This is a genomic window from Paenibacillus piri, assembly GCF_004354045.1.
In the GTDB taxonomy this organism is placed as follows: Bacteria; Bacillota; Bacilli; order Paenibacillales; family NBRC-103111; genus Paenibacillus_S; species Paenibacillus_S piri.
Genome location: NZ_SMRT01000003.1, coordinates 115,343 through 346,028, shown reverse-complemented (window position 1 = coordinate 346,028; position 230,686 = coordinate 115,343). Strand labels below are relative to the sequence as shown.

191 protein-coding genes, 4 pseudogenes and 1 other annotated feature (2 of these 196 cut by a window edge) are annotated in these 230,686 nt (G+C 50.3%); of the genes and pseudogenes, 38 read left to right on the top strand and 157 right to left on the bottom strand.

The features are described from left to right. A protein-coding gene (locus tag E1757_RS09760) for a LysR family transcriptional regulator (RefSeq protein WP_133227195.1) crosses the window boundary here: on the top strand, positions 1 to 524 show its 3' portion. The gene continues 352 nt to the left of window position 1, outside the view; only the last 524 of its 876 coding nucleotides appear in the window; its start codon lies off the left edge, out of view; it ends in the stop codon at positions 522 to 524. On the opposite strand, the gene E1757_RS09755 is transcribed toward E1757_RS09760, so the two are convergent. The 5 genes from E1757_RS09755 to E1757_RS09735 form a co-directional block, all read right to left on the bottom strand. After that, positions 490 to 921 (bottom strand): AbrB family transcriptional regulator, encoded by a 432-nt coding sequence (locus E1757_RS09755; protein WP_246079124.1) that lies wholly within the window; start codon positions 919 to 921, stop codon positions 490 to 492. The genes E1757_RS09760 and E1757_RS09755 overlap by 35 nt on opposite strands. An 11-nt stretch (positions 922 to 932) precedes the next feature. Then, positions 933 to 1,133, bottom strand: a complete 201-nt coding sequence (locus E1757_RS09750; protein ID WP_133227191.1) for a transporter substrate-binding domain-containing protein — start codon at positions 1,131 to 1,133, stop codon at positions 933 to 935. 282 nt (positions 1,134 to 1,415) lie between these two features. After that, positions 1,416 to 3,596, bottom strand: coding sequence for a malate synthase G (locus tag E1757_RS09745; RefSeq protein ID WP_133227189.1), 2,181 nt, complete (start codon positions 3,594 to 3,596; stop codon positions 1,416 to 1,418). Between the two features lie 214 nt (positions 3,597 to 3,810). After that, positions 3,811 to 4,173, bottom strand: coding sequence for a DoxX family protein (locus E1757_RS09740; protein ID WP_133227187.1), 363 nt, complete (start codon positions 4,171 to 4,173; stop codon positions 3,811 to 3,813). Between the two features lie 65 nt (positions 4,174 to 4,238). After that, complete coding sequence (locus tag E1757_RS09735) at positions 4,239 to 4,631, bottom strand: glyoxalase superfamily protein (protein ID WP_133227185.1); 393 nt, start codon at positions 4,629 to 4,631, stop codon at positions 4,239 to 4,241. A gap of 350 nt (positions 4,632 to 4,981) precedes the next feature. Here E1757_RS09735 and E1757_RS09730 point away from each other — a divergent pair, with 350 nt between their 5' ends. Further along, on the top strand, positions 4,982 to 6,325 hold the full coding sequence (locus E1757_RS09730) for an LLM class flavin-dependent oxidoreductase (protein ID WP_246079109.1): 1,344 nt from the start codon (positions 4,982 to 4,984) through the stop codon (positions 6,323 to 6,325). Positions 6,326 to 6,709: 384 nt separating this feature from the next. On the opposite strand, the gene E1757_RS09725 is transcribed toward E1757_RS09730, so the two are convergent. The 3 genes from E1757_RS09725 to E1757_RS09715 form a co-directional block, all read right to left on the bottom strand. Further along, positions 6,710 to 8,062 (bottom strand): LLM class flavin-dependent oxidoreductase, encoded by a 1,353-nt coding sequence (locus E1757_RS09725; protein WP_133227181.1) that lies wholly within the window; start codon positions 8,060 to 8,062, stop codon positions 6,710 to 6,712. A 99-nt stretch (positions 8,063 to 8,161) separates the two neighbouring features. Further along, on the bottom strand, positions 8,162 to 9,013 hold the full coding sequence (locus E1757_RS09720; protein ID WP_133227179.1) for an ABC transporter permease: 852 nt from the start codon (positions 9,011 to 9,013) through the stop codon (positions 8,162 to 8,164). A gap of 35 nt (positions 9,014 to 9,048) precedes the next feature. Beyond that, complete coding sequence (locus E1757_RS09715; protein ID WP_133227177.1) at positions 9,049 to 9,822, bottom strand: ABC transporter ATP-binding protein; 774 nt, start codon at positions 9,820 to 9,822, stop codon at positions 9,049 to 9,051. A 559-nt stretch (positions 9,823 to 10,381) separates the two neighbouring features. Between E1757_RS09715 and E1757_RS09710 the strand changes: the two genes are divergently transcribed. The 3 genes from E1757_RS09710 to E1757_RS09700 are packed head-to-tail and all read left to right on the top strand — an operon-like array spanning position 10,382 to position 13,604. Then, positions 10,382 to 11,167, top strand: coding sequence for an alpha/beta hydrolase family protein (locus E1757_RS09710; protein WP_133227175.1), 786 nt, complete (start codon positions 10,382 to 10,384; stop codon positions 11,165 to 11,167). After that, positions 11,164 to 12,222, top strand: coding sequence for an aliphatic sulfonate ABC transporter substrate-binding protein (locus tag E1757_RS09705; protein ID WP_133227173.1), 1,059 nt, complete (start codon positions 11,164 to 11,166; stop codon positions 12,220 to 12,222). The genes E1757_RS09710 and E1757_RS09705 overlap by 4 nt, the downstream gene beginning before the upstream one ends. Positions 12,223 to 12,251: 29 nt before the next feature. After that, positions 12,252 to 13,604 (top strand): LLM class flavin-dependent oxidoreductase, encoded by a 1,353-nt coding sequence (locus E1757_RS09700; protein ID WP_165972042.1) that lies wholly within the window; start codon positions 12,252 to 12,254, stop codon positions 13,602 to 13,604. Between the two features lie 105 nt (positions 13,605 to 13,709). Here the strand turns inward: E1757_RS09700 and E1757_RS09695 are convergent, their stop codons facing one another. The 5 genes from E1757_RS09695 to E1757_RS09675 form a co-directional block, all read right to left on the bottom strand. Then, on the bottom strand, positions 13,710 to 14,867 hold the full coding sequence (locus tag E1757_RS09695; RefSeq protein WP_133227171.1) for a glycoside hydrolase family 172 protein: 1,158 nt from the start codon (positions 14,865 to 14,867) through the stop codon (positions 13,710 to 13,712). 29 nt (positions 14,868 to 14,896) lie between these two features. Beyond that, positions 14,897 to 16,006, bottom strand: a complete 1,110-nt coding sequence (locus E1757_RS09690; protein ID WP_133227169.1) for a glycoside hydrolase family 172 protein — start codon at positions 16,004 to 16,006, stop codon at positions 14,897 to 14,899. A gap of 103 nt (positions 16,007 to 16,109) precedes the next feature. Then, a complete protein-coding gene (locus E1757_RS09685; RefSeq protein WP_133227167.1) occupies positions 16,110 to 16,952 on the bottom strand; it encodes a carbohydrate ABC transporter permease in 843 nt (280 codons plus the stop codon). Positions 16,953 to 16,967: 15 nt separating this feature from the next. Further along, entirely contained in the window at positions 16,968 to 17,858 is an 891-nt protein-coding gene (locus E1757_RS09680; protein WP_133227165.1) for a carbohydrate ABC transporter permease, read from the bottom strand. 31 nt (positions 17,859 to 17,889) lie between these two features. Next, positions 17,890 to 19,167, bottom strand: a complete 1,278-nt coding sequence (locus E1757_RS09675; protein ID WP_133227163.1) for a sugar ABC transporter substrate-binding protein — start codon at positions 19,165 to 19,167, stop codon at positions 17,890 to 17,892. 299 nt (positions 19,168 to 19,466) lie between these two features. Between E1757_RS09675 and E1757_RS09670 the strand changes: the two genes are divergently transcribed. Together E1757_RS09670 and E1757_RS09665 are read left to right on the top strand one after the other, a co-directional pair. Further along, positions 19,467 to 21,311 (top strand): sensor histidine kinase, encoded by a 1,845-nt coding sequence (locus E1757_RS09670; RefSeq protein WP_165972041.1) that lies wholly within the window; start codon positions 19,467 to 19,469, stop codon positions 21,309 to 21,311. Positions 21,312 to 21,327: 16 nt separating this feature from the next. Further along, positions 21,328 to 22,932 carry a response regulator gene (locus E1757_RS09665; protein ID WP_165972040.1) on the top strand — a complete coding sequence of 535 codons (1,605 nt, stop codon included), beginning with the start codon at positions 21,328 to 21,330 and terminating at the stop codon, positions 22,930 to 22,932. Positions 22,933 to 23,011: 79 nt separating this feature from the next. Here the strand turns inward: E1757_RS09665 and E1757_RS09660 are convergent, their stop codons facing one another. The 5 genes from E1757_RS09660 to E1757_RS09640 form a co-directional block, all read right to left on the bottom strand. Beyond that, positions 23,012 to 24,610, bottom strand: coding sequence for a glycoside hydrolase family 32 protein (locus E1757_RS09660; protein WP_133227157.1), 1,599 nt, complete (start codon positions 24,608 to 24,610; stop codon positions 23,012 to 23,014). Positions 24,611 to 24,788: 178 nt separating this feature from the next. Beyond that, the gene (locus E1757_RS09655) at positions 24,789 to 26,297 is read right to left on the bottom strand and encodes a glycoside hydrolase family 32 protein (protein ID WP_133227155.1); all 1,509 of its coding nucleotides are present in this window, start codon (positions 26,295 to 26,297) and stop codon (positions 24,789 to 24,791) included. 35 nt (positions 26,298 to 26,332) lie between these two features. After that, entirely contained in the window at positions 26,333 to 27,169 is an 837-nt protein-coding gene (locus E1757_RS09650) for a carbohydrate ABC transporter permease (protein ID WP_246079108.1), read from the bottom strand. A gap of 12 nt (positions 27,170 to 27,181) precedes the next feature. Next, entirely contained in the window at positions 27,182 to 28,093 is a 912-nt protein-coding gene (locus E1757_RS09645) for a carbohydrate ABC transporter permease (RefSeq protein ID WP_220446494.1), read from the bottom strand. A gap of 130 nt (positions 28,094 to 28,223) precedes the next feature. Then, a complete protein-coding gene (locus E1757_RS09640; RefSeq protein WP_133227153.1) occupies positions 28,224 to 29,531 on the bottom strand; it encodes an ABC transporter substrate-binding protein in 1,308 nt (435 codons plus the stop codon). 541 nt (positions 29,532 to 30,072) lie between these two features. Between E1757_RS09640 and E1757_RS09635 the strand changes: the two genes are divergently transcribed. After that, positions 30,073 to 31,119, top strand: coding sequence for a LacI family DNA-binding transcriptional regulator (locus tag E1757_RS09635; protein ID WP_133227151.1), 1,047 nt, complete (start codon positions 30,073 to 30,075; stop codon positions 31,117 to 31,119). A 57-nt stretch (positions 31,120 to 31,176) separates the two neighbouring features. Here the strand turns inward: E1757_RS09635 and E1757_RS35720 are convergent, their stop codons facing one another. The 3 genes from E1757_RS35720 to E1757_RS09625 all read right to left on the bottom strand — a co-directional run bounded on the left by E1757_RS35720 (position 31,177) and on the right by E1757_RS09625 (position 33,542). Beyond that, on the bottom strand, positions 31,177 to 31,353 hold the full coding sequence (locus tag E1757_RS35720) for a hypothetical protein (RefSeq protein ID WP_165972038.1): 177 nt from the start codon (positions 31,351 to 31,353) through the stop codon (positions 31,177 to 31,179). A gap of 111 nt (positions 31,354 to 31,464) precedes the next feature. Continuing rightward, positions 31,465 to 32,523, bottom strand: a complete 1,059-nt coding sequence (locus E1757_RS09630) for an MDR/zinc-dependent alcohol dehydrogenase-like family protein (protein ID WP_133227149.1) — start codon at positions 32,521 to 32,523, stop codon at positions 31,465 to 31,467. Positions 32,524 to 32,567: 44 nt separating this feature from the next. After that, positions 32,568 to 33,542: a zinc-dependent alcohol dehydrogenase gene (locus tag E1757_RS09625; protein ID WP_133227147.1), complete on the bottom strand. Its 975-nt coding sequence runs from the start codon at positions 33,540 to 33,542 to the stop codon at positions 32,568 to 32,570. A gap of 383 nt (positions 33,543 to 33,925) precedes the next feature. Between E1757_RS09625 and E1757_RS09620 the strand changes: the two genes are divergently transcribed. Together E1757_RS09620 and E1757_RS09615 are read left to right on the top strand one after the other, a co-directional pair. Continuing rightward, positions 33,926 to 34,759, top strand: a complete 834-nt coding sequence (locus E1757_RS09620; RefSeq protein WP_133227145.1) for an AraC family transcriptional regulator — start codon at positions 33,926 to 33,928, stop codon at positions 34,757 to 34,759. Positions 34,760 to 34,818: 59 nt separating this feature from the next. Further along, a complete protein-coding gene (locus E1757_RS09615) occupies positions 34,819 to 35,433 on the top strand; it encodes a DUF1796 family putative cysteine peptidase (RefSeq protein WP_165972037.1) in 615 nt (204 codons plus the stop codon). A gap of 137 nt (positions 35,434 to 35,570) precedes the next feature. On the opposite strand, the gene E1757_RS09610 is transcribed toward E1757_RS09615, so the two are convergent. The 12 genes from E1757_RS09610 to E1757_RS09555 form a co-directional block, all read right to left on the bottom strand. Further along, positions 35,571 to 37,103, bottom strand: coding sequence for an ABC transporter substrate-binding protein (locus E1757_RS09610; protein WP_133227141.1), 1,533 nt, complete (start codon positions 37,101 to 37,103; stop codon positions 35,571 to 35,573). A gap of 31 nt (positions 37,104 to 37,134) precedes the next feature. Next, entirely contained in the window at positions 37,135 to 37,953 is an 819-nt protein-coding gene (locus tag E1757_RS09605; RefSeq protein ID WP_133227522.1) for a carbohydrate ABC transporter permease, read from the bottom strand. Positions 37,954 to 38,037: 84 nt separating this feature from the next. After that, positions 38,038 to 39,030 carry an ABC transporter permease gene (locus E1757_RS09600; protein ID WP_342774533.1) on the bottom strand — a complete coding sequence of 331 codons (993 nt, stop codon included), beginning with the start codon at positions 39,028 to 39,030 and terminating at the stop codon, positions 38,038 to 38,040. 190 nt (positions 39,031 to 39,220) lie between these two features. Continuing rightward, positions 39,221 to 41,596 (bottom strand): helix-turn-helix domain-containing protein, encoded by a 2,376-nt coding sequence (locus E1757_RS09595; protein WP_133227139.1) that lies wholly within the window; start codon positions 41,594 to 41,596, stop codon positions 39,221 to 39,223. A 258-nt stretch (positions 41,597 to 41,854) separates the two neighbouring features. Beyond that, positions 41,855 to 42,727 carry an MBL fold metallo-hydrolase gene (locus tag E1757_RS09590; protein WP_133227137.1) on the bottom strand — a complete coding sequence of 291 codons (873 nt, stop codon included), beginning with the start codon at positions 42,725 to 42,727 and terminating at the stop codon, positions 41,855 to 41,857. A gap of 72 nt (positions 42,728 to 42,799) precedes the next feature. Then, positions 42,800 to 43,588 carry an SDR family NAD(P)-dependent oxidoreductase gene (locus tag E1757_RS09585; protein WP_133227135.1) on the bottom strand — a complete coding sequence of 263 codons (789 nt, stop codon included), beginning with the start codon at positions 43,586 to 43,588 and terminating at the stop codon, positions 42,800 to 42,802. A gap of 10 nt (positions 43,589 to 43,598) precedes the next feature. Beyond that, complete coding sequence (locus E1757_RS09580) at positions 43,599 to 44,603, bottom strand: sugar phosphate isomerase/epimerase family protein (protein WP_133227133.1); 1,005 nt, start codon at positions 44,601 to 44,603, stop codon at positions 43,599 to 43,601. Positions 44,604 to 44,652: 49 nt separating this feature from the next. After that, a complete protein-coding gene (locus E1757_RS09575) occupies positions 44,653 to 45,423 on the bottom strand; it encodes an SDR family NAD(P)-dependent oxidoreductase (RefSeq protein WP_133227131.1) in 771 nt (256 codons plus the stop codon). A 43-nt stretch (positions 45,424 to 45,466) separates the two neighbouring features. Beyond that, positions 45,467 to 46,291: a sugar phosphate isomerase/epimerase family protein gene (locus E1757_RS09570; RefSeq protein WP_133227129.1), complete on the bottom strand. Its 825-nt coding sequence runs from the start codon at positions 46,289 to 46,291 to the stop codon at positions 45,467 to 45,469. A gap of 91 nt (positions 46,292 to 46,382) precedes the next feature. Continuing rightward, positions 46,383 to 47,438: an oxidoreductase gene (locus tag E1757_RS09565; protein ID WP_133227127.1), complete on the bottom strand. Its 1,056-nt coding sequence runs from the start codon at positions 47,436 to 47,438 to the stop codon at positions 46,383 to 46,385. Beyond that, complete coding sequence (locus tag E1757_RS09560; RefSeq protein ID WP_133227125.1) at positions 47,435 to 48,184, bottom strand: sugar phosphate isomerase/epimerase family protein; 750 nt, start codon at positions 48,182 to 48,184, stop codon at positions 47,435 to 47,437. Before E1757_RS09560 ends, E1757_RS09565 begins: the two co-directional genes overlap by 4 nt. A gap of 39 nt (positions 48,185 to 48,223) precedes the next feature. Beyond that, on the bottom strand, positions 48,224 to 49,333 hold the full coding sequence (locus E1757_RS09555; RefSeq protein WP_133227123.1) for a Gfo/Idh/MocA family protein: 1,110 nt from the start codon (positions 49,331 to 49,333) through the stop codon (positions 48,224 to 48,226). Between the two features lie 659 nt (positions 49,334 to 49,992). On the opposite strand from E1757_RS09555, the gene E1757_RS09550 reads away from it, so the two are divergent. Further along, a complete protein-coding gene (locus E1757_RS09550; protein ID WP_133227121.1) occupies positions 49,993 to 51,345 on the top strand; it encodes an Nramp family divalent metal transporter in 1,353 nt (450 codons plus the stop codon). Between the two features lie 179 nt (positions 51,346 to 51,524). Continuing rightward, positions 51,525 to 53,117, top strand: coding sequence for an FMN-binding glutamate synthase family protein (locus E1757_RS09545; RefSeq protein WP_133227119.1), 1,593 nt, complete (start codon positions 51,525 to 51,527; stop codon positions 53,115 to 53,117). Positions 53,118 to 53,141: 24 nt separating this feature from the next. Here E1757_RS09545 and ytaF read toward each other — a convergent pair whose 3' ends face one another. The 3 genes and pseudogenes from ytaF to E1757_RS09535 form a co-directional block, all read right to left on the bottom strand. Continuing rightward, on the bottom strand, positions 53,142 to 53,777 hold the full coding sequence (ytaF, locus tag E1757_RS09540; protein ID WP_133227117.1) for a sporulation membrane protein YtaF: 636 nt from the start codon (positions 53,775 to 53,777) through the stop codon (positions 53,142 to 53,144). Between the two features lie 105 nt (positions 53,778 to 53,882). Further along, positions 53,883 to 54,029, bottom strand: a pseudogene (locus E1757_RS36415) (S-layer homology domain-containing protein); the annotation flags it as partial. Between the two features lie 24 nt (positions 54,030 to 54,053). After that, complete coding sequence (locus E1757_RS09535; RefSeq protein ID WP_246079106.1) at positions 54,054 to 56,414, bottom strand: S8 family peptidase; 2,361 nt, start codon at positions 56,412 to 56,414, stop codon at positions 54,054 to 54,056. A 398-nt stretch (positions 56,415 to 56,812) separates the two neighbouring features. On the opposite strand from E1757_RS09535, the gene E1757_RS09525 reads away from it, so the two are divergent. Then, entirely contained in the window at positions 56,813 to 57,427 is a 615-nt protein-coding gene (locus tag E1757_RS09525; protein WP_133227115.1) for an FMN-dependent NADH-azoreductase, read from the top strand. A 238-nt stretch (positions 57,428 to 57,665) separates the two neighbouring features. On the opposite strand, the gene E1757_RS09520 is transcribed toward E1757_RS09525, so the two are convergent. The 8 genes from E1757_RS09520 to E1757_RS09485 form a co-directional block, all read right to left on the bottom strand. Further along, positions 57,666 to 58,343 carry a D-sedoheptulose-7-phosphate isomerase gene (locus tag E1757_RS09520; protein ID WP_133227113.1) on the bottom strand — a complete coding sequence of 226 codons (678 nt, stop codon included), beginning with the start codon at positions 58,341 to 58,343 and terminating at the stop codon, positions 57,666 to 57,668. 32 nt (positions 58,344 to 58,375) lie between these two features. Further along, positions 58,376 to 59,212: a carbohydrate ABC transporter permease gene (locus tag E1757_RS09515; protein WP_246079105.1), complete on the bottom strand. Its 837-nt coding sequence runs from the start codon at positions 59,210 to 59,212 to the stop codon at positions 58,376 to 58,378. Positions 59,213 to 59,238: 26 nt separating this feature from the next. After that, positions 59,239 to 60,171: a carbohydrate ABC transporter permease gene (locus tag E1757_RS09510; RefSeq protein ID WP_133227111.1), complete on the bottom strand. Its 933-nt coding sequence runs from the start codon at positions 60,169 to 60,171 to the stop codon at positions 59,239 to 59,241. A 62-nt stretch (positions 60,172 to 60,233) separates the two neighbouring features. Beyond that, the gene (locus tag E1757_RS09505) at positions 60,234 to 61,625 is read right to left on the bottom strand and encodes an extracellular solute-binding protein (RefSeq protein WP_246079122.1); all 1,392 of its coding nucleotides are present in this window, start codon (positions 61,623 to 61,625) and stop codon (positions 60,234 to 60,236) included. 80 nt (positions 61,626 to 61,705) lie between these two features. Further along, entirely contained in the window at positions 61,706 to 64,198 is a 2,493-nt protein-coding gene (locus E1757_RS09500) for an alpha-mannosidase (RefSeq protein ID WP_133227107.1), read from the bottom strand. Positions 64,199 to 64,239: 41 nt separating this feature from the next. Then, positions 64,240 to 65,223, bottom strand: coding sequence for an ROK family protein (locus E1757_RS09495; RefSeq protein ID WP_133227516.1), 984 nt, complete (start codon positions 65,221 to 65,223; stop codon positions 64,240 to 64,242). Positions 65,224 to 65,543: 320 nt separating this feature from the next. Further along, positions 65,544 to 66,752 (bottom strand): ROK family protein, encoded by a 1,209-nt coding sequence (locus E1757_RS09490; protein WP_133227105.1) that lies wholly within the window; start codon positions 66,750 to 66,752, stop codon positions 65,544 to 65,546. 166 nt (positions 66,753 to 66,918) lie between these two features. Beyond that, a complete protein-coding gene (locus E1757_RS09485) occupies positions 66,919 to 67,272 on the bottom strand; it encodes a winged helix-turn-helix transcriptional regulator (protein ID WP_133227103.1) in 354 nt (117 codons plus the stop codon). A 260-nt stretch (positions 67,273 to 67,532) separates the two neighbouring features. Here E1757_RS09485 and E1757_RS09480 point away from each other — a divergent pair, with 260 nt between their 5' ends. Next, the gene (locus tag E1757_RS09480) at positions 67,533 to 68,045 is read left to right on the top strand and encodes a dihydrofolate reductase family protein (protein WP_133227101.1); all 513 of its coding nucleotides are present in this window, start codon (positions 67,533 to 67,535) and stop codon (positions 68,043 to 68,045) included. A gap of 140 nt (positions 68,046 to 68,185) precedes the next feature. On the opposite strand, the gene E1757_RS09475 is transcribed toward E1757_RS09480, so the two are convergent. The 11 genes and pseudogenes from E1757_RS09475 to E1757_RS09425 all read right to left on the bottom strand — a co-directional run bounded on the left by E1757_RS09475 (position 68,186) and on the right by E1757_RS09425 (position 80,396). Continuing rightward, entirely contained in the window at positions 68,186 to 68,581 is a 396-nt protein-coding gene (locus E1757_RS09475) for an SRPBCC domain-containing protein (protein ID WP_246079104.1), read from the bottom strand. 198 nt (positions 68,582 to 68,779) lie between these two features. Continuing rightward, positions 68,780 to 70,390 carry a response regulator gene (locus tag E1757_RS09470; RefSeq protein WP_133227099.1) on the bottom strand — a complete coding sequence of 537 codons (1,611 nt, stop codon included), beginning with the start codon at positions 70,388 to 70,390 and terminating at the stop codon, positions 68,780 to 68,782. A 12-nt stretch (positions 70,391 to 70,402) separates the two neighbouring features. After that, positions 70,403 to 72,217, bottom strand: coding sequence for a sensor histidine kinase (locus tag E1757_RS09465; RefSeq protein WP_133227097.1), 1,815 nt, complete (start codon positions 72,215 to 72,217; stop codon positions 70,403 to 70,405). Positions 72,218 to 72,447: 230 nt separating this feature from the next. Further along, positions 72,448 to 73,212 (bottom strand): RNA-guided endonuclease TnpB family protein, encoded by a 765-nt coding sequence (locus tag E1757_RS09460; RefSeq protein WP_220446493.1) that lies wholly within the window; start codon positions 73,210 to 73,212, stop codon positions 72,448 to 72,450. Between the two features lie 57 nt (positions 73,213 to 73,269). Then, positions 73,270 to 73,413: pseudogene (locus E1757_RS09455) on the bottom strand (transposase); the annotation flags it as partial. 143 nt (positions 73,414 to 73,556) lie between these two features. Continuing rightward, positions 73,557 to 74,414: a carbohydrate ABC transporter permease gene (locus tag E1757_RS09450; RefSeq protein ID WP_133227095.1), complete on the bottom strand. Its 858-nt coding sequence runs from the start codon at positions 74,412 to 74,414 to the stop codon at positions 73,557 to 73,559. Continuing rightward, positions 74,407 to 75,288: a carbohydrate ABC transporter permease gene (locus tag E1757_RS09445; protein WP_133227093.1), complete on the bottom strand. Its 882-nt coding sequence runs from the start codon at positions 75,286 to 75,288 to the stop codon at positions 74,407 to 74,409. The genes E1757_RS09450 and E1757_RS09445 overlap by 8 nt, the downstream gene beginning before the upstream one ends. Before the next feature lie 63 nt (positions 75,289 to 75,351). Beyond that, positions 75,352 to 76,668 (bottom strand): ABC transporter substrate-binding protein, encoded by a 1,317-nt coding sequence (locus tag E1757_RS09440; RefSeq protein ID WP_133227091.1) that lies wholly within the window; start codon positions 76,666 to 76,668, stop codon positions 75,352 to 75,354. A gap of 150 nt (positions 76,669 to 76,818) precedes the next feature. Then, the gene (locus E1757_RS09435; protein WP_246079103.1) at positions 76,819 to 77,475 is read right to left on the bottom strand and encodes a class II aldolase/adducin family protein; all 657 of its coding nucleotides are present in this window, start codon (positions 77,473 to 77,475) and stop codon (positions 76,819 to 76,821) included. Positions 77,476 to 77,579: 104 nt separating this feature from the next. After that, positions 77,580 to 78,944, bottom strand: coding sequence for a four-carbon acid sugar kinase family protein (locus E1757_RS09430; protein ID WP_133227089.1), 1,365 nt, complete (start codon positions 78,942 to 78,944; stop codon positions 77,580 to 77,582). A gap of 30 nt (positions 78,945 to 78,974) precedes the next feature. After that, entirely contained in the window at positions 78,975 to 80,396 is a 1,422-nt protein-coding gene (locus tag E1757_RS09425; protein WP_133227087.1) for an NAD(P)H-dependent oxidoreductase, read from the bottom strand. A gap of 258 nt (positions 80,397 to 80,654) precedes the next feature. Here E1757_RS09425 and E1757_RS09420 point away from each other — a divergent pair, with 258 nt between their 5' ends. Beyond that, positions 80,655 to 82,565, top strand: coding sequence for a sigma 54-interacting transcriptional regulator (locus E1757_RS09420; RefSeq protein ID WP_133227085.1), 1,911 nt, complete (start codon positions 80,655 to 80,657; stop codon positions 82,563 to 82,565). Between the two features lie 76 nt (positions 82,566 to 82,641). After that, positions 82,642 to 83,955, top strand: a complete 1,314-nt coding sequence (rpoN, locus tag E1757_RS09415; RefSeq protein ID WP_133227083.1) for an RNA polymerase factor sigma-54 — start codon at positions 82,642 to 82,644, stop codon at positions 83,953 to 83,955. 117 nt (positions 83,956 to 84,072) lie between these two features. Here rpoN and E1757_RS09410 read toward each other — a convergent pair whose 3' ends face one another. The 22 genes from E1757_RS09410 to E1757_RS09305 all read right to left on the bottom strand — a co-directional run bounded on the left by E1757_RS09410 (position 84,073) and on the right by E1757_RS09305 (position 106,030). Continuing rightward, positions 84,073 to 84,954, bottom strand: coding sequence for an ATP-binding cassette domain-containing protein (locus E1757_RS09410; RefSeq protein WP_165972036.1), 882 nt, complete (start codon positions 84,952 to 84,954; stop codon positions 84,073 to 84,075). Then, positions 84,911 to 85,771, bottom strand: coding sequence for an ABC transporter ATP-binding protein (locus E1757_RS09405; RefSeq protein ID WP_133227079.1), 861 nt, complete (start codon positions 85,769 to 85,771; stop codon positions 84,911 to 84,913). Before E1757_RS09405 ends, E1757_RS09410 begins: the two co-directional genes overlap by 44 nt. Next, entirely contained in the window at positions 85,743 to 86,606 is an 864-nt protein-coding gene (locus tag E1757_RS09400) for an ABC transporter permease (RefSeq protein ID WP_165972035.1), read from the bottom strand. The genes E1757_RS09405 and E1757_RS09400 overlap by 29 nt, the downstream gene beginning before the upstream one ends. Beyond that, positions 86,603 to 87,550: an ABC transporter permease gene (locus E1757_RS09395; protein ID WP_133227075.1), complete on the bottom strand. Its 948-nt coding sequence runs from the start codon at positions 87,548 to 87,550 to the stop codon at positions 86,603 to 86,605. Before E1757_RS09395 ends, E1757_RS09400 begins: the two co-directional genes overlap by 4 nt. A gap of 1 nt (position 87,551) precedes the next feature. Continuing rightward, complete coding sequence (locus E1757_RS09390; RefSeq protein ID WP_133227073.1) at positions 87,552 to 89,135, bottom strand: ABC transporter substrate-binding protein; 1,584 nt, start codon at positions 89,133 to 89,135, stop codon at positions 87,552 to 87,554. 99 nt (positions 89,136 to 89,234) lie between these two features. Continuing rightward, positions 89,235 to 89,909 (bottom strand): class I SAM-dependent methyltransferase, encoded by a 675-nt coding sequence (locus tag E1757_RS09385; protein ID WP_133227071.1) that lies wholly within the window; start codon positions 89,907 to 89,909, stop codon positions 89,235 to 89,237. Positions 89,910 to 90,442: 533 nt separating this feature from the next. Further along, on the bottom strand, positions 90,443 to 91,396 hold the full coding sequence (locus E1757_RS09380; RefSeq protein ID WP_133227069.1) for a D-2-hydroxyacid dehydrogenase: 954 nt from the start codon (positions 91,394 to 91,396) through the stop codon (positions 90,443 to 90,445). A 251-nt stretch (positions 91,397 to 91,647) separates the two neighbouring features. Beyond that, a complete protein-coding gene (locus tag E1757_RS09375; RefSeq protein ID WP_133227067.1) occupies positions 91,648 to 92,295 on the bottom strand; it encodes a ThuA domain-containing protein in 648 nt (215 codons plus the stop codon). 71 nt (positions 92,296 to 92,366) lie between these two features. After that, complete coding sequence (locus E1757_RS09370; RefSeq protein ID WP_133227065.1) at positions 92,367 to 93,065, bottom strand: SDR family oxidoreductase; 699 nt, start codon at positions 93,063 to 93,065, stop codon at positions 92,367 to 92,369. Further along, positions 93,062 to 93,571 carry a VOC family protein gene (locus E1757_RS09365; protein WP_133227063.1) on the bottom strand — a complete coding sequence of 170 codons (510 nt, stop codon included), beginning with the start codon at positions 93,569 to 93,571 and terminating at the stop codon, positions 93,062 to 93,064. Before E1757_RS09365 ends, E1757_RS09370 begins: the two co-directional genes overlap by 4 nt. Positions 93,572 to 93,607: 36 nt before the next feature. After that, positions 93,608 to 94,066 carry a VOC family protein gene (locus E1757_RS09360; RefSeq protein ID WP_133227061.1) on the bottom strand — a complete coding sequence of 153 codons (459 nt, stop codon included), beginning with the start codon at positions 94,064 to 94,066 and terminating at the stop codon, positions 93,608 to 93,610. 97 nt (positions 94,067 to 94,163) lie between these two features. Further along, complete coding sequence (locus E1757_RS09355) at positions 94,164 to 95,033, bottom strand: carbohydrate ABC transporter permease (protein WP_133227059.1); 870 nt, start codon at positions 95,031 to 95,033, stop codon at positions 94,164 to 94,166. 1 nt (position 95,034) lies between these two features. Next, positions 95,035 to 95,994, bottom strand: coding sequence for an ABC transporter permease (locus E1757_RS09350; RefSeq protein ID WP_133227057.1), 960 nt, complete (start codon positions 95,992 to 95,994; stop codon positions 95,035 to 95,037). A gap of 90 nt (positions 95,995 to 96,084) precedes the next feature. Beyond that, on the bottom strand, positions 96,085 to 97,647 hold the full coding sequence (locus E1757_RS09345) for an extracellular solute-binding protein (RefSeq protein WP_133227055.1): 1,563 nt from the start codon (positions 97,645 to 97,647) through the stop codon (positions 96,085 to 96,087). Positions 97,648 to 98,050: 403 nt separating this feature from the next. Then, the gene (locus E1757_RS09340; protein ID WP_133227053.1) at positions 98,051 to 99,850 is read right to left on the bottom strand and encodes a cache domain-containing sensor histidine kinase; all 1,800 of its coding nucleotides are present in this window, start codon (positions 99,848 to 99,850) and stop codon (positions 98,051 to 98,053) included. Further along, positions 99,847 to 100,860, bottom strand: coding sequence for a response regulator transcription factor (locus tag E1757_RS09335; RefSeq protein WP_133227051.1), 1,014 nt, complete (start codon positions 100,858 to 100,860; stop codon positions 99,847 to 99,849). The genes E1757_RS09340 and E1757_RS09335 overlap by 4 nt, the downstream gene beginning before the upstream one ends. A 34-nt stretch (positions 100,861 to 100,894) precedes the next feature. After that, positions 100,895 to 101,605: an SDR family oxidoreductase gene (locus E1757_RS09330; RefSeq protein ID WP_133227049.1), complete on the bottom strand. Its 711-nt coding sequence runs from the start codon at positions 101,603 to 101,605 to the stop codon at positions 100,895 to 100,897. A 72-nt stretch (positions 101,606 to 101,677) separates the two neighbouring features. Next, the gene (locus tag E1757_RS09325) at positions 101,678 to 102,520 is read right to left on the bottom strand and encodes a carbohydrate ABC transporter permease (RefSeq protein ID WP_133227047.1); all 843 of its coding nucleotides are present in this window, start codon (positions 102,518 to 102,520) and stop codon (positions 101,678 to 101,680) included. After that, a complete protein-coding gene (locus tag E1757_RS09320; protein WP_133227045.1) occupies positions 102,517 to 103,404 on the bottom strand; it encodes a carbohydrate ABC transporter permease in 888 nt (295 codons plus the stop codon). The genes E1757_RS09325 and E1757_RS09320 overlap by 4 nt, the downstream gene beginning before the upstream one ends. A 124-nt stretch (positions 103,405 to 103,528) precedes the next feature. Then, positions 103,529 to 104,842, bottom strand: a complete 1,314-nt coding sequence (locus tag E1757_RS09315) for an ABC transporter substrate-binding protein (RefSeq protein ID WP_165972034.1) — start codon at positions 104,840 to 104,842, stop codon at positions 103,529 to 103,531. Between the two features lie 24 nt (positions 104,843 to 104,866). After that, positions 104,867 to 105,502, bottom strand: coding sequence for a VOC family protein (locus E1757_RS09310; RefSeq protein ID WP_246079102.1), 636 nt, complete (start codon positions 105,500 to 105,502; stop codon positions 104,867 to 104,869). Between the two features lie 111 nt (positions 105,503 to 105,613). Beyond that, entirely contained in the window at positions 105,614 to 106,030 is a 417-nt protein-coding gene (locus E1757_RS09305; protein ID WP_133227041.1) for a VOC family protein, read from the bottom strand. Between the two features lie 51 nt (positions 106,031 to 106,081). Here E1757_RS09305 and E1757_RS09300 point away from each other — a divergent pair, with 51 nt between their 5' ends. Next, complete coding sequence (locus E1757_RS09300) at positions 106,082 to 106,327, top strand: hypothetical protein (RefSeq protein ID WP_133227039.1); 246 nt, start codon at positions 106,082 to 106,084, stop codon at positions 106,325 to 106,327. 652 nt (positions 106,328 to 106,979) lie between these two features. Here the strand turns inward: E1757_RS09300 and E1757_RS09295 are convergent. After that, positions 106,980 to 108,020 carry a LacI family DNA-binding transcriptional regulator gene (locus E1757_RS09295; RefSeq protein WP_133227037.1) on the bottom strand — a complete coding sequence of 347 codons (1,041 nt, stop codon included), beginning with the start codon at positions 108,018 to 108,020 and terminating at the stop codon, positions 106,980 to 106,982. 225 nt (positions 108,021 to 108,245) lie between these two features. Here E1757_RS09295 and E1757_RS09290 point away from each other — a divergent pair, with 225 nt between their 5' ends. Further along, complete coding sequence (locus E1757_RS09290; protein ID WP_133227035.1) at positions 108,246 to 108,827, top strand: uracil-DNA glycosylase; 582 nt, start codon at positions 108,246 to 108,248, stop codon at positions 108,825 to 108,827. Positions 108,828 to 108,926: 99 nt separating this feature from the next. On the opposite strand, the gene E1757_RS09285 is transcribed toward E1757_RS09290, so the two are convergent. The 8 genes from E1757_RS09285 to E1757_RS09250 all read right to left on the bottom strand — a co-directional run bounded on the left by E1757_RS09285 (position 108,927) and on the right by E1757_RS09250 (position 119,809). Further along, positions 108,927 to 111,098 carry an MGH1-like glycoside hydrolase domain-containing protein gene (locus E1757_RS09285; protein ID WP_133227033.1) on the bottom strand — a complete coding sequence of 724 codons (2,172 nt, stop codon included), beginning with the start codon at positions 111,096 to 111,098 and terminating at the stop codon, positions 108,927 to 108,929. Between the two features lie 93 nt (positions 111,099 to 111,191). After that, positions 111,192 to 112,268, bottom strand: a complete 1,077-nt coding sequence (locus tag E1757_RS09280) for a sialidase family protein (RefSeq protein ID WP_220446492.1) — start codon at positions 112,266 to 112,268, stop codon at positions 111,192 to 111,194. Positions 112,269 to 112,284: 16 nt separating this feature from the next. Then, a complete protein-coding gene (locus E1757_RS09275; RefSeq protein WP_133227031.1) occupies positions 112,285 to 114,078 on the bottom strand; it encodes a sialidase family protein in 1,794 nt (597 codons plus the stop codon). A 12-nt stretch (positions 114,079 to 114,090) separates the two neighbouring features. After that, positions 114,091 to 114,966 carry a carbohydrate ABC transporter permease gene (locus tag E1757_RS09270; RefSeq protein ID WP_220446491.1) on the bottom strand — a complete coding sequence of 292 codons (876 nt, stop codon included), beginning with the start codon at positions 114,964 to 114,966 and terminating at the stop codon, positions 114,091 to 114,093. 13 nt (positions 114,967 to 114,979) lie between these two features. Then, on the bottom strand, positions 114,980 to 115,942 hold the full coding sequence (locus E1757_RS09265) for an ABC transporter permease (protein WP_133227027.1): 963 nt from the start codon (positions 115,940 to 115,942) through the stop codon (positions 114,980 to 114,982). 86 nt (positions 115,943 to 116,028) lie between these two features. Further along, positions 116,029 to 117,648, bottom strand: a complete 1,620-nt coding sequence (locus E1757_RS09260) for a type 2 periplasmic-binding domain-containing protein (RefSeq protein WP_133227025.1) — start codon at positions 117,646 to 117,648, stop codon at positions 116,029 to 116,031. Positions 117,649 to 117,670: 22 nt separating this feature from the next. Continuing rightward, positions 117,671 to 118,546, bottom strand: a complete 876-nt coding sequence (dapA, locus tag E1757_RS09255; protein WP_133227023.1) for a 4-hydroxy-tetrahydrodipicolinate synthase — start codon at positions 118,544 to 118,546, stop codon at positions 117,671 to 117,673. Positions 118,547 to 118,645: 99 nt separating this feature from the next. Beyond that, positions 118,646 to 119,809, bottom strand: coding sequence for an iron-containing alcohol dehydrogenase (locus tag E1757_RS09250; protein ID WP_133227021.1), 1,164 nt, complete (start codon positions 119,807 to 119,809; stop codon positions 118,646 to 118,648). A gap of 330 nt (positions 119,810 to 120,139) precedes the next feature. On the opposite strand from E1757_RS09250, the gene E1757_RS09245 reads away from it, so the two are divergent. After that, positions 120,140 to 120,832, top strand: coding sequence for a GntR family transcriptional regulator (locus E1757_RS09245; RefSeq protein WP_133227019.1), 693 nt, complete (start codon positions 120,140 to 120,142; stop codon positions 120,830 to 120,832). Between the two features lie 181 nt (positions 120,833 to 121,013). On the opposite strand, the gene E1757_RS09240 is transcribed toward E1757_RS09245, so the two are convergent. From E1757_RS09240 to E1757_RS09180, 13 genes and pseudogenes are all read right to left on the bottom strand, one after another. Continuing rightward, on the bottom strand, positions 121,014 to 121,697 hold the full coding sequence (locus tag E1757_RS09240) for an enolase C-terminal domain-like protein (RefSeq protein ID WP_133227017.1): 684 nt from the start codon (positions 121,695 to 121,697) through the stop codon (positions 121,014 to 121,016). A 350-nt stretch (positions 121,698 to 122,047) separates the two neighbouring features. Further along, the gene (locus tag E1757_RS09235; protein ID WP_133227015.1) at positions 122,048 to 124,372 is read right to left on the bottom strand and encodes a galactocerebrosidase; all 2,325 of its coding nucleotides are present in this window, start codon (positions 124,370 to 124,372) and stop codon (positions 122,048 to 122,050) included. 104 nt (positions 124,373 to 124,476) lie between these two features. After that, a complete protein-coding gene (locus E1757_RS09230; protein ID WP_165972033.1) occupies positions 124,477 to 126,102 on the bottom strand; it encodes an extracellular solute-binding protein in 1,626 nt (541 codons plus the stop codon). A 29-nt stretch (positions 126,103 to 126,131) separates the two neighbouring features. Next, positions 126,132 to 127,019, bottom strand: coding sequence for a carbohydrate ABC transporter permease (locus tag E1757_RS09225; protein ID WP_246079101.1), 888 nt, complete (start codon positions 127,017 to 127,019; stop codon positions 126,132 to 126,134). A 13-nt stretch (positions 127,020 to 127,032) separates the two neighbouring features. Then, positions 127,033 to 127,962, bottom strand: coding sequence for an ABC transporter permease (locus tag E1757_RS09220; RefSeq protein ID WP_133227011.1), 930 nt, complete (start codon positions 127,960 to 127,962; stop codon positions 127,033 to 127,035). Between the two features lie 479 nt (positions 127,963 to 128,441). Continuing rightward, on the bottom strand, positions 128,442 to 130,760 hold the full coding sequence (locus tag E1757_RS09215; protein ID WP_133227009.1) for a helix-turn-helix domain-containing protein: 2,319 nt from the start codon (positions 130,758 to 130,760) through the stop codon (positions 128,442 to 128,444). Between the two features lie 13 nt (positions 130,761 to 130,773). Beyond that, positions 130,774 to 132,315 (bottom strand): extracellular solute-binding protein, encoded by a 1,542-nt coding sequence (locus E1757_RS09210; protein WP_246079121.1) that lies wholly within the window; start codon positions 132,313 to 132,315, stop codon positions 130,774 to 130,776. A 794-nt stretch (positions 132,316 to 133,109) separates the two neighbouring features. Next, positions 133,110 to 133,232, bottom strand: a pseudogene (locus E1757_RS09205) (reverse transcriptase domain-containing protein); the annotation flags it as partial. Positions 133,233 to 133,285: 53 nt separating this feature from the next. After that, on the bottom strand, positions 133,286 to 134,170 hold the full coding sequence (locus E1757_RS09200; protein WP_133227005.1) for an NAD(P)-dependent oxidoreductase: 885 nt from the start codon (positions 134,168 to 134,170) through the stop codon (positions 133,286 to 133,288). A 54-nt stretch (positions 134,171 to 134,224) separates the two neighbouring features. After that, positions 134,225 to 135,103, bottom strand: coding sequence for a sugar phosphate isomerase/epimerase family protein (locus tag E1757_RS09195; protein ID WP_165972032.1), 879 nt, complete (start codon positions 135,101 to 135,103; stop codon positions 134,225 to 134,227). A 27-nt stretch (positions 135,104 to 135,130) separates the two neighbouring features. Further along, positions 135,131 to 136,780 (bottom strand): extracellular solute-binding protein, encoded by a 1,650-nt coding sequence (locus tag E1757_RS09190; protein ID WP_133227001.1) that lies wholly within the window; start codon positions 136,778 to 136,780, stop codon positions 135,131 to 135,133. Positions 136,781 to 136,799: 19 nt separating this feature from the next. Beyond that, entirely contained in the window at positions 136,800 to 137,681 is an 882-nt protein-coding gene (locus E1757_RS09185) for a carbohydrate ABC transporter permease (protein WP_133226999.1), read from the bottom strand. Positions 137,682 to 137,706: 25 nt separating this feature from the next. Beyond that, positions 137,707 to 138,558 (bottom strand): ABC transporter permease, encoded by an 852-nt coding sequence (locus tag E1757_RS09180; protein WP_133227504.1) that lies wholly within the window; start codon positions 138,556 to 138,558, stop codon positions 137,707 to 137,709. Positions 138,559 to 138,981: 423 nt separating this feature from the next. Between E1757_RS09180 and E1757_RS09175 the strand changes: the two genes are divergently transcribed. Further along, complete coding sequence (locus tag E1757_RS09175) at positions 138,982 to 141,336, top strand: helix-turn-helix domain-containing protein (RefSeq protein WP_165972031.1); 2,355 nt, start codon at positions 138,982 to 138,984, stop codon at positions 141,334 to 141,336. A 194-nt stretch (positions 141,337 to 141,530) separates the two neighbouring features. Here E1757_RS09175 and E1757_RS09170 read toward each other — a convergent pair whose 3' ends face one another. Genes E1757_RS09170 through E1757_RS09155 form a run of 4 tightly spaced genes read right to left on the bottom strand, consistent with a single transcriptional unit; the run spans position 141,531 to position 146,652 of the window. After that, positions 141,531 to 143,504: a glycoside hydrolase family 127 protein gene (locus tag E1757_RS09170; RefSeq protein WP_133226995.1), complete on the bottom strand. Its 1,974-nt coding sequence runs from the start codon at positions 143,502 to 143,504 to the stop codon at positions 141,531 to 141,533. 26 nt (positions 143,505 to 143,530) lie between these two features. Continuing rightward, positions 143,531 to 144,358 carry a carbohydrate ABC transporter permease gene (locus E1757_RS09165; RefSeq protein ID WP_133226993.1) on the bottom strand — a complete coding sequence of 276 codons (828 nt, stop codon included), beginning with the start codon at positions 144,356 to 144,358 and terminating at the stop codon, positions 143,531 to 143,533. Between the two features lie 4 nt (positions 144,359 to 144,362). Continuing rightward, positions 144,363 to 145,259 carry a carbohydrate ABC transporter permease gene (locus E1757_RS09160; RefSeq protein WP_133226991.1) on the bottom strand — a complete coding sequence of 299 codons (897 nt, stop codon included), beginning with the start codon at positions 145,257 to 145,259 and terminating at the stop codon, positions 144,363 to 144,365. A 55-nt stretch (positions 145,260 to 145,314) separates the two neighbouring features. After that, the gene (locus E1757_RS09155; RefSeq protein WP_133226989.1) at positions 145,315 to 146,652 is read right to left on the bottom strand and encodes an ABC transporter substrate-binding protein; all 1,338 of its coding nucleotides are present in this window, start codon (positions 146,650 to 146,652) and stop codon (positions 145,315 to 145,317) included. A gap of 215 nt (positions 146,653 to 146,867) precedes the next feature. Between E1757_RS09155 and E1757_RS09150 the strand changes: the two genes are divergently transcribed. Beyond that, positions 146,868 to 147,758: a helix-turn-helix transcriptional regulator gene (locus E1757_RS09150; protein ID WP_133226987.1), complete on the top strand. Its 891-nt coding sequence runs from the start codon at positions 146,868 to 146,870 to the stop codon at positions 147,756 to 147,758. 444 nt (positions 147,759 to 148,202) lie between these two features. On the opposite strand, the gene E1757_RS09145 is transcribed toward E1757_RS09150, so the two are convergent. After that, positions 148,203 to 148,943, bottom strand: coding sequence for a helix-turn-helix transcriptional regulator (locus E1757_RS09145; RefSeq protein ID WP_165972030.1), 741 nt, complete (start codon positions 148,941 to 148,943; stop codon positions 148,203 to 148,205). Positions 148,944 to 149,179: 236 nt separating this feature from the next. Here E1757_RS09145 and E1757_RS09140 point away from each other — a divergent pair, with 236 nt between their 5' ends. Together E1757_RS09140 and E1757_RS09135 are read left to right on the top strand one after the other, a co-directional pair. Next, positions 149,180 to 149,542, top strand: a complete 363-nt coding sequence (locus E1757_RS09140) for a cupin domain-containing protein (RefSeq protein ID WP_133226983.1) — start codon at positions 149,180 to 149,182, stop codon at positions 149,540 to 149,542. 19 nt (positions 149,543 to 149,561) lie between these two features. Further along, positions 149,562 to 150,542 (top strand): Gfo/Idh/MocA family protein, encoded by a 981-nt coding sequence (locus tag E1757_RS09135; protein ID WP_165972029.1) that lies wholly within the window; start codon positions 149,562 to 149,564, stop codon positions 150,540 to 150,542. 273 nt (positions 150,543 to 150,815) lie between these two features. On the opposite strand, the gene E1757_RS09130 is transcribed toward E1757_RS09135, so the two are convergent. Genes E1757_RS09130 through E1757_RS09115 form a run of 4 tightly spaced genes read right to left on the bottom strand, consistent with a single transcriptional unit; the run spans position 150,816 to position 155,457 of the window. After that, complete coding sequence (locus tag E1757_RS09130; RefSeq protein WP_133226979.1) at positions 150,816 to 151,436, bottom strand: metallophosphoesterase; 621 nt, start codon at positions 151,434 to 151,436, stop codon at positions 150,816 to 150,818. A 14-nt stretch (positions 151,437 to 151,450) separates the two neighbouring features. Then, the gene (locus tag E1757_RS09125; protein ID WP_165972028.1) at positions 151,451 to 152,560 is read right to left on the bottom strand and encodes an ABC transporter ATP-binding protein; all 1,110 of its coding nucleotides are present in this window, start codon (positions 152,558 to 152,560) and stop codon (positions 151,451 to 151,453) included. 10 nt (positions 152,561 to 152,570) lie between these two features. Beyond that, positions 152,571 to 154,364, bottom strand: a complete 1,794-nt coding sequence (locus tag E1757_RS09120) for an ABC transporter permease (protein ID WP_165972027.1) — start codon at positions 154,362 to 154,364, stop codon at positions 152,571 to 152,573. After that, positions 154,345 to 155,457: an ABC transporter substrate-binding protein gene (locus E1757_RS09115; RefSeq protein WP_133226973.1), complete on the bottom strand. Its 1,113-nt coding sequence runs from the start codon at positions 155,455 to 155,457 to the stop codon at positions 154,345 to 154,347. The genes E1757_RS09120 and E1757_RS09115 overlap by 20 nt, the downstream gene beginning before the upstream one ends. A gap of 165 nt (positions 155,458 to 155,622) precedes the next feature. Between E1757_RS09115 and E1757_RS09110 the strand changes: the two genes are divergently transcribed. After that, positions 155,623 to 156,516: a LysR family transcriptional regulator gene (locus E1757_RS09110; RefSeq protein WP_133226971.1), complete on the top strand. Its 894-nt coding sequence runs from the start codon at positions 155,623 to 155,625 to the stop codon at positions 156,514 to 156,516. A 62-nt stretch (positions 156,517 to 156,578) separates the two neighbouring features. Here the strand turns inward: E1757_RS09110 and E1757_RS09105 are convergent, their stop codons facing one another. Next, complete coding sequence (locus E1757_RS09105; protein WP_133226969.1) at positions 156,579 to 157,487, bottom strand: N-acetylneuraminate lyase; 909 nt, start codon at positions 157,485 to 157,487, stop codon at positions 156,579 to 156,581. A gap of 157 nt (positions 157,488 to 157,644) precedes the next feature. Here E1757_RS09105 and E1757_RS09100 point away from each other — a divergent pair, with 157 nt between their 5' ends. Then, positions 157,645 to 158,499: a helix-turn-helix transcriptional regulator gene (locus E1757_RS09100; RefSeq protein ID WP_165972026.1), complete on the top strand. Its 855-nt coding sequence runs from the start codon at positions 157,645 to 157,647 to the stop codon at positions 158,497 to 158,499. 156 nt (positions 158,500 to 158,655) lie between these two features. Here the strand turns inward: E1757_RS09100 and E1757_RS09095 are convergent, their stop codons facing one another. Further along, positions 158,656 to 161,028, bottom strand: coding sequence for a hypothetical protein (locus E1757_RS09095; RefSeq protein ID WP_133226965.1), 2,373 nt, complete (start codon positions 161,026 to 161,028; stop codon positions 158,656 to 158,658). 251 nt (positions 161,029 to 161,279) lie between these two features. Continuing rightward, a complete protein-coding gene (locus E1757_RS09090; RefSeq protein WP_133226963.1) occupies positions 161,280 to 162,050 on the bottom strand; it encodes a sugar phosphate isomerase/epimerase family protein in 771 nt (256 codons plus the stop codon). 61 nt (positions 162,051 to 162,111) lie between these two features. Here E1757_RS09090 and E1757_RS09085 point away from each other — a divergent pair, with 61 nt between their 5' ends. Then, complete coding sequence (locus E1757_RS09085) at positions 162,112 to 162,972, top strand: AraC family transcriptional regulator (RefSeq protein ID WP_133226961.1); 861 nt, start codon at positions 162,112 to 162,114, stop codon at positions 162,970 to 162,972. Between the two features lie 188 nt (positions 162,973 to 163,160). Here E1757_RS09085 and E1757_RS09080 read toward each other — a convergent pair whose 3' ends face one another. From E1757_RS09080 to E1757_RS09005, 16 genes and pseudogenes are all read right to left on the bottom strand, one after another. Further along, complete coding sequence (locus E1757_RS09080; protein ID WP_133226959.1) at positions 163,161 to 163,883, bottom strand: nucleoside hydrolase; 723 nt, start codon at positions 163,881 to 163,883, stop codon at positions 163,161 to 163,163. Between the two features lie 334 nt (positions 163,884 to 164,217). Continuing rightward, positions 164,218 to 164,874, bottom strand: a complete 657-nt coding sequence (locus tag E1757_RS09075; protein ID WP_133226957.1) for a GntR family transcriptional regulator — start codon at positions 164,872 to 164,874, stop codon at positions 164,218 to 164,220. A gap of 110 nt (positions 164,875 to 164,984) precedes the next feature. After that, entirely contained in the window at positions 164,985 to 166,001 is a 1,017-nt protein-coding gene (locus E1757_RS09070; RefSeq protein ID WP_133226955.1) for a Gfo/Idh/MocA family protein, read from the bottom strand. Between the two features lie 13 nt (positions 166,002 to 166,014). Continuing rightward, the gene (locus E1757_RS09065; protein ID WP_133226953.1) at positions 166,015 to 167,118 is read right to left on the bottom strand and encodes an isocitrate/isopropylmalate dehydrogenase family protein; all 1,104 of its coding nucleotides are present in this window, start codon (positions 167,116 to 167,118) and stop codon (positions 166,015 to 166,017) included. A gap of 30 nt (positions 167,119 to 167,148) precedes the next feature. Next, positions 167,149 to 168,399 (bottom strand): glycoside hydrolase family protein, encoded by a 1,251-nt coding sequence (locus E1757_RS09060; RefSeq protein WP_133226951.1) that lies wholly within the window; start codon positions 168,397 to 168,399, stop codon positions 167,149 to 167,151. A gap of 38 nt (positions 168,400 to 168,437) precedes the next feature. After that, complete coding sequence (locus E1757_RS09055; RefSeq protein ID WP_246079100.1) at positions 168,438 to 169,316, bottom strand: carbohydrate ABC transporter permease; 879 nt, start codon at positions 169,314 to 169,316, stop codon at positions 168,438 to 168,440. Positions 169,317 to 169,328: 12 nt separating this feature from the next. Continuing rightward, entirely contained in the window at positions 169,329 to 170,288 is a 960-nt protein-coding gene (locus tag E1757_RS09050) for an ABC transporter permease (protein WP_425464829.1), read from the bottom strand. 13 nt (positions 170,289 to 170,301) lie between these two features. After that, positions 170,302 to 171,942, bottom strand: a complete 1,641-nt coding sequence (locus tag E1757_RS09045; protein WP_133226949.1) for an extracellular solute-binding protein — start codon at positions 171,940 to 171,942, stop codon at positions 170,302 to 170,304. A gap of 216 nt (positions 171,943 to 172,158) precedes the next feature. Next, positions 172,159 to 172,806, bottom strand: coding sequence for a GntR family transcriptional regulator (locus E1757_RS09040; protein WP_165972025.1), 648 nt, complete (start codon positions 172,804 to 172,806; stop codon positions 172,159 to 172,161). Between the two features lie 61 nt (positions 172,807 to 172,867). Continuing rightward, on the bottom strand, positions 172,868 to 173,602 hold the full coding sequence (locus E1757_RS09035) for an amidohydrolase family protein (RefSeq protein ID WP_133226945.1): 735 nt from the start codon (positions 173,600 to 173,602) through the stop codon (positions 172,868 to 172,870). Between the two features lie 253 nt (positions 173,603 to 173,855). After that, positions 173,856 to 174,007: pseudogene (locus E1757_RS37170) on the bottom strand (L-fucose/L-arabinose isomerase family protein); the annotation flags it as partial. A 57-nt stretch (positions 174,008 to 174,064) separates the two neighbouring features. Beyond that, on the bottom strand, positions 174,065 to 175,810 hold the full coding sequence (locus E1757_RS09025) for a DUF5605 domain-containing protein (protein WP_133226943.1): 1,746 nt from the start codon (positions 175,808 to 175,810) through the stop codon (positions 174,065 to 174,067). Between the two features lie 75 nt (positions 175,811 to 175,885). Further along, positions 175,886 to 177,406: a glycerol kinase GlpK gene (gene glpK, locus E1757_RS09020; protein ID WP_181956627.1), complete on the bottom strand. Its 1,521-nt coding sequence runs from the start codon at positions 177,404 to 177,406 to the stop codon at positions 175,886 to 175,888. An 11-nt stretch (positions 177,407 to 177,417) separates the two neighbouring features. Then, a complete protein-coding gene (locus E1757_RS09015; RefSeq protein ID WP_133226939.1) occupies positions 177,418 to 178,356 on the bottom strand; it encodes a transketolase family protein in 939 nt (312 codons plus the stop codon). A 3-nt stretch (positions 178,357 to 178,359) separates the two neighbouring features. After that, complete coding sequence (locus E1757_RS09010; protein ID WP_133226937.1) at positions 178,360 to 179,202, bottom strand: transketolase; 843 nt, start codon at positions 179,200 to 179,202, stop codon at positions 178,360 to 178,362. Between the two features lie 19 nt (positions 179,203 to 179,221). After that, on the bottom strand, positions 179,222 to 180,655 hold the full coding sequence (locus tag E1757_RS09005) for an L-fucose/L-arabinose isomerase family protein (protein ID WP_133226935.1): 1,434 nt from the start codon (positions 180,653 to 180,655) through the stop codon (positions 179,222 to 179,224). A gap of 269 nt (positions 180,656 to 180,924) precedes the next feature. Between E1757_RS09005 and E1757_RS09000 the strand changes: the two genes are divergently transcribed. Then, complete coding sequence (locus E1757_RS09000) at positions 180,925 to 181,965, top strand: LacI family DNA-binding transcriptional regulator (RefSeq protein ID WP_181956626.1); 1,041 nt, start codon at positions 180,925 to 180,927, stop codon at positions 181,963 to 181,965. Between the two features lie 245 nt (positions 181,966 to 182,210). Here E1757_RS09000 and E1757_RS08995 read toward each other — a convergent pair whose 3' ends face one another. The 6 genes from E1757_RS08995 to E1757_RS08970 form a co-directional block, all read right to left on the bottom strand. Then, positions 182,211 to 183,629: a sulfatase family protein gene (locus E1757_RS08995; protein WP_133226933.1), complete on the bottom strand. Its 1,419-nt coding sequence runs from the start codon at positions 183,627 to 183,629 to the stop codon at positions 182,211 to 182,213. 10 nt (positions 183,630 to 183,639) lie between these two features. Next, on the bottom strand, positions 183,640 to 184,506 hold the full coding sequence (locus tag E1757_RS08990) for a carbohydrate ABC transporter permease (protein WP_133226931.1): 867 nt from the start codon (positions 184,504 to 184,506) through the stop codon (positions 183,640 to 183,642). Positions 184,507 to 184,531: 25 nt separating this feature from the next. Beyond that, the gene (locus E1757_RS08985) at positions 184,532 to 185,422 is read right to left on the bottom strand and encodes a carbohydrate ABC transporter permease (protein ID WP_133226929.1); all 891 of its coding nucleotides are present in this window, start codon (positions 185,420 to 185,422) and stop codon (positions 184,532 to 184,534) included. Between the two features lie 22 nt (positions 185,423 to 185,444). Next, entirely contained in the window at positions 185,445 to 186,734 is a 1,290-nt protein-coding gene (locus E1757_RS08980) for an ABC transporter substrate-binding protein (protein ID WP_133226927.1), read from the bottom strand. Between the two features lie 182 nt (positions 186,735 to 186,916). Then, positions 186,917 to 188,608, bottom strand: coding sequence for a response regulator (locus tag E1757_RS08975; RefSeq protein ID WP_133226925.1), 1,692 nt, complete (start codon positions 188,606 to 188,608; stop codon positions 186,917 to 186,919). Then, on the bottom strand, positions 188,527 to 190,293 hold the full coding sequence (locus E1757_RS08970; protein ID WP_133226923.1) for a sensor histidine kinase: 1,767 nt from the start codon (positions 190,291 to 190,293) through the stop codon (positions 188,527 to 188,529). The genes E1757_RS08975 and E1757_RS08970 overlap by 82 nt, the downstream gene beginning before the upstream one ends. A gap of 223 nt (positions 190,294 to 190,516) precedes the next feature. Between E1757_RS08970 and E1757_RS08965 the strand changes: the two genes are divergently transcribed. After that, complete coding sequence (locus tag E1757_RS08965; RefSeq protein WP_133227496.1) at positions 190,517 to 191,014, top strand: DinB family protein; 498 nt, start codon at positions 190,517 to 190,519, stop codon at positions 191,012 to 191,014. A gap of 183 nt (positions 191,015 to 191,197) precedes the next feature. On the opposite strand, the gene E1757_RS08960 is transcribed toward E1757_RS08965, so the two are convergent. The 12 genes from E1757_RS08960 to E1757_RS08905 form a co-directional block, all read right to left on the bottom strand. Further along, positions 191,198 to 191,437 (bottom strand): hypothetical protein, encoded by a 240-nt coding sequence (locus E1757_RS08960; protein ID WP_133226921.1) that lies wholly within the window; start codon positions 191,435 to 191,437, stop codon positions 191,198 to 191,200. 73 nt (positions 191,438 to 191,510) lie between these two features. Beyond that, complete coding sequence (locus tag E1757_RS08955) at positions 191,511 to 192,383, bottom strand: PhnE/PtxC family ABC transporter permease (RefSeq protein WP_133226919.1); 873 nt, start codon at positions 192,381 to 192,383, stop codon at positions 191,511 to 191,513. Further along, a complete protein-coding gene (locus E1757_RS08950) occupies positions 192,383 to 193,168 on the bottom strand; it encodes a PhnE/PtxC family ABC transporter permease (RefSeq protein WP_133226917.1) in 786 nt (261 codons plus the stop codon). The genes E1757_RS08955 and E1757_RS08950 overlap by 1 nt, the downstream gene beginning before the upstream one ends. After that, positions 193,158 to 193,943, bottom strand: a complete 786-nt coding sequence (phnC, locus tag E1757_RS08945) for a phosphonate ABC transporter ATP-binding protein (RefSeq protein ID WP_133226915.1) — start codon at positions 193,941 to 193,943, stop codon at positions 193,158 to 193,160. Before phnC ends, E1757_RS08950 begins: the two co-directional genes overlap by 11 nt. Positions 193,944 to 194,172: 229 nt before the next feature. Next, positions 194,173 to 195,246 carry a PhnD/SsuA/transferrin family substrate-binding protein gene (locus tag E1757_RS08940; RefSeq protein ID WP_133226913.1) on the bottom strand — a complete coding sequence of 358 codons (1,074 nt, stop codon included), beginning with the start codon at positions 195,244 to 195,246 and terminating at the stop codon, positions 194,173 to 194,175. A gap of 20 nt (positions 195,247 to 195,266) precedes the next feature. Continuing rightward, positions 195,267 to 196,100 carry an HAD-IIA family hydrolase gene (locus E1757_RS08935; RefSeq protein ID WP_133226911.1) on the bottom strand — a complete coding sequence of 278 codons (834 nt, stop codon included), beginning with the start codon at positions 196,098 to 196,100 and terminating at the stop codon, positions 195,267 to 195,269. 113 nt (positions 196,101 to 196,213) lie between these two features. Next, the gene (locus tag E1757_RS08930) at positions 196,214 to 203,035 is read right to left on the bottom strand and encodes an S-layer homology domain-containing protein (RefSeq protein ID WP_133226909.1); all 6,822 of its coding nucleotides are present in this window, start codon (positions 203,033 to 203,035) and stop codon (positions 196,214 to 196,216) included. A 121-nt stretch (positions 203,036 to 203,156) separates the two neighbouring features. Beyond that, on the bottom strand, positions 203,157 to 204,248 hold the full coding sequence (locus tag E1757_RS08925) for a HupE/UreJ family protein (RefSeq protein WP_133226907.1): 1,092 nt from the start codon (positions 204,246 to 204,248) through the stop codon (positions 203,157 to 203,159). A 187-nt stretch (positions 204,249 to 204,435) separates the two neighbouring features. Next, on the bottom strand, positions 204,436 to 205,029 hold the full coding sequence (locus E1757_RS08920) for a glycerol-3-phosphate responsive antiterminator (protein ID WP_133226905.1): 594 nt from the start codon (positions 205,027 to 205,029) through the stop codon (positions 204,436 to 204,438). A 181-nt stretch (positions 205,030 to 205,210) separates the two neighbouring features. Beyond that, positions 205,211 to 207,322: an ABC transporter ATP-binding protein gene (locus E1757_RS08915; protein WP_133226903.1), complete on the bottom strand. Its 2,112-nt coding sequence runs from the start codon at positions 207,320 to 207,322 to the stop codon at positions 205,211 to 205,213. Then, positions 207,319 to 209,130, bottom strand: a complete 1,812-nt coding sequence (locus tag E1757_RS08910) for an ABC transporter ATP-binding protein (protein WP_133226901.1) — start codon at positions 209,128 to 209,130, stop codon at positions 207,319 to 207,321. The genes E1757_RS08915 and E1757_RS08910 overlap by 4 nt, the downstream gene beginning before the upstream one ends. Positions 209,131 to 209,264: 134 nt before the next feature. Next, positions 209,265 to 209,588 (bottom strand): hypothetical protein, encoded by a 324-nt coding sequence (locus E1757_RS08905; RefSeq protein ID WP_133226899.1) that lies wholly within the window; start codon positions 209,586 to 209,588, stop codon positions 209,265 to 209,267. Between the two features lie 132 nt (positions 209,589 to 209,720). Between E1757_RS08905 and E1757_RS08900 the strand changes: the two genes are divergently transcribed. Then, positions 209,721 to 210,701 carry a metal-dependent hydrolase gene (locus E1757_RS08900; RefSeq protein WP_133226897.1) on the top strand — a complete coding sequence of 327 codons (981 nt, stop codon included), beginning with the start codon at positions 209,721 to 209,723 and terminating at the stop codon, positions 210,699 to 210,701. 76 nt (positions 210,702 to 210,777) lie between these two features. On the opposite strand, the gene E1757_RS08895 is transcribed toward E1757_RS08900, so the two are convergent. Then, entirely contained in the window at positions 210,778 to 211,005 is a 228-nt protein-coding gene (locus E1757_RS08895) for an alpha/beta-type small acid-soluble spore protein (protein ID WP_133227494.1), read from the bottom strand. Between the two features lie 152 nt (positions 211,006 to 211,157). Between E1757_RS08895 and E1757_RS08890 the strand changes: the two genes are divergently transcribed. Beyond that, positions 211,158 to 211,337 (top strand): DUF5325 family protein, encoded by a 180-nt coding sequence (locus E1757_RS08890; RefSeq protein ID WP_133226895.1) that lies wholly within the window; start codon positions 211,158 to 211,160, stop codon positions 211,335 to 211,337. A gap of 31 nt (positions 211,338 to 211,368) precedes the next feature. Here E1757_RS08890 and trpS read toward each other — a convergent pair whose 3' ends face one another. Beyond that, the gene (trpS, locus tag E1757_RS08885; RefSeq protein WP_133226893.1) at positions 211,369 to 212,352 is read right to left on the bottom strand and encodes a tryptophan--tRNA ligase; all 984 of its coding nucleotides are present in this window, start codon (positions 212,350 to 212,352) and stop codon (positions 211,369 to 211,371) included. A 165-nt stretch (positions 212,353 to 212,517) separates the two neighbouring features. After that, positions 212,518 to 212,794 (bottom strand) — a binding site (T-box leader). 162 nt (positions 212,795 to 212,956) lie between these two features. On the opposite strand from trpS, the gene E1757_RS08880 reads away from it, so the two are divergent. The 4 genes from E1757_RS08880 (at position 212,957) to E1757_RS36895 (ending at position 216,551) form a co-directional block, all read left to right on the top strand. After that, entirely contained in the window at positions 212,957 to 214,189 is a 1,233-nt protein-coding gene (locus tag E1757_RS08880) for a permease (protein WP_133226891.1), read from the top strand. A 34-nt stretch (positions 214,190 to 214,223) separates the two neighbouring features. Continuing rightward, complete coding sequence (locus tag E1757_RS08875; RefSeq protein ID WP_246079098.1) at positions 214,224 to 215,261, top strand: TIGR03943 family putative permease subunit; 1,038 nt, start codon at positions 214,224 to 214,226, stop codon at positions 215,259 to 215,261. Positions 215,262 to 215,374: 113 nt separating this feature from the next. Further along, positions 215,375 to 216,328, top strand: a complete 954-nt coding sequence (locus E1757_RS08870; RefSeq protein WP_133226890.1) for an aldose 1-epimerase — start codon at positions 215,375 to 215,377, stop codon at positions 216,326 to 216,328. Positions 216,329 to 216,419: 91 nt separating this feature from the next. Further along, the gene (locus E1757_RS36895; RefSeq protein ID WP_281282486.1) at positions 216,420 to 216,551 is read left to right on the top strand and encodes a hypothetical protein; all 132 of its coding nucleotides are present in this window, start codon (positions 216,420 to 216,422) and stop codon (positions 216,549 to 216,551) included. Positions 216,552 to 217,111: 560 nt separating this feature from the next. Here E1757_RS36895 and E1757_RS08865 read toward each other — a convergent pair. Continuing rightward, positions 217,112 to 219,193 carry a hypothetical protein gene (locus E1757_RS08865; protein ID WP_133226888.1) on the bottom strand — a complete coding sequence of 694 codons (2,082 nt, stop codon included), beginning with the start codon at positions 219,191 to 219,193 and terminating at the stop codon, positions 217,112 to 217,114. Between the two features lie 421 nt (positions 219,194 to 219,614). Here E1757_RS08865 and E1757_RS08860 point away from each other — a divergent pair, with 421 nt between their 5' ends. Next, a complete protein-coding gene (locus E1757_RS08860) occupies positions 219,615 to 220,403 on the top strand; it encodes an IclR family transcriptional regulator (protein WP_133226886.1) in 789 nt (262 codons plus the stop codon). A gap of 170 nt (positions 220,404 to 220,573) precedes the next feature. Further along, the gene (locus tag E1757_RS08855; protein ID WP_133226884.1) at positions 220,574 to 221,338 is read left to right on the top strand and encodes a fumarylacetoacetate hydrolase family protein; all 765 of its coding nucleotides are present in this window, start codon (positions 220,574 to 220,576) and stop codon (positions 221,336 to 221,338) included. 211 nt (positions 221,339 to 221,549) lie between these two features. On the opposite strand, the gene E1757_RS08850 is transcribed toward E1757_RS08855, so the two are convergent. Together E1757_RS08850 and E1757_RS08845 are read right to left on the bottom strand one after the other, a co-directional pair. Next, a complete protein-coding gene (locus E1757_RS08850; RefSeq protein WP_133226882.1) occupies positions 221,550 to 223,310 on the bottom strand; it encodes a Rieske (2Fe-2S) protein in 1,761 nt (586 codons plus the stop codon). An 88-nt stretch (positions 223,311 to 223,398) separates the two neighbouring features. Then, the gene (locus tag E1757_RS08845) at positions 223,399 to 223,962 is read right to left on the bottom strand and encodes a hypothetical protein (RefSeq protein ID WP_246079097.1); all 564 of its coding nucleotides are present in this window, start codon (positions 223,960 to 223,962) and stop codon (positions 223,399 to 223,401) included. A 201-nt stretch (positions 223,963 to 224,163) separates the two neighbouring features. On the opposite strand from E1757_RS08845, the gene E1757_RS08840 reads away from it, so the two are divergent. Further along, positions 224,164 to 224,391, top strand: a complete 228-nt coding sequence (locus E1757_RS08840) for an alpha/beta-type small acid-soluble spore protein (protein WP_133226880.1) — start codon at positions 224,164 to 224,166, stop codon at positions 224,389 to 224,391. 101 nt (positions 224,392 to 224,492) lie between these two features. Here E1757_RS08840 and E1757_RS08835 read toward each other — a convergent pair whose 3' ends face one another. The 7 genes from E1757_RS08835 to E1757_RS08805 form a co-directional block, all read right to left on the bottom strand. After that, a complete protein-coding gene (locus E1757_RS08835; RefSeq protein ID WP_133226878.1) occupies positions 224,493 to 224,966 on the bottom strand; it encodes a hypothetical protein in 474 nt (157 codons plus the stop codon). Between the two features lie 84 nt (positions 224,967 to 225,050). Next, a complete protein-coding gene (locus E1757_RS08830) occupies positions 225,051 to 226,280 on the bottom strand; it encodes a cation:proton antiporter (RefSeq protein WP_133226876.1) in 1,230 nt (409 codons plus the stop codon). Continuing rightward, on the bottom strand, positions 226,261 to 226,773 hold the full coding sequence (locus E1757_RS08825) for a cation:proton antiporter regulatory subunit (RefSeq protein WP_133226874.1): 513 nt from the start codon (positions 226,771 to 226,773) through the stop codon (positions 226,261 to 226,263). The genes E1757_RS08830 and E1757_RS08825 overlap by 20 nt, the downstream gene beginning before the upstream one ends. Before the next feature lie 342 nt (positions 226,774 to 227,115). Beyond that, positions 227,116 to 227,460 carry a hypothetical protein gene (locus E1757_RS08820; protein ID WP_133226872.1) on the bottom strand — a complete coding sequence of 115 codons (345 nt, stop codon included), beginning with the start codon at positions 227,458 to 227,460 and terminating at the stop codon, positions 227,116 to 227,118. 263 nt (positions 227,461 to 227,723) lie between these two features. Further along, the gene (locus E1757_RS08815; RefSeq protein WP_133226870.1) at positions 227,724 to 228,104 is read right to left on the bottom strand and encodes an O-methyltransferase; all 381 of its coding nucleotides are present in this window, start codon (positions 228,102 to 228,104) and stop codon (positions 227,724 to 227,726) included. Between the two features lie 267 nt (positions 228,105 to 228,371). After that, positions 228,372 to 229,100, bottom strand: a complete 729-nt coding sequence (locus E1757_RS08810) for a stalk domain-containing protein (RefSeq protein WP_165972024.1) — start codon at positions 229,098 to 229,100, stop codon at positions 228,372 to 228,374. Between the two features lie 271 nt (positions 229,101 to 229,371). Further along, a complete protein-coding gene (locus E1757_RS08805; protein WP_133226866.1) occupies positions 229,372 to 229,764 on the bottom strand; it encodes a VOC family protein in 393 nt (130 codons plus the stop codon). Positions 229,765 to 229,935: 171 nt separating this feature from the next. Between E1757_RS08805 and E1757_RS08800 the strand changes: the two genes are divergently transcribed. Next, positions 229,936 to 230,686: the 5' portion of a methyl-accepting chemotaxis protein gene (locus E1757_RS08800; protein WP_133226864.1), read on the top strand. It continues 506 nt past the right edge of the window; only the first 751 of its 1,257 coding nucleotides appear in the window; it begins with the start codon at positions 229,936 to 229,938; the stop codon falls past the right edge of the window.

Sequence of the window (230,686 nt, the reverse complement as noted above, 5' to 3'; positions counted from 1 at the left end):
CCGGGGTGGAAATCAATGTGAAGACCGGCTGGAGCTCCGATGTATTGTCTTATGTTCAAAAGGAAGATGTACACCTCGGCATCCTGAGAGGAAGCCACAGTTGGTCGGAGCCGTCGCTGCTCTTGACCAGCGAACCCCTGTGCCTTATCGCTAATGAACAGGTCGATCTCCATGATCTTCCGAGTCTTCCGAAAATCAATTACGTCATTAACGACCCCCGCTTGCGGCAAGACATCGAAAAATGGTGGATGGAAAAATTTTCGGTTCCGCCTTTTATTACGATGGAGGTCGACAGCATCGAAACATGCGTCGAGCTGGTCAACAACGGGATGGGCTACGGAATCGTTCCAAGTATGAGCCTGCAAAATCATAAGTCGCTGTTCGTCCACAATCTTCAGACAAAGGGCGGCATGCCGATTATGAGAGAAACGAGTCTCATATACCGCAGCTCTTCATTGGAGCTTTCGGTTGTCAAAGCGTTTGTTGATTTCATGAGTAGTAATCTTGAGAACGCTGTCGGTTAAAGGGCTTGCGGAATATTCTTTTTAACAAAACCGGTATAATGAACAGGACGAAAAATACCCGGAACAGCTGGTAAGCCGCAACTTTTGAAACGTCGGCATTCATTGCCGCCGCAGTTACGCCCATTTCCGGCAAGCCTCCCGGCGCTATACTCAAAAACGCCGTAACAAAGCTGATTGGCTGAGTCAAGCTCAGCATGTACGCAATCGCCAGCGTCATGCCCACGAGCAGAATGCTTCCGGCAAGACTATAAGGAAGAAGGCGGCGCCAGCCGCTTAACGCCTGGAGCTTGATGCCTTGTCCAAGATAGATGCCGATGCACAGCTGCGCGATAATAACGACAAGCTGCGGCAGGTGCGGCAGCACAATGCCGGACGCCGAGAAAACAGCGGAAGCAATCAGCGGCCCGATCAGCCAAGGGTTCGGAAATCGATTTTACCGGCGTCCAGCATCCCGAACAAACCGCTGAAGTCGGCTGTTGTCCATTCTACCTTGTAACCGATTTTTGCCGCGATCGCTTTTATCGCCTCGATATCGAAGCCGTCCAGCTCCTGCTGTTCATTTTTGTAGGAATGCGGCACGCTCCTGCCTGATGTTCCTACCCGGAGCACTTTTTCCTCGCCTGTTCCCGCCTTTGCCGCGGTTTGCGGTCCGGCCGCCGGGGCGGCTGTTTGAGTGCCGCAAGCGGTGCTTCTTCACCACCCTTTAAGGGCGGGGACGTTTGTCAAGATTGGCACAGTAAAACTTAATACTTTCCGGTAACGAACAAAAAAGACTATTGACGGTCTCAATAGTCTTAATAGTCTTATTATCTTTCCCGCGGAAAAATCCGCTCGAGCCTGTCGGCACCGCTTAGCTCCCGTGTCGGATCGGATCCGCTCTCTGGTTGCAGCTTAGCGGTTTACCGGATGCTTCGCCTTAAATTCGATGCGTTTGCGGTGCAAAATCGGCTCGGTGTAGCCATTCGGCTGGCGGCAGCCTTCAAAGACGAGCTCGCAGGCGGCCTGGAAGGCTACCGAGCCGTCAAAATCCGCAGCCATCGGACGATAAGCCGAGTCTCCGGCATTTTGACCGTCCACCACTCGGGCCATGCGCTTCAGCGTATCCGTCACCTGCTCCTGCGTGCAAATGCCGTGGCGCAGCCAGTTGGCGATATGCTGACTGGAGATGCGCAGCGTGGCGCGGTCCTCCATCAAGCCGACGTTATTGATATCCGGCACTTTCGAGCAGCCGATGCCCTGCTCCACCCAGCGGACCACGTAGCCGAGAATGCCCTGCGCGTTATTGTCCAGCTCCTGCTGAATATCCTGTGCGCTCCAATTCGGGTTTACCGCCAGCGGAATTTCCAGAATGCCGTCGCGCAAATCGCCGATCGATTGCTTTAATTGGTTCTGCACTTCTTTTACGTTCACTTGATGATAGTGGAGCGCATGCAGCACGGCCGCCGTCGGCGAAGGAACCCATGCGGTGTTGGCGCCTGCCTGCGGATGCGTGATTTTTTGCTTGAGCATTTCGCTCATCAAATCCGGCATCGCCCACATGCCTTTGCCGATCTGCGCATGGCCCTGCAGACCGCAGGCCAGGCCGACGTTCACGTTCGATTTTTCATAGCTTTGCAGCCATTTCGACGATTTAATATCGTTCTTGCGGATGACGGGGCCGGCTTCCATCGACGTATGCATTTCATCGCCGGTACGGTCCAAAAATCCCGTATTGATAAAAACAACCCGGTCCTTTACCTGACGGATGCAGTTTTTCAGGTTCAAGGAAGTGCGGCGCTCCTCGTCCATGACCCCGATTTTCAGCGTATGGCGCTCCAAACCGAGCAAATCCTCCACCCGGTCAAACAAGTCGTTGGCAAATGCAACTTCCTCGGAACCGTGCATTTTCGGCTTTACAATGTATACCGAGCCTTTGGAGGAATTGCGGTATGGCCCGCTGCCGAGCAGGCTGTGCATGGCGATCAGGCTGGTCATAACCGCATCCATGATGCCTTCGGGAATTTCCCGGCCGTCCCGGTCGAGAATCGCATTGATCGTCATCAAATGGCCGACATTGCGGACAAACAGCAGCGAGCGCCCGTTCAGGCTGATCGCGCCGCCCGCAGGCGAGACATACGTGCGATCGGGATTCAGCGTGCGCGTCACGGAACGGCCGCCTTTGGCGAACGTTGCGGACAAATCGCCTTTCATCAGCCCGAGCCAGCAGCGGTAGACAAGCACTTTGTCCTCGGCGTCGACGGCGGTAACGGAATCTTCGCAGTCCATGATGGTCGTCAGCGCCGCTTCCATCGCGATATCTTTGACGCCTGCCGGGTCGGTCCGGCCGATCGGATGGTCGCGATCGATCTGGATTTCGAAATGGAGGCCGTTATTCACGATCAATACGGCCGAGGGGCGATCCGCCGGTCCCTGGTAGCCGGCAAGTTTCGCGGCATCCTGAAGCCGGGCTGCGGTACCGTTCCGGAGCGTCACGGACAACTGGCCGTGAACTACGGCATAGCCGACGGCATCCTGATGGGAGCCTTCCGACAAAGCCGCCGCCCGATCCAGAAAAGCTTTGGCAAAAGCGATAACTTTCTCCCCGCGAATCGGGTTGTAGGTGGCCTGCCGTTCGGCTCCGTCCTCCTCGCCGATGGCGTCCGTTCCGTACAGGGCGTCGTATAAGCTGCCCCAACGGGCATTTGCAGCGTTCAACGCATAGCGGGCATTATTGACCGGAACAACGAGCTGCGGTCCCGCCTGTACCGCTATCTCATCGTCCACCTGCCGGGTCGTCACCTGGAAATCTTCCGTTTCCGGCTCCAAATAACCGATTTCCTGCAAAAATGATTTATACGCCGCAAACGAAAACCCGCCGCGGTTGCTGTTATGCCATTCGTCGATCTGTCGCTGAATGTCGTCCCGCTTCGCCAACAAAGCGCGGTTTCGAGGCGTCAATTCGTGAACCAGCGCGTCAAATCCGCTCCAAAACCGCTCGGCGCTCACCCCTGTGCCGGGAAGGGCTTCCGCATTCACAAACTGATAAAGCTCGGGTGCAACCTGAAGCCGGCCGGCCTGGACGTAATCTTTCATGTATGATTCCTCCTTCGGATCAATTGAATTATTGCAAGTTCAATATAATGAACTTGGTTCATTATTAAGATTATTTTATCACTAACCGCCCTGAACGGTCAACGAAAAATGCAGCAGCCTGCAATAGCATCTCCCGCTCCATAACATGCAAAAAAGAACCTTTCCCAAGTCAAGGTTCTCGTCCTTCGCTGCCTGTGCGGCACAAGCGCAAAGCTTACCAGATTTTTTTCACTCTGCGCCCAATCAATACGAATACAGCCATCATGAGCAAAGCGAGCGGGATGATCCATACGCCGAAGCCCTGGCCCAATGACATGTGCGTAAACATCGCACCGGCCATGATCAAAGCGATGACGCCTGAGGAATAAAATGCGACGCGGTGCATTTTAAAGCCGATAATCAGCCCTATGGCCGCCAGAAGCTCAACAAGCCCGATCGCATACATGAACGCAAGCGGAAAATGATAGTTTTGCGTAAAAACTTCGGCCTGCACCCGGTTTCCCGTCAGCTTCATCCCGCCGAAAAAAATATATGCCGCGGCCAACAAGCCTTGAATGATTCCAACCGTCCATCTCATACGCGGGAACGCCTCCTCGATTACATGTATTTTCCATTGTAACCAATGTTCCCGGAGGATATAGCCTAAGCCGGATGGTTTGCTGCCGCGGCATACAGTACGATCCGGTTCCCGAACGGATCGATGACCTGGATTTCCTTCGTCTGCCAAGGCGTTAATTCCAGGCCGGGTCTGGCATACTTGTAAGGCTTGGCCAGCAGTCGCGCGTGCAGCTCCTCAATATCCGCAACCTCGATGCGGACCGCCGCGCCCGGGCAGCAATCGCCGTGATGCTCGGACAGGTGGAGCCGGCAGCCGTCCTTCGACAGCTGCATATAGAGCGGTGCATCGTCCTCGAACCGGTGCTCCCAATCCAGCTGAAATTCCAGGTAGCCGATATAAAACCGTTTGGCCAGCTCGGGCTCGAAAATGCGCAATATCGGCGTTACCGATTTGAAGTTATTTACATTATTTTCCATAACATGCCGCCTTTCGCCGTTTTCTTTTAATTCATATCGAAAAACAAGCAGCTTCACCTCTCCCCTTTAATAAAGCAGGAAAACCGTATTTTGGCAATAATGTTTTTCCTGAATTGGGATATATCACTTTAACCCAGCCGGTTGACAGCCGAATTTTATGCTGTTATAGTATTATTCATAGTATGCTCATCGGTTTTTATTTATTTAATATCGTTAGGCTTAACCGGACAACCGGAGATCGGGCGAATGCCCCGTCTCCGGTTTTTGTTTGTCGCCGGCAAGCCGTTCCTTTCTTCATACTGCACTTGAACGCAGATACGGAAATAAATTACATGAACGAGGTGCTGAGCATGAGTCACAATCAAGCGAAACGAAATGTGCATTTGAACGTGTTTATTAACGGAATCGGTCATCATTCCGCCGCCTGGAAGCATCCGCTGGCGCAGCCCGGCAGCGAGCTGAGCCTCGGCTACTATGCCCATATCGCCCGAATTGCCGAGCGCGGGCTGCTGGATTCGCTGTTCATGGCCGACGGCTACGCGGGCACTTACCGCAGATTGGAACCGTTCACGCTGTTTTCCGCGTTGGCGGCGCTGACGGAGCATATCGGCTTCATCGCCACCGTAGGCACCACCTACAACGAGCCGTTCCATGTCGCAAGAAAGTTCGCCTCGCTGGATCATATCAGCGGCGGGCGCGCAGCCTGGAATATTGTGACCGGGGCGCAGTCGGCCGCCCATAATTTCGGCCGTGATGAGCATCCGGAGGTGACGAAGCGCTACGAAATCGGGGACGAATTCGTCGAGGTGGTCAAGCAGCTGTGGGACAGCTGGGAGGAGGATGCGCTCGTCTACGACCGGAGCGCCGACGTTCAGCTTGATTCGAGCAAGCTGCATGAAATTAACTTCAAGGGCAGCTATTATGCCGTCAAAGGCCCGCTGATCATTCCCCGTCCGCCGCAGGGCTACCCCGTGCTCGTACAGGCCGGATCGTCGGAGAGCGGCCGGGAGCTGGCAGCCAAAACGGCGGAGGTCATCTTCACCGCCCAGCAAACGCTGGGCGCTGCGCAGCAGTTTTACGCCGACGTCAAATCGAGACTGGCCAAGTACGGAAGGACGCCGGACCAGCTCGTCATTATGCCGGGGTTGAGCCCGATCGTTGCGGATACGGAAGCGGAGGCGAAAGATATCGAAGCCGAGTTCGGCAGCCTGATCAATATGGAGCAGGCGTTGAAGCAATTGTCCCAATATTTTACGGTCGACTTGTCGGAATACCCGCTCGACGGACCGGTTCCGGTCGATAAATCGAAGCCGTACGGTTCATTGCCGGGCGGCATTACGAGCCGGCATGAGGTCGTTGTCGATGCGGCGCGGCGGGACAACATGACGATCCGGCAGTTTGTGTACCGCAGTGCCGGCGGGCACGGGCATGTCACCTTCACCGGCTCGGTTATTCAAACGGCCGATTTTATCGAAACATGGTTCAAAACCGGAGGCGCCGACGGCTTTAACCTGCTGCCTCATGTGTTTCCGAGCGGCTTGGAAACTTTCGTCGACAAAGTCATTCCCGAGCTGCAAAACCGCGGGTTGTTCCGTACCGCCTATGAGGGAACGACGCTTCGCGACAATCTCGGCCTGACCCGTCCGGCCAACAGATACTCCCGCGTATGGGCGTTGAACCGCGAAGCCAATTAAACCGGGCGCTGCGTCCGTCCCGGCAAAAGCTGCGCCGGTCGGGCGCATGAATTCATAAACGCATAATTTTTCGGAGGAAGGAACTGAATTCGTGATTATGCAACGTTTCTAGAAGCTGCAGAAATCTCAGCTTTCTGCAGCTCGCAGCGTTCCTCCTCGAATACGAAAAACCCGGGGCTGTACGCCCTCGGGTCCATAACTTCTTAGTTCATGCGCTTGAATTTAGCGGATGTGGTTCCACCAGCTGAACCGCGCACTTCATTCACCCTGGCTATGGGTAATCTCGAGCTGCTCCCAAGCCCCGCAGTCCCACAGCGCAGTCCAAGCGTCGCCTTCATTGGTGGCCGCAACGCCGACGGGCGGGCGCGCCTGTGAAGACGATGATTAATAATGAGCCTGCGATGCCGGCTTAACGGCGAATTGATTTTCCGGATACGGCAGCCCGTAATGATCGCGGAGCGTGGTGCCGGTATACTCTGTCCGGAACAAGCCTCTGCGCTGCAGCTCGGGGACGACCAGTTCGAGAAAATCTTCCAGTCCCCCGGCCATCAGCTGCGGCATAATATTGAAGCCGTCGGCGGCCCCTTCGGCAAACCAATGCTCCAGCATGTCGGCAATTTGCGTCGGCGTTCCGGTTACCGTCCGATGGCCGCGCCCTCCGGCCAGACGGTTGAGCAGCTGTCGAAGCGTCAAATTTTCGCGCTGCGCCAGCTCGACGATCAGATTGGTGCGGCTCTGATGGCCTCTCACTTCTTTAACGGGCAGCTGCGGCATCGGTCCGTCGAGCGGATAGCCGGTCAGATCGAAGCCGACGCGGTTGGACAGCATGATCAGGCTGTATGCCGGATTGCTGAGTTCGACCAGCTTCGCTTCTTTCTCCCTCGCCTCTTCTTCGGTGCGCCCGATGATCGGGCATATGCCGGGCAATATCGTAATATGCCCGGGGGAGCGTCCGGCCTTCGCCGCACGGCGCTTGATATCCCCGTAAAAGGCGCGCGCCTCGTCGAACGATTGCTGCGCCGTAAAAATCGCCTCCGCATGCTCGGCCGCAAACTGCCGGCCGTCCTGCGAGGAGCCTGCCTGCACGAGTACAGGCCGTCCCTGCGGGGAACGCGATACGTTCAGAGGTCCTTTGACCGAGAAATATTTCCCTTTATGATTCAGCTCATGCACTTTATGATGATCCGCATAAATGCCGGACTCCTTATCGCGAATGAGCGCATCCCGCTCCCAGCTGTCCCACAGCTTGACGGCAATATCCAGAAATTCGCGGGCCCGCTCATAGCGCTCGGCATGCTCCGGAATTTGCTCCAGATTGAAGTTTCTCGCTTCGGCATCGGTGCCGGATGTGATGATGTTCCAGCCGGCGCGCCCTCCGCTTAAATGGTCGAGTGAAGCAAACCGCCGGGCCAGGTTGAACGGCTCGTTAAAGCTGGTCGACACCGTCGCGATCAGACCGATCCGCTTCGTGACAACGGCGAGCGCCGACAGCAGCGTGAGCGGCTCATAGCCGCCGATCGCCCCGTATTGGACGGCGCTTGGCGATGTCGCCACGCGATCCGCCAAAAAGATCGAATCGAGCTTGGCGGCCTCCGCCTTCGCTGCCAGGCGCTGAAAAAACGAAAAATCGAGAAGCTGGTCCACATCCGTATCGGGATGCCTCCAGGCGGCCTCATGATGCCCGACCGGCGTAACAAACAAGTTTAAATGAAGCTGACGGTTTTCTTTTGAACTCATACGCAACCCACTCCTATGTGTATAATTGTCCTGAAAGCTCGTTGAATCCATCGCCGCCGTTATTCACGGACAACGGTTTAATGGCCTGAACTATCGCCGTCATCCGCTGTAAGTGTCCCGCCATTTCAGCAGCTTTTTTTCCAAATAGCGGACAATGGAATCGGTGCCTTTACCGACCAAAGCAAAAATGATAATGCCGACAAAAACGATCGACGTTTGTGAAAATTGGCGCGCATCCATAATCAAATACCCGACCCCTTCGCTTGAACCCATCAATTCCGCGGCGACGAGACCGAGCCATGACACGCCGAGCGAAAGGCGCAAGCCTAGCAGCAAATTCGGCAGCGCCGCCGGAATTACGAGCCGCGTAATTTGTTTCCAACGGCTGAATTCCAAAATCCGCGCCACGTCGAACAGCTTCGAATCCGCATTGCGCACGCCCAGAAACGCATTCACATACAGCGGAAAAAAGGCCCCTTTGGCGATCAGCAAAATTTTGGACAGCTCTCCGAAACCGAACCATAAAATAAACAACGGCGTAATGGCGAGATGGGGAATCATCCGCAGCATTTGAACCGTAGGATCGACCGACTGCTCGAACCGGCCGAACAGGCCGGTCGTGATACCGAACAGCAGCCCGAGACCGCCTCCTAACAAAAATCCGATCGCAGCGCGCGATACGCTGATCTGCAAATGCTTGAGCAGCTCTCCGGATACGGTCAGCTCCCAGAAAGACTCGGCGATGGCCGCCGGTGTCGGCAGCAGCGTTTTGGACACAAGCCCCGCCATCCCGGCAATTTGCCACAAGATCAGCACGGATAGCGGCAATGCCGCGCCCCGCAGGGCAATCGCCCATTTTTCATGCTTGGAGCCGTTTTTGACTTGGTTTTCCCGCTTCTCCCGTCCTACCGACAAGACCGGCTGGGCCGTCAGCGTTTCCGATTTACTCATCCAACTGCACCTCTTTCCATTGATTTCAAAAAATGTTATATGCCCGAGCTGTCGATGAGCTCCAATTCCTCCACACGCTCGAATTCGTTCAAGACAAGCCTGCGGTACTCCTGAAAAGCGGTGCTCGACTTTTTGCGCGGATACGGCAAGTCGACGGGAACGATTTTGCGGATCGTACCGGGACGGGCATCCATAATTACTACCCGGTTCGCCAAATAAACCGCTTCGTCGATATCGTGCGTGACGAGAATCATCGTCGTCTGATTTTGCCGCCATATATCCAACAGCACCTCTTGCATATGGCTTCGGGTAAAAGCGTCGAGGGCGCCGAACGGCTCATCCAGCAGCAAAACCTTCGGGTTGCGGAGCAGCGCCCGGGCGATGGCCACACGCTGGGACATCCCGCCCGACAATTCGCGCGGGTACGCTTTTTCAAAGCCTTGGAGCCGTACGATGCCGACCAGTTCGTCAACTTTTTTACGAACCTCCGGCTGCTTGATCGATAAATCGGCGGCGATATTTTTCTCAACGGTTAACCACGGGAATAGACGGTGCTCCTGAAAAATAAATCCTTTATCGATGCTCGGACGGTCCACCTGGAGATTTTCCAACAGTACCTGCCCGTTATGAGCCGTATCCAGCCCCGCGATAATTTTCAGCAATGTGCTCTTGCCGCAGCCGCTTGGGCCGATAATCGTCACAAACTCGCCTCTCTTAACCTGCAGCTTGATGCTGCGCAGCGCTTGAACCGGCCCCTGAGGGGTATCGAACGTTTTGTTCAAATGATCGATGTCAAGTATCGTACTCATCCGAATCTCTCCTTTGTGCAGTGGTTGCTTGCAAAAGAAAAGCTACTGACCGAAGCCCTTCCGACGAAGATACATTCGTGTTTTTGCTAGCTTTTCTTGCAATATCAGAATGGATAAAAAAAGAGACAGCCCTTCGTCCGCCCTCCAAACAAGAGCGAATCGTCAGGAATGTCTCCGGCGTTCCGGTTGACCCCATAATTCCGATAAGTTTTGTGTGCTTTGTAGTCAGTATAGTACCGCCTGTGAAGAGTGTCAATATAAAATTGCTCTTTGAAACGGAGTGCACGTCTTTCTTTAAGTGAAGCACGGAACCGCGTCTGGCGACCGCTCGGCGGCTATTCAACCCCATCGGAGGACACGACAAAAAAATTTATCGGATGGGTATTGACGGTTCACCGGGTTGGCTGTTACTATTAGCCCAATAATACCAATTGAATTTGTCGGAATAAATTCCGGATATGTTGACCGTTCCAACGGAGGCATCCCTTAATCGTTTAAGGTGACCTCCGTTTTTTTATTTCGCGCAGCATTCACAACAAAGTGAGAGGGGCTTATCAGCATGGGAGTCAGCACTATTACATCAAAAGCATTTACGATTGAATTAGCCGGGGGCGGCGTTATTAACGGGGAAGTGAAGACGGTCGAGGACGGCGTCAGGAAACCGGTGCTGCTGCTGAGTCATGGATTCCGCGGTTTTAAGGATTGGGGATTTTGGCCTTATGCGAGCGCATCGTTCGCCCGTCAGCACTATTACGTCGTTACGTTCGATTTTTCGCGAATTTATATAAAAAACGGCGATTTCGACGAGGCCGCCAAGCTGGAAGCATTCACCGTCTCCAATGAATTGTCCGATCTGGACGCGCTGCTCCGTCACATCCGGGAACAGGCGTTGCCGCTCGCCGAGCTCTCAGACCCGTCCCGGATCGCCTTGCTCGGCCACAGTCGCGCAGGCAGCAGCAGCATCATCTTTGCTTCCGAGCATCCTGAGGTCGGAGCGATCGTCGCACTCAATGCCTCCGCTCACTTGACGCCGCAGGGCGAAGGCCGACAGGAAGCGGTCATCGCCGCAGATTTGGAACGGACGCCGGAGCGTTACGCGATCCCCCACAAGCTCGCCGCCTATCGCGGGGATGCGCTGATCATTCAAGGAGATGTGGATGCCGAACGGCTGCTGGCCGGCAATCAGGCGCTCCGGGCCGCTGCGCCGGATCAAACCTTTGTCACTATTCCGGGAGGCGACCATACGTTCGGCATCAGCCACCCGTTTCTGGACGCTACACCGGCCTTGAGCCAAGCGTTGGAAGCAGCGTCGTCCTTTTTAGCGAAATGGAGGAATCATCAATGAAAAACATATCCAAAACTTTAAAATCGACGAGCTTATTTCTCATAGCCTTGCTGACACTGGCGCTGCTCGCGGCATGCGGTCAAACGGCGGTGACGGCAGGCACCAAGTCTCAGGGCGCCGGCGATCCGAAGCAGGCCGAGGCGGCCAAGCCTAAAGAAAAGGTTGTCGTCAACATCGGGCTGCAGGGGAAAGTCAGTGTGCTGCATTACGCTCGCGAAAAGAAAATTTTTGAAGACGCATTTGCAAAAGTCGGAGCGGAGGTCAGATGGAGCGAATTCCAGTCCGGTCCTCCCTACTTTGAAGCGATGGCGGCAGGCCGTCTTGACCTTGGCTCCGTCGGCGGAACGCCCGTTGTAACCGGCCAGGCGGCCGATATCGAGTTCAAAGCGGTCGCGGTATACAGCGACGGCCGATCCAGCAACGCCATTGTGCTGCCCAAAACGAGCCCGATCAAAGATTTCAAGGAACTGAAGGGCAAAAAGCTGGCGATCGCCAAAGGCAGCTCGTCGTACTATTTCTTATATAAGCTGCTCGATATGAACGGCATGAAGGATACGGATTTGAAAATCATTCAGCTTCAGCCCGACGAGGCGAGACCTGCGCTCGAAACCGGGGCGATCGACGCATGGGCAACATCCGAGCAGCATGTCATTGCGGCCGAGGTACAGGTCGGCGCGAAAAAGCTCATCACGGGCGAGGACATTAAGCTGGATGCGCCGGGCTTTATAATTACCCGCACCAAATTCGCGCAGGAGCATCCGGAGCTGCTGGAGCTGTTCCTGAAAACCTACGAGCAGACCCGGATTTATTATGTCGCCCATCTGGATGAGCTGACCGATTATTTTGTCGGCACGACCAAGCTGGAAAAAGAAATCGTCAAACAAATTTTGCAGCGTTCGGCTCCGCTGTTGTCGCCGATTACGCCGGAGTTCGCCAAGGCGCATCAGACCCAGGCCGATTTCCTGTATGAAACCGGCGGTGTGAAGAAGAAGCTGGACACGTCCAAAGTCATGGACAACGCCTATATTGATAAAGCGCTTAAAAACTTGAAGTAATCCCACTAAAATACGACGAGGTGATACAGATGAGCTTGAATCCATCCGGCAAGCAGCTGCATTTGAACGTATTCGTGTCGGGAACGGGGCATCACGAGGCTTCATGGCGCCATCCGCAGGCTTCCCCGGAACGGAACGTCGATGTCCGCTATTTCCAAAACATCGCGCAAATTGCCGAACGGGGCAAGCTGGACTCCTTGTTTCTGGCCGACAGCTACGTGGTCGATGCGGATGTCCGCTACCGCAATGTAACCCGGCTCGAGCCGCTTACGCTGCTGTCCGCCCTGTCCGTCGCAACCGAACGGATCGGTCTGATCGCGACGGCCGCTACAACTTATAACGACCCGTTTCATATTGCGCGGAAGTTCGCTTCGCTCGATCATATCAGCGGGGGCCGCGCAGGCTGGAATATCGTCACGGCCGGGACAGAGGCGACCTCCTTCAATTTCGGCCGCGACGAGCATCTCAATCACGCTCTCCGCTACAAGCAGGCGGAGGAGTTCGTCGAAGTCGTCACCCGGCTGTGGGACAGCTGGGACGAGGACGCGCTCGTCATCGACAAGGAGGCGGGACTGTTTGCCGACGGCGGCAAGGTGCGGGAAATTCATTTTAAAGGCGACCATTATGCCGTACGCGGCCCATTGAACCTGAACCGGCCGCCGCAAGGGTATCCGGTGCTCGTGCAGGCCGGCTCCTCGGAAAGCGGCAAAGAGCTGGCCGCCAAGACCGCGGAAGTTATTTTCACCGCTGTCCAAACGCTTGCCGAAGCACAGCAGTTTTACAGCGATGTCAAATCCAGGCTCGCCAAATATGGAAGGACGCATGATCAGCTTACGATCCTTCCCGGCCTTAGCCCGATTATCGGAGACACGGAAGCGGAAGCGAAGGAGCTGGAGCAGTCGCTGCAGCAATTGACGATTCCGGCCTACGGCCTCGCCCGGTTATCCAGACTGCTCGGTACGGATATGTTCAATTACGATCTTGACGGGCCGGTCCCGATCGGAGATTTGCCCGGAATCGATGCGATCAACGGCAGAAAAGCCCGCTACCAGCTGCTGGTCGATCTCGCCGTCCGCGAAAACTTGACGATCCGGCAGCTTATTCTCAGGACGGCCGGCGCCCGCGGTCACCTCACCTTTACAGGCACGCCGCTGCAGGTGGCGGATTTAATCGAGAACTGGTTTAAAAACGGCGGCTCGGACGGCTTCAACGTGATGCCGCCCCTGCTCCCGCTCGGCCTGGAAGCATTCGTCGACAAGGTCGTGCCGGAGCTGCAAAACCGCGGCCTGTTCCGGACGGATTACGAAGGCACGACGCTGCGTGACCACCTGGGCCTAACGAAGCCCGTCAACAAGTTCAGCAGATCGGGCGTTGTGAAGTAATTTTGTAGCTTGGCAGCATCGCAAACAGACCCAGGTTTTCGATCCGGGTCTGTTCGGGTCTGTTGCGGAAGGCAGGCATACCGACTTCCATGGGTCCAAAAAGGACTATAGCGTCTGATAAAAAAGCCTGGCGCTTTCTTTTTGCGAAACCGGCAATCGTTTGGAAACCGGCAGCATCTCCGGGTATTTTTTGTGAGGCTCCCTCTGGTACCAATAAGCAACCGAAGCATAATCGTTCGATTGGGAGTTGCCGTGACCATGCTCGATGCTGAAAACCAGCGACTTGCGGAAAATGATCGGGTCGACAATATGGAAGCGGTATTGAGTCCATTTGCCGGAATAATCGTTAAACGATTTCGTACCGCTCTCTTTCCAGGCATCCCCGTATCCGTGCAACGGCGCAGCGAGTGACACACCGTGATAAGGGCTGTCGTATTTATTGGAAGGATATCCCCAGGCCGCGCAGAAATAATCCTCGGTGCCGGTTCCATGCAGTCTTGGCGGCCACGGCTCTCCGTCGATGAAGAACATGTCGTCGCCTTCCCCGGGCCAGCTGAATCCGGGCATCGGATTGAGATGGTCGATGCTCAGATTACATCCGACATAATGTCCTTCGCCTTCCGCATCCAATAGCACGTAGTTCTCATCGCCCGACAGATTGGCAATATCGTACACGATCTGTTCCGAATATCGGGGATCGTCCTGCCGATCGTGCACCGCCTTAAGTGCCGTTAAATCGACCGTTCCTTTGGTCGGCATTTCCCTTCTCCATGAAGCGTGGAAATAAAAACTGTCATCGGGAACCTCTTTCTCCACATAATCAATGTAATAATAAAGAATGATCTCATTTTCGCATTCATTGACAATTTCAATTTTGGCCCCCTTCCGGTACGGCATTTCGAAGAAGCAGTTCATCGCCGCTTTATCCTCCACAACGCCCTGTGTCGTGATCATATTCAGCGGCAGTGAAACATAATGGCTGGCAACGCCATGCCCTACCCCGAAAAAATCGCCTACCGGCGAATCGACGCTCGGCTCGCTCTCGTGATCCCAATACATCCGGATCAGTGCCTTGCGGAACGAATATTGATCCTTGGCCGCCATCGTCATCCAAATATGCTGAATGATCCCGGATCCCTCCATTTCGGCAATGACGGCGGTTGAGCCCGCTCCGATCGTAATGCGGTCTTTATTTCTTCCCGAACGGTCCCAGCTTGATTGACGCTGCGACTTCCCTTCCTTTCGTAAAAACAAATTATTCATGTACAGCCCTCACCTTTCTGTTGTGGTCATTATCTCGGCCATCGTTTTTGTGCCGGTATCAGCGGACTGAACGGCGTATGCGGCTCGCTCTGGTACCAATAAGCTACAGTCGCAACATCGTCCTGCCTTTCAAACAAGCCAAGGTTGCATACACCGATTTGCTGAACGGTTACCTTCAAGTCGGTTTCAAACCGGATCGGGTCCATGATATGCCATCTGTAAAAGCTTCTCATAGGCGGGCAATCTCCCAAAAATCGGTGGCTGTAGTTGATCTCCGCATTGGAATAGAACGGATAGCCCAGGAATGGAGTTTGAAACGTCGTTTCCACCGCTTTTTCGCCACCATTGGCCGTAATAAATCCCCAGGCGCCTCCAAAATAGTCCTCCAGGCCGGTGCCGCAAATGGTCGGATACTCCCGATCGCCGTCCATATAAAACTTGACTTCGCCTTCCCCGTACCAATACCGCTCCAATGCGCTTAGCGCCATATACGTTCCGATATAATGCCCTTTTCCTTTTACCTGATCCAAAATGACGTAATCCTCTCCCGGCACCGTTATCGGCTGTCTTCTCCACTGCGCATGGAAATAAGCGGCTTCATCGGGAATAGCGTCGTACAGACAGTAGTCGATTTGGAAGAAAAAACGTTCAATATCGCACGGATGCTCATTCAGCATAGCTACGCGCGCTTTTTTCCGGAATGGCATCGGGAAGTAACAGTTGAATCCGCGGGTCGGATTGACCACGATCGGCATGGAATTTACAGTATACGTAGCAGCGAAGCCGCTGCAAAAAAAATCGCCCAGTGGAGATTCGACTGACGGCGTCTCCTCGTCGTCCCAATAGATGCGAATTACCAGATCCCGCAGTACAAAAAAACCATGCGGCGTAGTATCTCGCACCGTCATCCAAATATGCTGCAATACCCCGGGCCCGTCGATCTGAGCCAATACGGTTTCTTCACCCGCTTTCAGCTTCACGCATGGCCTTCCTTTTCTCGACGGTCCTAACCGGCTCGCTTCCTTGCCGCCGCCTCCCTTGCTTCCGTCATGGTTTTCTCCGCTTATGGACCTGCTTCTGCCATTAGAGGTCAGCGGCAGTGCAGATAAACTGTTAATAAAAGAGCTTGTATTATTCACGGTGACATCTTCCCCTTCTTAGTAGGATTACACAATAAATCGGGGGCTCCCCCAAAAGTAATCGGAGTTGCTTCGAAGCATCGCTTCACTTTTGGGAGACCGGTTATTGCTTAACCCCACCCGCCATCATGCCTTCCATAATATTTTTCTCAAAAATAAGTACGAAAATTATGATCGGGAGAATAATAAACCAGCCCATCGCACTTATTAAATCCCAAGGCAGCTCATAGTCGTTTTCTCTCGGCAAGCTTGTGATGCCAACGCTGAGAAGACTGATATTATGCGAAAAAAACAGCGGAGTAAAAAACTCATTCAGGCAATGAATAAAATTGATGATACTGATTGTCGCTACAGCCGGCTTCATTAACGGGAACACAACCTTGAACAAAATTTGCATGTTGTTGGCGCCGTCCACATGGGCCGCTTCTTCAATGGAAACCGGAATCTGCTTGACGAAATTGTAAAGTATCAGCACTGAAAAAGGGAGCAGCGAGCTCGTGTACAAGATGGTCAACCCGGTAAACGTATCGACCATGTTAACAGATTTCATAAAATCGTATAGCGGTCTTGCCGTAACAATGGGCGGAATCATGGCGGAAAAAATCAGCAGCTTAAAGGCGCTGTCGATTCCTTTCGAGTCATCATGTCTCGCGAACGCATAAGCCGCAATAACGCCAAGAATAATCGATGCCAGCAGCGAAACGGCCGTGATCAGCAGCGTGTTATAGGCCATCTCCCCAATGCCCAAATTTTTATATAAATGGATATAGTTCTGTAATGTAAGTGTATCCGGCAAATAATCAATCGGTGTTTTAAAAGCCATCTGCTTAGGCGTCAAAGATGAAATTAAAATCCAGTACAGTGGAAACAGGATAACGAAAGAAACGATCAGCGTTAGTCCCCATCTTAAAGCAAAAGCTGCAGCTTTCATCGTTCGGATGCTCATATGCTCTCCCTTCCATTAATGCTCCGTACGTTTGATTGCAACAAGATTCAGACTGCTGAAAACGACCATAATCAGAAATAAGCAAACGGCGATTGCGGAAGCATAGCCTATATTCAAATTCGTGAAGGCCTCGACCGAGATTCGATACGCCAGCAAGCTTGTCGCATCTCCCGGACCGCCTGTGGTCATGGCGTATACGATGTCGTAGCTGACGATTCTCCACAGAGTAAAGAAAATGCAAAGCGTCAGCAAGGTTCTCATCAGCAGAGGCATCGTGATTGCCCAAAACGATTTGACCGCACCCGCTCCGTCGATTTTCGCGGATTCATAAATTTCATCCGGAATAAACTGCAGGCCGGCAAGCAGCAGAATAGCAAAAAACGGAACATCCTTCCATAAATCCACCATAATTACAGCAAGTCTCGCCGACGCCGGATAAATGAGCCAATCGAATTGGAAATCCGGATTAAATCTCCGGATCAAATCGTTGATTAATCCATACGTGTTGTTGAACGCCCACTTGGATGCGAGACCGGTTACGATCATCGGCATTGCCCAAGGAATCAGTGTCACCGTCCGCAAAAATTTTTTCCCTTTAAACCGCACATTGAGCAGCATCGCGACAAATATTCCGAAAATAATATGAAACGCCATGGAAACAGAGGTAAAGATCAGCGTAAACTTAATGGATGTCAGCACTTTTTCATCCTGAAGAACGGTAACAAAGTTGTCGAAGCCGATAAAAGTCCAATCCCCCCCTTTAAATATATTAATCTCGAAGAGGCTGCTGACAAACGTTACGACTGTCGGGTATAGTGTTGTAAATGCTCTTATGAGCAGCACGGGCAAGATGAACAGCCATGCTATAGTCAGCTTGCCCGGGGACAGCTTAAAAGCCGCTTTCATTGATTGTTCTCCTTCCCAACGAACATCCGCCCTACTTCTTGAGTCGTTGAATTTCCTTCTGCGCTTGTACCGCCGCTTCATCCAGGCTGATTTCGTTCGTGACATACTTTTGGAAAATTGCTCCGATTCCGTTCACAAATTCCATCGTTTGCGGAACAAGCGGACGTCCGCGCAGCGTACTGGTTTGAAGATATTTTTTCACGCTGTCCAGACCTGGTGCGTTGAAATTTGGATCGTTGATGACGTCGATTCTGGACGGCAATCGTCCCGACATTTGATTGTAAGCCATTTGTCCTTCCTTGCTTACCGCATAGCCTAATACTTTTTTGGCCGCATCCTTTTTCTTGGACGATTTATTCAGTACATAGTGCCAGGAGGACATGTAAGCATTATTGGTAGCAAAGGTCGGCATAGGTTCGATCTGCAGCTGTTCCGGCTTATATTTCCCCGCATCAACGAATTTCGGAATGGAGCTGGTGTACATGAACATCATGCCGTATTTGCCGTCGATAAACTTCTGAATCATCGGGTCATAAATATCGGCAAGCTGGGCGATCGGCGTTACTTTATCCTTATTTGCCAGATCGTACATGAACTGCAGCGCTTCCCGCGTTTTCGGATTGTTCCAATCGTAATAGTCACCGCCGAATAAATTGATGAATGTTCCGATTTCATTAAAAACATAGCTTTTTTCCCATGAACCGCCATAACCGAAAACCCCGTTTTTCGTAACTGCCTTCGCATACGCCAAGAACTCCTCTTTGTTCGCAGGAACCTTCATATCGGCTTGCTTCAGCAGCTCATGATTGACCCAGAATGCCAGTATTCCCAAATAAGTCGGAACGGAATAAATGCCGTTGTCGATCACGATCAYATCTTTAACGTACTGTTCCGGGAACGCCTTCACATTTTCCGGTGTCATAATGTCTTTTTCAAGCGGTTCCAGAAACCGTGCTTTCGAAAACGCCGTAATCAACTCGTCATTAACATGCATAATATCGACGGAGCTGTCGCCCGACGATAAAATCGTCGTCATTTTTGCGACCCTGTCGTCCGGATTGGATGGACTGCCGACAGCATTGATCTTCACGCCGGTGGCATCTTCGATTTTCTTTTGATAATCTTTCCAGCCCGGAAGCGTCACGTCATTGGTCATAATCGTAATGTTCTCCTGCTCCCCGGACGATTTGCCGTTTTTTGCTGCGCTTTCATTAGGGGCCGTACTATTGCTTGCCGAGCACCCTGAGAAGGCAAGAGCGGAAACAATAACGCTCATTCCAATGCCCGCCGCTTTTTTAAATGTACTCATGTGTGAACCCTCCTTATTTGTATCTTCGCTCCGGTTTGGCCTTCGCTTCGAGTTCCATTATATGAATATATTGAAAGCGTTTAAATATAAAAATCCACGTTATTAATATAATATTTCACGCAATTGCAATTGCAAACGCCCGTAATCACCCGGATATTACCAATTCTCCACCACCACTTGCACGCCCACATTTGATATGATATATTGATTCAATCTTTGACCCCCGATCATAACGAAACGCAGTGTAAGCGCTGTCTAACTACGAGCGCAGCTTTTACTCTCAACGGTTGGTGATGACTATGTCGATTTTATCCAAATTGCAAACCTTGATCCGCATCAAATTAAGCGGCTTCCGCAACAAGCTTGTTTTCAGCTTTTTGCTGATCTCGATTATCCCGCTCATAATGGTCGGCGTCGTAACCTATACATTATCTTACAACATCGCTAGAAACGGCATCCTGGACTCGATCACCTATACGAACAATCAGCTCAACGAAACGCTTGCCAACCGGTTTAAACAAATGCAGAACGCATCGAATGCCATGCAATTTTATATGTATACGTTAATATTGCAGCCAAGCTCTTCGATTACAAGCCAGCTCGACAAGTTCAACTACATCAAGAACAATATATCGAACTTGCAATACACCTTCGATTTTTTTAACATCAGCGTCTATACGAATCCGGAGTTTCTGTTCAGCAATCAGGGCATTACTTACTTTAAAATTGAAGAGTTGGACCGGCACCGGATTTCTTCCGAATTTCTAAAAAACAATCTCAACCGTCTGCATTGGGGATTATTTCAAAATCTGAAGGAACCCATCATTTCCGGCAAATCGACCAGCAGCTACATTTCCGCATACAGCGCTTTCAAAAAGCAAGACAGCGGCAATCTGGAATATGTGTATTTTATCGATATTGACGAAGCCGAAATTTCCAAGCTTCTGACGGACAGCAGTCCCCATCCGTCGGTACAAAGCTATATCGTCGATCAATCCGGACGGATTATATCGCATGCAAGCCGATCTGAACTAGGCAAAGCCATCGACCTCAATCTTCTGGCTGCCGTCAAGCAAAATACCGGAACCGGCAAACCGTTTTTGTTTAACAACCAGCAGCAAATCATTGTCAAATATAATCAGGTTACGGACTGGTATGTCGTTACCGAAGTTCCGGTCCAGTACATTATGAACAATATTAATATTTKGGTTAATATTTTGCTGGTCACGCTTGTCCTCGTCATTATCGTTTCAATAGTGTCCAGCATATTTATTTCCAACAGCTTGAGCACCAAAGTCAGAACGATGTCCAAAGTCATGTTCTCCTTCACGCTTCAGGATAACAACGATAAATTGATCCAATTGAAAATCCCGGTCAATAATGAAGAGGTTTACCGGGACGAGCTGGACCGGCTTGCCCTTGTCTTTAACGCGATGATTGAAAAAATGGACGACAATTTCAACAAGCTGCTGGCGATGAGTCTGCATGAAGAAAATCTTCGTTACCAGCTGCTTCAATCCAAAATCAACCCGCACTTTTTGTATAACATATTGGAGTCCATTAAAACATGCCAAACCTTGGGAAGGACGGACGATGCCAACGCAATGCTGTCGCGGCTGGCGAAATTTTACAGGCTGATTCTCAAAAAAGGGGATGAGCTGATCCGGGTTCAGGACGAATTGGAAATTGCCGTGCTTTATCTGGAAATGGAAAAGCTGAACCGGCAGCAAATGTTCTCGTGGACGATACAAACGGATGACTCGATCGAACACTTCCTGATTCCCAAGTTTTCTCTGCAGCCGATATTGGAAAATTGCATACGTCACGGTTTATCAAGCGGCGACAAACCGATGGAAATCATGATCGCCATCACTTACAGCGACGAAGATATCGTCATTACGATAAAAGACAACGGCATTGGAATCAGCCGCGACCAATTACATCAGATCCAGCAATCGTTGGAGCAGTCGCTTAAGGAAAAAACGATCGACACGAAACAGTTCTACGGGCTTAGCAACGTCAACCTGCGGCTCTCTTTATATTCGCGGAACGGCGCCGGTCTGAAGATTGACAGCACGGACAACGCCGGCACGACGGTAACGGTAACGATACAGCAAATGATACCCGATGAAATCGCCTTTTAAGAAAGGATGGAACGATATGAAACAGGTCATTGTTGTCGATGATAACGAGCTTTCCGTTGAAGGCATTTGCAAAAATATCGATTGGAGCCGGTTCGGAGCGAAGGTGTGCGCCACATGCACGAATGCCAACGATGTGCTCGATGTCATCGGGGCTGTTGAAGCCGACCTCATCATTTCCGATATTTGCATGCCCCAAATGAGCGGACTGGAGATGGCCCGAGTCATTCTTAAAAACAAGCCTCATATGAAAATTATTTTCATAAGCGCGTATGACGATTTCAAATATGCGAAGGAGGCGATCCGGCTCGGAATATGCGATTATGTCGAGAAGCCGGTCGATTACGCCTATTTGTCGGAAGTTATTGATAAAGTGCTTCAGCAATCGCAGGAGGAGAAGCGGCTTTTGGAGCAGCTGCAGCAAAGCCGCCCGGCTCTGCTGCAAAAATGCTTTAACGATCTGATCAATTCCAGTCCGGATTATGCCGAGTTCCAGCTTGTCGATCAGGCCAAGTATGTGGATCTTGATTTATCGGCAGAGGAATATTTATGTGCGGTTATTCGGATCGACAACTCAATCGAAATCAAAAGTACATTCGGCATCGAGAGATACCACGTTCTGATGATGAGTTTGATGAATGACCTCGACCATACGCTATCCCGGGACCATATTTGTTATTGCAGCAATCAAGGGAGTCACATCATTGTCATATTGGGGAACAGGCAACAGCAGCTCCATTATATTCGTATGATTTACGAACAACTATCGAGGTTTAATAAGAAGCATGAAACCTCCCCTCTCTCGATGACGATCGGCATCGGTGACATCGTTTCCAGCATATGGAGCATTTCCGTCTCTTATCAGCAGGCTAAGCACGCTCTGGAATATAAGTTCATCTTCGGCGAAGGTCACATTTTTAGCATCCGGGATATTAAAAGCAACCATCCGTCGCCTATATTTTTTACGGACGGCAGCGAGGAAGCGCTCGTTCGCCTCATTTCGCAAAAGGACATTGCCGGAATGAAGCAGTTTACGGATGATTTGGCAGTCCAATGGGCGCAGCACTATTACGATAAGAACGGGATCGCAGCTTATATTTACTCGCTGCTGGCCCGGTTGACCCGATACTTATACGATACCGGGATCGATCATCTTCAAATACGCAATATGATAACGGACATTTTTGCCGATTTCGATCAATTCCAGACAAGCGAGCAAATATGCAGCCGCTTATACGATATTTTTGTTGAGTCGTGCCAAATTTTACAACAGTCGGTCGAAACCCATCATCATCAAATCGCAGAACGCGTCATCCATTACATTGAGCATCACTACATGAATATCGATCTTAGCTTGAACGATATTTCGTCCAGCGTGAATGTCAGTCCATCTTATTTGGGCGCCGTGTTCAAAAAGGCAAAAGGGCAAAACATTTCCGATCTGATTACAACCGTTCGGATCAATAAGGCCCAGGAGCTTTTAAGCCATACCAATTTGAAGATGATGGAGATCAGCGAAAAAATCGGATATTCCAACCAATACTATTTTAGCGCTTGCTTCAAAAAGAAAATGGGGGTCACCCCTACCGAATACAGGTTGAATGTCATGAATACGAAGCTTTAAGCCGGTATAATAGCGATACGAAAAAAGGCTCCGCCGAAAACACATGGAACAACGTCCAATGCCTTCGGGGAGCAGCCTGTCATTCCGCGCTGTATATATCTTTCATCTGCCATGCATCGAGCGATTTGAGCACTGCGCTTTTGCCTTGCGACCGTAAAGATACGCCGACGCTGTCTTCGCGGCCGGGGTAGACGCGCAGGGCCGCATAACGCTTGCCGTTAACAAACACTTCGACCACGCTTTTGTCGATAAAGATGCGCAGCTTCAGCGTTTCACCCTTGCCTAGCGCTACGGAGGCCGTCTCCGGAGCGCGCGGCACGGCATCCTCAAGCGTGGAGGAATAGGACGAATCGATCGAAATGAGGCTATCGGCCACCGTGTCGCCGTACAGCTTGTAGCCTCTCTCCCTGTAAAACGCGATGCGCGTATACTCCTCTTTGTTCGGGGAGCGCAGAACGTTCAATTCGACCATCGGCGCATCCTTCGTATCAATCTCGGCGTAAAGCTCCATCGCATTGCCCCGTATCGGCTCCAGAACGATCTCGCGGTTCGCGGGCAGCTCCAGCTCTTCCACTTTCCGGTGGTCATGGCGCAATGCGGCGATATCGCCTGCCGGCTCCATCCCGAGCTCATCCCGGCCGAGCAGCGACAGCTTCATCGGAAGGCTCATGATCTGGTTCCATTCGCCAGTCTTCTTGCCCTCGTTGATGTTGAAGATGGCGATTACGTTCCCTTGGCCGTCGGGAGTTGCAGACGGCGCATGGACGCCGCCAGGACGGACAGAGCCGAAGTTAAACCGGTGATGGGAGCTGACGACGAACTTGTCCCGCTGTTGGTCGTAATCCCCGAGAAGCGCCTGCCCGCCACTCATATGGCTGAAGAACAGCAAAATATGGCGGTCGCCGATCGGCCAGAAGTAAGGGCAGGCTCCATCGTCGCCAAGCAGCGTAAATCGGTCGCCCTCGTCGAACGGATGCATGTATTCCCATGTCCGCAAATCGGGCGAGCGGAACAGGAAGTCCGTCCTGACCCGCTTGCCGCTTCCGCTGTACTTATCCGGCAGCGTTTCCCCTGACAGCGAGTAGTACATGCCGTCCTTTTTCCAGATGCACGGATCAAATATCCAGTAATCATCCTGATCTCCGGACGGATAAGGTCTGGCGGATTGCCCTATCCTCTCCCAATCCTTCGGCTTCGGAATGACGGCTCCATCCGTAAGTTTCTCCCAGTTCAGCAGCAGCGGATCGCTCGATACGGCCACCATATTGCCGACTTCGGTTCCGTGGTACATGGCGATGACCCGGTCATCCTCTACCAGCGTGGAACCGGAGAACACGCATTTCTCCGGATGCGGGTAGATCGCGTAAGGGAGGTCCTTCCAATGGATCAGATTGTCGCTTACCGCATGCCCCCAATGCTGGCGCGGGTCTTCCGGCGGATAGCCCTGATAAAAGAGATGCCATTTCCCGTTCCAGAAGCATAAGCCATTCGGATCGTTCAATGTGCTCTCCGGACTGACGAAATGATACGACGGCCGGTACCGGTCCGCCGCCTGCTTGCGCCGGGATTCGACCAGCCTGTGCAGCAAAGGGTTTTCCTCCAGCTGCTTCAGCTGCTCCTCAAGCGTGCTAGCGAAATGAAATTGGGGTACGCGCGATGTATAATCTTTGTTTTGCATCTTCTATTCAGCTCCGTCCAGTATAATGAAAAATCCGCGAATCACAGCCGCAAAGCGGGCGGATTCGATTTTGGCGCATGATGAACGGCATCATCCGGGAGAAAGTCCGGCGAGCGTTCCCCCGGGAACGATACCGCCCTCTGCGCGCTTTTATTAACTGCACATTCAAAGCGCACGGTCACGCTTGCGGTTCCCAGATCGAACCGAGCTCCCATACCGCAAGCGACAGCAGCTTCACGGCGCCGCCGAGGGCATACAGCTCCAGCCCTCTGCTGTCCGGCTGCGGATAAATCCGGTTTGAAATCGCGGATTGGCCGTTATTGACGAACACTTCGACCGATGACCGGTCCACGAAAATATGCAGCTTCAATACGCCAGCCTCCGAAGAAACGGGGGCGATGCTGATACCCGGATTGCCCGCGCTGTCGGCCCGGCTTCTGTCGAAGACGACCCGCTTATCGGCCGCATCGTAGTAGACAGCCGTTTCTTCGCCGCCATTCCCGGAAACCCGCAGCTTCAGACCGAATTCGCTTGCGCTGCAGGATGCCAGATCGAATTCCGCCATGATTTCCAGCGAATCGCCCTGCACGCCGGCCAGCAAATTCGCGGAATCCGGGGAGACAAGCGTTTCGTTCAGCTGCTTGCAGCCGGTGCGCAGCTGCGCCAATTCCGGCACAGGCTGCGTGACAAGCCTCCCTTCGCCGTCCAGCGCCAGCTCACGCGGAATCGATAACGCGCCTGCCCAGCCTCCCTGCTGCGTCGGCATGCCGACGTCCCAGCAATCGAGCCAGCCGATCATGATTCTTCTTCCCCGGTCATCCTCTAACGTTTGCGCCGCATAAAAATCGAAGCCGAAATCCATTTCTTCCGTCGATTCCGGTGTGAAGCGGCCTGTATCATAATTCATTTTTCCGACAAAATAAATCGTTTTCCTCCGTTCCAGACCCATCGGCGATACGATCAGGACATGTTTATCGCCAAGGTCGAACAAGTCGGGACACTCCCACATATAGCCCTGCGTACCGTCGCTTTCCAAGACGACCCCTTTATAGGCCCACTCCGACAGATCGGAAGATTCGTATAAGAGCGCCTTCCCTACCTGATCCTTGGTCGAGCCTACGACCATATACCAGCGGTCCGCATGCTTCCATACCTTTGGATCCCGAAAGTCCTTGGACCCGTCCGCCGGAGGCTGCGCGATCACGGGATTAGCGGTGTGCTTGACAAACGTGATGCCGTCCCGGCTTGCGGCCATACACTGCACCTCTGTCCGGTTATGCCGGTTTTGTCGGTTAATACCGCCGTCGTAGGTGACTCCCGTATAAAAAAGCAGCATTCCCCCTTCGTGTTCAACGGCGCTGCCGGAAAAGCAGCCCCCGTTATCGTACGGCTCGCTTGGCGCCAACGCAATCGGCCGATGCTTCCAATGGACCAAATCCTCGCTTGTTACATGTCCCCAGTGCATCGGCCCCCATTGAACGCCGTAAGGATGGTGCTGAAAAAATACGTGATACTCGCCCTTATATTGCATCAGACCGTTCGGATCGTTTATCCAATTGGCCGGAGCCATGATGTGATAGTTCAAGCGGTGCGGGTTGCCGGCTGCGATCATTCGCGCCTTGTTGATCTCCGCGTCTGCCGCTGCCGTTAATTGGTCATGCGCTGGTCTTTGATTTGCCTCCACCATGTGTCCATCCTTCCGGTCTGCTTCTATTTTTATAGTTATCCTTTTATTCCTGAAAGGGCGATCCCTTCAATAAAATATCTTTGAGCAAACAGATAGACGACTATGACAGGGCCGAGCGCCATCGTGGCCGCCGCCATCAGCAATGTATAATCAACTTGGTTGAAATCGGAAAAGAACGCCAACCCTACGGGTAATGTCCGCATTTCATTGCTGCTGATGAAAATAAGCGGATGCAGCAAATCGTTCCACGATCCCATAAATACAAAAATAGCTAAGGCGGTAAGCGCCGGCTTCGACAACGGCAGCATGATGTTCCAAAAAACGCGCAGCGGATTGCAGCCGTCAATAATAGCCGCTTCTTCCAATTCTCTCGGTATCGTCATAAAAAATTGGCGAAGCAGGAAAACCCCGAATGCGCTAACCAATTTCGGCACGATAAGCGACGAATGGGTATCCAGCATATCCAGGTAGTTCATGACGACAAACTGCGGAATCAGCTTCACATGTTCCGGCACCATCATCGTCGCCAAATAAACGACGAACAGCCATTCCCGGCCGGGGAACCTCATTCTGGCAAACGCATAAGCGGCGGTTGCGGACGTGGCGACCTGCCCGATCGTAATCAGGCTGGCTACCTTCAAGCTGTTCAGCATCTGGGTAAAGAGCGGGACCCGATCCAGCGCCCCGGGATAATTGGACCAATCGAACTTCTCCGGTATCCACTGCGGCGGAAAAACAAATTCGGTGCCGGGCTGCTTCAAAGAGGTGGACAGCATCCAAACGAACGGCATCACCATCATGAGAGCGCCAATCAACAAAACGATATGCGAAACGAAAGGCTTTATCTTATTCGACACTACATTCATATTCATGAATATCCTCCATTAACGATAGAAAACCCATTTATTCTGTAGCTTCATTTGAATAAGGGTAATAATCAGAATAATGATGAACAGTACCCATGCCACAGCCGAGGCGTAACCCAGTTTGAAATATTCGAACGCGTTCGTATAAATATAGTAAACCAGAACCTGAGTTGAGTATCCCGGTCCGCCTTTCGTCAGGATATACATTTGATCGAATATTTGGAACGACCGGATAATCGCCATAATCAGAACGAAAAAGGTGCTGTACGAAACCAACGGAATCGTAATGTGACGCGCTTTATACCATGCATTAGCCCCGTCGATATCCGCCGCTTCGTAATAATCCCTCGGAATGCCTTGCAATGCCGCAAGAAAAATAACCATATCGAAGCCGATATGCTTCCATACCGACATGATGATGACGGAAGTCATCGCCCACTCCGTACTGGTCAACCACCCCGGTCCATTGATCCCGAAAATACCGAGAAAATAGTTCAGCAGACCGAAATCTTTCTCAAATATCCATTTCCAAACGACCGCGCTCCCCGCTGCAGAAGCCATAACAGGAAGAAAATAAACGGTCCGGTATAAATTCGTTCCCTTCAATCCTTGATTCAGCAGCACAGCAACAATAAAGGAAATGATCATGCCGACAGGTATCGTTACAATGGTAAATATAAAAGTATTTTTAAGAATAGTTCCGAACAGGTCGTCCTTTGCCAAAGTCTCGAAGTTGCCCAATCCTGCAAACCGGGGTTCGCTCAACAAATCCCATTCAAAAAAGCTTAAGAAGAAAGAGCTTACGGTAGGCAAAATTATAAAAAGCAGGAATCCGATGAGGCTGGGCGTCAAAAACAGAAACGCATACCACATTTCTTGACGTTCCCGTCGGCTTCTTCTTGTTTTCTTTTGAGCCTTCGCTTGAATCATACTTTCAGCTCCCGCATGCAATGCCAACTATGATTCCTCCTTTCAACCGGCATCGATTCTGCTGTATCCGAAGGGGCGAGCCCCTTCCTTCCCAACGCGCGCGAATCCCGGGCGCGTTGGAAAGACCGACTTATTTTTTCTTCAAAATTTCGTTGAATTTTCCTTCGATATACGACAGGCCGTTATCGACGGTTTTCTTGCCTTCAAACATAAGCCCGAGCTCGGAATTAAACGTAGCTTCAATCTCCGAGAAAGCCGGCGGCGTTTCCAGAAGGGTCACGTATTTCGTCTCGTCATAGTAGATTTTCGCATGCTCCGGATATTTCAGAATGGCATCCGAGTTGGCGACCGATAGCCTTCCGGGTACCGAGCCCCCGATCTCCGTCATGCGGGCCTGCTGTTCCTTGGAGGCAAGCCATTTCATGAAGGTCCACGCTTCATCCGGATGCTTCGTATTGCTCATAATCGCATATCCGCCGATCCCGAACACGCCGCCGATGCCCTTCGGGCCTTTCGGATTATGAGCGATGTCGAACTCCATCTTGCCCAGAATATTCACGATGCTTCCGCGTGGCAACGAAACCATGGCCGCCTGGCCGCTAACGAAAGCGTCGAACATATTGGCCGGATTGGCTCCCGGTAAACGCATCGCGACCTTATGCTTCTGTACGAGATCCACATAATATTGCAGCGCTTCTTTCCCTTCCGGACTGTTGATCAGCGCTTTGCTGAAATCGTCCGTCATGAACTTGCCGCCCGCGCCATAAATAAACGGCGCTGCGCTGAACAAGCGGTCGGTCACAAGAAAGCCGTATTGGTCGATCTTGCCGTCGCCGTTTTTATCGACGGTCAATTTTTTGGCCGTTTCGAGGAAGTCGTCCCAAGTCCAGCCATCCTTCGGATAAGGAACCTTCATCTCGTCAAATATTTTTTTATTATAATGAATGACGGTGCTGTTCCAGTCCGTAGGCAGGATGTAGAGCTGATCTTTTGCTGAAAACGCTTTTAAAAGATTCGGGGCGAAATCGTCGAGCTTGATTTCAGCGCTGTCCTTTTTCACATAATCTTGAATGCTCAGCAAAGCGCCGGACTGGACGAAATTCGGAAATTCCTCGATCGTCATCCGGATGATGTCCGGGTTTTTTTTCGTTGCGAACTGCGTTTTCATCCTTTGAAAATAAGCGATTTTATCCGGGTCCGGAGTCATCTCGATCTTAATGTTCGGATGCTCCTTCTGAAACATTGGAATCCATTCTTCCTCGTATTTCTTGACGATGGGCGCGGAATGCTGAACGGCAAATTTTAATGTCACGGTTTCTTTTTTCGCTTCCGGCTCTTTCTTGGCGGCGGCCGGAGCTGCCCCGTCTTTACCCGAGGAGCATCCGAGCAATCCGCCTATCAACGTTAATGCGATTGCAGAGGAAATGAGCTTTTTCATAGTAACCTCCAACTCATAAAATTGTACAAACTGAAAATTAGTGCTCCCGTTCGGTCGTGCCTTGCTTTCTTCTGATAAATGACCCCTTATGCCGGTCCGAGCTTAATCTGGAGAAACAACCCCCCCGTAATTCAGAATGATTTGGATCATGATTCTTTGTGACAACGTTATCACATATTCGGAATTATATCACCGTTATTTGGAAATGTAAATAAAATTAGCTCAATCAAATTCGTATAAGATCGTTATATTTTTTGTTTACTTCTACCTCGACATTCGCTAAAATAGATAAGAATAACCTTTCAGGAACGAGCGTGTTTGTCAAGGTTGTGCGAAGCAAAGTATAAAAAAACTTATACTTTTTAATTGCAGAATAATATGACCACGTTGTCATTTTATTCTGAGATTAGGAAATAAACTTGTATCCGGCAAGCCGGTGCTTGCTATCCGTATTCAAATAGCTACATAATAGAGACACGAACCGGAATTTCCAAATGTTCACTAATAAAGTGAAAATCATAATATTGGTTTGAGGTGGAGCATGGTAACCAGCCGCGATGTTGCTAAGCTTGCGAAGGTGTCTGTCTCGACAGTGTCACGGGCCTTTCGCGAGGATGTTTATATAAGCGAGGAAAAGAAGAAGAAAGTTTTCGACGCAGCAATACAACTTGGATATACGCCCAATTTGGTGGCAAGAAGCTTAAAAAATCAAAAAAGCGGCGTGATCGGTCTTATCCTGACGGATATTGATAACATTTTTTTCTCCATTGTCAGCCGCGTTATCGAATCCGATTTAAAAAGACAAGGATATCGGCTTCTCGTTACCTACAATACATACAATAGCGATAATATGGAGCAGGAAGCGGATAATTTGAATTTGTTATCGGCATCGAGAGCGGACGGCATTATTTTTACGCCGAAATCGATAAAAAATCAATCCATCATCGAACGATTCAGAAAACAGGGAATTGCTATGGTCCAAATGTATCGGCTTGCTTATCCGGACATCGACTCGGTATTGATCGACGACCAAAAAGGCGCCTATATGGCCACAAAACATCTGCTCCAGCATGGCCATCGCAATATACTGCTGCTCAGCATCGACAACAGCATATACCAGGACATCCGCGTCCCGGGCAACATATACAGCGACCCGCGTTCCGAAGGCTATAAGAAAGCCATGCAGGAAGAAGGCGTGCCGATTGCGGATGCCAGCATGATGAATTTGCCCGTCCTGATGGACGCGCGTGAAATGATCAAACAGCGGATCAACGAGATCAAGCCGACGGCCATTATCGCCGGCACCAACCTTATTGCCAGAGATGCGATCAAAGCCTGCAAGGAACAAGGGTTTTCGATTCCGAACGATATCAGCATGGTGATGTTCGACGATGTCGATTTCGCTTCGCTGCTCGATATTACTACCGTCTCGCAGCCTATTAACGAGATCGGCCACATCGCCGGCCGCAGCATGATCGACCAGTTGAACAAAAACCGGCCCAACTCGCCGCTGCATGTCTCGTTGGAGCCGATCCTGATTTCCCGCAACTCGGTGCGTAATTTATATCACAATGCGGATAAACAGTGAACTCGTTCAGCTTTGCTGAACATCGGGGAATCAGATGGGGACTCTACCCCACCTGATTCAAGGCCCACTGTCTTCATCCAACATTTCGCCATTGAGCTGCATGGAATAAGCGCGCATCAGATCGATGCCGTTCTCTGCATTCGGCTGTGTCGTACGGTCCGTTTGAGCTTGGGCATCCGGTTCTTGAGCTTCCGATTCCGGAGTATTCGTTCCGTTCTTATTTTCGTTCGGCATCCAGACCACCTCCTTTGTTGAGGTTAGGTTTGCCCAAGGAACGGCATATTTATCCATGACCCGCGACACAAGACGCCATGCGAGTCGAACCGCTCCGAACGCCTTTTCACTTTAATTCCGCCAATCCAAAATAACGCCGAGACAAGCCTGCTTCTCATGCAAAATCGTCTCCCATGCTTCGCCCGCGCGCTCGGCCGGAAATCGGTGAGTGATGAGCGGTTCCGTCTTCAGCCAGCCTTCATCGATGCCCTTCAGCGTCTCATCCATTCTCGCTTTCGTCCAGCCCGACGGCGTATGCAGCGTCATTTCCTTGAGCCGGAGCTTCTGGATATCGACGATCCCCGCCGTCCCGAGAAAGCCCGCGGAAACGATATGGCTGTCCCGCTCCATAAAGGGCATGATCTGCTCCACGGCCTGCATGGAGCCCACTGTGTCGATCACTGCCGATACCGGTCCGGACGCGCTCAGGATGTTGCCGACATCGGCGTTCGACAGGTCGACGCATTGCACCCGCGGGTCCGCATAAGCAAGTCTGGACGCATGCCGCCCGAGCATTATGACCTGTGCGCCCCGGTGCGTCAAAGTTTGCGCCGACCAATGTCCGACCAGGCCGTCTCCGATGACGACCGCTCGGTCCCCGTGCTTGACCGGCGCCCTCGAACCGCAATTATAGCCGACCTGGGTCAGCACCATCCCGGCAAAAGCCGCTGCGCTCCGACCGCCGCCGACCGCCGCCGGAACTCGCGCCGAATAAGGCGCGCCTTGCGCCAAGCCGGCACCTCCGCTGCCCGCGGGCAGCTTCCATACCTGGCTTTCATGGGTGACCGCCGGGTTAATATGACCGCCGGTCAAATTAAACATCCCGGAGATGCGGCTCGTTGCGGCAAAAACCTGGTCCCCCGCCTGCAGATCGCGCACATTCCGGCCTGCCGCCGTAATAACCCCCACCTTCTGGTAGCCGGCCGCAATCGGAAACGGCCACGGGTCTCCGGTCTGGTAAGCCGTTTCGCCTGAAATCCGCTCCCCCCGGAGATACGATGATTCCGTCCCGATGCTGATCCAGGAATACTCCACTTCTACAACGACGTCATGCTCGCCGGGATCGGGAATATCCACATCCTGATACTTCACCTGAAGCCGGTCCGTAAAAACGACAGCTTTACCTTTCACTTGATTCGCTCCTTTTCTGCAGCATTATGCGAGCTGTAACTCCGTTACCGCATGCCCGGCACGAAGCAGACCTTGACCGCCTGCTGGCTGCGCAGCAGCTCGACCGCCCGGTCGTACTGCTCCAGCGGGAGCTGCACGGTCGCCAGCGGAGCCAGCTTCAGCTTGCCGTCTGTAATGAGTCCTAGCGCATATTCCGCCGCTTCGCGGTGATGGCCGGGATAGCCGATCACGGTAAGACTTTTATGGTTCAGCACATAATCTTCGCGCTGAACCGCGAACAAGGCGACCGTTTCTGTCGTATGATCCATAATGTAGCGCACTGCGTCGGCATATCCGACGCAATCGATGGCGATCTCAAAGGCGCCTTCCCCGCCGCGCGGCACGATTTCCTCCGCGCCGGGAGCATAGGCGCGCTCCGCACCGAGCTGCTGCGCCAGCTCGCGCCGCTCGGGGTTCGGGTCGATTCCCGTAACCCGGGCCGCTCCCTCGGCCAGCAGCATCTGCAGAGCAATCAGCCCGGCCGGGCCGAGACCGTTCACGGCGCATTCTTTGCCCGCGATTGGCGTCATTTGCTTCAGCTTCATGACACTGGCGCCGACGCACATCGCCAATTCCAGCGAGGCGACCTGCGTGAAATGCAGCGTCTCCGGAACCGCCAGCAAAAAAGGTTCCCGGATCAGCACATACTCGGCGTAGCAGCCGGGCTCGCTATGACCGGGATCTTTCCAGGCGCTGACGGTTTGACCGATCCGGAATCGGGAGCAGCCGTCGCCCAGCTTGGCGACCGTTCCGGTCATTTCATGACCGGGCTGGCCCGCAGGATAAGGAAACGGAACGGATGCCTGGTGAGTGAACATCGGCTTGCCGTAGTAAATATGCAAATCCCATTGCGGACAGGTCGTCACCGCCGTCACCTTCACTAGCACCTGCCCCGGCCCGGGCTCCGGAATCGGAAGCCGGACGATTTGCGCCTGCCGCTCGCCGACGATTTGCAGCGCTTTCATCGTATTCAAGCTCATCGTGATTCAAACACATCCTTTGCATTAGTTTCAGTATCATTGCCGTCATTGCCGTGTTGTTCCCGTCGCGGCAATCTTTGCTATAATAGAGTGAGTTATGGAAGCGCTTCTATGCTTCTATGTTACATCGCCGGCCGCGTTTTGTATTTGCAAAGAGTATAGGTCTTGCCTGGTTCATGATATGGAGAATATCCCGGTTTATCCGCTTGTTACGCTTGCGATTTAATAAAAATTGACTTTTATATATCCGATTACGACTTTATCGGGTTAAGACCCCCACCTTTAAGGTGGGCCTTGAATCAGGTGGGGTAAGCCCCCATCTGATTCCCCGATGTTCAGCAAAGCTGAACGAGTTCACTTTGCGCCCGCAGGGAGGATCGCCCATGATTCGAACATGCCGTCACGTCAACCCGCAAAAGGAAAAAATGCTGGGAGGCATTCACCCTTACTGGGAGCTGCTGTATGTCATTTCCGGTCAGGTGCAGCTGCAGTGGATGGGTGAAAGCTTCTTGCTGCAGCCGCAAAGCCTTATATTGCTGTATCCCAGCACGCCCCATCAGGTGACCGCTTTAACCGCGGAATGCAGCTTTTGGTTTGCCGAATTGGACGCGGGCAGCGGCGTTTCGGTTCCGGATTTGGAGCAGAGCATCGTATGGAACCGGCAGCAAAGCGCTGCAGCCTCTTTTTATATCGATGAACCGGCTTATGGGGTAACGCTGAATCTCCTGACCTCGGCCATCTGCTCCGGCAGCCTGGAAGCCTCGGATTATAACCGAAAAATCGCAGCTCTGGACTTTCAAAAGCTGCTGCTTATTATAAAAGCCCGGCTGGACCGAAAATCGGATGCGCCGGCTTCATCCGATCCTTCCGCAGCCGACGAGGCCGTCGTTTTCCTGATGCGCTACATGGAAACGGAATACAACAAACCGCTCACCTTGGCCGCCATGTCTGAACTGACGCATTTTAACCCTTCCTACCTGATCCGGATATTCAAAAGATGCAGTGGCGTCACCCCTGCCCAGTATTTGCAATCATTGCGGCTCAATGCGGCCGCCTGCTTCCTGTCCGCCACCGGCCTGTCCGTCGAGGAAATCGCGCTGCGCTGCGGTTACCGGAGCATTCATTATTTCAGTCAATCATTCAAAAAAAATTTTGGCGTGAGCCCAAGCTTGTGGAGATGTCGGATGAACCTTATTTCCCGCAACAGAATAATGTAACACTGGGCCATAGGAATACATGTGCCGGCTCTATTATTCGTTTGCCGGGAGTGAGTGTAATGAAATTGAATGAATGTGCAGGCCGCTATAAAAGCTTTGTGAGCTTGGGTTCCACTTGCCAGGCAGCCTATCAGTTGAGCAGACTCGGATTGCGTCAATTTGCAAGTCCGCTCGACTGGTTTATTTCCGATTCCGTGGATGGCTTGGTTCGACTGCTGCATCATCGGTTTGAAGGTTTTATGAATTTTTCAAATCTCCAGCTGGTCGATAGGACACAGGAATGTTTCGTTATCAAAGATCGTATATACGATATCGCTTCTTATCACGATTTTCCGTTATATATCGGTCGCTGGTGGGATGCATACCCGGCTTTTAAGGAGAAGATGGACCGGCGTGTCGATCGCTTTTGGCGCACGATTCAAAACAAGCCTGTGCTGTTTGTTCGTACCGATACGAGCCGGGAGGAAGCGCAGCAATTGAAACGGGCGCTGAATGCACTAATGCACGGGAATTTCAGATTGCTGATTGTAAACAATAATCCCCATTTTACCCCGGAAGTGCTGGAGGAGAATTGGGGGATTGAAGGCGTTTGCTGTGTAACTGTCCCCGGCGGGTTCGATTGGAGAGGCTCCAATGAGGCCTGGAACCTGGTCATGAGCAGCTTCACGCTATAACGGCTTCTCCATCCATAGGGGACGCGCTCGTTTGCCAAGGTTCGCGGCGCGTATCCCTTCTCAAGCCTAAGGGCGCCGTCCCGCTTGCGGACAGCGCCCTGCACTTACAATGATTCCGATCTGCGCAGACTAACCGCTTATTTTCCTTGCTTTGCCTTCCATGCGTCCAACTGCTTCTGTACTTCGGCCATTACTTTAGGCTGGCCCGCCTTCTTGTATTTCTCGATAAATTCGTTGTATTTTTGCGCAGGGTCGACGGTGCCCGTGCTTAACGACGGCAAATATTCATCCTCCACCGCTTTCATGTTGGCGATTTCGGTTTTGACCGGATCAAGATTAAAGACGAAGCCCGTCAGGACGGAAGGAGTCGCCGATTCGTTAAGCTTTTGCGTTTCTTCCCATGTGCCGGAAGGCTGCCCTTCCTGCAAATACGAGTTGAACACATTACCGAACACCCACGACTGATTCGGAGCGTAGCCGCCGTTCGGAACGCTTTTTACGTGATCCGCATCAACTTTGTTGTAATGCTTGCCCTCGATCCCGTAGCTGATCAGGTTGAACAGCTCTTTATCCGAATTCAACAGCTCCAGGAACATCATGGCCCGCTCGGGATTTTTCGAGTTTCGGCTGATTCCCATCGCGGAGGACAGATTGATCGCCGGCAGCGTAACGCCCGATGTGTACAAAGCGATGACATCGTTGCCGCCCATCGTCACCCTCTCTTCGCCTTCCCGTCCCGGTTTGAGCACGTTATGGAAGATCGCGGCGACTTTTCCCGTCATTTGCAGCTCGGTAATCGATTTCAAGGTAGCTGCGTCCTGGTTGATATAACCTTTTTTATACCAGTCGTGCAGCTTCGGCAGCAGATTCTTGTATTCGGGCGTTTCGTAGGTCGGCACCAGCTTCAGCGATTTATCTCCTCTGTAGACCGATACCCCTGACGTAACGCCTTCGAGAATCGGATTTAACATCCCGCCGGTTGCGCCGTTCCGGCTGACACCGTAAGGAGTAACATCCTTTTCGCCCGCCTTCAGCTTGGCGAAAAACGGTTCCATATCGAAAGGATCTTTAATATCCGCAGGATTCAGCCCGTATTTATCGGCATACCGCTTTTGCACGAGAAAGCCCGATCTCTCCGTCACTGTCTGATAGCTAAGCACGGCATATGTTTTCCCGTCGATTTTCGAGAAGTTCCATACCGATTCCGGACGACTCTTTTTCAGCTTGGGCGCATATTTGTCAATCAGGTCGTCCAGCTGCAGGAAGGCGCCTTTGGCTACGTTCTGGTCCATTTTAAAGTTCCAGTGCGATGTCCAGATGATGTCCATCGGTTCATTGGCCGCTACCATCGTATTCATCTTTTGCTCGTAGCTGCCAATGTCGATCGGCCCCATCTTGACCGTCGCGTTCAGCTTTGCTTTCGTTATTTTGTTAACCTCTTCTTCGATCGTTTTTTGATCCTGCTGCATTTTGTTCATCGGGTAATACCAGATCAGCTCCACCGGCTTCAAATCCGTTTTGCCGTTATCGGCCGTCTTCCCCGGTTGATCTCCCGGCTTGGCCGCTCCACCGCCACCGCCTCCGCCGCCGCTGCATGCGCTCAACATCGCGACACAGAGCAAGCCGGCCATTGTAACCCTCAATCGATTTACTTTTGATAGCGCTGTCATAATTGTCGAAACCTCCGCCCTTATTATAAAATCAACCTTTTAACGAGCCGACCGTCAAGCCTCTTACAAAATATTTTTGGAAAAACGGGAACACGAACAGCATCGGCCCGGCTCCCAATATGGCCATCGCCATGCGAGCCGACAAATTCGGGAACTGCGACATATCGATGGTCATTGTGGACATAAATTCCGTATTCGATTTCAAAAATTCGATCGAGTTCATGACTCTATACAGCAGCAGCTGCAGCGGCACCAGCTTCTCCGCATCGATAAACAGCAGACCCAACCACCAGTCGTTCCAGTAAGTAAAGGAAATAAACAGACCTACTGTCGCCAACGCCGGCGTGGACAACGGCAAAATGAGGGTAAAGAAGATGCGGAACTCGCTCGCTCCGTCCATTTTGGCCGATTCGATAATCTCCAACGGAATTTTTTCCAGAAAGCCTTTCATGACCATGACGAGAAACGGGCTGAGCAAATAAGGCAGGATTAGCGCGCCGATCGTATCTTTAAGGTGCAGGTACTGCGTCACTAAAATGTAGAAAGGTACGAGGCCGCCGTTAAACAGCATCGTGAAAAAAACGTAAAGCGTCGTCACCCTTCTGTAGCGATAATCGGGCCGCGAGATCGTATAGGCCAGCATAGTGGTCAACAGCAATCCGCAAACGGTTCCAAGCACGGTAACGAGAATCGTAATCCCGTAAGCATTGAGCAAAATGCCCGGCGCTTCGAACAGCGTGTTGTAGGCGGCAAGGCTGAATTTGCTCGGTATAAACCGGTAGCCTTCGGAACTGAGGGTCACTTCATTCGTAAACGATACCGAGATGATAAGTACCAGCGGGAGCAGCATAACCAGGGTAAGCGCGGCAAAATAAGCGTGAATCAGCCACTGCAGCGGCGAAGTTTTGGAAAGCACGGTTAGCGTTCCCCCTTCCTACCATAAGGCGTTTTCGTGGTTGATTTTTTTGATGATGGCGTTGGTGCACAGCACCAGTACGAAGCCGACGACCGACTGGTAGAGGCCGACTGCCGTCGACATGCCCAGATCGCCAACGACCTTCAGCGAACGGAACACATACGTGTCGATGACATCCGTAGAGGAGTAAATCATGCCCGAATTGTTCGGAATAAAATAAAACAGTCCGAAATCGGCGCGGAATATTTTGCCGATATCCAATATAAACAAGATCAGGATAAGCGGCGTCAGCAGCGGAATTGTAATTCGGGTAACCATCTGCCATCGTCCGGCGCCGTCGATTTTCGCAGCCTCATACAAGCTCGAATCCAATCCGATGATACCGGCGTAGTAGATCAGTGTGGCAAAACCGACACTTTTCCATAAATGCACCAGATTCAGGATAAACGGCCAATGCTGAGCCTCTTGATACCATTTAATCGGCTCTGCGCCAAATTGTATCAACCATTGGTTAATAAAGCCTTTCTCATGATCGAGAAATGCCAGCGCGATATAGCCGACAACGACCCATGAAAGAAAATGGGGCAAAAACAAGGCCGTCTGGTAAACTTTCATAAAACGCTTGGTTACTTCGTTCAACGCGATCGCAAGCGCCAGGGCGATAACCGTTGTCAGCAAAATAAAGCCCACATTGTACAAAATCGTATTTCTCGTAATCCGGAATGCATCCTCGGAGGTGAAAAAAAACTCGAAGTTTTTAAAGCCGATCCAGTTGCTGCCGAGTATGCCTTTGTCGTAGCGAAAGTCTTTAAACGCCAACACCAAACCGATCAACGGCAAGTATGAAAACACAAGCTTGAACAATACTCCCGGAAGCGACAGAGCCAGCAGCTCCCGGTTTTTTCGGAACGTCCCGCGCTTTCCCGGCGCTTTGCCCGTATAAAGAGCGGAAGCCGTGGCGCTTGGCTGGCTGGCGGATGGAGCCGTGTTGTCCGGATTCAATCGTTTCACCTCTCTTCCCTCAATTAGATCTCCTTGCGTGTACTTGGCTTTTGCCTCCACCGCTTCTTCAACATAATACGGCTAACCGGCCCGCGGCTACTGTCAGTTGTATAGATTTATGCATGTGCCGGTATCATTTTTAAACATTACTGTATGACGGATACATGACTCCCGCATCAACGCCCCGATATTGGCTTGTTCAGCTGAAATCGAGCAGCTGCTTGACCCGGTATTCCTTCGGCGTAACGCCGAATTTCTTCTTGAACTGCCGAAAATACGAGCTTTGATTGCTGAACCCTACCCGGTCCATAATGTCGGTGATGCTGTATTGTTCTTTGCCGAGCAGCTCCAGCGTAATGTTTAACCGAACCCCGTTAATATAGTCCGCCACTGACATGCCGACGCAGTTTTTAAACATTCGTCCCAAGTAAACCGGCGACATTTTGACCATGGAGGCGATCTGCTGCAGATTTAAATTTTTGTCGGCATAATGTTCTTCAATAATTTCCTTGATCGCATCGATCAAAATTACATGCTTATTATCGTCACCCTGCTTCAATTGGTCCAGAAGCCGTTCGACGAGCGAATCGAAAGCTTCCCGGATTTCGTCCAGCTGCTCCATTTCCATGATTCTCCTGTTAAAATCCTGTATATCCAGGTCAATCGGGATGAGCCGGTGGTAATTCATCTCGCGAATCGTGTTGGATACCATTAAGGAAAGCCGCAGCATATTGAACAGCACATGATCCGCATGCAAACCGGCGATACAACCGAAAATCCGGTCCAGTACGGCGGCGATTTGCTGCCGGTTTCCCGCCTTGAGCTCCTCGATAAATTTTTCCTCCAGCTTTTCCGGCATATGAAGCTCCCGGTTGTTCAGATTGCCCTTCACCCGATCCGTTGTAATGACTTGGCCGGTCCCGCATACCATCCGGTATCTGACAAGGCTTAACGCCGAGCCGTAATGCCGGGAAATGTCCTCGTAGCTTGGAATCGGGTCGCTTAGCGCCGCGGTGGAGGAAATCCGGTAAAACGCCAAAATCGTATCCTGAATTTCATGCAGCCGGGCGGCTGCCGCCTTCAGAACGGAATCCCGGTCGGAGGAGCCGTCAACCGAAATAAGCACGGCCAAATGATCGCCGCGCATGTCGACGGTCTCATTGCAAAACGATTTGTCCATGATTTCCTTGGTGATATTCGTTATCGCGAACTTATAAAGCCTGAGATCGGCCTGCTTCGCCTTGCGCGACAGCGCCGAATAATGTTCGATATGAAGCACGGCCAGCAGGTAGGGGCCGTCTGTCTTTAACTGGAGCCGATGCTGATCGATGCATTCCTGCATTTCCGACGGCGTGAGCGAGGCGCTGTCCATGATCAGCTTGCGCACGTAATAATGCTTGACCAGCGACATCTTGGCGAGCGAATCGCGTTCGATGCCGCGCATTTTTTCCAGCACATGCGTATAAACCGAGGACATATAGAGCAGTTCGTCCTTCTCGTTGAATGACGCTTTGTCCTCGCGCCGCGTATTTTTGCGGAATTGCTCCATCAGCGTTTCGATCGGACGGTACAGCTTATGGGAGATAAGCAGCGAAAGGAGCGCCGTCAGCGGCAGAAACAGCATGGTGACGACAATGGACGTATTGCGCATCCGGTCCAGCTTGCCGACGATGCGTTCATACGGCTGAACGATCACGAGCTTCCACTGATAAGTGTCGAAGTTCAGGTGAGAAACGATTGTTTTTTCACCGTTAAACGTACCGATGAAGGTGGATGACATGTTGCTCGACAGCTGGCTTCCGGCCCCTTTATCGGCCAAAGCCGCGGCCAGCGCATTGCTGTTGCTCTTCGGCTCGCGGTTCGGAGTCAAAATGTTACCGCTTTCATCCATAATAAAAATATGATTTCCCGGTTCGTTGCCGATTCCGTTTAACGTCTTCATATTGTCGAACAGCCATTCCGTCTTTACATTGAATATAAGCGCATTTTCCATTCTGCCTTGGCCGGAATTCGGACCGGTCAGCTCGTCATAAATAAAAAAAGAAAACGCATTGATGTCATCGTGATCGTCCGCTCCCCGGCTCATGCGCATCGGAATCAGTCTCAGCTTGGGGATATCGGTTGTCGAACCGATATAGTTTTTCAGCAGCAGCACGTCGGGATCGGTATTTGCAGCCAAGCCGGATGCCGTGGAATAATAACAGCCGCATATGCCGTTGTAGACGACGATCGATTTCAGGAAGGTTGTAGAATCGACGATTTTTTCAAGCCGGCGCAGCTTGTTAACCAGCTCGAACGTCTCGATCTCGTGATGGGTCATTAAGGGCAGGATCTGGTTGTCGGAGAAGGTGGACGTCGCCAAATTTTTGACCAGCTCGTTCATATACCGGATGTTGAAATTCATTTGAGTCAGCACTTTTTTGTTGGCATCCTCCTGCAGGTCAAGCACGACGGATTCCGAGTTATAGTAAAACGTAAACGAAAAAAAGGCCATGAACATAATCATCAATAAAGTGATGGAAAGCAGCATTCGTTGAAAATATTTTCGCGACTTGTACATTTGAAAAAATTTCATCTTGCTCACCCCACATTCACAACATCCATTGATGCTTGAAAAGGCTGCCGCAAGCAGTTGGACTTACCGCTTATGACAGCCCCCGATTGGCAATTGATGTTCAGCATGCTGCATCGGCATTTCGTGAGTCGGCTATTTCAAATCCGTTATCCGATTACGACTTTATCGGGTTAAGACCCCCACCTCTAAGGTTGGCCTTGAATCAGGTGGGGTAGAGTCCCCATCTGATTCCCCGATGTTCAACAAAGCTGAACGATTTCACTGTTCCTTCTTGGTTAACGCTGCCGCGGAAACGTATACGAACCGCTCGAACCTGGCGAGAACATGGCACTTCTGTTCCGGATAATGTTCATACAAATAATCTACGAAGTAGCCGGGCTTCTCGCTGTTTCCGGCAAACATATCGTAATGCAGCGGAATAACGGTCTCCATCTCCGCCGCAACCGCCAGCTCGGCGGCTTCCCGGTAGTTCATGTTGCCGATCAGTCCCTTGGCTCCCCGGAAAGCATCGCGCCCGTTAATCGGCAGCATGCCCAGATCGATGCGTTCGGCCTTCAGGCTGTCGATCAGACCCGGATAAATGACCGTATCCCCGGCATGGTACAGGGTAACGCCGTTAAGCTCCAATAAATACCCGACAAACCGGTGATCGCGGGACGGCTCATAGTCCAGCTCTTCATGCGCGGCAGGCACCGGCTTGATCCTGACGCCGTCGCCTTCCCGCCATTGCCCGGTTACCGCATCCAGCAGCCGTTCGGACTGTACCCCCAAATCCAGCATTTGCCCGCGGCAAAAACCGGGAGCCATAAATACGGTGCCGCCGTTTCGAGCCAGCACGCCGAGTGTGGATGGGTCCAGGTGGTCGCTATGCTCGTGCGTGATCAAGCAGTAAGTCGCGTTCGTTACGTCCTCCGGCCGGAACGGCGCCTGGAACACTCTGGATTTCTGGGCTGCCAAATAAGGGTCGATATAAATGATGGTGTTTCCACCCTTAATGACGACGCTCTCCTGGCCAAGAAACCAAATGGCCAGCATGCCGTAAGGCACATGCGTTTCGTTCATTTCGCGAATCATTGCGTCACCGGTGCGTTTGTTGTCGGTTTGGTTGGTCACGGATCTAACTCCTCCCATTTATAAGTGCTCCTCACTTATTCGACGCTCGATGCTTGGTAATCCTCCCCGAGAAAAAAATAAGTTCGATTGTTATCCGTTCCAGCAAACGACCGTTTCGCCCGTCAAAAAGTCGGACTGCGGTCCGCAAAGAAACATCACGATGTTCGACATGTCCTCCGGCTGCGCAATCCGCTGCAGCCTCGATCGTCCTTCCTGGTTGGTCACGGTTCTCGTCGCCAAAAAACGGGCTGTATAGGTCGGAGCCGGAGCGATTGCGTTGACATTGATATCGAACGGCCTCAGCTGCTCGGCCAGGCAGCGCGTATAATGGGAAATCCCCAATTTCGCCGCCGCGTATATAATTCCTCCGCGAACGGGCATATGGGCTGCGGTCGAGCCGACATTGACGATTTTTCCAGAACGGCGCTCACGCATATGCAGCCCGGCAAATTTGCACGCAAACATGGTGGACAGCAGATTGCGGTCCACGACGGAGCGGATATCTTCCACGGATATATCCAGCGCATCGTTCGGCTCCGGACGCGGCGTATGAAGTCCGATGTCCCCGCCGGCGTTGTTGATCAAAATATCGATCGAGCCGAGCGTTTCGATCGATTGGCGGATCAGCGCCTCCACCTGCTCCGGATCGGACATATCCGCTGCGATAAATTTAGTTTTGACGCCATGCGCGGAAGCCAGTTCTTCCGCCACTGCGCTGCCCGACGCCGCTTCGTTGAATCGCGCCGCCGCTTCTTCATTTACGTCATGAATAATAACATTGGCACCCGCACGAGCTAACTGTTCCGCATATTGTCTTCCAAGCCCCCGGCTGGAACCGGTTACAATTGCATTTTTCCCGCTTAAATCTGTCGCTGCCATGCTTATCACCTCATCGGATTATAGGTATAACTTGCGCTTGCGCTTGCTTATACGGTTTTATCAGGTTGGTCAAATAAGCAATCCCGGCGTGCAGTTCCCCGATCTCGTACTCGGCGATTTCATCCGGCGAGGCTCCTTTCTCGAATGGTGTTCTCCAATCGCCCCTGTGTCTGGCATGATCTTCGACAAATCGGAGCAGGCGGGTCAATTGGCGGGCTGAACGCTCCGGATATTCCGTCCAGAAATCCTCCTCCAGCACCCGTACGTGCCTGGCCTCCAATGCGCCGTGCTCGACCGACATCGTCACCTGCGGGTTAGCATCGTTAAAGATGCGCAGCAATTCGGGAAAGTTGATCACTCCCTGCCCGAGCGGCTTGCGGACGAGCCGGAATCCTTCTTCCGATCCATAAATCGCATATTCCTTCAAATGCACATTTTTTACATACGGGGCGACTCGACGGAAAAAATCGACCGGTTCTTCAGCCGTCGCCAGAGGGTTGCCGGTATCGAGCGTAATTCCGAAACGGTCGGAGCCGATCGTTTCGCAGAGCCAGATCAGCTCCTCGGACGCCAAATCCTGGTGGTTTTCCACGCTAAGGCTGGGACCGGCCGGGTCCGCCGAATCCATTACTTCCTGGAATGAGCGCAAAATAGTTTGAAGAAACGGCTGCCAGGTGCCTGCCATATGCCGGCGGTCACCGCCGAACTTGGCACCGCCGACGACCGTTCTGACTGTCTGAGCCCCTACGCGCTTCGCAAGCTTCATCGCTTCGATCAGACTGGCCGGTTCGTAGCCACCTGCGGCTACGTTAATAAACAACCCTTTCTGCTGCGCGTAACCTGCTATCTCATCGGGATCGCCGCTCTGTACGATGCCGTACGGAATCTCGGCTCCCTCAAGCCCATACGATTCCGCCGTCTGCAGAAGCTCCATCGCGGTGATGCGCTCCCGGTTTACGCCTGGACGAATCCCCATTGCATATACGGTCCCGTTTACCGTAAGCCCGAATTTCATGACAATCGCCTCCTGATAAATCGCTGTATTCGGCTGTTCAGCCGACAGTTCATAGCCCGAGTCCTCCGTTGATGTGAAGCTCGGTGCCGGTTATTTGGCTGGCTTCGTCGGATAGCAGGAAGACCGTTCCGTAAGCCATATCCTCCGGCGTCTGCATACGGCCGCTCGGTATGCTCGACTCGGCTCTTTTGCGCAATTCATCGGGACTCAAGCCCCTGTTCTGGTGCAGCTCGATCTCGCCTTCGGAAGCTACCCAGCCGACCGTAATCCAATTGGACCGGATATGGTCCCTGCCATAATGACCGGCGATATGGCGGTTCAAGGTCAGCATGGCTCCCTTCGAGCACGAATAAGCGGCAAGCTCCTTCCCGCCCTTGTAGCCGTTCGTCGAACCTATTTGGACGATGGAGCCTCCGCCCGTCTTCAGCATGGACTGAATCGCATACATCGAACAGAAAAACGCGCCTTTTATATTGACCGCGAATATCGAATCGAACATCTCCTCCGGCGTATCGGTCATCGTTCCGCGCGGAAATATGCCGGCATTATTGACCAGACCGTCAACCCGCCCGAAGCGGGCGACCGTTTCCTCGATCAGCTGCCTGCAAGCCGGCTCCCTGCTGATGTCTCCTTTTACAAATAGCGCTTCAGCCCCGTATTTCTCTTGAATGTCATGAACAACCCGCTCCCCGTCCCGCTCGTTTCTTCCGTTGATCACGACGCGCGCCCCTTCGCTGGCCGCCATCAGCGCAATGCCCGCTCCGATTCCTTTGGTTCCTCCCGTAATGACGACAACCTTTTCCGCTAAACGGTTACCCATCGAACTTCATGCCCCTCTCCTAGTGACTTTTTGAACAGCCTCTTTATAAACGGTACGTATTGAAGATCGTATCCAAGCCCATTTTGGCGACCTCAATGGCGCTCTTCACGCCGAAGCTTTCGATAAACAATTCCAGCGACAAATATCCGCTGTAGCCGATTTCGTACAAAGAGCTCGCAAGCTGCCGCGACGGCGCGCTGCCTTCGCCCGGGAATACCCGGTCCCGATCGGCGATCGCCTCTCTGGCCGGCGCTGCGGGATAATCGTTCACATGTACGATGCCGATTCGTCCCCCGTTCAAATAGCGCAGCCCGTTCATGCCGCTGCCTCCGGTATACATATGGAACGGGTCAAGCAGAAGCTTGGCGTCGGGCACGCCGCTTTCCATCGCCACATACACGGCTTCATGAAGTTTGGAGAGCGTCTGGGCCCGTCCCCAAAATTCCAGGTACGGGTCGACGCCAATCCGTTTCGCCAAATCCGAAAGCTCCGCATAATGCGCCGCCATTCTGTTTAGCGTTACAGGCCCCACGTTTCCGAACGGCGGCGCCGCCACAGCCGTGCAGCCCAGTTCGGCAAGCATGATCATCTCCCGCTCGGCCTGCTTCAAACCTTTCGCTCTTTCGGCATCATCCGCATCGGCCCATTTAAAAAACGCGATCGCGTTAACAACCGGTATGCCGGTGTCGTCTATATGCCGCTTCAGCTCCCGGATCGTTCCTCCATTGGATAAATAGGCATCCACATCCCTTACCCAAATTTCAATGCCTTCATAGCCGGCCTCCGCCGCTGTTCGTACTTGCTGCCTGATATCCAGCTTGAAAGGAAACAAGGTCGAGGCATTCAATGCCGTTTTAAAAGGAAACATCGGACTCCTCCTTTCTATCTTTCATGAAAGTCCGGTGAGTAACTGCGCTTCGCGAGCGGATCATTCTTCCGATCGCTGTTGTCCCCGGACTTTAAAGTTCCACCTGCATCGTTCTTTGTTCCCGGCTGCTCTGCAGCGCCAGCTCGATCAGGCGAATGGCCGATCGCGCTTGCTCCGGCTTTACCTCGAGCTCGGCAATCCCCCTGATATGATCGGCGATATTTTGATAATAGGACGTATAAGAGCCGGGAAGCGTCTCCATGCGGCCTTCCACATGAAGTCCGCCTATGGAGGTGTTCAGCTTGGCCCACAGCTCCGCCGGCTCCATCCCCCAGCCTGGGGCCGCCGGCGTCAAGCCCCGCTTCAACGCTTCCTCCTGCGGATCGATGCCGTATTTGACGAAAGAACCTTTCGTTCCGTGCAGAGCATAGCGCGGACTCGGCTCACGGACAAGCTGCGACGATTGCAGATTCACCTTCAGCCCGCTTTCGCAGCCCAGCGTCACATCGAAATAATCGTCCGCCAGGGAGCCTTCCCGCTGAATCCGGATGTCCGCGCGAATCGTCTGCGGGAGCCCGAATAAGCAGAGCGCCTGATCAAGAAAATGCACCCCGAGATCATAAAACACGCCGGCTCCAGGCGCTTCGCTGTTTCGCCATCGGCCTGCCGCCGCGATCGGATTGTAGCGATTCCAGCGAAACTCGCATTCGGTTACACGGCCGAGCAGCTCCTGTTTGAGCAGCTCGCGGATCGTCAGAAAATCACCGTCCCAGCGGCGGTTATGGAAAACGCTTAGCACTTTACCTTGTTCCTTTGCCAGAGCGATCAGCTCATCGGCTTCGGCCGAGGTCGTCGTAAACGGCTTTTCTACTACAACATGCTTTCCCGCCAGAAGCGCGTCCTTCACAAACGGATAATGATCGGTGCTCGGCGTCGTGACGACGACCAAGTCTATGGCGTCATCCTCATACAAGTGCCGGACATCGGGAACTACCTTGACCCACGGGTACCGCTCTTTGGAAGCCGCGGTACGGCGTTCCACCACTGCCGCCAGCTTCAAATCGGGCACGCAGGTAATGACCGGCGCATGGAAGGTCCGGCCGGCGAAGCCGTATCCGATCAATCCGACCCGAATGGGCTCGTTCATTCCACAAACCCCATTTTTTTCAAGTTGCGGAAGCTGATCTCCAGACTTTCGAAAGCCGAGCGCCGGGAGCCGTCCTGCTCGACGACCAGCCATTTCGTGCCGATTTCCTCCGCCGCCTTAACGATATCGTTGAAGTCAAGAATGCCTTCCCCGATTTCCGCAAAAAACTGCTCCTCGCCCGGCTCCATATCCTTGATGTGGAGGAGCGGACAGCGATCCGGCAGCCTGCGCAAATATTCCGCCGGATCTTCGCCGCCCCTCTTCACCCAGTATGTATCCAGCTCCATCTTGACCAGCTCGGGATCGGTTTCGCGAAGTAAAATATCGTACGCATATTCGCCGTCATACCTCGTAAACTCCCAGTTATGGTTATGATACAGAAATTGAATGCCCCGTTTGCGGCAGTTTTCGCCGATAAGGTTAAACTGCGCCGCCGATTCGATAACCGCCTGCCTGGAGTCGAATTTGGAGGAATGCGCGATCCAGCCCCCGCCCACTTCCTGCAAATAATCGATTAACGCGTCAAGACCGTCGGTCAGCACATCGATTCTTGCATGAGCGCTGATGACCTGAAGCCCCAGCCTTTCCAGGTGGCCTTTCTGCTGGCCGATCGTCATGCCTTCCGGGGGCGGTCCCAGTTCAATTCCGTGATAACCGATCTCCGCCACCTTTTCCAATGAACCCAAGTAATCCTGCTTCATTTCTTCCCGTATCGTATACGGCTGTACCGCTACCGGAAATTTCATGATTCAGCACATCCTTTTTTTCGTTATTGGTTTATCGGGCTACGCATCCAGCATATTGTATTTCAAACCAAGCGGCAGCGGTGCCGGGCGGTCGCAAGAAGCCTTGACGGCGACATGCCTGCCCGTTTCCGCGGACTCATAGATGCCGATCATGACGTCAAGCACATGGCGAGCCAACGTACCGCTTGCGCGGTGAGCCCGCCCCGAGCGGATCGCATAAGCCATGTCGGCAATGCCGATACCTCTGCTGTTTTCGGTAAATCCGTGCGAATACGGAAACTCCTTGACTTCGCCGTTCTGCTGCTTGATCATGAGAGGTCCGCTGAAATTGTTCGGGTCGGGAACGTAAAGTATGCCTTCCGTTCCGTATACTTCCATACGCGGCGTATATTTGAAGCCTTCCTTGGCAGCCTGCAGCCCGGCAATGACTCCGTTGTCAAATTGCAGCGAGGCCGCGATATTCGTCGGCGCTTCTACAGGCACGGTTTCGCCATAGCGCGGGGATGCCGGATTGTCGACGGTAATCTGCTGCTTCAGTTGGGCTGCGAATCCGCTGACATTGCCGATAGGACCGAGCAGAAATACCATGGCCGTAAGGTAATACGGCCCCATATCGAACAAAGGATCGCCGCCCAATCGAAGGAAGTTTTGAAAATTAGGATGCAGGCCGCCGGATCCTCCGCCCATAAAGATCGTCCCGTTAGCTGCATAAGGGGTACCGATCCAACCGTCGTCAATCAGCTTTCTGCATGTTTGCAGACCTCCTCCGAGAAACGTATCCGGAGCGCAGCCGACACGAAGACCTTTGGCTTCGGCCAAGGCAAGCACTTGATCCGCTTCTTCCCGATTCAAGGCAAACGGCTTTTCCGTATACACATGCTTGCCGGCTTCAAGCGCTTTCATATTGATCTGCGCATGAACCTTGGGAGCGGTCAAGTTGATAACGATTTCAATTTCGGGATCGGCCAGCAGCTCTTCAACCGAGCAAGCTTTCGGGACTCCGAATTCGTCGGCCTGTTTTCGCGCCAGCTCGGGAACCAAATCCGCGCATGCGACTACCTCCAAAATGTCAAACGTTTGCGTGCAGTTTTTCAAATAAATGCCGCTGATCTGGCCGCAGCCGATCAAGCCTACCTTCACTTTTTCCATTCCAATGATCGCTTCCTTTCTGACATTAGTCTATTTGCTTAAATACATCGTTATGAAAGAACATTTGCGGCAGTCGGCATGTCTGCCCGCTCCTCCAAACATAATACGGCCGGTATTCCCGCGCTACTGCCAGTTGTATAGTTTGGTGCAATTGCAAGTATCATTTTTAAACATTACTGTCTGTCGAATACATGCTCATCAAACGGCGGCAAGCATCCGCTTAATTAGATGATATCCTGCAACTGCGGGAACCGGACGACTATACTAGTATTCTAATATACCTTACATAAATTGGGAACACCAAAATCGAGGCGAGCCGAGCTGCACCGGGCCTCATCGCCCAATCGCAGCTCATTTGCCGGCCCCTTGACATTTTTTAACGCGAACGTACGTTTTGGATTGTGTAAAAGTGAATGAAAAAAAGGCATTCATAACTGCCGCCAGTTTGAATGCATTTTCATTGCCTGATTTTCGTACTGCTGCCTGGTCTCGCACCTGGGTGCGCGAAATATTTATTTGTACCGGGGAAAAATTTTGTTGCGTAAGCAATACTTTTGGAGTAGTATAATAATCATCATTCAATTGCGAGGCATAAATTTTTTTTACTTTAAAAGTTGCCCGAAAGCAACTTAATTGCCAAAAGGAAAGAAGGCTGTACGATGGAAATCGTCACAAATGAAAAATCGGTATCGAAACCTGAATCCGGTTGGGCTAAAGAAAGAAATTCCGTCAGCCTGCCGGAAGTTTATAAGTCCGTATCCATTCCGAAGAAAGGAAGTTTTCTGCGCAAGCTGCTTGCTTTCGCAGGACCCGGTTATTTGGTTGCCGTAGGGTACATGGATCCCGGAAACTGGGCTACCTCGTTGGCGGGCGGGTCCGCATTCAGTTACTCCCTGCTGTCGGTCATTCTCATTTCCAACCTGATGGCCATCCTGCTTCAAGCCTTATCGGCCCGCTTGGGCATAGCGACCGGCAGGGACCTCGCCCAGGCATGCAGAGACCATTTCAGCAAGCCGGTCAATTTCTCTTTATGGATCTTATGCGAGCTCGCCATTGCCGCTTGCGACTTGGCGGAGGTTATCGGTTCGGCGATTGCGCTTCAACTGCTGTTCGGTCTGCCGCTATTGGCGGGGGTTCTGATTACTTCGCTCGATGTCATGCTGGTGCTTCTGCTGCAAAACAAAGGCTTCCGCTATATCGAAGCCATTGTTATAGCTTTTATTGCAACGATCATGGTATGCTTCGGGATCGAAATGTTTTTATCCAAGCCTGATATCGCCGCGGTTGTGGGAGGGTTTGTCCCCAGTGCGGAAATCGTAAAAAATCCCGAAATGCTCTATATTGCGCTCGGCATACTTGGCGCTACGGTGATGCCGCATAACCTTTATTTGCATTCTTCCATTGTTCAAACGAGACATTATGAAGAAACGACGGAAGGCAAACGTTCTGCGATTAAATTCGCAACGATCGATTCGACCGTTGCTTTAATGCTTGCTCTATTTGTCAATGCAGCTATTCTGATTTTAGCCGCTGCGGCCTTCCACACGACAGGACATACCGAGGTGGCTGAAATTCAGGACGCGCATCAGCTGCTGACTCCTTTACTGGGAACCGGGCTTGCGAGTATATTATTTGCCGTAGCTCTTTTGGCATCGGGCCAAAACTCGACGCTGACCGGCACGCTCGCTGGGCAGATTGTGATGGAAGGCTTCTTGAATATCCGACTCAAGCCTTGGATCCGCAGACTCATTACCCGCCTGATCGCCATCATCCCCGCGGTGATCGTCATCGCCATCTATGGAGAAAAAGGCAGCGGCGATCTGCTCATCCTGAGCCAGGTTATTCTTTCGTTACAGTTATCTTTTGCAGTTATTCCTCTAGTTATGTTCACAAGCGATAAAAAGAAAATGGGACCTTTTGTTGCGCCAAAATGGATGGGCGTATCGGCCTGGGTTGTCGCTGTCATTATCGCCGTTCTTAACGCATATTTGTTGTATGGAACCATTTTTTAATCAAACAGGTTGAAATTATAAGCAGCCTTGATTGACGGGAACCCGGAAATCAAGGCTTTTTTCTATTTGCTCTATTGCTAAACTCAAATAAATGAGAAGAAGTTCAATTCAATTGGTAATTCGTGCTATACTTGTTTCGTTCCGCATTATACTTCACTAGCGTTACGGAGGGGTTAATCATGACGCCTGTTGTCCTGCTGGTCATTCTGCTCGTTATCGTTACATTGCCCTTGATCGTTTTTTTCGGCTATATGTACGCCTTGTCCAAAAAGCCAAAGCATTCCATCATTCGCTCTCATCCGTTTCTTGGCTGGGTGCGTTATTTGCTTGAAAAGCTGGGGCCCGAGTTCCGCCAGTACTGGTTTGACCATGATACGGAAGGCAAGCCGTTCTCGCGAGCCGATTTTATCGGAATTGTGTATGCGGCGAAATACCGGACGGATCTCATCTCCTTCGGCGGCAGACGCGATTATGAGAAGCCGGGCTTCTATTTGTCCAATGCCATGTTCCCGAAATTGACGAGTGAGCTAAGGGTGGATAACGAAGCGCTCATTCCCGGAAAAAAATATGTGATTACCGATGAAGGATTGTTTACAAGAAAGGAAGCATTCGTGGAGGAACAAGTGAAGCCATGGCTGCTGCATGACGAAGATGTTATTGTGGTAGGCGAAAACCGCAAATACCCTTGGCGGCTCAAGGGCATGTTCGGCGCTTCGGCCACTTCCTACGGGGCTGTCGGCGAGCACTACATTCAGTCCACAGGCAGCGGCGCCTTCATGGCGGGCGGCTCCTGGATCAATACCGGCGAGGGCGGAGTCGCAAACGTACACCTGTTCTCGGGCGCGGATATCGTCTCGCAGATCGGACCCGGCCTGTTCGGCTTCCGCGATGAAACCGGCCGCTTCTCCATAGAGGAGTACAAACGCAAGGCCGGCGTTCCGGCTATCAAGGCATTCGAGCTGAAGCTTCATCAGGGCGCGAAAATACGCGGCGGGCATCTCGAAGGTGCTAAGGTTACGGAAAAAGTCGCGGCAGCCCGCCTGGTGCCCGTAGGGAAAACGGTCAATTCACCGAACCGCTTCGAATTTCTCACCAATCCGGCGGAGACGCTTCGCTTCATAAGCACTCTGCAGGAAGAAGGCGGCAAGCCGGTGGGCGTCAAAATCGTTGTCGGCGATCCGAAGCGGCTCGAGCCGTTTTTTCAATCGATGGTCGAGTTGAACATATATCCGGATTTCATTACCGTCGACGGCTCCGAGGGCGGTTCCGGAGCGACGTTCAAGGCAATGGCGGACGGCATGGGGCTGCCGCTCTTCGCTGCGCTGCTGATCCTTGACGATACCGCCAGAAAATTCGGCGTCCGCAGCCGGTTCCAAATTTTCGCTTCCGGCAAGCTGATTACGCCCGACAAAGCGGCGATCGCCTTGGCGCTCGGGGCGGACTGCGTCAACTCCGCGCGCGGCTTTATGATGGCCAACGGCTGCATCATGGCGATGCAATGCCATACCGGCAAGTGTCCGACCGGGATTACGACGACGGATTCCAAATATCAGGAGGCATTGGCTCCGGAAGAGAAACAATGGCGCGTGATGAACTATATTATTCAGATGAGAGAAGGCTTGTTTTCGCTGGCGGCCGCATGCGGCCTGGAGAGTCCGCGCGAACTCAACCGGGAGCATGTGGTGTTTACGAACGAAAACGGGCAAAGCGTCCGAATCGCGGATTTGTTTCCTTATCCGGCGCCTGCTGCAGGAGAGAACGCTGTCTCCTAATTTAGGCTGCGAGGGCCTCAGGTCTCAATTAAACAACGAATTGCATGCAATACCTAACAGGAGAATTCCGCTTAAAATCGTACCGAACTGCCCTAAGGTGAACGAACCGATGCGGACCCCCGCTACTTTTCGCCCTAAAGTAACGCCGAACCAAACCGTCACGAAGCTGCCGAGCGCAGCCGTCAAGGAGATGGCCAGCGGAGACAGGCCAAGCAAGCCTGCGCCTAATCCGTTGGTGATGGCATTCGCGGACAGCGCGATACCGAGAATGACAGACTCGCCCCAACCGATTTCCCCCGATTTATCGGCATCCGCCGCCTCCGGATTTTGCAGCAGCCCTTTTAACGACTTGGCATCGGCGCGATCTTCGGAGGGTTGCTGCACATCATGATTTTTACGGGGAAATGCCAATAAAATGATGCGAATCCCGATAATCACCAGCAAGAACGCCCCCACCAATACGGGGAAGATGCCGGGCAGCACTTCGGAAAGCCATTGGCCGCCGCTAAGCCCTGCTTCACTGAACAAAAAACAAATTATCGCGATGATCAGATTCGATATAAAACCGATCCGGATTCCCCGAATTCCGTATGAAATCCCTACACCCAAATTATCCAAACTCGATGAAACGGCAAATCCTAAAATCAACAGCCATGCCATATCGTTTCACTCCTCAACACTTTTTACAGTATCGTATGGATCTTGTTGAGAAAATGTGCTTATCCACTCAAAAAGTGTTGAGAAAATTTCAACATCGTATCGTTTCTAATTCAATATACGTGTCAGCATGCTTACGAACTCGGCCCGCGTCGCGTGCTGCTCCGGACGGAAGCTCCCGTCCGCAAATCCGCTAATCCGGCCTTCCGCTTTCATCTGCTTTAGAATACCGATGCCCCAGTCACCCTCTTGAACATCGGTAAAAGGAAGCGGCCCCTGCTACGAGCCGCCCAACTTCATAATTCGCGCGATGATCGCAGTCATTTCCAGACGCGTAAGGGATCGGTCCGGAGCGAACGTTTGATCCGGATATCCGTCCATCATACCCGCCTGCACCGCTTTTGCGATGTACGGATAAGCCCAGTGGCTGGAACCAAGATCCGTATAGCGGATTTCTACCTGCCCCGAAAGCTTGAATCCGCGAGTAAGGATAGCGGCTGCCTCCGCTCGTGTAATCGGCCGATCAGGCATAAACCTCTGAAGGGCATAGCCGTCAATCATATTGCGTTCCGCCGCCAGTACAATTTGATCGGCCGCCCAATGTCCCTTGATATCGGTATACCCCCCAAGAACAGGCTTGACTGCCGCTTCAAGCCCGTAATACTGATCCTCGAACGCCCCGTTTGCAGTGAGCTGGATATAATAATTGCCCGGCTGCAGACGCCGGCTCAGGGCAATGTCCGCAGTTCCGGATGAACCGGCTGAGGAATCGATCAGCTTCAAGGTGCTGTTGTAAGCGGACATCGTCATCTGTATATGACTCGGGATGCTGGACAAATGAAGCTCGACAACACTATCCTCAACGACGTTGAGCGAAAACCAGCTCGCGTCATGTTTACTGTCGATAAACCCTTGATATAAAGTATCTTTTTGCATGGCGGTGGCTAAATACGGTTTATTGTTCGGTTTATTCGGATCGAGCAATTTAGGCTTGTAATCAATGGCAAGCGTGTACTCGCCCGTGATCGGCGATGTATATCCCTTTGCGTTGCTGACACGAATGTAATAATCTCCGGGGTATACGTCCATTTCAGGAAGATATTCCGTCTCGCCTTCACCGCCCCGATCTATCGTAATGCCTTTCTCGCCTCGCTTCTGGACGAGCAGAACCGGATCCATCCGCGCCGTATCTACCGATAGCTCCATACTTAGCCTGCCGGTGCGGTCGATAGGAAGCATATACCAGTCTTGTTCGTTATTGCGATGAAAAGTTCCTGTAATGCTCTGACTTCCTGTCGGCAAAACATATGCCTTATACTGTAAATCATTATCCGCATACCGATCTTTATATATTTCAAAGTCAGTCGTCAGCTTAAACATAAGCCTTTGTTTCACGGAATGATCTTTAAGCTGCAGCTTGAGATAGCTCTTGCCCTTGGAAACCGGCAGCGTAACGGATTTGCCTATCATCAGGTTATAATCGTTCGTTTTTCCCTGGGCATCCGTATGTGTAACAACTACCTCATACGTGCCTTCCATTCCCAGCTCAAGCCTGACGCTGCCGTCATACGGCGCATCGAACGTATACCAGCTCTGATCTTCCCCGTTGGCAAACGAAGCGCTGATCATTTTGGACACGGAAATCGGTTTGGCCTGCTCCTTGCGGCTGTTGGGCTTGTACATATCATCGGAAAAAGCGTTGTTCATTACACGGTCGGCCCGCAGCAAGCCATATCCGGTTTCGGAATTCCAACCGTTCCCGCTCAGCTCCTCGGAGGTTTGCCGAATAAGGCTTCGAATCTGATACGGCTTCATCCAAGGATATTTGGTCCATGCCAAAGCGCAAACAGCAGCTACTTGGGGCGCAGCCATTGAAGTCCCGTCCTTATATTCATATCCGCCGCCAAGCGCCGTCGTAAACACATCCCATGGCGCAACGACATCTATCTCCGGTCCGGTATTGGAAAGTCTGTGCGCTTTTTTGTCTATTGACATGCCCCCGACAGCCAGCACAGTGGGATAGGCGGCAGGGTATTTGATTCGGTTTCGTTCGTTGCCTGTCGCGGCTACGAGAAGGACATCTCGATCCTCAGCATAACGCACGATTTCCCTAAGATAGCTTGAATCTTTGTTGAGACCAAGAGACAGGACGACGATCTTCGCTCCGTTGTCCACCGCATAGCGAATTCCTTCTCCGAGCTTCGTCTCGCTTCCGGTACCGTCTCCTTCCAACGCTTTAATCGGCATCAGCTTTGTTTTCCAAAGGATGCCGGCAATTCCCTTATCATTGTTAGCCGCTGCTCCGATAATGCCGGCGACATTGGTGCCATGTCCATTGTCGTCCTGAGGCGGCTGCCTGGGGACGATCAAATTGACCCCTTCCACCAAATTCGGAGTAAGGTCGGGATGGCTGAGATCGATACCGGTATCAACGACAGCGATAACCAAAGAGTCGCCGCCGGTTGCGACATCCCATGCCTCTTCAATATGTATTTGCTTCAGATAAGCTTGTTTATCGACAAAAGGATCGTTGGCATGAGCCGAAATACGAACGTCCTTATGTTCGGCCGCCCACGCATGCTGCACGTAAAAGAACATCATCCCTATCACAACAAGGCACAAAACAAAACGTTTGCTCATTCTATAAGTCATCATAGGCTTTCCTTTGGCAATCTATTTTAACGGTCCGTATCCGCTCCATTCAGCGGCCGATTATGTTGAATTCCGTTGGGGGCCGGCGAATAATGTCTAATTTTAAGAGTACACTATTCCTTCTCGTCTGAAAAGTGCCAACAAACCCAATCCTTTGTCCGGAGCCGCTTCCATCGTGCGGGATCGATTTGCGCTTGACATGCAGCTAAATGGCTGCATATAATACGATATGGATACGTATTTAAGGCTTTAGCAGATGGAAGCCGAAGACAGCTGCCCGATCAGCTCTATAAGAGAAGTGGACAAACCTTGGGCGAGCTGTGCGACCATCTGGAGTCATGACGCGCCAATCGGCAACCAAACATGATCACATGGAGGAAAAGAACATGGCAAACGTATTGTTTATTAAGGCAAACAATTGCTCGGCGGAAGATTCGGTAAGCGTGAGAATGTACGATACATTCTTGGCAAGCTACAAGGAAACGCATCAGGACGACGAGATCGTGCAAACGGATTTGTTTTCGGAACACCTCCCCTACTTGGGAGGCACGATGATTACAGGAAATTACAAGGTAGCCAACGGCTATTCGCTCACCCCGGAGGAGGAAGCCGAGCAGGCGTTTGTCCGCAAGCATCTGGAGCCGTTTCTGGCGGCGGACAAAGTCGTCATCGCCTTCCCGCTCTGGAACTTGACGGTTCCCGCCGTACTGCACACATACCTCGATTATTTGCATCAGCCGCGAAAAACTTTCAAATATTCGGACGCGGGTCTGGTCGGGCTGCTGCCGGGCAAGAAGGTCGCTTTGTTGAATGCCAGAGGCGGCACGTATCGGGATGAAGATGAAATCGCGGTCAATTTCGTCAAGAAGCATTTGCAGGTATTCGGCATTACCGACTTTACAATGGTCAGGATCGAGGGGCACAGGCAAGCTCCCGGCCGCAGCGAGGAGATTATTGTGGACGGGCTCAGGGCTACGGACCAGGCGGCGAGAATGTTCTAACGCCGAAGTGTTTGAGCTTCGAAGTCATCTCCAAAGACCGTTCCCGTCCATTAATCGATAGTCTCTACATTGCCGATATGCAAGTCTAATGGAAAGCGAATGGAGAATGCAGGGAGCCCCCGATTATGCTCGGAAATATGCTGCGCATAATTTCCTAAACAGGCACGAAAAACCCGGCGGCTGGCCAGGTCCTTGTATAAAGCTTATATGTTTGTACGTACGGGACGCCAGCCGATAGCTAGGCGCCGCAAGTATCCGTCGACCGGGGAAACGCCGTTTCGGAGTCGGAAAAAAACTCCTCTTCCAGGGCGATGCATATGGCATGATAAATAGGCAGATGGCGCTCCTGAATATCGGGAGTGCTGTTATAAGGAACGCAAATCGTTACATCGCATATGTCCTTCATGCGTCCGCCGTCGCCTCCGGTAAGTCCGATCGCTGTCGCTCCCAGCGCTTTGGCTACCTGGAGGGCGTAGACGACATTTTTCGAGCTGCCCGACGTGCTGATTCCGATCACCGCATCGCCGGGCTTCACATAGCCGAACACTTGCTGGGCGAACACCATGTCGGGAGCGACATCGTTGGCAAAAGCGGTGCTTACGGCTGTTTGGCTGACCAGGGAAATGGCCGGGAGCGCCCCTTGAAGATGATTGGCCAAATAATCCCCTTCTCCGGGAAAGGCCGTCTCCAGCTTGACCCGAACCTCATCCGAGACCGGACGGCGCATCATGAAGCCCTTCATCAATTCGCCGACGATATGCTCGCTGTCCGCAGCGCTTCCGCCATTGCCGCATACCAATATTTTTCCGCCCTTGCGGTATGCTGCGGCCAAAGCTTCAACCGTCAGGATAATCGCCGGAAAGCAGCTTTCCAGGTCGGGGTATTTGCGCATTAATTTTTTGATTTCCTTTTCCATATCGGGTCACCTGCCCTATTGGTTTTAATCGGCTATCCCTTGACTGCGCCGCCCAGCGTGAAGCCTCCGCCGAGCCATTTGGTCATGACGGCATAGAGGATAATAACCGGCAGCGTATAAATAATGGAGAACGTGGCCAGCCCGCTGTAATCCGTCGTATACTGGCTAAAAAATTGATAGATGGTTACCGCCGCAGGAAGATGATCCCCTTGCAGCAGGATGAACGGGGTGATGAAGTTCCCCCATGCATGGACAAACGTATAAATCCCTACAACGGAAGCGCCAGGGATGACGAGAGGCGCGACAATCCGCAGCAAAGCCTGGAACGTGCTGCAGCCCTCCACACTGGCCGATTCCTCCAGTTCCCGGGGAACCGCATCTATGAAGCCCTTCATCATCCAGGTCGCAAAGGGCAGAGACGTCGCCGCCATAAACAGAATGGTGCTCCATAAGGAATTGATCATGCCGTAGCTGACATAAAACTCGTATACCGGCACCATAAGCGCAACCATGGGCAAACCTGTCGAAAAAATCATCGCATAAACAAACGAATTCTTAAACGGCAGCGAAAATCGGGATAACGGATACGCAGCCAGAGCGGCTATGATCACAGTGAGCAGCATCGTGCCGAATGACAAATAGATCGAATTCAGAAACGATTTCATATTGTCCGGCGAAAACACCTTGATGTAATTGGTCCATGTAAAGCTTTCCAACGGTATGACGGACAGTGTTGCATGCTCCTTCAAGGAGCTGATCACAACCCAAATCAACGGGATGGTAAACAGCAAGCCGATGACGAGCAGCAGCAGATCGCCAAGCTTGTGCAGCATAGGACTCCGGGTCGAATGCGATTGTATCAATGTCATCACTCCCTGCTTTTATTCGCTTGCCATCATTGGCTGCCTTGCTTTTTCAATATTTTCATATAAACGACAGAGAGCAGCGCTCCAATTATTAGCAAAATGACCGAGATCGCCGAACCGTACGAGAGCTGGTATTGGGAAAACGCCTTATCGTACATCAACACGGAAAGCACTTGCGTTTTATTGCCGGGACCGCCGCCCGTCATCGAATAAATCAAGGTGAAGTTATTTAACGTGCCCAATGTGATCAGCACCAGATCGATCAGAATCGCTTCGCTGATCATCGGAATCGTAATGTAAATCAGGCGCCGCCAAGAGGAAGCTCCGTCCACTTCGGCGGCCTCTTTCATTTCCGGCGGGATATTGGCGATCGCAGCTGTGAAAATAAGCATGGAGAAGGCCACGCCTCTCCAGGCGTTGCCCAAGGAAACGGATAGCATCGGATGTTCGATCAGCCATGTTTCGTACGGAATATGCAGGAAGCCCAGTATGTTATGAAGAACGCCGCCGTCCGATAAGAGCGCGAACCACATGAAGGAGGCGACAATTTCCGGTATGACCCAGGCCAAAATAATGACGCCGCCGACAATCGTCCGAGTCCATCTAAGCCGTTTCTCCAGAAGCAGCGCAAGAAAAAAACCGAGCACGCATTGCCCCAGGAAGGCGGAACCTGCAAAGTAAATCAAGCTCAATCGGACAGAGTTGAAAAACTCGGCGTCGCCAAACAGGTTGATGTAGTGAGTGAAGCCCACCCAGCTCCAGTTCACCGCGGTGGTTCCCGTAAGCTGCATATTGGTGAACGATAAAAAGAAGGTCCAGATAACCGGCCAAGCCAAAAAAATGATCAGGATGACCACTAGCGGGGCTAGCAGGACCGCGGAGATCAGCAGCTCATTGCGCCGCTTGGAAGACAGCCGTCTTTTGCCGGTTCTTTCCCGTTCGTTGGCCAGTACCGTGTTCAATTGAAATCACCTCGTTTGTGAGGCAGGCCTTTGCAAGCAAAGACCTGCCATTTGATTCGTTATTATTTTGTCGCAGTCTCCACTTTGTCCGCACCGGCGATCTTCGTTACCTCTTTCGCATATTGTTCCGCAGCTTGCTCCGCAGTCGCGCTGCCTTGGGCGATATCTCCTGTCAGGCGCGCTATAACTTCGGAAATTTGCGGGTATCCTTCTATAGAAGGACGGTAATGCGTATTGGCTACATATTTAATCGATTCTTTTAACCATTTGTTGGTTTCCAGCCCTTTTTGCATGACCGGATGCGATTCGACATCGCTTCTCGGAGGAATGGAGCCTTTCAGACTGTTGTACAGCGCAAGGTTATCCTTGTTGGAAGCCACTTTAATAAATTCGGCCGCAAGGTCCGCATTTTTGGACTTCGCGCTGATCGACAGCGCCCAGCCGCCGGACTGATTGGTGAAGGACGGGTTTTGGCCATCCGAGGTCGGAATTTTGGCTACTCCGTACTCATCGAAGCCTTCCGCCCAAGGCTGCGGTCCTGTAGGTAAAAAGTTGCTTCCGATCCAGCTGCCGTCGAACACCATTCCCACTTGATGCTTCGGCATCAGCTCCCGGTTCACGATAGACGAGGCATTCGTATTCGTCCAATATTTTTGCGGCTCGAGCAATCCCAATTTTGTCACTTGCTCAAGGAATTTCCACGTTTTATCGAACCCTTTGCCGCCGGTCACCCATTTTTTACTGTCGTAGTTGTACATCGTATTTTCCGTTCCCAGCAGAAATACCTGGAATCCACGGAACGTTGAAGCTTCCCCAAGCGCTTTGCCGGCATACAGCCATATCGGAACCAGATTGGAATCCAGCTTTTTGATCGCCTGGCCGGCATCGATAATTTCCTGCCAGTTTTTCGGCTGCCACTGGGTTGGAAGTCCCGCTTTTTCGAACAGCTTTTTGCTATAATAAATCACTTGTACGTCCGTATTATTCATAACGCCGTATACTTTGCCATCCGCCTTCACGATATCCTGCATCGCGGGGTAGAACGAGCTCCATTCCGACCATTGTTCAATGCCTGGAATCGGCTGCAAATAACCGGCTTTCGCATCGGGACCGATCATAAAAGAGTCTTCGTAGACCAAATCCGGGGATGTCTGCTCGCTTCTGAGCATCAAGGTCAATTTCGTATAATAATCGTTGCCGCCCGCATTAATCGGGACATATTCGAGCGTTACCCCTTTATGCTGTTCCTCGAACTGCTTTTTCGCCGCACCCAGCCATTCCTTGATCGGCTTCGTATCGCCATATTCGCCATAGGCGATTTTGAGCGTAGCCGTTTTGGGAGCGGCGCCTCCAGCCTCGGCATTTTTTGGTGAATTGTTCGCAGCCGGCTGCGAGCAGCCAACGAGTGAGGGCAGCATGGCTGCAATGAATAAGCAGGTACCGATAGGTTTCATTCTTTTCACTTTCCATCACGCTCCGGTTATTATTTTAAAACAATAATTGCCTTGTTTCTCAGACCCTGCCTTGAGACGGGTTATGCTTGCAGCTCGAGCATATTGACTTCCCTGACAGCCGCTTCCGCATCGTCGGGAATGAACAGCGTCTTAATTTCGTATTTGCCAAATGGAACGTTCCACGTACGGCCAAGCATCGGAATGGCGATCTCGACGACTTCCTCCCGACCGTTTGTTTCATAGCAGCGGAGTATGTAACCGTCGTCGTCCTCCGATCGTTTGAATGCGGCGGCGATAACATGGGAAGCCGAAATGCGTATTCCCTCCGAGCTTTGAGGCAGAGCGCCCTTATGATAAGTTTCAATGATCGATACAGGCGGGACATTGAACTCCATTGCTTTTCTGGTCGCATCCCCCGTCCGCCAGTCCCCTTCGTGGGGGATAAGCGCATAGCCGAATTGCTGTATGCCCTGATCCATAAATTCGCATTCTTCATCCCTGTCGCCGTAATGATCGGCAAATATCGCTCCCCGGGCGACGGTCATCCGCATATCGTTATCTTTAACATCGAAGCTGTATTTGGCATCGTTCACGAGCGTCAAACCGTAGCTGTCCAAGCTTCCATCCGCATGAACCCCCGTTACGCTCAGCCACTGCTGGCCAGGCTCCTCCTCCCCGTTAACCGGTCTTTCAATATGACCGTACGGAATTTCATAGGCAGCCTTCGGATCGGCAATACGAGCAGGGAAAGACAGCTTCAGCATCTTATGCTCCTCTCTCCAGTCAAGCTTTACTTTGACCTCGATGCCCGGCTTGTCTCTGTAGAGAATGAAATCCTGCCGCAGCACGGAACGGTTATACCGGCTGACAACACGCAGCCTTGCCCGCAATGGACCTTGCTCCATCAGCTTAATGTCCGCATCGCCGAATTTGGCGACTTCGTTGCGGAATTCGAAAATGCCATGCGCCCAAGTATCACAATGATGCTCGTCAATGACAACCGGAACGGCGGCTTTGCCGTTAAATACCTCGACGCCGTTTTGTTTGTCAAAAAGGCTCGCGATATGCCCGGTATGCGCTTCCAATTCAAGCCGGTACCAATCGTTTTCCAGCACGTTGCGGTCGGCTGCGAGCTGCCCGGATGGAGCAGGCGAAAATGATTTTTCTTTATAAATCCAATAGACCCGGTATCCCATAGCGGGGATTTTTCCCATAAACAGCGTATCGTATTTATCGGTCCGGTTCGTTCTCGATCCCCGTACCACCTGAAGATCAACGGCTGCGCCCTGATCATCGGTTATTCCTTTGACCGTCTTATTGACATGAATTGGCGCATGAACCTCCCATGACAACGGGTTAAACACGACCAGCGGTATGCCTTCGTCCTTTTGCTCCCAAAGCGCCCAATCCATGTCCTTGCTTAAAGCCTGGATGCCGTCCTTCATCGTATCGATGGACCACGAAATTTTTTGCAGGGCGGCATTCAGAGAAACCGCAGCCGTATGCAGCGCTTCCCCGTACGAGTCCCGGGCGTCCTCATAAGCCTCTTTGATCGAACAACCGCCCATAATATCGTGGAAGTGGTTGAACATGACATTTTCCCAGCCCCGGCGAAGCTCGCGTTCCGGATAAGCCAAGCCCAATTGACGATAGGCGATCGTGCTGAATTTTTCCGCGGTCAGCAGCCGGTGCTCCGCTTTCCGGTTTAACGCTTTCGTCTCCGAATGCGCGGAGTAGCATCCGCTCGCATGATGCTGCAGGTCGTCGCGGAAAACAGGGAGCTCTGCGCCGATCCGTTCCATTTCCGCAAAATAGGCGTTCGGCGAGCTGAGCTTTATTTTATCGCTTCCGTATGTTTGCTGAAGACTGTGAATTGATTGCAGGTTGGCAATGGTCGGTCCTCCGCCATGATTGCCGACTCCGTAAAAATTCATGAAGCTATGACCGTCCTGATCCGCTAAAGCCATCACATCCTGAACCTTTCCTTTGAACGGGTCTTCATGCTTGTCGGAGCTCGCCCAGTTGCCGTAGCTGAACGGAATGCGGAAGGTCATTACCCGGCTGCCGTCGATGCTCTCCCACCAGAACAGGCTGCGATCCATGCTTTTCTCCTGCTCGTTGGGCCGCATGTACACATAAGCGTCCATGCCGCTTTTCTTTAAAATTTGCGGGAGCATGCCATGATGTCCGAATGAATCTACGTTGTAGCCGACCCGGGCCATGACCGAAAATTTTTCCAAAAAGTATCGCTGACTGTACAAGCCGTGCCGCACAAACGATTCGCCCGACGGAAGGTTGCAATCCGGTTGAATCCACCAGCCTCCGACAACGACCCATCGTCCTTCCTTGATACGTTCGCGAATTTCCTCGAACATCTCCGGGGCGTTCTCCTCTACCCATCTGTAGTATGCCGCGCCCGCGCAGGTGAACACGAAATCGGGAAACTCCCGCAGACGATCCAGCGCGGAACGGAATGTCGCCTTGATTTCCGCATAGCCTTCCTGCCACTGCCAGAGCCATACCGGGTCCAAATGCGCGTTCCCTATCATATGAATATCGGTTTTAGATGCCATTACCACTCATCCTTTCGTTTCGTTTCATGTTATGCAGCTGCTCAAGACTGGCTCAAATGCAGCGTTCTGGCAACGGATAGGGCCGCCATATCGCCGACCTGCTCTCCAAGCCCGGCCGGAACGATTTCGCAAACCGCCAAGGCGCCGGGAAGCGCCTCCTTGTGCAGTTCCTCCATCATGTAAGGCTCAATCAGCTTTTTTTGCCGGTTATAAATGCTGCCGATCACAATTTTATCCGGATTGAGAATGTCGATCAAGACGGACAGCCCGCGTCCGAGGTTTCGCCCCACCTCCTGGAATATTTGAAGGGCCAGCCGGTCGCCCGCAAGCGCCGCATCCGCAATGTCTCTTGTCGTAATCAATTCGATCGCCTCGGCGCTTTTGCAAAACGTCGGGAGCTCCCCGCCGGCTTCGAGCTGCTCCTGCACAATCCCCTGCGCCAGCCGCTTAATGCCTCCTCCGCTGCAAAATCCTTCAAAGGAACCGGCCTTGTTATGTCCGACAGGGCCCTGCTCGGCGAGGCGAATATGCCCGATTTCGCCCGCAAGATTGTTCGTGCCGGAATATAACCGCCCGTCAAGAACAAGCCCTGCTCCCATACCTGTACCGAAGGTCAGGAAAATCATATTGCGGCTGCCGATTCCCGCACCCCACAGCCACTCGGCCAGCGCGCAGGCGTTGGCGTCGTTCTGCAGAGCCGCAGGCACTCCGAAATGTTCGACCAGCGGGCTAACGACGTCCACCTTGCTCCAAAGAGGCAGGTTGGGCGGGGATAAGATAAGCCCCCGTTCGGAATCAAGGGGCCCCCCGCAGCTGACTCCTATCGCCTTCAAGTGTTCTCTTGCTGCCGGATTCCTGCTAAACAGCCGGTCAAGTTCGTCTATCGCACACTTTAATGCTGCCGTCGGAGCGGGGGCTGTCGGAAATGAGGCTTTATCTAACAGTTCAATACCGTTTTCTGTGGAATGGCCCAATGTGACGGCACATTTAGTGCCTCCGATATCTACTCCGGCGTACATATCCATTTTTGACAAAATACCCTCCCAGTACGTTCCGTATCCATATTTTGATGGCCGCAGCTTGCAGAATGCAATTATTACGTTGGTTTTGAAAGCCTACCCTGCATTCCGGCAAAGCCGCTTGACTCACTCTCATCTCATCTTATTAACTATAGTTTAATAAGTACAAAAACGTTATTCAATTAACTTCAAAAACACCGCGGTATACTTTGCATTATATTCGATGTAAGCGCTATTGTCTATGGGGATTAATCATTTTTTATGAATCTTTTTGAAGTTAGTTTAATATTTGAGCAGACCGCTGCATACAGCGACGGATCGTGGGATTACTCTTTGGATAATCGTTCCTCGAAAATAAGCGCGCCCGCTCCGGTAATGCCGGCGGCCCCCTCCAGATAGGAAGGCTGCAGTACAATCGATTTATGGAACGTGGCAAAGCTTCTGGATACTGCAATAGATTTTACCTTCTCAAAATACGAATGCTGCCCGTTTACGAGCAGGCCGCCAATAATAACCGTCTCCGGAGCGAGAAAATTAATCGCATTGGCCAGAGCGATGCCCAAGTATCTGGCCGATTCGTCCAAAATATTGACGGCCAGCCGGTCCCCTTCCCGGGCCGCTTCGATAATGTGCCGAATATCGAGCGCATCTTCTCCGCTTTCGTACAAAGCGGACAGCGCCGTGCCGACTCCGCGGCGTATTTCTTCCCCGGCCCGGCGTATAATCGCCATACCCGAAGCAACCGTTTCCAAGCAGCCGTAGTTGCCGCAATTGCATTTCGGACCGTCCAAGTCGATCGTGCCGTGGCCGATCTCGCCGGCTCCGTAAGGGAACCCTTGATGGATTTTACGATTAAATACCAACCCGCTGCCAATCCCGAGATCGGCGTCCAGGTAGAGCAGATTGTTGAACCCCCGACCGCTGCCGAACCACAATTCGCCAAGCGCCATCACATTGGCGTCTTTATCGATCATGACGGGCAGCCCGAAATGATCCCGCATCAATTGCTGTACCGGGACGGAAGCAAGCCCGGGGATGTTGGGGGGCGTAAGCACAATCCCGTTATACGGATCGAGAGGTCCCGGTACGCCCAAGCCGATGCCCGATATTTGCTCCTTATTTACCCCTGAAGCGGCAATGACCGATTCCACGGCACGAATGATCTGCTTCATAATCGTATCCCGGTCGGTGCCGCTTTCCAGCTTCGCCTCGGCAGCCGAAACGGGGACGCCGCAAAAATTGATTACAGCCGTTTTTAAGGTGGAAGCGCTGACGTGAACGCCAACCGCGTACAACGCGTCGGCGTTCAATTCCAGCAGCACCGGCTTCCGTCCTCCGCTGGAAAGGTCATAGCCCGCTTCGCGGATAAAATGCTGATTGGTCAATTTCTCTACGATATTGTTAATCGCCGTGAACGTCAAATTTGTTTTGGCGGCCATTTCCGCCTTCGTCATCGGACCATTGTCACGAATCAGCTGAATGATCGTATATTGATTAATATTTTTACGGCTGTTTTCGCCTTTGGCTGATCTCATAGCTTACCTCGATTCCTTATGTTTCACCAAGCTTCCTTGACCAAAGCCGGCCAATCGGGCTTTTATGATAACGCTATCTGAAAACAGGCGGTCTGTCAACATTTCGCGACCAAAGAACGGCGGTACACCCGGACTTATCACCCCCGGGAGCGGAAAGTTCCCCTCGTTATTGTTTTAGCAATAGCGACTCGCTTGCCTCTTTTTTGGGACATGTCCCTTCCGACTGAGCCCACGCCCTCATTGCAGCAAAAATAGGTTGGAGACGCTGCCCGCGTTCGGTAAGTTCATATTCGACGTGCAAAGGGACTCCGGGATAAAGAGTACGCGTCACGATTCCTTTCTCCTCCAACATGCGCAACCGGTCTGTCAAGGTTTTCGGGCTGATTGGATGCAGCGAACGACGCAGCTCCCCAAACCGTTTGATGCCATTGAACAAATCGCGCAGAAGAAGAAGGGTCCACTTGCCATCTAAAATCTCCAGAACAGGTTCGATTGCGTCAGGACATGCTGGATCGATCATTAATATTCCCCCTTGGTTCATTTTTTGAAACTACTGCACTTTTTTGTAACTACTTTTCAAATGTACCATAGACCGCTACTATTGTGAAAGGGGAGGAAATCGACTGTTTCAGATCAAGCAGCCTTGTACAAAGGTCCAATAGCAACATCATTATCGTTCGGCTGCTCGAACGGCACCATAAAGGGGATAATGGTTTGGAGAAGGGCTTCAAGATTCTACTTGTAACTTATTGAACTATGAATGGAATGAGGAGGAATTATATGAAAACTATTCTTTGGGCAACCTTAACCGCTAATGGCAACTATGCACAATCCGGCCCCGAGCATCCGCCCAAACAGGAAGCGCTGGACGATTTTGCGACACATGCCAAAGCTGCCGGAAATTTCATTGTCGGACGTCGAACTTTCGAGGGCATGAGGGCAAGCGGCGGCGGGGGAGCTTTTGCCGGTATGGACATCGTCGTGGTTTCTGCAAGCATAAAGGAACTGCCCGGTGTCACAGTTGCGGGGTCGCCGCAGGAAGCCTTGAGCTACCTGCAAGAAAAAGGCCATCAAACAGCCCTTATCGCGGGCGGTGCGGATTTGCACAACGCATGTCTGGGCCACGGGCTTGTCGACGAGCTGATATTCAATGTGGCACCTGTGTTGGAGGGCAAAGGGCTTAATCTATTGACCGATCAAGACAACTACCAGTACAAGGATGTGCAGCTGCTCGATTTCAAAGCGCTTGGCAGCGGCGTCATTCAGCTGCGTTACTCGCTGGGTCGTTCCTAAGTAAGCGTCAAACTACATTCATGTCGCGAGCTTTTGCTGGCAGCAGCATGCTCTCCTAAGTCGTTATTCTTTTAAAAGCATAGATTGAAAATGAAGCTGCCCGGAAGGCTCCGCGGCAGCCCTACTGAGCTCTCGTTATATTAAATATAAGGCAGTTCCTTTCCTTCGACCAAAGCTTTCAAATTTGCCAACGATTGATCGAAGCCTGCCAAATTCATTGTAACTCTCGTTCCGCTACCCGCTTCTTCCAGCCTAAAAGATATAAGAGTTTCTTGTGAGTCCAAATAGAGGGAAAACTCCTGATTAATACTCACATTCCTAATTGTCAAGGACATAGGAAGCTCCTCTGTCAGATTATTATGGGCACTGGGCATTAACGTAAAAGTGACTTTTCCCCCGGTTTTCAGATTAGGAATTTCCCAAGGCGAGCCCGGCGCATACCATTGCGAAAGCTTGTCCTTATCCGTAATAGCATTCCAAACGGTTTCAATGTCTCCATCAATCACAATCGAACTATTCAATTCTGAATGACCCACGACTCATTCCTCCTTTTCATTTTGTAATATTTTAACATACCAAATAAAAAATTGTAATTAATCTGACCTGCCCGTCCGCTCAAAAAAAAGAGCACGCTCCTGCACTTTCGCTTGGGGGTAATCTCGCGTATGCAGCCGCTGCCTTGACCCGCCAATACGATCTCGCCCGTTTCTTTGACCGTTTCGAGACGGCTTGCCCTATTTTTTCCCTATGGCATAGTCGGTGGGGCTAATTCCGACTGCATGCTTGAAGACTCGGCTGAAGTAAGCAGGATCGGAATAGCCTACCATCTCGGCAATCTCATAAATCATATAGCGCTGCGTTTTCATCAGCTCTTTCGCCCGCTCGATTCGGTAACGGGTTAAATAGTCCGTAAAATTATCGCCTGTCTCGCGCTTGAATATGCTGCTCAAATAGTTTCTGGTTAATTGCAAATCATAGGCAAGCTGACTAAAAGAAACATTTCCGTCATAATTTTCAGCGACATATTTTTTTACATATTGCACATAAGAACGCTGCTTCACCGAGCTATATTTTTGTTCGAGCAGCTCCAGCAGCTCGTCCAATATAGTCCGGATTTGATTCATTAAGGATAGGCCTGTCGGCGCGGACTCGATTCTTTGCAAAAAAGGAGCCAGATGATTCACATCAAAGGCTGCGGCTTCTTCGGCTATCGTGTTTAAGACAATACTGCTGATCATACTGATGCATAAAGTTTTCGTATATTTCAGGGAAGCGCCGTTTTCTTTGAATAGCATCAGCTCTATGCGCTCCCACTTTTCCGCCACGCTGTCACGATCGGTCCGCAGCAAAGCTTCGGACAATTGTCGGATTAGTTCTATAGGATAACTTGGCCATTTCTCCGGAAAAAATTCCTTTGTTTCTTCGGCATCGAATACATGCCGGTAGCCCTCGTATTCGACCATCGCCAGCATATCGCGAGACTCTTTGTGGGATACCGGATACGCCGTAAATTGCTCATACCACCGGCCAATGCCGACATTCGCATCCAGCTCCAGATAAGTTCCGATACTTCCGATAAGCGCTTCGGAAATTTGCCTGGCCCTTTGCCTGGTCGCTTCCTTTGATCCGTACAAAAAGATGGGCAGCCGATCCTCCATATAACGAAGTGCATAGCCATTGCCCATTTTGGCGACAATTTCTTGGGCGATATTATAAGCGGCAAATTTATATAACTGCCAGTCTCTTTCCAGCTCGGTCTTCATATTGCCGTCTTTGAAAATCATAAGGCTCATGACGAGTCCGCCGTCAAATACGTCGCTCGTCAAATGAAGAAACCGTATCCTGCTGTCGCCAATATCTTGCTGTCTCATGCCTGCGGTAATCATGTCGAATAAAAATTGTTCTCTTAAAATGGGGATGCTCTGCTCTAATTGACTTTGCAGACCGTGGAAATACTGTTCCTTCTTCTCGGCAACCTTCATCTCGTTGATTACGGCTTCCAATACGGTTTCGATTTCGGTAAAAACGGACGGTTTCAAAATGTATTGCGATACATTCAGATGGATCGCCTCTTTGGCATCGTTGAATTCGCCATAACCGCTCAGTATAATGACCGGAAGCTCCGCATTGACTTTTCTTATGCTTTTGATCAGCTCCAGCCCGTTCATTCTTGGCATATACACATCGGTAATAAGCAGGTCGGGCTGATCGTGTTGAAATTTCTCCCACGCTTCTTCGCCATCCTGGGCGGTAATGATTTCGTCTATGCCGAGACGTTCCCATGAAATCGTATTTATTAATCCGGATACGACATAAACATCATCGTCCACCAACAATACTTTCATTCCGACAACACCTCATTTCAAATTACTGATGCAATTGACCTTATGTATGGAATCCAAATAAGGAAGCGTGATTGTCACTTTGACGCCTCTCGTTTCCCTGTTCTCGATATGCACCCCGTACTGCGAACCAAGATACAGCTCAAGCCGCTCCCTTACATTTTTTATCCCGTAACCGCCCGATCCCGATACGTATAGAGAGCTTTTCTTCCGCTGCTCGCTCTCATCCTTCTGCTGCCGGTCAAGTCCGGTTCCGTTATCCACAATGATGATTTTAAATGTATCCTCATCTATTCGTTCGGCTGAAACCGATACTTCCGCTTTCTCCTCATGCAGAACGGAAAACCCGTGAATGATGGAATTTTCGATGAATGGCTGCAAAATAATTTTGGGCACATAGCATTGTTTGAAATTAGGCTTCACATGCTCGCTGTACATAAATCGGTCCTGCAGCCTGAGCTGTTGAATTTGCGCGTACAGCCCGGCATGCTCCAGCTCTTCCTGCAGAACAATGAACGGACTGCCGCCGCTTAAACTGATGCGGAACAACTTGGCCAGCTTGGAAGCCATGAAGCTGACTTCCATGTTCCCTTTCATCGCTGCAGCCCAATTAATCATATCGAGCGTATTATAAAGGAAATGGGGATTGATCTGGCTTTGCAGGACGGTTAACTCCAAATCTCGTTTTAACCGGTTTTTCTTGTCCAGCTCTTCAATCGTCCCTTGAAGCCGTATAGCCATAAGATTAAAGGCATGAACCAGCTTGTTGAATTCAACGATCGAATGTTTTTTCAAGCTTGTATCGAAATTTCCTTTCTCTATCTGTTGAAATCCTTTTAATAAATCAGGCACCGGCCGAATTATCCGGCTCGATAAATAGGAGGAGACCGGAAAAATAAACAGCAGAATGACCACTCCGATGATAAGCATAATATTGCGGATGATTTGGACATCGCGATACAGCTGATCGTTTTCCAAAAACTCGACGATTCTCCATTTCTCCTGGTTTTTCATCGAATAAATCATAAGATACTTGTTGCCGTTCATATCCAACTGCCGATATCCGGCTTGCTGATTAATCGTATCCAGGTACGATTCGAACGTTTTCATCAGACGGGAGTTCATATCGGCGGACATTCTGGACATGATCCTGTTGTTCGAATCAAGAACGAGCAAAGAGCGGTTCGTTGGCGATGACTCCGCATTATTTTTGAAAAACAACCGGACCCATGAGTCTTCGTTCATATTGATCGCGACGAAACCGGCAGTCCCCCCTTTGCGGTTATAAATTTTCAATACATAAGTAAGGACCCGCTTCTCAGGATCCCACATCGTTTCGCCATGGGAAGGCACCCATATGGCGTCCATGTCAGAGAACTGGGGCATTTCTTCTTTCCAGGGCATTTTCGTTAGGGGCAGTATCATATTTTTACCGACCGGTCCGATTTGCTGATATTGGGCATATTGATCCGTATAGATTTGGATGCTGTCGATATACGGCTTGACGAATGTGAACGTATTTAACCATTCGCTGACTTTGCGCTGCAAGAGAATATAATCGTATAAATCGATGCTGTCGTTGTGCTCGAGAACGTCCTTGATGATCGGATGTGTGGAAATCGTCAGTGCCATTCCCTCTACATCCTCTACCCGCTCAATCAATTGAAGCTGATTGCTGTACAGCACTTGCAAACGGGCCTCGCTAATTTGTTTTGTAAAAAAATAAGTAACGCTGACATAGATCGCAATCGTAATCAGCAATAAGAAAAATATGTTGGACATCACCATGACAGAAAACAAAAACGGCCTTAGCTTCCATTGCCTCTTCATCCGAACAACCGCCTTTTTCCGCAGTACGATCAACTTCTTCTATATAAAAACAAATACAGAGGCGGTACCCGTTGTTTACCGGATACCTCCCTCTGAAAACGCTGCTTTTTTTGCAGTATAATGGACTTGCCCATACAAGACTTATCGTGACATACTCCCACCACCTACACTAACGCTTAGAGGTGGGGGCTTCTTGGGACGTACCAGCTAACGCCAGCATAATGACCAAGCTATCCCCGTTTGCCCATCGGTTCTCTATAACTGATGGCAACTTTAAGGCGTTGTTTTTCACGGTTCTTGCTGCCTTTTTTACGTTTGGATAGCTTACGTTGTGCTTTTTTCAGTTTAGCTTCTGCTTTGCGATAAAATTTTGGATAATCAGCAGGATTGGCTTGGCTATCCACAAACAATGATGGAGACGAATAATCCAACCCTAATACGGTTTCTCGTGTTGGTTCTACTGACTTTATATTCGCTTCGTACTCAACCAATACGGAAACGTAGTATTTTCCTGTTGGCGTTTTGCTAATGGTTGCAGACTTTATAGCAGCTTCCTTCGGCAATGAACGATGAAGCTTAATTCGCACATCTTTCAGTTTGGGCAGTCGGATGGTTGCAGGGTCAATGAGCCGAATCGTGCCGCCTTGATTGTTCGTGGTATATGATTTCTTATCCTGATGCTTGCTCTTGAATTTCGGAAAACCTACGGACGGGTCTCGAAAGAAATTGTTATAAGCCGTATGCAAATGAAGTTGTGCATTTGCCAGAGCCAGACTATCCACTTCTTTGAGCCATTCGAACTCCTTTTTGAAATCGGCGGGAAGCCGATATTTCTGTCTCTTCAAGGCTTCTTTATCATCTTTAAATTGCTTATAGATTTCTTTCCGATTCGCAAGCATTTGATTATAGACAAATCGTACACAGCCAAAGGTTTTATTAATGAGAATTTCCTGTTCCGTACTGGGATAGATACGATATTTGAATGCTTTGTTCATATCTTCTCACCTTGACTTTCGATATAACGTCTGACCACTTCAATCGGCGCACCGCCTGTTGTAATTCGGCGCAATATACGCAAATATTTCTTTGAGACGATTCGATATGTTATCATCAATCACTTTTCGACGATATTTTATAACCAAGACGAGGTGATAGTACATCGAGAATACTGAATGATTATTATTGTCTAATTCCACATGATCACCGCCATATATAACTATACTACTGATTATATCATGACGATGTATATTTTGTAAGCTACGCTTCGAAGGCGATAATTCATCCCCCACTTAAAAAAGTGGGAGACTTCTTGTCGCATAGGTTAAACAGGCCGGGCGCACTAGCCTTTGACCCCTCCCGATGTGAGTCCCTCGATCAAAAACTTTTGCAAAAAAATAAAAACGGTAAACACGGGGACTAGCGATAAAACGGACATCGCGAATAGCGCCCCAAAGTTCGATTCTCCGCTGGAATCCAAAAACGTCCGCAGTCCTAATGACACGGTAAATTTATGACTGTCATTGATGTAAAGAATTTGGCTGAAAAAGTCGTTCCAGGTCCATATAAACGTGAAGATTGCCGTTGTTACCAATGCCGGGAGAGCTAATGGCAGTACAAGCCGCCAATAAATTTGAATCGGTCCGCAGCCGTCGACAATTGCCGCTTTATCCAATTCCTTCGGAATGTTCCGGATAAACTGGATCATCAGAAAAACGAAAAAGCCTTCCGCCGCAGTAAATTTGGGCACGATTAGCGGCAAATACGTATTGATCCAATCCAGTTTATTGAAAATGACATACTGCGGGATTATCGTAACATGATGCGGCAGCATAATGGTCATCAGCATCAAGCCGAACAATACGGCTTTTAACCGAAAGTCCAGACGGGCAAAAGCGTACGCCGCCATGGAACAGGATAGCAGGTTCCCGACAATAGAAAAGCCGCTGACAATAAATGAATTTTGAAAAAACAAGGCGAACGTGTTGCTGCCCAACCCTTTCCACCCGTATATATAATTGGCAAGCGTGAACGTTTCGGACCAAAGCCCTCTGTCCATCAAAATATTTTGCGGCAGCTTAAAGGAACTGAAGAGCATCCATATCATCGGATACAGCATAATAAGCGATATGGCGATATTCAACAGATGCCTGCCGATACTCGAGCGTCCGGAGACGACTTGATTCGTTTGGTTATTCATAATGCACCCACTTTTTGGAAGAAAGGAACGTGATCATTGTAAATATACCGATGATGACAAGCAGTATCCAGGCCAATGCCGAAGCATAACCCATTTGAAAATTGACGAACCCTTTCTGGTATAAATAGAGCGTATAGAACAATGTCGAATTCAGGGGCCCGCCGGTACCGCCGCTGATGACATAAGCCGGTGTGAACGCCTGGAATGAATTAATAATTTGCATGACCAGATTGAAGAAGATGATCGGCGTCAGCATCGGAATCGTCACCCGAAAAAATTGAGCCCGTTTCCCCGCCCCGTCGATAGAAGCCGCTTCATATAATTCGTTAGGTATTTGCTGCAAGCCGGCTAAAAAAATAATCATAGGCGAACCGAACTGCCATATTTTCAGCAGGATCAGCGTATAAAGAGCATACTCGGGAGTTGCAATCCAACTCACGCCGTCGATCCCGAAATATCCCAGAAAAATATTGAACAGCCCTTTGGCCCCAAACACTTGTCTCCATAACAAGGCGATAGCGACACTGCCTCCGAATAGCGAAGGCACATAATAAATGGCACGGTATAGCGGCAATCCCGCCAATCCTTTTTGAAGCATAAGCGCAATGGCCAAAGCGAACATAAGTTCAAGGGGAACCGCCAGAAACACATACCGGAACGTAACGCTTAAAGATTCCAGAAACTGCGTGTCGTTCGTGAATATAGTCTTGTAATTGGACCAGCCTGTCCAGACGGGACTATGGAACATCTCGTAATCGGTAAATGACAAATAGAAGGAAACCGCCACCGGTATGAGCGTAAACGCGAGCATACCTATAATCCAGGGGCTTAGAAATAAGTATCCAATCCCGTCTCTTTTTAAAAACCGCCGCATTTCTCCCGCTCCTTTTAACGGACGGAACGGCACATTCCGTCCGTTCAATTCCAACGTTCTATATTATTTTAATATTTTATTGGCCTCGTTAAAGAAATCGTCTACAGCTTTCTCTACGGTTTTCTTTCCGAACCCGATAGCCTGGCTGGTAATCGTTATTTGTTTGTAAATTTCGCTGTTGCCGGCCGGCGGGTTATTCGGAATCGTAAAGAACTCCGCTACCTTTTGCTGGAATTCATCTACTTTAATATTGGCCGGACTAAGAACAGGCTTGACCGCTTCCTGCATCTTTTTGGAAGGGCTTGGTCCAAATTCCTCCTTGAAGATTTTGGCTCCGTCCACATCGTTCAGAAGATAATTAATAAACTGAGCCGCTTCCTTCGGATGCTTCGATTTTGCCGCGATGGAGAAAAAGATGCCCCCGAGGTCTTCCCCATGTTTGCCGTTAGGCAGAGTCGGTATTCTTCCGGCCTCCAGCTGATCCTTGACGAACGATTGATAAATTCCGAGTTGATTGGCGCCGCCCGCAGATACGGTCAGCGCGACTACGCCTTTGACGAGCATGGATTCCTGCGCAGATTTATTCGCATACTCAGCGACGACCGGCGCAGGAGGAATTATTCCGTCCTTACGCAATTTGTCCCAGTAATTAAACCAATCGATCATATCCTGCTTCTCAAAGCCAAGCTTCCCTTCCTTCGAATAAACATCCTTGCCTCTTTGCCGAAGAAAATAGCCGAATATGTCGCTATCGGGCGTAATTCCGGTAGGATCGTCTGCGAAATAAATATTCGGGTTATTTACGGCCTTTTTAAATTCGGCGCCCTTGGCTGCAAACTCATCCCACGACGCATCGAATTTCGGCGGTTGGACGTTCGCTTTTTTGAACAGCTCCGTATTATAAAACAACCCTTTTGAAACATTCCCATTCGCAACCATAATGATTTTGCCGTTTACTTTACCCGCGTCGAGCATTCTCGGGCTGAAATCGGATGTGTCGATTGTTTTCGATTGAACGAAATCGTCCAGCGGAAGCAGTTGATTGCGGTTGGCGTAGTCTCCATATCGCGATAATTTCATCGAGATGACATCCGGCAAGTTATTGCCGGCCGCCTGCGTCGCCAGCTTGTCGTAAAAAGGATCCTGATCGGCGAATTCCTGTTCGACTTTAATGTTCGGATTCTTTTTTTCGAAATCGGCGATCATTTCCGTATACTTTTTGTGGCGGGCTTCTCCGCCATAAAAGCCGAATCGCAGCGTCACTTTTTCCTGGGTATCGTTTTTGCCGGCCGGCTTTTGTGCGGCTTCGCCGCCGCTGCAAGCGGATAAGGCGACCGCGAGTATTGCGGCCATCCCGATTGTAAACCCTTTCTTAAACATGGATAAACCTCCCTTTTCGACAACCTGTTTGTACTATCAGGACTTGTTTACATTTCTTAATATAATGAAAATACGCTGCGAAGTGAATGGATTGAGCACCACTTTTCTTGTACATTTGTAATATTCAAGGAAAGAAGCTGGCCGGCAGCCTCAATTTTCCGGCCAATTTCTTACAGGCTTGTAACCGGCATTTTGCAGAAAATCATGCTGCAGCTCGCGAGTCAACCCTTGCATGCCGACTCCTTGCCGAAGTGCGTGGATGTGCATCTTTGCCGTATATTCCAACGTTTGCAAAGCCATTCTCGCTTCCTTTAAGCTCTTGTCGTACACGATAACTCCATGATTTTCCAAAAGCATCACATTGGTCAGCTTCGCTTTTTGTTTCACGGCCGACGCCAGTTCGCGACTTCCCGGATGCCGGTACGGTATTCTTTCGACTCGTTCCAAATAATACATCGCTTCAACGAAATAGTTGGCGGGCAGGTCGAGGCCGGAACAGGCGATCATCGTGCTAAAGAAAGGCGAGGAATGAAGGATCGCGTTAATTTCAGGCCGTTCCTCGTAAATGCCCTGATGCATCAGGAACTCCTTCGATTGCTTTTTCCCCTCCTCCAGACCTGCCCCCGAGCATAATGAAAAATCGTCGACCTCCATTTCACCCAGATACGTGCCGCTGGCCGAAATATAAAACTGATCGTTGGTAAAACGCGCGCTGATATTACCCGCTATCCCCCAGGCCAGCCCGTGCTCCATCATAAATACGCCCGTCTGCTGCAATTGTTTGACCAGCTCTAACCGAGACATCATAGTTTCACTCCCGCTTTATATAAATATTTGCTCGAAGCTGAGATACCCTCTGCGAATGGCCGATATGAATCCATACAAGGAGTCCATCGCCTCCGTTCGGATATTTAAATGCTCGAAGCTTGCCGCACTTTCACGAAATAATCGGGGCTGCCAAGCTGTCCGCCCTTCAAAGCCACTTCCATACCGTTCATCTTCTCGTCCGTTGAATACGCTCTGCATAAAGGCGCTCCCGGGGAAACGGGAATCATCATTTCAAGCCCGTACACGCCCAATTGCCGGGTTACGAATCCGGACGTGTCGCCGCCTGCGATAATAATACGGCGCACTCCGGTTGCGAGCACGATTTCCCGCATCCATCGACCGAGCTGTCCGCCGATATGCTCGCCCGATTGGAAGTCCTCCATTCCCATTTCGTTGAAATGCTTCCGGGTTTCGGCAATCGACTCGTCATCCGGTCCCATCGCGGTATACATAATCACGCTGTACCCTGCTTGAAGGAGACTTATCGCCTGATCCAGCAATTCGCGGGGAGTCGAGCCCGACTTCACAATCTGTTCAGCCGGAATTTTAATGCCGTGGAAACCTTGCTCCAGCGCATTTTCGATCTGATGCCTTGTGACCATGGAACAGCTTCCCGAAACGGCAAGCACCTGATCCGACGGCTTCACGGATACCGGTTTCTGATGACTGCCCGGTTCGAAGCCGGCCGATTGCCAATAGCTTTTCAGCGCGTAACCGATGCCGGAGGAGCCGACTACAAAGCTCGATCGATCTCCGGCCGTTTCCCATATCAATCTTCCGGCGACGCTCAGCCGCTCATCATCCAATACATCGAACAGAAGAATGCCCGGATGGCCAAGCTTTTCCTTGAACCGTTCCCGCACGGTGTCCATGCTTCCGTCCAGCTCCAGAATGTTCATGAGTCCGATATATTCTGAGGTTTGTTCCCCCAGATGAATGCGGAGATCGGATTCGCCCATCGGCGTAATCGGATGTTTTGACATCACCGGATGACGATCCAGGCGATATACGGTATGCTGGATGTTTGCAAAATGGTGGCCAAATAACGTATACCGCCCTAATGGCGGCGCACCCGCCAATAGGGGGATAACCTCCTGACCGCTAAAATATTCCCGGGCCACTTCAATCGCCCTGCCGATGCTTCCGACTTCCGGCGAAGAATCGAAGGTGGAGCATGTTTTATAGTGGACGATTGGGACCTTCATCTCCGCAAGCCGCCTGAACACCGGCCGCAGTTCTTGTTCCATGTCGGCGGGACGCTTAGCACGGCTTGTTCCGGCTACACCGATGCAGCGTATGCCGTCAAACCGTTCTATCATTTCCGGTGTCGGCGTTTCCAGAAATAGGACCGTCCGATACCCGCTTGCGGAAAGCGACTCCATCGCATCCGCCGACCCGGTGAAATCGTCGCCGTAAAAGGCGAGCAGCAGTCCGTCTTCCTTCGTCATGTGTATGTCCTCCCTTTCCTGCGCAGAGTGCTACTCCCGGTCGGACAGAAATAGTTCGTCCTGCAGCTGCCGGAGCTCCCACAGCGTCGAATGCTCGGGCGCCTCCACCATGGCGTAGGTGATGACGGACCCTTTTGCAATGTCGACCTTCGCTTTGTTGCCATCCAGCATATGGGCAGGGATAGGATTGTTGTCGTCCCGTTTGGAAGCGGGCAATATGATCGCCGTCATTTTATAATCATGGTCGTTACCGAATACTTCTCCGGCCCTGATATCTCTTGCAGCCTTTTTGACCAGGTCGAAACGGGGCTTGTATTCAAGCGAGCCTGTATCCAGTCCCAATAGCCCGGCAACCATGAAGGAGCTGGATGATTCGACCCCGCAAAGGTGATACGGCCGGTAGATCACCGCCGTCGATTTGTCATAATTGGGAATCTGTCCTTTCGTGGTCAGAATGTAGTTGGAATACGCATTGTCACAGCGAACGACCATGAATACGCCGCCTCCCATCCCGGCTTCGTCGGGCCTTCTGAAGCAAGTCGCTACATCGATAACACCTTCTTCCTTAAAAATCCCGCCGTTCTTTTGCGAACAATAGGCGACCGGCAGCTCCGTAATACGAAGCGTCGCTTCATGCATCGGTGCGTAATCGGGGACGAGATCGGTTGAATTCGCCATGATGGTAAGCTCGCACAAGTCGAATGCGCCTGCGCCTGGAAGCGATTTAAGTATTTCCGCCCTTTTTTGAATGTATGCCTCGGATTGGCCTTCGGGAATAAATTCAAAGTATTTGGCTTCATCTTCGCTTATCGTAACGGACACGGATTCGTGCACCGTGATTCCATCGGCTTCAATGGAAATCGTTCGGTTCTTTTCATCGTAGACGAATTCTCCGTCGCGGGCTTTGCCGGCGGATATAACCGTCAGTCCCACTAGCTTCGCCCACTCCACCATAGCTATGAGAAGGCCGTGCTGATCTCCGTCGACGGGCGTATAGACGACTCCCTTTTCCTGCGCCAGCTTTTTAAGAATAGGCCCGACTACGGAATCGGCCTCCTTGTTGATCATGGCGACATGCTTGCCTTTATCAATAGCCAGTTTGGCGTAAAGGGCGCCCGCTTCGGGAATGCCCGTTCCCTCGCCCACAATGTCGATTGCCGGAACGTCCATAATCATTCCAGCTTTATCCGTATAGACGAATTTGCCGGCTTCGATCGCTTGTTGGGCGTCGGCAGCGTTATCGGAGTAGACAACCAGCTCTTCGGCGATCTCCGCCTTAATAAATGAGGACTTGGCCGCATCCAGGTTAATATCCGCCACGATGCACACGCGTAAATATTGATTATAATTTTGCTGCGTGACTACGGCCGTGCCAAAATGGCCGGCTCCGATAATGGCTGCGTTGACACATTCCTTTTTTCTCATTTTGTCCAATAGATGATGGTAGATCATAATTAAATAAAACCTCCTTTTTCGTTATGCCATCTTAACAAGCAAGATTGATGCCAACTTTTCCATTTGCTCTAAAAAAGGACTTTGGAGAGATGATTTTTTTCTCTTTATATTTAAAAACAGCCCGTTTATGGGGAAATATTCAAAAAAATAAATTGATCATCCATACGGATTCGATGTATAAATAACTTAAAGCTATTTGCGCTGCTGTTGCATCGATGTATGTCTGCAACATATCGGAAGGAGAGATTGCAACGCATGATTCATATCACTTATATGGTTCCTTACCCGGAGCTTGAGGATTTGGTTTATAAAAGCTTTGCCGCTCATCCGCAAAAAGATATGTTAAACCTGACCATTTCGGTTATATCGGCAGATCGGCTGGAGGAGGCCGACTTTCAATGCGATGTTTTGATAGCGAGAGGATATACGGCGGAGAGGCTGAACAGGCTGAAGCTGCGCATTCCCCAGATTGAGGTGCATATTACCGGATACGATATCATTAACGCTCTGGAGGAATGCCGGACGCAGTTTAACCCCGGAAAAATCGGGTTCGTAGGTGCATACGCAACGATACATAGCGCCAGGAAGCTGCGCGGATTATTTCATTGCGACATTGAAATATACAGCTCGGAAACCATCCATGACATTAAGGCAGCAATAGTTCGCGCCATGCAGGAGGGCTGCGATTCCATCATTGGCGGGCATTTGGTTAATAGGTGCGCGAAGGAACTGAACGTGAACGCCGTTCTCATCAAAACAGGGGAAGAGGCGATTACTCAAGCATTAAACGAAGCAATCCGAACGGTCGAGGTCATGAGGCAGGAGCGGGCCAAAGCGGAAATATTTCAAACTATTGCCCAATGCTCCCACGACGGCATCGTATATGTTACGTTCAACGGCCGGATCGACACGATTAATGAAAGCGCCTTAACTATGTTTTCGGATAAAGAAATTGATTTTTACCACAAAAGCTTGAATGAAACCATTCCCGATATGGTCAGTCACTTTAAAGAGGTCATTGCAAGCGGCAAAGAAAAAAACAATGTGCTGCACCAGTTGAATAAGCAGGTTTTATCCGCCAACTATATCCCGGTAATTACGGATAACACGGTTGCCGGGGTCGTAATTAATTTTCAGGATATTACAAAAATCCAGCAGGTTGAAATTCAAATCCGAAAAAAGATGAGCGCCAAAGGACTGCAGGCAAAATATCATTTTGATCATATTATTCACAAAAGTAAACTCATGGGCCAGACGATCGAAACCGCAACCAAATTTTCGCGCGTTTCATCCAACGTATTGCTCGTCGGCGAGACGGGAACAGGCAAAGAACTTATGGCGCAAAGCATCCACAATGCCAGCAATCGCCATACGGGGCCGTTTGTAGCCGTAAACTGTGCGGCATTGCCTGACAATTTACTGGAAAGCGAGTTGTTCGGATATGTTGAAGGCGCATTCACCGGGGCATCCAAGGGCGGAAAAATAGGGCTTTTCGAGCTCGCTCACAACGGGACGCTGTTCCTTGATGAAGTATCGGAAATTCCGATAACGTTCCAAAGCAAGCTGCTCCGCGTACTTCAGGAAAAGGAAATCCGAAAAATAGGCGCCGATAAAGTGATCCCCGTAGATGTGCGCATCATAGCCGCAACGAATATCAATCTGAAAAAGCTTGTTCAGGAAGGCCAATTCAGACAAGATTTATTGTACCGGCTCGATATACTAAAGCTTTACATACCGCCCCTCAGAAAAAGACAAGAAGATATTTACAAGCTGTTCATGCACTATGTAGGCGAGTTCAATCAAAAATTCAATACCAGTATACAAAAACTGGCGCCGGATGCGCTGGAGATGCTGATTGCTTATGATTTTAAAGGAAATGTGCGAGAACTAAAAAATATAGCCGAACGGCTATGCGCATTGAACGCCTCTAAAATCATTAACAAAGAAGCGATGCAAATGGCCCTGTTCCCTCAAGATATCGATGAGGATGCCGGCTTTGGGGAAACGGAAGCAACGATTAGGACCGATCGCATCCGGAATGAGAAAGAGCTGTTAATGAAGGCGCTGGCTGCCGCAAACCATAATAAAAGCCAGGCGTCCAAAGCGTTGGGAATAGACCGCAGCACATTGTGGAGAAAACTTAAAAAATATCATATTCACATATAAGCGGGCGGTTCGGGCTGTTGCATGGTGTTGCATTCGTTGCACACGTTGAAGTCCGAATTGCAAAAAGGAGAATACGATGCTGCCAAACTTCAAGCTTGACCAGGTTCAAACTCAAAAGCTGCATCTGACGGCCGAACTGAAACAGTCTATCGAAATTTTGCAGTATTCCGCATTGGAGCTGGAACAGTTTTTACACGAGCAGGCTTTCGAAAATCCGATGATTGAAATCGAAGACTCCTACGGTCCAAAGCCGCGTGGTTCGGGAAAAAGAAGTGATTCCTCCGGCGATTATGACAGGATTGCCCGACTGCCCGATCGTGACATTTCTTTGGAGCACTGGATCGTCTCTCAGCTGTTGATGACCCGCTATACGGATCAGGAGTATCGAGCGGTTTCGTATTTAGCGGGAAATTTGAACGAATCCGGTTATTTAACCGTCGATATGGAGGAAGCCGCTCATCAGCTTGAGCTGCCCCTGCCAATCATAGAACAGTCCTTGGAAATTTTACATTCATTCGATCCCGCAGGCGTCGGATCCAGAAATGCAGCAGAATGTTTACAGCTGCAAATTCAAAGAGATACGGATGCGCCTCCTCTCGCTTCCGGAATTGTGGCGAATTATATGGAAGAGCTCGCCAGAGGCAATCTCAACAACATTTCCCGGGAGCTGCGGGTTCCCAGAAGCGAGGTGGAATCGGCCTTATCGTACATCCGCAAGCTAAACCCGAGGCCGTGCGCGTCATTTGGAGCTGCCGATGCTGAATGCCTGGTCGTCGATGCCCACATATTTATCAAGCCTGGCCAACAACCGCAAATTATTATTAAAAATGCGAAAGGTCCCAAGATCAGGCTGAATGACCATTACTTGAAATGGAGTGAGGAGGCGGAAGCCTTCAGCGATGTCCGCGTATATGTCGAAGAGAAGACCCACGCCGCAAAGCGGCTGATCCGGAGTGTCGAGGAGCGAGATCGTACTTTGCAAAAAGTCATCAGCGTAATTGTGGAGGAGCAGCTGGACTTTTTCACAGGCGCGGCAGGCGGATTGAAGCCAATGATTCTTAACCATGTCTCGCAAAAAATAGGAATGCACGAATCGACGGTCAGCAGGGCGGTACGGAACAAATATGTCAACACGCCGAAAGGCGTGTTTGAATTGAAGTATTTCTTTTCAAGCGCCATTCAAACGGCCTCCGACAATCCTGAATCCGCAAGAAATGTGAAGCGAAGAATCCGATTGCTGGTTGATCGGGAGGATAAAAGAAAGCCGCTTTCCGATCAAGCTATCGCGACTATTTTTCAGAACGAAGGCATACAAATATCGCGCCGCACCGTTGCGAAGTATAGGGATGAGGAGCGCATATTGCCGTCGTCAATGCGAAAGTGCAGGTAAACAACCCCCGGATCCGGACAGCTGAACTCAGACGAGTCAGCCGCTTGCAGAGACTGCTCAAGCAGACGTTCATTGAATTGATGCGGGAAAAAGCCTCGGAGCAAGCTCCAAGGTTTTTCAATTTAACCGGTTCGCCGCCGGAACGGGCAGCTTCGGTACAGCCGCAAGCAGGCTGCGCGTGTAAGGATGCTCGGCCTTCAGATGGAACCCGGCGCTTTCGCGCATTTCGACGACTTCCCCTTCGCACATGACGGCAATCCGGCGGCTCACCTGCATCACCCTTGCCAGGTCATGCGAAATAAATAAATAACCGTATCCGTACTTCTGCTGCAAATCGAGCAGCAAACGGATAATTTGCGCCCCCGTGGATACATCCAGCGCCGAGATGATCTCGTCGCAAATCAATATTTGCGGCTCGGCCATTAGCGCCCTGGCGATATTGACGCGCTGGCATTGCCCGCGGCTTAACTCGCCCGGATAACGGCTGAGCAGCCCGCCGGTCAGGCCGACCCGTTCGATGGCCAGCCTCGCGCGGTCTCTGCGCTCCTGTGCCGAACCGATGCCAAAGTGGTAAAGCGGCTCCGTCAATATCCGCTCGACCGTCAGCCTCGGATTCAAGGCATCCACCGGGTCCTGGAAAATAAGCTGAATGCTCCGCCGCAGCTCTCTCGCTTCCTGAAACGAAGCGCGCGTAATGTCGTTTCCGTTCCAGTGCAGGCTGCCGCCGCTCACCGGCTCAAGCAGCGCCATGCAGCGGGCCAGCGTGCTTTTGCCGCTGCCGCTTTCGCCGACCAGCCCGACCGTCTCGCCGGGCCGCAGCCCAAGCGTAACGCCGTTCACCGCCCGGGTTATGAGCGGCTGGCCGAGCCAGCGGCGCTGTATATATTGTTTTTGGATATGTCGGGCAACCAGCATGTACAACCGTCGCTTTCTTTGTCCGCCGGCCAGGCCGGCTTTATGTCGTCGAATGTGCCGCAGTCTGCAGCTGGCGCCGTTCATAGGGCGGCACCTGCTCAGGCAGCGGCTGGCCCAATACGGGCGCCATAACCAGCAAATGGCGCGTATACGGATGCGTCGGGCGCGCCAGCAGGCGGACTGTCTCTCCATACTCGACGACCTCGCCGCAGCGCATGACGACGATCCGGTCCGCCAGCTCGGAGACGACGCCCAAATCATGAGAGATGAACAGCATGCCCATGCCGAACTCACGCTGCATCTGTTTGAGCAGCTTTAAAATGCCGGCCTGCACGGTAACGTCAAGCGCTGTCGTCGGTTCATCGGAAATCAGCAGCTTAGGCCGGTTCAGCAGCGCCATCGCGATCATGACCCGCTGCAGCATGCCTCCGCTTAATTCGAACGAATAGCTACCCATCATTTTTTCAGGATCGGGCAAGCCTACGCGGCTCAACATATCGAGACATTGAGCCCGTTTCGCCCGCCGGCTTCCTTCCCGCAAGCATTCCGTCAGCTGGGCTCCAAGCGGAAGCATCGGGTGGAAGGCGCTCATCGGGTCCTGGAACACAATGGAAATTTCGCTGCCGCGCTGCCGTTTCATTTCCTTCTCGGACAGCTCCAGCAGCTCCCGGCTCTCCAACCGGACACTGCCGGAAACAATGCGCAGCGGCGGTTCGAGCAAACGTAAAATGGAAAGCGCCAGCGTGCTTTTCCCGCAGCCGCTTTCTCCGACTACCGCCACCGTCTCGCCCTGCTCGATATGAAAGCTTACATTACTCAGCAATCGTCTTTCGCCGCCTGAGACGGATAATGCGGCGGAGAGCCCGTCGATTTCAAACAGCGGCCGCTGCGTTGTCCTCATGTATGTCCCGCCTTTCTTTATGCGTCGTATCGGACTGCTTCCATTTCCTTTCCAGCCTGCCGCCGATGCTGTTGACCAGCAGGATCGAGCAGGCCAGCGCCAGCGTCGGGAATACGACGGTCCACCATGCCTGCATAATAAAAGGATGTCCGTCGGCGATCATCGAGCCCCATGTCGGTGTCGGCGGGCTGATGCCGATCCCGAGAAAGCTTAGCGTAGAGATGACGCCGATCGCCATGCGGAAGCAGATGGTGGTAAGCAGCACGACGGTCGGCAGCAGATGAGGTAAAATATGCAGCCGGACGACGCCCCATTTGCTGCTGCCGAGCATAAAGGCCGCCCGGATGAAGCCTCTTCCTTTAAGCGCTTTCGTCTCATCGTGAATCAGCCAAAAAAACTGTCCCCAGATGGAAAACGCCATCGACAGCACCATGCCCAGCGTCCCGTTGCCGAATATCGTAATAATAAGCAGCGGCAGCAGCTGAACCGGAAACACGATCGAGATTTGGCCGATGAACAGGATGAGCGGCGTCAGGAATGGCGCCACGTTATAGCCGGCCAGCATGCCGAGCGCCGTCCCGGCCGTCATCGCCAGCAAAACCGCAAGCACGGCCAGCCCCAGCGTCAAATACGTTGCATAGATAAGCCGGCTGGCCACATCTCTGCCCAGGTGGTCGGTCCCGAGCCAAAACTCCGCGGAAGGCGCATCCAGCTTCGGCCCCTCGAATGGCGCGGTCGGATCGTGGGCGTACATATTCATATAAAAGAGCGAGCATACGGCAAAAGCGACGAGCGCGGTCAGCAGCCATATCCAGTAACGGTTTGAAGTGTTCACAGTTCTTTTCGCTCCCACACCTGATTTTGCCTCACCCTTGGATCTATGAGAGGATGAACCATATCCAACATAAAGCGCGAAACGATAAACAGCAGCGTCGTAAAGATCAAACATGCCTGAATAAGCGGAAGATCGTGGCTCGCAATCGCACCGACCGTCAGGTTGCCGATGCCGGGGTAAGAAAAAATCGTTTCCACGACGATCGTGCTGCTCAGCAGCACGCCCACCTGAATCGAGACGAAGGAAAAAATCAGCGACAGGGCGGGACGCAGTAAATAATGGATGCGAAAACGGAAGCCGCCGACATTTTTGGCTTTTGCAGTCACAATGAACTTTTCCTTGGCTACTTCCAGCAGCTTGGAACGAAACAGCAGACCGATCTTGATCGCTTCGGCTCCCGCGAGCAGCAGTACGGGCAGCACCAGCGACTGGACGCCCTGGCTTCCCGACGGAGGAAACCATTTGAGATGGACGCAAAACAGCTCGATGGCCAATATGCAGGGGACGAAGCCCGGTATGGAATGCAGCATCAACAGCGCCTTGTTCAACCGCCGGTCCGCCTTGACCGGCAAATACAATCCGAGGAAGCCGATGCCGATACCGCCGGCAACGCCGATCGGCAGAACAAACGCGATCAGCTTCACCGTCGCCCATAAATAAGGGAGCGCAATGTCGAGCACAGGCTCGCCAAGCTTATACGAATTGCCGAACTGCAGCGTTACCGTCTGCAGCATGTAGCGACCGAACCGTACGATTGCCGGCGCATCCAGACCTAACGCTTGGTGCAGCATGGCCCGCTCCGACTCGGTCGCATCATGCGGCAGCAGCGACCGGATCGGGTCGCCCATTCCGTGCGAAACGAAAAACAGGATGCCCGATACGGCCAACAAGACGGTGAGGCCGACAGCAAGTCGTTGAACGGCCGCTTTCATTCCTTGCCGCATCTTACTTCACCTTAATGCGATGAATATCAATTCTTCCCGTGCCATCAGGCTTCCAGTCGATATTGCCGGACATACCGTAAATATTCGGCGGGAACATGAGCCAGTTCACAGGAGACCCTTGCTTCGTTTTATCGAGAATTTGTTTGGACAGCTCCAGCCGCTTTTTCTCGTCCGACTCGGCCGCATAGTCTTTGATCCATTGCTCGACCTGGGTGTCGAGCTGATAGCCGAACGTTTTGTAAATCGATTTTTGGCTGAACGCCGCTACGAGAATGCGATATAGCTCGCGATCCGGATTATCGTAACCGGAGAACAAAAGAATAGATCCGGCCGTGCTTTGATCATATCGTTTGGGGTCAAGCAGCGGTCCGATTTCCATCAGATTGATTTTCGTTTCGATGCCTATTTTTTTCAGCTGCGCCTGCAGTACCTGGGCGGTGTCGATATCCCGCTGCGTAACGTCAAGACCGACGGATAGCGGCGTTTTGACGCCCGATTCCGCCAGGAGCGCTTTCGCTTTCTCCGGGTTATAGTCGCCGAGCGGGTACGCCTCCACAAAGCCGGAGCCGGATTTCGTAACGGGAGCGACCGCAGGCGAAGCAAATTCGCCAAACATATTTTTGGCGAGGGCCGCCCTGTCGATTCCGTAATAGAGCGCTTCCCGCACCTTCGCGTTATCGAACGGCGCCTTAAAGAAATAGCTCTGCCAGGTTACCCGGAAGCCGGGCTCGGAGACGACCTGGTAGCCGGACTGCCCCTGAATCCGTTTGATCGATGTCGCCGACAAGTCCGACGCAATATCCGCGTTGCCGCTCAGCAGCTCCGCCATGCGCGTTGCTTCGTCGGCTACATTTTTAATCGTAACTGTCTTGAACGGCGGGCGCTGTCCCCAATAATTCGGCGCCTCCTTCAAAACCGCGGTTTCCCCGCGCTTCCATTCGCTTAATATGTACGGGCCGGTACCGACCGGATTCGTCTTGTACTCTTCGCCGGTTGCAAGCTGTTTGGCCGAAAGCATCGGCAAATCGACGAGGAAATTAATCAACGCATAATTGGGTGAAGCGGTAATAATGTCAACCGTATATTCGTCAACGACATTTGTTCCCGTCACGCCGTCGAGCAGCGTTTTGAACGTGCTTTTGGGCACCTCGGGCGACATCAGCTTGTCGATCGTCGCCTTGACCGACTGCGCATTGAACGGATCGCCGTTATGGAACACGATACCCTTCTTAAGCTTGATTCTCCAATTGCTGTTATGGAATTCATAGCTCTCCGCCAGAGATGGAGCGAGCTTCCCGTCCTGACTTCTGACGAGCAGTGTATCGAACAGGAGCGTGCGCGGAAGCGTAATATCTTTTTGATAAGGATCGATGGTCGTAAAATCTCTCGTTTCATTCGTTTGCACAATGACGAGGCTGTCTTTCGTCTTGGCGGTCGACGTGTTTGAAGCTCCCTTGTCGTTCGATTGCGGCGCCGTGGCCGACGGTTGGGCGGCGGGCGGCTGCGTGCATGCGGCCAACAGCAGAAGCAGCAAGGCCATTATGACCGCAATCTTATAATTTCTTATGCTGCGTATATACAACATGATTCGTGACTCCCCCTATATGGTTGACTGACTAACGATCCGGGCATTTGTCCGCCGGGAACTTCATCCTGACGGCAAATTGCAATGACGCATTATGTATTAACGTCGTCCTATGACAAGATAGCGCGGATGCTCGGGCATACCGCCCCACAACGCCGCTTCCATCAACGGTTGTACCGTAACTTCGTTCAAGCCTTTCGATCGGAAAAACGCAGCAAGCTGCTCGCTCGGCTGACCGCCATAGAACGGCAGACGGCTGCGAATCGTCGCGTATTCGGTCTTTACCTCCTGATTCTCCCACTGCCCTTCGACCAAAGCTATGCGCCCCTGGGGCTTCAGCAGTCGCATCCATTCGTCGACGGCATCAGCCGGATTCGGCAGCGTCCAGATCAGATGGCGCGCCACGATCAGATCGTAGGCACCGCCGGGCAGACCGGGGCGTTCCGCATCGCCTGTGCGGAAATCGATCGGCAGGCCGGCGCTCTCCGCCTTGGCCTTGGCCAACTGCAGCATTTCCTCGGCAAAGTCGATGCCGGTCACTTCATGTCCCAGCTTGGCCAGGAGCAGGGAAAGAAAGCCTGTGCCGCAGCCCAGATCGAGCACCTTTAAAGGCTCGCTGCCGGCAAGACGGCTCAGCACAGCAACCCAAGCCTGATGCTGCTCCTCATTCAGCAGGCCGTGGCTCGGCCCCTGGTCGAAATCGGCAGCGCGGCCGTTCCAGTGCTGCTTCACCAATTGTTTGACTTCGGTTTCGTTCAATTCGGATGGATGCATGCTTCCTCTCTCCTTTTAGAGAATGATTATTATTATCAATTATTTCTCAAAAAAATGGCCGTCGATCACGTCGACAGTCACTTCATCTCACCGGCCCAAAACGATTCGGGCAGCGTATTCGATCGATTCGGTCGCGACAATCCGCTGTCGGAGTTGCGTCAATCGCTCCTTGCAGTGATATTATATCCGACCTATATGATAATGAGAATCTTTATCAATTATCGTTTGATGCAAATATTTCCATATTATCTCTATGTTCCTTCTATTTACTTACGATTTCTCATTATTTCATTTATTTGATCCGATTTCTTCCTATCGACGATTTAACGGACAGGAAAAACGCTATATGTCGCGCCATTCGTTCATTTGAACCATTCGCCACATCATAGCGTCACCTCTGTCCATTACACTTGAAAAACTAACGTTTGGCTGCAAATAAGTGCTGTGGGGTCCGTTACGGTATTACGCCGTTGGAAAGGCGTCCGGGTGGCACCATTCTTACGTTCTCCTTACGCTGCTATCGGAATGTTATACTAGTAGCCTCTCGTACGTATAACCGTATTCACCAGCGGCTCCCCCCGCAAAAACCTCGCGAAATTTTCCAAATACAGCTCCGTTCTGCGCTGTGCCTTCTTCGGCGTTACGCCGACCGCATGCGACGTAATCAGCACATTGGGCATGGTCCATAAGGGGCTCGTCTCGGGGAGCGGCTCGATCTCCGTCACATCCAGCCCTGCGCCTTCCAACCGGCCGTTCTGCAGCGCGTCGATCAATGCTGTTTCGTCTACGGTAGGTCCTCTGCCCACATTGACGAATACCGCGCCTTTCTTCATTTTCCCGATTCGCTCGGCGCTGATCAGCCCTTTCGTTTCCTCCGTTAACGGCAATGCCGATACGATAAAGTCCGACTTCGCCAAGGCGCTGTCCAAATCGGCGGTCAGGCACAGCTCGTCTACAAAAGCGGGACAATCGGTTGCGCTGCGTTTTACGCCAATCACATACGCGCCCAAACCCTTGGCCTTGCGGGCCACCTCAGTGCCGATATCGCCCAGACCGATGACGGTTACGGTCGAATCCTGAATTTCCAGACAGTATGGATTGCGTTTCCAGATGCGTTCCGACTGCTGGCGGAAATGGACGTGAAGCTGCCTCGTAAACGCCAGCATTAGCGCCAAGGCATGTTCCGCACCGGGAACGCCGAACACGCCGCTGGAGTTGGTGACGATGACATCGTCCCTCAGCAGCTGCCGATTGACGATACTGTCCGCTCCCGCGCTCGGCAGTTGAACCCAACGGAGCGAAGGCATCGCTGCAAGCTCCTCATCGGTAGGCCATCCGATAAAAACGGCGGCGTCCTGCAAATCGTCCGGCGCAAGCTCCGGTCTCGGCTTACATACAAATGTCACTTCCGGCAGCTGCCGTCTCAGCCGTTCCACATGGCTTTCTTCCAAATTAAAATCTCCGGCGTAACACAATACCGCTTTCATTCTCGTCCAGCCTCCTCCCAATTTGTTTCCATTATATATGCTGGCTGCAAGCCGGACAAGCCGTCCCTTTCCCGTAAGGAAGAAGGACGGCTGTGGTATAACCGGGCATGCTGACCGGCGCTGTACCGGTGATCCTCAACAGCCGCTGCTTGACCGGTTTATAGCTCCTGATAGTCCCCATGTCCAATTGTCTAATGCTCCCGGCGTTCGCCTGGCCGGGTCGGGTATGAGGCTCCGGATCGCGTACACGTTTACCGGCAGCAGCTCAGCACCGCGCTCCGCAGCAGCTCGAGCATCCCTTCATGAAGCAGACCTTCCTTGTTATGCGCAGGCGTAACACAGCACACCTTGCCTTGCCCGAAGGAATGCGTCCAACCGGCAATGGAATGTCCGTCAATGGAATCCGAATGCAGAAAAACGGTTGTATTCGGTTCATCGCAAATGACGAAATAATGCTCATCCAAAATGTCGAAAGCCGTTTCCCGGGAACGATCCGCAGGGAGTACTCCTGTATAGCTGACCATTTGATGCTTGGACGGATGGTATTCGAAATGGCCTCTCAGCATTCGGACAAAAGCCGAATCAGACGGGTAAGATGCCAGTCCCGAGTGCCAGGCAACGAATCCGCCCCCCTCTTCTACGTAGCGGGTCAGAGCTGTCGATATGTCTTCGGTTAACCAATGCCGGACCGTCTCGTCCCCGGGGTTTACTCTGTCTTCCTTAAACAGGATTACGGCCGCAGGCTTATCGTCCAGCCGTCCAACCAAATCGTCTGCCGATATGTACGCTAGCCGATATGAGCCGCCTTCCGTAAGCGGCTGGAGTGCCAAGCTTAAAGACGATTGAATGACCGTCTCGGCATGATAGAAATCTCCGACAATCGCATAGATGGTTTTCATTCGTTGGTTCCTCCCTATCCCACGGCTGCAGCGGAGCTATGATCCCGCGCAGCGATATATTCGCCGGACTGTCAGATTGGCATCGGTTCGCCTTTGAAATTGATGAAAAATGACTCCGGGTCGACGTCCTTTTTCATCTCGATAATATCGATGATTCCATGCGCGCTTTCGGCCGGATCGCCGGGCGCCTTCTCCCCGCCCATATCCGTCTTGATCCACCCGGGATGAACCGCATAGACCCGGATGCCTCTGCCCTTGACATATTTTTTGAGCTGCTTGGAGAACATGTTGACCGCCGTTTTTGAGATGGCGTAAGGATAATCTCCGCCATACGCATTCGTCAAGCTTCCTGCTTCCGACGATATATTAATGATGGCACGAGGACTCCCCTCCGGCATCAACGGCAGCAGATGCTTAATAACCCGCATCGGTCCGTACAGATTAATTTCGAAGCTTCGGGCTACGTCCTCCATCGGCAGCGTCTCGATCGTCGCCCCTCGGCTCAGCAGAATGCCGGCATTGTTGATAATGGCATCCACTGCTTTCCCTTCCGCCTCCAGCTTCTTCGCCAAACGGGCGACCGTCTCTTCGCGGCATACATCCAGCTCCTCGGCAACGATCCGTGCAGGGAACCGTTCGAGCAAATCCCTCAGCTTCCCATCGGGTCTGTCGGAACGTATTCCCGCCACGACAGTATGACCTCTTTGCGCAGCAGCGGATGTTATTTCATAACCAAGACCGCGATTCGCGCCTGTAACGATGATGTTCATGCCTGCTCCACCGCCTTCGGCATCACGGGTTTATCCTTGGGTTCGCCGATCTCCTGAAGGCCGAGCGTCACTCCCAGCTTCGCAATCGTATCAAAATAGCTGTATCTCCCTTTTCCGTATTCGCCCTTATGAGCCAGTGGAAATCCTTTGCCTTCCACGAAATCGATATGCCGCTCAAAGCCGGGAACGGTAAACGTAATAAAATGGACGCCTTGCCCATACTGCTGCTTGAACTCGTTCCACGGTCCCGGTTCGTCATACGGCTCCAGCAATTCCACGGTCACAGGCCCCATCTGCAGATTGGCCAGTTTAACACGGCCCGGGATGAAGGTGCCGCGGTACCATGTATATCCGCTCTCCGTATGCTCGGGAACGCGGTTCAAATCCGGCACACGAATGGCCGGCAGCTCCAGCCCGAACAATTCGGCGTAATGCTTTGCCGCCTCTTCGATATTGTCTACGACAATGCCGATTTTCATCAAATTGTTGTTTTCTATGGACTCCATATACTGCACTCCTTCCTGGTACGTATCGGATCATAACTATTTCTTATCGTTTTCCAGCAGTTCAATAATGACCTTTAATGATTCCAGAGTATCGATATAGGCGTATCTTCCGCCGGTATACTCGCCCTTTTGCAGCAGAGGCATTTGATTGAGTTCAAGCGTCATCACCTTGTCCTTCATGCCCTCGATTCTGAACGCGATATGATGCGGACCTTCGCCATGCTCGTCCAAATACTCGCGCCATGTGCTCGGATGTTCATCCGGCTCAATCAGCTCCAATTGCAGCGAGCCCATCTTGAAAAACGCCAGCTTCGCTCTCGCCTCCGAACGTTCGCCTCTGTATTCCGTCCGGGCCATTTCTACGGGAGCGGTAAACGACCAGCCCGGGTTCTCCACTCCGAAAAATTCGGCGTACGCCTCGCATGTCTTTTCGATATCGCGAACCAAAATGCCGATCTGCGCGATAACATGAGTTCCCAGTACATTTTTTTCCATGTTCTCATACTCCTCTTTTAAATGATTTATACTAAATGAGGTTATGCAAAATAGCCCCGCTTATTCGCCTTTCATCGCTGCATTCGAGAGTGACCCGCTAGCCCTTTACCGAGCCGAGCAGCATGCCTTGATTGAAATACTTTTGCAAAAAAGGATACACGACGAGCAGCGGAATCGCGGTGAACACGACGGCGGCCATTCGGACGGCCGGACTGAATTCTAGACCTTCGACGGCCGGGCCCATATTTTCGCTCGGCTGAATCAGCATTTGGCGAAGGAACACCTGAATCGGCATTTTTTCGGCCGAAGTCAGGTACAAAATCGAGTTGAAATACGAGTTCCAATAATCGACCGTATAAAACAGGGTGAAGGTCGCCAAGACCGGCTTGGAAAGCGGAAGCACGATTTTCCATAACAAGCCGAATTCGGAGCAGCCGTCGATTCGGGCGGATTCCTCAATTTCCATCGGGAAATTTTGAAACGAGCTGCGAATCACGATCAAATTAAACGGAGCGATTGCGCCCGTCAGAAATAAGGACCAGTACGAATCCAACAGGCTCAAGCCTCTCACAAGCAAGTAAAGCGGGATAATGCCTCCGCTGAACAGCATCGTGAACAAGACCATAAAGTTGATGATTTTACGGCCCTTCAACCATGTTTTGGATAAACCGTATGCCATCAAGGTCGTAAGTGTCATGCTGATCGTGGTGCCGGCGACCGCGATTAGGGTCGAGTTTTTAAAGGAAGTGAGGAAGTTTTTGTTTTCCATTAAATAGGCATACGCATTCGTCGTCCAAGTCCTCGGTATCAGAAAAAAGCCCCGCGTTAAAATTTCCTGCTTCGTTGCAAATGAGGCAAGCACCACATACAGGAACGGAATCAGAACGATGACAAGGACGAGAACCAGCAGCGTATTCACAACGGTTTGGTAGACGGGAGCCCTGCCTCTGAAATCATGCGCCTTCATCTCAATAGACCCCTTCCTCTCCGAATTTTTTCGCAATCCGGTTCACAATCAGTATCAAGCTTAATCCGATCACCGATTTGAACAGTCCTACTGTCGTCGTATAGCTGAAATCGCCCTGCAAAATACCGATCCGATATACATACGTGTCGAATACGTCGGATAGCTGCAGGTTTGTCGGGTTTTGCATCAGAAGGATATGCTCGAAGCTGGTGTCCATCAAGTAGCCAACCCTAAGAATGAATAAAATAATGATCGTTGTGCGCAAGCCCGGCAGCGTAATATGCCACATCTGTCTCCAACGGCTGGCGCCGTCGATTACAGCCGCCTCGTACAAGGTCGGATCGATGGAGGCTAGCGCCGCGAAAAAGATGACGGCGCTCCAGCCGGCTTCCTTCCAAATGCTTTGCGAAACATAAAGGAAGCGGAAGTAACCGCTGTCCGTAAGCAACGGGATCGGTTCGAACCCCCAATCCGCCAACAGCTTGTTGACGCCGCCTTCCTGCACGGAAAACAGCAGGATCGTGAGGCTGACGACGATGACCCATGATAAAAAATGGGGAATATACACGACGGTCTGCACCAATTTGCGGAACCAGGCGATTCTCGCTTCATTGAGCAATAGAGCCAGCACGATCGGCGCCGGGAAAAACAAAACCAAATTCATACAGCTGAGCAAAAGCGTGTTGTTCAGCAATCTTACAAAATCCTGCTCCCCAAACAGTCGGCGAAAATTGTCCAGCCCTACCCAATCGCTTTTCAGAAATCCGTCAAACGGGTCGAACTGCTGAAAAGCGATAATGACGCCGCCCATAGGCACATATTTAAATACGATAAAGTAAAGCAAGCCCGGTAAAATCATCAGGTACAGGGGAATTCCCCGCCTCCAAGACCGAATTTTCCTCTGGCTCTCCGACAGTGGATGTATGCCTTCCTCTTTCCCTTTAAGACTAATTGCTTTCATAAAGTATTGTCCTTTCCCAATATCGAATGTCGGGTTCGGCTTGCATGAAGGGAAAACTGCGTGCGATGGGACGTAAAACAACCGGTTTCGTTATTTTGACAGCTTATATTGCTCGTTCATTTCTTCAATAATTTTGTCTCCGCCATCTTTCTTCCATGCTTCAACTGCCGCATCAATCGCTTCAAGCGGCTTTTGTCCCATAATGATCGCGACCATCTCGCCCATCAGCTTTTGATCCAGAGTTGCTCCGGACTTCGTAGACGTTTCCGAGAACAGCCCTGCCCCTTTGTCCTTGACCAAATATTTTTTATTTTCTTCGAATAAAGCCTGCACCTTTTTAGCCTTGTCCTGGTCTTCCCACGGCCTGATCGTATTCAGCGCGTCAAAACGGTGGAAAAACCAAAAGTTGATCAGCATCGGACGGTCGGTTTCGAAGGCGGGCAGCACCTCATACTTGTCGCCGGTTTTTTTGAAGTGAATGCCTTCGACTCCGTATGTAATAAGGTTGTGACCTTCGTCCGTTACCATATAATCCATCAGCGCCATAATGCGCTCCTGCTTCTTCTTGTCGAGCTTGGCGTTGATGACTACTTTATTGGTGGTCGCGTAGGTCGTATTGCCTTGAAGGCCTGCGGGCCCCTTCGGCGGCGCCAATTGAAGCACATCGGCGGTCGGAACGACCTTCCGGAGGTTCGGTAAACCCGTATCGTAAATATTCGTTCCGGGAACGTCCGTAAAGCCGACTTTATTGGCTTCGAATTTAAAATCGGGATCCTGCCCCTTATTGATGGCAAAATCTTTATCCAGCAGCCCTTCGGCATACATTTTTCGCGTAAAGCCCAGGAAATCTTTCAGCTCTTTGGTTTGAGACTGCCAAGGGATGATCCTCCCATCCGCTTCCTTCCAACCGTTGGCCAATCCGAAAGCGAAACGAAGCGGGTCCGCTCCGCGGGTGAAGCTTCTGTTATTCGAGATCGCGAAGGAATACCCGATCGTATCATCCTTGCCGTTGCCGTCCGGATCGTTTTTCGTAAAAGCTTTGGCCACTTCGTATAATTCGTCGACCGTCGTTGGCGGCTTCAAGTTCAGCTTCTCCAGCCAATCTTTGCGGACGAGCAGCGTTTCCCGGAATTCCGGAGTCCAGTTGGGCAGAGCGTACGTTTTGCCCTTGGGATTGCCGATAGCCAGCGTTTCCGCGTCCATCGTTTTCACGAGATTGGGATATTTGCCGAGCATAGGCGCTATATCGAGAAAAACCCCCTTATCCCGCCATTTCAGAAATTCGGCGCTATTAATTCTGAATACGTCCGGAAACGAGTTGGAAGCCGCCATCACGCCCAATTTTTCCGAATAGTTATCGGACGGTACCCATTGAATTTTCAAGTCGATATTGAGCTTTTTGTTTAATTCGTCGATAACCGGATGCTTGTCCGACCAAGCACCGCCCTCATAGGCGATCGACATCATATTAATGCTGATCTTCTCGCTTAAATCTATCCCCTTGGCTTCACCCGCAGCAGGCGCTGTAGCGCCCTTCGTTTCACCGGCGGGGGGCGGCGCCGTGGCGGCTTTGTCGCCTTGGCCCCCGGAGCAGCCTGCGATCAAGCCGGCTGTCATTGTTAAAGCGGTTGACACTTTCATCCATTTGCTCATTCGACGTTCCTCCTTGGCTAATGAATCTTACCTGTCTAACATTAAGCCATTTTGAAACCGAATACATTACCATATATTATGACTTTCCATCAAATATTATCATTTTTCAGAGTCGTTTTCGGGCTGTACTCAAGGCTGATTGACATGAAATCGGAAGATGACGGCGGCCGAGCGAACTCGTTCAGCTTTGCTGGACATCGGGGAATCAGATGGGGACTCTATCCCACCTGATTCAAGGCCCACCTTAGAGGTGGGGGTCTTAACCCGATAAAGTCGTAATCGAATCAACGGTACGCCCGGGCAGCGGACACGGCTTCACCGGTACTATGGCGGTTGTTCGCTGCCTGCATTTATTACGATTTCAGTTCCAATCTTATGATCGGTAAGACTCCCAGGGGAACGCTCATTCCAGATGAATCGGTATCCGAATGGATACGACGGCGCCCCAACCCGGAAACGAAGTCAGCTTGACTCCGTACGCATTGCCATATTGCAATACGAGCCTCGCATGAACGTTCGCAATGCCGAGCGAATCCTGCTGAGCCTCGTTCTGCTCCAGGGCAGCCGAAATCTCCTCAATTTGTCCGGTAATTCTCAACAGCTCCTGCTCCTCGATACCGGGACCGTTATCCGCTACCTCGATGACCAGATCGGAGCCTTCGTCGTAAGCGCTAATGATGACCACTCCTTCTCCGCCTCTCGGCTCGATTGCATATTTCACCGCATTTTCCACGATCGGCTGGAGAATAAACTTGACGACACGGCAGCTTATAAATTTTTCATTAATGGAAAACCGGCTCTGAAAATGCTTCGGAAAACGAACATGGATGATGTCCAAATATTTGCGCAGCTGTCTCAGCTCATCCTCCAGCTTCACTTCCATCTCGGTAAATTTGGCCGTATACCGGTATACATCCGACAAGTTTCTTGCCATTCTTTCGATAACCGGCACGTTTTCAAGATAAGCCATACTCGATATAATACCGAGCGTATTGTACAGCAGATGGGGATTGATCTGATTTTGCAGCGCCTTGATCAATGTCTCCTTTTGCTTGAGCAGCGCCTGCATTTCCTTCATCTGCAGTCGCGAATTCGTCACGATCAGTTCATCCAGACGCTTGACCATTACATTAAAGCTGTGGAACAGCTGCTGCAGCTCATCCTGTCCCGGCACCGATTCGGTCTGTACGCTCAGATCGCCCTTGGAAACTTGTCTCATCAACCCTCGCAAGGTCAAAATCGGATTGACGAAACGACTGGACAGCAGCGGGACGACCAACATGACAAGCAAAGTAATGATGCCCAGCACCCACAGCATGGAAAACCGTGCGGAGCTTAACCCTACCGCCACCTCGGAAAAGGGGACCAAGGACACGATGCGCCATCCGGTGACAGGCGAACGCGAGCTGCCAATCAAATAATCGTTGCCGCGAAACTGTTGGATGGAAGCTTCCGTATTGTCCGGAATTTTAAGCGAACCCAGCTCCGTCTGAGACATCGGCTGCCCGTTCCATTCTTCTTTCGGGTGGTAGACGATGGAGCCGTTGTCTGCAACCATGAAAAAGAACCCCGAGTCCCCCAATTTGGATACCTTGAACGATCTGTCGATTTCCTGCAAGGAGATGTCTACGGCAAGAGTTCCGATCAGCTCGATCGTCTCCTTATTATAAATGGGCAGCAGCAGCGACATGACAGGCCGCCCGTAGGCTCCTTCATATTTGGCCGTATGCGTAGGAAGAATCAGGACACGGGGAGATACGGGAGCGCCAAACCACGGCTCGTCTGCAAACCGGTCCAGCTTGCCGAAATATTGCGCCATCGAAACGATATGATTCGATTTGGAGATGAGAAACATGCCCTGGATTTCCGAATAATTCAGCGCAAGGTATCTCCTCATTTCCTTCTCGACGTTTTGAACGTCCGCATTCGTATAGGTTTGACTCGTAAGCCAATCCTGGACAATATCATTCTGGATCAAAGAGTGGGTTGATTCCCGGAGCTGCTGATAATAGTAATCCAGATGATAATTCAATCGCGCCGTCGCTTCATTGGAAATCGTGAAAAACTCCTTCTCCGCCGCCCTGCTGTAGTAGTAATTGGAGAAGAGCCCCAGCAGCAGCACTGAAAGCACGCTCACACTAAGAAAGGCGAGCACCATCTTCGTTCTGATCGACAGCTTCCGCAGGAAGGTGTTATTGCTCATAGCCCGATTCTCTTTCTGTACTCCGCGGGGGTTATGGTCACAATCTGCTTGAAGATGCGGTTAAAATACGGCATCGAAGAGTAGCCTACTTTATCGGCAATCTCATAAATTTTCAAATCGGGATCTTGCAAAAGCTCTTTGGCCTTCGCGATCCGAACCATATTCAAATAATTCAGGCACGTGTGCCCGGTCGTTTTTTTGAACAGCATGCTGAAATGGGAAATGCTCATGCGGGCAATATCGGCCATTCGGGCCAGCGAGAAATTTTCAAGGTAATGAATATCGATATGCTCCTGGACTCTCTTGATGGAGGAATTGACGTGGTGATTTGTATATTGAGGATAAACAAGCAGCCAATCGTCCATCAGCACGGCAAAATGCTTGCGGATGCCGGCCTCGTCGTCGGCCGTGAGCGGTAGAAAGGCATATCGTTCGTCATACGCCTGGATTAAGCCGTTCAGCTTTGCGGACAAAATCGCAAGCAGGCTTTTGCGCATGCCCGGCGAGGTTACTCTCATATTCAGGATGGATGTCAGGAGAGCTTTGAGCTCATGAAGGACAGTCGACTGATTTTTCTCGGACAAATGCTCCACAAAGCTTTGGATTTGCAGCACGCCTTCATGAATTTCCGTCATGCCTTCCAGTTTCTTGACCGACCTCTTTAAAGCGGCCTGCAGTTCTTCTTCGTCGACCGGCTTCAGCAAATATTCCGAGATGCCGAAGCGCATCAACTGCCTGGCATATTGAAAATTATCATAGCCGCTTACAATAATCGTAACCAGAGGGAGATTAGCCTGATAGATTTGCTCGCTCAGCCAAATCCCGTTTTTATGCGGCATCATAATATCTGTTATCACAATACTGGGCCAATGCTCCTGAATGAAATCCCATGCTTCTTCCCCATTGCTTGCCTCGCCTACGACAGTAAAGTGAGGCGCCAGCCTGTCAACCATTTCTGCTACGGCATCGCGAATCCACTGCTCATCTTCCGCTACCAGTACCTGAAACATAATCAACCTCCTCAACTATATGAAAATCGCGAGGTTACAGAGGCATCGGTTTGCCCAAATGATTGATAAATGCAATTTTGCTGGTGATCGTCACTTTCTTTTCGATAATATTCATAATCCCTCTTGCCGTTTCACCCGGTTCAGTCGGCGCTTCATCGCCGCCCATGTCGGTTTTCATCCAGCCCGGGTGGACGGCGTATACCTCGATGTCTCTGTCTTTCAAATAATGACGCAGCCGCTCGGAGAACATATTGAGCGCCGTTTTTGACATGCTGTATGCATAATTGGTGCTGAACGCGTTCAGGATCGTGCCCGCTTCCGAGGAAATATTAATGATCGTTTGGTTCCGGCCTGCATAGAGAAGCGGCAGAAGCTGCTTTATAATGTGCATTGGCCCGAATGTATTCACATGAAAGCTAGCGCGAAGCTGGTCGAAATCAAGCTCTTCGATCGTCTTTTCCCGCTCCAGCAGCACCCCGGCATTGTTGATTATGACATCCAGCGAATCGGTTAGCCTGCCGATTTCCGCGCATGCGTTGTCCATGGAGGCTTCATTGGCCATATCTGCAGCAATGCGCCGCAGCCGGGTTGCGTATAGCTGCTCCAACGGCTCCAATAGCGGACTGGAATTCAAGGAACGCACCCCCGCATACACGATATGGCCGCGTTCAAGCGCTTCTACCGTCATACAATAGCCTAGCCCCCGATTGGCACCGGTAATAAACATCTTCTTCGGATCAGCCATGCCGCATCAGCTCCTGCCTTATGTTTTCATCGTACATGTTCAACAGCTCCATATTTATTGTTGTGCTTGCGCCTATCCTTTCACCGATCCGTCGGATAAGCCTTTGATGAAAAACTTGTTGCATAACAAAAAAATGACAAGCACAGGCACAGACACAACCATGGAAGCTCCCATCATGGCGCCCCAATCGATAACGAATTCCCCGCTGAAATTATTAATCGCAATCGGTAGCGTTCGGACGGTATTGGAATTGGTCAAGTTCAGCGCGAACAGAAATTCCTCCCATATGTTTAAAAACGCGTATACGCTGACTGCAATAATTCCCGGCATCGAAACGGGCAGTATAACGCGGGCCAGCGAACCGAGGTTCGAGCAGCCGTCGATTTTGGCCGCCTCCTCAAGCTCCCTCGGAATAGTTTGAAAAAACGAACGGAGCATGATGACCGACATGGGGACAGTGATCGCCAGATCGGCAATAATCAAAGCCAAATACGTATCGACCATTTTTAGCTTGCTGAACACCATATACAGCGGAATAATAATGACGACGCCCGGCATCATTTGGCCGTACAGCAATCCCGAGGACAGAACCCGCGAGCCTTTGAAACGATAACGGGCGAACCCGTAGCCGGCCAGGACGGCGACGATTAATGTAAGCGCCGTTGCGCAAACCGTAACGACGATGCTGTTGAAGAACGCCCTCGGAATATCGCTTTCGAACACGACTCTCGAATAATTGGCCGCCGTCGGATGGTCGGCAATCAGTTTGGGCGGAATAGTAAAATTTTCTTGCGACGTTTTAATCGAAGTGACGAACATCCACAGCGCGGGAAACACGCTAAACACAATCAATACGACCAAAATCAGGTAGCTGACCGCCGCTTTCGTGTAATAGCTTCCCTTTCGTTTCCTCATCCTCCCCTTTCTCCTTTCATAAAAAACTTCATGTACAACCAGCTTAATAAGGCAGTGATCATAAACAACACGGTGCTGGCCGCCCCCGCCATCCCGAAGTTGTAATTTTGGAAAGCGGACTTATAAATGAACATGGACAGTACTTGCGTGCTGTTCGCAGGCCCTCCCCCGGTCAAAACAAAAATAAACGTAAATGCGTTCAGCGTCCAAATGATCAACAGCAAAACGATCGTATAACAGGTTGCGGACACATGGGGTACGGTAACTGTAAAAAACTCCCTGATTCCCGTTGCGCCGTCCACTTTTGCGGCATCCTTCAGCTCATTCGGAACAGACTGCAAGGAAGCCTCAACCATCAGCATGACGAGCGGAAACATTTTCCACACATTTACTATGACCGCAGACAGCATTGCATAACGCTCATCCGCTACCCAATTGATTGCGGCTGCAGTAGCGCCCCACGTTTTTAGCAAGTAATTGATATAGCCAAAATCGGGGTGATACAGCCATTTCCAAATATTCACGCTGATGACGCTCGGCAGCACCCATGGGATCATCAGCAAAATGCGTATCAACCATTTGAATTTAATGAACTGCTGGTTTATGATCACCGCCGCCATAAAACCGACCAGAAACTGAAACGCTACGCTGAAAGCCGTCCAAATCAACGTATGATGGATGGACGATAAAAACTCGGCATTTTGAAATAACTCGATATATTGCGAAAAGCCGACAAACTTCCATTCATCGGTATAAATGTCGTTTTTATTGAACCCCAGCACCATCGTATAAATGAGCGGAAACAGCATCACCATAGCGATAGCAAGCACAGCCGGTAAAACGTATAGTAATCCCGGACTGCGGGTCGTCTTGTATATGCGCATTGCATGCACCCCTTCCCGGCCGGTCTGTACAGCCGCAGTATCGAAGGGTCTCCTTTTGCGGAGTCGGCTTACGTCCCGCCAAATCGGCAAAAGGAGACGCTTTGCCCGGCTTCATGATTTCGGGCTATTTTTTGGCAAGCAAATCGTCAATTGCTTTGGATGCCTGCTTCATCGCATCCTCCGGCGATGCCTTGCCGCTCAGCGCAAGCTGTACATTGTCAAATACGATCTGTTTAATTTGGGTCCACTGCGGAATCTGCGGCAGCGGCTGCGCGTAAGCTAAAGCTTCCAGCAGCGGCTTGGCTAGCGGGTCTTGATATTTCGGGTTGCCGGCCGCGGATTTTCTGGAAGAGAACGTAACGCTGTATTCCGCGGAAATATCCGGCTGCGTAATAAAGTTGATAAACTTCCAGGCGGCATCCGGATTTTTGCTTGAAGTAGTGACGCCTACCGCCCATCCGCCAAGTATCGTCTTGCGGTTTTTATTGGCCGGCACCATGGCTACGCCCATCTGAGCGTTGGCATTAGCCTGCTTGATCGGATCGATATCGTATATTCCCGTCATATACATGCCTATCTTATCGTTGGAGAACAAATTGCGGTTGGCGACGCCGTCGTTTTGCAGCATGCTGTTCGGAACTACCTTGTACTTCGTATACAGCTCCACGTACAGCTTGACCATCTCAACGGCCGCCGGTTCGGTCAGCATCGATTTGGTATTGTCGCTGTTCAAAATAGCCCCGCCGTTGGACATAATCATGTTAAACAGCTGTGTCGTCAAATTGCCGACATTGGTGCCGGGAAGGGCAATTCCGTATACGTCGCCCTTGGTCAATTTCTGGGCCTGCTCCATCACCTGCGTCCAGTTTTCCGGCCCTTTCGCCGCATCGATTCCTGCAGCTTCAAAAAGCTTTTTATTGTAGATAAGTCCATGCGTCTCTGTACGGTACGGCAGCGCATACACTTTATCGTTCACTTTGGCGACCGAAATGGCGCCATCGTAAAAGTCTTTTAAATCGACGTTATCTTTCTTTATATAATCATCCAGAGGCATAAGGCCTCCGACCGCAGCGAACGGCGTAATCCAATCGACAGCCATGTTCACCAGATCCGGGCCGTTTTTCTGCTTCAATGCAATCAAATATTTATCGGACATGCCGTTATCCGGATTGGACTGCACCTTGATTTTAATGTTCGGATATTTCTCCTCGAATTTTTTGACAATGCCCGGCGTCTTGGCATCGTTCCAGGCGCCATCCCAAAACGTCAATTCAACCGGTTTATCGGCGCTTGCGGACGGCTTGGCCGTATCCACAGCTTTGTCCGCGGCTTTGTCCGGCCCCGAGACGCCGGTACTGCCTCCGCCGCAGCCAACCAGACTCGTTCCCAGCATGACCGCAGCGGTTAACGAAGCTCCCGTTTTTTTAACTCTCGACATTCGGATTGCTCCTCTCATTTGAGTTTACTGATTGCCCCGCTCCTTAAACTCCAATGTTACTCCAAGCTTGGAAGCGGTATCAAAATAGGCGTAACGTTCATGCCCTTTTTCCGTTTTTTGAATCAGACCCATCCCTTTGTTTTCCAGTAAATCGATATGTTCTTGAAAGCCTTCCACATGAAACGCCACATAGTGAACGCCCTGCCCGTGCCGCTCCTTGAATTCATTCCACGGACTGGGCTCGTCAAACGGTTCGATCAGTTCAATGTAAATAGGCTCCAGCGGAATGACGGCCGTCTTGCAGCGCACATTGCGGTATTCGCCGCGATACCATGTATAGGCCCCATCCTCTGGTATTTGTACGGGTACATCCGATTTGGGAATCCGGATCACCGGCGGTTCGATTTGAAAAAGCTCGGCATAATGCTTGACCGCCTGTTCGATGTTGTCGACGACAACGCCGATTTTAACTATTTGGTTCGTCGATATATGCTCCATGTTCATTCTCCATTTCTGATCATTTATGAACTGCAGCCGCGCCAACCGAATCACTGCTGCGGTATATTGCCCATGCGTTCCGATAATGATATCGCCGCTGTCTCTTACGGGTTCGCGGATCAGCCGAATCGTTATTTCCGCCCGAGCCAGCATGTTCAACATTTGCGATGTTCAATAGCGGGCGCCTCCTTCATGCATGAAGCTGCGTCGGTCATACGTGTGACGTATGACCGACGATTTGTAAAGGCTTTCATTACAGGATCAACGATAAGGCTACTCATAAACCTTCAATTGCGGGCAGTCCGGGTGCAGCTGCATAAATTCGATGCGGTTGCCGTCGGGGTCTTTGGCCCAGCATTGATAATTTAAATCAAGCCCTTGCTTCGGCTCCACATCAAGCGTTACACCCTTGCTTTTCAAGTAATTGGCGATCTCATGAATATCGTCGACTTCCAGACACAGGTGCGCATAACCGATTGTGGCGGAATCCGCTTCCACCCTTTTTTCCCCGCCGTAAAACAACTCGATAAACTGACCTTCCCTTACTTTCAAATACACAATCCACGGTTCGCCGGTAGCCGGCTTTTTCAGCTCGAACAGCTTTTTAAACCCTAATACGTCCGAATAAAAATGCAATGATTTCTCCATATCCTTCACCGTATAAGCATTGTGCCCGATCCCTTTAATCATGTTGACATCCTCCCGAATTCAACTTTTTCATCGTTTAGCGGCATGTGTGAGTTGGCATTGCGTGTGCTGGCTTTGTGTGGGTTGGCATTGCGTGAAATAGAACTGCGTGCTTTGAAACTGCGTGAGTTGGAACTACGTGACAGGCTGCGTGAGTTGGAACTGCGTGACATAGGGCTGCGTGAGTTGGAACTGAGTTACATAGGGCTGCGTGAGTTGGAACTGCGTGACATAGAAATGAATAAGTTGAAATTGTGTGAAACAGAGCTGCATGAGTTCAGTTTAATCTACGCGTATTAAGTTTCCGTATGCTGTACAATCCGTCGAGCGGCATATCGTCTTTTCTGCGTCCCCCCCCCTTACGTCGGTTTTTCTAGCCATACGATCGTCCGTCCTGTTCCCGCTTGATTCTGGATGCTTTCCTTCTCCATGCCGCACCGTACCTGGTCGATACATGGCAACTGCTTCTATATAAACGCCGGGTTCACCGGCGGAAGAAGGCGGCTGCAAGCCTGCAATCGCATTATATATTGCGCCAAGCAGACATTTCGCTAAAAATAAACGCGCGTTTATGGATATTTAAAAAAAGAGAGCCGCTGCTATATATGTTGGACTAATGGTTTCGTTTCATTGGAAAGGATTTATTCCAAAGCAACGATTGAGAAAGGATGATAGGAAAAACTGCAATTGTACATCTTTTCTTCTGCTCATCAATTCGCGTGATTAAATTCCTGAGAAACTGCATGTTTTCTCCGCTTCCGCTTCTGATCGGTCCCTAATCCGTGAGAACACCTGCATATTTGCAGGAATTTCCTTATGAACAAGCCATTTCGATAAAAAAGCCTGCATTATTGTAGGAATTTCGTTTCGCTGGAGCAGGATCATCTGCTGGATTATGTATGTTCTTGCTGCTTTACACGCACGCGGGTTTCTTTCGTTCAACTTATATAGCTTATATTTTTTTGCAGGATTCTCTTTCGATCAACGTACATCCAAGGGTCATAATAACGGACTCGGCCCCGGTGCCCTTCTCTATGGCCTGGATGACGCTTTGGGTAATTCCCGTTGTAAGCTCTTCGTAATTTGCCCGAAATGTAGTTAACGCAGGTTTATAATAGGCGCTTAATATTTGATCGTTCATCCCGATGACCGATATGTCGTCAGGAACTTTGAGAGAAAAGTCGTTTATCGCCCGAATGGCTCCGAAAGCAATGCTGTCGCTTGCGGCAAATATAGCCGTTGGAAGGTCCGTTGAGCTTTTGAGCAGGTTCGACATAGCCTCATAGCCGCCGGCTTCATAGTGGCCGTACATGATCCAGGTCTTATTAATAGCCAGGTTATGATGCTCCATCTGCTTGACGAAGCCTTGAAATTTGAAGCTGGCCGCCGCCTTTTTCAAATCGCCGTTAATAATGCCGATTCGTTTATGATTCAGCCCGTACAAGTAGTCTACAGCTTGCGAAGCGACCCGCTCATTGTTCAGGTTGTAGACGATCCGGTTAGGCTCCTTTCGTCCGGGTAAATATTGATCCAAAATCCCGATGACAAACCCTTCGGCTATCAATTCCTCGATAATCGGCTCATGATTTTCAGCGCCGATAAAGATGCCGGCATTAATGCGCCCCTGATAAAAAATTTCCTTGACGTTCTTGATGCTTTCCGGATTTTTAAGGTCTCTGACAATATTGGTCAGCACAATGTAGCCAAAAGCAGACGCGCTTTCAATTACGCTTGTAATCAGCAGGTTGGCCGAGCTGTCCTTCGAAAACTGCCATTGATCAATGAAAAACAAGCCCAACGTCTTCGTTTTTTTTCCGGCAAGCACTTGTGCCGACAAATTCGGCGTATATCCGTACTGCTCGATGATTTTCATAACCTTTTCTCTTGTTTTCGGCGGAACATTGGGATAATTATTGATTACCCTGCTGATCGTGCTGCGGGAAACTCCTGCAATTTCGGCGATTTCTTTGCTCTTGATATCGATTTTTTTCATGTAATTATGCGACCTCGGTCTTTAAATTTATGTTTTGTGAACGCGCGTTTATTTTATATTAGCAAACGCCTCTTGGGGTGTCAACCCGTATTGAACCGATCATTTACGAATGAATCAAAATCGCGCGACCGCTTTTAACGAGATGATAAAATTGGATAAATTATACTTAAATGGTAATATTAATAATGACATAAGACTCAAAGCCGGAACTGTAAGGAGACAAAAATGGCGGATTTCAAAGCGGAAATTTTACAGGAGGAAGCCTCGCCCCCGCATGCGGCGCAATGTCAGAGATGCGAGCTTTCGAAGCAGCGACAACGTGTTATTTGGGGAGAAGGCAACCCCCATGCACCGGTTTTTATACTGCTGGATAACCCCGGTTTACGCGAAGACAAGGAAGGCAACGCTTTTGTATGCGGTACCCGGGAAACGCTGCAATATGGGATGAGGGAAGCGGGTTTTGATGTGAATTTGGTTTACGTGAGCTATCTTTTGAAATGCCGTCCAATACGAGCGTATAATAAGCCGCTTGCCAGGGAAGCTTGCTTTTCGCATTTACAATTGCAGCTTGAGGAGAAGAAGCCTCTGCTGCTGTTTGGTTTAGGTAATGCAGTCGTGCAGTCCTTGTTTCCGGATCAGGATGCAGATGTAAAAAGCTTCAGAGGTACGTGGCATACGGTTCAAGGGATATCGGCCGCTTTTTCCTATCACCCGCTGGCAGTGCGGCGAAGACCTGTACTCATGAAGTATTTCGTTGCAGATTTAAAGCTTGTTGCCGGGAAAATAAATAGTTTGCTTTCGCGTTAAAAGCAAGTCTCATAATCGGCAGGCATCAGGGAAGCATCATTGGATGCACAAAGTGTCCCCAAAAATCTGGAGGATCCGCTCTATTCATGCCGGATTTTATCAGACTAACGAAAACTCCATCCGTTCAAGATCGTCGCTCTCCAGTACGACTTGTCCATCCACGTACAGCTTGTATCCGAGAGGCAAGGACGCATCGCGCTTGTTATAGGTCACACCGATTTGATGTCCGGCAACCTGTACATGGGTCAGCTGAAAAAAATCAAGCCCGATGTTCACAGGGTTCAGTACGATGCGGTCCGCCTCGACATTCAACCCTGCCACATGTCTTACGATCAGGTCGATATAATAGGAGTGATTATAATCAACCTCGTCGCTCAGCGCTTCCCCGGTCTGGCTGTTGTAATGCTCGACCAGATACGGCTTGCCGAGATCCCTGTGCGAGAAGTGCAGCAGCGAATATTCCCGTAAATAATAGCCGAACCGCTCGTCGTACCGGTGATCCATACGCTTGCTCTCCAGCGCCATGGCGTCCAGCACGATGCTGTTCGTATACGGCCATGTCGGCCCGTCCCATACGCAGCCGTTCCGGCCTTTAATGAAGTTCCCCTGCCAGCCGCCTTCAGGCTGGTAAGCGGGACAATCCGCGGACACGGACGGAAACGGGTACGGCGTATTGAACTCGTCGTCGGCAAACAAGTGCAGAAATCCTTCGATATGCTCGCTGCCCGTTATTTGCGCCCAGTACGGGTAGAAGCCGACGATATTTTTCACCAGCGCTTTTTGGTCGTTCTCATAATGCTGATCGTAAAAAAACTGCGACGTCTCATCCCACATTTTATGCAAAATGTCGCTCCGCAGCTCCCGCGCAAGCTGCTTATACCGATCGGCCTCAAAGTCTCCCGCCGTTGCACACAGCTGCGCCACGCCCAGGCAGTTTAAATAATGGTACACGGAGCGATCGACCCGCTTAAGCGGCGTGAACGTGTTCGGGTCTTTACAATTGATTGGGAAATTATGGAAATACCAGTAACTCGGCTGATATTCCTTGCCGGTACGGTTGTGGGTATGCTCCGTTATCAGCCTGTCGGTTTCATTGCCCAGCTTGCTGCCTTCCCCGTCAACCTGCGCTTTTAGCGATGGAAGCATTTCACGAAGCATGGGCTCGTCGCGGTGAACGAGGTAAAACTGGTAGGCGGCCCAGCCCATAAAATTGGCATAGGCATGCATCGTTTTATTAACGAAAAGGCACCGGTAAAGTCCTTCCTCGTCCTGGCTCGCCTTCATATTGCGAATGGCGCCGGTGCCGTTGGTGCTGTCCTGATACCAGCGCGCCTCCAACAGATGCATGGGGACCGTCAGCGGAATCATTTTGCTGAATTCCCAGCCTTTCGGCGCGAAGGGCGTTTTGGACATTTTATGAGATCTTCCTTCATAAAACAACGGATGCTGCAAATTGCCGCATTGCGGGTCGGCGAGATTGTGCCGCAGCAGAAACCAGCGGTATTGCCACGTCTTGTTCAGCAGCGGCTCGTTGGACACGAACTGCGGCGCCTTGTCGAACCAGCTTTGATACGTCCTCTGCTGATCAGCCACCAATTCGGTATTGGACAAACCGGGCCGAACGAACCGGCCCGCGCGCTCGCTCAGCACGGAGAGCGTTTCCTTGCCTTCGATGCCCAGAGATGCGGCGATAACCAGCTCGGCCTTCTCCCGGGGCGCCAGCACAAGGCCGCCGTCCGCAAGCTCGGGCCGGTTCATCCGGAGTGCCGCCACGATGGAAAATTCATACTGCGGCACTTGTAATACGCCCGACAAAATATTGTCATCGCGCTCCTGAAACAGTGCCGCATCGGTTGCCAACGTCAGTACGAGCTCCCGGTCGCTCGTATTTTCCCATGTTTGGCACGATACCGCGCAGTCGTCCCAGGTGATGAATTTACGCTCCGTGAAACGAAATTCGGAACCCGCAGCTTCCATCGACAGATGGCTCGGACGCCATTCAACGTCGCAGGGCTCTAAGGAGACGGGCTTCCCCGGCTTGACCGTGAACAGCAGCGGAATATTCAGCTTGTGAATAAAATCGATCGTCCCCGCAAACCCGGGCTCCGGATTCAAATAATCGGCCCATAACCGGGCTCCCGTCGGCCCCAACAGGCAGGACTTGGGCAGCGTGCGCAAGCTTCGCTTGCCCGTGGCTAATGCTTCATCAATAGTGGTGGCGGTAAGCACGAAATGATCGCTCCTTCCTTTACTTTTCCGCAATGCGGTCATACGCCGGCGCTTCTTTGCAGCGATTCTTCACGATGCTTCTTCACTGGCGATTCTGCCCTTCTGGCAGCATTTTACCGAACCGCCTGTATCCCGTTACACGCGCAATATCGTACCCGCAATATGGCGCGGTCCGCCTGTCGGCGTGCCGTTAGGCTCATTAAAATAATAAGCGGCCAATATTTGCCCGTCCCGTACCTCCACCGCCCGCGGGTAGCCGAGATCATAATGTCCGCCGTCGTCGCGGACAATCAGCTCGGTCCCCCAGGTGCGTCCCGAGTCTTCGCTGATGCGGGCCCGGATGCCATACGGCGGCCGGCGGTAGCCGTACACGGCGAACAATCTTCCGTCATCAAGCAGCGTCAGATGTACGGTGTCTCCATGATCGTTGATTCGGGAGGCGAATCTCCACGTGCGCCCGCCGTCATCGGATGCGTAGAGCTCATCCCACGCCCCGTCCAGCGAAGGCTTGCAGCGCACGGCGACAACGATAGTGCCGTCGGCAAGCAGCGCAGGCGACGGGCAAATCATGCGGTATTCGCCGCTGTTCGGCATCATGGACATGAGCGCCCAATTGCGGCCGCCGTCATAGGAAGCGTACACGACCGGCCGGTCGTAGTGATTATGCTGCGGCTTGGCGGTCAGGAACAGCAGCACGACGCCGTCCGGACGCAGCAGGTAAGAGGGTCTTCCCTGGAAGCGCGGGATATTGCATGGCGGCAGCAGCACAGCCGGACCCCATGTTTCCCCGCCGTCCTCCGACAGCTTGAACCAGGCCTTCGCCTGCGGATCGGCCGAATTGGGCGTCGACCAGCAGCTCAGCAAGGTGCTTGAACTCGAGAAATCGACCGGCTTCGGATAGGCTTCCGCCTTGCCGTAGATTAATTGGTCCGCCAGCTCCACGTTATTCGCAATGGTCGACGGTGCGCCCCAGGTCCGGCCCCCGTCCAAGGAGCGCACCGCGGCGATCCGGCCGAACGTTTCGACCCGGTCATGGTTCCGGTTGCCGGGAACCGCATAATCGCAGGCGATGTTCATAAAGCCGACCAAAATATTGTCGCTGCTGATTTTCCACATGCCTGCATTGAACGGCCAGGAGCAAAATTCATGCTCGCTGCGGTAGATCGTCACATGCTCCATGTCAGTCGGTTTGAACGGTTTTTCGTAGTTCATGAATCAAACGCCCCTCTCAAATGGTTTGCAAATAATTAATATAATAATAAGCCGCTTGCACAGGCTCATCGGCTCCGGCAGCATCGCTGCCGGACACTCCCGTCTCCACATTCGGCTCGCGGCGAACCGGCCCGGTGCGGAATACGATCCGCTCGACGGAGCGGACCGGCACTACAAACCGGAACGTCTTCCTGAACGCGCCGATCGCAAGCTCATAATTTTGCTTAACGACATCGACGGTAAGCTGAATGTCATACCAGCTGCCTGCGGCATAAGTCTGGACGTCTGCATAATATCCTTGATCCAGCACGCGGATGCACCCATCGCTGTCGAATAAGATGCGCACCGGGGCCGTGCTTATCCCGTCGCAGCATTCGATAAACAGCTGCCCATGATCGGTCTGCCTGGCCAGCACTCGGAACCGGATCGTGACCGCGCTGCTTTCCGGAAAAATCCGTTCCGCCTTGGCATAATCGTACGGGTCGCGGTCCATAAGCTCCAGGCTTTTATCCGCAGCGGACGGGAACTCGGCCACAGTTACCGGGGCCCAAAGCGGGCTGTACACATTCCAGCCGGGGATATGGCCTCCGCTGTCCAGATCGTCGAACCGGTCGTCGACATGCGTGTCCGTCCGATCATGGACGGGCACCGGAATTTCGCTGACCCATATATCCTCCTTGTTCATGCTGTATGTGATCCACAGGCTGCCCCGGGGCGGCGGCGAGCCGTCTGCAGCCTCGATACCCCGGACATAGTTCAGCCCGTAATCTTTATGCTGTCCGTCAAACCGGCGCGGAGCCACCTCGCCGCAGACCAGCCGCATATGATCGAAGTCGCGGCCGTCCTCTCCGGTAACGATCGCAAGCGGCCAGCGGTGCTTGCCGACAGGGGAAGGGTTATAGACGAGGGCATAATTCCCGTCCGACGTTTGCTGACCCCATATTTTCGCGCCAGCCATGACGAGCGACGGAACGTCCTCCATCCCGGACCACGTGTTCCCTCCGTCCGCGCTCAACGCGGCTTTGGAAAACTTCCACAATCCGACGACGGTTCCATCCGGCAGCCGGTAGGAAGACAACGCCTTACCGCCTTCTATGGCGTAGAAGCCGTCCGGACTGCGGTCTTCCTCCCACCATTGCAGCGTCACGAGCTTGTCGGCCAATAGCGCTTCGCATGCTTCACGGAACGCCGAATCCGGCGAATCCGTATAAAGCGGGAATGACGTATTGCCTTCATGCCAGCCGGCGTGGCGATTATAGCGGATAAAACAGATCGGACCGAAGCTACCGTCCGGCAGTACTTCCCGGACGACCCGGCCGATGCCAAGCCCGTCGTTCGGATGATCTTTCGGCGCCGGGCAAAAGCCGTAAAACCCGAGCACCAGCAGCTTGCCGCCCGGGCTCACATAGAAGCCCATTCGCTGGTGCATGACTGCATCCGTGCCTGCCGGAAGCTCGACACCGTCCGGCCGTCGAAAAGCCTCGCTCAGCCGGTACTGCGGAAACACGACCCGCGGCTTGCTCCACCGGATGCCGTCCTCGGAATCGGTCAGCAGCGTTTGTCCCGGCGGAATATGCTCGCCCACCGGGTCGCTTAAATATTCCAAATAAAACTTGCCGTTCCAGTACGCCAGCATCGGCGCGTGATTGTACGTCCAGCCGTAATCGTCCGCCCATTCGGGATGGGAGCGGTTGGCCCGCAGCACCTGATAGTGATGCACGCCTGCCACCGGACGGAGCTGGCCGTGGTGATAATCCAGATTGGCAACCGTCTCGCCGGTATAACGAACCGGCCCGTTCAATCGATCCATCGTTCTTTCCTCCTAACCTTTTAACGAACCGAGCAGCATCCCCTGCGTAAAATATCTTTGCGCGAACGGGTATACGAGCAGGATCGGGAATATAGCCAGCACGATGACCGCCGCTTCGATATTTTTGGGCAGCAGCGTGTACCCGTCGCTGATCACATTTTCCATCGTTGTGCTCCCCGGGTCGGGGCGTATAACCAAATTATAAAGAATGAGCTGGATCGGGTGCAAAGCTTTGTCCCGCAAGTAAATCATCGGCGTCAGGAACGAATTCCAAATGTTGACCGCATAAAATACGCTGATCGTAGCCAATACGGGAGTCGACAGCGGGAAATAGATTTTGCCCATGATTTGAAGATCGTTAGCCCCGTCGATAAAAGCCGATTCCTCCAGCTCGTACGGCAGCGTGTCGAGAAAGGAGCGGGTCACAATCAATAAAAAGGTGCTGATCGCCCCGGGAAGGATCATAATCCACCGGGAATCGACGAGGCCCAGCTTTTGATTGATCAAATAGTTCGGAATGAGCCCAGCGTCGAAAATCCAGGCGATGAGAAACAGCATCATGATCGCGTAGCGGCCCTTCACTCTTTTTTTGGACAGCGCGTAAGCCGTCGCAAACGTTAGGCATACGGCAAAAACGGTGCCGACGACCGTGTAAAACAAGGAATTGAACATCCCCTGTGTTATGCCCATTCGGGGCGTGCTGAAAATATATTTAAACGTTTCCAAATTCAAGCCCTGCGGCAGCAAATATACTTTGCCCGACATCACTTGAACACCGTCGCTAACGGATACGGCGGCAATATTGATGAACGGGTATACGCAGACGAACGACAAGAGTAGGAGCAGTACATTGTTGATTGCGTCGAATGGCTGAAGCTTATTTTTCACCGTCTGTCGCCTCCTAGAAAAGTCGGGTTTCCGAATACTTTTTGGCCGCTTGATTGGCGCCGTAAATCATCAGCAGCGCAACAACCGATTGAAAAATGCCGATCGCAGCGCCCAGGCTGTAATTCGTAAAGCCCTTTGAAGCGAAGCCGACGCGATACACATAGCTTTGGATAACATCAGCCGTCTCATAGACGCTCGGATTATACATCAGCAAAATCTTATCCAAATCGACGGAAAGGATGTTGCCGATATTGATAATAAACATAACGACGATAATGTTGGAAATGGCCGGCAGCGTAACATAGCCCATTTTTTGCCAACGATTCGCCCCGTCCATTTCGGCCGCTTCATATAAATGAGGGTCGATCCCGGTAATCGCCGCCAAATAAATAATCGCACCGTAGCCGAATGAATGCCATATGTTCAAGCCCACATAAATAGTGCGAAACCAGCCCGGCTCGGCCATGAAAAAGACGGATTCCAAACCGGACAGCTGCAGCAGCTCATTGATCAGCCCGCCCTGCGGAGACAAAAAGGTGTACGCAATGCCGACGGTGACGGCGGAAGAAATAAAATAAGGAAAGAAGCTGAACGACTGGGCGAAACGTTTCACCAGCTTGTTGCGGACCTCATTAAGAAACAAAGCGAAAATAATAGGAATGGGAAATCCGAACAGCAGATTATAGAAAGCCAGCAGGACCGTATTTTTGATCAGCACCAGCGAGTACGAATCGCTGAAGAAGGCGATAAAATGCTTCAATCCGACCCACGGACTGCTGAGCACTCCCTTGAACGGACTGTAATCCTGAAAGGCGATCAAAATACCGAAAAGAGGAAGATACTTGAAAAGCACCATATGAATGAGCCCCGGCAGCAGCAGCAAATACAACAATCGGGCATCCCACAGATAGGAGAACAAGGTTCGCCGCTTCGGCTTGACCGCTTCGGCTTCGGTTTGATAGGGTATGGAATCCATCTCCGAATACTCCTTCCATATAAGGTGGCCCTCCCCCCGAGCATCATTCGCCCGGGCGGACGGCGGTCGGCGCAGCAAGCTGCGGTCTATTTTTTGTTCATGGCGTCGTAAGCGGCCTGGTCGATATCTACGACCTTCTTATACCCGAGCTTGTCCATCTCCGCGATAAAAGCGTCGAGTTCGCCCAGCGGCCGCTTGCCGCTTACAAATTTGACCAAATTGGCGGTGACCGCCTCGTTGATTTTCGCTACCAGGTCGCTGCGTTCTTTTTGCTGATCGGTGCTGTATTTCAATGTCGGGTACGTTTCGGCATATTTGCTGAAATAATCGGCGGCGTAGCTTTTGGTCAGATCGTCGTTAAACTCGTAAAACGCTTCGTTATTTACCGGCGCCGGGAATGTGAGGCGGTCCTGCAGGAACAGCCAGTTCGGCGTTCCGAGCGGCTTCGGCACTTCTTCCGAGAACTTCACCAGAAACTCGCGCTTGCCGTTGACTGTTTTGAACGTCTGGCCTTCTACGCCATACTGCATGATCGTCTGGCCTTCGGCGGAGAAAACAAAGTCGAGCAGCTTAATGATATCGGGCGCTTTCTTCTCGGCCTTGGCATTGATCGCGATAAACCGGCTGTCCGGATATCTCGCATTGGTCGACCGTTTGACCTGCTTGCCGTCGATGCCCATCGGATAAGGCAGCACCTTCATGGAATAGTTCGGATCGTTCTTCGGTCCGCCGTTCAGCATAAACCAGGAAGGCCGCGTAAAGAAATCGTCGGAGACCGCCCCGTTGCCGACCAGCATTTTCGTTTGCCACGATTCTTCGTTGGCGGCGCCCGCTACCCATTCCGGATCGATCAATTTCTCGTCATAGAGCTGCTTGTACCATTCCACCATTTTCTTAAAGCCCGGCGCGTGAATGTCCGTACCCGTTCCGACGGTGTAAATGCCCTGCACCTTGCCGTTCTCGATCCGGTCGTGCGCGCCGAATACTTGCTGGAATTTCACGAACCCTTCGCGGCCGTTGAACGGATAAAAGTTTTTATTGTCCGCATAGGCAGCCTTCAGCTTGCGGAAAGCGTCCGTCAATTCTTCGATCGTCCGCGGTTCTTTGGTAATGCCGGCTTTCTTGAACATATCCTCGCGGTAAAAGGTGACGCCCGAAATTTTCGGATATTCCTGCGTCAGACCGTAAATTTTGCCGTCCGAGGCGGTGATCATCGCTTTATAGTCCGGATTGCTCTCGATATACTTTTTAATATTCGGGGCGTGCTTTTCAATGAGCGGCTTCAAATCAAGAAACGCGCCCTGGGTTCCGTACACTTCCGCTTGAGCCACGTTGACAATGCCGGCATCCGGGAAATCCCCCGAGGCGATCTTTAAATCGATATTTTTATAATATTGCGCGCCTGCACCGCCTTCGATCAGCTTAATGTCGGCATTCGCTTTATCCAGAAAAACTTTGTACCAGTTCAAATCCTGCAGCCATTTGACGAATTTGTTCTCCATCGTGTAGGAGAATGCAATCTTTTGTTTAGCGGCCGGGGCTTCGGCCGTCTTTCCCGTGTCCGCAGCGGCAGGCGGATCGGCAGCGGGTTTTGCGGCCCCGCCGTCGCCACCGTTCGTGCAGGCCGGCAAAACAAGAGATGACAGCATGAGCAAGGTCAGGCCCATACATTTGGATTTCGAGCTTTTGTTTTGGTAAGAAAGCATCGTTATAACCTCCTTGAATGGTTTACACCGGATTTTGAACCAAACTGAGCAGCTCTTCCTTCACCTGGTCGCCGACCGGGGCAACCGGGGCCCTCGCTTGACCCGCCTGAAGACCGAGCATGTTCAAAGCTTCCTTCAGCGCCGACGGCAGCGTCCCGGCCTGAATGGCGGCACGAATCGGGCGCAGCCGGTTCTGATTCTGCTGCGCTTCCGTCAGCCGGCCTTTCTTCCACAGCTCGTAGATCGAGACGACCAGCTCCGGGGCGATGTTGGCCGTTGCGGCAATCGCTCCTTTGCCGCCGGCGAGCAGCGTCCACAAGATGAGCGAATCCGTTCCGGCCAGTACGGAAAAGTCCGGTTCGGCCCGCTCGATATATTGCAAAATGTTTTCGAAGCTGCCGCTGCTGTCTTTGATTCCGACGATATTGGGCACCCCGGACAGCTCGGCGACCGTATTCGGCTCGAGAGAAACGCCGGTTCGCGCTGGTATGTTGTATAATAGAATTGGCAAGGAAGTTGCAGCCGCAACCGCGCTATAATGGCCGATCAGCTCTTTTTGACTGAACGGGAGGAAATACGGAGTGATGACGGACAAAGCGTCGATTCCGATGCGCTCCATATCGCGGGACAGCCTGACGACTTCCCTGGTGCTGATCCCTCCGGTTCCCATATAGACGGCGATCCGGCCTTTCGCTTCGTCCGCGACAATCTCGGCGATTCGCACCTTTTCGTCGTACGTCAGCGAAAAAAACTCGCCGTTCGTACCCAAGCAAAAAATACCGTGAGCCCCCGCGTCAATAAAACGATTCACCATCTGTCGTATGGCTTGCTCATGAATTTCATCGTTTGGTGTAAAGGGTGTAATCATAGCCGGAATGATACCTTCTGGTTTGAACATGTGTATGTACCCCTTCTTCTTAGTTTTGATATGACGGCGCAATCCAGGAAAGGCCATCACCTCCCTCAAAGAATCCAATAATTCATGTTTCACCAGGCTTCACGGAAGAAGCTTGTGATACAAGGCTTGCATATCCTGCACAAATACCTGCTTCGGATTGTTGTTCAGCAGGCGCGTCACTTTGGCTGCCGCTTCGGCAAGCGGCGCAACATCCCGCTCCGTCACCCCGTAATCGTGCAGGTTCTGGGGAATGTGCAGCTCCTTGGTCCACGACCGGATTTGCGCGACGATCCGGTCAGCTGTTTTCGCTTTGGTGCCGCCGGTTTGCAGTCCCATCGCTTCTGCGACGCAGGCCAATCGATCCTCCGCAATCGCATCCATATTAAATTCCATTACGTGAGGCAGCAGCATCGAGTTGGCGACGCCATGCGGGATATGGAACTTTCCGCCAAGCGGATAGGCCAGCGCATGAACGGCCGCCGTACCCGCACTCGTCAGGGCCATCCCGCCGTACATGGAGCCGACCAGCATGCGCTCCCTGGCGGTGACGGACGAACCGTCGCGGTAAGCCTCCGCGATGCTGCGTGAAATCAGGCGGATCGATTCCAGGGCGAACATGTCGCTGAGCGGATTGGCCTTGTTGGAAATGAACGATTCCAAAGCATGGGTAAAGGCGTCCATGCCGGTGCTCGCCGTAATCGGCTGCGGCAGGCCGACCGTCAGAACCGGATCGATCAAGACGAGCTGCGGCAAAAGATGCCGGCTTACAATACCGATCTTCAGCTGTTCCTCAGGCAGGGTGACGATAGCGTTGGGGGTAACCTCCGAGCCGGTCCCCGAGGTGGTCGGGATCATGACGGTCGGAATGCCTGCTTGTCCGACAAGATCCGTCCCGATCATTTCCGATACGGATGCGGGATTCGTCGCCAGCACCGAGAGGAGCTTGACTGCGTCCAGGACGCTGCCTCCGCCCAGACCGATATATAAATCAAACGCTTGGCCGCTTATCCGGTCATAGACCTGCTCCACATTTTGCACAGTCGGCTCCGGCTTTATCCCCGTCTCGATTTCTGTGGCAATGCCCGCAGCGGACAGTTGACGGCGCAGCTCTTCGACAATGCCCTGCCTGATCATGCTGGGCTGCGTGACAATAAGCGCCGATTTGATATCGCCGAATAATCGTAAATGAGCCGCCAGCTCCCGGGTACAATGAGGACCGCCGACGATTTTACCGGCCGTCTGATGGGTATAAGATGCAGCCATGCCGATTACACACTCCTTGATGATGTCATAATCAAAATGTTGTATACGCTTACAATATGCAAAAACAAACGGATTCGCGACTTCTGTCCGGGCTTTTATCTCGGGCCTCCGTTACTCCTGGTTGCGTACATAGATCGATATGCTTTAAAGTATGTTGTATACATGAATAGACTATAGCATTGCGAATATTTCCCTGTCAATTGCCTTAATTAAAAATTTTTTGCCGCTTTTCACCCTGTTTTTGACTACAATCATTCAATATTGACTAAATGATACCGTTATCGTACACTTTTATCTAGTATACAACATTTAAGAGAGGGGATTGGATTAATGAAAGTAAATCTCCCTAAGCTCGATAATTCCAATTTGTGGGATAAAACCTATTCCATTCTGAAGGAGCGGCTGATTCGGCGCGAATTCAAGCCCAATGAGAAATTATCCATTCCCGAGCTGGCCGAAACGCTGGGCGTTAGCCGTACGCCGATTCGCGACGCCTTAAACCGCCTGGAAATGGAAGGTCTCGTCAAAACCGTCTCCAAAGTCGGAACGTTCGTCAAACCGATCGAAGTCAACGATGTCCTCGACATTATGGATACCCGGCTGATGATTGAATTTTGGACCGTGGATAAAATCGCCGCGATGCCCAAAAAAGAAGTGACCGACCGTTTGGCGAAAATGGAGGAAATTTTGCTGCAATCTTCAAGGCTCATTGAATCATCCGTATTCGAGTCCTATTTGCAGGCCGATTTTAACTTGGCGTTTCATCTTGAATTCATCAAGCTCGGCAAAAACCAAAAAAACATTGAGATTTATCAAAACCTGATGAACTACCGGTTTGTCGCCATGAAGTCGTCGCTCATTACCAAGGAAATGGTCGTCACTGCACAGGAGCAGCATCACTCGATCGTCGATGCGCTGAAGGACGGTGACGCCGGGGATATGAAGCGGGTGATCCAGCTGCATATGGAGGATTCCAAGGAACGGCTGCTGAACAAGATCAAGCATAACGGCGGGATCATCTGATCCCCGCCGCCGTATCCGGTTTGCCGGAACACCTGATCGCAGGCACATCCTGTCTTCGCTCCATGTCTGCACGATCTGTCCTCATGCCATCTGCACGAGGCGGATTGTGGAGCGCTGCAGACGCCATCTGCACGATGCGAATTGCGGAGCGCGGCAGACGCCCCGCTCCCCTCCGCTTTACTCACACCCGATTCAGCAGTCTGTCCATTTTCTCCTCGTCCGGATCGATGCCTAGGCCATGGCCTTCAGGCACGCGGATGAAGCCGTTCTGCACGACAAATTCCTTGGGCTCGAACTGTTCTCTGAGCTCGTCCTTTTCAATCGAATATTCGTAGTAGCTGTTGCATTCCGGCGTGCTGGCCGCCAGGTGAAGCGCTGCGGCAAAGCCGACGCCCTTGGTCGTATTATGGGGCACATAATGAATGCCGAAAGCGCGGCACAGCGTCGCCGCCCGTTTGGCCTGTGATATGCCGCCGCATTTAATCGGATCTGCCGCGTACAAATGACAGGCGCCTTTAGCTATGAAATCGCGGAATGTAAATATATTCCAGTCTTGTTCACCGACATGGATAGGGACCGGGAGCGTCCGGCAAAGCTTGATATAAGCTTCGATGTCATAGTAAGGGCACGGCTCCTCATAATAATGCAATTGATACCGGCTTATTTTCTCATACAGCTGCACCGCCTGAATATAGGTGTAAGAGCTGTTGCCGTCAACCATCAAGCGGCATTCGTCACCGATCGCCTCCCTGACGGTTTTCACCTTCAAGGCATCCCGATCCAGGTCGACCGGCAAACCGGAACCGTATCTCGGGCCTACCTTGATTTTGACCGCTTTGAAATGACACCGCTCAATGCCCTCCAATAATTTGGCGGCTTCTTCCTGCGGGCTTAAATCACGGCTATCTTATCTAGTACATAGAAAATCCCTGTTTTGTGCTTCCTTCATGCCCTCTCAGCCCTTACACTTTTATCCATACGTTTGCGGGTAGTATCAGCTGCGCTGGTACTATCCCTACTTGTTATTGTTTATTACCCAAAGCTCTTATGTGGTGTTGTCCAGGAATTACATTCTATTGGGTGACTGCTAACCGCTAGTCTAGTGATAGTTATAGTTGTCATGGATCTAAATTCGCTTTCGTCAAAAAAACGCCATCCGGCGATAAAGAATGCTGACGATTCTCAGCATTCTCATCTCCAAATGACGGCCACCCTCTATTCCAGCATCCCCGCACCGCCAACGATTTCCACCGCATCGATGTTGACGAAGGCATCTGTAGCTAACGATCTATGCTTCCCGCTGACGACGAGCTTTAAAGTATGCGACTCCGCTGGATCCAGTTCATGCACAGCAAACAAGGATTTGCGGTACCCCGTTGTCCGGTTGTATGCATCCAATGTACCGCGGTATGCGCCATCCACGAACACATCCGCCATTCCGCCCTCTTCTCCGCTCGTGCCTACAAGACGGACAGAGCTGCCTTTGAAGGCAAAGGACATTACCGCATCAACAGCGTTGGAACGGTGTACGGAACGGGCGTAGGCATTGAAATTGCCCTCAACATGCGCCCACTCCTCCGAGTATTGGATCGCCGGATGATGATCATTATAGCGCTGGCAGCTGACACTAGCAGGATCCTCTGAGACCGGTTCAATCCGGAGCTGTCGGAACAAAGCAGGATGGTATCCGCTCGCCAGCGCCACTTGCCCTGACGGCAGGCTGCAATCGCGAATGCGCACGAGCGGCTCTTCAGCTTCGTCCCACCGGACCTCGATGTCATCATTGTCGAATCGCAGCTCGATCCGATGCCAGGAATCCGGTGCGAATGGCTCCCTCCTCCCTTGAACAAGACGTTCCTTTGCCGCCCATAGCTCGTACTCACCATTCGGCCGGATGACAAACCGATAGCCTTCTGGCGGCTGGCTGCTTTTATCTGTAAAATGTACACGTCCAGCCAACGAGATATACCCGGAGGCAACCCCTACTTTAGCCTCCACAGATACTTTATAGTTAGTCCACTCCAAGCTGCCGAGCAGCGTGTAGGGCTCCGGTGTCTTACGATATGTCCAATCGATGGGAATCTGACCCTCAGTAACCTGCTGCTTCAAGCAGACGCCTTCACCCGGTACTTCGACCACCTCGAACGCTCCGCCTTGGTCAGAGGTGTACTTTGGATAATAGCACTCGCTGCCTGCGGTAAGCTCATCTGCATAGGGAAGAGGGAACCCCGTAGTCGCAGGAATGCACAAATGATCCGTTCCCTTGCACTGTCCTGTCGTTGTAGTCAGGGTGTAAACCGAGTACGGAGCAGCTGTAAACTGCAGCTTTCCCTCCACACACGCAAGGCTCTCTTGCTGCACAAATTGCTCCTGTTCGTCCGTACGCCAAACATGTACGGCTGTGTTGACAGCGATTTCCCCGCTTAGCTCAAACAAATATTTCTTCTCTGTCGCTCCCGTGTTGGCTACAACGATACTGAAATTGGACCCATCCGGTGCAAGCAAGGTGACGAACCCGCCCTCTTCATCAGCCGAACAGCCGCTGTCCACATAGGACCAGCCAATCTGAGCGAATTGGGTGAAATGCGCTATCACCCACAGCCCGGGATCAACGACATAGTGTCCGGACCAAGGCCAGGTCGCAACGAGAATTCCTTTATAGTTAAAAGGCGTATTCTCATATTCGGCCTCGACCAACGGGTGCAGCTCATATTTCACCATCCGGCCGGACACATACATGTCGATCATCCGCTTGGCAATATGCAGTCCGCCCGATGTAAAGCGGTGCCGGAACGGGGCCAAATCCTCACTCAGCCACAGAGACTTGCCGCTATTCTTCGCCGTGTCCGTGCTATCTTGACGGTAGTGGACGCCGTAGGCATGAACCGCTGCAAACAGCTCCTCATCCGCAGCCGCGTGGTCTGCGATATCCCATCCGTGGTCACTGTCATCCGCTACGAGCTTAACATGGCCGAATCCATCGCGATCAAGACCCGGGCGGAGCACATTAACCGTCCAATCCCGGCTGAACGCTCCTTCGTTGATATCCGGCCCCAAGTAATTAAATTCAAGACCATATTCATCCCTTGCCCCACGCAGGAAATTCAAATAGTAGGATAGCTTGTCATCAAAATGCGCAATCCATCGCGGTGTCCCCCAGCGCAGCGCATCCAGAACTAAATCCGGCCGGATGGCCTTGGCCAGCTTGGCAACCGGCAGCCCGACTCCACGTTTGATGTCAAAATCATCACGGCTTCGCATATGCGAAGGCTCTGTCCCGCACGAGGTGTTGACGTCGGACCCAATCTCCACCTTCAAGTGCTGCAAGCTTGCGCCGTAGTTTGGTTTAAAGAGCAGCTCCATGATTTCTTGCTGTACAGACTCCGGATAGTCCATGAGCAGCTTGGACATCCCGTTGCTCGTAATTCCGCCGATCCCTTCGAAGGTGCGCCCGCCGCTGGCTGTATCAATTCGGATTGTACGACCAACTTGCTCATTCTGCTCTACTTGCCCCATCGTCTCGGTTTGCTTCATCTTCATCCTCTACCTCCATCTACTGCGACCCACCCGGCCGCCTATTCCATCTCAAGGAAAGACTCGCCCGGCCAGCCTCAAATAGCGACTGCCGGGAGAGCTTATGCGCCTTATTTTTTCAGGTAAGCTTGGTAGGCATCGTTATAAACCTTATCCAAATCGGACAATCCGCGGGATTGCAATTCCTTCACGAACGCATCCCACTCGCCGATCGGACGAGCGCCCATAATGAATTTGTCGATGTTTTGCTTAAAATAGTCGGTAACGGCTGTGCCTTTGCTGCGAAGAACTTTGTTCTGCTCGTCATCGAAGCTTAAAGTAGGATCCCACTGCACGATTCCCTTAGCGTCTTCCATGACCTTACGCGAGTACATATACAAGTTCTCATCTTTGTTATCATTCGGGTTCAACGGCTTTTCATGCTCCAGCGGGAACTCGAATTTGTTCAGGTAGTACACCCAGCCAAAATCCTTGATCAAATCCTTCCCTGTCGGATTGCTCTTACTCTGCATTTGGGCAGCAACTGAAATGGTTCCGTCGCTGTTCTTCGTATACGTTTGGCCTTCAATACCATAGCGAGCAATATCACGGCCTGCGCCATAAATCCAGTTGATGAACTTGAATGCGGCTTCTGGATTTTTGGAGCTCTTTGAAACAGCGATACCTGCATTCGCGAGTACCGGTGAACGTCCTTCAATTCCGCTTGCTCCTGTCGGACCCTTCGGCGGGGCAATGGCAACTACACGAGCATTGCTTTTCTTGCCAAGATATTGGTCATTCAGCGTCTGGATGCGGGAAATAAAGTCAATCGTGAATAGCGGCTGCTCATTAGCAAACGCTTGCTCCCACTGTGGCGTCGTACGCAGAGCGTACTCTTTGTCAAGCAGGCCTTCGTCGAACATTTTTTTCAGCCAAACGACCATCTGCTTGAAGCCATCTTCCGTCGGTCCATACACGTACTTCTTGGTTGTCGTATTGAGGTAGAAGCCTCCCGTTGCAGTCTCATAGCCGGTATTCCAGCTGTTGGCTAGACGATTCATCAAATGCTCGGAGCCGCTTCGGTTGATCCAAGGAATTTTATCCGGGTACTTCTGTTTCAGCGTCAACAGCACTTTTTCCAGTTCATCGAATGTCTTAGGGGCTTCCAGCTTCTCTTGCTCGAGGATATCCTTACGGAATATAAAGAGCTCGGTCATCGTGTCGAACAGGATGCGCGGCATAATGTACAGCTTATTGTTGTTAGCCGCAATCGTCTTCCGAATATCCGGGTATTGGTCGAGCGTGTTCTTGATGTCCGGAAGCTTGCTTAAATAATCGTCGTAGGCCAGAAAAGCACCTTTTTCACCAAGAGAGTTAATATTCGCGTCATTGTTACTGTTCCAGATGATATCCGGCAAGTCGTTGCTGTTCAGGATCAGGTTCAGCTTCTGCTTGTAAGCATCGCCATCTGGCACGGACATGATATTCAGCTTAATGCCGGTTTTATCCAAAATATACTTAAGAAATGCACTATCTGCGAAGGACTTCACAGGAAAGGAAGGATGCTCCTGCATGAACACGGTCAATTCGGTCTCCTTATCCACAATCCAGCCTTCCTTGCCACTGGTTGCCGGCATAGCCGCTCCGCCTGGTGCGGTTTGCTTCAAATCGGTACTTCCACCGCTTGTACAAGCCGTGAGAGCAATAGCCGATGTCAGCAGGATAGATAATACTTTCCCCGGATATTGTTTATGCATCAAATTATAGCCTCCCTAATGTGTATGAACTAGCCTTTAACCGACCCCATCATTGCTCCTTTGACAAAATACTTCTGAATGAATGGATATACCATGACGATCGGTGCAATCGCCACCACAATCGTTGCGTACTTGATCGAATCGGAGATGATCAGCTTGCTCGGATCAATACTAGCATTCGCCTCTGCAAACGAGGTGGAATCTGAAATCAAGATTTGCTGAAGCAGGATTTGCAGCGGGTATTTCGCCTTATCATTCAAATACACCAGCGGTAAAAAGTATGAGTTCCAATGCCAAACCGCATAGAACAGCATAATCGTGAGCAGGATCGGCTTGGATAAAGGGACCACGATCCGCAGCAGCACCTGCAGTGGATTGCAGCCGTCCATAATAGCCGCTTCCTCCAGCTCGGAGGGAAATTCTTGAAAAAACGTTCGCATAATCATCAAGTTCCACGTACTGACCGCCACCGGCAGTATGACCGCCCACATCGAATTGATCAGCCCCAGCTCGCGGACAATCAAGTAATTGGGGATGACACCACCATGGAAGAACATGGTGAACACGACCAGTACCGTGAAAAAGCCCCGCCCATACAACGATCGCTTCGACAGCGCATAAGCCATCAGTGTCGTTAAAACCAAGTTGACTGCGGTTCCAATTAAAGTGTACATGACCGTGTTTCCATAGGAGGTCCACAGGAAGGAATTGTCCAACACCGCCTTGTAAGCCGTCGTATCGAATCCGATCGGGAAGAACGTCACACGCTTTTCGAGTACCGCATTCACTTCACTTATGGAGACCGAGGCGACGTGAAGGAACGGGTAGATTGTAGCGACGACCACTAGCAGCAGCCAGGAGTTCGTCAGCACATCGAACAAGCGGGAAGCCCATCGACCTGCATTCATGTTGCCCATTGTCTGCTCTCCTCTACCATAAGCTGCTGGATGAGAATCGCCGCGCTGCGTAGTTCGCGATGACGACCAGTCCGAATCCGATAACCGATTGGAACAAACCCGCCGCCGCGGTGAAGCTGAACTCCGCACCTACGATCCCCCGCCGATACACGTACGTACCAATCACGTCTGCTGTTTCGTACACATTGGGGTTATACAGCAGCAAAACCTTCTCATAGCTGGCGTTCATGATCCCACCAATTTGGAAAATGAGCAGCACAACTGCTGTCGGAATCAAGGCCGGTACATTAATGTACAGGATTCGGTGCCATCGGTTCGCTCCATCGATCTTCGCGGATTCATACAGCTGCGGATCCACTGCAGCCAGAGCGGCCAGGTAAAGAATCGAGCCCCATCCAATTGTCTGCCATATGTCCGAGGTGACGAAGATCGTCCGGAAATACCCCGGCATTAACAGAAACTGTTTGTGCTCGAAGCCGAACCAGCCTGCAATCTGATTGACCATCCCATTTAGTGAGACGAAGTTGAACACCATCCCGCTGATAACCACCGTTGAGATGAAGTGCGGCAGGTAGCTGATGCTCTGTACCGTTCTTTTCCACCACGGGCTGACCACCTCGTTGAGTGACAGCGCCAGCACAATCGGCATCGGGAACGAGAATACAATCGTATACACGCTCAGCAGCACCGTATTGCGGAAGATGATGTAAAAGTCCGGCGACTGGAACAAGTCCAGAAATTGCTGCATGCCGTAGTGAGGGGCCCACGGACTCCCCCATATTCCCTCAAAGATGTTGAATTCCTTGAAGGCGATCAGAACCCCGTAGATTGGAGCATAATGAAAGACCAAATAGTAAATGAGCCCGGGCAGCAGCATCAATAAGTAATACCGGCTGCGATAGGCGGAATGCAAGTGGTTCCGTATCGGCTGTCCCAAGTTCATGACCTAAAACCCCCCTTTCTCTTACTTGGATAATGCTGATTATGGGTGACGGGGAACGGAATGAAAATAGCAAAGTTGCGATATTGCGCTTGAACCATGGTCTGAAGTCCCAATGTACGGGTAGCATTAAGTATAAGTTTTGTTTGTTGTATTGGATGAGCTGGCTTAGCAGCTCTTACTATCCTTGGAACAGCACCATGTTGCTCTGCCTCTCCCCCGCAGTTGACAGGAAATCATCAGGCTATTTTACCCAGCGGGAGCTTCTCCAGCTTCCAGAGCTATTCTTATCAGCTAAGGATAGACGGCTCTACCGTCTTCAGGGGACGGGCGCTTTTGTCAAGGTTGTGCGAAGCAAAGTATAAAATCTTATACTATCTGCTAAGAAAAAACCGCCCGGTCTCTTCTAAAGACCGAACGGCATACGCTTACTTGAATGGGGTATAGGGCTGACCTCCGCCGCTATTCCACCTGTTCCTCAGTTAGCCTTCCAACCGCTTCTGCTCCGCCAGCTGTTCCATGAACTTCCCTGGGGTGACGTTCATCAGCTTCTTGAACACTTTGATAAAATAATGCGTGTTATTGAAGCCAACGGCCTCCGAAATTTCCATGACCAGCATATTCATCTCGGACATGAGCTCGACGGCTTTCTCGATCCGCACCTGATTGATGTAATCCGCCATGTTCTGATTCACAAATTGCTTGAACAGCCGGCCTACATACACCCGGTTCAGTCCTATTTGCTCCGCGATTCCATCCACCGAAATCGGTTCGCGGTAGTGCTCATGAATGTAATCCAGCATTTGCCGCACGTGCTCGTTGGAGGTATGCTCCCGGCGTTCCAAGATGTATCCGCAGAACCACTCGGTCCAGCGAATCAACAGGTTCAATCTCATTTGATCCGATTTCGCTTGAAGGATCGACTGGCACAAGGACGAGAAGGATAATCCGTCGAACAGCACGTCCGTCTCGGGTATGTTCAGCTCCATCAGCTTACGGGCCAAGGTATGGAGCAGTTGGAACGACAGCCATTGCTGTTCTCCCGGATGCGAGGAACGCCGCCGCTCGTCGAACATCTCCCGGAGTCTAGCCGCCGCCCCTTCCTTATCACCCTTCATGAGCTGCTGGAGCAGCTTCTCTTCCAGCTGGATCGGATATTCCGGCTGGGCGGACGCCCCATGCAGCTCCCGATACGTGACCACCTCTTGCGGACCGACGGTTTCGGCATACGTCAGGGCAGTAAGCCCTTCCTGGTACGATTTGTTCAACTGTCCAGGGTTTTCACGGGCCAATCCTACACCTGCGCTGACTGAAATTTTTATATACTTCCTTATCGCATCCTTCATCGCATAGACCAGATCAGCCGCCTTGTTCTCGGCTTCCGAAATGCTCAGCTCGCCGGTTGAGAAGCTGACCGCCACAGCGAACTTTGCCGTCTCCAGACTGAGGAAGAAGCCAGTCCCCGATTGCCGTACGATCTCCATCACGATATTTTCCATGGCAAATTCCCACAGCATCCGGTCACCCAACGTAAACCGATTCACATACTGCTCCACATCATCTACACCGAAGACGATAACCGTATAATTCGACTGCTGTGTCAGCTCAAAATAGTCGAGCTTCTCCCGAATCTCGTGCTCATTGTAAACGTTGCGCACCAACAGATCATATAAGAACTGCCGCTTCAGAGACTGACGGTTGCGGTCGACCGCTTCCTTCAGCTTCTGGTTCTCATTGAGGAACTGATGAATATGCCCCATAATGAGCTCATACTCATCGCGATTGTTCGCCTCGTTTAAGCCAAGCAAGCGAACAATGTCCTTCATGGGTCCATACAGCCTGCGAGACACGTTCGTTACAGCAATGACACTAATGAGAAGCGACAGCGCTACGATAACGAAAATAATCTGCAGCGGCACAAGCATGCTGCGCGACAGAGGATCGTAATCCGATTCGCTGACATATTTCCATCCATACTGTGGAGAGGTGTAGGAAGAGATGATTACTTTTTTCCCGTTGCGTGAGGCTATGTAGTTGTCTTCCCGATTCTGAAGCACCCGCTCAGGATCCATGTAAGTAAAATCCTGAATTTGCCGGAACAGCTCATCCTCGGAATCCGAGGATACGAAGATCATCCCCGACGGATCAATGATCCGGAATCGAAAATCATTGTACACCTTCTGGTTCCGAATCAGAAAGCGAAACAGCTGGTTGGCGTCCACGTGCAGTACGTAAGTAAACGTATGGTTCAAAGCGTGGAGGGGAAAGTTCATCACGATCGGGATGACCTCTTTGTCCCCGTTCGGCAGCGTAGGCAGTTTTCGGGCTGGTAGAATCGTCAAATCCTTCGTTGTATCGAGAGATCCCATCCAGTCTTTGTCGTAGAAATCGGACAATTCGAAGCTGAAGCCCATGGACACATACACATGATTATGCGTGTAGTAGTAGGCCGAATGAATAAAATCGGAAATCTTCGTAATGCGATTCAATCGCTCATAAATTTGCTGATTCTCAAACTCCACACGGTTGCGGCCGTCCAAATGGACTGCATCGTCGGAAGCCGTCCTTGTCCCTCCATTCTCATCTCCAATGGATACCATCGCCGCTTTAATCGTCGTATCCAGAAACAACTCGTAGGTGGATGCAATTTGCTTATCCATCCTTGCATTGTTTGTCATCAGCTCGTTCACAATGTGACTGCGAATACTTGTGTAATACACAGCGCACCCGAGCAGAACAACGAAGGAGACGACCGTAAGCATGTAAATGACGGAACGGAGATATACGCTTTTTCCACCCATGCTGTTCCCTCCGTTACTTCTGCATATTCAGCAATTGTGTGTACCGGGCTCGGACCGACTTGATCAGATCCGCACGCGCACCCAAGCTGTCTCTCTTGATGTTCTCCTGAAGCTGGCTCAATGATAGGCTGCCGACAACGACCTGAAGCTCTCCGTTCTTCGTCTGTTCAGCATAAGCCGGATGGGTCATCGAGAAACGAACGGTTTCCGGCGCGAAGCCCATGCTGTACGAGATCGGATTCGTGATCAGCATCTGACCCTTCTTCCGGTAATATTCCAGCCGTTCATTCTCGATCGCATTATCTCCGAGCCGGGCGAGACTCTCCCCGCGGAACGTGTCCGAGATCCCGAACAAGTCGCGCTTTACCGCCGCATTCTGCGCCTCGGTTCTGGAGAGAATGCTGCGATTTGGGTCAAAACTGTCATAATGAATGCCCTTGACCCCCAGATTACTGAGCTGGATCATTTCACGGGTGTTCATTTTATCGAGAAAAGCTAACGCCGTGTTGTACGGAGCATTCTTCGTAATGGCAAACACGGCATTCGACCCCATCATACTGCCCGCCCCATTATACCCGTACGATTCCGGAACGAAGTTCCAGATCCGGCCTTCGTCATCACTCGGTCCGAGCAACCATTCCAGCTTAGCTCCCGGTACGAATGCCTGCAGCTCCTTCTCAAGCTGAACGGTCTCATAGGTGTAAGCGCCGATCAGGCCGATTTTGCCCAAAATAAACTTCTGTTCCGGTCGGCTCAAGCTCAGAAAATCCGGATCTAACCAACGGTTCGCATAGGCTTTCCTTGCAAAATCAAGCAGTGCCGGATACCCACCCTGCTGTTCTCTCAGTTGAACAACATTAGCAGACTCACTCGCATCCGGATGCAGCGAATTCCAGAGATAGTCCGTCTTGAACGAACCGCCGAACACGCCGCCAAATTCATTCAACCTCCATGAGGTAATGCCATATGTATCCGCTTTGCCATTGCCATCCGGATCCTGGGTGACGAATGCCTCCATGACCCTCTCGAAATCTTCCCGCGTTCTGGGTTCAGGCAGCTCCAATCGCTCCAACCAGTCCTTGCGCACAATCACGCCATACGGAAACGAAGTGGTGACCCCGGGAACGCCGTATACTTGATCATTTCCCCCCACCTTCATCATGGAGAGGAGAGAAGGCGTTACATTCAGGTCTATATTCGGTGCACGATCCAACTGGATCGGCATAATCAATCCATTCCGCACCCAGCCGGGAAGATTCTCTTCCCCAGCCCAGTTGATCTGCACAATATCCGGTGCCCGACCGGAAGCCATGAGTACGTCGAGCCGCTCATTATAGCTGCTGGCCGGTACGGTCATAATCTCGAGATCGATGCCGAGTTCCTCGGTCAGCTTGGCAATATAAGGGTTGTTTTGTGATCTGAATGCATCCCCCATCTTCAGCAGCACGGTTAGATGCGGTTTTGATGCAGGCGGAGTGGCTGGTAGCCACCGGGTGTAAACAAACCATCCCACAGGCAGGGCAGCAACCAGGATCAGCAACAGCATCCACTTCATTCGCAGCAATGGAGCACGCCCCTTCTTCTAAGTAGTATCCATTGTCCTACAACCAGCAAGGGATGTAAATAGCAAATATGCGATGTATAATTGATGTAATTTGCGGAAAATGCGACCTCCTGCAAGGCAAGGCGAATCGAGGTCCCTGCCCGATTTCTAGCTGAAAACATGGGGGCAGCCATTGATTATAATGATGATGCTATACAATCTGTCACAATCAATTACGATAAAATCTACAGCGCTTCAGGGATCACACACTAGATGATATATTGGTATTTTTCCATAATCATTGGCCGATAAAGTTGATCCATGCTATATTGAACGTATATAGAAACCGTCTCTTTTCAAATGGTTGGGTGGTACCTCCAAAGCAATGCAGACATTACAAGCTGAAAAGTTCTTTTTCTGATCACAGCGTTACCTCGCTTTGCATGTAGTAAAATATGCGAACAAGCCGGCTTACATATTAGTAAGCGTTATTAACTTTCAATTCACACTCCCTTCTCCGCTTGCATTCGATCTGAGGTCATTTTAAACCACCCCTCGCTTCTATACCAAGATGAAATCATTTGGGATCGTGAATATATTAAGAATTTGGGTCGGAAATTTTATAGCGCTATGGAAATTGTAAAAGGATTCGACCATACACAATTGCCTATCCCTCCGACAAACAACAAAACCGCGGCTTTGTGCCACGGCTGCATACAAATAAGGAGCCTTACCGGCAAACATCCAAAAAAGGTTATCCGCCAGTTCGGCTCGGCATTTCGGTATGCTTCTGACGAAGATGTTGCACAGTCATCCGCATAGAGAACGAAGTGTAGCCCACGTTCTGTCAATTCTTTATCCATGTCATCTAGGAGGATAATCGCTAAAAGAGGACTCAGCGGTCCTCCTTGCGGAGTTCCCTCTGCCGTTTTCTGCTTCATTCCTGCCTAGCGCGGTCGATCAAGGCCCATAGCGATCAAAATCAAGATTGGTAGCCTGATGCCCTTAGCGTTAGCTCATGCCAATAAGATTGAGATAACCGGTTCGCATCCATCACCCTTTTTTCGCCGTTTTCACAAAAGTGATAAAGCGTCCGCGTCAACGGCAATTCGAATCCAAGATGGTTCGCCGCGTCTAAAAACATGTCGATCTGACCGATTTTCACTTCGACTTGTTCCGCTTTGCCCTGTATAAATTTATCGGCAATCGCAGTAAATTGCCTTCGGAATCCGCCTTCGCCGCCGACGCCTTTCTTGAGCGCTTCCGCGCTGACTCCTGCCAGCACACCGTAAGCGATCGTTTCGATAAACGCGGCGTTAACCAAACCGATTGCCAGCTGATTGACGCCCTTCACCACTTGGCCGCTCCCGCTCTCGCCGCAGTAAACGACATGCTCCGGATTGCCCATAACTTCAAATAACAATGCGTACTTGTCGTACACAGATTTGCGGCCGCCAATAAATATATGCAAAGTTCCGGTATCCGATCCCGGCTTCCCTCCCGAAACCGGTGCATCCAGCAGCTCCGCCCCCTTGGCCCGGAGCACTGCCGCGATCCGCTGCGTTTCTTGCACGGACGATGTCCCCATGTCGATAAAAACCTGGCCCGCACGGGCATTATCGATAAAATAATTATCCATAACTTCAACAAAAATGGGCGGATAAGGAAGGCTGGTCATAACGATATCGCAATGCTTGACCAGATCCGCGTGATCGCTTGCAGCCTTCGCCCCCTCCTTGACCAGGGCATCGACTGCCTCCTGCCGGATATCAAACACCGTCAAATCGTGGCCGGCCTTCATCAAATTCTTTACCATACCCGGTCCCATATTACCTATCCCGCAAAAGCCGATTTTATAAATTTCCATTGTGCTAGCCCTCCTTGAATAATTGGAATGTCACGCGGCAACAGCCTTAAAGCGTCACGAATCGCAGCGTTCGATCCGACTCATGATCTGTTTCATATAGTCCAAATCCCTTTTAAACATATTGTTATAATCGTAATTTTCTTTCATCTGGCCGTAAGTCGGATTCAGACAGATGACAGGACTTACGTTGTCTTTAACGGCTTGCTTGATCATCGGCTCCACCGGCCAAGAAGCGTCCTCCAGCGATGACTTCCATTTGAGCTCTTGGGCCCCGGGCTCTGCCTGCCCTCCCTTGACATGAAGATAACCTATAAGCGGTTTTAAGTTCCGGTACACGTCCATCGAAGGAAATGTTCCCATTTGCCAAAGATTTTGCACATCGTAAGTCAGCGATACGTTCCCGGACCGGTTCAGCTTCATGAAGAAATCCAAAATATCGTCCACGTTGGAGAAGATCGAGCTTTTTTCATTTTCGATCGTTACGGCATATCCGGCCTCGGAAATTTGATCTACTGCCGTTTGATATAGCCGGTATAGCCAAGGATATTGCCGTTCTATGCATACTCTCGAGCATTCGGTCTGCCGCCGTTCCGGCAGCCGGGCGGGAAGCAGCCTGATGAAGGTCGGTTTGAACAACGCCGCGATGTCAAGAACGCGTTCAACCGACTGCAGATGCATGCCGCCGTATTGCCGCTCGCCCTTCTCGATATCATCCTGGAAAATAAGGGTCGACAAGCAATGAACCGACATATTTCTTGCCTCGATTAAACGGACCGCTTGCTCCGCTTCCTTATAAGAAAGATTTTCAACGGACTTCCCAAAAATATGATCCTTCATATCGAGCACTTCAATTCCCCATGCTTTTTGAATGTCCAACGATTCGTTGAAATCTTTGGATGCCATCCAATTGAGCATCGTTAATTTGGCCATCATATCGACCTCCATCGGATTTTTTCAAAACTATCTCTTTAAATATCTGTCATAAGCCGCTTGCTGGATGCTTACCGCTTCGTCAACCTTCATTTGCTTCAATTTTGCAGCATAGTCGTCAAATTTGGTTAAAGGCTCATTTCCCATAATAAATTTCAGGAACATTTGATCCACATACGTATTCACCTCGTTCATAATGGAAGCCAGCTTCCTCCCTTCGTCCAGGGTTGGCGTTACGCCCATCGGGTACTGTCTTTCCGGCGTACCTTTGGCCCAATTGGGACCTGCCTCTTTTTGAGCCGGGTAAATCAACAGCTGCTCCGCCTTCCGTTCGTCTTGATTAAAGAAGCGGCCGTACAGATCTGCGATCGTGTATTGCGATAAGGCGTTGGTCGGCGATAGAGACGGATGCTTCAAAACGGCATCGGTATATTTCGGGTATCCGTTCATCCAATTGTAGGACTCCCCTTCGATCCCGAAGTTGAAAATATTATGTCCCCATTCGGTGTAGCCGAGATCCAGCCATTTTATCGCTTCCTCCGTTTTTTTGCTTTTGCTTGAAATGCCGACGCCGGAGCCGTCATAGCCGGTCAGCACCGCACTTTGGAAGTTGTATCTCTTGCCGTCCTTCGTCAGCGGTGGAGCGACTCCGGCCAATTTAAAATTAGGATCATTTTTCATCAGATCCAAATAGCGGCCCATGCCTCCGTTCAGCAAAGCGGAATAGGCTCCGATGCGGTTTCCGGTAATTTTGGCGTCAAACTGCTTGCTGTCGGTGGAGGCAAAGTCCGGATCGATCAGCCCCTCGTCGTACCACTTTTTGATCGTCGTTAAAAATGGTTTGTAATCCGGTTCGTTGGGACCGTATTTCACCTTGCCGTCGACGATATAAAAACCGTATGCCATTCCCCACGCCGCCATAAAATTTCTGACAGCCAGATCGTTCGAATTGCCGAAAGGAATCACCTTGCCGGTGCCGCCGGGATCTTTTTCTTTGAACGCCTTCAATACCGCATACCAGTCGTCCATCGTATCGGGAACTTTCATTCCTACCTTGTCCAGCCAGTCCTGGCGGATTTGCAGACCGGATGTATACCGCTGCACCCGTTCCTTCCGAACAAGAGGAATGGCATATATCGTACCGTCATCCATTAACACGTCTTTTTTAATATCCGGATTGTCATTAAGAAATTTTTTGAAATTGGGCGCATATTTATCGACAAGATCATTTAACTTGATAATAACTCCGTCGCCTACGGCTTTGGCCGGACCGCCCGGGTACTGAATCCAGTTGTTGCTGATCATATCCGGGAGCTCTCCGGAAGCTACCATCAGGTTGAATTGTTCTTTTTCCATGCCGGAAGGCGGATGAACAAAATTAATTTTAATACCGGTTTCTTTCTCCAAATAAGGAAAAATGGAAAGCTCGGCGTAGCTTTTTTTCGTTGCCGAAACTTTGGAGTCCAGCTGTACAAAAAAGCTTAGCTCCGTCGGCTTGGTCACCAAGGGAAGCTGCGGTTTGCCGGAGGCCGCCGCTTTAGGCGCATCTGCCGGCTGGCCTTTGCCGTCTGTCTTCGGCTGTTCGGCCGTTTTGGAATCCCCCTGAGTGCATGCGGCGGCGGTCAACATGGCCATTGATAACACAACCGCGGCCCATTTGCTATTGGATTGCCTGTTCATTGCTTTTCACCCTCCTTAATCATCCCTTAACGGCACCGATCATGATGCCTTTCGTGAAATATTTTTGCATAAACGGATAAACGCAAATAATCGGGAGCGTTACCACGATAATTGTGGCGTACTTGATCGTTTCTCCAAGCGGCTGCTGATCAAGCTGCGCCACAGCTCCCGCTACCATGCTGTCCACACTGCTTGCAATCAAAATTTCCCGCAAAATCAATTGAACCGGGTATAAATCTCTGGATCGCAAATAGACAAGCGCCGGGAACCAGGAATTCCAGTGCTGAACCAAATAAAACAAAAGTATAACGGCGAAGACCGGCAGGGTTAATGGAATGAAGATGCGAAACAAAATCATAAAATCGTTGGCGCCGTCCATTTTCGCCGATTCTTCCATACTTTCGGGAATAGCCGCAAAAGCCGTTCTCATCACAATCAAATTAAACGTATTGACGGCAGACGGAATGATAAGAGCCCAGGGAGTATCCAGCAAACCAAGATTTCGGACATTTAAGTAGGCAGGGATCAAGCCGCCGCTGAAAAACATCGTAAACACGATCATCAGCATAACCGCTCCGCCGCATCGCAAATATCGCCGGGAAAGCGAATATGCTCCCAAAGCGGTCATGAACATATTAAGACAGGTACCGGCAATTACATAAAGCATCGTATTCCTGAACCCTGTTACGATCATTGGATTTTCAAATACATACTTGTAGGTTCCCAACGTGAAGCCATGAGGCCATAGCAATAATCCTCTGTTTTGTACGATATATTTAGGATCGCTTAAAGAAGCCATTAAAACATAAACAAATGGATACAGCGTCGCAATCATCAGGCCAATAAGGAGTACATAGACGAGCGTATCGAACAGCTTTTCGTACACAGACCGTTTATACATATTCCGCTCCCCGTCCCTCCTTCCATTACCATAACGAATTTCCGCTTCTTCGCGCGATTTGGTTCACCGTTACAAGCAGTATGAAATTAATGATTGAATTGAATAATCCGACAGCGGCACTGTAGCTGTAGTTCATTTCCAGCAATCCTTTCCGGTAAATAAATGTCGAGATCACATCCGCCGTTTCGTAAATGGCGGGATTATACATTAAAATAATTTTTTCATGCCCGACGGACATCATATCGCCGACACGCAAAATGAGCATGATCACGATTGTTGGCGTTATACCGGGTATCGTAATGTGCCATAATTGCGACCAGCGGGTCGCGCCGTCCACTCTCGCCGCCTCGTACAATTCCGGCGAAATGGAAGTTAAAGCCGCTAAATAAATGATCGATCCCCAACCGACGGTCTGCCAAATATTCGATGCAATATAAATGGTACGAAACCATTCCGGCTTTTGCATAAACGGAATAGCCTGCCCGGTTAGCGCGGCAATGAGCTGATTGACCAAGCCGTCTCTTGCAACGAAGTCAAGAATCATCCCGACAATAACGACTAGCGATATAAAATGCGGCAAATATGAAATCGTTTGCACAAATCTCTTGAAACGAAGCTGCGTAATTTCATTAAGTATCAGGGCCAATATGATGGGCGCGGGAAAACCAAAAATCAGATCGTAAAAGCTGATGATGACCGTATTCCTTAAAAGCGTCCAAAAATAATAGCTGTTAAAAAAATCAACAAAATGTTTAACCCCGACCCAGTCGCTGCCAAGAAATCCTTTTAGCGGGGAATACTCCTTAAAGGCTATGATGACGCCATAAATCGGAAAGTAATGTATCACAACGTAATAAATAACGACCGGCATCAGCATTATGTAAACATAACGGTATTTGGCCAGCTCCTTCTTTAGCGCATTTAAATAACCCGCAAACCCCGCGCTTGCATTCGAATAGGAATTTGCAACCGACTTTGTCTTCAACTGAAAACACCCCCATCCCGCCTCGGCTTTTTTTCGCTGTGATCTTCGGCAATCGGTGACAAGCCATTTCTACCCTGACAAAAGAGGTCATATACATAGATTGAGCCTATTTGCATCCGTTTACAGACCGTTCGTTTCCTCACCTCCGCTTGACCCAAGTATAGAACCGTCCGAGCGGAAAAAGATACCATCCGTTTTACCGAAAGGTTATCTTCTTTGCTGCTTTTCACCGATTGAGGAAAACGTACGGCTCTTCTAAAAATTAGACGGTGTACATAACGCCCGTTTTCCGAGACAATAAGATAGGTGATGCTTATGAAGGGTAATCGTCAATGGTTCCAATGGATTCGGTTGAATCGTAAAAGCGTGCTGGTTACGTTTCTTGTATCGTATCTCATTATTTTCCTGATTCCGGTTGCCCTGGGCATCGTGTTTTACTTGCGAACGGAAACCGCCATCGAGGAGCAAGCGGGCAAAACCAACCAGGCGATGCTTGAGCAGATTCGGGAAATGCTCGACGGCCATTTGAAAGAGGTTGAGCAGCTCATGCTGCAAGTGGCCTTAAATCCTAAGGTGAAAGAATTCGTAAACCGGATGTCATCCTCGAGCTCGTTAACCGCTCTGGAGTATGTGGAGCTTAAAGAAACGCTGCGCAGCATCAAGACGTCCAGCCGGTTCATCTACGATTTCTACCTTTATTTTCTGGACGACGGAATCATCGTCACTCCAAGCACGAAATCGGACGATACAGTATTCTACGAGCACTATTTCAGTTATCCCGGATTGAGCTTCACGGATTGGAAGCTGCGGCTGCATACCGGCTACCAATATTTGCGCTATTTCCCTTCCGAAGCTATCAATAAAGAAGATGAACGCATCCGGATGCTAACCGTACAGCAGACGCTGCCCATCGAAGAAAAAGCGCATCCCCATACGACTCTCGTCATTCTCATCGATGAACAAATCATCCGCGATTTGTTCAAAAATATGGAGTACGCCAATTCCGGCAATATATTTATCGTCGATGAGAAGGGACAGATTATAGTCAGCAGCGGCGGTACTGTTCCTCAACAGGCAGAGGAAATGCTGGATCGATACCGGAAAGGCTCCTATTCGTATTACGACCCGTCGCGCCGGGAAGAAATGATCCTTTCCCATGCGCAATCCGGCCGGACAACGTGGTATTATATTTCAGCCATACCGAAAAGCGCATATACAAGCAAAATCCAGACAATCAAAAACTGGGCTTTATGGATCGTATCGCTCAGCTTCATTATCGGTTTTTATGCCATATTGTACATGTCAAAGCGGCAGTACCATCCGGTCAAGCAACTGATGGCGGCTCTTCCGCAAATCAAATTCGCCTCGGGGGATAATGAATATTCGTTGATTCAGAAAAAGCTCGAAAATGTGCTGCATGAAGAAAAAAAGATGCATCGGCTGCTCCAATCACACGCTCCCTTGATTAAAGCCAATTTCTTGACCCGCTTGCTCCACGGGCAGATCGATGACAAATCTCTGGACTCCGCAGCGCTTGAGTCGCTTGATATTATTGGCAATGAAGGCCTGTTCGCCGTATCGGTCATCGGAATCGACGACATCTTCGCATTTGACGACCGCAACAGCGAAGAAAGCTGGGCGCTAGCCCGGTTTATCATTACCAATATCAGCCTCGATCTGATTCGCACCCGGCACCGGGGCGATGCCGTGGATATCGATAAGAACCGGCTGGCGCTGCTGATTAACCTGAGCACCCGTTCGGAAGGGGAAGCTTTTGAGGAATTAAAGCGGATTTCGGAAAATATCCATTCGTTTCTCCGAATCCGTTTCAAAATGGGGATGACTATCGGAGTAGGCCGCGTTTACCCTGTATTGCCGCAAATTCATGACAGCTACCGCGAGGCGTTGAAGGCCCTCGATTTTAAAATTATCGAAGGCTCGAATACCATCATACATTACAGTGAATTGACACCGGCGGCTCCGTTATATTACTATCCGCTGGAGCTGGAGACTCAGCTAGTAAACCTGGTGAAGAGCGGAAATATGGAACGTACGGAACAACTCATCGACGGTCTTATCGAAACCAACTTCCGTAATCAGACCTTGAGCCCGGCAATGAGCAAATATTTGTTTTTCGATTTAATAGGCACATTGATCAAAGTGATGGATATGTTTAACATTAAGCCGGGACTCGTGTGGGACAGCGACCGGCTCGATCCGATCCGGCTGTACGCCGAATGCGGGACCAGTAGCAGGATGAAAGAAGAGCTCATTCGCGCTTATTCCGAGGTATGCCGGTATTTGAAGTCCGACCGAAGACCGTCCACCTTTCAACAAGTCCGACAGATCGAGGAATTTATTCAAAAGCGCTTTGGTGAAGGGGACCTGAGCCTTATCTCCATCGGTGAAGCTTTTGCGATGAATCCGAACTATGTATCTTCTTTTTTTAAAAAGCATACTGGGCAAAATCTTGTGGATTACATTGCGAAGATTCGGGTCCAGGAGGCGAAAAATTTATTACAAACCACCTCGTTGACCGTCACGCAAATCGCGGAAAAGGTCGGGTATGCCAACGACGTCGGGTTTGCCCGGATGTTCAAAAAGCTGGAAGGAATCACACCAGGCAAGTATCGGGAACTGCAGTCCGCTAAGTGTTCGTGCGATATTTAATCGTTAAAATGGAAGTTTTTGGTAATAAGATAAAGGTCCCGAACATTGCCAATAAAAAAAAGACTGTCGAGGTTTCTCAACAGTCTGATCGGGGCCATTCCCCGGGCTCATTTTCTCGGCTCCGTTACGGCAGCTGCAGCTTCACCGTGAGTTCCGAATCCCGCTCACATTCGAAAGGACATTCACACATGCCTTTAGCTGCTTCTGATCCAAACGGTCATTTCGCCGGGCTCCCGGTTGCTCCAGGCGAAGTACGGAATCGCCTTAACCGGTGCGGCCGCCCGCTCGAACGGCCGCGTCCCGTATAAGATTCCTTCCGCTTTTGCCGGAATGACGCTGCGCGAGCCGACGCCTGTCAATACAGCTACGCCGCCCAGCAGTCCGGCATCGTAATTCACATCGAACTGCGCATCGCTCGCGATGGCAAGATCTTGCAAATTGGCGCCATTGTCGATCTCCTCCAGACAGTATACGATCGGCCCCCGCTGCAGGGCGACTTTGCCGGCATTGCTTCGCACATTCGGATGCGAATGCATGAGCTCGACCGGCATGTCGAACGATAACTCGATCCGGTCGCCGTCCTGCCAAGTCCGGGTTAGCTTCGCGTAACCGTTGACCGGCTCGCCCGCATCCGTCTCCGCGCCGTTGACGGAAACCGTCCACTTCCGGCACCAGCCCGGTATGCGCAAGCATACGGTCAGGTCGGCCGGCTGCTGAAGCGATAGCTGCAGCTCCGCTTGACCGTCCCACGGATAATTCGTCTGCTGTGTCAACTGCACGGGTACACCCGCGAGTTCAACCCCCGCCTTGCTTCCGACATACAAATGCACGTACAGCTCGCGTTCGTCCTCGCCCGCCGAGTACACGTACTGCCCAAGCGACGCAATCAAGCGGGCAATATTCGGCGGGCAGCACGCGCAGCCGAACCAGGGCTGCCTCGTCACCTTCACCGTATGCATGTCGTTGCGGAAATTGGCGGTATCCGGCCATACTTCAAGCGGATTGACATAGAAATAGCTTTTGCCGTCGAGCGAAATCCCGCTCAGTACACCGTTGTAGAGGGCCAATTCCATTACGTCGGCATATTTGCGGTCCTTCTCCATCTGCAGCATCCGCTGCGCCCAGAACATCAGCCCGATCGCTGCGCAAGTTTCCGTGTAAGCCCGATCGTTTGGCAGGTCGTAGGGAACGGTAAATCGTTCCTCGTAAGCCGAAGAACCGATGCCCCCGGTTACATACATTTTGCGTCCGACCGTATCGTTCCACAGCGTCCTGCACGCTTCCTTCAGGCCGTCGTCGCCATATTCGACCGCCAGATCGGCCATTGCGCTGTACAAATAAACGGCGCGAACGGAGTGGCCTTCCGCCGTCGTCTGCTCCTTGACCGGCAGATGCGCCTGGAAATAATCGTACGTCCGCTTCTTTTTACCGGAAGCTCCTTGAAGCGCCTCCCGCTCCCGGATCTCCGCATCGAAGAAATGCGGCTGCTGTCCGCGCTCCTCGACGAAAAATTTGCTGAGCTCCAAATAGCTGCGGTTGCCGGAAGCCTGGTACAGCTTCACAAGCGCCAGCTCGACCTCCGGATGCCCGTCGTAGCCGCGCTTCTGCCCCGCTTCCGCGCCGAACACCGTGCCGATATAATCCGCGTAGCGGCACATAATATCAAGGAACTTGCGCTTGCCGGTCGCCTCGTAATAAGCAACGGCCGCTTCCATTAAATGGCCGGCGCAGTACAGCTCGTGATTGTCGCGTAGATTGGTCCACCTCTCGCCCGGCGCTTTTACCGTATAGTATGAATTTAAATAACCGTCCGGCTGCTGGGCGCGCCCGAGCAGGTCGATCACGTCGTCGGCGAGCTTCTCCAGCTCCGGGTTCCTTTCCTTGGAGAGCGCAAAGCCGACGGTTTCCAGCCATTTTCCCAAATCGCTGTCCTGGAACACCATGCCGTAATAGTCACCCTCCGCATCTCCGGCGGCGATTCGGAAATTTTCGATCGTGTGGCTCGGCTCGGCACCTGGAATCCCGTCATTCAGCGCATCCCACTGATAAGGGATGACGGTGCCGATCACATTGCGTTCCCGGGCGGACCAGAACGGATCCTGAATCGTAACTTGACGCAGAGGAATCGCCTTCAATGGTTTAAAATTCGTATGCTCAGTTGTACTCATAACAGTCTCCTTTATGTTGTTATTCGTTATTCGCCTTTCAGACCCGACAAAGTAACGCCTTTAATGAAGAAGTCCTGCGCCAGCAGGAAAATGATAATGAGCGGCATAATGCAGATCACCGTTCCCGCCATCAATACCGGCCAATTCGTGGAATACATCCCCTGCATCGCCGCCAGCCCGAGCGGGAGCGTCATTTTATTCTGCGTATTAATATAGACGAGAGGCGCCACGAATTCGTTCCACGTTCCCATAAACACGAATACGCCAAGCGTGGCCATCGCCGGTTTGGACAGCGGCACGAAAATGCGCCAGTATACGCCGAACGGCGTGCAGCCGTCCATCTTGGCGGCATCCTCCAGCGACTCCGGAATGGAGATGAAAAATTGACGCAGCAGAAACGTGCCGAACGCCGACACAAGCGCAGGCAGGATTAGCGACCAATGCGTGTCAATCAAGTCATAATAGCGCATGACGATAAAATTCGGAATCATCGTCACCTGCGCCGGCACCATCATCGTAGCGAGATACAGAGCGAACAGCGCATCGCGCGAACGAAAGCGCAGCCGGGCGAACACGAAGCCGGCCATCGAGCTGGTCAGGAGTTGGGCGATGACGACGATGACCGTAATTTTGACGCTGTTCAGAAAATACAGATCGAACGGAAAGCGGTCCGAAATGCTGAAATAATTGACCCATTGCAGCTTCGCACCGAAAAAGCTTGGCGGGAAGACGAACACTTCGTTCAGCTGTTTCAGCGATGTGCTGACGGTCCAAAGAAAAGGAAGAATCATCGTGATCGCGCCGGCCAGCAGGACGACATGGGAGATCATTCGAGCCGCTGTGCGTCTGCTCATGCCTTCACCCCCCTTCGTACAAGCCGAATTTTTTCTGCCGCCACAGTTGGAGCATTGTAATGAGAAAGACCATGAAGAACAGGACGTAAGCCATCGCGCTTGCATAACCCATATTGAAATACTTGAATGCGTTCTCGTACAAGTAATGGACGATGACCGAGGTGGATCGCGCCGGTCCCCCCTGTGTCATCAAAAAGACGGTATCGAACACCTGAAACGAGCCGATGAACGACATGACCGTGACGAAGAACGTCGTCGGCGACAGCAGCGGAATGGTGACGTAAAAAAACTTTTGACGCCATTTGGCCCCGTCCAGCTCGGCCGCTTCGTAATAATCGTTCGAGATGCCCTGCAGCCCGGCGAGAAAAATAAGCATGTTGAAGCCGACATTTTTCCATACGCTTGTAATAATGACGGCCGGCATCGCCCATGCCGTGCTGGTCAGCCAATTGGGGCCTTTGATCCCGATCAGGCTCAAAAAATAATTGAGCAGCCCGTATTCCGGGTTATAAATGAATTGCCACACGACAGCGACGGCGACCATCGACGAGACGACCGGAAGAAAGTAGGCCATCCGGTAAAATTTCTTGAAGCTGATACCCTGATCGAGCGCTACGGCCAGCAGCAGCGAGCAGACGATGCCGACAGGCACCGAGACACCGGCAAAATAGATCGTGTTCCAAAATACCTTGATAAATGTTTCGTCCTGCAGAAGATTTGCGTAATTGCTCAGCCCGACCCATTGAATCGCCGACAGCATATCCCATGATGTGAAGCTCAACAGAAACGACGCGATCACCGGAACGAGGGTAAACGCAAGGAAGCCCAATATATTCGGCAGCAGCAGCAGGAAAGCCCATGTTCCGTCGCGGTAAAACCATTTCCTGACCGTCCCATTCATGTTATCATCATCTCCGAGAAGGTGCCCGGCCCGGAGTTGCTCCGCGGGGACCCCATTATTTCGCCAGCTCCGCATTCGAGCGCGTCTCGATATTTTTCAGCGTGTCGTCGACGGATTGTCCGGAATACCACAGCTTATCCGTCTCTTCCGTAATGATGTCATTCACCTTATTTTGCGTAATTAGTGTGAACGGGTACGGCTCCGCATCCCTGAAGAAAGCGACGAGTCTTGCAAACCCTTCCGGGTGAACGGATTTGTTGAACCATTTCTTCATGCCTTCTTCGGTATACAGCGATTTGCGGTTCGGCATCCACAGACCGGCGCTAATATTTTGCGTCTGGTATTCATCCGAGGATAAAAATTTCAACAGCTCCCACGCTTCCTTCGGATGCTTCGTCTTGGCCGCCGCCGCATGGACGTGAGCCTGCCCGTGCGTCTTCGCTTCCTTGAATTTCGGCAAGGCCGCAACGCCGACCGGGAAGCCCATCGTCGCCAGCTCCTGCAATCCCCATGAGCCGTCCACCACCATCGCCACCTTGCCGGTCTGCAGCATCTGGTTTGCCTTCATGCCGATGCTTTCCAATGTCTTGGCCGTCGGAGAGGCGCCGTCCTTGACCCGCAGGTCGTAGATGCTTTGCAGCACCTGCTTCGCTTCTGGCGTGTTCAGCGCCATCTTCGTTCCGTCCTGGTTGAACATTTTCCCGCCGTTGGAGAAAATTTCGGCCGTCGTCATGTAAAAATTTTCGAGCCCGAAAGCGCCGTACTGCGCTACTTTGTCGCCTTGCTTGACCGTCAGCTTCTTCGCCGTGTCGCGGAATTGCTCCCATGTCCATGCTTTGCCCGGATCGCTCGGCGGATATGGAATATTCGCCTTGTCAAATACGGCCTTGTTATAATAAAGTACAGGTGAGACCGTACAGCTGCTGATGCCGTACACTTTGCCGCCGATGTTCATTATTTGCGCCGCCGACGGGATGAAATCGTCCAGCGACATATTGTCCTGCTTGAACAGCGGCGTCAGCTCGAGCAGCACGTCCCGCTTTTGAAAAGAGCGGTAGTCGGTCGCGCCCAGGAAGAATACGTCCGGCGCCGCGTTGCCGGCCAGCAAGGTCAGCAGCTTCTGCGAGTACTGCGCGTTCGGAACCGGCTGATAGTCCACTTTGATGTTCGGATGCGACTTCATAAACGAGTCGAGACCTTTTTTGACGGACTCAGTTTCCAGCGGGCTCGCTTCCCACCCCATGAATTTCAACGTAACGGCTTCCCCCGCACCGCTTTTGTCGGCGGAGCCGGCAGGCTTGGCGGTCCCGCCTGCGGCGCCGCCTTCACTCGAGCAGGCGGAAACGAACACCGAGACCAGCAGCAGACCCGATACGATAGGCAGTTTTTTCAACGGCCATCCTCCTTCGCAAAATTGGATACATGCTTTGCGCGGTTAGATTCATGGTGAACGTACACAAGCCCATCTTAGCATTGGAGTTTGCCGTTGTAAGTAGCTGCTCCACAACATTAGGTGGATAAAACCGACCTATTGGAAGCGTTGTCAAATTTCGCTTTTTTCCGACAATGCTTATCACGCCATTTATGGAAAGGGGGCGAATTGTAGCTATGAAATACATGAAAGCCGGGATCGAACGGCCTGTGAAGTTCATTTCCTGCGGATTATTCGTTTCGGAAGTGCCCTGGACTCATTCCTATCGTACGAACGACTCGTTGGAAATCATTATCGGCATCGATAAATGCCTGTATATTTCCCAGGAGGATATGCAGTATGAGGTAAAGCCCGGCGAGGTGCTGCTGCTGCTGCCGGGGCAGGGCCATCATGGGTACCGTGCGTGCGAGGAAGGGATTTCATTCTATTGGTTTCACTTTAAGACGGCCGATCCCTACGAGCTGATCGACGAGGCGGGTCTGCTGGATCAGCTGGCGCAGCTCACGACCCCCGATTCTTCCAAGCTTTTCTCCCATGTATGCTTTCCTCTCTATTTCAAACCGGCGATCATCGAACGCATCAATATTTTGTTCCAGCAGCTTCAACATATTGTCAGCTCGAACTATTACACGCAGCAGGCTGCCAATTACATCTCCACTTCGCTGCTCATCGAGCTTTCGGAACAGCTCATTTCGGATTATTACAACTCCGGCAAAATGCTGCAGGGGAATCGAAACATTTCGGAAATTATCGAGTGGATCCGGATTCATATGCGGCAAAATATATCGGTCGCGGACGTAGCGGAGAAATTCGCTTATAACAAAGATTATCTTTCCCGGTTTTTCAGGAAAAAGACAGGCCATAATCTGCAGGAGTATATTCATCTGATCAAAATTTCCAAATCCAAAGATTTGCTCACCCGCAGCACCGGAAGCATTAAGCATATCGCCGAATTAGTCGGCTTTCACGATGAAAAATATTTCATGCGGCTGTTTAAAAAGTACGTCAAAATGACGCCGACCGAATACCGGCAGGCTTATCATAAAATCCATATGAACAACCATTAGCCGGCCAATAAAGGGTGGATAATTACGTATATCAATAGGACTATTCAGATGCGAATTGGCTTCGCTCTGTCAAAGCCAGCCCGGCGCTCCTGGCAAAGAGCCGGCCATCCGTCCCTGACGGTTGGGATGTCGTAACAGAGTGTTAATGTGACGGAATGTATGAACGATACATTACACTGACAGGATTTTACTTCAGGAAGCTACGAAACCATGAACGCTGCTTTGGGGCCGCGACAACTTGCCTGTGGGCATGCTGTTGCGGCCTTTTTTGACCTGATTTCAAGTGCTGTTAAGAGTTCGTTCATATCGATTTTTCATAAATAATTATCGTATTTTTACATTTACAATCCAGTTTGTCAAGCATATGATTAATTTATCGATATTACATCCCGGCATTTGCGACAGACCGGCAACGATATTTCTGTAGATGCTAGTTATAATGATTCAATTGCGGAATTTTCTTGGTGAAAAGCCTGTTTTTGATTGAAAAAACCGGGAAAAATTATATATGTCAGAAAAACCGCAAGCGCTTGCAATGTCTGTGATACTGAGAGTAGACATGCGTAACAGTGTTTTGGCAGTTTCCAGCCTGCAACGCTGCAGATAGGCGTAAGGCGTAATCCCGCATTCCTGTTTAAAAATGCGTATAAAATGATCTGTCGTAAGAGAATATTTCTGAGCGAGTTCGCTTATATCATATTGCTTCTGGGGATGTTGTTGAAACATGCGGCATAGTTCATTAATTTTTTTGGAATACGCCCCGCCTGATGTTGGCGTTTTACTTTGATATTCCGTAATAAGCGCTTGCAGCCATATTTCCATTTGTGACAAGTTACTTCTTTCTTCGGCTAAATGAAAGCGATTGAAAAGCTCTAGTACAAAATGATATTGATCAAAATGGCGATGCTCAGGCAAATCACACAAAATATCCGGATTACGCAATGTGAAATCTATATAACGAACATCGAGACTGGCATGATCATTTTGATGGGCATTGACCGCCTTCTTATAATTGATAAAAAAAACATCACCGACACTTAATTGGTAGCGGTTCTTGCCTAGCATGATTTGACCGCTTCCACCCCAAACGCTCCACAAGGTAAACCCTGGATGACAACCGACGGGAACATTCCATTTCCAATCCGGGACGCAGTGCTGCCCGTAATGCATAGATGGGATATCCATATGCTTCACTCCGATTATCATATATCGATTATTCATAAAATACAATTAAATATTGACATTTATAGCCCAGTTTGTCAAGCATGCAAGAGCTTTCGCGGACAGTCATTATGGCTGCATGATGCAGCAGTGCGCAGGCGGCATAAGGCGATAATGAGCAGCTCATTCGGGCGTATGCTTTGTTATCAGCCTCGTGCCCGTCTGGATAATATAAAAATGGAAAGAAGGAGTGGTTTTAAATGAGAACTTATCGTTTACAGCAGTTGGCGGATGTTACAGAGGGACATATTTTGAAAGACATTATGCCGGGGGATTACATCTCTTACGGAGGACTTGCCTTCGAGAAGCCTGGCGCGCGCGCTCATACGAACGATGGTCCGGGAGGCATCGACTATCATGTGCACGAAGATTGCGAAGCTTTCCTTATCTTGCAGGGCACAGGCGAGGTTGAAATCAACAAAGAACACATGTACCCGGTAAAGACGGGAGATGTCGTCATTATTGAGCCGGGAGAGGACCATCATCTCATTTCAAGCGTGGAAGATCCAATTGTCGTCGTCTGGTGCCATGCCGGACCGTCCCGAAACAAAAATCAAATGTAAAGAAGCGAGGATGAATAACATGAAGGTAGTTCTGGTAGGTTTAGGAAACTTTGGTTCAGGGTGGTACAAGAGACTAAGACGTCATGCGGGCGTACAAGGGGTATGCGTTGTTGAAGCAAACGTTCAGCTCAGGGAAACGATTGATCTGGAAACTCCGTTTTATTCGTCTTTGGAAGATGCGATTATCAGTGAGTGCCCCGATTTTGTCATAAACGTTACGCCTCCTCACATTCACACTGCGATTAACGAGATCGCGTTCGCGCATGGCCTGCCTGTCCTCTGCGAGAAACCGATTTCGAACGATATTACGGATGCGCAATATATTGTAGGTCAGGCCAAACTGAAAAACATCCCGTTCATGATTTCCGAGAATTACCGATTCTTCGCCCCGGTACTGAAGGCAAAGGAGCTTCTAGACATCGGCGTCATCGGAAAATTGTCATCGGTACACATTGAATTCGACCGCTACCATGTCGTACCCGTTCCTTATTTCGGTCGGCTGACAAACGGACTGCTGGAAGATGTCACGATTCATCATTTCGATATGATCCGTTATTTTACCGGCCAGGAAGCAGTGAAAGTGTTCGCCATGAACAGCAATCCGCCCGGAAGCTGGACGGATACTACGACGATTCACCTTAGCGCATGGATGGAGCTTGACGGCGGGACGGTCGTGGATTATCACGGCAGCATGATGACCAAGGGTAAACAGACCGAATGGTATGGAGATTGGCGTTTCGAAGGAGAGGAAGGCGCGATTGCGATAACGAGCAACCGGGTGCAGCTTATGAAGGAAGGAATGGACGAAGAAGTGCACACCTTCGACGGGGTAGGAAACATGCTGCCGCTAGATGAATTTATAGCTGCTTTGAAAGAAAAGCGGGAGCCGAGACCAAGTGGAAGAGATTATTTGAAGTCGCAAAGCCTGGTGCATGCTGCGGCCGTATCGTCTAGAAAGGGTAAAATGCTTTCCGTGGAAGAAGCACTGAGAGAAGTTTAAGCCTGAGATCGGCGGCATAGCCACCAGCGGACTTAAGGGATAGCAGAACCGGCTGCCACGGCAGCCGGCTGCTTGTTTTATCCGATTACGGCTTTATCGGGTTAAGACCCCCACCCCTAAGGTGGGCCTTGAATCAGGTGGGGGAGAGTCCCCATCTGATTCCCCGATGTTCAGCATAGCTGAACGAGTTCACTATAGGTGCCCCCCGGCTGAAAAAAGACCCTAAGAATTGTCGCCTGTGCAGAAGCGAGTTCGCTGCGGCTCTTGCAGGAGTTAAAACGAAGTGACCTGCAGATCGGAATAATGACTTTCGCGTGCTGTCGAGCAGGAATAAGCGAGCCTGTTCGTCAAGTCAACCATCGTAAGCCGAAGATGATGCTTCGCCCCCGTATCGATACCGATTTTATGATTGGCAAAATAAACGCTACCCGGTTTGCAGCCCAATCGTTCGGTGGGCGTATGTCCGAACACGACATACGGGTCGGGAACGAATGTATCCGCGTGAAACGGTTGGCGTATTTCCGTCAATGTCTGAACTGGCTGCTGCTCCAGCGGCAGTCCGGGCTGGATTCCGGCATGGACAAACAAATACCGGTCATACCTGATGTAAGGCTTCATCGAACGGATCAGCGGAAGCCACGCTTCCTGCCAGTCCGTCGGGTAGGGCTCGTTCAGCAGGCGGACCTCATGATTCCCGATCACGGCCTCCGCCCCGTCATGAATCAACTCCTGCAGCAGGAGGAGCGTCTGCCTGTTTTCCGACTCCCTGTAGCTTAAAAAATCGCCGAGCAAAAACAATCGATCATTTGCCGGCACATATTCGGCATAATCCAGCAGCAGCTTCAAGCCTCTGCTATGTCCGTGAATATCTGAAATCGCTAAAATGCGCGACATGTGGATCACAACCTCTATCTTTGATGTTCAACAACGTATTTCCCCCGAATGACACGACAGCTGTGAAGAGGGACTGACAGCTCGCAGTATTCTCCGATGGACCTTTCGCTTTGATCCCATGCTTCTATTAGTATTGAAGGAGAAACGGAACCACTCTCTTCGATCTGAACCCGGTACTGCCATTCCGAGCCGTGAAAAGCGCGCTGTCTGATGCGGGCTCTGAACGAAACGCCGCTGGGCCGTGTGCCGCCGTATGAGGCGAACTCGACTGCTCCGGGACGAAACAAAATCGTCACTTTCTCGCCCGGAACCGCGTCTTCGTCCTGTACCTCTACGCGCAATCCGCCGCAATCGACCACGGAAACTCCGCGATCGTATTCCGTTACGGTTCCTTCCAATAAATTGGCAGCCCCCAGAAACGATGCTGCGAATACGGAACGGGGCTGCCGGTACATGTGCACCGGGGATCCGGTCTGCTCGATCCTGCCTTCATTCAACAGCACGATCTCATCCGCCATGCTAAGCGCCTCGTGCTGATCGTGGGTCACATAGACGGACGTGATTCCCGCATCCTGCAGGATCCGCAGCAGGTCCCAGCGCATTTGCTCGCGCAGCCGCGCATCCAGACTCGATAGCGGCTCGTCCATAAGCAGCACTTCCGGACGGGTCGCCATTGCCCTGGCTATGGCGATTCGCTGCTTCTGTCCCCCTGACAGCTGATGCGGGTAATGATCGGGGTAAGCCTGCATCTGGACAAGCTGCAGCACGTCGGCAACCCGTTCCTTAATTTCTTTATCGGCCATTCGCAGCACCTTCAGTCCGAACGCAACATTATCATAAACGCTCATATGGGGCCATAAGGCAAAATCCTGAAACACCATCCCTACGTTGCGAAGTTCCGGTGGCATCGTATAGCCCGGAGCGGAATACAGCTTCCCGCCAATATGGATTTCGCCTTCATCAATGTCCGTCAAGCCTGCCAATATATTCAGGAGCGTTGTTTTCCCGCAGCCTGACGGACCCAAGAGCACCGTGAATTGCCCTTTCTTCACCTGCAAGGAGACATCCTGGAGGATCGACCTGCCGCCAAGACGCTTATGGATTCGCTCAATTTGAATATGCATGGTACCCCTCCTAAAGATGTAGTGTCTGCCGGGTGCGCTCAGCCGTTTGCAGCGGCGCCGTTTCCCGCTTAATCCTATTGTCGGCGGCTTCCTTGCGGCCATCCGGTTTTCGAAGCCACCGATGCGTCAGCAAATAGATCAGTATGAGCACGGCCATGCCTTCTACCGCCATGGCCGAGCCCGCAGGCCAATCGAAGGAATTGAACCGGGCGGCGATGGCAACCGGCAGCGGAGGCTGGCCCGCGGGATACAGCATCGCAGATGCCGGCAGCTCAAAGAAGGTATGGATAAAGGTGAGTACAAAGCTGGACATCACCGTCATCCGAATCAAGGGCAGCACGATGACTCGAAGCACTCTTGTCTTGCGGGCTCCCAGTACTTGAGCCGCGGTCAGCAGGTTGCCTGACAATTGGCTCATCGCGCCCAGCTGAAGACGCACCGAATAAGGCAGGGCCGAAGCCATGTAAGCAAGGGCCAGGCATACCGGGGTACCATAGAGCACCAGATGGAGCGGTATGAGCCATGTCGCGTTCCAGGCGAAGACGAAGCCGGCCGCCAGGACAACACCGGGGATGGCCATCGTGGACAAAATGATCGTATCCATCGCCTTATTGATTTTATTTTGAAAAAAGGTCATTTGAAACGAGATCATCAAGCCCAGGACAAGCGTCGCCGCCGCTACGACTAACGCGTACGCAAGCGAACGCATAATGGCCGCCAGCACTTCGCCGTCCGTGTCCAGCAAAGCCGCATAATGCGCCAGCGTCCAGTTGGAGCCGGCAATCCCGCCGCTCCACGTTTTCCATAAGGACACGGTTAGCGTCGAACCGAACGGCAGAAGAACGGCGAATAGGAGTATGGCATAGCTTGTCCATACCGCTCCCCATGCCGGCCCCTTCGATTCCATAGGCTTCGTATGGGTGGAAACGAGCGTATAGCTGCTTCTCTTCATCCAGCGAAATTGCAGCCAAAGCGCCAGTGCGGTGACGATCAGCACGATGGCGGAAAGCACGGATGCGTCGGGGTAATTGACCGGCGCCTGGTTCAATGCCGTGTAAATCCGATACGTAATAGTCGGAACATGCGAATGCGGCGTGATGGCCGCCGCCATCCCAAAATCGCCGAAGCCTTCCGCAAATGCGATGGACGCTCCCGCCATCCAGGCAGGCGTCAGGAGCGGAAATACAATCCAGGTAAACAGGACCCGTTTATTCGCCCCCAGCATGCGTCCCGCCCTTATATATTCTTCGCCTAATTGGGCGAATGCCTGGCTCATGGACAAATGGACAAACGGGAAATAGCGGAAGCCCATTACCAAAATTAAACCAAACCGGGAAAAAAACCAGTCGGACCAGCCCGCTTGAAGTCCGAATAATTGAACCGCAATTCCTCCATTCTGCATAAAAATGATCCATCCCTGAGCGATCAAATAGGAGGGGGAGAAAAAGAGCAGCCACACGGAAAGCTGCAGACAAGCTTTCACTTTCCCGTCCGACTTCCAGGCCGCGTAAGCGGTCAGCGTGCCTAACAGCGTAGCGACGACGGCGGCGCAAACTCCGGTTATCGCCGAGTTCATAACGGCTATCAGGTTTGTACGGTCGGTGAGTACGGCCGCAATAGACGTAAGTGAAGGCTCCCAGCTCATCTCCATATCGAACAGATGCGGGAAGACGGCTTGAAGCAGCAGGCTTGCCAACGGGTACAAAATCAGAACTGCCATCAGCAGCAGCCCGGGCAAGCTGCCCAGACCTTGAACCGACCACCGGTTAAGCAGCCGCTTCGATTTATTGTACAATGCTGTCATGGAACCACTTCTTGAGCTCATTTTCAGCTTCCGAGCCTTTAATGACATCCACGTTCAACCATTTTACTTCCTGGGTTGGCCGCTGCGGGCTCATCTCTACCCCCTGAATGATAGGAAGATAATAAGAGTCGGCTTCTCCGACCTTCGGATCGACCATTTGCTTCTGCGCTTCCGGCGACAGCACATATTCGACAAACTGCTTGGCGGCATCCATACGCGAAGATTTGGGACTGACCGCAATTGTTCCGTACAGCATCGGGACGCCGGAGGCAGGATACACGATTTCTACCGGGTCGCCCTTCGTTTTGGAGTTCAATATCGCCGTGTCCTGAATCATAATCGCTTTGGTAGCGCCGGTTAAAAGCGACTGCAGCGTATTCGGGTTTTTCGGGAACGTCTTTAATCCGTTTGCTTTCAAATCCTGAAAAAACTGTTTGCCTTTGGCTTCCCCAAGCTGCTGCAGCATGCCGGCGACAAACGGGTATGTCGGCCCGGAAACGCTGGGGTCATTCATGGCGACGGAATTTTTGAACTCCGGCTTTAACAGATCGCTCCAGTCCTTGGGAGCTTGTTCCTTTTTCACTGCGTTCGTGTTATAGGCAATAGCTGCCGCTGCGGTAACATGAGTCGGGAAGAAGGCGCGGTCGGACGGAATCAGTTCTTTTCCGAGCGAGGTGTAATTGGAGACGTTGGCCGGGGACCAATCCTTCAGCAGCAGTCCTTGCTTGTTAAGAGACTGCATCGAGGTCGCGCCGTCGAACCAGGCCACGTCCCAATGCGGGTTATTGCGTTCCGCCTGGATTTTGGCAATCAGATCGCCTGTCGCGATGTGGACGATATTTACTTTAATTTTGGTTTTTTCCTCAAAGCTTTTGGCCAGCGCCTTATCGAAGCTCTCCGCTACGTAAAGCGTAAAATCTTTGGAGGCGCTCTCCGCTGCCGGTTGAGCGGCCTGTGCCTGCGGCGCCGGCGTCGATGCCGTATCCGTTCCCGGCTTGGCTGTAGTGCCGCATCCGGCGATAAGTCCCGTTACCGTCAGCATGCCGGCAAGAACAAGCGAAAGCCTGGGATGCTTCAAAATTGAATTTTTCATTTTTGACGAGCTCCTTTTCGATTACATGTTTTTTTCCTCACATAATCAATATAAAGCCCATAGTTTTTCCCCGTGTAAAATTAGCGTAAATCCCTTGTTAAATAACATTTATAATCATTATAATATTATAGATTTCATCAATAGACAGGATAGAGGAGATTGCCAATGAACCTGCAGCAGCTTCGGGTGTTTGTCTTAACCGTTAACTATAAAAAGCTTACGCTGGTAGCGGAGAAGCTGAAAATATCCCAGCCTACAGTTACGTTTCATTTGAACAAGCTGCAGGAGCAGATAGGAGTTCCGCTGTTTCTTTCCAGCTCCAACCGGTTGATCCGGCTGACGGATGTAGGAGAATCGTTCTATCATTACGCGAAACAAATGATAGGCATGGAAGACGAGATGCTGAATATGGTTGATGAATTCCGCGGGCTGCAAAGAGGGAGAATCGCCATAGGCTCGACGTATACTCCCGCAACCTATATACTGCCTCAATATCTCTCGTTATTTATGGAGCTTCACCCCCATGTGACGATTTCATTGGAGGTCAACATTGCATCGAGATTGCTGGACATGCTGAACAATTTCGAATTGGACGTCGCTATTATGCCGCATTATCGTTGGGAGCATGAGGAAGGGGAATATTTCATTACACCGCTTGCCCGGGACGATCTTATCCTCATCCTCAGTCCCGGTCATCCTCTCGCCGGCATGCGGGAGGTCGGCCTCGATCATTTACGCAAGCTGGCTATCATTATGCATGAAAAAAAATCGGTCAGCCGCGAGCTGATCGATCAATGGTCCGAAGCAAACCGTCTGCAGCTGCAAAGCGTGCTGGAGGTGTCGGCTACGGAAACGATGAAAGAAATGGTCAAGAAACAGCTTGGAGCCGCCATCCTGTCTCAAAAAAGCTGCGAACGGGAAATCGGCAGCGGCGAGCTGATCGCCTTTCCGCTGCCGTCATTTCCGGCCAGCCGCCATATTTATATGGTCCGTAAAAAGGAAAAGCTGCCGACTCCCGCGATTAAAGCGTTTTTGGACTGTATTACAAGGGATGCGTGAGACGAGCGTGCCGCGATTAACCGTTCAACTCCCACGGTCCATTTTATCTGACCGCTTGTCTATCATTTTCGATATGCATTCAGCACTTTGCCGCTCTCATAGTACGCCCGGATCGCGGCGCAGTCATTTTCTTCAAGCTGGGTCAGGGGCTGCCGTACTTTCGGATTGGCAATGACCCCTTGCAAGTACAGCATATATTTCTCATATGGGATCACGTCGAATTTTAACATATGGGCGATGATCTCGTTTGCCGCGCTTTGAATTTGGACAACGGCATTCCAATCTCCACGGCCGATCTTGTCGAACATGTCGGTATACAGGCTGGGCATCATGTTCATAGTGCTGCCGATTGCGCCGTCAGCTCCCATCAGCGCACCGGCGGCATACACCTCGTCATGACCGTTCAAGATCAGGAAATCCGGTCCGCATTTGGCGCGGATTTGCTGCATTTCGAATAAATTCAAAGAGGTGAATTTCACTCCGAGGCATTGCGGATGAAGCGCCATCTCCTCAAAAAATGACATCGTCAGACTCGCACCGGTAGCGCCGGGGAAATGATAGATCAGCATCGGCAAACGAACGGCGTTCATGATTGCTTCATAATGGCTGCGTATTTCGTTCATTCCGACCTTGTAATAAAACGGCACGACGGCCGAAATCGCATCGGCCCCCGCCTGTTCCGCATGGCGGGCAAGCATTATGCTTTCGTCCGTACTGATGCAACCGACATGTGCGACGACTTTCGCCCTCCCGCGATTTGCAGTCAGCACCGTTTCGAGCACCTGCTTTCGCTCCTCGGACGACAAAATAAGCCCTTCTCCTGTGCTTCCGCCGACATAAAAGCCGTGTATGCCGTATTGCAGCTGGTGTTCCACCAGTCCGGTTAACGACGGTAAGTCAAGACTGCCGTCTTCATGCATCGGGGTAACCAGTGCTGTGAATATTCCTTTAAATGAGGCTTTAAGTTCCATGTACTGCTCCTCCTCTACATCAATTAATGGAGATCGTTGACACATCCATTATTATAGATAAAACAAAGGCGGACAGACGTACATTTTTTCAGGAACATATTGCATATTTTCGGTATAATAAAATGAAGAAGTCCGATCACGAATGCGGAGGTATCCGATGGGCGTCTATCCGAGATATTTATGGGAATACCCGAATCGCGACAGCTCATTCCCTTTTTTCATGGAGCGGAAACACCGCTGCTTAGTCCCCGCTTACCGTGGCGACTTCCTCACTCTCATTTTAGTTCTGGATGGAGAAGGAACAGGATGGATTAACGGAGTAGAGCATCCGATGCGGCGCGGCACTGTCACGTTTACGCTGCCATACCAGATTCATGAATATCGCAGCCATACCGAGACTCCTCTAACGATATGGGTGTGCAATTTCGATCTGGGCTTGCTGCTGCCGTCGGGCCACCATGATTGGGGCATGCAGGAGCTGTTGGACGAAGCGGATAACGGTACGCCGTTTTGTCAGCTGGACGAGGAGGCCTTCGGCGAATTGTTTCGCATTTTTGAAAACATGGCATCCGATTACGCAGGGAGCGATCGGTGGCGGAACGTTTCGCTGCGCGCCCTTCTGTTCGAGGCTTTAATTTTATTCGATCGTCATCGCGGGGTTCCGGAGCTTAAAACCATCTCGCCGCGTTCACGAACCTCCGATATATGGAAAGTTATTCATTACGTGCACCAACACTACTCCGAGCCTTTGGCGCTAACGGAATTGGCCGACCGCTTTCACTTCAACGTCACTCATTTAAGCGAAAGGCTTAAGCAAACATTAGGGCAAAATTACATTGATTTCATCCGCGAGCTGCGCATCCGTCACGCCTGCGGATTGCTCGCTTTCACTGAACTGTCGATCTCGGAAATCGCTTTGGAGGTCGGCTTCAACACGTTTTCCAGCTTCTCAAGGAGTTTCAGGGATATTCGCGGCATGAGTCCGAGCAAGTATCGGAAAAAGGTTAAATAGAGTATGTTCAATAGAAGCAAAGCTCAAATAATTATAGGCTTTGCCGCTGACTCGAATCACGGCAAAGCCTACATTTTTTATCCGGGGACTTGGACGCAGCAGCAATGACCCGTCAGACACTCGCTGCATCATCATTAGGACCTCATTCCATCCGAATCAAGGTGTCAGCACCTGCTGGAGTCCGAGCAAGGCCAGGCTATTGGATTCATTGCTGACCCAATTCTCAATGCCGTAGATCGACCAGTCGGCATTCATTTGAAACGTATAGCCGGCTAACGATTTCGGATATCCGTTCAGCGTACCGCTGCCTGCAATATTAGGCAGGAACATGCCTCGCGGATTATCGGATAGCGTCTTCGTATCCACTCTCAGCATTTCCGCTTCAAGATCCGACCACTGGTTGGCAGGAGACAAAACCGCATTGGCTATATGCAAAGTACCCAGCAATGAACCCTGTCTCATTTCTTTGTCCGAGCTGACCTTGCCTCCCGGTTCGCCATCGTAATTGGTTCCAACGTACATTTTACCGTAAAAACCGCCGTTCGTTGTGTCGTGGATAGGTTGAGTTCGAAGCGCATTCAACATCTTCTTCGAGATGTTCATGAAATCATTCTTGATTATTGAGTTTGTTGTGACCGCGGCCGCACGCACAAGCGCATCGATTTCTTCCGAAACCTCGCCGATTTTCGCTTGAGTATCCCATATTTTATTATTACCGTAAGTTGCATCTTTGACGACATAGATACGTGTAAACAAGTTATAGGTATTGCTGAAAGCCTGATTGTATACGGTCATAACCTGGTTATGGCCGGCTGTCACCCATTCCGGATGATTGAAGCGCGTTCCCGCGTCAACCAGCGCCGCCCCGAGCTCGACTTGACGGTCAACCCGATAAGCATCGTCAAGATAGATCGTATTGGAGCCGCAGTCGCAGTTCCCCATATTTTTGTCGTGCTGAACCCCCAGTACTGGATCAATGCTGGTGTACTGCTTTTGAGCCCAATTTACAATGACGTTTTCCCAATAGGCGACATCACTTGGATTATCCGTATAATCACGAAGTCTCAGCAGCACATAATACATCCATCCTTTCGGACTGCTGGTGCTTCCATATTTGGATTTTACCGTCGGGAGAAGACGTGCGATTGCCGTATTCTGTGAAGTATCGCCCGGATGGCGCCATTTGTACCAGTACATATGCTGCAGGGCGCGGATATCATTCTGGCTGTCATGTCTCGTAGCCGAGCCTCGGGCATCACATATACCGCTGCCGGCGCAATTAATCTTGTTCGGGTCGCTCCGGTTCCAGTTAATGTAAATTCCGTTGTTGGCCGGGTCCCATCCGTAGGAATTGATCCCGTCCAAAGTAGTCTTAATAATACCGTCGATAACGGGATCTATCGGTGGCGGCCCTCCTGATGAAGCTTTCACGATGATCATATAAAGGGCTGTGCTTGTATTGCCGTTATCACCCAAAGATACCGTCGTTCCGGTATTGAACGATTTTTTATACAAGCTGTATGTGTTATTTTGATTGTTCTTCACGACTTCGTTCGTATTCGTCCATCCGGACATCCAGGCCGGCTTCGGAGTAATAGAGTCGTTGTGAGCTACATAGACATCGGCAGCCGAATTCACCTTAAAGCTAACCAGCGTTGTCCCTGTAAAAGTTTTGGAATCGTTAGCCGTTCGAATCCAATCGCTCGCGGCCACGCTCGCCGGGACGGCAGTAAGAGCATACGTCCGATCTCCGTATTGCATATCGCCCGCTTGAATATTGGATTGAACTGACCAGTTTGCCGCATTGGCGCTATCATTTACGGTCAGGTTCGCGATGAGATTCGAGCCGGAAGCCGCTTGGTAACCCGGCGTAGCGAGATAACCGTTCATCGTGTTTTCGTTCATCTTGATGCTCGCGCCTGAGCTCATATTGTTAGTATTGATTTTTAACACGATATCGAAATATAATTTGTCCCCCACGCCGAAACTTACGGCCGCGCCTGAAACTGCAGGCAAAGAAATCAACGTACTGCCGCTTCCGATCGTTTGCCCTGCCGCAACCGAATCGACGATCAGCGTATAGTTGCCTGTAGAGCTGCGTTTATAAGCACGAACATGGACGTCGGCAACAACGGTACCCGAGCTTGTTTTAAGATCCTGGCTTGCAGTCCAGTTCCCTGCGACAATTTGCTGGCCTTCCAATGCAGTGTCATTCCAAATAAAGCCGTTTCCGGAAGGAGTGGGTGCGTTGGAGCCGATCGTTCCCGTACCTCCTCTGGACAGCAGCTCTACCCATCCGGTTGAATTATTTACGGTCGTTGCGTAACTGGTCGGATTGCTTGGCTGGGAGGAAGTCAACTGCCGCGCGTTCGGTAACAGAGTGTCATCTGTTTTGGTTCCATATACGGTTAATAGTGTTGCACCCGAAGCGGAAGTTATAAAGAGCAGATTACCTACAAGCATATTGCAAGCTAATAACACGATGAGATGCAGCTTGAACCATGAAGAAAACAGGAACAACTTTCTCATACATTTTTCTCCCTTCATACTAGCGTTTAAGAATCAGCAATGAAGTAGAGTCGTATCAAGTTGCGTGTGTGGTAAAAGCAATTATGCGGGGGGGATGCCGCTTTGTTTCTCTTAGAGGAGACGGGTCACCGCTGCTGCGTCCAAGCAGATTATCCGAATGAGGAAAAAACGAAGGGCCGCAACCGTAACCGTACGTTTTAGCCCTTTCCACGAAATAATGCGGATCGCCTCCTTTCAGATCTGTTAGCGCTCTATCTCAAAGACTGCCTGGCTTCCGCCAGCTTCATCAGGTTGTTCAAGCTGATCTGCAGGCTGTCCATCGGATTTCCGGGACAAACGTCCTGTTCCACCGCGTACCATTCGACTCCGGAAGCTTCACACCAGTCCAATATGGGGGCAAAATCAATAGAGCCTGTTCCTATCTCGGCAAAGGTTTGTCGTTCATCGGTCGTCATATCCTTCAAATGAATAATCGGCATCCGGTTTATGTAAGGCTCAAGAAACAATAAAGGATCGCGGTTCCCTTTTTTCACCCAATAAATATCGATTTCCGCGAGCACCAGATTGTCCGGCGCAGGCTCCAGCATATACTCCAATGCAAGCTTCCCTTCGACTTCGGATTCAAGTTCAAATGCATGATTATGATAGCTGATCCGAAAGCCTTGCGGGGCTAATTTGCGTGCGACTTCATTCAAAAATCGTCTTACCGAACGATAGCCCTCCTCTGTCCGCAGCTCTTTTCCGATTACTTTAAGCACAATATCTTTAGTATCGAACAGCTCCGCCTCTTCAATTACAATATCCAGCTCGTCCTGCAGCCGGTTAAGCGGCACATGAATCCCTGCGGCTTTCAATCCGATTTCTTGCATAACCGAAGCAATTTCCCGCGCCTCATACCCCAAAAGTCCGGAAATCTGTGCTCCAGCCCACCCCATTCGTTTCAATTCTTTTAAAATTTGGGGGAAATCGTCCCGGCACAAATCTCTAACCGTACTTAACTGAGCTGCAAATTTATGTTGCATTGTCATCACTCCCGTATATATTTAGATATAATAGAGACATCCTGGCATCGGGGGTGATACCGTGTATTGGAATCAACCGAATACCATATTGAAATATGATCAATTGACGGTCAAGCATATTCGTAAAGATCATTTTTCCATGGACGATCATTTTCATTCCAGGTATGAGATTACTTACCTGATCGACGGAGAACGGCATTTTTTTATAAAAGACACCACATACACTCTGCAAAAAGGAGATTTGGTCTTTATAGCCCCTGCCGATATTCACCGCAGCTTTGATGCCAATCCAAGCGGGTATGAGAAGATCGAGCTTTACTTCGATCCGAAGTGGATTCACAAAACGGGCGTTATCGCGTCCGATTTTGATGTGGTGTACCCTTTCGATCAGGAAAATCGAATGTTGAGGCTGGCATCCCGGGAACAAGAATACGTTGAATCGTTGCTTTTTAAAATGATGTACGAAATGAAACAGCAGCCTGCCGGTTACAATCATGAAATCACGATGTTGTTAACCCAATTGCTAATGTTCTCGACACGGCAATGCCATCTGCTAACGCATCAGCAGCCGCGAACGCTGCCCGTATCGGACAATATAACGAGGATGATCCGCTATATAAACGAAAATTATACCGAGAAACTGTGCTTGGAACATTTAGCGGCCATGTTTCATTTTAATCCGAGCTATTTAAGCTACCGTTTTAAAGAAGTTACAGGAATTTCGTTTATCGAATACGTGAACAGCGTTCGTGTCAAAGAGGCGCAGAAACTGTTGACAAAATCCAGCTCCCCTGTAACGGATATTGCGCTGCAATGCGGCTTTACAAATTTGACCCATTTTGGCCGAGTGTTTAAATATATAACAGGCATAACACCTTCGGCTTACAGGAGAAAACATTCGATAGATTCACCTCGATTATAGCAATGTACCGAAACAGGAAGATACACATGTTTTTAGCGTTTTTCTACATATATTTAGGTTTTAATTAAAATGCAGCCGTGCGCTTCTACATCCCCGCAGACTTCGCTTTTACTTGTACTGAGGCAACAATCAACCCTATACGAAAAACAAAAAGCCCGTCTGATTGACAGGCTTTTGATTATGGGTATTCATTTCTGCGAACTGCGGTGAAACCTGGTTAACTTTGCAAAGAAATCTTCATGAATAAAACGGGCGTCTATCGTTTCATATACACGTATCGGGCGGTATTGGCCGGTGTGAATATAATTCATATTCGAGTCAAAGAGAGGAGCCGGTTTCCACGTCCATTTGCCGCAATTGGGATACATGATGACTCCGACTGCCGGAGAATCGCCCAGAGAGCGGTATTCATCGGGACTTTTCCGGTTATTATTGAATTCGAGTAACTGCTCGACAAGATATTTGCCGATCTCTCCTAACGGATACACTTTTTCAAATAACTCTACGTAGCTTACTGCCATCAACCTATATACGCTGCTAGGAATTTGCCAAACCTCCAGCTTGGATTTAAAAATGACATTTGCCGCATGGATGTCGTTCGACAGATTGTATTCGGGACCGCCTGACGGATACTCCGCCCCGCCGATCCATATTACCCGAATGTTACGTTCCGCAATCTTCGGTTCAATAAGAAGAGCCGAAGCCATTTCGGTCAGCGGTCCAAAAAAGGCTACATGCAGAGGACGGTCGTCGTCTTTCATCGCTTCTTCAATAATCAATCTTGCGCCCGGAGAATCGACGGCTGTCTCTTCATTCGGCATGGCATAAGCCGCGCCCGCTTCGATACGAACCTGTCCTTCCAGCCCCATCAGCCTAAGAAGCAGCACGGTCTCGTTGTAGCTGTCTTGCATGCTCGTTTTGGATTTGCGTTCGCCGAAATGGGCGGGAATAATACCTTGGAGATCAAAGGAAGGCGTCAGGATCGAATAATTTCCGAATGAGGATATACTTTATAATAATCGATGGGATTGCAATAACGGATGCAACACATATTACGAGAGCTATCCCTTAAGTCCTAAAAAGTGAAAAAGTCCCGTAAGCGTATCGACCGACCGGTCCCAAAACATATAAAATGCCGCCTCCAACACCACTATATTAGTGGGGATGGAAGCGGCATTTTACATGTAAATTCATATCAGAGTGGGGGGTTGAAAATCCAAAAATGACTTTTGGGACAGCCCTTCCTTACCTGTATACTTCAAAGTTTCCTGATTTTAACTTCACAATAGCTTTCTGTATATGAGCTCTCATCAAGGATTCCGCTTGATGACCGTCGCCTTCCTCTAAAGCATCTATTATATCCATATGCTCTTGGTAGGTGTCATTGGGATGAAGGTATAATCCCTGCTGGTGGCTGGTTTGAATAATTCTGCATGACTTGATAGTCCGGATCAATAAAGAATCCTTGGTTGATTGGACAATAATATTATGAAATTTAACGTCGGCCTCGTAATATTCGTGCATCATATTTTGCTCTGACGGCTTGGCTTGTTCAAACATGGCCCTCAAGTAGGCCAAATCAGCTTTTCCTATCTTTCCGGCCACTAATCTGCAAGCTAATCCTTCTAAAGCAGCACGAATTTCAAACACAGAAATCATATCCTCGATAGAAAACTCTTTGACAAGCCAGCCTTTTGGCATTCGTTCAAGTAAACCTTCCATTTCGAGCTCTGCCATTGCTTTTCGTAATGGGGTTCGGCTAACCCCCAGTTGATCGGACAATTGATTTTGAATTAACAGTTCTCCGGATTTAAAGGATTTATTCATGATCATTTCTTTGAGCTTTACATAGACCGCACGGTCTAATGTATCCATTGATTGATCCAAGCTATGACTCGCCACGTTAAAAACACCCGCCTCATCAACTTTCCATGCTGCGCTAATTATAGCATATTCAAGTATGAAAAATCTTCAAAGAGGCCGACTGTTATTGATATGTAAGTTAATGCCTCCTACTTTATGACAATTACAGCATCTTTCTTGGCAGATTCATAGCAAGCGTATACGATGTTTTGCGAAGTAAGGTAGGTCTCGCCATCTGTTTCAAAATCAGCGCCGCTATGTAAGCAATCGATAAAATGCTGTTGCGCTCCTGTCGCGCATCCTCCGTTCCAACCTATTGGAATCTCATATGGATGCTCCGTTTCGACCGATCCCCGCAAAGTAACATATATTTGTCCTGACTCGTTAAGCCGTAATTTACCTTGATCACCTTCAAGCATCATCCATCCGTACGCAGGCGGCCGTACCGTCTCGGTATACACGACCCGATTAGCATCAAATATCCCTGTCATGCCGCTATCGAATGCCAATTGAACAACAACCGCGTCTTCTCCGATGACGGCAGGGTTCCATGTTCTTGTTTGACAATAAACCGAACGAATATCTCCGAATAAATATCTGAAGGTGTCAAGCCAATGAACCCCCGTTTCATAGAGGAGAAGTTTTTCCATATTTTTAAAATAGGGCTGTAACGGATATGGGTGATCGCCATATCCGTCTCCTGTGCGCATTGCAAAGTAAACATGAAATAATGTGCCCAGTACACCTGAAGAAATGATCCGTTTTATTTCTCGGTACCACGCGCTCCATCTCCAATTCTCATTAATCATGACGGGTACATTGCGTTTTTTACAATAACGCACTAACGCCTGGCTCTCTTCCTGTGTTGGAGCTACCGGCTTTTGGCAAAGAACGGGTATGCCTCTATCCGCAGCCAATTTGACATAATGGAAATGGGAATCGGGAGGAGTACATATATCAATAAAGTCCGGTTGTACCCGCTCTGCTATCTCATCAAAACTGTCGCCCGCGAAAGGAACTTCGAATTGGCCGGCCAAACTGCGGGCATCGCCCTTATTCAGACTTACTATTCCGGCAATCTTTGCTCCCTTCACCCTGGACCAAGCATCCATTTGAATTTTGGCGAAATGCCCCGCCCCAATGGTAATTCCCTTCAATATTCTCATCGACTCGGCACCTTTATTTCAATATTTGATGTAGAGACTCTATCACAGCATCTCCAACCTGATTTGTTCCTGCACTTCCGCCAATATCGACGGTCAAACAAACACCTTCATTTAGTACATTAGAGATAGCCTGCTCGATAGACTTGGCGGCCTGCAATAATTCGGCATCGCCATGTCTTTCACCTAACCAATCGAGCATCATAGCCCCTGATAGAATGGTTGCTATCGGGTTAGCTATATTTTTCCCGGCAATCGTTGGAGCCGAACCGTGTGCGGGCTGGAATAAACCGTGGTTATCCCCAATATCCGCAGATGGCGCGAGCCCTAATCCGCCTATTGTTGCAGAAGACAGGTCAGACAAAATGTCCGCAAACATGTTTTCGGCTACCAGAACGTCGTAATTGTGAGGAGACATGACTTGATATAGCGCCATAGCATCGACATAGGCGTAATCTTTGGCTATGTGCGGATATTTTTGCGCAACCTCATCATACACTTTGCGAAAATAAGCATATGAACTTAGCACATTCGCCTTATCTACACAAGTAACCATAGACTTGCCGTCGATCGGCCGCCCGTTTCTCTTTTGAGCTAGCTTAAATGCATATTCAACGATTTTAGTTGTCCCTGTTCTCGTTATAATGATGGTATCCGTGGCCAGCTCGTCACGAACGTTGCAGCCTCCTGCACGCGAAGCATATAAGCCTTCAATGTTCTCGCGCACTACAACGTAATCGATTCCTTTCGATGTATCTCTTAGCGGTCCCGGAACACCTTCAAACAGCTTAACCGGACGAATGCCGGCATACAGGTCCAGGTCGAATCTCAGCCGGAAAATAACGTCGCCGTTAACCTCGCGTCCGTCCGGATGCCTCGCTTCAAACAAACCAATAGCGCCCATAAGGATGGCATCCGCAGCTTTGCAATGGTTAAACGTATCCTCCGGCATGGTAACACCTGTTTTCAAGAACCGTTCCGCCCCGGCGTCAAAAATTTGAAACTCAAATTGAAACGAGCTGTAGTACGTTTGGATATACTTCAATATTTTCAAGGTTTCTATTGTAATTTCATTACCAATACCATCGCCGGGCAGCACGGCAATCTTATACTGTTTCATGTAAGAGCCCTCCGTAATCAAATTCAGTTCTTAATTGGATCGTTCCAATACAGTTCCATCTTTTAGATGAATAACCGCCTTCCATTTGGATGGCCCTGAATCGGCTTGTACGGCATCTTGCAGCCAATTTGACCGGAAATATACGGCGAACGGTTCAACATAACCTGTATAAATGAATATATCGTTTTGATAAAAATCTACATAATCAATTTTCTCCGGATACAAGCTCGCTAACCGGATCCACCGTTTGCCTTCGTACTCCATTTCCGGCTCGCAGCCTTGAAGATAATATTGCTCCTCTTCGGGTATGGCAGGCAATGAAATACCGATCCCTTCCGCCATACGGTAAGCAAAAAATTGATCCTCACCGCGGGTAATCCGCCAATCTGCAGGCGGCTCCTGCTTCGTAATGTTATTGTAGTACCCCCATGAGGTACGGGTACGGAAAGCGACTTCAAGCTGTCCAATAGCTTGGGAATCCTCATTGCATACGACCGGTTTGCCGGGAGCCCATGCCTTTACCTGCCGGATATGATTATAATAATCTTGCCGTGTCAAGCCGTTTCCATGGATCAGAATGACATCGCTTTCCTTACAAACGTCTTCGTTAATAAAGTTACCGGTGCCGCTGCAGCCAACAGGCATCCCTCCGGATTCGGTGCGCGCAATTTCCAGCAAGGCTACCATACCTTCGCCGCTATAAATCAACGGATGCCCGTGGTGTTGAATATTATGCTCGTTGCATACTTCAATAATGACATTGGAATAGCCGCCGTCCTTCAGAAACCGGGATGCTGTTCTGACAGCGTTAAGCACTCCTTTAGCGCCCTCTAAACGTCCCGCTTGACCAGGATAAAAGTAGCTCACAATAACGATCATTCCTATTTCATCCGCCGCCCGGATTAACCGGTCCATTCGGCTGGCGTAAGCGGGATCCAGCGAGGTTCCTTCCGAACCGAAAGGATTGTTGTCGATGGTATTGTTGGCAACCGTGAAGCAAGGTCCTCCTCCCTGAAAGCCGACTGTAAATGCCCGAAGCCCTGCATTATACCACTCCGGCAGCGCTGCGATTAGATCATTTGTGTTACGCTCCGGGTCAAAGCTGCGGCCGAACCGGTTATACCGGCTGCAGTCAGCTTTATCGTCAAATATGCCTTGAATAAACCGCGCATTCATCAGCAGTCCATGGGCCTCGGGACGACTTCCTTCGATTTCGGAATATACAAGCTTACCGTTGATACAGAACTGTTCTCCGCGAATATCCAATACTGTTTTTCCCATAATGACACACTCCTGTTTTAAAATTATGAAACTCGCCTTTACCCTTTAACAGATCCTAATACAATCCCTTTTACAAAATACTTTTGCAGAAACGGGTAAACAAATAGGATGGGCAGCATTGAAATAAAAATTTGCGCCGCCTTGGCAGTCCGGTCCGACAAGTCTTTCAGGCTTTCCACATCCTGAACCAGCTCCGGTCTTGGATTAACAATCATTGTTTGGAGAAAGGTAGACAGAGGGAATTTGTTCATATCGGTAATATAAATCAAGCCGTCAAACCATGAATTCCATTGGGAGACCATTGTAAATAAGGCAATTGTGGCTATAGCCGGCTTCGCAACCGGAATGAATATACTGAACAAATTCCGGAAATGCCCTGCACCGTCCATAAAGGCGGCTTCTTCCAATTCTTTAGGAATTCCGGTCCGAAAAAAATTAATTAATAAGATTAAATGGAACACATTAATGATACCTGTGAAAATAAGCGCCCACACTGTATTTATAAGACCCAGATTACTTATGAGAATATATTGCGGAATAAGACCGACATGGAAAAGCAGCAGCGCAACAAAAAAATACATGTAAAAGGTTCTTCCTTTAAACTCATGCTCCTCCTTGGACAAAGGGTACGCCGCGAGAATCAATACGCCCAAAGTGATAACAGTACCCAACACCGTTCTCTCTACTCCATGATATAAAGCATAACCGAACCTGTCGTTATTGAGCATCTTAATCCAGGGATCTAAGGTAAAATCAACCGGCGTAAATATAACCATATTCGCTTCCGCCGCTGCGGCACCGCTCAAGGAAACTGCCAGCAAGTGAACCATAGGGAGGACGCAAGCAACGGCTAAAGCAAGCAGAAATGCGGTGTTTATCCATGTAAATACACGGTAATAATAACTTTCAATATGCACCTGCAAACCTCCTCAGAAAATACGGTAATCAGCGAGCTTATAGGCCGTGTAGTAACCGATAAGGATGAACATAAATCCAATAACCGATTTAAACAACCCTACGGCGGTAGCAAAACTAAACTGCCCTCCCAGAAGTCCGATTCGATATACATAAGTATCGATAATATCTCCCGATTCATAAACCAGAGGGTTATACAAATTAAATACTTGATCAAATCCGGCGTTAAGTATTTGTCCAAGCGATAAGGTAGCCACCACAATAATAATGGGGACAATTGCCGGTAGTGTGATATACCATACTTGTTGAATGCGGTTAGCCCCGTCGATCAGCGCCGCTTCATACAGATTCGGATTTACTCCCGCAAGCGCCGCCAAAAATACGATCGCCGAAAACCCGAATTCTTTCCATAAATCACTGGTAATCAACGTAAATACAAACCATTTATTATCGCCTAGAAAAAACACCGGTTGAAGCCCGAAAAGCTGCAATGCCTGATTGACAATCCCCCCCTTAACCGATAAAAGATCTATTAAAATACCTCCCAGAATGACCCAGGATAAAAAATGCGGAAGATAAACTAACGTCTGGATCGTCTTTTTAACAGAGCTTTTACGTACCTCATTCAACAGCAGAGCAAACAAAAGCGGGACTAGCAGCGAAAAAACAATTTTAAATGAAGAAATAAACAAAGTATTCCTAATGACGCTTCGTGTATCGCCAAATTGAAAAATCCGCATGAAATTCTCAAGTCCAACCCACTCGGAACCGGTGAAGCCTAACCACGGCTTATAATCCTGAAAAGCTATGATCATCCCGGGGAGAGGTCCGTAATGAAAAATTAATCCTAATATAAAAGCGGGCATCACTAAAATATGAAGAGGCCAATTCCGCTTCCAATTCCAACGGGTTCCTTGCTTCACGGCTTTAATGGAAACGGATGCTTGGTCCGATTGTAAGGATACTTGTTCCACAAAATACCTCCTCTTACTTTTTCGTTACCGAATTGTACCATTCGTTAACTTCTTTCGTAATTTGCTCTCCTCCGCCGTCCTTCCATTCTTTCACAAATTTATCAAAGGCGTCGACCGGAAGCTCACCGTAAATAATTTTCGTAAAATATTCGTCTTCGATTTTTTGCAATTGGGCCATACGCGAGAGCATGGTTTTGGTCGGAGCGGTCATAAACTGGTCGCTTACACGGAATGGTCTTGTATCCAATACATAGGCTCCCGCTTCAACCGTTAGATCCCCAAGTCCTTTGGTTCTGATTTCATACCCGCTCTCCGGAGCTTTGCCTTCAAACAGTTTTTTTCTTATCGTATTCTGAATGAGAGGAATTTCCGGTTGATTTATCGTATAAAGTCTGGCTGACATAGCTCCGCCTGGAATGTCCTTGAAATCAGCGACCCCGTTCTTCACAACGCACTCGTATCCTTCAAAATAACAATTGTAAAATTCGGAGCTCTTATCGCCTAAGACGTTGCCATGCAAAGTATCGTAATAATAGAAAAACGCATCGATATGTTTAAAGTCTTTATTGAACAAAGCAATATTGGCGTACAGGTTTGAAGCGCGATGCCCCCTTTTATTGTTTGGTCCGGCCGGGTAGGCAAAAGGTTTCATTTGGGCGCCTTTTATCTTATCTATATTGATTCTGCCGAGCGGAGAATGGAATTGACCGGCTATCATCCCTGCTCTGCCGGAGTTGAAGGCTTCCGCAGCTTTAAGCGCATCCATCAAGCCTACTTCTTTATCCAAATATCCCTTCTTAAACCAATCCTGCAGTTTCGCCAAGCCTTGCTTCACATTCGGCTGCAGGGAACCGTATACGAGAGAGCCGTCCGGCGCCTTATTCCAAGACCTCGGCATATAATCTCCGTAAGCCCCGAAAATCCAAGTCATCGCCTGCTCTATTCCGCCCTGCATGTAGAACGATAGCCCCGCCGTCTCCTTACCGTCCGGTTTATTAGTTACAAACGCTTTCATTACCGTTTCCATTTCGTCCAGATTCTCAGGTTTCTTCAAGCCGAGTTTATCCAGCCAATCCTGACGAATCCAGAGGACAGGATCGCCTCCATCCCCGCCGCTGGTCAAAGGAAGCCCCATCTTCTTTCCTTTACGGTCAACCAACTGCCACAGCTCCGGGAAATCGGAATAAATCTTTTTTAATCTCGGGGAGGCATATTTATCAAACGCTTCTTTAATATCCATGACTTTGCCGGAATCCATTAATTCGCCCGCTACCAAGAGATTAGGTACGGTTATAACATCGGGCAGCGGTTCATTAGCTGCAAGCGACAGTCTGAGCTTATTTTCAAACCCGTTTTGCTCAGCCGGAACCGTCCATAAATATTTAATATCGATGCCAAGTTTTTCTTTGGCCCATCGGGTATGTACATTGTTAGCAATAGTTTCCCCGTCTCTGAATTTTAAGCTCGAATCTACTCCTCTGGCCGTCGTCATCATAACCGGAGGATCGTATTTCTCGCCCGGCTTTTTGGCCTCCTTTGCTGCGGAATTACTTGTTGCACTGGTTCCTTCTTTCGTTGAAGAGCTGCAGCCGCCTAGAACCAGAGTACCGCATAATGCCGTAGCCAGGCTCGTCATGATCCATTTTTTCCCCATATAAATCCTCCTTTTTTTACCGGGCTTACAGACCCCTGCAATTTCCGGCAACCATTTTTGTTAGCGCTTTCACAAAATTTGCACAGTACCATCCGGATATTCATTTACAACTCTTGCAACTCTTCAATTCGTCGTTGCTTTTGCCTATACAGATCCGCCTCCCTTTTTAATATCCTCCATCATGATGTGTACGTTGTATACAGTTGGAATAAAAAATTATTTGTAAATATCGATTTTTCCGGATTTTAGATTTAAAATCGCTTTTTGAATATGGCTACGCATTAATTGTTCAGCCGCCAATCCGTCACGGTTGCGCAACGCGTTGATAATCTCGAGATGCTCGGTAAAGGTTTCCTTGGGCTCCCTGTACAATCCTTGAATAAAGCTGTAACCTAAAATATCGTTGGAAAGCGCCGTTCTTTGGAGAATTTCATCACCTGCAGCTTCCATAATCATATTATGAAATTTAATATCGGCTTTATAATAGGCATCGGCTTGTTGACTATCCCTTTGCTGGTAGGCTTCCCGGAATAACGTTTCCATATAAACCAGATCGGCATGAGTTAAATTAGGAGCCGCCATACGGCATGAAAGCCCTTCCAAAACAGCCCGAATTTCAAATATCGAGATCATATCCTGAAGCTTGAACTCTTTGGCATACCATCCCTTTGAGGATCTAAGAAGAAGTCCCTCTTTCTCTAATTCTCCCAATGCTTTGCGAAGAGGCGTTCTGCTTACTCCCAGCTCCATGGAAAGCTGATTTTGAACAATAGGCTCTAGAGGTTTAAGTTCCTTGTTTATAATCATCTCCTTAAGCCGGTTATACACGGTATTATCCAGAGTTTCGTAGGATTTTTGCAGCATTACGGATTCATTCCCTCCTAATAACATCTCATATGGTTGAATTCGGAATTAACCGTGTTATTTATAATCTAAACAGCGTGCGGGGATTATGATGAAAAATCTGTTCCAGCTGTGTGTCCGATAGCTTTAATGAATGGAACTTGGCCAGTTCAACCGGGACATTACTAATATGATCGGATCCCATAATTATTCTTTCAATCCCAGCAGCTTCGATCATTTTCGATACCGTATAAGTCGGACACCAGGAAGGCTCGAGAATGATGTTTTCACATAACTTCGCTGCGACAATCGCTTCGTCCGTATAAACAGCGAATCCGGCATGACATAACACAAAGGTTACATCCGGATATCTTTTGGCCGGTTCCATTACAAGAGCCGGCAGCGAAAAGGGATTACCGATTCCTGTATGAACCAGCACAGGCACACGGAATTGCCTTGCTGCCTCATAAATCTTATTACATAAAGGCGATAAGGGAGAAATATTGTGTCCCATGGGGTGAAGCTTGATCGCTTTAAAGCCGTATTCCTTCAAGCAAACCGTTATTTGATTATTATATTCGTCGTCCGATACCCAGGGATCGACGCTGGCCATTCCGAATATTTGATTGGGGTATTTTTGGGTAAGTTTGAAAATTTCTTCATGTACCGATGGAATAGCATCCAATGTAGGTTGAGGCATAACTAGACAGGAATGGATATTATATAGGACCATACTGTCGAGAATGTCTTCTTCGCTGGTTTCTACACCGGAAAACTTTGATTTCCCCAAATGGACATGAGTATCAATGATTTTCATGCTCCGTTTATCCGCTCCTTTTTGTGAACAGAATCATGCAAAACTTTACGTTGTATTCATTGTATACACTGTATATAGTGCTGAATATATCTTATTATTTTTCAACTGTCAATACAATTTTTAAGATATATAGAGCAAAAAGTGCCACGACAACCGTCTTCTTCCAAACATCATAATATCCGTTCGCGCTCTGCTGATTTCACAACACACACCAGGAAGTTCCCGCAATGGAAAAGGAGTTCCCCGTTGCCGTTTTCCGGATGAGCTCGCCTTCGTTGCAGATCATGGTCCGGAACGAAGGCGGACGGGGCCCGATCTTTAAAATCTGCAAGCTGCGGAATTGCCTGACGATATTGGCAGCGGTGAAACCGTTACCGAACCCCGTTCGAATACCGGATCATCCACACAGCACAAAACCAAGCTTCAACTTCCTCATCTGTTATACCTTCATCATGCAGCGATTTATATACCGGCTTTTCTCAATCTTACGGCCATATATTGCTTGCCGGGCAGCTCGATCCGGAACGCTCCTTCATAAGCGCCATCCAGCTCCGTTACCGTCATCTCCCATGTATCGATCACATCCACGCGATACCGGATCCCGGGTTTCATATTGAATTGTCTGTACCGCGGTTGGTTAAAGCCATAATAAAATAAATAATATTCGTCCGGGATACCGGCGCACGGAGCGTCAAATTCGGACTTCAGCGGATTCAAACCGCCTTCCGGTCCATTCTCCATAATCTTGGTCAGAAACGCAATCCGTTGCGGGCTGCTGCCGTACAATTGTCCTCCTTTGGACCACCATAAAATATCGTCGGGATGCATATACGTTTCACCATGTCCGACATAGCCGCCCCGGACCGCGCCTTCCCAGAATCTGCGTACCATCTCTTGGCCGGTAATATTCCCCCACCCCATGCCGATGTCGCCTTCGTATGCACATTCGTCGATAACAACTGGTTTATTCCAGTCATTGCGCCATTGATCCGTATTTTCAGCCGTCTTGTAGACATCGATCCGCTGAATGCTGCAGTGGGTTACCCACGGCCGGTTATAATCGTAAAAAGCGAAGCAATTATGAATCGATATCAAGTGTCGGTACGGATCATGGTCTGTAATAATCTGGGCAAACCGCTCCCAGTCCTCCGTTTCCTTGCTCCACATCAAATCGTATTCATTTGCCAGCGACCACCAAACATGACGGTAAGCCGACAAGCGAGCCGCGATATACCGCAAATACCTATCGTCGTCGGGCTTTTTCATTTCCGAAAATCCCCAGCGGTCATAAGGGTGGAACAGAATCAGATCCGCTTCAATTCCAAGCCGGCCGAGGTCGGCAACCCTTTCCTCCAGATGACGGAAAAATTCAGGATTAAACCGCGTATAATCCCATCCCTTCTCTGGAGAGCCTTCGTAAGGATAATAAACCGGCTCGTTCAAGTTATACAGGTATGATTTGGGAAACACGCACATACGTATCTTGTTGAACGGGGTTGATTGGAGCGTTTCCAATGTTTGCTCCTCCAGTTCCCGGCCTTGATGCGTCCAAGCGTAACATGTTGTACCGATTGGCAAGTAAGGCGTACCGTCCTCATAAGCGAAGTGGAACGTATTTTTTACCCGAACCGGCCCTTTATTGCCCGCCGGGGCAGCCTGACATATAAAACTTCCATCAATGCCGTTCAACGATCGTGCCGTACTCTTGGTCCGGAATGTCCACGTCCCTTCGGTATCGGGCATAAACCGTATGCGGTACAAGCCTTCCCCATCATAAAACCCCGATGTGTGCAGTATACGGTCCCCCAATGTAAATTCCGCGCTCAATTGGACATCCATGAACGGATTGCCATGGCTAGGACCTTGTAACGTAATCTCAAATACGTCCCATTTCCCGGCGAACTGCGGTGCCGTGAAGGTTGCAGATCCAACCGGTACCGATTCGTCTTCATAATCGGCAGGCGGAGCGGTATCCTTAAAAAATTCCGTCTCCTCCTGCACATCGGCCAGCTCTTTAAAAATGTTCTCCAAGTGCTCCTGCGTCCATGCCCAAGCCTGGTTGGAAACCGCAAGCTCCGGCAGCGTACGTCTTTTCCAAAAGGACAGGTAAGGTGAACCCGCTATTTCCGGAAGATGCTTTAAAACAACGTCCCTAGCCTCCTGGTTCGCCCATATTTTCCCTAGTTTTGTTTGTTCTGTGAAAGCCATAGTTCGAATCCCCTCCTGTATTCATTTTCTTGTTAACCGCCATATCTCTCCAATTCGCGAATGTATATCTCGCCGCTAGTTCCTCCCGCTTCCTGATTGGTGTGCTTGCGCTTCGTACAGCGCGGTGGCAACCGCCTTTTTCCAACCTTCGTAATACCGTTTACACTCTGCTGATTTCATAGCCGGTTTATAAATCCTGCGGGAATTATGTCCGATGGCCACATCATCAAGAGATGCCCAGAAGCCGATGCCGAGCCCTCCCATATATGCCGAGCCCATAGCTGACAACTCCGCAACCTCCGACTTCACCACGGTTCGTTCTAAAATATCCGCTTGAAACTGCATGAGCAGCGAGTTTTCAGAAGCGCCTCCGTCAGCCTGCAAACCGACCATTGTAATGCCTGTCTCCGCTTCCATCAGCCCGACGGCATCCCGCACTTGATAGGCGATGCTTTCAATCGCAGCGCGTACGATATGGGCTTTGCCGGTTCCACGGTTCATACCCGAAAGAATCGCCCGGGCATTCGGCTCCCAATATGGGGCCCCCAATCCGACGAAGGCAGGTACGAGATAGACGCCTTGATTATCAGGCGCCTGCTCCAGCATATGATCCATCTCTTGGAACGTTTCAAACAGTCCAAGATTGTCGCGCACCCACTTGATGCAGTCGCCCGATGTCCGTATCACCGCTTCGAGTGCGTATGTCACCTTCCCGCTCATATTCCAAGCGATCGCCAGAACAAGACCGTTCCCGGCTTCAACAGGCTTCTCTCCGATGTTCATGAGGACGGAGGTGCCTGTTCCGTAGGTCGCTTTCGCCGAACCGGGTGCAAAGCAGAACTGACCGAACAGCGCGGCATGGGAGTCGCCGACAACCCCTGCAACCGGCACCCGCTCACTGAACCATTCAGAATCATCCGTATACCCGAAACATTCGTCAGATGACTTCACTTCCGGCAAAATATCGACAGGAACTCCGAATAAGGTGCAAAGTTCCTGATCCCATTCCAATGTCCGGATATTGAATAAGGAAGTCCGGCTTGCATTGGTATAGTCGGTCGCATGTACGCGTCCCCCGCTAAGCTTCCAGAGCAGCCAGCTGTCTATCGTGCCCGCGAGAAGCTTACGTTCATTCAATAACCGTTCGGCATTGGGAACATGATCCAGAATCCATCTCCACTTGGTAGCCGAGAAATACGGATCGAGCATAAGTCCGGTTTTCCGGCGCACTATCGCCTCTTGGCCGCTTGCTTTAAGCGCCTCGCAAGCCCCTGCTGTCCGCTGACATTGCCATACGATAGCATTATAGACGGGGAGCCCCGTACTGCGATCCCACATGACAGCGGTTTCTCTTTGATTCGTAATCGTAATTGCCGCTAGCTGGCCGGGCGAAATATCCGCCAGCTTCATAGCGGCATGGGATGATTGAATGACGTTATTATAGATTTCCATCGGGTCGTGCTCTACCCAGCCTGCAGAGGGGTAATACTGACTATGCTCAACGGAGCCTCTCGCTACAATCCGGCCGGCCCGGTCGATCACAAGGGCCTTGGTGCCAGATGTGCTCTGGTCGATTGTCAAAAGATATTCCTTCATCACGCGGCCACCTACCTGCCAAGCAGCTCAAATGCAATTCGTTTGATGTTCTCTGCATTGATGCCGTAATGTTCGAAAACCTCGGATGTCTTGCCTGCGATCGCCGGTTCGTCGGGAATGCCGAGAATCCGAACAGGCACCGGATGCCGCTGCACAACAATTTCAGCAACCGCCGCACCGAGCCCTCCATGAATGCTGTGCTCTTCCACTGTTATGATGCGGCCTGTCTCCCGGGCCGAGCTAATAATCGCTTCCTCATCAAGCGGTTTAATCGTATGCATATTCAGAACGCGGACGGAAACCCCTGTTTTCTTGAGCGCAACCTCTGCGTCCAACGCAACACGAACAGTTTCTCCAGTCGCAATGATCGTCAGATCAGAGCCCTGACGCATCGTGACTGCCTTACCGATGATAAATTCATAATCATCCGACTCATACACGTCCTCAACCGGATTACGGCCGATCCGGACATAAACGCCGCCCTCGTAATTTACAAGCGCTTCGGTCATTTTCTTTGTTTCGTGGCGATCCGCCGGCAGCATGACGGCCAGGCCCGGAATGGCCCGGGTGACCGCAATGTCCTGAACGGAGTGATGGGACATGCCAAGTGCGCCGTAGCTGATACCGCCGCTAATGCCGACAAGTTTAACGTTCGTGCCGGAATAAGCGACATCCACCTTGATCTGCTCGATGCTCCGCATGCTCAGGAAGCAAGCAGGTGATGTGACAAACGGTTTCTTGCCGCTGTGCGCAAGACCGGCGGAGATTCCGACGATATTTTGTTCTGCAATACCGACCTCCACGAACTGTTCCGGATAAGCTCCTGCAAACGGAGCCATTGCGGCCGAGCCGCGGGAATCGCTTGCCAACACCATGATATCGCGATCGTCTCTCGCCAGTTCGAGCAATGTATCGCAGATGACTTGGCGATTCGGAATTTTGTTAGTCATCGTTTATCGCACCTCTCCTTCCTGAAAGCTTTTAAGTCTGGCAGAAAGCTCCTTCAAGGCTAGCTCCAGCTCCCCGTCGTTCGGCACATGATGATGCCAATGCGGTACGTTCTCCGCGAAGGAAACGCCTTTGCCCTTCACGGTGTTCGCCATAATCAACGTCGGCTTCCCCTTTACAGTTGGCGCTTCCTCAAATACTTGGACTAATGCCGCTATATCATTTCCGTCTACTGAGACCACATTCCACCCGAAAGACTCCCATTTCTTATCAAGCGGATCAAGCCCCATTACGTCCTCGGTAGATCCGCTGATCTGCAGCCGGTTTCGGTCGACGATACCGACCAAATTATCGAGCTTGTAATGCGCGCCCGCCATAGCGGCTTCCCATACGGATCCCTCCGCCTGCTCTCCATCGCCCATTAAGCAAAATACCCGGTAACCGGCACCGCCCCTCTTGGAGGCTAAGGCCATGCCGACGGCGATGGCAAGTCCGTGCCCCAGCGCACCGGTGTTCATTTCGATACCGGGTACTTTGTTATTCGGATGTCCGATCAGACGTGTGCCAAACTGGCTAAATGTTTGCAGCTCCTCCTTCGGGAAAAACCCGAGATCCGCCAGAATGCACCATAATGACTCTACTGAATGGCCTTTACTTGCGATAAAGCGGTCGCGATTCGGCAGCTTCGGATTGGTCGGGTCAATTTTCATCACCTTATAATACAGCGCCGTCAAAATATCGGTATTACTGAGAGATCCGCCTGTATGTCCAGTCTTTGCCCGATGGATCATGTTCAGTAAATCCATCCGAATTTGAACGGCCTTCGCTTTCAATGCAATCGTATCCATTGCTGTTCATCCTCCTCATTTATAAGCCCGCTCCCCGCAGCCAGGCTTGAATTTCCTTTTCCGTCGGATCGACAAGATCGGGCTTAAGGCCCGGAATATAGCTGCATGCCTCATAAAGAGCGGGAATGACATTCGCATGAATACCGACAGAATGATGTACGTACGGGCCTTTTACAAGCTTCTCTTCCCACAGCGGCCAATCGTTGACCTCCACCCAAACGTAAGAACCACGGGTATAAGGCCCCTGGATACCCTTAGCTTTGCCAAGAAATAATTGATAATCGCCATGGTCGCCGTCGAAGCGGGCCAACGTCATGCTGCCGCCCTTAATTTCACCTTCGTGAGTTCCCGGAGAGTGATCGTCGAACAAAAAATGCTTGCGCAGCTTCGGCTTATTCTCTACCGATAATGACACTGGGAAATTGCCGCAATGGAAAAGCAGCTCGCCGTTTGCGTTCTCCGGATGACGGACGGTCAAATCCGCAAAAAATGTCGGCTGCGTATTCATAGCGGCCGCCTGCACCATGACCGAGGTAATCGCTCCGTGAATATCCGTCTCGCAGGTAACCGGAATTTGCTCATCGGTCAAAATTGCGTTAGCTAAGCATGGCATGATTCCCATAGCATCCTGTAATGAGGACCAACATTGAATCGCGATAGCCGTGCTTCCGGTTTGTACCGCGTATTGCTTCATCGCCACCTTCAGGGCTGCAATTCGCTTAACATCGGCTTCGCTTACTTCGGACCAATCCAGCTTGGCCTTGATGTAGTCGACGGCCGCTGCCAGCTCGGAGCTGTTGCCGTTCTCAATCCGTTGGGAAGCGCGCTGAATATCGATTAGCGTAATCGGATAACATTCGATTCCGAATCGTTCCAGCAGTTCGCCTTCATTACAGATCATCGTCCAAAAGGAGGCCGGACGCGGCCCGATTTGCAAAATCCGCAGATTCCGGAATTGGCGGACAACATTTGCTGCGGCAATGAAATTGGTGAAGCCCCGCTCGAATACGGGGTCGTCTACCCGACTGTTCGTTACATAAGTGAACGGTACGTTAAAGCGGCGTAAAACTTTGCCCGTAGCAAATAGCCCGCATTGTGTATCGCGTAGCCGCATGCCGTCCTCTAACGGCGCTTCGTCCCGCGGCCCCCATAGCAGAACAGGCTTGCCCAGCGCCTTGCCCACCCGTGCGACTGTATCCTCGGTTCCAAAATTGCAATGCGGAAAGAAGACTGCATCGACTTTCTCCTGGCGGAACCGTTCCGCAATCTGGTCGGCATTAATATGGTCGTCGTATAGCAGTCCTTCTTGGTTCAGCCCCTCCAAATCTAAGATTTCAATGTCCAATCCAAAGCTTTCAATCTTCTCCTTGATCATAACCTTGTAGCGGAATGCATCCTCCGCACTGAACACGAAGCGGCGTGTAGGCACATAGCCAAGCTTAAGCTTCCCCATCATGGCATCTCCTTTTTGCGAATTTTATAAACAAATTAACTAAACATTACTAAATTTTCGATAGACAAAACGAAGTGTATTTTGCTTATCATTAATTTATCATCCAATAACAGGCAGGTCAATGCATATTTTAGTTGTTTTAACATAAATATTTCAGTTATTTATATAAACTAAGTATAAACTTATTTAGCAACAATTGATTATTTCATAAAAACCATGTACACTAAACTTACTAAACTCACCTCGTTAGAAATGGAGATGCTTTTGATTTGAAAATGGAGGATATTGCAAAACTTGCAGGAGTATCTAAATCTGCTGTATCCCTGGCGTTTAGCGGAAAGCCTGGAATTGGACCGGACACAAGGGAGCGCATTCTGCAAATCGCGCGAGATAACGGTTATTTGCCGAAACCACGTACCGGAACGGCAGAAAGAGCGAACAAATTGTTGACCTTCCTGGTCTTCGCCAATTCCGGAATCGTATTAGAGCACTATTATCAGCAGCCTTTCTTCCGCGAACTCATTCATTACATCGAAGAACGATGCCGGATGAAAGGATATTCGCTTATGTTCAGTACCGTCGATTTGGACAATCTTGAATCGGATATCAAAAAGGTTTCCGACGACCGCCGCTGCGAAGGCATCATTCTGCTGGGAACCAATTTGGACCGCAGTCAAATCGCCAACATTACCGGACTCCTGTCTTTGCCGCTGGTCGTACTGGACAACTGCTACGATACTCTGAGTGTGCCTTTCATTGAAATCAACAATATGATGGGTGCATATCAAGCCGGTATCCACTTATATGAACTCGGTCACCGCAGCATCGGTTATATTGCTTCAAACGTTAGGATCCATAATTTTGAAGAACGGAGACGCGGCTTTTCCTACGCCCTGAGTGAAAAAAAACTTTCCGTTGAAGATGGCTGCGATTTCTCTGTCGCGCCCACCATCCTATCTTCACAAAAATCGCTCAATCAGCAGTTGAGCGAGCGCATTAATACTGGCCTTCCACTGCCTACCGCCTTCTTCTGTGAATGCGATTATATAGCGATCAGCGCAATCAAAACGCTGATCGAATTAGGTTTTCGAGTTCCTGATGACCTGTCCGTCGTCGGTTTCGATAATATTTCAGAATCTCGAATCATCACACCCGAACTCACTACCGTTCATGTAGAGAAGGAGCTAATGGCACAACTAGCTGTCGATCTGATCATTCAATCAATCGAATCTGAAGACTCGGTCAAGACCAAAATCAAGGTTGATACGCAACTGATCCCGAGACTATCGACATCTCATCCGACATTTTAAATCCGTATCATCAATTTCAAAAAAAAATGACGCACTTCATGAACAGAGCCACTCATTGAAGTGCGTCATCATTGTATAATTATCCATTTTTACTCATTGTACCCATCCCCAGTGCCGCCCCAGCTCGTTGCTCCATGCATGCGCCCGGGGACCGTTTGTCCGTTCACGGTATAAATACTTCGGTCGCGGTTGCCCCGGACACGGCAAAGAGGGCACCACTTATTATCGTGGCACCCTTTTAAGTATTAAGCCTTTAACCATAATAGTGGTTTGGGATCAACAGTAAATACGCTGGAATCAAAGCTTTTCTTCATCAACTCCAACTTCTTGACCAAATAAGCAGGATCGTCCCAAAGATTTACAAACTCATCCGGATCATTTTCGTGATCGTACAACTCCCCGACTTCTTCTCCATGGAAGACAACCAGCTTGTATCTTCCGTCATAATACATGGTCGCGTAGACATGGTCGTGCGAACCTAATAAAGCGTAGTAATATTCCGAATATACATGATCCTTGTGTATGTACTCGTTGCCAGCCATTCCCTCTAAGATCGGAAGAAGGCTTTTGCCCTGCATATAAAAAGGAATTTCAATACCGGCAAGCTCCAGCAAGGTAGGGGCAATATCGACAAGCTCCACCAACCCGTCAAATCTCACATTTTCTTTAAAATGCCCCGGATACGATATGATCAGAGGGACATGTACCAGACCCTCATAGAAATGCGCGCCCTTAAGAATCAAGCCGTGATCCCCTAGCATTTCCCCATGATCGCTCATAAAGATGATAACGGTATTTTCCCGTTGCCCAGTCCGTTCCAACTCGTCAAGCAGCCTTCCGACGTTGCAATCGACGAGCTCGATCATGGCATAATAGTCGGCAATGTACTGCTGCTTCTCCAGATCGCTCATGCTTGCGCAGCTCGGGCCGACACCGCCTTGTCCACCATTGAGGTAATCTTCCTTTTGAATCCGCGGCTTGTTGTCTAATTCGCCTTCCTGCCATTTGGGCAGCGGCATGTCCTCCGCACGGTAGCGTTCCTTATACGTCTGCGGAGGGTCAAACGGTTCGTGCGGGTCATACACATTGACGCTCATCAGCCAAGGCGCTTCACTGTTATGGTTAATGAAGTGAATCGCTTCATTTGTCGCCCAGGTGGTCTGATGGTAGTCCTCATGGATCCCGCCGTTGCGTCCTTTATAATGCTCGCCCCACTCGATTCCCTGCTGCTTGAGCCATACTTGGTAATCGTGTCCGATCGGCCATGCGTCGCGTTGTGCCGGGCTCCACTTAAAGACTCGGTAGCCGTCGTCATTGCGGGGTTCAATCCGCCCTATAATTCCGGATAAATGAAGCTTCCCGGCTAGGCCGCAGTCGTAACCGTGATCTGCCAGCATTTTAGTAACCAGCACTTCATCCTCAGGAAAATAAGGGCCACCGTTCTTGGTCACTCTCGTCGTTCTCGGATAACGACCCGTCAGGAAACTGGCTCTGCTCGGGGAACATACCGTGCTTTGGGCATAGGCCCGTGTAAACGCGACCCCCTCGCTAACCAGCCTGTCTAAATTCGGCGTATGAATATGCGGGTTATTTAACGCGCCGATTGTATCAAAACGCTGCTGGTCCGTACAAAACCATAATATATTGGGTTGTTGCTGTTTCATTGTTATCCCCCTATCCTTTAACGCCTGAGCTCACAATACCTTGCACATAGTATTTTTGCAGAAAAACAAACAGCAGCAACATCGGTATAGCGATTAATGTCGTAGAAGCCATAATGTAGTTCCATTGAAGTCCTGATTCCGACTTAAACATACTTAAGGCCAATTGTACGGTTTTCATTTCATCAGAGTTCGTAATAATTAGCGGCCACGTATATTGATTCCAGTTATTGATTGTTTTCAGCAGCGCTACGGTTGCAAATACCGGAAGGCTTAAAGGAATGTATATGTTAAAAAAGGAACGCAATCTCGAACAGCCGTCCACCTTCGCGGCTTCATCCAATTCCTTGGGGAATCCCAGGAAAAACTGCCGGAATAAAAACATGCCGAAGGGATGAGCCAAATGCGGAACAATCAACCCCCAATACGAGTTGAGCCATCCTGTCCCACCATTGCCCCAGATATCATTGCCGCCGGCAAACGGGATACTCTTGATTTTCATAAACACGGGAATCATAATTACTTGCTCAGGAATCATCAGACCTACCAGCGAAAACAGAAAGAGTATATTTCTTCCCGCAAAGTTCAATCTGGCAAATGCAAACCCTGCTACCGACATAACAATGATGCCGATCCCTACTGTCGTCGAGGTAATAATGGTTGAATTCATAAAATAACGGGGCCAGTTGCCCTGGCTCATCGCATTTGCATAATTTGAGAACAGGTAAGTATGAGGCAGCAGTTGAAACGACGGAGACTGAATTTCAGCCATCGATTTCAACGATGTTACAAGCATAATGATAAACGGAACCATAAAAATACATGCAAACGCAACAACCAATCCTTGAACAACCCATCTTTTAGCTCTTGTTGGTTCCATCCGATCTCCTTACCTTTTAGTCGATTTACTTTTTATGTTTCGAGGCTCCGAACTTCATGTTTAACACGGTAATCAACAGAACACCAAGCAGCAGCACAACGGATTGAGCAGAAGCATAACCCATTTTGAATTCCGTAAATGCCCGAAGATAGATTTGGTGTACAATGGTCGTCGTCGAATTCACCGGTCCTCCTGCTGTCATGACGTTGACCTGCTCAAATACGTTAAACGAAGCAATAATGCCCGTCACAAAAAGAAAGAACGTAGCCGGAGCCAACATGGGAACGGTAATATGGATGAATTGATGCCACTTGCCCGCCCCATCCACGTCCGCGGCCTCGTACAGATCCCGGGGAATCCCTTGCAGCCCGGCCAAAAAAATGATCATATTATAGCCGACGCCCTTCCATATGCTCATCAAAACAATGGAAAATAACGACCATTGTGGATCTATGAGCCACTCTTTAGGCGACATCCCCAATGCTATTAATATCCGGTTAAAAATACCATGCGACGGATCGTAGAGCAGCATCCAAACCATCGAAACCGCAACCATGGAAACGATGTAGGGCGTGAATATGAAGGTTCTCGCGACCTTCGTATTCACCCATTTGATATTCATGACTACTGCAGCCAACATTCCAAGCGCCATCATTGGGACTATGGTGAACAACAGATAAATCAAGGTATTTTGAATTGACTTGAGAAAAACATCGTCCTTCAGCAGTTTCACGTAGTTGTTCAGCCCTATAAAATGCTTTTGCTCAAACAGGTTGAAGTCGGTGAAACTATAAACGATAACCTCTAGGGCCGGAATGAAAATAAAATATAGGAACATCAGGTAAAAAGGAGCAATCAGCAAGTAAGCTACCGGATCACTAAAGTGATTTTTTCTCAACAGCATTTTTAAAGGCATAGGGATTGTTTTCCTCCGCGTGTTACTTGGAAATCTCTTCTTTCAATTTGGTTACGGCATCCTTCAGAGCCTGATCCACCGGCTTTCTTTTAAAAGCCGACTCCTCATAGCCTTGGGTTGCATATTTTCTGTAAAGCGGTGACCATGTAACGCTAGGGCGCCCGGATCCCACTGATATAGCATCCATAACCGGCTTATTAAACGCAGGATCCAATTTAATATAGTCCTCGACAAGAGATTTCCTCACCACCGCCGTGTTGGTATCTTTCATCCTGGCGGCCATCTTGTCCTTGCTCATCAAAAAGGTAATCAAATCCCAGGCGGCGTCTTTATTTTTACTTTGTTCGGACATGGAGAACAGACGCAATCCGCTGAACGTTGCCGGTTTTTTACCCGGTACGTTGCTGACGATACCGATCTTGTCCACTAAAGACGGATCGTTGTTAATCATGTTCTTAATCGTATCCGGCAACAAATAACTCATGGACGATTTGCCCTTAGTAAACGGAATGTTGTCCACCTTATTCATGTCCGCGAACGGAATTGAGTATGGCATTAGATCAACCAGATATTGTACCGCTTCAACGGCAGTCGGCTGGTCGAACACAGGAACTTCATTCATCTCATCCACCAGGATGTTCCCGTTCTGTCTGGCAAATATTTCGAACAATAACGAATCTTCCTGCTTCGGAATATCGAAACCGGCTCTAATGACCTGGTTTCCGTCTTTCTTGGTTAATTTCATCGCATATTGCTTAAGCTCATCCCAATTTTTGGGTGGCGAGTTAGGATCCAGACCCGCTTCCTGAAAAAAGTCTTTACGGTAGGCGAATACATAAGGCGTCGGAGCATAACCGATTCCGTAAACCTTTTCTTTAAACTTCCCCAAATTAATAATATTTTCTTGAATATCCGCCTTGTCCTCCCACTTTTGAATATAACTATCCAGTACGGCGAATTGATTCAGTTGGGCTCTGCTCGGAAGATTCACGATCCCGACATCAAACAAATCCGGAGCCGTCCCTCCCGCAAACGCCGCATTCCATTTGGTTTCTACATCGGCAATAGGCACAAAATCGGCAACGATCTTGACATTCGGATGCTTCTGCTCATATTCTTTAAAGTCCGCTACTAAACTTTTGTTCAGTGGTTCGGAAGCGTTTCCACGGAGCCAAAATTTAAGTACAGTGCTGCTGGGCGTAGCCTTCCCGGTTTCTTTATTGATTTGTTCAACAGCGGTACCCCCACAGGCTGTTAATACACTCGCCATAACGGATGTCAGTACCAGTCCGGAAACAATTGCTTTTTTCAACGAAATCCCCCCTAGATATTCAAAGACACGCTTTGCAAACGGTTAACTATATGAATCGCCTTTGCTTTACTTAATATAAAAGGAAAAAGAATAAATAACCATGCAGCCCGATTATTTATTCTTTTGCTGTGATTAGATCTTCTTCAATTGTTATAATCATCTTTTTTCGCTGTGCTTAGAGTTTATTTCACTTTTCTTAGGTCCCCCATAAAATTTCGTGGAGATTTCCCGTAATACATTTTGAAGGCCGTGCAAAAATGAGACTCGCTAGTATAACCTACCTCGGAGGCAATTTCATTGATTTTTAATTTATTTTCCAGCAAAAGCTCCTTGGCGCGTTCCATTCGAACCGACATCAAAAACCGGGTTACGGATTGACCGGTCTCTTTTTTAAACATTTGGGAAATATAGTTTTCGTTCAGATGAACCAGACTGGCCAATTGAAACATTTCCACCTTTTGCGGGTAGTGTTCGAATAAATACCGAATGATTTTATTGGTAGCTTCACTGTACCGAAACAGGTGTCGGGTCGATGTCTCCAGCATGGCGGTAAGCTGCTCTATGACCCGGTTGCGAAAGTGGCTCTTAAATTCACTGTCTTGCAAAAGAAAGTCCGGGTCGTAAAGAAACGGGCTTGTCGTTCCCCCTTCCATCATCCCCATCAGCTTATGGTTGAGCATTTCCATCATATTGACTATCATTTTTTTAGCGTCTTGTGGCGTTAGTCCGTTTTGCCCTTCATTGAAAATTCCGTCAAGCGTTTGATCAACTCGTTCTACGACATGCTCATCGGCAAATTGAAAATGTTTCAGTAATTCATGAACATACATCAAGCAGCGATCCCGCGTCACATCATCTTTCTTATGCCGTCCATACACATGCAGACCGGACGGACCGGAGTAAAATCTATACTCCTTGGCTTCATTCGCCCCGGTGTAAGCCAGCTTCATTTCTTTGAGCGTCTCAAATGCCGAGCCGAACCCAAAAGAGACCGTACAGCCGAAGCGCAACCGAAGATAATTATTCATTTCTTCGCAGAGCCTAGGCAAAACTTCCACAAACGGGCGTCCATCATCCGTTCTCTTCCCAACAATGATAACGCACTCGTTTTCGGCAGTTTGAACAGCGGCTACGGATGAAATCCATTTCTTGAGGTGCTCTTGTATAATAGCGGACAGTAAATCGAGCCTTGCCCTCGTCTCCTCCTCCGAACTGTTGGCAGCCCTAGCCCATGCAAAGTAACCGTCCATCGAAAACGTCAATATATACCCCGGGCACAAAGAGGCATCGGCCAAATAACTCTCAATTTTCTGCAGGGGCTCTTGCCCAATCGAATGATGGCGTAGATAGTCCCGGATCAATGTTCCTGCAAATTCATGACTGTCCCCGGCAATTGCAGCCCGCGTATTGCCCCAGCCTTCTTTACGGATGATTCTTAACGCTTCGATGATTTCCACATCCGCCGTCTCCGCCTTAAGTAAATAATCCTTTGCGCCCATTACTAAGCCTTTTTTCACATATTCAAAATGGTCGTAATTGCTGAGAATTAGAAATTGCGGGGAGCCCCCCCGTTCTTTAACCGCCTGGATCAGCTCAAGTCCATCCATGACCGGCATGCGAATATCCGTAATAATAATGTCCGGTTTATATTGCTCATACATGTCAAGGGCTTCTTTGCCATTCGAACAGACACCGGCAATTTCGAATTCTTCTTCGTATTGGCGGATAACGTATTCAAACCATTGACGAATCGGTTTCTCATCATCAACAATCAATATGGTTAACGCTGTATTCATTGGGTCACATCCCTTTCCCGGATCACGGGGAGCACAATTGTCACTCGCGTTCCCCAATCTTTGGCGCTGTGCAGCCATACACCGTAGTTGTCTCCGAAATGCAGCTTGATTCGTTGTTGAATGTTCCGTAGTCCGATCCCGTTTGATTCCTCACGATACGACGGATACCCCTCCGATAAAGGGGACGGCTGCTCATTCAAATCGATCCCTACCCCGTCATCGAAAATTTCAACTATGATCCGGTCCCCGTCAGGGTATATTTTCACATGAATAATCCCGTTTCCGTCCTTCGGCTCGATACCGTGAAAAATCGCATTCTCGAGAATCGGTTGGAACAGAAGCCTTAACGTATAACATGGAAGAATCTTTTCGTCAAAATCACACACTACATCGAATTTATCGCCGTATCTGACTTTCTGAATCAAAATATAGTCCGATAAAAACTTAAGCTCATCCGAAAACGTAATCAACTCGTTGCCGGCATTAAAATTTTGTCGGAGCAGCCGTACGAGAGAGATGATCATGTCATTCGTCAGATCGGGCTGGTTTGTCCTTACCATCCAGCGTATCGAATTTAAGGTATTATACAAAAAGTGCGGATTCATCTGGGCTTGCAGGCCCTGCATCTCGGCTCTTCGCTTCTTTTCATGCTGAATGACGATCTCCTTCATGAGCGAATCGATTCGCTCCAGCATCGTATTGTATTTGGCCACAAGAAACCCGATCTCATCTTTCCTGTTCACGTCGATCATATGGTTCAGGTTGCCGCTGCTTGCCAGATTAATCGATTGGACGAGCTTTTTAATGGGAGAAGAAATCGCATACGAAATCATGTACGACAATACAAACAAAATAATCAGTTCCGCCATCGCGATGAGCACAATGTATTTCTTGATGCTCTGCATGCCCTCCAGTAAGGAGGATAAAGGTGTCATATCCACGATATACCAATCCAGTTGCTGAACCTTGTGGAATGAAATTAACGTTTCTTTGCCTTCGTATCCGGAGAGAAAATATCCCGACCGATTGCCGCTTATCTTCTTGAAAAATTCGGTATTCACCGCACTTGTAGTGAGCCGGGATTTATCCGGACCTGAAATCAGGATACCTTGCGAATTGTAGATTTGGATATGGTTATCTTCCAGGTTTTTATAAGTATCGAATAAAATATTCTCATCAAAATCGAGAACAAGCAGTCCCAAGTCTTTGCCGGTATACACGTTTCTCATGTAGCTGATTACGGAGAAGATATACTTCCCGTTTAACCGGTACGTATCCGCCCAAATCATTTTACTCTTGTCTTCTTCGAACAATTTTATCCAAGCTGCACTGCGCAGTTTGTCCTGATCCCGCCGGTCCGTCCCTTCGTTGTTGTAATAATTTTCATTGAATCCCAGCAGGGTCATCATATGATTCAAATATTGGAAGTTATTGTTTACGGTATCAATCAGCGTCTTCATTTGGTTTTGGGTAACCAGTTCTTCATATCTTCGGTCGGTCCAATCATTTTTTAGCAGAAGTCTTATGTTGGGGTCAAGAAAATACATCGTTGAAATCGATTTCACGTTCCCATTGATAATTTCGATTTTATCGGCGATTTGAAATAACACATTCAGATTGGCATCGCCTGCTTTTTTCAAAATATTTTGTTCCGCATACGAATAGAAAAAGTAAGCAATCGACAAAATGACAAGAAAAAAGAGAGGCGCGAACGTGACAAATATTTTGTTTTGAATCTTTAAATTTATGAAAAAGCTCAGCATGATCGTACCTCACTTTTACTTGCCATAAGCATTTGCCCATGGAGTCTACGGATATTATACATAGCTTTGCTAAATAATCAAATTATTTTTAAAAGTCTGGTAATATTGGATCGAACATGCGATAACCTTAAACCATAACCGCCGATTTCTTTTAAAACTAACGTTAAAATTCCACTCGACCGGAATCTATAGTATGCTAAACCATAAGGGAGGAGATGAATTTATGGTCAAACAACTGATCGTCGGCGACGCAACGCATGAACTGGCCACTACGCGCCGCATTCTGGAAAGCTTGCCCGAGGAGCATATGTCGTGGAAGCCGCACGAGAAATCGATGACGCTCGGCGGGCTGGCCACGCACCTGACCAACCTGCTGAACTGGCAAATCGCGATTTTTCAGTACCCGGAGTTCGATCTTTCGACCGTGCCGCTGCGGCGGGAGCCTTTGGAAAAACGCGCTGACGTTCTGGAGGAGTTCGACGCGAACGTCGGCAAGTTGGAAAAGCTGCTCGCCGAATGCGACGAGAAAACGCTTGGTGAGGAATGGACGCTGCGCCATGGTGACCATATCATCCTCCGCGAGCCGCGGGCGATCGCGCTCCGTACTTTCGGATTAAGCCACATGGTTCATCACCGGGCGCAGCTTGGGGTTTATTTGCGGCTTCTCGATATTCCGGTGCCGGGCATCTATGGCCCATCGGCCGACGAGGAAGCCAAATGAACTAAGCTTCTCGATCCGATACGCGCCAAAAAGTCGCAGGGTACCGGCATGACTGCCGGTACTCTGCGACTTTTTTTAATGTTGTATTTACCACCTTTCCTTAAAATCCCATCAATATTATAATAAATCACTTATCCGCCGGGATTGGATCCAACAAGGCAGCTCCTGCAATTCCCGGATGCGTCATTTCATAAGGATCAAGGCCATAATTTCTTCTGCAGCCTGTACAATTGCTTCCCCCAAACGGTTGTTTAGCTGTTTAACCTCCATGTTTGCTAATGCCGCAGCTTTTTTCACCATCGCCATAGAAGTGATTAACCGTTCACGACTGATTGTGGGATGCTCTCCAGGCACGGGAACCAAATCTTCGGCGGTATTGCCAATCGCCTGAGTACCGGGCTTCTCGTCGTAGGATAAATACATGTCGCACAGCGGGGTTCAGTTCTTCATTTTCCCAAATGTATTCCACTTGCTGGTACACCTCAAAAGCAGCAGTTCACAATACGCTTGCTTTAAGATATCCTTTTATTTTCGTGGCAATGACCTCTAGAGCGATCGCAAACGCTAATATTAAATAGGTAATCACACCGATTTCCCTCAAGTCATAATAAAATCCGCTGGCCATAAACATATCGAATCCGATCCCTCCTGCGCCAGCGGCAGCACCCATTGCAACTGAAACGGCAAAATTGATTTCAAATCTCAAGAAAGTCCAGGAGATGATATACGACATCGTAGAGGGGATAACCGCCTGAAAAACAATCTGCCACCAGTTTGCACCGCTTGCTTTGAGCGCTTCAATTACGCCTTCGTCCAATTCTTCAAATGATTCGGAGTATGTTTTGATTAAATAACCTACTGAATGAAAGGTCATTCCAACGACAGCTGCAACGCTCCCGAGCCCTGCGGCCACCGCAAAAATCAGAACCCATAGAACTGTCGGTACAGCTCTGACAATAGCAACGAAACCTTTAATACCAATTGAAACGGATTTCGTTGACAAGTTTTGGGCGGCGAATAACCCTAAAAACAATGCGATGACAGCACCGAATAATGTCGTTAAAAAAGCAAGTCCCAAGGTTACAGTGACCTGATAAAGGGCTTCGATAAATGTGAAATGCTGTAAACGAGGTTCAAAAAACATGGTTTTAATATTAAGGATTGTCGAAAAGATCCCTTCGAAAAAGTTAATGTCTTTATAGTCAAAGCTCATAATGCCATATACGGTTAACAACGATAAAGCGATCAACGTTAATCGTATTGCAATCGAGGCCTTATTTAAAGGTTTCAACTTTATTCGCCGGGTTCGATCTAACCGTGCTTTGTTTCCGGCCACAGAAACGGCATATGTCGACTCATCAACTTCCATTACATAATCACCCTTCTTACATAATTTGAAATATACTCGATGATGAGAATGGCTGCGATGACTACAATCACAACTAGACTGGCCGCATGATAATTCAAGCTTTTATAATACAAACTAAATGAAAATCCAATTCCTGTACCTGTTAAGATACCTATTAAAGTGGCCTGCCGTATGTTCGTTTCAACCATGAACAATATCCAACTAATCATTCGAGAAATACTTGAAGGGATGACAGATTGAATGATGATTGGAAAATAATTGGCACCTGTAGCTTTTAAAGCCTCAACCGAACTGCTGCTGATTTCATCAATGGTTTCCATAAACGCTCTCGTCAAAAAACCAAAGGAACCAAAAAAAAGCGCAAAATATCCAGTGAGTTCACTTTGCCCAAATGAAAAAAGCAAAATCATGGCCCACGCCGCCACATCAATGTTACGAAACACAGTCGCGATTGCTCTGCTGATGCTGCTGAAGAATCCGTTAATTCTTGTCGTATGGGATCCAAGTATGGCAAACAGGAAGGCAAAGACAGCTGCGACCGTTGTAGCCGCAATCGACATCAAAACCGTCTTTTTCAATTTCACCAAAATATCCGGAAGCTTATTCATTGCCTTTTCATTCGGGTAAAAATTTGAAAAAGCCCATTGTACAGCCTTTGGTACAGAAGTAAAGCCCTTCACCACGTTATATTCGGTAATGATAATAGAGGCAAAAGTCAACAATAGAAGGATTGCGATAAAAATTAAAGAGTTTCTCCTTCGTTTTGCAAAAAAATCACCCTGCATTTTCTCCTCCAAGTTCAATAATGAGTTCCCCAGCTTCAGTACCATATATGTTCCGAATTTGATCCGTCGTTATATCTTTTGGCGCTCCGTTATAAACGACTCTCCCTTTATTTACACCGATAACTCTGTCGGAATACTTTAATGCCACGTCTACCTGGTGTAGATTTATAAGAATCGTTATTCCCATGGTAGTAGAAATGTTTCGGAGATGATCCATAATAATCTTTGATGCATTAGGATCCAATGAAGCAATCGGTTCATCGCATAAAAGCATTTTAGGGTTTTGGATCAGAGCTCTAGCAATGCCTACGCGTTGCTTTTGCCCGCCGCTTAACTGGTCGCATCGCTTGTAAATTTGCTCCTCCAATCCTAAAACGCCCAGAATCTTTAGAGCCTGTTGTTTTTCCTCTTCACTGTATAAGCCTAAAACTCCCGCCAAGGTAGATTTGTATCCGAGTCTGCCGTGCAGGACGTTTTCAATTACACTTAACCTGGATACTAAATTATAATGTTGGAAGATCATTCCGATTTTTGTTCTAATTGCCTTCAACTCTTTTTTCTTAATTTCCAATACATTGACACCATCAAAGATGATTTCTCCGCCGCTTGCATCAATCATTCGGTTGATACATCGTAGGAGAGTTGATTTCCCTGCTCCCGATGGGCCAATAACGGAAACAAACTCTCCCTCTTTTACAGAGAAGTTAACATCAGATAACGCTTTTGTATCATTACCATACTGTTTTGATACATTTTTAAATTCTAGCAACGTCATTGTTAACTCCCTTACATGAGTTTTATTATAAACAGTTCAATAATTCACAGGATCATCTGTTCAACGGGTGGCTAGACTGCTACCGCCCATGGGTATCGTCCCCTTTTACTTTGAGAATTTGACAGGCGAAACCAATTCTCTGTATAGCAACAGGGGACTTTTTTCCATCATGCCTCACGGCTCTTTCTGTTCAGTTCTCCCAAGCATAGCCTGCGGCTTAATATTTGAGTTATTTGGATAATTCTCTAATCGGATTGAACCAGGCATCATCTGCTTTTACAAATCGCTCCTTGCCGGTTTTCTGCTTAAATATACCTAGGAATTTGGAATCCTTGGGTACAAATATCTTTGGATTTTTAGTAATTTCATCGGATAACAAGACTTCCTGAAGCGCTTTTTGGTCATTTTCACTGACCGTTTTCGTGTTAATGGCAATTGGCGTATTGAGAACCGGTGTAACGGAAATAAGCACAAATTCTTTTCCTTTAAGTGTAGTAAACGGCTCGGCAGCGTCTTGTTTAACTTTATAAACCGCTCCCGGCTTGTTGGCATCACCCGATGCTAACTCTACGTAATTTGCGATGCAAAAATCGCAGAAAGCGGCAACATCTGCCTTGCCGGTAAGCAGGTTCACTGCAGAACCCTGATGAGAACCACCGTACAGTACCTCACTGAAAAACTTGTCTTTTCCGCCTTCAAGCAAATCTTCTGCCGTTAATTTCTTGTATTCATTTTTTTTGCTAAAATAGCTTACGATCCCTGAGGATGGCACTACAAACCCGGAAGTTGAGCTGTTGGAAACAAAGGAGAATTTTTTTTGCACAATGTTATCGATAGAAAAGCCGTCATCCTTTTTGTAGTGGACTTCGTCTCCCTTTCTAACGTTTAACCAACTGTAATAAACGGCATCGTCTAGCGTTCCTGAATCACCGCTTACAACAGCAAGAGGAAGAACGTCTTTATTTTTATTATGAGCTTCAATATATCCTTGAGCTCCCATATACGCCAAATCGGCATTTCCGTTCGCTATCGACTCAATGGCAATGATATAATCGGTTGTCGTCTTGTGCTCAACTTTCTTTCCAGTCGCTTTTTCGATTGCTTTTCCAAACTCATCGCGTGCTTCTTTTAAATCCGCGCCGGATTCATTAGGATACCATACCATTCTAATGGTGTCCTTTGCTTTTTCGCTGGCGGCCCCTACTTTTGAATCCATGGTCGGCGTATTTGAATCGTTTATAGCACAACCTGTAACAGCAGCTGCAAGGACTAAGGACAAACAAAATGTAAACATTTTCTTCATGTGAAGACTCCTCTCCATTTTTAGTTCCTCTTCAAAAATTTTTCGAACACATGCGGCATTGCAACTATTTCATACAATTCATAGATACTTTTTACTTTGTAATCAGAGTCCGAATGTTGAAAGGAGAGTGCATCGTCATTGTTATTTTCAACCCATACCGTCCTCATTCCCACTCTCCTGCCGCCCAGAATATCTGTCTCCAGGTTGTCCCCTATCATGACACCGGAATCCGACTTCGCTCCAAACATCTGCAAGCCGTATAGAAAAAGATACGGTTCCGGCTTCCCTATACATTGTACCGTTGTACCTGTAACGGCTTGAATGGCGGCAATGATTGCGCCGGTTTCAGGTATCTTTTTCTGGCCTTCCGCAGGATGAAAATGATCTGAATTCGTACCTATAACCAAACTGCCTCTACTTACCTCCTCTGAAATTCTTTGAAGTTTTTCATAAGTAAAATCAACATCTCTGCCGACAACGATCACATCGGCCTTGTCTTTATCTTCCAAGGGAACGATGCGGTGTCCTTCAAAGGCAATCGCATCATTTAGACTGGAGCTGCCTACTGTTTTGATTGAAACGATGCCGAATTTTTCTTTTAAATATTTACCGATAAAATCTGTTGCAGTAATAATTTTCGAGGTATCAACATCTAATCCGATGTTCTTCAGTTTTTTTGCAATTTCTTGGCCGGTTTGTCGAGAATTATTCGTAATAAAGCTGTATTGAATATGACGTTTTTCCAGCTCTTTCAGTAGTGGCTTTGCTCCGTAGGCCAACTTATTACCATGATAGATGCAACCGTCCAAATCGAAAAAACAGACATTGACCCCTGAAAGAAATGCTTCGTTCAATTTATTTTCACCGACTTTTCAATTGAATTGAGGAACTGGAAGTACTTAACTCCGCAGAAAAAGCTGCTTCTCAGTAGACGGACTACTAAGAAGCAGTCTGTTTCTACAATGCACTACTTCTTTAATTCCAGTGCTCTTAAAATAACGGTGACCGCTTCGGCACGTGTGCTGTTCGCTTTCGACTTCACCGTACCGTCCTCGTAACCGTTGATCAGCCCTTTGGCGGCCGCAGCAGCAATGGCAGTACGAGCCCAGTCGGATACCGTTTCGCTATCCGAGAAGCTGATGTTCTTGTCTGCCGAATCGATCTGAGCGGCGCGAATCACGATTGCTGCCATTTGTTCGCGGGTAATCAAGTCGTCAGGACCGAACGCTTTCTCGCTATACCCGTTAACAACACCAAGTGACGCTGCAGTCGCAATAGCACTCTTGGCCCAATGGGATGAGGCGTCGGCGAAGTTCTTGCCGTCTTCCGATTTAAGATGAAAAGCTTTAACGATTACGGTTACGAACTCTGCTCTTGTGATGTTGTTATTCGGCTTAAAGGTTTTGTCCGGATAACCGTTAATGGCACCCAGTTTTACCAAGTCCCGAACGCTCGCTGCGGCCCAATGCCCTTTGATATCTGCAAAATCAACATCGTTAGTCTGAGGCTTTGCACTCTCTGTTGCGGTCCCTGTTTTATCCGTTGCCAGAACGGCAAATTTAGTGAAATGTTGTACGGATCCCGATACTGTAGCTTGGTCTGGATCAACTTGGAGAGAATCCAACTGCTCCCACTTATTCGTTTGTTCGTTTAACCAGTACAGGCCTACCATCGACCTATTCAAGTCAACCTTAGTCTTGTCGAAGGGCAGAGTAATGACGATCGGCTTGCTAAATTCGCCTTCTGTATCTTTCTTAATCTCGTAGACATCGCTTAACAATTTCAATGCTTCATCTGCAGGCAAGATTGAGGTGTCGCTTACTCTAACAACGCTTATTTGAATGTTGTCGGCCGTCGCTCCGACCGGTACATCGATTTTGGCCCCATTCAAGGTTAGCGTTCCTCCGCTGGCCGCCACAATCGTACCGGAGTTAGCCGGGGCGCTACCGCCTCCACGAGTTCTGCCGCCTCCACCTATGTTGCCGTTGCCGTTACTATCGCCATCACCGCCCTGTGCCGCCGCACGGGTGACCGTAATCTTATACTCCTTCTTTGTTACCCCATCTTCTGCCGTTACCGTCACCGATACGGTGTTTTCTCCTACAGCCAGAACGCTTCCGCCTACAATTTCAACAGAAGCTTTCTGGTCTGTAGCAGAAGCTGAAACCGCCACAGAATTAATACTGTTCCCTACATTTACTGTGTAATCCAACTTATTTGCATTAAAACCGGCTACTGTCACGCCGTCTACCTTCAAATCGCTCAAGTCGGCATTCGATGAAGGTTGACTGTCGCCATCACCACCCTGAGCCGCCGTACGGGTAACCGTAATCTTATACTCCTTCTTCGTTACCCTATCTTCTGCCGTTACCGTCACCGATACGGTGTTTTCTCCTATAGCCAGAACGTTGCCGCCTGCAATTTCAACAGAAGCTTTCTGGTCTGCAGCAGAAGCTGAAACTACCACAGAGTTAATACTGTTCGCTACATTTACTGTGTAATCCAACTTCTTGGCATTAAAACCGACTACTGTCACGCCGTCTACCTTCAAGTCGCTCAAGTCGGCGTTCGATGAAGGTTGACTCTGTTGAATCTCGCTGAGTTTATTCCCAAGCATGATGCGAGCTGATCCAAGCGCATCCGGAGACTGGTTCCAGTTCTTAAAATCAGCAGCTATACCCTTGCTGATGTTCAATGCCCATTCACCGTATCCGGCTTGCTTAAGCATTTCAATGTAATCAAAATCATAAATCCCGTCTCTGATGTTTTTAAGTCTTATCGAAGGTGCCACTCCTTTAAGACCCGCCTGTTCTCCAGGATAGATGAGAATGCCCTCGCCCGGAGTTTCCACGCTGCTTGCTTCTGCGTTAACACTTGCCCAAGGACTGCTGGACCAGTAATTAACAGTCCAATAGAGCAGGCCGTTAACTCCAATGCTCTGGTTGATAAAGCCTTGATTTATTCTGTAATTGATAGGCGCGTAGTCGATTGCCCACTTCGGCGAGTAGTCATCCTGGGACATTGCGGCATATGTCCATACCATCGCGCCCTTATCGAGTGCTCTTTTGACTACCTCTTCACTATCTCCGTAGTATGTGTTGAGAATCGCATAGATGTCGACAATCGGTTTGCCTGCTCCTCCCGGATAATCATCATCTGTAAGCAAATCGTCGTATGGCTTCGTCACGACCAACTGCTTTACTCCGGCCTGATGCAGGTTATCCGCCCACGCCTTCATCGTGTTGCGGAAGGTGTCGTGATACTTCGGTTGATCATACACGAACTCAATTTCATCCGCCGTGTAATTATACAACAGCAGCCGCGAATCATGTTTGGCCGCTTCCGCAGCAATTTCATCTACTGTTGGAGGCGGGTCCATTGTTGTATCGCCATAAGAGGTGTTGCCCCAGAATCCCGTATTCAGAGCCTGAAGTCCCATGGCGATAAGCTCGTCTTCATCTTTCGGATTCACTCCCGATTCAGGGTTTATTCTATTCCTGAGCAATTCCTTATGAACGTTCACGTCATTCTTGTAATTATGATTGGTAACATAATCCCCTGGGTTGCTATTGCCATCGCCCCTGATCCCGAATGAAGTGTACAAATTAGATTTAACCGGTACGGTAAAGTTCCACACGTTCAGGCTAATTTCCCCAGAAATCTCGCCAGCTGCTGTATGTACCGTATATGTTCCGCTGTAGATTCCCGGAGCAGTGTCAGCCGGCACATTGATATCCACCCAGAAAGGCATGTTTTCCCCCGCGGCAACCGTATAAGGAATAGCTTTATATAACGCACCCGCTGTAGGCGCAGCGCCTGTCACCGGATCAATGAACGGAATCAATGCGTCCGGATACCATTCATCGGGCAGCCTGTTATTTGTTCCGCCCTGCCCTCCTTGAGTACGCGTTCCTACTTTAATAAAATGCTCGCGGTAAAGATCAACATTGGCGCTGTTGATTACATTGCCATTCGGTCCTGTTAGATTTGATATTTTCAAGTCTGAAATATCAAGAGTTTTGTTATCAGCCGCCTTGACGACGATTTGGAAGGAAGTCGTTTCGCCTTTGCCGGCGTACACTTCCGCGGCTTTTTGGATACCTGCTGCCGACGTCTTCTTCGCACGGTCAAGACTGCCCAACGTCCAAACATCAACAGCAGTTGTCACCACTAGTGATTTAAAGGTCGAAATCGCAGTTTGCAGCGCTGCTGTTGCCGCATCCAATTGCGCTTGGGTTTGATTGGCTGCATCATATACAATCGCCTGTGCTTCAGCAATGGCCTTCTGCAAGGCTGTTCTCGCCGACGCAGGTGCTTGACCAACGCCGCTGCCTTCTGCGTGATTCACTAGAAGCTGGCTCGCGGTGGTGAGCGCCGCATTCAACGCCGTTGTATCCACCGGATCCGGATCTGGCTCTTCCCCGCCGCCTGTGTAACCCGTTGTTTCAACAACCAGGTCCTTAAAGTAGACAATGGAGTTTTCATCCATTTGATTGGAGCGAATACCGATTCTCGAAATATTATTGACCTTGTTTTTTAATAAATAAGAATCCCAGTCAGCGCCGTTTAGAGTCCAATGAAATTTGCCGGCTGCAGGATCTATTTCAAGCTCCATATCATACCATAAACCTTGCTGCAAGCCTCCGATGTCTCCCTTGCCATAATCATAGTAGGGGACACCCCACATAACGATGGAATGCTCCATAGCCGACTTGCCTTCGTTGTCTTTAATATAGAGAATTGGCCCGTATGCATTTTGGGTATTGCCATAATCTTTTACAAATATTTTGTACTTAAAAGTAATATTCGTGCCATAAATAGGTTCAGGAAAGTCGAAATAGGTGTCATATGGCATTGATCGGCTATCTTTTGCTTGAATCACCTTTGTACCTGAATCGTCGATTGCCGACACGTGGGAAAGCTGCTGATTCTTCCAATTTGCAGGCATATTCCCCACGTTTACACCGGAAAGATCAAGTTCCCAGTGAGCAGGAGTTAATTCAAGCCCTGGAGGCAATCCTAAGCTCGAGTTAAAAGGCAAAGGATATCCTGCTGTTTTTACTACTGTCCACTTCCAGTCTTTAATAAAATTCCATGCAAGAGTGGTTTCATAAAAATTTTTGTCAGCGAGCTGAACTGCAGTTGCAGTGCCAACACCTGCCTGCGACACGACTGTGCCGGTTAAAGCCATGTTTGCGGCATAAAAGTTATTGGTAAGCGTGCCGCTTGCATTTGCTCCGAAAAATTGACCTGCGCCTGTCGTAGCATCAACCGATCTGTTGTAAGCAACGCTGTTCGTTATTGTTGTGATTGAACCATTACTGATGTTGCCAATAATTCCGCCAGCGATGCCATTCTTTGCTTTAACGGCACCTAATGCCAAAGAGTTTTCAATCCTTACGTCACCGCCTGAAGTTTCGCTTGTGCCGACAAGGCCGCCCACTAAGCTTGAACCGGTAATTTTGGCAACAGAGTAGCTGTTGGCAATTTTCGACGTACCTGACATACGTCCAGCAATCGCGCCAACACCTTGCCAGCCGGAAATTTCACCGGACACAGAACTGCCTTCAATACTGGAAGCTCCGGACATTACGGCGACAAGCCCGGCATAATATCCATTGCTGCCGTTCAAATTGCTGTCAACAAGATTTACATTCTTAATGGTTGCGTCATTCATATAGCTGATCAGGCCTGTGTAGACTGAGTTACCATCCACTTTCCATGTGTCCGAATATGTTAAGCTTAAGTTTCTAATGGACTTTCCATTGCCATCGAAAATGCCGCTGAAGTAACCTGCTGATCCTCTGTTGTCACCGAGCGGAAGGTACCCGGTAATTCCTTTCATGTCGATGTCATTCATCAATTTAATTTTTGCATTCATGGGCACATTGCCGCCGCGGTTTGCCATCTTCTGACTGAGTCGAAGCAACTGGGACGGCTTGCTGACTTCATACCAGCCATTGACAACCGGAGGAAGGTAAGCATCGACCTCCGATTGCTCCACCGGGGGATTCGGATATTCCCACGAACCAAGATTCTTTGCACGCGGAGTGTTTGTTATTACTACTTTCGAAGAGACGTCAAGGTTTCTAAAGCCATTTTCATCTTCTTTAAAATCACTTTCTCTGCCTTCCTCTTGTTTTGTCACCCCATCTTTAGGAAGCATCTTGATTCCCTCGGAGGTTATCGATATGCCGGTCGCGTTCACATCAATAATATGATAGCCGCTCACAACCCAGTCGGTATATTTTTCTGTATATGTGCCGGTAACAGGGTTAAATTGTCCGTATAGCGTACCGAATTGGTTGCCTGCTGTCGCGCCGGTAATATAAGTTGTTCCTGTGCCAGGAATAGTTGCCACCTGATTGTTGTTCATAAGCTTTGAACGCAAGTAAAGGTGATCATGTCCCGAAATAACAACGTCTATTCCACATTCATCAAAGGCGTCTGTGACAGTCCTCCAATATTGGGGCTGCGCAAACCTCCCATTGTATGGGCTCTGATGCATGGCGACGAATTTCCATTTTTTGTCATTCGTCTTCAGAACGGACTTCATCCAGTCAAGCTCTGCTTTAATCGCTTTATCGGAGTTCAGTGAGTAGCCTTTGTCGCCCGTTTCGTCAACATTGCTGGTGTCGGGTGAATAGTCAAGCACGAAGAAGATGGCATCGCCGTATTCATAGTAATAGGTGTTACCATCAAGGCGTTGCTTAATTGCGCCTGTTACACTAGGTTTCAAACCATCTGTTCCCGCACCTCGGTATGCCGGACCGTTCTTTGGTACGTTTATACGGCCTTTCGCAGTGACCATATAAGGATCAATCGAATCCCAGCTTCCGGTTATTCCCGGATTGCCTTCATACTCATGATTACCTGTGGAAGAATAATAAGGGGTGCTATACAAATATGGTTGCATTGCGTTGTAATAAGCGTCCCATTCCTTGGTGTCAAAACCGAAATCCACATTATCGCCTGTACTGAGAATGAAGTCTATACTTGGATGCTTAGGATTAGTAAAAGCCTCTCGTACCGCTCGTCCCATATATTTATCGTACTTTCCATAAACTGTTTCAACGTCAACACCGCTTTCCTGCGGGTCGGTTATCCAGAGAAATGAGAACTGATCCACATTAGCTGCAGGCGTTTTGAAACTTGGCGGGTTGGCCGTATCAATGACATTAGCGCCACCGTCGCCAACAGAGTAAACGTATTCTGTGTCCGGTTCAAGAACGCCAGACGCAGCTCTATGGCTGATTACGGGTGTGAGTTGCACTTCATTTTTATATTGTCCTGTAAACATCTCATATAAGTCTCGCTGGTCAATCGGGGCAGCCTCACCAATAATCGTATTAGTGAATGTACCGTTAAAACCTTCCTTTTTTGCGTAATTAAGTACCGAGGTATTAATTTCCATATCGGAGGTCACCCAGTTGAATCGCGCCTTCAATCCTTCTTTGTCTGCCGTGTCAAAGAGGAATGTTACCGATGTAGGGATTGCGCTAATTGAACCTGGTGGCGGCGTTAAAGGAGTAGCATACACCATGCTGGTCACGCTACGAGTCGTATTCACCGTGAGTGTGTTATTTCCTTGGGCAATCCCTTGCTTGTTATCATTGCCATATACAGTCCCGCTTACATTGCCGTATACATCCCCGCTTACAACAGCGTTGGTGCCTACGGCAAAAGCCGGTTTGATCATAACCGCCAAGGCTAGCAATAATAATGTCGCTGCAAGGATAGTTTGAATTTTTTTCTTACTGTGTTCGAACTTATTCATCCAAGACTTCACATTTATTCCTCCTTGCTTTCATGTTCAGTAATGATTGCATCTGCACCCGAAACTTTTGAATACATCTTGTCCCTTTCTTCAATCGCTCGATCGCATCCCACCTTTCAAGCATTGGCCTGTATTATGTGAACATTCGTTGGAAGTACCAGATCAGACCGAAACCCAAAATTCCTACTGTGATTGTTCCCTTCAACAAGCCGGACCATCGGAATCTTCTGACATAAGCCAACAAAGGGAATAACAATACAATAATAAGGGCTTGTCCACATTCCACTCCGATATTGAAGGAAGCGAGAGACAGAAGAGCGTCGAGTGTCATTTTACCTGTCAGCTCCAAAGCGTCTGCGAAGCCGATCCCATGAATCAATCCAAAAATAAAAACGACCAAGAGACGAACCTTCGAATTTGGTCCAAAAAAGCTTTCCAGAGCCGCGTAGGCAATGCTTAAAGCGATCAAAGGCTCAATAATTGCAGGAGAAACGGAAATAACGTGAAATGAGGAAAGACACAGCGTAACGCTATGGGCTAAGGTAAATACCGTAGCCACCTTCAACACATCTTTGATCTTTCGGGATCCTAATACGAGTGCCATAACAAAGAGAATATGGTCGTATCCGATCATAATATGATGAAATCCCAAGTTGATGAAGCGTTCGATCTGAATGAGGAAGCTTGTTTTACCGCTCAGGAATTCCCGCGCACTGTTTTGAAAAACAAATTGCCCTTGCTCTCCGCCCCAGTCGTAAATCACAATATTTCGATGCGACGGATCGATATCGTCAAAGAACATATGGTAAGAGATATGCAATGCTTGCGAATTTTTTTCCATGGGGTAATCCAGAAAAATATGGGCATACATACGATTTAATTTCTGTTCAACGTTTGTTTGTACCACGTGGCCTGCCACCCGTATCCCGTCAATCGACACTTCCATGTTACGATTAATATAGTCGTTCACAAGCTGGCGGTTGGTCTCAAGCTTGGCGGACATCTCCCGATCTCCTGCATTCGGTTGGACCTCCAAATCCACCACGTGACTAAGCGTGAAATACTCAATATAAAGCTCATAATGCATGAGTCTGGCTCCCGCATCCGCAGTAATTTTGGAAAACCCTACGCTATCATCCGTATGGGCCCAAGCACCTGTTGGAAATAACCACAATCCCAGACAAAAAACCAACAAAACGCAAATTCGTAAGTTGGTTACTTTCAATGTTTCGCACCTCTTTCTTCTGTCTGTCTTTCAATCTTGATCCACCAATCCCTTACAAGGCATATCGCACAACACATATAAAAAAGAGAAAGCCAAACAACAAACTAGGGCATGTTACTGCCTGTTTATTGTTTAGAGCTTTCTCTTAGTCACTCACTCCAAACTGGGGATTATGAAATTATACCATTTAAAGGGTACGAGACAAGTCTTGAAACGTAAGGTTCCAAAGGGTCGTATCACTGACTGATAGGGACGTCGCACCGGCATGCAGCACTTCGATGGTTTCTTCTTTTGTATGAATCAAGCCACTGGCAACAATAGGTATGTCGGTCAGTGTTTCGGAAAAGGTATGAATGATTTTGGCAATCACTCCCGGCATCAGCTCAATGCCGTCCGGCTGCACAGTTTGAGCCAAACTCAGCCCGTTCTTCAAAGCCAAGGAATCGATCACAAAAAGGTGAAGAATGGCGTACAAGCCGACCCGTTTGGCTTCCTTTATTAAATGGCTTTTCGGTGTGATGATTCCGTCCGCACCGACGTATTCAGCAATGAAATCCACACTTTCCTTATCGGTGCTGGACAATCCTTTAATCAAATCGAGGTGGATAAAAGCCCCTTTTTTTCTGTCCTTCGCCAAGCGGACGGAGTGAATGATTTCCTTTAAATTCCCGCCCATGAAAAAAATGTTCTGCACCTGACTGTCCAACGCCCGTTCGATCTCCTCAGGCTTGCGTAAAGCGGCGATAATCGGATTATTGCCAAGCTTGTAAAGTAAGGGCATCAGAGGAGTATCCTTTCATCGTGTGCTGCCTGATAATTTTTATTATCGACCTGAATTGTTATCGGAATATGAACTCCATATGAATCTATTGTTAATATTCGGCTGAGACTACGAAACTCCATCCTGAAATATCTAACCGTTTCTGAAGATGAAATATATCAGGAAAAGCCCCCTTTAACGCTCACTTCGCCGCCTGCGCCGGCTTCGGCTCTTTATATTGCAGCTCGTACAAGCGGTAATAGTAGCCCCGCTGCGCCAGAAGCTGATAATGGCGGCCGATCTCGCGCACCTTGCCCTTGTGCATGACGATAATCTGGTCGGCATGCTGGATCGTCGACAGCCGATGTGCGACGATCAACGTCGTCCGTCCTGCGGAGATGTTGTGCAGCGCGTCCTGTACGACCAGCTCCGTTTCCGTATCGATGTTCGAGGTCGCCTCGTCGAGAATCAAAATTTGCGGGCGGAAGGCGATCGCCCGGGCGAAGGAAAGCAGCTGCCGCTGGCCTAGCGACAAATTCACGCCGCGCTCGCCGAGCGGGGTCCGGTAGCCCTGCGGCAGCTGATCGACGAATTCGTCGATATGCACCATACGGGCCGCTTCCTCTACCTGCGCCTCGCTAATTCCAACATTGTTCAGCCTTATATTGGAAGAGATGTCGCCCGTGAACAAGAACACATCCTGCTGCACGATGCTGATGCACCGCCGCAGTTCATCGAGCGAAATGTCGCGGATATCAATGCCGTCCAGCTTGATGCTGCCCTTCTGAATATCGTAGAAGCGGTTGATGAGCTGGATAATCGAGCTCTTTCCTGCGCCCGTCGCGCCGACGAACGCAACCGTCTGCCCGGGCTGTATTGTAAAGCTTACGTCCTTCAGCACCCAATCCTCGTTATTGTAGGCAAACCACACATGGTCGAACGTAATTTCGCCACGCACCCGCTTCGGCAAGCTTTTCGGAAGGGCGGCTTCGTTGATGGCCGGCGGCTCGTCGAGCATATCGAAAATCCGTTCCGCTCCGACCATCGCCGTCTGAATCTGGTTATATTTCTCCGCCAGGCTCATCAGCGGTTGAAAAAACTGCCTTACATAATGCGTAAATGCATAAACGATACCGAACGTAATGCCTCCGTCAATGACGCTGCCTCCTCCATACCACAGCAGCAGCGCGATGGCTACGTTGCCAAGAAAGCCGATCGCCGGCTGGAAGATCGAGTTGATGACCGTTCCGCGCATCCCCGCGCGGTAATATGCCGTATTGTGATGCTCGAACTGGTCGCGCTGCCGCTCCTCCCGGATAAACAGCTGCGTGATGCGGATGCCGGATAAATTTTCAGCCAGAAACGAATTTAACCGGGATAAAATCGTTCTCGAGGTACGCTGCGCCTTCCGTACCACGATCCGGTACCAGATCGTCAGCGCCGCCAAAAAAGGAATGACGGCGAACGACAGTAAAGCAAGCTTCAAGCTAAGCTGCAGCATAATCGCCACAATCCCGATCAGCACGATCACGTCCTTGACCAGGTTGACGACAACCTGGGAATACAGCTGGTTGAGCGCCTCCGTATCCTGCGTTACCCGCACGACCAGCCGTCCGACCGGGTTGCGGTCGAAGTAAGACATCGACATCCGGCTCAAATGGTTGAACAGCTGCTCGCGGATGTTGAATATAATCGTCTGCCCCGTATACTGCAGCAGATTGCTTTGCAAATAGCTGAGCAGCGCCGCCCCGAATACGGCCAGCAGAAACAAGACTCCCAGCTGTATAAAGCCGGCGTAGTCCTGCTTGCGGAACAGCTCCGACGCTTGCCCGTCAAGCTGAACCGCTTCATAGACCTGCCCTTCAGCGGTAATGCGCAGCTTGCCCGGCGTATCCCCGGACAGCTTCACATCCGCCTGCTGCGAGGGCAGCCAGCCCGCGATCATGTATTCGTTATCACCGACCGATACGATCTGATGCCGCTCGGCTCCATCGGGAAAGCTTCCCCGAGCGACGGCATCCGCATCCAGCCTGGCGTAATCCCGGCTGCCCCAGCTGGTCAGCCTGCCGTAAGGCTCCAGTTGGCTCCTGCTGCCGCTATCTACCGAAAGCATCGGCTTGTGCAGCCCGTTAATATGTCCGTCTATCGCAACTTTAATCAAGTACGGTCTGGCCAGATCGGCTACGACAACGAGAAAGGCGAGAACGATGCATAGCAAAATCATTTTCCAATACGGCTTTGCGTAAGCCATAAGCCGTGACAGCATTTGCGAGTCCTTGTATTTTTTGACTTCTCTCTCTGCGTGTATGTTCATGCTCCCGCTCCCCCATGCAGTATTCGCGCTTTCGCCGGCTTTTCCGGCTGTTGTCCGTCCTGCCTCTCGGCTTCCTGATCCAGCAGCTGCTTGCGGTACATATCCGCATACAGTCCGTCAAGACGGACAAGCTGTTCATGCGAACCGCGTTCGACGATTTCCCCTTCGTCCATGACGACGATTTGATCCGCAGCCTGAACCGAAGAAATACGGTGGCCGATGATGATTGTCGTCCGCTTGTTCATGACCGATTGCAGCCCTTCCAGAATCAGGTCCTCCGTAATTGTATCGACAGCGGACAGGCTGTCGTCGAAGATGAGAATCGACGGCCGTTTGATAAGCGCCCGCGCGATGCTGACACGCTGGCGCTGCCCGCCGGACAAAGAAATGCCCCGCTCGCCCAACGCGGTATCGAATTGCTCCGGAAACTCGACGATATTGTCGTACACCTGGGCGATTTTGGACGCCTCGATCACCTGCTCGTCCGTATACGGCTTCGGATCGAACCCGATATTGTCGCGAATCGTCGAGGAGAACAGAAATTGATCCTGCGGCACGATCCCGATTTGGCCGCGCAGCGTGCGCAGCGGAATTTCATGAATATCGTGACCGTCAATGAATACCGTCCCCCGCGGCGAATTGTACAGCCTGACCAGCAGATGCACCAGCGTGCTTTTGCCGCTGCCGACGCGTCCTACAATCGCCAGGCTGCTTCCCTTCGGCACGGTCAGCGAGATATCCCGCAGCGTCGGCCGGTCGGCCTCGGGATAAGCAAACGTCAGGTTGCGGATTTCGATATCGCCGTCGATCCGATCGATTTCCTGCTTCGCAGCGGTATCGTCGACGACCTCCGGCTGCGTCCGGAAAATGTCCATCAGCCGAATTTCGGACGCTTTGCCGCGCTGCAGCAGGTTGACCACTTTGCCCAAATTTTCAATCGGGCCCATGAGCAGCGATAAGTACGTATTGAAGGCGACAAATTCACCGAGCGTAATCGCGCCTTTCAAAACCATGATCCCACCGAACACGACCGAGACCAGGAAGCTGAAGCCGACGATCCCGGTGCTGAGCGAGCTGAACAAGGAGTTCGAGCGAACAAATCTGCGGTTCATTTCGACGGCATGCCGATTGTCCTTCGTAAACAGCTCGCGTTCCTCCCGCTCCTGGACGAACGCCTTGACGACGCGAATGCCCGCCGTAAACTCCTGCACCCGGCTTGTCAAATCGGAAACGGCCGCCTGCACATCCGTGGACTGCTGCTGAATCCGTTTGTTGAACCGGTACGCTAATATACTGAGCAGCGGCAGCGGCAGCATCGTGACCAGCGTCAGCAGCGGATCGACCGTCGTTACCATGGCGACGACCGATATCAGAATGAGCATGACCGCTTCCATAATGTTGAAGTAGCCTTGCATCGTCACCTCGCGGATAACCCCTACGTCGCTGATCGCATGCGACATCAAATCGCCGATACGCTGATTGTTGAAATATTGCGCCGACAGCTTCTCCCAGTGGGTGAACAGTTCGCCCCGCACCCGCGTCTCCAGCATGCGCGCCAAACGAAACAAATAAATTCTGCTGGTTGAACGGAAAAAGGCGACGCCCAGGCCGACCGCCGCCATCCACAATCCGAATGTAATCGTTTGCTTGTAGGTTAATGTCGAACTTTGCAGCTTGTCGGTAAACTGCCCGAGCAGCATGGGAATGAACAGCTGCAGCAGACTGGATATGGACAATAATGCAAAGCCCGTCAAATAAGACCACCGGTTTCTTTTAATATGATTCCAGAAAATATTCTCTCTCTCCATCCGATTCCCTCCGCGTGCATTCTGCATAGATGCTGTTTTCTATAAGCAATAGCCGTACTTGTTGTTAAGGCTATTGTTAAGATTACCGCGATCGGAAGAAAGTTGCCATGGATATAATCATCTTAAATTATGGACTATCTTACTTTTTCAAAATACCATATATGAATCTTCGCCGCTCCTCCCGGCACCCATTGATTCAGCTGCAGCCAATCCGTATTGTCGAAATTCAGGCGGTCAGACGACTCATTTGCAGGACGTTCGGACTGCAGCCGGACAGCCTTGAGCAGCTCGTATTCTTGCCTTGAAAGCCCGCTCCAAACCTCGACAAATAAACCGGGCTGGTCCGCTCCTTCATACAGCTCAAGCTCCGGGTAAGCCGCCCTCACCCGCTCCATCCAATTTGAATACACTGCCTTGTACTCTGTAAATATTTGGTACTCGATAAACGTCTTATGCATGTCACCATATCCTTTTTGCTTTATTTTACTGAATAAAATGATACACTAATCATAGAACCAAATCTCGATAAATGCATCTTTTTTCGCAGCAGGATGCTTTTTTACGGAAAACAACTCAGGAGGGAATTCCCCATGGACAGCGCAACACACCTGGTGATCGGATTCGGATTAGCCGGTCTGGCTTACATCGATCCTGTCGTAGCAGCAGACCCTATGGTTTCCACCGCCGTCATGATCGGAACGGTCATCGGATCGCAAGCGCCTGACGCCGATACGCTTCTCCGCTTGAAAAGCAACGCGGTCTATATCAAAAACCACCGCGGCCTTTCGCACTCATTGCCTGCGGTCGCGCTGTGGAGCGCACTGATTACAATGGCATTAATGCTTATGTTCCGCGGACTTCCGGTCGGACATGTCGCATTCTGGGTATTTTTGGCCGTGGCTTTTCACGTGTTTACCGATCTGTTTAATACATACGGCACCCAGGCAATGCGGCCGTTCTCGGATAAATGGATCTCATGGAACATCATCCATATATTTGACCCTGTTATATTTCTTTCCCATATTGCGGCAATTTTTTTGTGGACTGTTCATCTGGCCGACCCGGAGCTGATATTTCCGATACTTTACTCCGGCTTGGCGGTATATTACGCTTGGCGTTCGTGGTATCATTATTATTTGGAATCGCAGCTCTACCAGAAAGACCCGACGTACAGCGAAGGCGACCGCTATTATTTAATTCCGACGTTTCGCCTGCAAAATTGGCAGATCGTCAAACGGAAGCCCAAAGGCCGGTTTATGTTGGGCGAATTCAGAAACAGCCGGATCAAATGGGTGGACGAAGTGCAGAGCGCGGTTCATCCGGCCGTGGAAGCTTCCAAGCGGCATAATGATATTGCGTCGTTCCTTTATTTTACGTCGTTCGCTTGCGCGGAACTGCGCTGCCATGACTGGGGATATGAGGTGTATTGGGCCGACGTCCGTTACAGGCACCGCAAGCAGTACCCGTTCGTCGCCGTGCTGCTGCTGAACAGCAAGCTTGAGCCGATGGATTGTTATGTAGGCTGGGTTAACGATTCGCGGCTAGGCAAAAAGCTGCGAGTGAATCTGTAGATGCAAGTTTCTGTCCGAAGTCAAAAAGCCCAAGGATTTCTCCTTGGACTTCTATGATGAAGCATTTTTTGTACAATTAACGAAGTTGACCGCCTGCAAGCGATTGCTCTGCAATTTGAACCAGACGGCGAGTGATGTGACCACCGATTGCACCTGTGTCACGAGTAGCCATATAACCAAAGTAACCGTCTTGTGGAATTTGAATACCCAACTCTTGAGCTACCTCATACTTCATTTGGTCTAGAGCTGAAGATGCTTGTGGAACCACCAATACGTTACTGCTGCGGGATTGTCCTTGTGCCATGATGATCAGCACTCCTTTCAATCTGAATGAATATCCTTGATGTATTTGCAAGCTTGCAAACTTATTATGTGATGGATCGAAAAAAGTATACGCGCATTCTGAAAAAAGTTTTTCGATTTTCAAAACTCTCTCGGAAAGGCGGATAAACCCGCATGAACAAAGGACTAGCCCTCTTTTTCGCGATACTCGGCACCATTCTTTTAGCCGGTATCAGCTACTCTATCAGCTTGGGCAACGGATGGCTGGTACTGCTTTTCTCCGTGCTGTCTGTCGCTTTCATCGGCTTCGGCTTTGTCGTCAAAGCCAAGCAGCGCAAACGAAACGGCGGCTGACCGCCGTTCGCCCGCACCGTTTCGAAACGAATCAGAACAATATAAAGCCCATCTTCTCTTTCACTTCGCGCAGCGTCTTCTCCGCCTGTTCGGCAGCCCGTTCGGCGCCTTGACGAAGCGCGCTGTGAAGCTCACCGGACTCGCGAATGCTGCGGTATCGTTCCTGAAGCGGCTCCAGCAGCGCGACGACCTGCTCGGCCAAATCTTTTTTGAACGGACCGTAGCCCTGTCCGTCATACAATGCCTCGATTTCGGCGATGGGCTTTTTCGAGCACTGCGCATAGATGCTGATCAGGTTGCTGACCTCTGGCTTATTGTGCGGGTCGTACTTGACCTCGCGCCCGGAATCCGTGACGGCCCGGCTAATTTTTTTACGGATCACGTCCGGCGCATCCAGGAGTGCGATGAAGCTGCCCTGGTTCGGATTGCTCTTGCTCATTTTATTGGATGCGTCGTCCAGCGACATGATCCGGGCTCCCACTTGCGGGATGTACGGCTCCGGAATGACGAACGTCTCGCCGTACCGCTGGTTAAACCGGTGTGCGAGATCGCGGGTCAGCTCCAAATGCTGCTTCTGATCGTCACCGACCGGCACGAGATCCGCGTTGTACAATAATATGTCTGCGGCCATCAAGGAAGGATACGTAAACAGGCCGGCGCCTACCGATTCTTTGCCGGCGGACTTGTCCTTGAACTGCGTCATCCGCTCCAGCTCGCCCATGTACGTAAGCGTCGTCAGCATCCATCCGAGCTCGGCATGCTGCCGCACATGAGATTGCAGGAACATAGTCGATTTTGCGGGATCGATCCCGGCCGCGATATAGAGAGCGGCTACCGCCTCGCTCTGCTCGCGCAGCGCTGCCGGTTCCTGCGGTACCGTAATCGCATGCAGGTCGACGATCATGAAATAACATTCATGCGTATGCTGCAGCTCCGCAAAATTTTTCAATGCCCCGATATAATTTCCTAACGTCAATTTTCCGCTCGGCTGCATGCCGGATAATACTCTTTTCATCCTAGCTCCTCCTTTTTTGTAAACGCAACGATACACGGCTTCGCCGCCCGTACAACCAACGATAAACGGCTTCGCTGCCCTTCAAGAGGCAAGCGCGTTTGTCAAGGTTGTGCGAAGCAAAGTATATATCTCATACTTTTCCGGACAACCAAAAAAGGCTCTCCGTCAAGGGACGAAGAGCCGTGGTGCCACCCTATTTTATTTTCCGCCGCAGCCCAAGCGCTTCCTGCGCCGCGTACGAAAAACCTCAAGCTTCTGTAACGGGAAGCCCCCGGATCAGCCTTGGACACGGTAATGGAAGCTGCTGCGCAACGCCTCTTTCCGCTGTCTTTCAACCGTCAGCTCAAGGATCCATTCAACGCCAGCTATCTACCGGTTCTCAGCTGCCACCGGCTCTCTGAAAGAATCGCTCCCGTTTACTTATTCCTGTCATTGCTTGTTTGCTTATCATCATAATCAATCCCGCACGTTCTGTCAACTTGGCCAGCCCTTCCCTATTGGCCATCCCGGGCAGGACCTTTTAATGTTCGGAAACATGTCCTATATACGAACGCTTGGGCATAAACTATAATAATAATTACGAATTAAAAGGGAGAAATGTCCATTGCGTCCATCAGTCCAACGAATCAGCACGAATGTGCTCGCCCTCATCTGCCTTGTACTGCTGTTTCTTATTTTCACCCAGCGGCACCCGTTGAACTTATCCTTTATAAGCAGCGATATGCTGCAAAACTTCAAGACCTTGTTCCTGAGCATTATTTTGGAAGCTTTGCCGTTTGTGCTGCTGGGTGTTCTCGTATCCGCAGTACTGCAAATGTTCGTCTCCGAGCAAACGATCCGAAAGCTGGTGCCCAAAAATCCGGTGCTAGGTATTTTGTTCGCCTGCGTGGTCGGAATTATTTTCCCGCTGTGCGAATGCGGTATGATTCCGGTTATCCGCCGTTTGCTGCGCAAAGGCATGCCGCTCTACGTTGCGATTGTGTTCATCCTGGTCGGACCGATCATTAACCCGGTCGTTTACGCGTCCACTTTTATGGCGTTCCGCAGCCGTCCGGAAATTGCATATTCCCGAATGGCGCTCGCATTCATCGTCGCGCTGGTTATGGGCCTGCTTATTTACCGGTTTTTCAAAACCAACCAGCTTCGCAGCCCGGGTTCAATGAATCCGTCTTTGCCTATTCACGGGCAGAAGCCCAATCATCACGATCATGCCCACGATAATGACCATGTACATAGCCATCACGATCACTCGCATGATCACGGCCATGCACACAGCCATCACGATCATGCCCACGATCACGACCATGCGCATAGCCATCACGATCACTCGCATGATCATGACCATGCTCACAGCCATCACGATCACTCGCATGATCACGACCATGCACACAGCCATCACGATCACTCGCATGGCCGTACCGGTATAGCAGGCAAGCTGTTCGGCATTCTCGGGCACGCTTCCGACGAATTTTTCGATATGGGCAAATATTTGATCTTCGGCGCCTTTATTACAGCTGTCATTCAGACGGTAGTCGACCGGGAAAGCCTGATCTCGATCGGACAGGGCCCTATTGCGTCGCACTTGTTTATGATGGGCTTTTCTTTTATATTGTCGCTTTGCTCCACGTCGGATGCGTTCGTCGCCTCTTCGTTCGGTACGACTTTTACGACAGGCTCGCTGCTGACGTTTCTTGTATTCGGGCCGATGCTCGATATTAAAAGCTTGCTGATGCTGCTTTCCACCTTCCGCAGCCGCTTCGTCATCGCATTGTCGGCGCTGGTCTTTGCCGTCGTGCTCGTGTGCTCGCTGCTGTTCGAACGTATTTTTTTAACTTGAATCCAATTACCGTTACGATGAGGAGCGTGCTGTCGTGAGTCCGCGTATGTATAGCTTGCATTATTTTATAAAGGCCGCCGTTTTGTTCGGCTTTGCCATGTATATCGTCCATCTCGTCAAAACCGAAAATATTTTGTTTTATATCGCGCCGCGCATGATCGATTACGTCAAATGGTCCGCCGTCGCATTTTACGCCATTGCCGTGTACCAGGTCTACCTGGCAATCCGTGCGTTTTTGGGCTCGGCCGCGGCCTGCGATTGCGATCATGATCATACGCCGTCTTCCTCCCTGCTGAAAAACACCGTCATCTACGGCTTGTTTTTCTTTCCGCTGCTGCTCGGCTTCTTATTGCCGGACAGCTCGATGGGCAGCAGTCTGGCCGCCAAGAAAGGGATGAACCTGAGCAGCTCCGCCAATGTAAAAAAGGATCCGGCCGCCGCCGTGCCCGCTGCTCCGTCTCCGGCGTCTCCTGCTCCGTCCGGTTCTTCTCCGGCCGCCCCGGGACCGGGAGCTTCGGGCCAAGCAGCACCGGCGCCGGCGCAAACCCCGCCCCCGGCATCGAGCCAGCCCCCGGCTCCTGACGGCTCTTCCGGCGGAATCGCGGCTCCTTCAGCCTCCGGAAATCTGGACGACATGTTTCCTTCGGACAAATTTACCGAGCACTACGCCAAATACGCCAAGCAATTGTACAAAGGCAGCATCATTCCGGTAAAAGAAGACTTGTATATCGAAACGTTGACAACCGTCGATCTGTATCTTGACCAGTTTATCGGCAAAAAAATAGAAATGACGGGCTTCGTTTACCGCCAGGAGTCGATGAAAGATAATCAGTTCGTAGTCGGACGTTTTTCCATCCAGTGCTGTTCGGCCGACGCCTCCCCGTTCGGCGTGCTCGTCGAGTATGACCGCGCAAAAAATTTTGCCGACGATTCATGGGTCACTGTCACCGGCAGCATTCAAAAAACAAGATTCAACGATATGGACATCATGATGATAAAAGTCGAAAAAGTGGTGAAGGCCGAGCCGGCCAAGGCGCAGTACGTATACCCTAACCCAGACTTCGGCAGCTAATGCCTGGCGAAATCGCTGATGCACATCCCAGGCCCTTTTTGGTACAATGAAGGCAGTTTGGATTTCAAACGCGTTAAGCGCAAGCCGAATCCCTATTAAAAGGAGTCCTCCATATGACAAAGCAAATCGACTGGCAGGGAACCCCTGCGTACATACTGGAAAACGACGAGCTTGCCGTTTCCGTCTGCCCTGCCATTGGCAACAACGTTTACAGCATCAGGGATAAAAAGCTGCAGCGCGAGCTGCTCCGCACCCCGGAAAGCCCTGCCGCGCTGATGGAGCAATTCGTCCAATACGGAACGCCCGTGCTAATGCCGCCGAACCGGATACGCAGCGGACAGTTCGAGTTTGAAGGACGCAGCTACCAATTCGACGTCACGCAGCGCCATTTTGGCAACCACATTCACGGCGTTGTCCGCGAGCAGCCATGGCAGGTCGTACAGACAGGGACGTCCAAGGAAGGCAATCCGTTCATCACCTCCGTCCTCAACCTGGCTGACGATCCGGAAGTGCAGCGCCAATACCCGCATGCGCTGGAGCTGGAGCTGACCTATACGCTGAAGGGCGGCCGTCTGATACATTCGCTGAAGGCGCTGAACAAAGGCGGCGAAGCCGCGCCGTTCGGCTACGGCCTGCATACCTGGTTTGTGCTGGACAGCCAGCCTGAACGCTGGAAGCTGCAGCTGCCGGTCAGCGGAATTTGGGAGCTGGATGAGCAAAATATTCCGAACGGAAACATCGTTCCGCTCGGACGTTATGAAACGTTGATCGAGGGCGATGTCTTAAAAGGCCATAATATGGACACCGTCTTCCAGATTGGCGACAACCCATGCATCGCTATACTATCCCGGGATGACGTCGAGATTCGTTACAGCGGCTCCGATATGTTCAAGCAATGGGTCATTTTCACAAAAGGCGAAGCCGATAATTTGATTTGCCTGGAACCTTACACATGGGTCACCAATGCGCCGAACCTCGAGCTGGCGCCGGACGTCACCGGCCTTCGCGGCATTGCTCCGGGAGCAAGCCTGCAGTTGGAGGTCGTGCTGGACGTTATTCATAAATAACGGACCTTCGCGGGAGGCGGCATCAGCCAGACCGGCTTCGTTCACGCTTTTTTGCACGAATGCGCTTCTCCCGAGTCTCGGCGCCGTAAGCATGCGCGCAACGTACGCCGTCCTCCGCCAGCAGTCCGTTGCGCCGCGCCGTTTGCAGGCGCTGACTCTGCAGCGTTCGCAACCGAACGGACTGTCACAAAATAAGACCTCGAATCCGTTCATGGGACTGTAAATTGACCCAAAGGCGAAACGAGGCCACTGAAAAGTTTTATTCATACGAAAAGGTACAGTCGCTCATGAAAAATGACGAGTCTGTACCTTTTTTCTGTCAATGAAAGTATGAAAAGCGTGTGTATCCTTTACTGATATTATGAGAAAGCCTCTATCGAACCTTTCCAAGAAGAGCGACCGCGATGATAAGAAATACTGCTATTGTACATCTTTTTTTCTACTCGTCAATTCGCGTGATTTAATTCCTGCGAAACTGCAGGTTTCTCCGCTCTCGTTTGCATTCGGTCTCTAATCCGTGAGAACTCCTGCATAATAGCAGGAATTCCCTATGAATTAGCCATTTCGATAAAAAATGCCTGTACTATGGTAGGAATTTCGTTTCGCTGATCAATCTACTGGATTATATATACTTCAGAATTCAACATGTAGATACGAAGCAATTCGGATTCCTGGGCTTAAAATCGTAGTCTTTCTTTCATTTTCCGTGATTCAGTTTCGACCGATTCTATCGCATCGAGCTTATCGTTAATGATCCTAAAAAGAAGCGTACGTACGCGCCGCTCAAGCCCGGCGTGCCAGCTCGACGTCGCGCCGGACATCCTCGGCATAAAGCGGATACCCGAATGTCTGTTTTACTCTTGCCATAAAATACGGCTTGTTATGCAGGCTCCATATATACCCGAGGCGGTCCCAATGCCCGCAAGCCTCCTCCAGATGCGCAACCGCCTGCTCCTTGCGCTTCTCGTCGCCTGTCAGCTTATAGCGGTTCAACTCGAGAGCGGCGCTGAACTTGCACACATAATAACGTCCCATCGCGGCATACGATTTCAAATCGAGCAGCGTGCATTCGGCATGTCCGCCCATCAGCTCGCCCAGCTCGGACTCCAGCCGTCCCGCCGCCTGTTCCGTAGCCGCCGAAGCTTCCGTCAATATCCGCAAAATATCGGCCGGCATTTCCTCGTACGACCGTTCGGCCTCCTCAAGCCGCCCTTCCGCTTCCGCGCGGGCATATTCCGGCAAGCCCATCACGCCGACGCCCGGCATCGGCGCGGCGTCGACAAAGTCAAGCACCGTTTTAAAGCCGCTCACCTGCGACAGGCAGCTCTCCGCATGCCATTGGAAATCGTAATCGATCCAGAACAGCCGGTTTACCGCCGGGATGATGCGGGACGCTTGCCGCAGTCCTTCGAGGAACGCGGGGGCATGCTTCGGCCCGTAATGGCTTGTAAGCAAATGCGTCCACGTATCTTCCCCGGTTTCCGGATCGTAGGATAGACGGCCCCACAGCTGGAACTGGAACAAATGCCGTTCAAAGTCGTACTTCCATGTTTTATGCCCGTAATCGGCATGCTGAAAGTCGCGTCCCCAGACATAGCCGTCCGCTCCCCAATAAAACCCTTTCACATAAGGCTTCAGCATGCCTTTCACATAAGCCCGCACATAATCCGGATCGCCCCACCGATGGGCGAAAACATCGTCATTGCGCACCGTATATAATATCTGGGTCGAATCCAGATCGATCCCGCTCCATGCATCCCACAGCTTCTCGAACTGCGGCTGCGGATGGGAATAACAGTGGGCGTTGGAATATTTCCAGCTGATATAAAACCGCTTCGGATCGAACTGCGGCTGCACCATTTCTTTAATTTCCTTGCCCGCGTTCTGCATGTTCGTACGATGAATAAACGGAATATCGCGTCCGGACTGCTTAATCGCCTCTACATACGTATCGATAATCCACTGCTCGCGCTCGTAGCCGGAGCCGTCCATCCATTCGCTGGCGGAGGTGCCAAGCCCTTTCAGCTCCGGATAGGTGAGCAAAATTTGCAGCACCATTTCACGGATGTAGTCGCGAATGACTTCCGACTGTCCGCGGAACCTGTTCAGCGGCAGTCCGACCCGATGAATTAAATCGTCGAACATATTGCCGTAATCGCCGACATTTTCGGGCAGACCGAGTCCTTTGGCCACCTCCGGAGTCAGACGGATGTTCCACGTAAACAGGTAAATGTCGATTCCCCGGCTCGCCGCATAGCGGAACAGCTCGCGGAAAAACCGGATATTGCGGTCGATCTCCACATCGCTCAGCGGATTGGCCGCCCGGAATTTCGGCGATACAACCATCAGATGGTACGGATGCTCCGACCATAAGCTGAGGCAATTATAGCGATTCAAGGCGAGCATATCGATATATGCCTTCCAATATTCGATATCCATGCACGTTTCCGCATTTTGGACAAAAGGATCCCCGTCATCGAACGGAACATACGGAAGATTGTACTTGATGCCGCGAATACCGAGTGCCGGCTTGCCGCAAATTTCCTCCCCTTCCGCAAGCGCCGCTCCCCGTCCCAGTCTTTCCGACCATTCCAGGCAGCCGTACATGACGCCCCGCGAATCGGAGCCCTCGATATGAATGCGCCCTCCGGAGCGGTATATGCGATAGGCTTGATCCTCGTATACCGGTGCCTGTCCTCTAGGCGTAGCCACCTTATGAATGACAATGCCGTTCAACGGCGGTACTACCGTTCCCTGCCCCGTAAATTGCTCAATAAAATAAACGCCTTGCCGTTCCAGACTTTGCTTCAACTGTTCGGCGCCAAAGCCGATTAACGCATCACGGTGATCATAAATAAGTTTCATGGGAGCATCCTCCTGAAAAGTAGATATGGCTGCTTCAACTGCAAATTTCCGACCGGTCCGTCGCGAAGTTGTGAAGCTGTGCTGCGATACAGGCTGCGGCTCGCTTTACGTTTCAATGAAAGCTCGTCCCTTTACTCTGCAGCAGCATCGTTCCTCGCTTCGGACCCTCGCAGGCTTCATGTTAGCATCGAGCCGGGCGGCATGACACAGACACTTTTTGTCCTCGCAATGTTGTCCGTCTGAGAACGGCAAAAGCGCAAAAAATGACCGGCTCGGCGCAAACGACAGCTATCCGGAGCCGCACGGGCCGAGAACCCATTTTACGACGATCCGGTTTGACTGCGCTGGCGAGCGGTGATAAGATATCGGTACAATATACTGAACCAGTTTCATTATTTCGATATAGATAGGACGGACAGAAATGGAAAAAAAATATTGGGTGCCCGCCCTGGAAAAAGCGCAGGCAATCATCCGGCTCGTCGCCGAAGAGCCTGCTCGGCTCAAGCTGACCGATTTATGCAAACGTCTCGATATTAGCAAAAGCTCGATGTTCTCTCTGCTGCAAACGATGGAGGCGCTCCAATGGCTGAGCCGCGACCGCTCCGATACGTATACGCTCGGTATGCATTTTGGCATCATGGGAAACGCCTTTTTCCGGCAGTTCGATCTGATCGATGCGTTTCGGAAGGAAGCGCCGGCTTGTATGCGCGAGCTGAACGAATCGATTCAACTCGCCAGCCTGGAGGGCAGCGAAATTGTCTACCTGGCCAAGGAAGCGGCGCCATCGCTCGTTCAGATGGTGTCCGGTCCGGGTACGAGGCTGCCCGCGCATGCGACGGGTCTCGGCAAAATGCTGCTGTCCGCGCTCGACGATACCCAGCTGAATCTGCTCTATCCCGACGATTCGCTGGAAAGCTTGACTCCTTTTACATTGAAAACGAAGCAGGAGCTGTTCCGTCAGCTGGCGGTCATCCGTCATCAAGGCTATGCACTCGACCTGCAGGAAGGGGTTATGGGCTTTAATTGCATCGCCGTGCCGATTTATCAGTCGGGCAGCCAGACGGTAGCCGCGATCAGCTTCTCGATGCCGCTGCACAATTGGGAAGAAAAGCGCGACAGAGCGCTGCAGGCGATCATTGACTTGGCCGGCAAGCTCTCGTTCAATACGGGTAACGCAAGCAACGGGAAAGGAAGCGCCGATCCTTCCTGACAGCTTCCATTCGCAATACATCTGAACTCTCCCCTCGCTCCCTGTCGTATTGACCGGATATAGGGGAGGTGTTATGATTTCCTTATCAATATAGGATGAACCGTGTTCAATATATTGAACAACCATGTCGCATAAAGCTGCCCATTTATTTAAAAGGAGATGAATCGGACATGAAATTTGCCCGTTATCGGGAAAATAATTCAGGACTAATTAAAAGCGCCGTTTTGAAAGAGCAAGCACTGCATGAAATTGAAGGCGACCTGTTCGGCGGCTGGACATATACCGGCCCTTCCGTCCCGTTGAAGGATGTCACGCTGCTCCCTCCTCTTGAGCCCCGTTCGGTGATCGGCGTAGGCGCCAATTATATTGCCCCGGGGGGTACGAAGCCGGAGCAGCTGCCCGATATTCCGGTGCTGTTCTTTAAGCCGTTAAGCTCGGTTATCGGTACGGATGAACCGATCGTCATTCCGGCCGGAATCGAGGAAGTCAAATTCGAGTCGGAGCTCGCCGTTGTCATCGGCAAGGCGGCTCGTCATGTATCAGAACAGGATGCGCTTGATTACGTATTCGGCTATACGATCGCCAACGACGTGACGGCTCCGCAATTTTTCCACCCGAACGGCCATTGGATGGTAGGCAAATCGTTCGATTCATTTACGCCGCTCGGTCCTTATCTGGAAACCGAAATCAACCTGGATACCGTTCGCGTTCAGGCCGCCCACAATGGGAAGCTGAAGCAGGACAGCGGACTCGACTTGATTATTTTAACGGTGCCTTTTCTTATTTCATACTTGTCTCGTGTCATGACGCTGCAGCCGGGCGACGTCATATTATCCGGCTCGCCGGCCGGCGCCGAATTTATGAAAGCCGGAGATGAGATCGACTGCATCATCGATGAGATCGGCGTTTTGCATAACCCGGTCGTTGTCGAATAATTCAGGTTTACTTACGGACTTATCCATAGCTTATCGCAATGATTCACGGCTTCTGCGTCCCAGGGAACGAGTTCGTTCGTCAAGGCTGTGCGAAGCCAGCTATAACACTAATACTATTGCGTTCAATCCAAAAAAACCGCTGTCTCCCGGTACGGCCTTGGCCGTTAAAGGGGAAGCGGTTTTTTGACGTGCTGCCGTCTCGGAGGCCTGCCTACTCCTCCTCAAACAGCCGCTCGCCGCGGTACAATCGCCAGGCGATGGTCGCCGTGTGCGGCAGCTCGCGGGCCGTCGGCGCATGCGCCGCCAAGTACCTCGTGCAGGCAAGCAGGATCGTTTCTTTGGCATAATTGGCAAAAGCGTCCGACCGCGCCTGCCAATTAGCAAGCTCGGAAACCGCCGCCTCGTACATTTGAAATGTATGGAATTCCGCATCCTCCCGCAGAAGGCCGTGGCCTAACGTGTTCAGCAGCGCGTCCGTGTCCCCTCCCGCCTGCAAATAACCGGCGACCCAGCCCGCCGCCTGCTCGACCTGCTGCCGCCGATCCATAAGGCTAAGCAGCTCCGACGCCGGAGCCGGCGAGGTCAGTGAAGCGCCTTCCCCTTCGCCTGCGGCAGCCTTGACTTTCGGCCGCGGCGCGCGCGGTACGTTGAGGAAACGGTCGTGGTACACCGCCACCGCGCCATAATACAACGCCCGGATTAGCAGCGGTTCCGAGGAGCGCGCAAGCCGTTCATGCACCGCATGGGCATAGGTGAACGTGTGGAGCACGGCGATCCAATCCTTGAAATCGTTCTGCGTATGGAACCGTACGATACGTTCCGCTGCGGCAACCGCAATGAGACCCGCGAGCCGGACCGGGGCGGCTCCGCCAAGCAAAGCTTCCGTGATTCGCTCAATCGTCTCCAGAGGCCGATCGTTTAAAATACGCTCCACCCATGCCATTTCGTCCGGCACAGCTTCTTCCGTCCTGGGCTCCGCCTGCGCGATCCGCTCGAACGCCTGCTTCAATGGCGTTACGAGATCTACGGGAGCCTGCCAATGATGCAATTCTTCGCTGCGCGTCGGATCTCCGATCAGCGGAACCAGCGAGGCCAATATCGGTTCTATATATTCTGCGCCCGCAGCCTGCAGCGCTTCGAATGCTTTATTATGAAAATCGAACGTATGCCCGCCATCCAAATAAAAATGGTCGGTTACGGATACGAGCATCATTTCGGCGAGCCGGTCATGCGGAATGCCATTCGCAATTGCGGTGAGCAGCACTTTCTCGGCGCCCTGCGTATCGCGTACCTCGACGCAGCTGCGGTACCATTGCACGAGACGGTCCGCCGAAGCCGAAGCGGAGGGCATCGGACCGAGCAAATGGCGGGGCGCCCGCCCGGAGCTCGCCCTGGCGACATGCACAAGGCCGTGGTACATGGCCAGAATTTGCCCGGTTTTATCCAGCTTGGGCAGCACATTGCGCATCGCAGTCAGAATCGTCAGCCCCGACCCCCAGCCGCTGCCCTGCGATGTGCCGAAAGCCAAGCCGATCCGGACTATATCGTCCGCATGAACGCCCGATTCTACCAGCCCGACGACGGCTTTCGCAATTACGATTCCGATGTTTTGCTCCAAACCTTCCCGCAAGCGGCGCTTTAGCCTCTCGACGGTATCGGCGTTTCTCGGCTGCGCGCTAACCCATACGCGGCTTCCTTCCAGCTTCACATCATATGCGGGCACATCGTCCGCCCACGGATCGAGCGTGCCCCCGCTGCACACGTCAAAGCGCGCATGATGCCAATGGCATGTCAGCATCCCGTTGCAAACGCTTCCCAAATGCAGCGGAAAACCGAGATGCGGACAGCGATTGTCGACCGCAACTACCTGATCCTCGTGATAAAATACGGCGATCCCGCCCTTGACGACTTTAGAGCCCGCTTCTTTCAGCTCCTCCACCGTGCCGGCAAAAACCCATTGATCTTGGTTCATTTACTTCGCCTCCCTCCAGATAATACGTTCATAACCAGTATACACCGGAACCGCAGCGGATAGAAAAAGAAAGATGGAGACCCTTCGCTTAATGCGCCGAATCTCCATGGCTTTGTCCGCCCCGCTCTATTTTTTCAACCATATCCCTATCTTCTGCAATTGCATCAATGCCGCCGCCGTCTTCCTGTACGAGCTGCGAGACCACTTTGACCGTATCGGCGAAGTACGGCCGGTAATCCAGTCCTTCGACGAAGGCTAGAAACTGCCTGGCGACCGCTATAACCTGACTCTTGTACGGCTCCACGGCAGCTTTGTATACGCCCAGCTCCCTCGGCTGCCCATCCGGTCGTTCCTCCAGCTCCGTCAGCTCTATGATTCCTCCGGGGATATGACGTACCCGGAACGAATAAGCTCTGCATTCCGGATCGCCGCAGCCGCAGCAAAAGAACGGCATTCGGACCCATTCCTCCGGCGGGGCCCAGCGGTTCGGCTCTACATCGCGGTACATGCTGTACAGCAAGGTGGGGAGCCCTACATCGACGCATAAAGGCTCGTCGATCAACAGCTCCCCGTCCGCTTCAAGCCGCACATCGGCATGAATGATTTGCAAATCAGCATCCCATGACCATCCGTCGCATTGCAGCTTCAACATGAACATGCAGCTCCCTTAACATTTCTTTTATTCGTCGCGTTCCTGATCCTTCATTCTATTATAATCACCGTCAAAACCGTTGTACAGTTCACCCAAGCCGCGGCTTATTCCTGCATGCAGGCTTGGATTCATTTTCCAGTTTATGGTGTGAGTATATTTCCGCTATTGGCACATACTACCTAAAGAACGGAGGTGATAACTATGGCACAAGGACAATCCCGCAGCAGCAACGTATTGGTTGTACCTCAAGCTTCTCAGGCTTTAGAACAGCTTAAATATGAAGTGGCACAAGAATTGGGAATTCAAATTCCTCAAGATGGTTACTATGGCTTCATGGCAACCCGTGACACTGGTGCAATCGGTGGTCACATCACTCGTCGTCTTGTTCAAATCGCCGAGCAGCAGCTCGCCGGCAAGTTTTCCAGATAAGATTCGACTCCCATACTTACACAGGGTGACTCCACAGGGGTCGCCTTTCTAACATGTTCAACCGGGATCAGCATCGAATTGCGGCAATCCGCTATGCTCCGTCATGAATTCCAAAAACGCGAATCGTTCTCGCTATCCTCCTTAAGCCGGTATACGGAAGTGACGTCGATGGAGGCCTCGGGATCAATTTCAAGCACAATATCTTTAAGCGATGCTTCCTCCAAGCGAAAAATTTCCAGCCGAACCATGTGCTCCGGTTTTCCATCCTTACTTTTGGCATCAAACAGAAGACTGGCCTTCTTATTGGTTCTGCATTCGATGGCCGCTTTAATTTGCGCGGCATAATGGCTTTTGACCGTCAGCATGCGAACGAGCGATGAACGTCTGGATAAAGATAAAGCAGCCAGCAGCCCTGCCCCCGCTACGAGCAAATAGGCGGCCACCGTTACCATCAGATGCAGCCGCTCGGCTGTCGTCACAGTCTTCAGCAGAGCTTCGTCATAGCTCGCGACGGCATACATCGTGTCCTTGCCCGTACGTACCCAACCTGACATATAACCTTTGACTGGATTCATATAACTCACTCCCCCTCACTTTAATAAGGCGTTGAAGCCCATTGAAGCTTGCGGCGTTCAGATCCCGTTCAAAGTACGCTATTCCTACTCGTGAGATACCGTTTTTTTGCGTTTTTCGCGACCAAGACCCAGCGACTTGTATACCCACTCCATGCCCGAATAGATTTTCTTCGTCTCTTTCGTAAGCAGCGGCCCAAGCACCGCCAGGATCAATACATACAGCGCTGCAAAAGGTTGAATGATCGGCAGCAGATGTCCTGCTTTGGCCAGGTTTGCCATAATAATGGAAAACTCGCCCCGCGCAACAATCGTCAGACCGATATTTACAGACGATTTCGGCGACAATCCTGCGCTCCGCCCTGCCCACATGCCGGCGGCAAAATTTCCGATCAGTGTGAGCACTACGGCACCCAGGCTCAGCCAAACCGCGCCGCCGAGCGACAGCGGATCAATCGTTAACCCGAAGCTGAAGAAGAAAATCGCTCCGAAAAAATCGCGAAACGGCAGGATCAGATGCTCGATCCGCTTCATATGCTCCGTCTCGGCCAGCACCAGCCCGACAAGCAGCGCACCGATCGCCTCCGCCACATGTATCGTTTCCGAAAAGCCTGCGATGACGAACAGTACGGCAAAGATAACTAGCAAAAACAGCTCATTCGAGCGGATTCGCAGCAGCCGATTCAGCAGCGGGACCGATTTGCGGCCGACCACAAGCACCAGCAGCATAAATCCGAGTGCGATGGCAGCCGACAGCAGGATCCCGCCGATCGAGGTCGAGCCGCTGAGCACAAGACCGGACACAATCGAAATATAAACTGCGAGAAAAATATCCTCGAACATAATAATGCCCAAAATCATTTCAGTTTCAGGATTGGCGGTCCGTTTCAGGTCGACTAACACTTTGGCTACGATCGCGCTTGAAGAAATTGTCGTAATACCCGCGACAATCAACATTTCCATCATAGGCAGTCCGGCGAATAAGCCGAATAACAACCCAAGCGTAAAATTGATCAGTATATAAATGGTTCCGCCTACCGCAATCGATCGTCCTGATTTGATCAGACGGCCCACTGAAAATTCGAGCCCCAAATAAAACAGAAGGAACAACACGCCGATCCGGCCAAGAAATTCGATAAGCTCGGCACTTTCGATAAATCTCAGATCAATATGCCCCCAATGGAATGAATGCGGGCCGACGGCCATTCCAACCAATATATAAAAGGGAATTACGGAAAACTTTAGCTTTGCCGACAGTAAGCCGGCAAGCGCAATTAATACGAGCGCCAATCCGATTTCAAATACGAGATGGTTCATCCGCATCACATCCATTCATTAGAATCTGTTTGAAATGTTTCTGTTGGCTCCTTTCTCCCGCCACAACAAGCGTCGTCTCGGCAGACAGTACCGTTTCCGGTCCCGGGTTTATTTGCTTTCGGTGCTTCTCGATGACCGCAATAATGGTTGTTCCCGTATTTTGCCGTACTTTAAGCTCGCCGATCGATCGGCCCACACATTTATAATGAGGTTCGATCCGGTACCATTCGATTACAAGATCGTCCAGAGCCACCTCTATCGATTCCAACGCCTTTGGCTTGTAATTCATGCCGCCGATAATAGCGGCAACCATTCTGGCTTCATCATCGTCAAGCGTAATCATGGAAAGGCTATCCTCGCCGTCGGCCGAATCAAAATGATAGCATTCCCTGCGGCCGTCATCATGGATGACAATAACCAGTTTATCTCCTCCGCGCGTTGTTATTTGGAATTTTTTTCCAATTCCAGGCAGTTCAATTTCCCTTATGGACATATAGCGTAATCCTCCTTGGTTTGGGTTTGTCGTTCGTTAGTTTTGGCATAGTTTAGTTTTGTCATAAAATTGCAGTATTACAGGCAGCATGAAATAGACCTGCCAAACTTTATCGTTTTCGGGCGTCGTCAAATAAACCGTGAATACTCGATTTTTTAAAATCAAGATGGACAGCTTAAAATAAGCCCTCGAGGTCGGATTTTTTGAAAAAACCGTTCCGGGCAGACTCAGGTCCTAGTTATCGATTGAAAAGCTGGAGCCGGTGCCAATTGGCGGGCAACTGAAAAAACGCATGTTTGGGTAAAATATGACTTTAAAATAATAGCATGGGGAGAACAACCACTACACGTAAATCGATGTATAACGGATAGGGGACAAAAGCAGCCGCGTCAGGCGACGGGCAATTTGGGGGCGAAACGAAACGCGAGCCTCGGACCGGGCACGCAGAGCATTCAACATAAAGCCGCTTATAACAAAGAGGGCGAAGACGGTAAACCGTTTGCTGTCTAGAACGGAGGCATTTTTACGGGCGGCCATATTGGTGCTGTATTCAAAGCCTTGCGAAGAACCGCGCACGGATTCATTCGGGTTTATCTCCAGACTGGGTGTAGGCGTAGCAAACAGCATGAACACCGCAATCATAATAACAGAAAACCAACGATTGGACGATCTATGAAGAGATAACATTCAATTTCACCTCCTTTTCACCGCTTTTCAATGAAATTATATCATAAATCGCTGATTTCTTCAAATTTTAAAGCTTGAATATTTTTGTTAATACCAAACCCATTTCATCAAAAAAACACCTTTCCGGCCCAGGCCCGCCATACGGATTCGCCTAATCGGAAAGGTGCTACGATTCGATTTCATTACAATAAATTGTAAATAAGTGCGGTGTAAAAGCGACCAACCTTTTGAATATAATTAAAAAAGTTGCCTGCTGAAAATCGTTAGAGCATTCTGTAAGGATCTTTGTCAGCGATCACATTCGCCATGTTGTAGTTTGATTCAAAAACGACGCTGGTGCACAGCTTGTCCTGCCGTTTAGCGAATTCAAACTGAATTTCCCCATGGCTCCAATGTTTCAGCTTTAAAGATTCCACCGCCGTCTTGCGGAATGTTTGCTGTTCCGGATCCGACAAGCCCTTTTCCATTTTTCGCAGCTGATCTCCTCTGCTTTCGATGGGAAGGGCGCGAACCCCGAATTTGCCCACAACATTGTTGCGGATTTGCACAAACACCGTTCCTGAGGTCAGTTGAGCCAGTTCTTCCTTAATTTCCCGGAATACAATATCCAGCTGCCTGGCCAAAGGCACATTTTCTAAAATCATCAACATCCTCCTACCTATTTTTAACTTGCAGTTCCTAGGTCTGCAGTCCCATTATATGTAATAATTTGCTAATTTTCAATGATTTTATGTAATATTCAGAAATTTTTATATATTTCTACAATTAAATCCATAAAATTACAATTGCATTTTGTTGCAAATATCCAATATGACCGGTTTCAGCGGACATATGCGCGTGATTTTCGATATCTCATGACGGCGGTCAGCTCGCATGGCGCTTTAACGGATACTGGCCGCAGCATACCTGACTCACTGTACTGTAATTTCGATCTCCGTGCTCAAAATCGTTTTATTCGTATAAGCAGGGGCGTCAATATAGCGGACTTCCGCCCCGATCTTATAGGTGCCGGCCGGGAGCGCGCTTGGATACAGACTCGTATCGTACGGTCCGCTGCCCGGATGTTGCCGGTCTAAATTGTACTGCTGGAGCAGCCATAGCGGAAAGTTCCTTTTGAATACGTCACCTGGCAGTACCGCCACAGGTTTGACAGCCAATATCCGACCTAACTCCGAGCGAACTCCTTGCTCGTCCTCTACATAAAATCCGATAAACTGGCCCGAATATCCCAGGTCGAACGAAGCATCGCCCTTGTAGCGAAGCTCGGCCCAAATATTCATAAACTCATTTTGGCGGTATATCGATTTATCGGCTAACAGCGTCAGCTCAAATTTGTCATTTTCCCGGGCCGAATGCGCTTCCGCTTTCACTTCCAGCACGGATGGAAATTGAACGTTAATTTTCTTGGACGCCTCTTCATAGTCGACTACGGCGCCCATTTGCTCCGCCAGAAATCTCGTCGGGACGTAAGTGTCGCCGTCGATATTAAACGTACTGTAATTCGGCGGCAGCCTTCTCTCCTGGCCATTGAAACTATATTTTGCCGGAAAAAATACGGCTTTCCCGATATCGGAGGCATATGCAACATGACATATCGATAAAACCAGACCGCAGCTCAAACCGAGCACAAACTTGTTCATATTTACCTCCACAAGGATAAATGGCTTCGCCGTCCTTAAGGGACGAGCGCGTTTGTCAAGGTTGTGCGAAGCCATGTATGAGAAACTTATACTTTCAACTAAAAAATCTTACAATAGCATACTTCATATGACTGTAAGATGCTGGCTGTATCATATAGTCGTTGCAGACACCAAATCAATGAAAATAGTTCCACATTTTATGATGTCTGCAACAGTAAACTGACTCGTGGAATAAAGTGTTATAGATAGACTTCCAAATTAGTCCTGCGGCTCACTCCCCGTCATACCGCTCCGCATTGATTTCGATTACATTATGGTCCGGATCGAGCACATATATTTGCGGAAAGCCCGCTTTCGCATGAGGTCTCGCCTCGTACGAGACACCTTGCCGGTCCAGCCACGCTTGCGCCGCCTTGAAGCTGCCGACCCGAACGGCGAAATGGCCGTCGCGCGTATCGATGCCGCCCTGCCGGAACGTCTCCCCGCTATGGACGATGAGATGAAGCTGCTGGCCCCCCGTTCCGACCGCATACCAGGCTCCCGCAAAATCAAACGGCGGCCGCTCGATCTCTTTAAATCCCAGTACCTGTTCATAAAAGGCTTTGGCACGATCCAGATCGCGTACGGTCAAGCTGACATGGTGTATGCTTTCCATATTCATCATTTTTATCTGCTCCATTCGTCATAGAATTATACGAACCTAAAGTCCTATTTTACCAAAACAGGTCGAAAAATGTAGAATCTGCGGGATTCGACTGTAGACCATGGTACTATTTGGGTGATATAATGCTTCCGTAAGTAAATTTTTAACAAAGATACCAAAGGGGATATGCGGATGAATCTACAGGGAATGTCATTTAAAAAGAAGCTGCAGCTCGGCTGCTATGCAATCGTCGCGCTTTATTCTGTTTTACTTCTCATATTGATCACGATGTCACCGGGTCTGATGGTGATCGGCCTCATTTTTTTGGTGGCCATGTTTGCGCTGAGCTTTCCGTTTATCAGCTGGTTTGAGAGAGCGCTTACAGAACCGATAAGCAACATTTCCCGGGTAGCTCTGAACATTTCCAAGGGCGATTTCTCGCAAAAGGTGGACGTGCAGTCCAACGATGCTTTAGGCGAGCTGGGCAGCGCGTTTAACAAAATGATGGACAAGCTTCGCGACATTTTGCAGGATACCGGCACGATGTCGAAGCATGTGTTCGATTCCAGCCGCGATATTTTTTTCAAAAACGAAAACCTGAAAACCGTACTGGAGCAGGTAGCCGTCTCCTCGAACGAGCTGGCTTCCGGCGCCAACCAAATATCCGAGGAAATATCGGGCATCTCGATCGCTACCAAAGATATTGAGCAAAAAGTAACTACGTATGCCGCTTCAACGCAGGAAATGGACTCGCGCTCCGGCCATATGCTGGCTTTGGTGGAAAAAGGGATGCTCAGCGTCGAAAATCAAAGCTCCGGCATGAAGCGAAACGTCGAAGCGACAGGCAACGTTTCGCGCACGATCGATCAGCTCGCGGAACAAGCTTACGGCATATCCAAAATTACGCATTCCATTTCCGAAATTGCCGAGCAGACCAACCTGC

Excerpts from the sequence above, each read along its gene's own strand:
- E1757_RS09335 (WP_133227051.1), bottom strand. The coding sequence starts at position 100,860 with ATGTTTCAGGTACTGGTAGCGGAAGATGAGCAGTGGATTCGCGATGCC.
- E1757_RS09615 (WP_165972037.1), top strand. The coding sequence starts at position 34,819 with ATGAAATTGAATGAATGTGCAGGCCGCTATAAAAGCTTTGTGAGCTTG.
- E1757_RS09175 (WP_165972031.1), top strand. The coding sequence starts at position 138,982 with ATGAAGGGTAATCGTCAATGGTTCCAATGGATTCGGTTGAATCGTAAA.
- E1757_RS09285 (WP_133227033.1), bottom strand. The coding sequence starts at position 111,098 with ATGACCGCATTGCGGAAAAGTAAAGGAAGGAGCGATCATTTCGTGCTT.
- E1757_RS09420 (WP_133227085.1), top strand. The coding sequence starts at position 80,655 with ATGATTCATATCACTTATATGGTTCCTTACCCGGAGCTTGAGGATTTG.
- E1757_RS09250 (WP_133227021.1), bottom strand. The coding sequence starts at position 119,809 with ATGGCTGCATCTTATACCCATCAGACGGCCGGTAAAATCGTCGGCGGT.
- E1757_RS09010 (WP_133226937.1), bottom strand. The coding sequence starts at position 179,202 with ATGGATACGATTGCATTGAAAGCGAAGGCCGTTCAAATTCGGATGGAT.
- E1757_RS09625 (WP_133227147.1), bottom strand. The coding sequence starts at position 33,542 with ATGAGCTTGAATACGATGAAAGCGCTGCAAATCGTCGGCGAGCGGCAG.
- E1757_RS09610 (WP_133227141.1), bottom strand. The coding sequence starts at position 37,103 with ATGACAGCGCTATCAAAAGTAAATCGATTGAGGGTTACAATGGCCGGC.
- E1757_RS09330 (WP_133227049.1), bottom strand. The coding sequence starts at position 101,605 with ATGGCTGATCCGAAGAAGATGTTTATTACCGGTGCCAATCGGGGGCTA.
- E1757_RS09535 (WP_246079106.1), bottom strand. The coding sequence starts at position 56,414 with ATGAGCAAACGTTTTGTTTTGTGCCTTGTTGTGATAGGGATGATGTTC.
- E1757_RS09360 (WP_133227061.1), bottom strand. The coding sequence starts at position 94,066 with ATGGAAAAAAATGTACTGGGAACTCATGTTATCGCGCAGATCGGCATT.
- E1757_RS09505 (WP_246079122.1), bottom strand. The coding sequence starts at position 61,625 with ATGAAACCTATCGGTACCTGCTTATTCATTGCAGCCATGCTGCCCTCA.
- E1757_RS09470 (WP_133227099.1), bottom strand. The coding sequence starts at position 70,390 with ATGAAAGTATTGTTGGTGGACGATGATGTTTATGTCGTATCCGGATTA.
- E1757_RS09015 (WP_133226939.1), bottom strand. The coding sequence starts at position 178,356 with ATGACTAACAAAATTCCGAATCGCCAAGTCATCTGCGATACATTGCTC.
- E1757_RS09115 (WP_133226973.1), bottom strand. The coding sequence starts at position 155,457 with ATGAAAAATTCAATTTTGAAGCATCCCAGGCTTTCGCTTGTTCTTGCC.
- E1757_RS08920 (WP_133226905.1), bottom strand. The coding sequence starts at position 205,029 with ATGCCCTTACTTTACAAGCTTGGCAATAATCCGATTATCGCCGCTTTA.
- E1757_RS09040 (WP_165972025.1), bottom strand. The coding sequence starts at position 172,806 with ATGCTGCAAAAATCCTACGAAACTCTGGATAATACCGTGTATAACCGG.
- E1757_RS09710 (WP_133227175.1), top strand. The coding sequence starts at position 10,382 with ATGGGAGTCAGCACTATTACATCAAAAGCATTTACGATTGAATTAGCC.
- E1757_RS09245 (WP_133227019.1), top strand. The coding sequence starts at position 120,140 with ATGAAAGTAAATCTCCCTAAGCTCGATAATTCCAATTTGTGGGATAAA.
- E1757_RS09445 (WP_133227093.1), bottom strand. The coding sequence starts at position 75,288 with ATGCGGCGGTTTTTAAAAAGAGACGGGATTGGATACTTATTTCTAAGC.
- E1757_RS09570 (WP_133227129.1), bottom strand. The coding sequence starts at position 46,291 with ATGTTTCCTTTTAAAACGGCATTGAATGCCTCGACCTTGTTTCCTTTC.
- E1757_RS09120 (WP_165972027.1), bottom strand. The coding sequence starts at position 154,364 with ATGACAGCATTGTACAATAAATCGAAGCGGCTGCTTAACCGGTGGTCG.
- E1757_RS09435 (WP_246079103.1), bottom strand. The coding sequence starts at position 77,475 with ATGATGTCTCGGTTAGAGCTGGTCAAACAATTGCAGCAGACGGGCGTA.
- E1757_RS09590 (WP_133227137.1), bottom strand. The coding sequence starts at position 42,727 with ATGGGAGGAGTTAGATCCGTGACCAACCAAACCGACAACAAACGCACC.
- E1757_RS09460 (WP_220446493.1), bottom strand. The coding sequence starts at position 73,212 with ATGAACAAAGCATTCAAATATCGTATCTATCCCAGTACGGAACAGGAA.
- E1757_RS09450 (WP_133227095.1), bottom strand. The coding sequence starts at position 74,414 with ATGAATAACCAAACGAATCAAGTCGTCTCCGGACGCTCGAGTATCGGC.
- E1757_RS08965 (WP_133227496.1), top strand. The coding sequence starts at position 190,517 with ATGGTCAAACAACTGATCGTCGGCGACGCAACGCATGAACTGGCCACT.
- E1757_RS08805 (WP_133226866.1), bottom strand. The coding sequence starts at position 229,764 with ATGATGAATATGGAAAGCATACACCATGTCAGCTTGACCGTACGCGAT.
- E1757_RS08830 (WP_133226876.1), bottom strand. The coding sequence starts at position 226,280 with ATGAACCATCTCGTATTTGAAATCGGATTGGCGCTCGTATTAATTGCG.
- E1757_RS09405 (WP_133227079.1), bottom strand. The coding sequence starts at position 85,771 with ATGAGGACAACGCAGCGGCCGCTGTTTGAAATCGACGGGCTCTCCGCC.
- E1757_RS09345 (WP_133227055.1), bottom strand. The coding sequence starts at position 97,647 with ATGAGCAAATGGATGAAAGTGTCAACCGCTTTAACAATGACAGCCGGC.
- E1757_RS09165 (WP_133226993.1), bottom strand. The coding sequence starts at position 144,358 with ATGAGCAGACGCACAGCGGCTCGAATGATCTCCCATGTCGTCCTGCTG.
- E1757_RS09595 (WP_133227139.1), bottom strand. The coding sequence starts at position 41,596 with ATGAAATTTTTTCAAATGTACAAGTCGCGAAAATATTTTCAACGAATG.
- E1757_RS08835 (WP_133226878.1), bottom strand. The coding sequence starts at position 224,966 with ATGAATCCAGTCAAAGGTTATATGTCAGGTTGGGTACGTACGGGCAAG.
- E1757_RS09725 (WP_133227181.1), bottom strand. The coding sequence starts at position 8,062 with ATGAGTTCAAAAGAAAACCGTCAGCTTCATTTAAACTTGTTTGTTACG.
- E1757_RS09145 (WP_165972030.1), bottom strand. The coding sequence starts at position 148,943 with ATGGATATCCCATCTATGCATTACGGGCAGCACTGCGTCCCGGATTGG.
- E1757_RS08820 (WP_133226872.1), bottom strand. The coding sequence starts at position 227,460 with ATGTTATCTCTTCATAGATCGTCCAATCGTTGGTTTTCTGTTATTATG.
- E1757_RS08870 (WP_133226890.1), top strand. The coding sequence starts at position 215,375 with ATGACAAAGCAAATCGACTGGCAGGGAACCCCTGCGTACATACTGGAA.
- E1757_RS09680 (WP_133227165.1), bottom strand. The coding sequence starts at position 17,858 with ATGAAAGCGGCTTTTAAGCTGTCCCCGGGCAAGCTGACTATAGCATGG.
- E1757_RS08915 (WP_133226903.1), bottom strand. The coding sequence starts at position 207,322 with ATGAACATACACGCAGAGAGAGAAGTCAAAAAATACAAGGACTCGCAA.
- E1757_RS08940 (WP_133226913.1), bottom strand. The coding sequence starts at position 195,246 with ATGAAGAAAATGTTTACATTTTGTTTGTCCTTAGTCCTTGCAGCTGCT.
- trpS (WP_133226893.1), bottom strand. The coding sequence starts at position 212,352 with ATGAAAAGAGTATTATCCGGCATGCAGCCGAGCGGAAAATTGACGTTA.
- E1757_RS09555 (WP_133227123.1), bottom strand. The coding sequence starts at position 49,333 with ATGGAAAAAGTGAAGGTAGGCTTGATCGGCTGCGGCCAGATCAGCGGC.
- E1757_RS09135 (WP_165972029.1), top strand. The coding sequence starts at position 149,562 with ATGAAGGTAGTTCTGGTAGGTTTAGGAAACTTTGGTTCAGGGTGGTAC.
- E1757_RS09635 (WP_133227151.1), top strand. The coding sequence starts at position 30,073 with ATGGTAACCAGCCGCGATGTTGCTAAGCTTGCGAAGGTGTCTGTCTCG.
- E1757_RS08810 (WP_165972024.1), bottom strand. The coding sequence starts at position 229,100 with ATGAACAAGTTTGTGCTCGGTTTGAGCTGCGGTCTGGTTTTATCGATA.
- glpK (WP_181956627.1), bottom strand. The coding sequence starts at position 177,406 with ATGAAGGAATATCTTTTGACAATCGACCAGAGCACATCTGGCACCAAG.
- E1757_RS09100 (WP_165972026.1), top strand. The coding sequence starts at position 157,645 with ATGGGCGTCTATCCGAGATATTTATGGGAATACCCGAATCGCGACAGC.
- E1757_RS09260 (WP_133227025.1), bottom strand. The coding sequence starts at position 117,648 with ATGCTTTCTTACCAAAACAAAAGCTCGAAATCCAAATGTATGGGCCTG.
- E1757_RS08855 (WP_133226884.1), top strand. The coding sequence starts at position 220,574 with ATGAAATTTGCCCGTTATCGGGAAAATAATTCAGGACTAATTAAAAGC.
- E1757_RS09355 (WP_133227059.1), bottom strand. The coding sequence starts at position 95,033 with ATGAAGGCGCATGATTTCAGAGGCAGGGCTCCCGTCTACCAAACCGTT.
- E1757_RS09025 (WP_133226943.1), bottom strand. The coding sequence starts at position 175,810 with ATGGCTTTCACAGAACAAACAAAACTAGGGAAAATATGGGCGAACCAG.
- E1757_RS09200 (WP_133227005.1), bottom strand. The coding sequence starts at position 134,170 with ATGGAAATTTATAAAATCGGCTTTTGCGGGATAGGTAATATGGGACCG.
- E1757_RS09095 (WP_133226965.1), bottom strand. The coding sequence starts at position 161,028 with ATGAGAAAGTTGTTCCTGTTTTCTTCATGGTTCAAGCTGCATCTCATC.
- E1757_RS09565 (WP_133227127.1), bottom strand. The coding sequence starts at position 47,438 with ATGAACGAGCCCATTCGGGTCGGATTGATCGGATACGGCTTCGCCGGC.
- E1757_RS09385 (WP_133227071.1), bottom strand. The coding sequence starts at position 89,909 with ATGCATCCATCCGAATTGAACGAAACCGAAGTCAAACAATTGGTGAAG.
- E1757_RS09500 (WP_133227107.1), bottom strand. The coding sequence starts at position 64,198 with ATGGCATCTAAAACCGATATTCATATGATAGGGAACGCGCATTTGGAC.
- E1757_RS09550 (WP_133227121.1), top strand. The coding sequence starts at position 49,993 with ATGGAAATCGTCACAAATGAAAAATCGGTATCGAAACCTGAATCCGGT.
- E1757_RS08975 (WP_133226925.1), bottom strand. The coding sequence starts at position 188,608 with ATGGCTGCACAGCGCCAAAGATTGGGGAACGCGAGTGACAATTGTGCT.
- E1757_RS09150 (WP_133226987.1), top strand. The coding sequence starts at position 146,868 with ATGAAATACATGAAAGCCGGGATCGAACGGCCTGTGAAGTTCATTTCC.
- E1757_RS09180 (WP_133227504.1), bottom strand. The coding sequence starts at position 138,558 with ATGCTGATGCCGGTCGTTATTTATTACGTTGTGATACATTACTTTCCG.
- E1757_RS09490 (WP_133227105.1), bottom strand. The coding sequence starts at position 66,752 with ATGAGATCAGCCAAAGGCGAAAACAGCCGTAAAAATATTAATCAATAT.
- E1757_RS09660 (WP_133227157.1), bottom strand. The coding sequence starts at position 24,610 with ATGCAAAACAAAGATTATACATCGCGCGTACCCCAATTTCATTTCGCT.
- E1757_RS08970 (WP_133226923.1), bottom strand. The coding sequence starts at position 190,293 with ATGCTGAGCTTTTTCATAAATTTAAAGATTCAAAACAAAATATTTGTC.
- phnC (WP_133226915.1), bottom strand. The coding sequence starts at position 193,943 with ATGACGTTGCTAGAATTTAAAAATGTATCAAAACAGTATGGTAATGAT.
- E1757_RS09080 (WP_133226959.1), bottom strand. The coding sequence starts at position 163,883 with ATGCAAGACAGCTACAACGAGACCGTGCTGCTTCTTAGGCTGATGGGG.
- E1757_RS09140 (WP_133226983.1), top strand. The coding sequence starts at position 149,180 with ATGAGAACTTATCGTTTACAGCAGTTGGCGGATGTTACAGAGGGACAT.
- E1757_RS09350 (WP_133227057.1), bottom strand. The coding sequence starts at position 95,994 with ATGAAAGCAATTAGTCTTAAAGGGAAAGAGGAAGGCATACATCCACTG.
- E1757_RS09585 (WP_133227135.1), bottom strand. The coding sequence starts at position 43,588 with ATGGCAGCGACAGATTTAAGCGGGAAAAATGCAATTGTAACCGGTTCC.
- E1757_RS09290 (WP_133227035.1), top strand. The coding sequence starts at position 108,246 with ATGGCGGATTTCAAAGCGGAAATTTTACAGGAGGAAGCCTCGCCCCCG.
- E1757_RS08960 (WP_133226921.1), bottom strand. The coding sequence starts at position 191,437 with ATGTATTTATCCTACGACGAGAAGCCCGGTACTCAGGCGATTGGCAAT.
- E1757_RS08985 (WP_133226929.1), bottom strand. The coding sequence starts at position 185,422 with ATGCCTTTAAAAATGCTGTTGAGAAAAAATCACTTTAGTGATCCGGTA.
- E1757_RS09715 (WP_133227177.1), bottom strand. The coding sequence starts at position 9,822 with ATGAGTACGATACTTGACATCGATCATTTGAACAAAACGTTCGATACC.
- E1757_RS36895 (WP_281282486.1), top strand. The coding sequence starts at position 216,420 with ATGCGCGCAACGTACGCCGTCCTCCGCCAGCAGTCCGTTGCGCCGCGC.
- E1757_RS09655 (WP_133227155.1), bottom strand. The coding sequence starts at position 26,297 with ATGGTGGAGGCAAATCAAAGACCAGCGCATGACCAATTAACGGCAGCG.
- E1757_RS09390 (WP_133227073.1), bottom strand. The coding sequence starts at position 89,135 with ATGTTGTATATACGCAGCATAAGAAATTATAAGATTGCGGTCATAATG.
- E1757_RS08950 (WP_133226917.1), bottom strand. The coding sequence starts at position 193,168 with ATGCAGGGTGATTTTTTTGCAAAACGAAGGAGAAACTCTTTAATTTTT.
- E1757_RS09275 (WP_133227031.1), bottom strand. The coding sequence starts at position 114,078 with ATGGATCGATTGAACGGGCCGGTTCGTTATACCGGCGAGACGGTTGCC.
- E1757_RS09640 (WP_133227153.1), bottom strand. The coding sequence starts at position 29,531 with ATGAAAAAGCTCATTTCCTCTGCAATCGCATTAACGTTGATAGGCGGA.
- E1757_RS09495 (WP_133227516.1), bottom strand. The coding sequence starts at position 65,223 with ATGGATATGTACGCCGGAGTAGATATCGGAGGCACTAAATGTGCCGTC.
- E1757_RS09465 (WP_133227097.1), bottom strand. The coding sequence starts at position 72,217 with ATGAAGAGGCAATGGAAGCTAAGGCCGTTTTTGTTTTCTGTCATGGTG.
- E1757_RS09090 (WP_133226963.1), bottom strand. The coding sequence starts at position 162,050 with ATGCAACATAAATTTGCAGCTCAGTTAAGTACGGTTAGAGATTTGTGC.
- E1757_RS09035 (WP_133226945.1), bottom strand. The coding sequence starts at position 173,602 with ATGAAAATCATTGATACTCATGTCCATTTGGGGAAATCAAAGTTTTCC.
- E1757_RS08865 (WP_133226888.1), bottom strand. The coding sequence starts at position 219,193 with ATGAAACTTATTTATGATCACCGTGATGCGTTAATCGGCTTTGGCGCC.
- E1757_RS08840 (WP_133226880.1), top strand. The coding sequence starts at position 224,164 with ATGGCACAAGGACAATCCCGCAGCAGCAACGTATTGGTTGTACCTCAA.
- E1757_RS09295 (WP_133227037.1), bottom strand. The coding sequence starts at position 108,020 with ATGAAAAAAATCGATATCAAGAGCAAAGAAATCGCCGAAATTGCAGGA.
- E1757_RS09005 (WP_133226935.1), bottom strand. The coding sequence starts at position 180,655 with ATGGGGAAGCTTAAGCTTGGCTATGTGCCTACACGCCGCTTCGTGTTC.
- E1757_RS09410 (WP_165972036.1), bottom strand. The coding sequence starts at position 84,954 with ATGAACGGCGCCAGCTGCAGACTGCGGCACATTCGACGACATAAAGCC.
- E1757_RS09315 (WP_165972034.1), bottom strand. The coding sequence starts at position 104,842 with ATGTCGAGAGTTAAAAAAACGGGAGCTTCGTTAACCGCTGCGGTCATG.
- E1757_RS35720 (WP_165972038.1), bottom strand. The coding sequence starts at position 31,353 with ATGCCGAACGAAAATAAGAACGGAACGAATACTCCGGAATCGGAAGCT.
- E1757_RS09440 (WP_133227091.1), bottom strand. The coding sequence starts at position 76,668 with ATGTTTAAGAAAGGGTTTACAATCGGGATGGCCGCAATACTCGCGGTC.
- E1757_RS09190 (WP_133227001.1), bottom strand. The coding sequence starts at position 136,780 with ATGAACAGGCAATCCAATAGCAAATGGGCCGCGGTTGTGTTATCAATG.
- E1757_RS09720 (WP_133227179.1), bottom strand. The coding sequence starts at position 9,013 with ATGAGTAAATCGGAAACGCTGACGGCCCAGCCGGTCTTGTCGGTAGGA.
- E1757_RS09160 (WP_133226991.1), bottom strand. The coding sequence starts at position 145,259 with ATGAATGGGACGGTCAGGAAATGGTTTTACCGCGACGGAACATGGGCT.
- E1757_RS09745 (WP_133227189.1), bottom strand. The coding sequence starts at position 3,596 with ATGAAAGATTACGTCCAGGCCGGCCGGCTTCAGGTTGCACCCGAGCTT.
- E1757_RS09525 (WP_133227115.1), top strand. The coding sequence starts at position 56,813 with ATGGCAAACGTATTGTTTATTAAGGCAAACAATTGCTCGGCGGAAGAT.
- E1757_RS09185 (WP_133226999.1), bottom strand. The coding sequence starts at position 137,681 with ATGTATAAACGGTCTGTGTACGAAAAGCTGTTCGATACGCTCGTCTAT.
- E1757_RS09665 (WP_165972040.1), top strand. The coding sequence starts at position 21,328 with ATGAAACAGGTCATTGTTGTCGATGATAACGAGCTTTCCGTTGAAGGC.
- E1757_RS09310 (WP_246079102.1), bottom strand. The coding sequence starts at position 105,502 with ATGTTGAACATGCTGGCTCGGGCGGAAATAACGATTCGGCTGATCCGC.
- E1757_RS09195 (WP_165972032.1), bottom strand. The coding sequence starts at position 135,103 with ATGATGGCCAAATTAACGATGCTCAATTGGATGGCATCCAAAGATTTC.
- E1757_RS08815 (WP_133226870.1), bottom strand. The coding sequence starts at position 228,104 with ATGATTTTAGAAAATGTGCCTTTGGCCAGGCAGCTGGATATTGTATTC.
- E1757_RS09105 (WP_133226969.1), bottom strand. The coding sequence starts at position 157,487 with ATGGAACTTAAAGCCTCATTTAAAGGAATATTCACAGCACTGGTTACC.
- E1757_RS09645 (WP_220446494.1), bottom strand. The coding sequence starts at position 28,093 with ATGATTCAAGCGAAGGCTCAAAAGAAAACAAGAAGAAGCCGACGGGAA.
- E1757_RS09130 (WP_133226979.1), bottom strand. The coding sequence starts at position 151,436 with ATGTCGCGCATTTTAGCGATTTCAGATATTCACGGACATAGCAGAGGC.
- E1757_RS09045 (WP_133226949.1), bottom strand. The coding sequence starts at position 171,942 with ATGGGGAAAAAATGGATCATGACGAGCCTGGCTACGGCATTATGCGGT.
- E1757_RS09560 (WP_133227125.1), bottom strand. The coding sequence starts at position 48,184 with ATGAAATTTCCGGTAGCGGTACAGCCGTATACGATACGGGAAGAAATG.
- E1757_RS09265 (WP_133227027.1), bottom strand. The coding sequence starts at position 115,942 with ATGGATTCCATACCCTATCAAACCGAAGCCGAAGCGGTCAAGCCGAAG.
- E1757_RS09370 (WP_133227065.1), bottom strand. The coding sequence starts at position 93,065 with ATGAACATCATCGTTACAGGCGCGAATCGCGGTCTTGGTTATGAAATA.
- E1757_RS09740 (WP_133227187.1), bottom strand. The coding sequence starts at position 4,173 with ATGAGATGGACGGTTGGAATCATTCAAGGCTTGTTGGCCGCGGCATAT.
- E1757_RS09430 (WP_133227089.1), bottom strand. The coding sequence starts at position 78,944 with ATGACGAAGGAAGACGGACTGCTGCTCGCCTTTTACGGCGACGATTTC.
- E1757_RS09545 (WP_133227119.1), top strand. The coding sequence starts at position 51,525 with ATGACGCCTGTTGTCCTGCTGGTCATTCTGCTCGTTATCGTTACATTG.
- dapA (WP_133227023.1), bottom strand. The coding sequence starts at position 118,546 with ATGTTCAAACCAGAAGGTATCATTCCGGCTATGATTACACCCTTTACA.
- E1757_RS08825 (WP_133226874.1), bottom strand. The coding sequence starts at position 226,773 with ATGTCCATAAGGGAAATTGAACTGCCTGGAATTGGAAAAAAATTCCAA.
- ytaF (WP_133227117.1), bottom strand. The coding sequence starts at position 53,777 with ATGGCATGGCTGTTGATTTTAGGATTTGCCGTTTCATCGAGTTTGGAT.
- E1757_RS09110 (WP_133226971.1), top strand. The coding sequence starts at position 155,623 with ATGAACCTGCAGCAGCTTCGGGTGTTTGTCTTAACCGTTAACTATAAA.
- E1757_RS08850 (WP_133226882.1), bottom strand. The coding sequence starts at position 223,310 with ATGAACCAAGATCAATGGGTTTTTGCCGGCACGGTGGAGGAGCTGAAA.
- E1757_RS08995 (WP_133226933.1), bottom strand. The coding sequence starts at position 183,629 with ATGAAACAGCAACAACCCAATATATTATGGTTTTGTACGGACCAGCAG.
- E1757_RS09225 (WP_246079101.1), bottom strand. The coding sequence starts at position 127,019 with ATGGGCAACATGAATGCAGGTCGATGGGCTTCCCGCTTGTTCGATGTG.
- E1757_RS09650 (WP_246079108.1), bottom strand. The coding sequence starts at position 27,169 with ATGAATATGAATGTAGTGTCGAATAAGATAAAGCCTTTCGTTTCGCAT.
- E1757_RS09280 (WP_220446492.1), bottom strand. The coding sequence starts at position 112,268 with ATGAACTACGAAAAACCGTTCAAACCGACTGACATGGAGCATGTGACG.
- E1757_RS09485 (WP_133227103.1), bottom strand. The coding sequence starts at position 67,272 with ATGATCGATCCAGCATGTCCTGACGCAATCGAACCTGTTCTGGAGATT.
- E1757_RS09685 (WP_133227167.1), bottom strand. The coding sequence starts at position 16,952 with ATGAGCATCCGAACGATGAAAGCTGCAGCTTTTGCTTTAAGATGGGGA.
- E1757_RS09705 (WP_133227173.1), top strand. The coding sequence starts at position 11,164 with ATGAAAAACATATCCAAAACTTTAAAATCGACGAGCTTATTTCTCATA.
- E1757_RS09235 (WP_133227015.1), bottom strand. The coding sequence starts at position 124,372 with ATGAAGATGAAGCAAACCGAGACGATGGGGCAAGTAGAGCAGAATGAG.
- E1757_RS09340 (WP_133227053.1), bottom strand. The coding sequence starts at position 99,850 with ATGAGCAATAACACCTTCCTGCGGAAGCTGTCGATCAGAACGAAGATG.
- E1757_RS08910 (WP_133226901.1), bottom strand. The coding sequence starts at position 209,130 with ATGGAGAGAGAGAATATTTTCTGGAATCATATTAAAAGAAACCGGTGG.
- E1757_RS09325 (WP_133227047.1), bottom strand. The coding sequence starts at position 102,520 with ATGAGGAAACGAAAGGGAAGCTATTACACGAAAGCGGCGGTCAGCTAC.
- E1757_RS09375 (WP_133227067.1), bottom strand. The coding sequence starts at position 92,295 with ATGAAAACCATCTATGCGATTGTCGGAGATTTCTATCATGCCGAGACG.
- E1757_RS08990 (WP_133226931.1), bottom strand. The coding sequence starts at position 184,506 with ATGGAACCAACAAGAGCTAAAAGATGGGTTGTTCAAGGATTGGTTGTT.
- E1757_RS08860 (WP_133226886.1), top strand. The coding sequence starts at position 219,615 with ATGGAAAAAAAATATTGGGTGCCCGCCCTGGAAAAAGCGCAGGCAATC.
- E1757_RS09605 (WP_133227522.1), bottom strand. The coding sequence starts at position 37,953 with ATGCTGCTCCCGCTGGTACTTATCATCTCGGTATCGTTTACGAATGAA.
- E1757_RS09125 (WP_165972028.1), bottom strand. The coding sequence starts at position 152,560 with ATGCATATTCAAATTGAGCGAATCCATAAGCGTCTTGGCGGCAGGTCG.
- E1757_RS09735 (WP_133227185.1), bottom strand. The coding sequence starts at position 4,631 with ATGGAAAATAATGTAAATAACTTCAAATCGGTAACGCCGATATTGCGC.
- E1757_RS09515 (WP_246079105.1), bottom strand. The coding sequence starts at position 59,212 with ATGACATTGATACAATCGCATTCGACCCGGAGTCCTATGCTGCACAAG.
- E1757_RS08955 (WP_133226919.1), bottom strand. The coding sequence starts at position 192,383 with ATGGAAGTTGATGAGTCGACATATGCCGTTTCTGTGGCCGGAAACAAA.
- E1757_RS09700 (WP_165972042.1), top strand. The coding sequence starts at position 12,252 with ATGAGCTTGAATCCATCCGGCAAGCAGCTGCATTTGAACGTATTCGTG.
- E1757_RS09215 (WP_133227009.1), bottom strand. The coding sequence starts at position 130,760 with ATGGGTGGAAAAAGCGTATATCTCCGTTCCGTCATTTACATGCTTACG.
- E1757_RS08845 (WP_246079097.1), bottom strand. The coding sequence starts at position 223,962 with ATGTTGAAGCTGCAATGCGACGGATGGTCATGGGATGCTGATTTGCAA.
- E1757_RS09520 (WP_133227113.1), bottom strand. The coding sequence starts at position 58,343 with ATGGAAAAGGAAATCAAAAAATTAATGCGCAAATACCCCGACCTGGAA.
- E1757_RS09210 (WP_246079121.1), bottom strand. The coding sequence starts at position 132,315 with ATGAAGTGGATGCTGTTGCTGATCCTGGTTGCTGCCCTGCCTGTGGGA.
- E1757_RS09395 (WP_133227075.1), bottom strand. The coding sequence starts at position 87,550 with ATGCGGCAAGGAATGAAAGCGGCCGTTCAACGACTTGCTGTCGGCCTC.
- E1757_RS09230 (WP_165972033.1), bottom strand. The coding sequence starts at position 126,102 with ATGCATAAACAATATCCGGGGAAAGTATTATCTATCCTGCTGACATCG.
- E1757_RS09575 (WP_133227131.1), bottom strand. The coding sequence starts at position 45,423 with ATGGGTAACCGTTTAGCGGAAAAGGTTGTCGTCATTACGGGAGGAACC.
- E1757_RS09580 (WP_133227133.1), bottom strand. The coding sequence starts at position 44,603 with ATGAAATTCGGGCTTACGGTAAACGGGACCGTATATGCAATGGGGATT.
- E1757_RS09170 (WP_133226995.1), bottom strand. The coding sequence starts at position 143,504 with ATGAGTACAACTGAGCATACGAATTTTAAACCATTGAAGGCGATTCCT.
- rpoN (WP_133227083.1), top strand. The coding sequence starts at position 82,642 with ATGCTGCCAAACTTCAAGCTTGACCAGGTTCAAACTCAAAAGCTGCAT.
- E1757_RS09220 (WP_133227011.1), bottom strand. The coding sequence starts at position 127,962 with ATGAACTTGGGACAGCCGATACGGAACCACTTGCATTCCGCCTATCGC.
- E1757_RS08895 (WP_133227494.1), bottom strand. The coding sequence starts at position 211,005 with ATGGCACAAGGACAATCCCGCAGCAGTAACGTATTGGTGGTTCCACAA.
- E1757_RS09365 (WP_133227063.1), bottom strand. The coding sequence starts at position 93,571 with ATGGAGTCCATAGAAAACAACAATTTGATGAAAATCGGCATTGTCGTA.
- E1757_RS08890 (WP_133226895.1), top strand. The coding sequence starts at position 211,158 with ATGAACAAAGGACTAGCCCTCTTTTTCGCGATACTCGGCACCATTCTT.
- E1757_RS09305 (WP_133227041.1), bottom strand. The coding sequence starts at position 106,030 with ATGATTAAAGGGATCGGGCACAATGCTTATACGGTGAAGGATATGGAG.
- E1757_RS09480 (WP_133227101.1), top strand. The coding sequence starts at position 67,533 with ATGAAAACTATTCTTTGGGCAACCTTAACCGCTAATGGCAACTATGCA.
- E1757_RS08900 (WP_133226897.1), top strand. The coding sequence starts at position 209,721 with ATGGACAGCGCAACACACCTGGTGATCGGATTCGGATTAGCCGGTCTG.
- E1757_RS09070 (WP_133226955.1), bottom strand. The coding sequence starts at position 166,001 with ATGAGAATATTGAAGGGAATTACCATTGGGGCGGGGCATTTCGCCAAA.
- E1757_RS09380 (WP_133227069.1), bottom strand. The coding sequence starts at position 91,396 with ATGAAAGCGGTATTGTGTTACGCCGGAGATTTTAATTTGGAAGAAAGC.
- E1757_RS09620 (WP_133227145.1), top strand. The coding sequence starts at position 33,926 with ATGATTCGAACATGCCGTCACGTCAACCCGCAAAAGGAAAAAATGCTG.
- E1757_RS09320 (WP_133227045.1), bottom strand. The coding sequence starts at position 103,404 with ATGCGCATATACAAGACGACCCGCAGTCCGGGATTACTATACGTTTTA.
- E1757_RS09425 (WP_133227087.1), bottom strand. The coding sequence starts at position 80,396 with ATGATCTACCATCATCTATTGGACAAAATGAGAAAAAAGGAATGTGTC.
- E1757_RS09730 (WP_246079109.1), top strand. The coding sequence starts at position 4,982 with ATGAGTCACAATCAAGCGAAACGAAATGTGCATTTGAACGTGTTTATT.
- E1757_RS09065 (WP_133226953.1), bottom strand. The coding sequence starts at position 167,118 with ATGAAACAGTATAAGATTGCCGTGCTGCCCGGCGATGGTATTGGTAAT.
- E1757_RS08905 (WP_133226899.1), bottom strand. The coding sequence starts at position 209,588 with ATGCATAAGACGTTTATCGAGTACCAAATATTTACAGAGTACAAGGCA.
- E1757_RS09060 (WP_133226951.1), bottom strand. The coding sequence starts at position 168,399 with ATGGGAAAAACAGTATTGGATATTCGCGGAGAACAGTTCTGTATCAAC.
- E1757_RS09695 (WP_133227171.1), bottom strand. The coding sequence starts at position 14,867 with ATGAATAATTTGTTTTTACGAAAGGAAGGGAAGTCGCAGCGTCAATCA.